Raw genomic sequence first — 169,619 nt, forward strand, 5'->3', positions numbered from 1 at the left:
TGATGCTTACGCACTAATGCAGGTTCAAAAGCGCCGTCACGGTCTCTTGGGGTGGATATCTCAAGATCGCCTGTGTCGCTACGGACGGTTTTTTTAGTGTGTCCGTTGCGCTTATTAGGCTTGTCTGCTTTCTCATGCTTGGGGTAGCCAAGATGGTCTTCCATTTCAGCTTCTAAGGCAGTGTCGATAAAAGATTGCATAAGCTGCTTCTGGAAGTCTTTAATGTCATCGAAGCTGTTCATGCTACCAGCCATTTGCTCGGCCAGTTTCTTGATATCAGATTGGTTAGTCATTGCTTATTCTCCGGTTAATGGATTATAAGCAGTTACACAGTTTTTGGGAAACTCCCTAGGCTATCTACCTTCGATATGCCGAAATAAATTTAAAGACTCTATCTAGCCTAGATAGTGTTTTATCTTCGTTCAATTCTTCTTGATTAATATCATCAATATGTTCTTCAACGACTTCTTCATCACTCTCGATATTTTCTGGAATCAAATTTAGTTTAATGAATGATTTATTTTCGTCAGTTTCAATATCTAATTTATAATCAAATGATAAGTCGCCCTTTGTTTTATCCTGTTCATTCTCATCGAACACAACATTGACGATATTATCATCTTCAAAGTCTTGGAGAACTAAGTCTTTAAATCTGTCTTTCGTTGTCAAAATACATGAGTTTACGATATTAAAACTATCCTTATAAACCTCACAATCGCCAATTTTGCAGAAGTATTCTTCTGAATAGATCTTAGTAATTTTAAACTGTTCGACCTTCTGTTCATCTTCACTTAATAAGTCAAATATTAATTCAGATATACTTTGGTGACATAGAAGAACAGCATCAGGCATTTTAGTTTCATTTGAAATATAAAACAACAAGCTCTCAAGAGATTCAAAGCATAGTTCGTCTGTTACATTAGTTCGAACCACAGTATTTAATACAATATTTCTCAAGTAATCTGATATCATTTCACCACAAGAATCAACCATATTATGAATTTCAGGTCCATCCTCGCTCATAATATAAGATTTTTCAAAATTTTCTTGGATAACTCTGTTGCTACTGATAAGTCCAGCTTTCTCTTTTTTTATTTCATCGAATATATTAAGTGGAAACTTCGCTTCATTGGCTATGAAGTCATTAGATGCCACTTTAGCTATTTCAGAAAGCATTATTTTATCAATATCAGAATTTATAATATAATTATTATTAATCTGCTCAATTTCATAAATCAACTCTTCCATTGACTCTATAAAGTTTGTGCGATAATTCATCACTTTATCGGTTGTTGTTTCAGAAAATAATAATTTGTACTCAGACGTTTTTTGAGCAATCTCAATTAAAGCTTTAAAACTACGAATCATGTCTTTTCTGTTTGAGAAGCTGTAAACATTCGACTTTAAAACATCAAACCAATCTCCAGATATTTTCCATTTGGCTGAAGAGTAAGAAACAATTAGTTGAACAAACTCATTATCTATACTGACGTTATACCATCCTGCGTATATCCTACCAGAAACCATTTTTTGACTAAATTTACGACTAAAGCTTTCAGTTAACTTAGCCTGCCATCCAGAATAACTCTCTACACCGCCAGAGTGAAATTTTTTGTGTCTAATATAAACACCTAGCAGTTGACTAGCTTGATTTATACTTCTAACTTTAATGTCATGAGTACCAGTAGGATGAATTCTTTTTTCTTCTAGTAATGCATAAATATAAGGCTTTACTCTTAAAATATTCTCGCTGTTCGCCAACATAGAGCATACTATTAGAAATCTTGTATCAATATATGCATTTTTTAGAGCTATATTAATAGCTGACTCTAAATTTTTATCGCTTCCCTTTCTAATCTTAAGCCATAAGTCGGTATCCCCATTAAATATCATTTCAATATCAATGACTCCTGAGTGCCATAAGTGCTCTTCATTATAAGTCTGCACATCTAAAGTTCTATTCTTCCAATGAATTAACATATCAGTAGACCAGCTTAATGCATAGTCGTTATCGAAGCTTAATGACTCAACTACCATTTCAGCAGTGTACTTTAAGTGCTCAAATAATATTTTATAAGATCTATCGACTTCCTTGTACTTATGTTTAATATAAGTATTTTTCCATTCCTCCCATACTGATACAAAATTATTTATAGAATCTTCAAAACCATCACTAACTGCTACATCAGCTTTATCAGATAGGTTTTTCCATTTAAGAAGAGCAACCCAAAGATATAACGTATTTCTGAGGACTGTTTCAGCTTCAGACTGAGTTATATATTTCTGTTCGAAGAAAATTTTTCGATAAAAGCGTAGGCTATGATAGAAGTATTGTGTATTACTGGGAATTTTATCAATAGTTTGCTTCAACAGAACATAATATGTTCTCATAAAATTCGTAAAATAAGAAAAGCCCCAAGTACCTTCATTTAGTAATAGCCAATTGTCATACTTTCCATCAAGGTTTTCAAAGGATAAAACCTCAGCTAACTGTATGTGATACCTTGCTAGTCTATCCAATGACTCAACAAACTGACTTTCATCATTGTTATTCAATGCAGTGTAAATAGGACTAGTAAACGCCTCTAAAGCAGATGATATGCTAATGTCTGTTTTATTACTTTTTTTCTCATATCTTACAGAATTTTTTATTAAAAGCGATACTAAAATATTTATATCAAATCCAGAATATTTTGTTAGTATTACACTCTTATCCCCATTTGTGAACTCAGGAATACAGACGTAGAATTTACACTTGTTTGATTCAATATTATTTATATCTGTAGATTTTTTTAAAATATTAGATTGCAACCATATCGCTAAATTTATCTTCCATAATGAAATATTAAGCAACTCTTTATACCTACCAGCTACATATCTAACTTCCTTATCGTATTTATTCGATATTAAATCATTTGAGATCGTCAACACATCATCGTTACCGTTTCTTAAAAGCTTATACTGAAATAACCCTTTGAGATATACGCTGCGTATCCGCTGTTTCAGATCAGTTTCACAAACTTCATTTGTTACAAATCGAAAAACAAACTCATCTTTTTTATTTTCATCTAAAACGCTTAATGTTTTAATAAAAAACCAAACTGTTAGAAATAAGTTGAAAACAAACCAAAAAGTTAAGGTTGTATTTAATATTAAACTTAATCTATCTGTTAAAGCTGCATTAAGAATTAAGCTAAATGCGAGAATGATAGCTAATGATAGACCACTCAAACCAGCAAACATAAAACCAGAATATTTTTGGTATAAAGAAAAAATAATTTTTTTACCTGCTTTGTCTTGAAATAAAATACTAACAAGTGAAATTACTAAGGGGTAAATTAGACCTACAATCGTAATCTGACCAGTCAATAATATACCTAACAAACTAGAATCTTTCTTAATTTGAAAGTAAGCTGTTATATAGCTCATCCAAAGATATGCATTCACACCCACCATAAGACATAAGATAACTAACAGTAATAGATATTTTTTATAGGAGTTTGACCAAGAAACTACACTTGCTTCAAGAAAACTTGAGCGGTTATCTAAATACGCCTCATTTTTAAATAAGGTTTCTTTAAGCTCATTATTAACATGGTAAGATAGAGGGCGAAGCCTATTCAAGAAGCTATCAAACTTTTCTGACATATAGCATCCTTTTCAAGAGTTCAGAAGTTAAAATTAATTTTTTACTAAAGCGAAAAACAAATATATATATATTAGCGCTAAACATGAAAAAAAGGTGAGCCGAAGCCCACCTTTTTTTATGTCCAAAACAAATATCAAAGACCAGATAAATCTATCGTAGCCAAGCCCGCGCATTACGGAACATCCGCATCCATGCGCCGTCTTCATCCCACTGTTCAGGTTTCCAGCTGTGATTGTAGGCTTTTAGATTACGCTCAGGGTGCGGCATCATGATAGTGACGCGGCCGTCGGTGCTACACAGGCCCGTGACGCCACCGATGGAGCCGTTAGGATTGAGCGGATAGGTCTCGGTTGGATGACCTTGGCTGTCGACATAACGCATCGCGAGCTGACCGTGTTTTGCCATACCATCAATCTCAGTAGCGTTAAGGGTGGCAAGGCCTTCACCGTGGGCGACGGCAATAGGCAAAATGCTGTCTTGCATGCCTTTGAACAGGATAGACTTAGTACGCTCGACTTTGACATTGACGGTACGGGCTTCAAAACGTGCCGATTCATTAGCGATAAAGCGTGGGAAGTTCTCCGCACCTGGGATCAAGTCTTTGAGCTGCGCCATCATCTGACAGCCATTACAGACGCCAAGTGAGAAAGTATTAGGGCGCGCGAAGAAGCGCACGAACTGCATGCGCAATTCATCATGGAACAAGATAGAGTTGGCCCAACCTGAGCCTGCGCCCAGTACATCACCGTAGCTAAAGCCGCCACAAGCGACCAGACCATCAAAGTCACGTAAGTTAATACGACCTTCTAGCAAGTCGCTCATATGCACATCGACCGCTTCAAAGCCTGCTTGGGTGAAGCCTGCTGCCATCTCGAGCTGACCGTTGACGCCTTGCTCACGCAGGATAGCAACTCTTGGTTTGTCTTCGCGGCTATTTAAGTACGGCGTTTCAACCTTTTGATTGAGATCGAAGTTTGGCGCAGCGGTTAGACCTTTATAGCTAGCATCAGAGATCAGATCATACTCTTGCTGCACGCAGTCAGGATTATCACGGCGACGGGCGATTTGATAGCTGACTTGGCTCCACTGCTGTTGCAGCTTGGAGCGCTTGAAACGCAGAGTTTTATCACCTTGATGCAGTGGCGTTTGGATGATGAGGCTATCTTCCTCCGAGCTTTGACCGACGAGGCTAAGCATATCGCTGACATTATGCTCTTCTGCCAGATCCATCAAAGCAGCGACGTTTTCCGGCAACACTTGAATGACCGCGCCGAGCTCTTCACTGAACAGCTGACCGAGTAGATTGTCATCGGTCAATGACAGTTTGATACCTTGACGGCTAGTAAACTGCATCTCAGCAATAGTCGCGAGCAGGCCGCCATCACCGATATCGTGGTAGGCACTGATGATATCTTGCTCATTACCGGCTTGAATGAAGTTAAAGAAATCAACTAAGTCGCTGGGCTTATCCAGATCAGGGCATTCATTGCCGAGTTGGCTGGCCGTTTGTGCAAGGATAGAGCCGCCCAAACGCAATTTACCTCTCGATAAGTCAAGACGATAAAAAGCACTATTGCCGTTGATAAGCTCAGGCGTTAGCGTTTTTGCCACATCGACGACAGGCGCAAAGGCAGTAATGACCAAGCTCATTGGCGAGACGACTGATTTATCTGTATTATCGTTGTCGTCTGTCCAATTGGCACGCATCGATAGCGAGTCTTTACCCACTGGGATGGCAATACCGAGCGCTGGACATAGCTCTTCGCCAACGGTATATACGGCGTCGAATAACGCTGCGTCTTCAACGTCTTCACCACACGCTGCCATCCAGTTCGCTGACATGGTGATATCTGATAACTGGGCGATACGCGCGCCGGCAATATTAGTGATGGCTTCACCGACCGCTAGTCGCGCGGAGGCTTTGGGGTCAATCAATGCCACCGGCGTACGCTCACCAATACTCATCGCCTCGCCGGTCATCACTTGACCGTCAAGCGCTATGAGTCCTGACGCAGTAATCGCACAATCGGCGACGGGTACTTGATAGCGGCCAACGTATTGATCGCGCACCACCATACCGGTGATAGAGCGGTCACCGATGCTAATGAGGAACGATTTGCTAGCGACCGTCGGATGACGCAGCACGTCCGTCACCGCTTCGGTCAAGTCAAAATCATTAAGTACTAATGGAGCTAGCTCATTTGCTTGTACCTCAAAGCTACGCTGCATCTTTGGGGTACCACCGAGCAAGACTTGCATCGGCATATCGACAGGCTGATCGTCCAATAGCTCATCATTGACCGTCAACTGACGTACTTCAGTCGCTTCTCCTAATATCGCATACGGGCAGCGCTCACGTGTACAAATCGCGTCAAACTGCGCTTTACTCTCTGGGCGAATGGCAAGGACATAACGCTCTTGCGCTTCATTCGACCAGATCGCCATCGGTGACATGCCCGCCTCTAGCGATGGAATATGGCGCAAATTGAGCACCGCACCCATTTCATGGTCATTGACCAGTTCCGGCATAGCATTTGATAGACCACCTGCACCGACATCATGCAAGGAGACGATTGGGTTGCCATCCGCGCTGTTGTTGCTTGTCTCAATATCATTACCCGCAAGGGCCCAACAGCGGTCAATGACTTCTTGGCAGCGACGTTCCATCTCGGCGTTATCACGCTGTACAGAAGCAAAGTCCAAACCTTCATCGAGCGAGCCGCTATCGACCGAAGAGGCTGCACCGCCGCCAAGACCAATTTGCATGGCAGGGCCGCCGAGGACGATCAATAAATCCCCTTCACGAATCGGATTTTTCTCAATTAGGTTACGCTTGATATTGCCATATCCACCCGCCAGCATAATCGGCTTATGATAGCCGCGCATCTTGCTACCGTCTTTGGCGGCTGAAGTATCTAATTGGAAGCTACGGAAATAACCGCATAGATTCGGACGACCAAACTCATTGGAGAAATTAGCGGACCCGAGTGGCGCTTCCGTCATAATCTCAAGGCCCGTTGCCATGCGCTCCGGCGTGCCATAATCTTGGGTGCTAACTTGCCCTGATTGCTCCCATTTCTCAGGCAGCTCTGGAATGTGAAGATGAGAGACATGAAAGCCGGTCAGACCTGCTTTTGGCTTACCGCCGCGACCGGTTGCGCCTTCATCACGAATCTCACCACCGGCGCCCGTTGCTGCACCGGCATAAGGCGCAATCGCCGTTGGATGGTTATGGGTTTCGACTTTCATCAGGATATCGATAGCTTCTTGATGAAAGCCATACGGATGCGCTGAAGTGCTGTCTTGAGCGTCGGTAGGCATTGGGTAAAAACGCATCCCCTCAGCCCCTGCCATCACCGCCGCGTTGTCTTTGTAAGCGGACAAGATGCCTTCTGGGTTTGACTGATAGGTATTCTTAATCATCTGAAACAGTGATTTTGGCTGTACTTCACCATCAGCCGTCCATTCGGCATTGAAGATCTTATGACGGCAATGCTCAGAGTTGGCTTGCGCAAACATCATCAGCTCAACATCGGTGGGATTGCGCTGTAAGTCATTAACGTAAGCATGCAGCAAATAATCAATATCATCACTCGATAAGGCAAAACCAAAAGTCATATTAGCAGACTCTAAAGCCTCTCTTCCTGCACCCATCACATCGATATGATTCAATGGCGCTGGCGGTTCATCATCGAATAATTGGCCAACCTTTTCTAAATCATAAACCAAGCTTTGCGTCATACGGTCATATAATAAACGCTCAGCGGTAGTTGATAGCTTCTCATTAGCATTGCCTGCTAGCGTTAACGTATAAACAATCACCCGCTCAACTCGGTTTATCTTCAGCTCACAATTATTGAAGATATCGGTCGCTTTACTGGCCCATGGCGATATAGTGCCGAAGCGCGGGCTGACGATGACTTGGATTTGATTGGTTGTAGCAGTTTCTAGAGAGATTTCCTGTTTTACCCCTAGCAGATCCAATGCCTTTTTTTGCTCCTCACCCAAGAGCTCTCTTGAGAGTACAAAAACCTGCTGAGTACTGATTTGGGTCACGTTTAGATCGGTTTTTTGCGCAAATTGATTGATAAGTTGCTGGGTCTGAAAATCGGTCAAAAACGGCTGTCCGGCGATGGTCATCATAGAGGCATATTCCATAATATATGAGCAGTAACAGGCATTACTGCCATGCAAAGTAAATGGTCGCTGCATTATAACAAGAAGAGGCCAAATAAGCAGTCTCAAAGCCGTACTATTTGCTCTTCGCTCAATCGCCATTATATTTTACTGAACCCTTATATAGCTTACAAACTTTCACATCGCATTACTGGCAAGCTATATATCTATATAGGCAACTGTCGCTATGCTATAAAGCGTCAATAAGTAAAACAATTCAATAATTTTAACGAAAAAGGATATATTATGAGTAAGCAAGATAATATCGATAAAGTACAAGAGATCGTTAAAGACATAAAATTTGCTATGATGACTACTATTAATAAAAAAGGCGATCTTCATGCTTGGCCGATGACGACGACTGAGACGAGTATCGGTGGTAAAGAGATTTGGTTCATCGGTGATAAAACCTCAGATGTGGTCAAAGATATTCAGGATAATAAAAAGGTCGGTCTAACGTATTCCAGTCAAGACGCAAAGAATTATGTATCAGTTAGTGCCAATGCTGAATTATCGGACGATAAAGCCAAGCTAGATGAGCTTTGGTCACCAGTAGACAATGCCTTTTTCGAGCACGGTAAAGAAGACCCTAATGTACAATTGATTAAGGTTGTTCCACATGGCGTAGAGTGCTGGATCAGTGGTAGCTCAACGGTTAATATGTTTAAAATGGCTGCTGCTGCTGTACAAGATGGCGAGACCGCTGAAGGTATTGGCGAGCAGTTTAATATTGAGCTATAAGCTGTCAATAGCCACTAGCAAAAACATTATCACAACGTCAGTAAGATTTTTCTTACTGGCGTTTTTTTTAGGTGTTTATTTACGTTGAGCTGATGCTATTAGTTAGCTTATTAAGCCGCGCTAAAATTACAAACTTTCACAGCGCCTTACAGACTCTCTGTAGCGCACTAGCGCCCGATTTGGCTATATTAATAAAGATAGATTTTATAATTTTAAAGACAACTAACAAGGATGATAACTATGAGTAAACAACAGCAAATGGATACCATTCAAGCGATGGTCAACGAGATTAAATATACCATGATGACGACTCGCACTCATGAGGATCACTTGCACTCTTGCCCGATGAATACTACTGAGACCAGTATCGGTGCCAAGGAGATTTGGTTTATCGGTCACAAGCCTTCTGAGGCGGTCGATAATATCGAAAAAAACCCGCAAGTAAACTTAGCTTATGTTACCCAAGATAATGAGAAATACTTGTCTATTACCGGCAAAGCAGAACTGGTCGAAGACAAGGAAAAATTAGATGAACTATGGTCGGTAATGTACAACGCTTATTTTGAAAAAGGTAAGGAAGACCCAAAAGTGCAGCTAATCAAAGTCGTTCCGCATGGCGCAGAATATTGGGCTAATGGCAATGCTATCGCCAGTGCCTTCAAGATGACCGCTGCTGCTGTGAGCGATAATGCTATTGAAAAAAGCTTGGGAGATAATTTCTCTATAGAGCTATAACTTTACAAAACAAGCTTTATTTAAAAGAGACTTGTTGCTTAATGAAAAACGCCAGTAGCCGTTATTGACCGCTACTGGCGTTTTAGTGAGCACTATTTGAATTTAGAAATGAAAGGTATGAGCTTGGTCTAATGCTGTTAACCACTGCGCTTTAAATACGGCCAAGCCGCCTTTAGATAAATCATCATCGACCAAAGCGTTAGTATCACCGCTGCTACCATCAACGCATAACCGATCGTTTCGAGCGACTCCCAATTGAGTAGTAATACGGTAATAGCAACCATCTGAAAGGTGGTTTTAAGCTTACCAACATAAGAGACAGCAACACTCGTACGATTGCCTAACTCTGCCATCCATTCGCGTAGCGCTGACACTGCAATCTCGCGCGAGATAATCACGATCGCCGCTATCGCCATAATAATATTTGGGTGCCACTGTACTAGAATAATGAGCGCAGCAGCGACCATGAGCTTATCAGCGACCGGATCTAAAAAACGGCCAAAAGCGGACATGACATTGAGCTTACGCGCAAAATAGCCATCGAGCCAATCGGTAATCGCGGCGATGATAAACACCCCTGTCAATAATAAATGGCGTAGCAAACTGTCGCTAAATTCGCTCATACCGACCCGCGCAATCGCATTATCCGAAATGGCGGGCATACCAATACCCATCGCTGGCGGCCAATAGGCAATCGCCACAAAGAGTGGAATCATCAAAATCCGCGCAATCGTTAGATTATTAGGCAAGTTAAAGATGCTTTTATCATTTTGCATCGGCGGCGATGGCGGAGTGTGCAACTTTGTAGTCTCGGTCATGACAAAACCAGTTCTATATCAACATAATGATGGGCGCTAGCTTAGCATTTTTTAGGCTTGTCGTCATGAATTGTATTTTCGCTTATCTATATCAGAGTATTCGAAACGTTTAGGTAGTATGGGATAGACAGAAAAACACTTATTGGTTCTAATTTTCGATAATTTTAAGTATTGATTAGCTCTATTTAAAACAGCTAAAAGCAGTGGTACAAGTGTTCACTATAAGTTGTAAGCAGATGTAAGAAACAATTGATTTAGCAGCGATAGGCCTTATCTTTAACTATATAACCGTTTGTAAATAGATCTATCAGCGGCGGTTAAAGCAAACAATAATAAGTTATAGTCAGGCCTTAATAAGCTTGGTTATACAGCGAAATGACCTTTTTCCTCAGTCCACAGTTCCTCCTCTGTGGGCTTTTTTTTACTTTTATACTGAAAATATCAAAGCCAGCAAAGCTTAGAGATAAGCTATAAGTAATCTCTAAAATTCTACACCTCTAAAGTCGCCGCAATTACTTCTACCACCTCTTCGGCCGTCTGATAGCAGCTTTCAATATTGCCGCGCCCGCACCAATCACCACTAACTATCCATTGCTGTTCTTTGTCTACTAAGACGCCTAACGGCTGCGCGTCACCTTCGTCATTTGACGCCATCGATGTTGCTGCATAACGCCAGCGATGACAGTCAATCTGACTCGGCGCGGTTTGCTCAGTCCAGTTCAGCGCATTTTTTGCTGCTGCTAATAATTGAGCGGTTATCTCGTCAATATCTTGGTCTACTTGCTGCTCAGACCAATCATTGTCAGCATGCATAGTGACGCTTGGTAATAGCCCCTCATGATTAGGCTTGTGATGCTCAACAAATATCTTAGCCAGGATAGAGTCTCGTAGATAAGCAACATCCCACGGTTTTATATCTTGACTATCAATTGAGTGCTTTAAGCTATCAGGTAGCTTTGACTCATCATTCCAGCCAAGCATTAAGGTATAACAAGCCAGCATTTTGGGCTGCATAATCTTTGCTTGATTCGTGAAGCCGCTATCTGCCATTAGCTCAGCCGCTTGGCCGTTAGGCGCGGTACAAATGACCCAATCAAATTGACCTAAACTATTGCCATTATCATCAAAAAGCTCGGTCGGCTCGCTTGCTTGCAGATTGGAGTATTGAGCAAAAGGAGCCACGCGAGTTTTGAACTGTATCGTCGCCTGCTGCAGCTGATCGGCTAATGCTCGGCCCCAACTGGTCATTTTTGGTGTACTAACATAACGAGGCTGCTCGGTACCCCACTGCTCTTTTTGCTCGATGGGCGGTGGTTGACCTTCTTCATTAGCGATGGATAAATTGACCACTTGCGCACGCCACGGCTGCACTAGCCCTGAGTCTAACCAAGGAGTGATAAACTGCTGAAAGCTATCTGTCTTAGCTGTGAAGAACTGCGCGCCAAAGCTCCACTGCCAGTTTTTACCTGTCGTTGTATCGCTGCGATAGCGAGTCGCTAACCGTCCTACGCCGCGCGATTTCTCAAAGAGGGTGATTTGTAGATTTGAGTGCTGATGCTGATGCTGATGCTGAGCAAACTTACGCTCTAATAAAGTGGCCGTAAATAGACCACTCAAGCCGCCACCAATGATGGCTATTTTAGAAGAGGATTTAGCGGTTAACTTTGTATTATTATTTTGCTCGTTATGAGTTGTGTGGTCAGTCATGATGAAAATAAAACCTTGTGAGAGAATAAAAAACCAAGCTAGCGAGCAGTACATTAGGGACTGTATAGAATTCAGAACAAAGTAACACTCAAAAAAACCATGTTTTAGTCAGTTAAATATAAAACTGTTATGGCTTAAAAAGCGCTACTGGGATGAATTTTATGCAGCCTCTGTGATAACAGCACGCAAGTAAGATTTAGCCTAGTAGCGCTATGTCACTTTTAAAGTGCATCAACCATACTTTTTAGGTCTACTAAAACAGTATAACTTGTTTTGAGTGTCTAATAGCGACATGGTCAACTATAAGCAATCTTTGCGCTCTGACTTGACCACTTCGATTAACTTATTAATGACTGAGCTATCCGCTAACGTTGATAAATCGCCAAGCCCAACATACTGACCGGCGGCGATATTGCGCAGAATACGACGCATGATCTTGCCAGAGCGAGTTTTGGGTAGAGCATCAACGATAAAGATAGCATCTAAGTTGGCAATAGGGCCAATCTCCGTACGTACATGGCGATTGAGCTCAGATTTCAGACTATCATCTGCGCTCTCACCTGATTTCAAGATCGCAAAAACACAAATACCGATGCCACGTATTTCGTGCGGCATCCCGACCACGGCAGCCTCTACGATAGAGGGATGCTCATCTACGACGCTTTCAATCTCAGCCGTTCCGAGCCTATGCCCTGAGACATTGAGCACATCATCGACGCGCCCTGTGATCCAGTAGTGACCATCTTCATCACGCTGCGCGCCATCCCCAGTGAAGTAATAACCCGGATACTCGGCAAAATAAGTCTCCAAAAAGCGCGCATGATCATTATAAATCGTTCGCATTTGACCCGGCCAGCTATTACTAATAGCTAGATTACCTGAAGCGGGTCCCTCAAGCTCATAATCATCTTCCATGATGGCAGGCTCAATACCATATAGCGGATTCATTGCCGCCCCCGGTTTGAGCGCAACTGTGCCTGGAATAGGCGCCAGTAAAACACCGCCGTTTTCTGTCTGCCACCAGGTATCGACGATAGGGCAACGCGCGCCGCCGACGACATTATAGTACCAATCCCAAGCTTCAGGGTTGATCGGTTCGCCGACCGTACCAAGCAGACGTAAACTTGAGCGGTCTGACTCACGGACAAAGGCATCGCCCTCTTTCATCATCGCGCGAATGGCGGTTGGCGCGGTATATAATATACTGATATTGTGCTTATCAATGATATTACCGACTCGCGCCCAAGTGGGATATTCTGGTACCCCTTCGAACATCACCGTCGTGGTGCCATTGGCTAGCGGCGCGTAAGTGGCATAAGTATGGCCGGTGATCCAGCCGACATCAGCGGTACACCAATAGATGTCATCGTCTTTTATATCGAAGACATCACGAAAGGTCGATAGCGCATAGACAATATAGCCGCCGGTAGTATGGACGACGCCTTTTGGCTTACCCGTTGAGCCGGAAGTATATAATAAAAACAGCGGGTCCTCGCTATTCATGACCTCAGGTTCGCAGTGCTCGCTTTGCGCTTCGATGAGGTTGTGATACCAGTGGTCACGGCGACCACTCATCGGCACTGAGTTGCCAGTACGGTGTACGACAATGACGTTTTCCACACTGTCAGTGCCTTCGGCATCCAAAGCGCGATCGACATTGGCTTTGAGCGGCGTACGGCTATTACCACGTAAGCCTTCATCGGCAGTAATCACTAGTTTAGACTGACTATCGACGATGCGGCTACTTAAACTCTCAGCAGAGAAACCACCAAAGACTACTGAATGCACCGCGCCTATGCGAGTACAAGCCAGCATAGCAACCATAGCCTCAGGTATCATCGGCATATAAAGGGTCACGCGGTCGCCTTTTTTGACTCCTAAGTTGCGCATCGCATTACCTAAGCGGCATACCTCGGCATGGAGCTCTTTAAAAGAGATAATTTTGTTCAAAGAGGGATGATCGCCCTCCCAAATAATGGCAGGCTTGTAAGGATTGTCTTTTAGATGACGATCGAGGCAGTTGACTGAGATATTGAGCTCGCCATCTTCGAACCACTTAATACGAAAATCATCCAAGTCGTAGCTGACATTGCCAATTTTGGTAGGTTTGGTGATCCAATCAATGTCTTCAGCGCGCTCGGCCCAGTAAGCATCGTTGTCCTCAATCGAAGCAATGGAACGCTGATAGTCCTTCTGGTACTCTTCAGGACTAGTATTAGCAGTGGCGATAAATTCAGCCGGAATAGAAAACGATTCTTGGGTCATGGTCATCTTCCTTTTTGATTATGATTACCCTATAAATCGCGATTGATAACAGCCACACGTCTATATCGGTAATGCAGAGTCATCGTCCATAATGTATGACGTTTAACCTTAGTTTGGCAAATAAGGAAGAAGGTTGCAAGCCATTGACCATGAATGACAACAATTTCAATATACAACTGTGCACCTAAAAATCAGACTGTCATAACCTATAAAACTCAAAGCTTATAAAAACCAAAGTCTATAACCCAAACAAGCCATACTTAAGTATGGCTTGTGTTTCGTACAATGGCATTTAACGCATTCAGTCACACTGACTTCAGTTATTTAAGCTGGGTGACCGTTTTCCATTGACCATTTTGTACTTGTGATAAATAAACGTCATTAATCGCGACATGACTCTCAGGAGTGATAGCGACCGAAGATCCTGTCACCCCATCGACGAAGCTAACCGTTTCTAAACCCGCATTAAAAGTGTCCGCATTTAAGTTCTGACCTGCAGCTTCCAGTCCTTGGACAGTTACTTTTGCAGCGAGATAACCGAGGATTGCGCCTGCTGATACATCCTCCCCTGTGGTTGCTTCATACTTCTCAACAAAAGCTTTAGTCTCAGGCTCATCAGCTCTTAGTGCTAGATCATTATAATAAGAAACCGCATATAGCCCTTCACTAGCGCCGCCTGGAGCTTCGGCTACTGCGGGGTGGAAGCCGGTGACCGGAGCGATAAATTTCACATCATCCCAGCCCATGGCGTTAGCCGTACCGACTGCGGTAATAGCGCCGCGTATGGTTAAAGATAAAGCGATTAGTTCGCAATTAGAATCTTTTAGTTTGGCAATCGCACCTGAAAAGTCCGTTTCATCAGGACGGTGCGAGCTGGCCTCAACTAACGTGACATTAGGGTTATTGTTAGCAATATCCATCGCTGCTTCATTGGTCTCTTCGCCATAGTCTGATGGGATGTACATGACACATAGATTCGTTACATTATTCTCGGCAATTAGATTCTCCATCCCAAGCTTAATTGAATCATAATAAGTACTACCAGCAGTATAACGACGATCAAATTCGCCCTCTTCTTGCATGGCGCGAGCAAAGGTCAGCGGCATGACGCTCGGCACATTGGCGCGATCCATAATGGGGAAACTCGCTAAGTTGTGCGGGGTACCAAGCGACATGAGCATAGCAAATACTTTATCGCGGCTCACAAGCTTATTAGCAGACTGTACGGCTTTTGGTACTTGATAAGAATGATCTTCGACGATGTAGCGAATGGTGCGACCGTTGACGCCGCCTGCCGCATTCACCTCATCGAAATACATATTAGCCCCAGCGACCGCAGGATTACCAAATCCTGCAAACGGGCCCGATAAGTCATTCGCACTACCAAGAATAATCTCCGTATCACTCACGCCTTGTACGGGTATATCGCTAGTCGAGGTGGCGGTCTCAGCATCTGTACCAGTCGCTTCTGTAGATTTTGGGTCGCTACAGCCCACCAAACCTATGGTAACCGTTAGTGCCATTAGCGTCGTTTTGACTGTCCATTTCATTGTCTGTCTCCTTGCGACTTAAGTCGCTGTTAGTTTGATGCTGTCAATACTCTCGATACTTCTATTACTCTTGTTACCTTTATTACTGTTAACACCTTCACTAGGTAAATTTAATAAAGCTAAACTGTGCTGAAAACGACTTAAATCAGTACATAGAATCGATTAGCGTATGGTGTTTTTTCTCAACTAAACTCCTTTTTAGTTTCATCGTAGCGGTAAGCTCCTCATCTTCAGGGTTTAAGAGCACATCAATGAGTCGAAAGCGTTTAATCTTCTCGACTTGCGCTAAGCTTTCATTGACAGATTGTATGACTTCATCGATCAAAGCGATGACTTCTGGCGCATGACACAGTGAACGAAAATCTGAGAACATCACTTGATTGTCTTGGGCAAACTTTTCGACATTCTCTTGATCTATCATAATTAGGCAGCTCAAATATTTGCGCCTGTCGCCGATGATGATGGCATCTGAGATATAGGACGAAAATTTAAGCTTACTCTCTATCGCAGCTGGGGTAACATTTTTGCCGCCTGCGGTGATAATAATGTCTTTGATACGGCCGGTAATAAATAGATAACCTTCTTTTAACTCGCCAACATCGCCCGTATGTAGCCAGCCATCACGCAAGTCTTCAGCAGTTTTTTCAGGTTTGTTCCAGTATCCTGCAAACACGTTACCGCCTTTGACGAGTATTTCACCGTTATCAGCGATACGCACTTCGGAGTTTGGCAATACCTTACCGACGCTACCAGCCCTGTTCTCAGCAGGGGTGTTTATCGATATCACCCCTGAGCTTTCTGTCATACCGTAGCCTTCATAGATAGGTACGCCTATCGCATGAAACCAGCGGATAATATCTAAGGATATGGGCGCAGCTCCAGTTGCGGCACGGCGGATATTGGTCATGCCGATAAGGTCGCGCAGCTTACGTAATACTAGCTTGTCCCAAAACTCATAGCGCAGCTTTTGAGACGTCGTAGGCGTGTTACCTGCCATAATCACATCCGCATAGTCATACCCTGCTTTTATGGCTTTATCAAATGCCCAGCCATTAAGCGCGCTCGCATCGCTGCGCATATTACTGATGACGGCATACATCTTTTCCCACAATCTAGGCACGGCAGTAAAGGTATTCGGTGAGACTTCTTTCATATTTTCAAATACCGTCTCGGTACTCTCGGCAAAATTGACGATACAGCCGCGATGAATGGGCAGGTCAACTGACGTAAGACGCTCTAGCACGTGACAGAGTGGTAAAAAGCACAGCTGCTCATCGATGGGCAAAATAGTGAGCACCTCAATACTGTTTCTTAGTCCAAACAGCACATTGGCATGCGTTAATATGGCGCCTTTGGGATCGCCTGTGGTACCTGAAGTATAGATCAGGGTGCGTACATCGTTAGGAGTGCTTTGATCGATATAGTCGCTAAAGCGCTCCAAGGCATGGTCCACGTTTTGACCAAGCAGATACAGCTCGTCTAAGAACATCACCTGATCGTCTTGTAGGCTACGTAGGCCCTTATCCTCAAAGACAATGACTTTTTTGACATTGGGCGTCTGCTCACGAATCTCCAAAAACTTATGCAGCTGCTCATCATTTTCGACAATCAAAAACTTAGAATGGCTGTCGCTTAATATATAAGCAAGCTGCTCTGGGCTATCGGTGGTATAGACGCCGTTCGGTATGCCGCCGACTGCGCAGATACCTAGATCACAATAGAGCCACTCTTTATTATCTTCACTCAAGATAGAGACGGTGTCACCTTTGTTTAAACCAAGCTCAACGAGCGCCATGCCGATATCACAGCTGCGCTGATAATAATCTGTCCAGCTGTAGCTTTGCCAGATACCAAAAGCTTTTTCGCGATGGGCGATTTTGTCGCCTCGATCTAAGCACACCTGTCGCCAAAGTTTGGTCAAGGTATCACAGCCCTCTAAGAGCTGCGGCGCATGCTCATAAGGAGCATTATTTATCGTACGGCGAGTATCAGCAGGAGCAGAAGAATCACTCGTTAAAGTACCAGTTACAGTATCGATGGAGGTCGTCATGATCGTTATCGCCAAGTCTTTTTGCGCTTCCAGCGAGTGGCCGGCGCAGTGTTGTCTTTGGTTTGTCCTAAGTAGAACTCTTTAATATCATCGGAGTGCATCAGTTTGTCCGCTGAGCCTGCCATTACGATACGCCCGGTCTCGAGCACATAACCGTAATCCGCTGCTGACAGAGCGACCCGCGCATTTTGCTCAACTAATAAAATGGTCACTCCTTGCTCTTTATTCAGTCTGCGGATAATGGCAAATATCTCTTGTACTAGTAGTGGCGACAGTCCAAGCGAAGGTTCGTCTAGCAGCATTAGTGAAGGGCGTGACATCAGACCGCGCCCAATCGCCAGCATCTGCTGCTGACCACCAGACATAGTGCCAGCTGCTTGGTCGCGGCGCTCTTTTAGAATGGGGAAATACTCATAGATCATCTCAACGTCGCGCTGTATCTCAGCCTTGTCACGCCGAGTATAAGCGCCCATCGCTAAGTTTTCGGCAACGTTTAAGAAGGGAAAAACTTCTCGGCCTTCTGGCACGTGCGAAAGACCCTTTTTGACCAAGCGATCAGGCTCAGTGCCATCGATACGCTCGCCATGGAACCAGACGGCGCCCTTACGAGGATTAATGACGCCAGAGATAGTCTTCATCAAAGTGGTTTTACCCGCGCCATTCGCGCCCAAGATAGTGACAACTTTACCTTTTGGCACCTCTAAGCTTACGCCGCGCAGCGCCATAACAGGGCCATAAGCGGATTCTAAGTTGCGCACTTCGAGTACATTGTTTGCTACTTCAGAATCGACTAAGCTCATATCGGTCGCAGGTGCAGCAGAAGATAAGGTTTTTTTGACCGTTGACATCACGCGCCCTCCTGACCAAGATAAGCCTCAATAACCTGTGGATCCGCTTGCACTTCGCTTGCGGTACCTTGCGCCAAAAACTTACCTTCGGCCACTGCTAACACGCGATTTGACACCCGATTAACAAGGCTCATGTCATGCTCCACCATCAAGATAGTCAAGCCAAGATCCTTTTGCATATCTTCAATCCACCATGCCATCTCTGAGGTTTCCTCGACGCTTAAGCCTGAGGCCGGCTCGTCGAGTAAAATAAGCTTGGGGTTGGCGGCTAAAGCGCGCGCAATCTCAACGACTTTTCTAATCCCATAAGGCAGGCCGGCAATCAGCTTATCTCGATAAGGCGCTAACTCTAAAAAATCAATAATTTTTTCGACTTGCAGACGATGCTCGCGCTCACTACGACGCACCTTTGGCAAAAAGAGCAAATCTTGTATCCAAGAAGTATTGCGCTGCGAGTGCCGACCGATAAGTAGGTTTTGTAGCACGCTTGAGTGATCAAATAATTCGATGTTTTGAAAGGTACGGGCGATACCTAGTTTGGCGATATCATGAGCCGGCAGACGCGTAATGTCTTTACCATCAAAGACAATGCGACCATTAAGCGGCTCGTACAAACGGCTGATTAAGTTAAAAATAGTCGATTTACCAGCGCCATTAGGGCCAACGATAGTGAATATCTCGCCCTCCTGCACTTCAAAACTGACATTATCAACGGCTTTGACTCCGCCAAATGCGATAGATAAAGAATCTACTTGTAATAAGCTCATCGCATACGCTCCGTTTTTAAGTAAGTTTTGGAGCGGCGAAACAGCCCTTTTCGGTATAGCGGAAACATCTCAAACCAAGTGCGAATCTTTATCCACATACCATATATGCCGCGCGGCTCGTAGATGATCATAATCACGATTACTAAGGCGAACAGCGCTGTATCCACCCCAGCAATACTAGCAATATTAACGCCAGTGTTTTCACTAAGGATATCGCCCAAAATAGCAATCAGCTGAGGTAGTAAGACGACAACGACCGCGCCAAAGAACGCACCATGAATAGAACCTAAACCACCAATAACAATCTGCAGTAATATGGTGATAGAGATAATAACCGTGAAGCTCTCATAGTTGACCGCTTGCACAAAATGCCCGTACATAGCGCCGCCGATAGCGGTAATCGCACAGGACAGGCTAAAAGCTAAAGTCTTAGCCTGCGGTACATTGACACCAAGGGCGCGCGCGGAGACCTCACTATCTCTAATCGCTAAAAAGGAACGACCCGTACCGCTTCTGAGCAAGTTAATATAACCAAGGGTAATCAGCACCACTAGTGCTAAGCACAAGTAATAAAAGGCTTTTGGGGTGATGTAACGATCAATAGTAAACCCAAAGATGTTAATGGGGGAAGCAAAGGTACCAGAGATGCCGCCCGTGATGGGTTCGGCGACGATAGCGATATCTTCGACGATGATACTCAGAGCCAGCGTTGCGATTGCCAAATAGATACCGCTAGTGCGCAGAATAGGTCTGGCAATGATGGCACCGATAACCCCGGCAATTAAAGCGCAAGCAATCAGCGCGGGGAAAAAGTTCCAACCGCGGATCATCAGTGCCATATGGCTAAAAGCGCCTATCGCCATAAAGGCAGCATGGCCTAAGCTGACCTGTCCGGTATGCCCAGTTAGGAGCATCAAACCAAGGCCGGTGATGGACCAGATAAATATGGCACTGAGCTCGCTAATATAATAATTACTAAGCAGTAAAGGCGCGATGATAAGGAGCAAGAGAAGTAAGCCATACTTTATAAGCTGACGCTTGTCTTCAAAGATATTGATATCTTGATCGTAGCTGTGTTTAAACTGGGCTTTCATTGATAGTGTTCATCCTTGAAATGGTTTAGAGATCGCTTTGTCATCCTTGAACCAAAGCTGCTATTAATCAAAGTTAATCAAAGCTGCTATACTTTTTTCTCTTTGACCTGCGAAAAAATCCCGCCTGGACGTACGATTAAGACAATGAGCATCACCACATAAGGTGCAATCTGACTGAGGCCTAGCGGTAGATAGCGTCCCGCAAAGGGTTCTATCACCCCTACTAGTAATCCACCTGCCAGCGCGCCCGGCAAGGAGCCTAAACCACCAATCACCGCTGCGGCAAAGGCCTTAATTCCAAACAGTAAGCCGACAGAGGGCTCAATCGCCCCTTTTGCGGCAAATAATATGCCAGCAAGGGCAGCAACAACGCCCGATAGCGCCCAAACAATACCATTGACGCGCTTGACGGGGATGCCCATGTAATAGGCCGCCATCTGGTTTTGACTACTCGCTTGCATCGCAATACCGAGCCGCGTATGGGCAAAAAAGAAATATAGAATAGAGGTTAAGGCGATGGTGGATACGATGATGATGATATCGACATAAGCAATGCTCAGCGTACCTAACGCCAACATCTTGCCAGAAAAAGGAGTTTGTAGTGAGACGGGGTTATGTCCCCAGACCACACCTGCGCCGAAGCGGATCAAAAAACCGATTGAGATGGTCAGAATCACCATAGCAAATTGCGGCTGACCGAAGATACCACGAAGTACAAATCGGTCCAGTAGATAACCGAATACCCCCATAATGACGGCGGCAAAAGTAATGCCCAATAAAAAAGGCAGGTTTGCCTCATCGGTGTTGATAAAGGCGATGCCCAAAAACGCACCGAGCATCAGCATGTCGCCTTGAGCGAAATTTACGGCCTCAGAAGCTTTGTAAATGAGTACAAAACCCAGTGCTAAGAGCCCGTAGATACAACCATTAGCAATCCCGCTAATGAGCAGTTGTAGGATATCCATAAATTCCCTTTTGTCTTAGCATTGCTATCCGTTGCAATGTTTAAATCAGTCGTTGGCTAAACCGACTCTTTAATCAGACTGCTTTTAAAGAACAATGTTTATTTAGGTTCAAACCATAAAACACGTTAATAATGAACAAGATACATATACAAAAAAGCGCTACTAATAAATCATGCTGTGTTTTCACTTTATAGCAACTCATTATCCTTGTCTACAAAAAATATACACTCATTTACTAAGGCTAGTCATTTGTTTATAAACAGTATACAAAGGCAAACAACGATTTGGCGGATATAAAAGCGATCGATGAGCGCAACATAGAGAGTCTGCTTAAAGACGCATAACTTAAAACACATAGCTTAAAACGTATAATTTTAGACGTTTTATATGATGTCATTACAGCGCAGCTTTTAAATTTTCAAACGGCTAGCATGATATAATTGAGCTCATAATTTTTATCTATTCGTCCAATTTTTAAGTGGTCATCATGAGTCAACAGCAAAGCCCAGCGGCAGCAGTCAAGTTATCTAATCCTAGTCAATTCGACGTCATTATTATAGGTGCAGGCGCATCCGGGCTTTACTGCGCGCTTACCGCAGGCCGCCGCGGTCGCCGCGTGCTCGTGCTTGATCACGCCAATAAAGCGGGTAAAAAGATCTTGATGTCAGGCGGCGGGCGCTGCAACTTTACCAATTACTTTGTCGAGCCTGAGCACTTTATCGGCGATAACCTCCATTTCTGTAAATCAGCGCTGAGCCGTTACGCCAGTTGGGAGTTTATCGCTATGGTGGAGGCGCACAAGATCGCCTACCATGAGCGCGAGCATGGCCAGCTGTTTTGTGATGATTCAGCGCAAGATATCGTCACGATGTTACTCGCTGAATGTGCTACTGCTGGGGTACAAGTTCGGCTCAATACCCAAGTTGACGAAGTTGCAGTCCATCAACGTGAGAATAAAAAACACTTTCAATTATTTACCAGTAAAAAGCTGAGTAAAAAAGAGCTAAAAGAAGCCAACAGTGCACAAAAACTCCCGAAAACCACCTATCAGTGCGAGTCTCTGGTTGTCGCTACTGGTGGGCTCTCCATTCCGACGATGGGTGCTAGCGGCCTGGGTTATGAGCTAGCGCAGCAGTTCGGGCACACGCTGACATCTATTGACGCGAGCCTCGTGCCTTTTACCTTTACCGACAAGACTGGCGAGCTGCTGCGGGCGCTATCGGGTATCAGTTTGCCTGTAGTGGCGAGTAATACGCGCACCTCTTTTAAGCTGCCACTGCTATTTACTCATCGCGGCCTATCCGGTCCTGCGATGCTCCAGCTCTCGAACTACTGGCACACGGGAGAGACTATCGAGATTAACCTATTACCCGATTTTGATATTACAGCGCTATTACTCACTCATAAAAGTAGTCATCCTAAGCAGCTCATTCGCACCGTACTAAGCGACAATACCGATCATGCGTTACCCAAAAAATTACTGGTAGCATTGCAATCAACTCTATGGGAGGACGTCAAAGATACCGAACTTGCAAACATAAAAGATGAGCGGCTGACTAAAATTGGACAAGCAATCAATGGCTGGCAGCTCAAACCTTCTGGCACCGAGGGCTATCGCACTGCGGAGGTCACGCGCGGCGGCATCAATACTGACGAGGTATCGTCAAAAACGATGGAAAGTAAATTGCAAGAAGGACTATACTTCATCGGCGAGGTGCTCGATGTCACCGGCTGGCTTGGGGGTTATAACTTTCAGTGGGCTTGGGCGAGCGGCTTTGTTTGCGGCGAAGTGGTGTAAACCTTTATTTTAGAATAGCGAGCCATAAAAAGCCCCAATAGTATGACACTATCGGGGCTTTACTTATTTCAAAAACTGGCTGTTTAATACTTTGCTTGTATACTAAGCCTGCTTTTGTTCTAAGTAAGGATAATCCGTGTAGCCCTCAGCGCCGCCGCCATAAAAGGTCTGTGGATGCTGCTCATTCAATGGCGCATCTTGGCGAATACGCTCAGGCAAATCAGGGTTGGCAATAAAGTCACGACCAAAGGCCACCGCGTCGATATATCCTTCGCGGATATTTTTCTCCGCTTTTTCTGCTGTATAACCTCCCGCGGCGATAATCATATTATCAAAAGCATCACGGATACGCTGACGGAAACCATCGTTATAAGGCGTACCACCGGCCCAATCAGGCTCAGAGAGATGCAAATACATCAGATTACGGGTATTGATTTGCTCAATGAGCCAGATATTATCTTCTTCATCATAGCCCGCTTCTACCCCATTAAACGTGCCTTGTGGAGAGATGCGAATACCAACGTGATCGCTATCCCAAGCCGCAACACAAGCATCAACCACCTCAAGCGTTAGACGCGCACGGTTCTCTTTACTACCACCGTATTCATCATCGCGCTTATTGGTTTGTTCGACCCAAAACTGATGCAATAGATAGCCATGTGCGCCATGCACTTCTACCCCATCAAATCCGGCTTCGCGAGCAAGGGTTGTCGCATGAGCGAAATCTTTGACGACTTGCTTAATTTCATCAAGAGTAGCCGGACGCGGCGGCGTGGTTTCCACGCGTATGGCTTGGTTATCGCTATCACGTAGTGAGGTACGAGCGCCCACTTCGACATCGGAAGCTGAGATAGGCGCTTTGCCATCAGGCTGCACGCTATCATGGGCGACAAGACCAGTATGCCAAAGCTGGGCGACGATTTTGCCGCCTTTAGCATGGACATTATCGACGATAGTTTTCCATGCGACGGCTTGATCCTCAGTATGAATACCTGGAGCACCGGCATAGCCTTTAGCTTGAAAGGATACTTGGGTAGCTTCAGTGATAACCAGTCCCGCGCTAGCGCCGCGCTGCGCATAGTATTCGCTAGCTAATGCGGTTGGTACATCACCTGGCTCTACCGCACGCAAGCGCGTAAGTGGTGCCATAATGATGCGATTCTTGAGAGTTTGTACTCCCATTTCGATAGGTTCGAATAAATTATCATGTGCCATAAAAAGCCTTGTTTGTTGTTATCGATTATGATTTGAAATTTAGAAAACAGACCGATTAAAAAGTAAGCTAAATCGTTTTCTTTATAGGGGATCGGTTTGATTATTCAATCTATCGTTACAAACGAAAACAGCCGATCGAACTTATTTTTTGCTTATAAAAGGTATCATTCAACAAGGCTTATTAGTACAAAGCTTATGAGCATAAGGCTAACCCTAAATAAAACAGCTACGACTACTAGCCAGTGCCACTGTGTTTTTTCTGCCTTGGATTGACTATACTAGGGCCTGTTCAGCTTAATGTGTCTTTGTGAGTAGTGATTTATGCAAAACCCCTTAACCTCTGTGCTAATGATGGCTAGCCTACTACTGCTCTGTGCTTGTCAGCCGCCACCAGCACAATCTGAACAAACAGACACGTCAGCGTCGGTACAAGTCAACGAGAGCTCACAGCCGCCAACACTACTAGAAGCAAAAACACCAAAAGAGCTGGCCACCTCTATAGTCGAACTCTCTGAAGGCAAGTTTCGAGAGCAGCTGATTTGTAGTAAGCTCAGCGATACGATAAAGGCCGTCAATAATAGCAGTAGCATCAAAGACGTTCATGCGGTGCAGCGGCAGGTCAGTGCTTGCTTGCCAACGACTAACCATGCCCAAATCCTACAATGGCTAGGCACTTACCAAGCGATGTATGGACGCTTTTTGCAGTCTGATACTTATTATGATGATCAAGCGTTTTATGCTATCGTCGAGACTTTAAATGAAGGTAAAAAAGCGAGCGTTGCGCAGTTGAAACAAGTCACGCCGCGTACTCGTTACCTTATTAGTTTAGTCGAGAGCAAGGCTGACGTCAGCATCCTATACCTAGGCGAAGGTATTTTTGTCTTTCATCATGACTTAAAAGCGATGGCAGATCTATTTGCGCCGTATTTACCTAGAGATCAAGCTAAGTTTATTGAGCGCATGGCGACCGATAACCAAGATATCTTTTGGAATGATGCAGCGGTTGCCATCTCTTATGAGCAATTACTCGAACGCGCGGCTTTTTGGGAAAATTATATTCAGCAGTATCCGGATAGTTATTTTATTCAAGACGCTATAAATTTATTTACCCTGTACCGTTATGTGCTTTTTTTGGGGTCAGATAATAGTCAGTGGACCAATGACGATATCAGCGAATTTATGAGTCCAGAGTATGAGCAAGCGATAAACAACCTCGCCAAACGCTCTAACAGCCTTTTAGCGCAAGACGCACGTACTTTACTTGATTTTATGGCAATGTCTGCTGCTGAGCGAGATCAAGCCTACCCGATTCCTGAAGTTGATGAGGAGGGTTATGAGATACCTGACTGGGCCACGCCTCGCTATCAACTTGATAGAGCCTTATCCCTGCCTTCTCCATGGGAAAATAATAATAATCGCGACTGCTTAAGTGGCATCATTTGTGTAGATAATGATTATTAAGCGGTGTTGACCATTCGATCTTGTTGGCGCTAATGCTACAATTATTTTTCAGCGCTACTTAAGGTGTGGTGCAAGTCTAGCTAAGATCTTCACCTTATCTTCGACTTGCGGTTTGTCTAGTCCATAGCTTTGCTAAACTAGCAGCGCTCATTACTTGTGAGTATTCAATACCCCCTATAAATACTCTACAGCGTTAAGACCTAAAAGCGGTAGCCCAGTTTTGCGCCTAAAGCATAACCCGTACCATCATCTATATCAGCTATGCGACCGTCTACTACCGTATCGACAGGACCGCCTTCAAACCATAAATACTGAGCGCCAGCCGCGACACTCAGCTGCGATGTCAGCTGGTATTCAGCACCTAGACCTAAACTTTTTATAGAGTCATAAGGTCCCAATAAGCTCAAAGGCGCACCCGTACCATGATCATAACCAAGACGAACTTCGCCCGACAGCTTTGGATTGAACTGCTTACCTAACGCCACTTCTACGGCATAACCGTCTTTTTTATAGGCAGCTAAAGGCTCTTGCGTTGACTCAGCGGCCAATGGCGGTGCAACATTGAACTCACTCCAATCGACCCAGCGCGCATTGATCATTCCTAGTAACTGATACTCCTCGCTAAGACCGGTCTGAAAATCCAAATTAACCGACTGCGGCATTTTGACTTCCGTTTTGCCTGATAAAGGCAACCCTTCAGCAGCTGGCATCGGTGTGACACCATCACCACCGGCGAAAGTCGGTAAAACGACTTGCAAATTCTCTACCCCTGATACTTTATATTTTGCGGGTGCTCGATAGGTCAACGCCGCTCGTAGCGCGATTTCTGGTTTTTCAAATGCCATACCAATGACTGGCACCAGCGTACTTTTGTCTTCAAAATCTAAAGTATAGTAAGTAGGCGATTCGGCCACAGGGTTTGCTAGTCCGTTTACCGTCTCTAAAGTAGCAGCTTCGCTTGGGCTGATAGTGCCGGCGTTTTGCTTATCGACCAAATTATAGTAGTCTGTCACCGATACGCCCAAAACCTCGCCCACTTGTGAGATAGCTGTGGTTAAGCCAACTGGCTGAGCCCCTGTTACCTTACCTTTAAGTTTTTGATATTCAAGCCCGCCATATAACCAAACGTTATCGATGATCTTACCACCACCTAATAAAGTGATGCCTGTGGTTTCGACTCGCGCTTCGGTCGTGCCTAAGCGGTTACTAAAAATACTACCCTCTTGATATTCGGTATCAACACCGAAAGGTTTTTCATAAATTACCGCTAGAGCTGTATTAGGCGTAGGTGCTATTTTGATAGCGGCACCTGGTAAATCAAAATCATCCATCATGTCATCGATATCGTTGCCAGCAGCATCGGTTCCCTCGATTTTTGGATCGACATAAGCGTAAGACAGCTCGGCATAGTTGCCCGGCTCAAAAAACGGCGCGACCGATTGTTTACTATATTCTATACCTGCAGCATGGGCGGAGCTGATAGCTATGCTAAGAACGGTAAGCGTAGCTGTTGCCAATAGATAGTGCGAGGTTGTGGTAGAAAAACTTGATTTTGCAGATAACTTACCGGTCATGACAATATCCTTTTGTCAGTTAGATGACTAACTCTCTAAAAATAATAACAAACTAAAGTATAGAGATTAAAATTCATTTCTTGATTAAATAGGGAAAGTTAACTATTGTCAACATACCAGTGTCAATTTCATCACCCTTATAAGTTTTATATTTAGAAGGTAGCAGCATTTTTTGTAGTACTCACTTTCAAAGACTTAACCTTTTTTATTATCAGTCATCTTACCCAGTAGGAAAAAATGATTTCAACTTCCAGCTTAAAAATACTTTTAGCTAGCGTTTTAGCCTTAAGTTTAAGCGGCTGCATTGCCACAGAAAAGCTCGATTATCAATTGATGAAGCAGGAGGATGCTAAATGGGTGGCCGATGAGACGTTGACTGATACTTTAATTGCTGTTGGCAAGCCCAGCGCACCTATCGAAGGCGTCGATAATGCGCTAGTATTTGCTGGAGAAAAACGCAGCTATTTGGTACAGAGCACCAATAGAGATAGTGAGTTGACGGATATATTAAACTACGTCGATTTAGCTTATTTTTCTTTCAAACCGATGCCAGCATTTGATGCACCCTATTTTAGAATACGAGTAGGAGAAGAGGGCTGCCCCTCAGTGCAAGGCTGTATCGCCACTATATTATGGTTTGAAAAGCCAACGCATCTGCTAGCTGCAGGTAAAACAGTGAAGCTTGAAGGGTTTGATTTCACTTGTCACGATGGCTTTGCCGGAGGCATGACCCGCTGCACAAAAAACTTGTGGCGTTTGCCAGTTACCGTCGCGCCTGCGGTACAAAATATAGACGCTTTACACTATCGCTTGAGCCCACCGACGACCCTCAAGTTCTATCATTATCATCCAGATAAAGCTATTGCAGAAGAAAAAAGACTAAAAGCACTGATGCCATTCGCCAAAGCTTTTGACATCATTACCTTTCCGGTTCAGCTGATTATAGTAGAAGGTCTTCATTAACAATAACGGTTAGTTGACGAGATTTATTGCACAATGAATCTACAAATTCACCTTATCCAAAATAAAGTCAATATCCTTATCACCGCGCCCTGATAGATTGACCAAAATACTCTCGTCGCTTGACATGTCTTTGGCAACGCGCATAGCGTAAGCAATCGCATGCGCAGTTTCTAAGGCAGGGATAATACCCTCAAGTCGTGATAACGCCATAAATGCGTCTAGACATTCCGCGTCTGTCGCTGATTCATAAGTCGCTAAGCCCATATCGCGCAAAAGTGAGTGCTGCGGCCCTACACCTGGATAATCAAGACCGGAGGCAATCGAATGCACAGGTGCCGGCTCGCCATCTTTATCAAGCAAGACATAACACTTAAAACCGTGAATCGCACCCTTTGTGCCAAGCGTCATCGTAGCTGCATGATTGGGCGTCTCTAATCCTTCGCCCGCCGGCTCTACGCCTACTTTCTCAACTTCCTTATCGCCTAAAAACCCGCTAAAGATACCGATAGCGTTGGAGCCACCGCCGACACAAGCGACGACTTTATTAGGCAGTTTGCCGGTCGTTTCCAAGAACTGCGCCCTCGCCTCGCGTCCCACGACTGATTGGAAATAACTGACCATCTCAGGATAAGGCGCAGGACCGAGCGCTGAACCAATGGCAAACATACTCGTATCTAATTCACTAAGGTAAGTCTCAAAAGCGCTATCGACCGCTTCTTTTAATGTCCCTGCTCCGCGCCTTACTGGCACAATATTAGCACCCAAAATTTTCATCCGGCTAACATTGGGATGTTCTTTTTCGATATCGACTACGCCCATGTGGATCTCACACTCAAGTCCCATAAGCGCCGCTGCCGTGGCTAAAGCGACCCCATGTTGACCCGCACCTGTCTCAGCGATGACTTTGGTTTTACCTAATTTTTTGGCTAATAATACTTCGCCTATACAGTGGTTAATCTTGTGCGCGCCGGTGTGATTAAGGTCTTCACGTTTAAAATAAATCTGCGCGCCGCCGCAATGTTCGCTTAAGCGTCTGGCATGAAATATCGGACTGGGCCTACCGATATAAGTTTGACGCAAGCGGCTCATCTCATTAACAAAGTCTTCATCTTTGATTATTTCGCGGAAACCCTTTTCGATCTCCTCCATAGCGATCGCCAACTCAGGATGTTCTATTTTGCCACCAAACTCGCCGTATAGACCATCAAGGCTCGGCAAAATAGACTCGTGTAACCCGTAAGTATTGCTGCTGCTATCATTCAATATTGCTGTCATGACTCATTCCTATTGTTGAATCCATTGTCGTCTATTCAAAATTTGATTGAATATTTGCAAGTATCTAAAAAGTATCTAAAAAGTATCTAAAAAGTATCTAAAAAGTATCTAAATTATAATAAAACTTTTGTTATTATGTTCTAGTACATTGAAACAAATTTTAGGCTAAGTTTTATTGCAGGTCAAGCATTACTAAAGCTGGCAATAAAACAGTGCTAACTCATAGAAAGATAAACGTATTTCGCCTTTATTTTATTAAGGCAAAAGGAGAATAAGATGGCCCATAGAGAAAGTCATTTTGACAGTGCTTATGAATATCTATTACAGCTGTTCGTCAAGGCTGACGACAAAGCCCACTTAGCAGCGCTATTAGATGCGCTAATGACCCAAAAAGAACAAGCAGAGCTTGCCAATCGCTTAACTATCTTTGCGCTATTGCAGCAAGAAGTGACCCAAAGAGAGATTAGCGCGCAACTTGGAGTCGGCATCGCGACAGTGTCACGCGGCGCCAAGGTGTTTAATCAGCATGAGATTAATGAATTGCTGCCTGATATTGGTAAGAAGATTCGGCGACTAGCAGACGAAAAATAAGACTCATTGATGCTTTGCTTTTAGAGTCTCTCAAATATTAAGCCTAAAATAACGAGCTCGAAACAGTCTGAAATAAACTTGCACTGCAACAATAAAGACACTTTTTTTTGCTAGACTTCTGCCTATTAAAATTTGTTATGATTTTTTATTCATCACTTTAAGGGCGCGCATGCAAAGACGTAAATTTATCAAGTCTATGGGTTTAGGGGTCGCAACTGTCAGCGTCACTGCTGCCATGAGTGGCTGCCAAACGCTGACCAAGCAAGCGAAGCTACCCAGCACCATCACCAACGCCGGGCACTTTCCTAATATCATCGTCGGTAGCGGTTATGGCGGCGCAGTCTCAGCACTACGCTTGAGCGAACAAGGCCACAAGGTGCTCATTCTCGAGATGGGTATGCGCTGGGATAGAACACCTGAGAATGATACCTTTTGCAAAATGATTACTGCAGATAAACGCTCAAGCTGGTTTAGCAATATGCCAAACGCCCCTATCCCGATTCCCATTCCGATTAGAAAGTATCCCGGCGTGTTAGATTTGATCGAGTATGACGAGATGAAAGTATTCGCCGGACGCGCTTATGGCGGCGGCTCTATCGTCAATGGCGCGATTGCCATTCAGCCAAGACGCTCGCATTTTGAAGCGGTATTCCCGTGGATTGATAGTGACGAGATGTACGACACTTATTTTCCGCGGGCGATGAAAGAGCTAAAAGTCAGCCAAATCCCTGAGTCATTTTTCAATGAGTCTGAGCATTACGAATTCACCCGCGCTGCTGAACGTCAAGCCGCAAAAGCGGGGCTGAAAACAGAGTTCTTCGGTAATAGCTACGATTTTGATTATATGCAACGTGAGGCACGCGGCGAAGTTTATAAATCTGGCCTCGGCGGCGAAGTCATTTATGGCAACAATGCGGGCAAATTTTCACTCGATCTCACTTATCTAAAAGACGCGGAAGCTACGGGTAATGTCTCTCTCAAAACCTTACGCAAAGTTAATAGTATTGAAGCGCTCGATAATGACCAACTGCGTTTAGAAGTTCATGTGTTAAACACTACAGGCAGCATCGATAAAATTGAACATTACACTTGCGATAAGCTATTTTTAAATGCTGGTAGTACCGGCACCTCAGAGCTACTGCTCAAAAGCCAAGCGGAAGGCAAGCTGAATCATCTAAACAAACATATCGGCCAATACTGGGGACCCAACGGTAATATTATGACGGGGCGTAATTTTGTCCACGCGGCGGGCGCCACGCAATCCACCATTCCGGTCAAAGGCATTAATATGTGGGACGGTGATAGGGACGGCTCCAAGTACAAAATCTTTGCCGAACTCGCGCCATTGCCACTAGGGCTTGAGACGTGGACGACGCTCTATCTTGCCATCACGGATAATCCTGAGCGCGGCAATTATTACTATGATAAAACCACGCAAACGGTCAAACTCAACTGGAAACGCGAGCAAAACGAGTACTCGGTAAATGCTGCTAAAGAGCTGATCGAAAAACTCGCTAAAGTAAATGGCGGCTCGACATCAAGCTTACTATTTACCAAAGGCTTTGGCGATGACTTCTGCTATCATCCGCTTGGCGGCTGCGTATTGGGCTTGGCGACTGATAGCGTTGGTCGCGTCAAAGGCCACGAAAATATCTACGTACAAGATGGCGCGTTAATCCCCGGTAGCGCTGGCGTCAATCCATATGTGTTTATCACCGGACTTGCCGAGCGTAATATGGCGGCTATTTTAAGGGAAGATTTTGGGTAGGGTGTTGATGTTTATAACAGTGAAAGCCCAAAAAATGGATTGAGCTACGCTTTGGTAACTAAACCCATTATTTGATATAAAAATATTGCTTACAGTGTAGAGCTATAAAGCTTCTACTCTCCTAAGATCTCGTAAAAAAGCATCAAATGAATTTCTACAGCTAGGAGACGAAGGGGTGGCTACTCTACGATTATTAGTTGCTATCAAGATACGATGTTTTTTACCTTTACGATAATTCCAACCTAACTTGAGCTTATCGTGAACCATGGCGTTAATTTTCGAGTTATTGCTAAATCTCATATTAACCCCCCTATGCTTCTAGCTCATAGCATAGGCGAAAGCCAATTTTTATGTATTTCCATCTGCCTGTACTTGATAACGGCGGTTTTACTCTAAAAATATCGTCAGAACCTACAGAGGTCAAGGATTTAGAGCGTATACAACTGAAGTCTCTTAACCATTCTGCGAAAAAGTGAGAGTCCATAAATCTTAACTGATTCTTAAGTTTGAACTTAGGGTTATAGAATTGCATTGTTAAAGATTGGAACTCATCTTCTTCCATATATGCCGGCTTTCGAGTTGCATTACCCTCTTTATTAGTGAATACACAGTAACTAGCTGCATCTAAAGAATAAAACTCTCTAATTAACTCATAGTTTTCATAAAGAGGAACAAAAGGTGTGATAGCATTGTACTCTTCTAAGCTCAATAATCTTGTTTCAATGCCATGTTTTGAATTAAACCAGTCAATATATTTGAGCATATCATAGCCCGTTAACGCAACGGGCAGGCTTTCATCGATTTCATTATTCACAGTATTTAAATTATCAAGCCCTATGCGGCGTCCTAAATATTCAGCGTTTGCATACATGAACTCTTTGAAGTCTTCGATAGAAATCAAGTCTGATACCATTAAAACTTTATCTTCAGAGAGCTCAAACCTCTGAAAACCTTTAAGTGCTTTTTTGGAAGCTAAAGGCTTTAAAGTCTTTTTGTACTCATCATAAATATAGTTTTTTAGTACATTATCTAAACCAGGGTAAGTTCTGACGTTTCCGCCTTTAGCATAAAATTCTGCTTCGGCTTCGTGTAATAATTTATGTTTAAACCCTTTATGTTCGAAATAATACCAGCGATTAAAATGATAGTCGTCATTAAACCTTGGAACTTCAGAACGTTTTAAGTAAGGTTCAAATTCTGAATCATGGGTGAACTCTTTATCACGCTGATTACGAAAAACAAAACTATACTCCCCTTTCTCGCCCCTTAAGAAAATTAAACTTTCATTGTAAGGAATGATATCCACCCATCCTTGCCCTATTTCATCGATACGCTTTACAAATAAATTGAAGAACTCATTTTCTGTACCGATATCTTCTAGCGTGCGATTGTAAAGACAAAGCTCTGGAGTGTCTGTCTGTCTTGGGTAGATAAGTTGATCACCGATAACATTAAAACCTGAGTAAATCAAAATAGAGTTTTCAGAACCGATAATCATATCGATTAAAGAGCGCTTATTACAAAACTTGTATGATGGCGTAGGAATCTCTTTTAAAGGATGTTTATTGGCTAACTTAACTTTTTCACTTAAATCAAGTTCTATACCATTTAATCGAAATATTTCACCATATAGCATCACACCATCATCAAAATGGTTTTCATAATGAAAGTTATAGCCAGTAAATAGCTTTTTAGGTATGGGCTTTTGACTAAAGAACAAGCGCTCAGAGATGTCTTGATAGTTTAAACGAAATATACTTGAGTAGTAACCATCGTGTCTCGGAGAAACTAAATCAGCATGAGTAATCAGCTGATGTTTTTCCATAAACGGTTTTAACTTACTGGCGTACTCAGATTTATAGCCAGCAAAGCCTTCTTTAACGCCTAATGCCTTTGTACAAGCACTAAGAAGAGTTAAGTGTTTGATTTTTTCTCTATCACGAGAAACATCACTAACTGATGCTTTTATCTCATCAGGAGATAGACCATTGATAGGAAGGATATGGAATTTTTCTAGAGGTAGGTATGCAGTTGGCTGTTTCATAATTAACCCTTTTAACAGTATATATTTTTGTAGACAAAAATATTCCGCCTGTCATAAACAAGCCATACTACGGATAATAAAGGATTAATTTTTTAGAGCAGTATATAAAATAAAAATAATTATACTTTATATCAATTTGTCAAAGTCTAGTATGAAAACCTTGCCACAGGGTTGATACCAACCTTAGCTTGAAAAGCTGTAAATAAGCTTACTTCATCACAAATAAAAAGTAAAGAGTCTCATCAAAATTTTAGAAAGCAGTTTTATTATCAACCTAAATATTAACCACCCACCAAACCCTATTGAATAAAACCCCCACATCAGCAACAATAACCATATCTACTATTTGTAATTTCCATAATAAAAAGGACAAATAATGAAACTGCGCATCTTAAAATCTGCCGTGACCAACCCTTGGTTTAACCTTGCGACCGAGGATTGGATATTTAATACGCTCAATCCCGACTCGCACACCCTATTCTTATGGCGCAATAGCGAGACCGTGGTCATTGGGCGCTCGCAAAACCCATGGGTAGAATGCAAAATCGATAAGATGGAAGCGGACGATGTGTTTTTGGCGCGGCGACAGAGTGGCGGTGGCGCGGTGTTTCATGATTTGGGCAATACCAACTTTACTTTTTTATCGCCCAAGGACGATTACGACCAAGAAGCGAACTTTACCATCATAATCAATGCGCTAAAGAAACTAGGCATACACGCTGAGCTGTCAGGTCGTAATGACATGCAAGTCGGTGATAAGAAAATCTCAGGTAGCGCTTTTAAGCATGCGGCTGATCGTAGCTTTCATCATGGGACTTTACTAGTGAATGCCAACATGCAAAAGCTGGGCGATTATCTCAATCCGCATCCGCTTAAACTCAAAGCCAAAGGCATTAAATCGGTTCGTGCGCGCGTGGCAAACTTGATTGAGTTTAACGAGAATATAAATCACGAGACCTTATCGGATGCGATTATCGAGGCGTTTTGTGAGTATCATGGCGACACCGCGCCAGTAGAAGAATTGGATGAAGCCAGTCTCGCCAAGCAGCCTACGCTGAATAAATACTATCAACAGATGGCAGATTGGGATTGGCGCTTTGGTAAAACCCCTGAATTTACTCATCATGTTGAGACGCGCTTTGATTGGGGCATCATTGATTTGCATCTTGATGTGAAGCAAGCAGTGATTTCAGAGGTCGTAATTTTCTCTGATGCGCTCAATGTTGAATTGATTGATTTTTTAAAAGCGACTTTGACAGGGATCAAATACAACCGTAGTGAAATAAAAGCTAAGCTTGCTGAATTAAGCAAAGCAAACCCTGAGTTGGCAGCGCAAGTTGATGATGTGTCTGCGTGGTTGCTTGGTGAGATGGAAGGTTAAAGGTGTTGCGGTTGTAAGTAGAATAAAGGCTTACAACCGCTACTGTTTTATTCTAAACTGTCCAAAACAGTCTTTACCTCAGTCACATACTGACCCAAATCAGGCTCTAAATGAAAGCCGTTTACTGGTGTAGGCAGACCTTTTTGCTTACCGAGTCTAACGATAATCGCGTTCTCTTCTGGTAGAACGAGCACGCGCTGACCTAAATGTCCGAGCATCGCATAATAAGGGATTGGGCTATCCATATCCGTCCACACTGAATGTCCGTATATTGGCGCTTGTCCTGCTGCAAAAGCTTCGCTATTGGGTGTAATCATAAGATCAACATGCTCTTTACTCAGTAGTTGCTCGCCTTGCCACTCACCACCATTCAATAGCAGCTGTCCAAACTTAGCAAAATCAAGCGCACTGGCATTAAGACAGCAATAGACTTTTTCTATATTCGCAGCCCCATCAAGCGACCAGTAGGCGTCGCCTTTCATCCCTAACGGCTGCCAAAACTTTTCTTCTAAATAGCTAGATATCGTATAACCATGTGGCTCTAAAGCTCGCGCTAAAGCAATACCTAGCATCTGCGTATCGCCAGAGGAATATTCAAACGCGCCGCCGCAGGGCTCAACAAAATCACGATTGACCATTTGCTTGACCAAATCATGACCGTAGTAGGATTCTGCTGTTGGATTAATCGGAAAGTAGTAATCTTCGGTCCAGTCATAACCTGAGGTCATCGCTGATAAGTCTGCTAAGGTACAATTTTGTGCATACTCATTATCCGCATACTCTGGCAGCCAAGTAGTAATTGGCTCATTCACGCTATCGATATATCCGTCTTCTACGGCTTTAAGATAGAGCATAGTGGTGACCGTTTTTGCCATCGAAAAGCTGTTGGTATGAGAATTAGTATCGTAGTCTTGCCAATAGTTCTCGTACACCAGTTTACCGTCTTTGATAATCGCAAAAGCGACAGTCTCATCAGTGTCTAAAGCATTTTGTAAAGTAGGCGTGAGTGTGACTTGTCCGAAGTTAGGATCTTTGTCCCATAAGATAGGGTCTTTGGCATGGATAGTCCGATTATCAAAATCAATATAATCGTCTATATTGGCAGTGGCTTCGCCTTTAAGATACGTCAGCTGTAGTCCGCGAAAAATATAAGCATTGCCGGTCACGACTAAGCCTAAACTGATAATAATCAGTAGCGCTATAATAGGCAAAACAATCCATTTAAACAGGGTTTTTAACACTACCATTATAAAATCCTTTTTTATGGCGTGGGTGATAGATACGACTATCGGTGATAAGGTTAATTTAGCATGGATAAGGCGTTTTGGGCGGCGGTTTTTTGAGTGATGAGTTTAGGTTGTAGGCTAGGCTTTTAACTCAGCTTGTAAACTTGGTAAAATCAAAATATTGGGTTAAAAACACAGCCTATACATGCTTAGGGTCAACCTAAGCTTGTCTGGTCACAGATACCGATTGATTGACCAATTCCATGGACCCAAATGCAGTTAAGAACGCGACACTGGACGCGTCGGATCCAACCCCAATGCGCACCATCGTGTCGGCATCTGCCATACCAGTCGGATCAATCAGATGCCAGCTCCCCCCGAGATAGACTTCGGCCACGGCATGAAAGTCTTGCGGCGTCACATCAGGCGCATAAACACTCGCGAACCTAGCCGGTATCGAAGATGCGCGCGCTAGTGTCACAAGAACATGCGCAAAGTCGCGGCATACGCCTTGACGTTGAACAAAGCTATCGAGCGCAGTGGTTTGGGCGTGGCTCGATCCAGGTACATAGCTAAACTTTGATTCGATCCAATCGCGCATCGCGGCAATTCGTGCGCCGCCAGTGAGATCGCCAAACTCGGCGTCCACGAAGGCTTGGAACTGGTCTGACGGGCAATAGCGAGATGGCATCAAATGCTTGATAGTCTCTGCGGGCAAAAGATGGAGTGGCACTTGGGGCAGCGCCGATATGTTCAAGGCAGGACGGTCAACGGCAATTTCTGCAATGTAAGTGCAGCTAAAATCCCCTTCGGCGCGAATCCAAATCCGCTCACCTATGCCATCATCGGCGACGACCCGTGAAAAATGCGCAACGTCTGAAGTCCAAATCTCGGTCGAACGCACCTGTTGATCAACAAGATCGGCGGCTTCGATCTGAAGCAAAAGATCTATCGTCTCAGGGAGTCGATAATGAAGTTTGACGTCAAGTTTGAGGATCATGTTTAAACTCCCTAAAGGTATTGATCTAGCGGGCTGACGATCGCGTGAGGCTTTGTGATCGGCGCGAGGCAACATCTAAGCCGCGCAGGTCTGTCGAAACTGATATGTTTTACGAAGCGTGTAAATACCATTGCAAAATCCTTTTTTATGGCCTCCGTTACGGGTGCGATTGAGCATCGCTGGTAGGTCTTAATGTAGCATGGTCAGGGTGTTTTGGGAGAGGGTTTTTGAGTTGACGTAAATTGTAGGCTGGGCTTAAAACAAAAAAAACGGCGAGATAATCAATCTCGCCGCCTCGTCATTTAATTTAAACTATTAAAACCCTAAATCTGCACCGCAACCTCTGCCCCATCACGGATAGCGCGTTTGGCATCCAATTCCGCAGCCAGCTTCGCACCACCAATCAAATGATACTGCGCGTCTGGTGCATCACCAACGTTTGGCATCAGCTCAACTACCGACTCTTGACCCGCGCAGACCACCACGCTATCGACACGTAATAGCTGGCTTTGGCCTTGCGGATTAGTCACCCAAATGCCCTCGTTAGTGATTTTTTCGTACTGTACGCCTGCCACTTGGATGACGCCGTGTGATTTGACGTGCGCGCGGTGTACCCAGCCCGTGGTTTTATTGAGTCCTGCACCCAAGCGGCCTTTGGTGCGCTGCATGAGATAGACTTGACGAATTGGCGTAATGCCTTCGGGTTTGATTAGGCCGCCATCGCTTTGATAGTTGGTATCGTCAGTCACGCCCCACTCTTCACGCCACTCTTCAATAGACTGTGGCTCAGGGCGATAGCTTGGGTCTTTTAAGGTTTCAGGGCCGAGTTCATGCAGCGGCTGACCGTGACGCGCGGTTAAGTATTCGCTGACATCGAAGCCAATACCGCCAGCGCCAATGACCGCCACCGTATCGCCGACTGATTTTTCACCAGAGAGTAATTCAGCATAGCTAATCACTTGTGGTAAGTCCGCGCCTTCTAGCTTACCCTCAAGGCTTCTGGGTACGACGCCTGTCGCGACAATCACATGCTGGAACTTACCATCATTTAGCATCGCTTTATCAACTTCAGTATTGAGTTTAATCTCAACGCCTAAGTGCTCAAGCTCATTGATATAGTAGCGAATGGTCTCAAAGAACTCTTCTTTGCCCGGGATAACTTTGGCGTAGTTAAACTGACCGCCTAAGATATCTTTGGCTTCAAATAGCGTAACCTCATGACCACGTAGCGCTGCTACATGCGCCGCTGACATTCCGGCAACACCGCCACCGACGACCGCGACTTTTTGTGGATTCTTAGTCTTTTTATAGACCAATTCCGTCTCGTAACAAGCTTGCGGATTAACAAGGCACGTCGAGCGTTTATTTTCAAAAGTATGATCGAGACAGGCTTGGTTACAGGCGATGCAAGTATTAATGCGATCAGCTTGACCTTTTTCTGCCTTATTCACCCAGTGCGCATCGGCAAGAAATGGACGCGCCATTTGGATCAAATCAGCTTGTCCGCTGGCGACGATGTCTTCGGCGGTATCCGGCATATTGATACGGTTGGCGGCCATCATTGGGATGCTAATGTGTTTTTTAATCTCAGCGGTAAAATCGACAAAGGCGGCACGGGGTACGCTGGTGACAATCGTCGGTACGCGCGCTTCATGCCAGCCGATACCGGTATTCATGATCGTCACGCCTGCTTCTTCTAGCGCTTTGGCAACAGTGATGACTTCGTCCATGACGTTGCCATCTTTGACCAAGTCGATGACCGATAAACGAAATACGATAATGAAATCTTCGCCTACTGCTTCGCGTACTGCTTTGACCACATCGACTGCCAGCTTCATACGACCATTAATATCGCCGCCGTATTGATCGCTGCGCTGATTGACATGGCTTGATAAAAACTGATTGAGTAAGTAGCCCTCAGAGCCCATGATCTCCACACCATCATAGCCGGCTTGCTTGGCTAATTTGGCCGAGCGTGCATAGTCTTCGACCGTTTGTTCGATATTTTTTACGCTCATTTTGCGGGGTTTAAATGGCGTAATAGGCGATTTGATGGGGCTTGAGGAGACAATAAACGGATGATAGCCATAACGACCGCTGTGCAAGATTTGCATGACGATTTTGCTATCGTGTTTGTGTACCGCACGGGTGACGCGCTGATGGTTGATGACGTCCATTTTGGTGTTCATGGTACCGCCAGCAGGGAGCAGCCAGCCTTCACGATTGGGCGAGATACCACCGGTGATCATCATCGCCACGCCGCCTTTGGCACGCTCTTCAAAGTAGGCGGCAAGCTTGCCATAATTGTAGAAGCGATCTTCTAAACCGGTATGCATAGAGCCCATCACTAAGCGGTTTTTTAGAGAAGTAAAACCTAAATCTAGCGGCTCAAAAAGATGCGGATAGTGTTCATTGCTATTGGCGGTATTAATGGTGTTATTACTGCTGGCTTCGCGGTTATCAGTGCTGCTGGCGCTCATGTGACGATCCTTGTAGGTACAGGTTGATGAGGAGTTAATAGTGCAAAATAGCTAAACTTTATATGGCTGCTATCGTAACACACCCGCTTTGCTGTCAGCTATGCAGACAAACGACTGATGAGTGAACACAAGCTATTTATCAATCCTATAGCGAGTCTTGAGACAAGCAATCCTTACAAATCTAGCCGACTTTTGCACTGTCTTTAGCTATAATAAATGAATCTTTCATTGAGACATTTGCTTAATTGGCAAAGAAACACCATCACCAAAAGTTTATTTAAACGATAGCTAAACCCGCAATAAGATAAAGGACTATCACATGACTGATTTCCATACTGGTCTCGCTAAAAATCCTGCTAACTATCAGCCGCTTACCCCTATCGACTTTATTATTCGTACCGCGCAAGTGTATCCTGACAAAACCGCCATTATCTACGATGATCTTCAGCATAATAATCTCGTTCAGACTTGGCGTGAAACTTTTGATCGCTGTCGTCAGTTATCAGATGGCCTGCGCAAACTCGGTATCGATAAGAATGATACGGTAGCGGTCATGATGCCCAACACCCCTGCCATGGTTGAGGCGGCTTTTGGCGTGCCAATGTCAGGCGGCGTGCTTTGTACGTTGAATACCAGACTCGATATCAATGCCTTAACCTTTTGCGTGCAGCATTCGGAAGCCAAAGTGCTGATTATGGATAGCGAGTTTGCGGATTTGGCGGAGATTATCGATGAGACTTTTCCTAATCTGATTGTTATTCATGCGACAGATAAGGCTGTCGAAGTAGAACGCTTCGGACAGATGAGTTATGAAGAGCTTATCGCCAGCTCAGATAATTTTGATAATTGGGAGAGACCTGAGGATGAATGGGAAGCTATCACGCTCAATTATACTTCTGGCACGACGGGAACCCCTAAAGGCGTGGTCTATCATCATCGCGGCGCAACGCTCAATGCGCTGTCTAATATCTTGGATTGGGATATGCCTAAGCATCCCATGTATCTGTGGACGTTGCCGTTATTTCATTGTAATGGCTGGTGCTTTCCGTGGACTATCGCCGAGCGCGCTGGCGTCAATGTCTGCTTGCGGCAGATTGATGCTGATCTAATTTTACAATTAATTGCTAAGCACAGGGTCTCTCATTACTGCGCTGCGCCTGTCGTACACAATATGATAGCGGGCGGCAAACAAAACTACAAAGACGCGATTAACCATAAGGTCAAAGGTTGGGTCGCAGGTGCGCCGCCGTCTGAAACTATGCTGACAGCAATGGAAGCTATGAATTTTGATATCACGCATGTTTATGGCTTGACCGAAGTCTATGGGCCCGTAACTGTGTGCGCGGAACAATCCGAATGGCAAAATCTCGACGTCACTGAACGCGCGCAAAAGAAATCGCGTCAGGGCGTCGTCTCGCACTTAATGACGGGCTTTGACGTCTTTAAACAAGGTACGACTGATCCTGTCGAAGCCAACGGTGAAGAGATGGGCGAGCTGGCCCTGCGCGGCAATATAGTAATGAAAGGCTATCTGAAGAGTCGTAAAGCCACTGACGCGGCGCTACAAGACGGCTGGTTTCGCACTGGCGATTTAGGCGTTAAATACCCTGATGGCTATATCAAAATCATGGATAGACTCAAAGATATCATCATTTCAGGCGGCGAGAACATCTCTAGTATCGAGATCGAAAACGTCTTATACAAGCTACCTGCGGTGCAAAGCTGCGCTATCGTTGCCGCGCCTCACGATAAATGGGGCGAAGTACCGGTTGCCTTTATCGAGATTCACGATGGCAGCACCTTACAGCGCGACACCGTCATGGCGCACTGCAAGCAGCATTTGGCAGGCTTTAAAGTGCCCAAGTATATTATCTTTGCCGAAATTCCGAAGACCAGTACTGGTAAAGTACAGAAGTTTGAGCTACGCCAAGCGGCCAAGTCGCTTGCACATGAGACGCCAAAAGTCACGGCTAGCTCAAAATAGCGCTCTGCAAAATACTTATTGATCCTAAATAATAAAGCTCAGTCTAATTATTTTAGGCTGAGCTTTTTACTGTCAACAGATTGGTATTTTACAAAGCTCAAATATCAGTTTAATTTTGGCTCAAGCCACTGAAACGCCAACATACCGACTAACATCGCAGAGATAAACACATAAGCCTGCCATTGCCCTGTGCCTAGCAGCACGACACCTGGACCGGGACAAATACCGACGAGCCCCCATCCGATACCAAACAGCATCGCGCCGATGATTAGTTTGCTTGTAATCTTAGTTTTAGTCGGCATCTCAATCTCATCTCCTACCCAGCTTTTGCGCTGCCGCCTAGCCAATTGCACGCCAACGATAGCGACAGCAAGGCCGCCGCCCATCACTAAAGCCAAAGAGATATCCCACGCGCCAAAGACGTCTAAAAACCCTTGCACCTTAACCGGATCGGTCATTCCCGATACCAGCAGTCCCAAGCCAAACAGCAGTCCTGTTAGTAAGCCGATGATATTTTTTAGCATAGTTCATTCTCACTATTTATTTTCTTTTTATCAAAATCTCTAGCTATAACAGCCATTTAAATCAAGCCCAATACTTGCCGACCAACGAACACGGTGATAATGCCAAATAGCATAAAAGTCGCTGTCGCTACCATAGAACGTGGGGACAGGCGCGCATTACCGCAGATGCCGTGACCACTCGTACAACCTGAGCCTAATCGCGTACCAAAACCGACTAGTAATCCTGCGACAATCAGCAGCGGTAAAGAGGTGCTAATTTCTATATCAGGCAAGGGTCTGAACGCGCTATAAAGTAAGGGTGAGATGATTAAACCTGCAACAAATAGTACTTGCCACATCTCGACGCGCTTTGGCTTTAGCAGGCTTGAAGTAATTCCGCTAATACCGGCAATACGGCCAATTCCTAAGAGCAAGATAACCGTTGCCACGCCTAGCATAAGGCCGCCTACCAATGAGATAGGAGTAAAAACTTGCCAATCTATTTGTATACCCATAATGAGAGATCCAAAAACCGATTTTTATTTTATAAAAATATATTATATATTAAAATATAATAAATAGCTAAAAAAATACTGAGCGACTGCGTTAATAGGCTCAGTATTTTTTTAAACGTTCGATTTATTGACGGTTATACTCTCCAATATAAAGAGTGCAAGCGTCAAAGTAGCTATTAAGCAGGTTGCTCTGCTAATACTTGCTCAAGGGCGGTTTCAAAACGCTGTACCGCACTCTCGATATCGGTCAATTTATCTAAGCCGAAGAGACCTAAACGGAAGGTTTTGAAGCTATCAGGCTCGCCCACTTTCAAAGGTACGCCAGCGGCAATCTGTACGCCAGCTTCGGCAAAGGCACTACCTTTATGCATGTCATCACGGTCGGTGTAGCATACCACGACGCCTGGGGCTTTAAAGCCTTCAGCCGCGACGCTCTCAATGCCTTTGGCTTGCAGTACTTCGCGAATACGGTTACCCAGCTCCCACTGTGCATCACAGAGCTCATTTAAGCCAACTGCTTTGGCCTCATTAATCGCATCACGGAACTGGCGTAGACTATCGGTTGGCATGGTGGCATGATAAGCATGACCGCCATTCTCATACGCGCGCATAATCTCTAACCACTTCTTTAAGTCCAGACTAAAGCTATTAGATTCCGTATTTTCTACGCGTTCCACAGCCGCATCGCTCATCATCACCAAACCAGCACAAGGGGTGCTGCTCCAACCTTTTTGCGGGGCGCTGATCAGCACATCGATGCCAAGCGCTTTCATATCAAGCCATACACAACCTGAGGCGATACAGTCAATGACCAGTAAGCCGCCAACGCTATGAGTAGCTTCCGCTAAAGCTTTAATATAATCATTAGGCAAAATCATACCCGCTGAGGTTTCAACGTGCGGGGCAAATACGACCGCAGGCTTATGCGCTTTTATTTTAGCGACCGCTTCATCGATATCTACTGGGGCAAAAGGTTTTGGCGCATCGCTATCTTCGCGATGAGCGTTTAATACAGTAGAGGATTTAGCAAGATTGCCTTTCTCTAAAATTTGCGTCCAGCGATAACTAAACATACCGTTACGAATGATTAAGCAGTCTTGATCTTTGGCCAACTGGTTGGCTACCGCTTCCATACCATAAGTACCTGAACCTGGGACAATGGCGACAGCATCAGCGTTATAGACGGACTTTAGATCGCTCGATAAGTCGTTCATCACTTGCTGAAAGTCTTTTGACATATGGTTAAGGGCACGGTCAGTATAGACCACCGAATACTCTAATAGACCGTTTGGATCGATATCTTGACGTAATGCAGGCATGAGACACTCCTTGTTTTTAGATTATTTAGATTGTGTTATTGAGACAAATTGTGTTGTTGAAACAATAGTAAGGGCTGAGACGGTTAGGTTTCAACTCATAAAACAGACAGTTTAGAATAGACGATATAGCGCTTTATCCTAGCGCTATTGCCGTTGGTAGATATTACCAGAGGTACTACAGGCCAGAGGTACTACAGATGAGATATCTGGGTTTATGCGGGCTTGCTGTCATGTACAGAGCGCACGCATAATGCAGGCGATGTCACTTGATATTATCACTGTTATGTCAGACTGGCAATAGTCTGCTAGTGGTTCTATTATGGGCTTACGTTAGCGTTTGTTCGCCTATTTCGCCCTTATATCTTGACCCTATTTAGCCTTTATTGCGGTAAGCATCATGCAACCCTGAGACTACAAAATCTAACAACTCGCTATCGCCTTCACTAGCCGCTTTGCGCATTAATTTTGAGGGCGCATGCGTCAATGTCTGCGTGAGGCGCCTAGACAGCTCAGTGATGACTTCTTCGGCATTAACCTCGCCATTTTCTAGTCTGGCGATGGATTCAGACAGAATTTTATCCACTTGCGTGTGCGTGCGATTACGATACTGCTCGATGTCACGGCCTACCTTGCGCACTGCAAAGCGCTGCTCCATCTCAACCACTAACTGACTGACGAGTAGCTCTGCATCGACTGCCGCTTGTCTACGCTGCTCAAGGTTGCCGGCGATGACGTGTTGCAGATCATCGACAGAGTACAAATAGATATCGTCCATCTGACTAATAGTGGAGTCTATATCGCGCGGTACAGCTAAGTCGATCATCAGCATCGGCTGATAACGGCGACGCTTAAGCGCCTGCACGGTCATCGTTTTATCGATTAGCAAATTCATACTGCCGCTACAGCTGCTAACAATATCCGCCTCGCTCAGTAGCTGCGGTAAAGCTGCTAATGGTTGCACTTCAATGCTGCGACCCGGCTGACGCAGCTCGGCAGCTAAGGCTTCGGCGCGCTCTGGACTACGATTACAGATAATAATACGCCCAACCCCAAGCCCGGCGATATGCGTCGCGACTAGACGGTTCATCTCGCCAGCCGCCACCACTAACAGCGTACGCTTCGCAAAATCATCAAATATCTGCGTGACTAATTTTGCCGCGGCAAAGCCAAGCGATACCGCTTGCGCACCGACATGGGTCTCATTACGTACGCGCTTGGCCGCCGCGAACACTTGATCGACTATCCAGCCCAGCTGATTATTGAGTACTTTCTCATCCTGCGCTAGATGCACCGCTTGTTTTATTTGGCCTAATATTTGCGGTTCGCCCAATATCATCGAGTCAAGCCCAGCGGCTACTCTAAGCCAATGAGTTAGAGCATGAACATCGCGGTGCACATAAAGATAGGGATCCACCTCACTAAGTGGTAGTTGTTTAAACTCAGCGAGCCAGTTTTTTATTTTTAGAATATGAGCGCTGACGTCAGCTGGTGAGACACTAGAGCTACTACTGCTGTTAGCCACTTTATTAGTGACAGAGGCGTTCTCTGGAGCGGAAGCGTTCGTTGGCGTGACGTCTGTGGTATTTGATGATGTTGTTTGCGGAGCTGTTGTTTGTCGCACTGTTGTCTGTGGGACTAGGGCATAGATTTCCGTGCGATTGCAAGTTGAGACGATAATGCTGCCATCGGTAAACTTCTCTAATTGCTCAAGCGCAATATTTACATCAGCGCCCACAAGTGCCAGGCGCTCACGCAAAGCGACTGGTGCAGTTTTGTGATTGACCCCAATGACCACTAATCTCATTATTGATTGACCATAAGCATAACGTTTACTGACTGAGCTCAAACCAGTGAGTGGCGTCGTGATAAAAAGCAAAAGCAAGCCCATCACGCTTTGATATAAGCGCAGATAATGGAGGCCGCGTTGTTGATTTAAGCAAACTACCGAGCAACCCATAGCCGCTCATAGTAATGGTGATAACGTAAAGCTAGCTATTGTACCATTGTTATCCGCTTTATTTAATAGTACCCCATCATTACTCAGATAATGTTAAGGCAGCTTATACTCTATCTGGGCTTATCAAAAAAAATCAACTAGCAGTATGGTTTAACCAATAGCCTCAACAGCTTCTTCGATCAACCTCTGCTTTGATTAGCCACTAATAGTAATTTATAGCCTTAGAATGAATGGGTTAACGCGCGCTACCGCTTAGGCGGCGAATTGCTTTTTGCTCTAAGGTTTGTGGTATTCTTATAGTCAGTGTTCTATATATACGATAACAAGAGTGCTATTGTTTAGGATTAATCTAGCCTCGTATAATGACTCGATACACGATATTGCGCGAATTTATAGGTAATGATCATCAGTTATGATGTTTTTTGGATTAGTGTTTCAAACAAGATCTACGCCGGACGCCGCTTTGAGCCTTGACTATCGAGAGCAGTCTCGTATTCAGGTATTATTGCGCAGGGTGATGAAGCGTCTTCGGCAACAGCGAAAGCTAGCTTTAGTGCTGGCGACTTGCTTGTGCCTGTCTACTTCTGCTCAAGCAGAGGTGCTCGATCCGCTATTAAAACTATGGAAACCTTATCGCTCGATGGCAGCCTCCGTTGCTCCTGAGTCAGTTAGTGATAACAATAGCTCTACTGAACGTACTCATTCTAATGATAAAAGCAATGATAATAAGAGCAACAATAACGTCTCAAGCAATCAGGCTACCCCTATTAATAAGCTTAAAAGCAATGATTTGATTCTAGCAACTGACGAGACTGCTCTCACGAATGTTGAGGATGAGCCAAGTCTCTATGCTCTATTGGATGCTGAATTTGCAGCAGATCGTGATGATATCGCGCGGGCACTGATGCTTTATAAGCAGCAAGCCTTTAAAAGAGATGCGACCGCGGTGTTTGAGCGCGCTCTAAGTTTATCATTAGACTATGAAGCGGTTGACGAGTCCTTAGCGTTTGCTAAAAACTGGCAAGATCAGAACCCTGACCATGTTCCTGCTTGGTTTTATGTAGCGCATTTAGCCCTAAAAGCTCATGATTATGCTCTGGCAGGTGAGACGCTCAACCGTATTCTTCGCTATGATCCTCGCGCTGACTTAAGCGAGATTCTCATCGGTATCTACCCGAGCACCGATGAGGACAGACGCGAGTTATTAGCCGCCTTACAGCCTATTGACAGCGAGCAAAACGCCTCAATATCTGTCCTTAAAGCCGGTTTGCTGTATCAATTTGATGAACCCAAAGCCGCTCTTATTCATATCGAACGCGCGCTAGCCACCCAGCCTGACTACGTGCCTTTTATTACTCTAAAAGCGGATATCTTACGCAATATTGAACCGGCACAAACGGTGGTTAATTACATCAGCCAAGCGCGCTTGCGTAATCCCGATAGCAAAAGTCTGTACCTTTATGAGATTCGCTACTTGCTCGATTTAAAACAAAGCGTGTCGGCTTGGGAGCTACTTTTGGAGGCGCATAGCCGCTTTACGGATGATCCTGAGATTACGTTACTGGCCGCGTTAGTCAGTTTGGATATTCAAGAATATCCTAGCGCCGATCAGCTGCTGAATACCTTAGCAAAAAGTCCTACTTATTTGGATCAAGCCTATTATTACTTAGGTATCAGTGCCGAGCGCCAACAGCGTTTTGAGCAAGCAAAAAACTATCTAAAGAGTGTCATGCAAGAGGACTTAATCTTAGCCGCGCGTAAAAAAGTGGTGGAACTTGAGCTATTAGCAGGTAATACCAATGCGGCGATAGCAACCTTACGCAATCTGCGTGAGGATTTTGAGGTATTCGCGCCTGACACCTTTGTGCTACAGGCCGATATTTTGTGGCAGCAAGGTGAGGCTGATGAAGCGCTAGAGCTACTGAGCCGTGCCAGTCGCAAGTACCCAGACAGCGAAGCGATACTATTTGCGCGGGTACAATTGCTCGATGATCGCAATGATTATGTGGTGAAGCGCACTTTGCTCAAACATTTACAAACGCTTGATCCGAACAATTTATCGTATCAGCTCAGCTACGCGCAGCTATTATTAGCCAATGATCGCAACTCTACTCAAGGCTTAGATCTAGCGCAAACTATCATTCAAATTCGCTATGACGATCCGCGTTATGATAACGAGCTACATCTGCAAGCACTGAATGTATTAGCGAGTAATGCTCTAGCTAACGATAACTTCACGCAAGTTATTGACTATCTACAGACCCCTTATGAGGTACTGCCAACGCTGCGCTCAGGTGTGCTGTTGCTGCGAGCGTATCAAGGGTTGGAGAATAACGAGAAAGTCGCCGCGCTATTGGCTGACTTGCAGCAGCGCTTTGCTTTTGGTCAACAAAACGTCAATGACCGTATTCAACTTTACTAACATACTCCATAATCGAGTAACATCTACAGCTTAGACTTATTAGTTATTGAATTTTGAGCGACTCTTATTGAGTTGCTTTTTTTAAGGAAGAATTTATGTCGACATTTTTATCCACAGCGTTGTCCGTTAAAAATAACAAAAATTTAAAAAAACCAGCGTTACTAGCAACCGTGGTTAGTGGCGTATTATTGACCGCTGGTTGTCAATCCATACCTAGCTCGCAAGCTAACGCTACTACCACGCCTACCCTGCAAGCGCAGAAGCTTGAAAGCTTTACTATCAATGGTAAAATCGGCGTGACAATGCCTTCTGGGCCCTCTGCTTCTTCGGCTGATGCTAGCAGTGCTGGCACGCAAGGCGGTAGCGCTTTTTATACTTGGGGACAAGAAGATAATCGCTTCGCTATTGAGCTGATGGGCGCGCTGGGCATCGGCAAAACCAATATCGAATATGATGGTCAAACCGCAACTCTAGTTAGCGAAAAAACCGGCAGCCTTAGCGCTGAACATCCCGAAGCGTTATTACAAAAAGCCACTGGCTGGCAAGCGCCCATCTCACAAATGCCTTACTGGATATCAGGACGCTCTGCACCGTCGGACACTGCTCCAAAGACTGATACTCAAAACCGTCTGGTCAGCTCAGTCAACGGTAACTGGAGCGCTAAGTTCGCTTATGACGGTAATGAAAAACTACCGAATAAAATTATCGCTACTCAGCCGCAAGGTCAAAAAGTGGTAATGACTATTAATCATCTAAGCCGCTAACAAAATAGAGTTGATAATGAGCCAAAACTCTACGCAAAACCCTATAACTTCTCAGGCTACTATCACACGCTTGTCACCGGCAAAAATCAATCTATTTTTGCACATCACAGGCAAGCGGGATGATGGCTATCATAATCTGCAAACGGTTTTTCGCTTGCTCAATTGGGGCGATTATTTGCATTTTTTCATCAGGCAAAAAGTCGCTATTAGCGAAGCTAACCGAGTCAATAGTGACTTAGATAAACAAGCAACTTGTCTTTGCAACCAACTCATTTCGCTTACGGGCGCGGACAGTATTACCGCAAACCTAGAAGAAAATCTAATCTTTAAAGCCGCAAAAGCTCTGCTATCTTATATTATTTCGGTAGAAAAACTACCTCAATCCTTGCCAGCTATCAGCATCACTTTAGACAAGCATCTGCCTATGGGCGCAGGCTTAGGTGGCGGCTCCTCCAATGCCGCTACTACACTACTCGCGTTAAATGAGCTTTGGCAATTTAACCTAAATCAAAACGAACTCATCGAAATCGCGACGACAATCGGCGCTGATGTACCGATTTTTATCTTTGGCCAAGATGCCATTGCGACAGGTATTGGCGAAGAATTAACCGCCATTGACTTACCTGCTCAGTATTATCTAATTCTAACGCCAAGCGCGCATGTCAATACTGCTAAGCTATTTGCTCATCACAAATTACGTCGTGACGTTACGCCTTTATCTATCGAAGCTATTAAAAATCAAACTAAGAAGTACCTGCAAATTCTAAATCCGCCTTATGATAATGTCTTTACCCCGGTAGTGACGAGTCTGGCCGCTGAGGTTGAAGAAGCTTTAGGTTATTTACAGCGTTTACAGTCACAAGCGCTAGGCAAAGCACGAATGACTGGCTCTGGTAGCGCAGTATTTTTGCCTTTAGGTGAGAGTGTGGTGGCTGATAAAGCGCTGTTAACGAAGTGGATGGCAGATGCGCCTTGTGCGGGGTACGTGGTAAAGAGCTTATAAATTAACCGTTGAGTTGTAGGGTGCTTTTCAAGTATTACCAAGCAGTTTAGAATAATGATATCGGTAATCAAAAAAAACACCCTTCGTCATTTTAAGTCTGTTATCATCTGATAAGCTTTCCTATTACGAATAATCCAAAGAAAAAGCCGAAAAGCCTTGCAAAATCTGAAAATTTACTTATAATAGGTCGCCACAATAGGGGTATAGCCAAGTTGGTAAGGCATCAGGTTTTGATCCTGACATCCGTTGGTTCGAGTCCAGCTACCCCTGCCATTTTTTGTTTGTCTTGATTGTTTATCATGTAAGTTGCGCATCGATAGCCAGTTATGATCGCTAATGTGATCCTGCTGTCAGTGATAGCAATTGACAACACCTTCATACTTTCGGTATAGTTCGCAACGAACACCGTAAAGTTCGGTCATCGCCAAGAGTGTAAACTCATAGGGATGACACGTTAGGTAAGCGTAGCGATAACTGCTGCGATGCCAAGCATTACAGGGGTATAGCCAAGTTGGTAAGGCATCAGGTTTTGATCCTGACATCCGTTGGTTCGAGTCCAGCTACCCCTGCCATTTTCTGTAATTACGTTGTTTCATCTTCTGTAAATGTTTACTACCCACTCTTTTCTATATTTGAGCAGTTTGACACTGCTTAGCGGTCACTGCTTGAGTCACTCAATAGGACTTTGTCATGCCTTATTTGGCGATTTTTACGGGTAATGCCCACCCTGAACTTGCGAAAACCGTAGCCGATCATCTCCATATCCCTCTTGGGAAAGCTGACATCACCCGTTTTTCTGATGGCGAAATCGCTGTAGAGATCAAAGAACACGTGCGCGGTAAAGACGTGTTTATCATGCAGCCGACTTGTGCGCCGACCAATGACAACTTGATGGAAATCATGATGATGGCCGATGCGCTACGTCGCTCAAGTGCCGGTCGTATCACCGCTGTCATGCCCTACTTTGGTTATGCCCGTCAAGATCGTCGTCCACGCTCAGCCCGTGTGCCTATCTCAGCCAAAGTCGTCGCTGATATGCTGAACATCGTCAGCATTGATCGCGTGATGACGGTCGATTTGCACTCGGATCAAATTCAGGGTTTCTTCGATATTCCCGTTGATAACATCTACGGTACACCGGTATTATTGAACGAATTACTCAAGCACGACTATGATAATATCATGGTGGTCTCACCGGACGTGGGCGGCGTCGTGCGTGCCCGCGCTATGGCGAAGCAACTAGGCGACGCTGATCTAGCGATTATCGATAAGCGCCGCGCCCGCGCTAACGAATCACAAGTCATGCACATCATCGGTGATGTCCGTGACCGTGATTGTGTCATCGTTGATGATATGGTCGATACCGCAGGGACTTTATGCAAGGCAGCAGTAGCACTCAAAGAAAGCGGCGCGCGTCGCGTATTGGCTTATATCACGCATCCGGTATTATCAGGTAATGCGCTAAAAAACATCAGTGATTCAGAGCTTGATGAGATCGTCGTGACCGATACGATTCCGTTATCAGACGCGGCAAAAGCATGTACTAAAATTCGCCAGGTTTCTATCGCGCCGATGCTCGCTGAGAGTCTGCGCCGTATCAATAACGAAGAGTCTATCAGCGCCATGTTTGATGCGTAAGATTGCTCGTTAGCTAGATTAAATCTCTAATAGTGAAGATTAGCGCTAAAGTCACCCTTTAGCGCTTTTTTTGTTTTAAAATTCTTGGTTGCTATTTTTGCTACGGTTTTTAGATCTCAAATTGACAAAGTGGGCTTTTTCTCATTCACTTATCAATTTTTATAATCTTTTCAACCCTTTATTATTGCGACAAAAACACGTATAATGCGCGCCTGTGCTGCTCATTGCTTATTATCTATCGTTTTACAGATAAATTTTATAGATATAGGTAGTTAACTCAGCACTTTTTAAAGTATCAATCATCCAGTAGTGGACTGGTCGCAAGTTTTGATGCTGGTAGATACTTCACATACACTCTATAGGATTATATCCATGGCTATTGATCATTTTGCAATTAACGCGGTTGACCGCTCTGCTGAACAACAAGGTAAAGGTGCGAGCCGCCGCCTACGTAAGCAGAATCTAGTACCCGCTATTATTTATGGTGGTAATGAGGAGCCAACGGCTATCTCTATCAAACTAAACGAGATGGTAAAGTCGCTTGAATACGAAGCGTTTTTCTCACAAGTTTTAACTATTACTACTGATAAAGGCGATGAGCACCAAGTCGTTATCAAAGACTTGCAGCGTCATCCTGCTAAAGGCTTCCCAATGCATGCTGACTTTCAGCGCATTGTAAAAGGCCAGAAAATCAACATGAACATCCCTGTACATTTCTCAGGCCGTGAAGAAGCGCCTGGTACCAAAGAAGGCGGTGTTCTATCAACGTTAGTTTCTGAAGTTCTAATCGTTGCTCTACCTTCACAGCTTCCTGAATACCTCGAAGTTGATGTTTCAGGTATGGAGATCGGTGATCTTTTCCGTCTATCAGATATCGAGCTGCCTGAAGGCGTCATTATCTTCGATCTTGATATGGAAGATGCGCACGACCGCACTATCGTTAACATGTTGCCACCAACGCTTGAAGAAGTGGACGAAGATGCAGACGAAGTGGATGCTGATGAAGTACCAGCCACTGAGCAAGGCGGCGAAGGTGAAGAAGCTGCTGAAGATAAAGACGGCGACGATAAAGACGCTGAGTAATTATCCTTTAGTAAACCCCTACTCTAGTTCGACTATGAGTAGGCTTGTGCTATAAAAAAACAGCAGGTGATTGAGATCTCCTGCTGTTTTTGTCAGTATGATTTGAACAAACAACTCGAGTCGTTATTTATTTAAATCATATTTATGGTTAGGTTTAGCTTTTTAGGTAGCGCTTGTTCTTCATTTTTAGGCAGAGTATATTATGGCGATAAAACTAATCGTTGGTCTTGGCAATCCTGGCGAGCAGTATATGCTCACGCGGCATAATGCTGGATTCTGGTTCGTACAGCATATCGCTCATCAGTTCAATATTACTCTGAGCCCGGATAAAAAGTTCCATGGCGTCACCGGTCGCGGGCAAGTGCACGGTCATGATGTGCGTTTGCTACTGCCGCTCACCTTTATGAACAAATCGGGTCAGTCGGTCGTCCCTATGGTCAATTATTATAACATCGCCAATGATGAGCTACTGATCGCTCATGACGAGCTCGATATCGACGCCGGTAGCATTAAACTCAAAACCGCTGGCGGCCATGGCGGCCATAATGGTCTGCGCGATATCACTCCGCATATCGGTAATGACTTTCATCGCTTGCGCGTTGGTATCGGTCACCCTGGCCATAAGTCAAAAGTGACCGGTCACGTGCTCTCAAAGCCTGCTGCCAATGAACAAATCGCTATTGAGAGTGCGTTAACGACGGCCTTTGAAGCGCTACCTTTACTCTTAGACGGCGATATCGAAAAAGCGCGCTCGCAAATCAATAGCTTTAAATTACCAGAGTAATGCTATAAAATTGCGCCAGCCTTTTATTTTGACAAAATTGGCCCCATTAACCTTTTGATTTCGCTCATTTAATCTGTTCTTAATACCGTTACACCCTTTAATACTCGTTATACCTTTTAATACTCGTTTCACTAAGGAAGCACTTTATGCTACTTAATATGCTCAAATGCAAACTGCACCGTGCCCGTGTTACCCATGCCGAGCTACACTATGAAGGCTCATGTGGTATCGACGGCGACTTATTAGATCTAGCAGGTCTACGCGAGAATGAATCGATTGATATCTATAATGTCACTAACGGTAAGCGTTTTCGCACTTATGCTATTCGCGCGGAGGCAGGCTCTGGCATTATCTCCTTGAATGGAGCAGCAGCACACATGGCAGACTTAGGCGATATCGTCATCATCTGTGCCTACGCGCATTTTGATGAAGTAGAAGCGGCGACTTATCAGCCTAAGCTCGTGTATTGCAATGAAGACAATACCGTTAAAGACACTGCTAATATCATTCCCGTACAGGTCGCTTAAAGCGTCCGATACTATTTGATATTGTGGTCAATACTGTGGTCGAGATTAGAGCTACTATCGATCATTCGTTGATTAGCTTTATTGCTCGCTGACTATACTTCTAAAAACTGAGTCTATTTAGGCTCAGTTTTTTTATGCACTTTTATTATAGATAAGATACTTTGACGTACCGTTTTTAAGATAAAATACTTACCCTCAAATGTTAAATATATCTAAAGGATAACCCTAATGTGGTTGGCAATTGTTGCAGTAGTCGTGGGCCTAGCTATTTTAGTATGGAGCGCAGATGTCTTTATTGATGGCGCGGTGGTATTGGCCAATAAATTAAACGTTCCTAGTTTTTTGATCGGCGTAGTGATATTAGGCTTAGGTACCTCAGCTCCCGAAATGGTGGTCTCAGCACTAGCGGCGTTGGAGGGTAGCCCTGATCTGGCTTTAGGTAATGCTTACGGCTCTAACATTATCAATATCGCTCTAGTATTGGGCGCGACGGTATTAATAAGCCCAATCATCATTCGCAAAAGCATCATCAATCGTGATATGCCACTATTATTATTAGTGACAGCAGTCGCGGCATGGCAGCTCAGTGATGGCATGTTGAGTCATACTGACGGTATCGTGCTCATTGTCCTGCTGGTGTTGATATTAGCTATTCAGATCGTCTTAAGCCTACGAGAAGGCAATCATGAGCACGAAGATGATCCTGTTCTAGAAAGTGCAGAAGAGACAAGCGCTATTCGTGGTATCGGTGCGCTATTTTTAGGATTGCTAGTACTGATATTAAGCTCACGCGCTATTGTTTGGGGCGCAGTTGAGCTTGCGACTTTTTGGGGCCTCAGTGAGCTTATTATTGGCCTGACGATTGTCGCTGTTGGTACTTCCCTACCGGAGCTAGTGGCAAGCTTGTCAGCGGCGCGTAAGGGCGAGCATGATATGGCTTTAGGTAATATTATTGGCTCTAATATTTTTAATACCTTAGCGGTCGTCGGACTTGCCGCGCTTATTGCACCAATCACCCCGAATGCCATCATTCTGTCACGTGATATATTAGCAATGGGGCTGCTCACTATATTACTATTTGTGATGTGTTTATTTGCTTTTAAAACCAAGCACAGCTTCGGCCGCAGCTCTGGTGCCACTTTAGTATTGTTCTTTGTCGGTTATACTTTCTGGTTAATACAAACGGTCTCTGTATAAGCGATTGTGATTTGAGCTGCCAATATACAACAATAACAGTAAGCAGGAGAGTGGTGCTAATTTTTACGGTTTCTAATAACCCGCCATAGACCCTCATTCTCAGTTTTTGGCATCTTTAGGGTGATAGTATTGGAGATCATATCTTGCACTGCCAGACCGCGGCGATTGAACAGACAAAAGGCATAGTTGAACATCAACCCCAAAAACGCGCTAGTCAAAATAATAGCGCGTGACCCGCCTATCAAGCTGCCAATAATGCCCAAGATAAGCGGCATTATACTGGCAGCCATAATGCGCTTAAAAGACTGGCCCCAAGTTAGTAGATGGCCTGAGTCATTGACTGTTTTGAGTCGCCAAGTCTGCATGCCTAAGGTTTGACCGCCGCGTCGCCAGAACAGTCCATAAAATCCGACTAAGGTTAAGATAAACGACGGCGTCATCACTATGTTTTGATACCAAACTGGCAGCGAGCGGGCTTGCGCGGATTCTGTACCCGTCTGCATAGTCAGTAGCGTGCCTACCACCGTCAGTACCGTACCTACTAAGAAAAGCAAGGCAAGTATAAGCATGCCATCATAAACGATAGCAGCAAGCCTAGTGGTTGGTTTAGCGATAGTAGGCTCTTCCGCCGGCATGGGCGTAGTCGCTTGGTGGCGTGGACTTTTTGTTTTGACAGTCGCTCTTTTTTTACTCTTTGGCATAGCTTAAGCTCATAGCAGGCATCAAATGATAGCCTATTGTACCGTAATTAAGAGGTTTATCATAAAGCTATGATAGATCTAGACAATCATAACGATAAAATCAACAAGCACAAAAAAACCGCCAAATGTCAGAAGACAGGCGATTGATTTAGGGTGTTCTTTGCTAACTTTTAAAACATTGATAATGCAAATGGTGCGCCTGGAGAGATTCGAACTCCCGACCCCTTAGTTCGTAGCCAAGTGCTCTATCCAACTGAGCTACAGGCGCTTATTGCACATCATCTACTACGCAGTATATAACTTTTGTAGCAAATTAGGTTGGTCATTATATAGATAATTTCGACGTTGTCAATAACTTTGCTCATTTAAACAAGATTATTTTCAAATATTGTTTTTAAACTGAGCTATCTACAATGAACCGAATAAATGGCGGTGAAGGAGGGATTCGAACCCTCGATACGCTTACACGTATGGTTCCTTAGCAGGGAACTGGTTTCAGCCACTCACCCACTTCACCGAACAAGATAAGACTTCTATAAGATAGAATACAGTATCGATGCTAGCGATACGTCTCATGCTGTGGGCGAGTATTATAACAAAGCCAAAACGAATTGCAAGCGTTGCAGCCGTATTTGCTATAATTTAATTTTTATCTCATGGATTATTACAGAAACAACTCTAAGGAAAAATTATGCGTCCAGTCGTCCTTTGTTTTTCAGGTCTAGATCCTTCTGGCGGAGCAGGCTTGCAAGCCGATATCGAAGCCATTGGGCAAGCAGGCGCTCATGCTACTGTCGCTTGCACCGCTATTACCATACAAAGCTCGCAGCAGGTCTTAGGCTTTGAGCCTTGTGACTCCGAATTAGTCAGAAATCAAGCGATGGCGGTACTCAATGATTTGCCAGTCAAGGCGATCAAATCCGGCATGCTTGGAACGACTGATAATATAAAAATGCTGACTCGATTATTCGCTAACAAAGTGATTAAAAAAAACACCCCTTTTGTTCTCGATCCGGTACTCGTCGCCAATAGTGGTGGCAGCTTAGGTGATGAGGCAACTTTAGTAGCAGCCTTTAAGCAACTCCTTCCCTACGCGACTTTGATTACTCCAAACACCCATGAACTGCGAGCTTTAAGCGGCGAGCAAGACTTACATGTAGGGGCAAAAAAGCTCTGCGCTCAGGGTACCCACGCCGTACTCGTTAAAACCTCGCATGACTTCGATAGCGGCGATATTGAACAGTATCTGTATATAGAGGGCGAGATGATACATAAGAGTGTGCTGCTGCGCTTAGACGGTGAATTTCATGGCTCTGGCTGCTCACTTGCCAGCTACATCGCAGGACGCTTGGCGATAGGCGACGAGGTAGCCGCTGCGGTAAAGGCCGCGGATACTTGGATTACCCAGACGTTAAGAGCGGCGGACAATCCCCATCCTGATGATTTGCAAGCGCAGCTGATACCCAACCGCTTTGTTAAAACTAAGAGTTGATAAGCATGTAAAGTTTAACCAAAATAATCACACAACAAAAAGCCCTACCCGCATAACAGATGACGGTAGGGCTTTTATTATATTAAGGCATGTTAAAAAAACTTAGCCTAGCATTGGCATCAAGCTAGCAGCGACGGCTCCAACCATTATCTCTATCAAATAAATTGCAAAGAAGGCAATGATCGGTGAGAGATCAAGCATGCCTAAATTCGGCGTAATACGGCGAAATGGCGCTAGAATAGGCTCAGCAAGCTGCATGATGATACCAATAATCGGATGCTGGGACTGAGTAAACACCACTATCCAGCTGACGATGATAGAACCAATAATCAAATAACGACTCAATCTTAAAAAGTCTAGAATCAGGCTGAGTGTACCCTGAAAAAATAGTGGAATCGGGGCAATACCTTTATGCATTAACGCCGCTTTTCCTGAGATATCTATGAGTCGAATCAAAAACATCAACACGATGGCAGCAATACTAATGCGCCCTCCTCCTAAAGTCGGAAAGATACGGCCAAATACATCGACGATATGCGTCGCTTTATAAGCCGGCGCAATCATAGGGTCGCGCGCATCCATCCCCGCAAACTGCAGCATAAAGCGGATAAAAATCAGCAGCATCGCAAAGGTGGTGACCAAATCAAAAATCTGTAATAGTACGTTGTTCATTAAAGGCTACTCAAGACGTCGGTATAAAGAGACTACACAATTCATTTGCTGGTCGCTATGTTTACAGCGACCTGTGTTATTGATACTCATTACTAATATTAGTTATTTGTACTATATATTGGCACTAAATAGCACTGTGGGCGCACGCGTTTTATTTCATCTCTTCGCTAAGCGCTTGGCTACGATCATAACAAGCTTGCATCGCCTCGCCTATCTGTCGGCCGACCTCATTGGCTTGCATCGATTCAATCGCCGCTTGCGTGGTGCCATTCGGTGAGGTAACTTTGCGACGTAGCTCAGCAGGCGTATCATCGCTACCCATCGCCATCTTGGCCGCGCCTAGCATGGTTTGCATAGCCAGTGCTGAGGCTTGCTCTTTATCTAAACCTAGCGCCACACCGCGATCAATCATCGACTCAAGGAAATAGAACATATAAGCAGGCGCTGAACCAGATACTGCCGTTACCGCATGCAAGTGCTCCTCGTCCTCAACCCACATTACTAGGCCTGAAGCCTCCATAGCCGCAGTGGCAAGCTGCTTTTGCTGCTCATCAATACTATCAGTAGCGTACAGACCCGTCGCCCCCATCTGTATCATCGCCGGAGTATTGGGCATAGCACGAACGATGTTTTGATAACCGCCGAGCATATCCGCTAAAATATCCGTTGATAGACCTGCGGCAACTGAGACAATTAATTGCTTGTCGAGCACATCCGTGAAGCCGCTAACGACCGCTTTCATAACTTGCGGCTTCACTGCTAATACGACTAAATCAGCGTCTTTTACCGCAGTCGTAGCATCGGCAGTAGGATCTACTGTATTTAAGCCTTTAGCATCTAGTTGCTGACGGATATCGGTACTTGGATCAGCGACTGTAATCATCTCAGGCTTAACACCACAACCGACAAGACCACTGATTAACGCCTGCGCCATATTACCGCCACCGATAAAGCTGATTTTTTTATTATTAAGGACTGAGTTATTATTTTGTTCTGACATCATAATCTCCTAATTAGCAATTTCTAATATAACTTTGTTAGAAATAGTCAAAAGTATTCAAAGTGATAGCGCTAAAATGGGGTCTAGTTTAGCATACTGCTATTATTGTCGTTTGATAAATTCAAGGGCTTAGAGTTTGCTGGCTTCTTGCAAAACATTAACGCAAGCTTTGCTCAATACAGTCAGCTTTTCAGCAATATCACGGTGGGATAGATCGCTTTTTAAAGTCCAGCTATGAAACGGTGATAAAAGTAGCAACGGCACTGCTGTTTTTGCATGCTCATCATTATTTACAATCTCAGTGTCTGTTATAACTGCGCTAACTACCACTAAACTATCCCTCAACCAAACAGGGATAGCTAGCGTCTGATAAAGCTTTTTACCGGCTTGCGCTTGTCCCATGGTCATGGTTTGTATCTTTTGCTGTCTACCTAATGGCGTTATCTTGAGACTGATTTTATTATCGATAAGCTCTTGGTATTGATCGTTGTCAAGCTTATCCCAGTCGATCTTTAGCTGCCAAAGATAGCCTGTATCCATACTCTTACGAATATCAATAGCTAAACTCTTTGATAAACAATAGCTCTTTTCAAGCGTATTTAATGCAAGCCAATTCAGAAAATCGTGGCTCAAACGATAAAGCTGCTGACGATAGCGATAGATACGGTAGTGCTGCAGGTGTGCGTACCAGTCAAGCTCAGTTTGATGATTGTTGTCTTGCCGCTGAGTGAGCGCGTAGACATCATCGACTAATTGCTTGGCTGGCGGTAGCGGCTCATCCTGCGCTAGCCAGTAATGCAGTAGCTGCTTTTGCCTTGCCGTGGATAAGAGTTGTAATTTATCGATAGCTAACACCTGCTGAGCGGTAGAGAATTTAAGCACTTCTACCGCTGTCATCTGCAAGTCTTGTTCAGCCTGCGCCTCCACTATCGCTTGCGCTTCGCTAAGCAGTTGCGCGCTACGAGCGATATTGCCTATGACGTTAGGGTTATAATTGGCTAGTAACGGCATAACCTCACGGCGCAAACCGCTACGTACGTTGTCACCGCTAATGTTGGTAGGATCATCGATATAAGGCAGCTGCAAGCGCCGCGCATAATCACTAATCGCGGCGCGAGTTATCGTCAACCACGGACGCCACAAGATGTGATGACGACCTTGCTGCGCTTGCTCGCGCCACGGCTGCATAGCGGCTAGACCCTTAATGCCTGCGCCCTGAATCAAACGCATCAGTACGGTTTCTGCTTGATCATCGGCATGATGTGCGAGCATCAATACATCGCCTTGATTGATGTACTCTTGCATGACGCGATAGCGAGCTTGCCGCGCCGCTTGTTCATCTCGACCTTGCACTTCCGCTTTTAAAATAGTACAAGGTAGCTGCTGAGCGGCGGCCCACTTAGCAACATGATTTGCCCAAAACGAGCTATTCGCTTGCAAGCCATGATCGACATGCAACAGCTGCGGCAAAAACGGTAAGCGGCCTTGCTCATAAAGCTGCAAACATAGCGCGGCTAAAACCAAAGAATCGCGCCCACCGCTACACGCTAGCCAAATTCGCCGGCCCAGTAGCTGCTGATGATAATCTGCTAAACTACTTAACACGGCCGCTGCTAGCTGCTGATCGACAGCTAACTCTGCTATCGGCTTGATCGGATAAGACTTAATAGCGCTATTTGTCATAGTTATTCTTATATAGCCAATTCAAAATTAAATTGACACGCTCATCTTACCAGTGCTACTGGTATAGGTTTTCCTTGCGTGCTGTGTCAGTTTTAGGGTGACTCACCTATATTTATTCTAACCTCTAAAAGGAAACCTTGAAATAAAAACAGGTAGCCAAAAAAAACGCGCTAATAAATAGCGCGTTTTAGTTTAGCATTAAGTCAGTTTATTAAGCTAAAAGCTCGACTAGCTAGTCCAAGCCTTTTGTTGAAAAACTAGCCAGGCAGCATTACCTCTGAATCGAATGATTTTAGCTTCTGATAACGCTGCTCGCAGCGCTCATCGGCATCCATATCGACTATCTCGGCCAGTTGCTCTTCTAACAACGCCTTTAACGCATCCATTACCGGCTGCGGCTGCACATGCGCGCCTTCCCCTTCATCAATGACGGCATCAATCAAACCCATCTGATAAAGGTTAATCGCATTTAGTTTTAATGCTTCGCTAGCATCTTGCGCTTTTTCAGCGGTTTTCCAGAGAATAGAAGCACAGCCCTCAGGTGAGATCACTGAGTAGATACTGTTTTGCAGCATATTGACTCTATCGCCAACACCGATTGCCAGCGCGCCGCCTGAACCGCCCTCGCCAATGATAGTGACGATAATAGGCGCTTTTAGGCTTGTAAATACTGCAATGCTCTCAGCGATCGCTTGCGCTTGACCGCGCTCCTCGGCACCAATACCAGGATACGCGCCTTGAGTATCGACAAAGCTCATGAGCGGAATATTAAAACGCTCAGCCATCTTCGCCAAACGAATCATCTTGCGATAGCCTTCAGGATTCGCCATACCGAAGTTATGAGCGATGCGCTCGCGCGTACTACGACCACGATGCTGACCGATGACCATCACAGGCTTGCCATTGAAACGGGCAAGGCCGCCCAAAATCGCTTTGTCATCGGCAAAAGCGCGATCGCCATGCAGCTCATCAAACTCCGTAAATAGCTGATTGACGTAGTCCATAAACAGTGGACGTTTTGCGTGTCTTGCCAGCTGTACGCTGTCCCAAACAGTACTCATAGACTTATCCTTTTTAGTTTTATAGACGATTACAGTACAGTTGTAAACTCAATTAAGCTATAGTAGCACATCTCAATGTCTATGGCAGCGCCGATACCTTAGCTTTTTTAGAGAAAACTAGTGTCAACTTAACTTTCAATCACACTAAGCTGAATACCCCATTTTGCAAACTGCTCGATGTCAGCATAGAGATCAGAGTACAAGAAGGCATAGTGTTTTTTATCGGTGCTCACGGTAATCTGCCAATGAGTAGCGTCTATAATGACCAACTCCATTAAAGGTAAGTCGTACTCGCTACGGCTATGATGCGCGGATACTGCAAGCCTTAAGAGCAAACACAAGTACAGCAGTTGATCGCCGCCAAGCTTGCAGGTTTGCTCAAGCATATCGCCTTTTAGCTTACGCCTATGACTCAGCACTAACTGTGCCATACGTTTTTGATCTACTTGGGAGAAACCAGGAATGTCTGAATTTCCTAGCAAATAAGCACTGTGGCGATGATAATTGCTATGACTAATCGCCAGCCCTATTTCATGTAGATAGGCCGCGCGTCTCAATAGGTCACCGTCATCATTGCTGAGCTGCAAGTCATCTTGTACTTGCCTAAAAAGATGACGGCTGGTTCTGACCACTTGCCGGGCTTGTTTTTTGTCCACTGAATAGCGCTTAATCAAGGCCAACACACTACGATCACGCACATCTTCGCTAGCAAAGCGTCCGAGCATATCGTACATCACACCCTCGCGTAACGCCCCGTCAGAATAAGCTAAGGTCTCTATACCGAGCACCTTCATTAAGGCTCGCAGTACCGCTACCCCTGCCGGAAACACCGCTTTTCGGTGCTCTTTAACACCCTCAAGCTCAATGTCTTTCACATCACCAATAGAGATCAATAATTTTTCTAACTTTTTGACGCCTTTATAAGTAATGCACTCTTGCTCATTGGCCCAGCCTTTGGAGACTAGGACATTACGCACCGCCTTGATGGTGCCACTGGAGCCGATGACGCTCGTCCATCCCGCTTTTTGGTACTGACCGCTGATAGCGAGCACTTCTTTACGCGCAGTAGCGATAGCACTAGTAAAGGCTTTATCAGTGATTTGACCATCAGCAAAGAATTTTTTGGTGAAGGCCACGCAGCCCATCTGCAAACTCTCTGTCAATAACGGCTCAAATCCTGTACCGATAATAAATTCAGTCGAGCCGCCGCCGATGTCTATGACTAAGCGCTTATCGCTACTGGCATTGGTGTGCGACACCCCCAAATGGATCAATCGCGCCTCTTCCCGTCCCGCGATAATCTCGATAGGATTGGGCAAAATCGCATTAGCGCGAGCAATAAAGTCATCGGCATTTTTGGCTTGGCGTAGGGCGTTGGTAGCGACGATACGCACCCGCTCTGGCGGTACGGAGTCTAGACGCGCGGTAAAACGGCTCAGACAATCAAGCCCTCGACGCACTGCTTCTGCACTGAGAATGTTGTGCTCATCGAGTCCTGCTGCTAGCTGTACCTTTTCAGACATAGAGACGACTTTACGCACCTCACCATGATCGAGCCGACCGATAGCTAGATGAAAACTATTAGAGCCGATATCTATCGCTGCCATCAGCTCGTCTTCGGCAAGTGGCGGATTTTCGGGGTAGTTTGTGAGCATAAAGTGGCATTACCGTAAATGTGGGTTAAATAAAAGTGCTTATTAAAGCATTTATGCCAAATCCTAGCAAACAATGTAAACCTTTACCGAAAGGTTGTGTAAAACTGACTTTCAAGTAATGCTTAATACTGGTATTACTGGGAAGTATTTGCTACATTTAAATTTAGCAATATACGATAGATAACAAGAACTTAAGTACTGATATGCTCTAATATCAACTATACTACCGTATTGGCGATTCACCAAAGCCTAACAATAATTTTAACAAAGATGATTTTAGCAAAGGAAGCTACTATGACTATTCGACAGGATACCCAAACCGCTAATGATAGCAACACGGCTAGCGCTGATCAGCATCTAGCCAATCAAAGTCGTCAAGAAATGACAGAAACTAAGCGTAAGGCGCAACAAAATTTTTATGACTTTTATTTAGAAGAGCATCAAAACATGGCCTGTCGCCGTTTGCACTTTGCTGGTAGCAGCTTTGGTCTACTAGGACTAGCAAAGTCCATACAGACCCGCTCGCCCAAGCCTCTGCTCAAAGGTATTGCCGCAGGTTACGGCTGTGCTTGGGTTGGTCATTTTTTCTTTGAAAAAAACAAACCGGCCTCTTTTAAATTTCCTCTAAAAAGTTTCGCTAGCGATTTTCGTATGTATACCGACGTACTGCGCGGTAACTTGAGCTTGAGAGATATTAAGTACGATAAGCGCGCAAAGTGACCACTGCTGGTAGCATAATACCTTAAAAGCAAAAGAAGCCAACACCTTTAACGATGTTGGCTTCTTTTTAGCTTTAAAGCATTGCGTTTATGCCTTCGCCATTTCTGCAAAGATCTCATCAGCAGCTTGCACAGATTTTTCTAAATCATCGCTGCTATGCTTAATCGACATAAAGCCCGCTTCATAAGCAGAAGGCGCTAGGTAGATGCCGCGATCGAGCATGCCATGGAAGAAAGTATTGAACTTATCCATATCGCAAGCGGTCACATCATCGAAGTTGATCGGGGTTGGGGTATCGCTGTCTTTGACAAAGAAAATACCGAACATGCCGCCTAGTTTATTGGTACGTAGATGAATACCATGCTTATCAGCTGCCGCTTGAATACCATCGACTAGTTGATCGACTTTAGAGGCTAAATCGTCATAAAAACCATCAACGGTTAAATCTTCAAACATAGCGATACCGGCGCGCATCGCTAGCGGATTACCCGATAACGTACCCGCTTGATAGACGCCGCCCATTGGTGCGATACATTCCATAATCTCACGCTTACCGCCAAAAGCCCCTACTGGTAGACCTGCACCGATAATTTTACCAAAGCAGGTTAAGTCAGGCTCAATTCCGAAATGCGCCTGTGCGCTGCCAAGACCAACGCGAAAACCGGTCATGACTTCATCAAAGATAAGCACCGCGCCATTAGCGCTACACTCTTGGCGTAACGTATCATGAAAGGCTTGCTCAGGAATAACCATGTTCATATTACCTGCAATCGGCTCCACGATAACGCAAGCAATAGTGTCGCCCCACTTCTCAAAGCAGTCCTTGATCGCCTGTGGATCGTTATAAGGTAAAGTAATGGTATGCTTTGCAAAGTCAGCGGGAACGCCTTTGGAGGTCGGCTCACCGATATCGAGCATACCAGATCCTGCTTTGACCAATAAGCTATCGGAGTGACCGTGATAGCAGCCCTCGAATTTAACGATATTGTCACGGCTGGTATAGCCGCGGGCAAGACGAATAGCGCTCATCGTCGCCTCAGTGCCTGAGCTGGTCATGCGTATCATCTCAACGCTTGGCACGATGTCGCAGATTTTATCCGCGACCGTGGTTTCAAACGGTGTCGGCGTCCCAAAGCTCAAGCCATCGTCCGCTGCTTTTTTGACCGCGTCGATCACTTTGGGATGCGCATGCCCTAAGATCATTGGCCCCCATGAACCAATATAATCGATATAAGCATTGTCCTCAGTGTCATATATTTTGCTGCCAGAAGCCTTGTGCATAAACACTGGCGTACCGCCTACCCCTGCAAAAGCACGAACTGGGGAATTCACACCGCCTGGAATATGTTTGCGGGCTTGGGCGAAGAGCTGTTCGTTTTTAGTACTCATAATTAGTCTCTATTATTTTATTGAAGTTCATTTTGAGCTTGCTTGGTTTTAATTTATTTAGAAGTAATTAAAAAATTTTAAATAACAATTACTTAAAGTAAGTTCGATATAAAAGCGATAACTATTATCCAAAAAATCATCGACGGGATTCGTCCTTTATCAGACGAGCCACTTTTTGATAAGCATTTATGTCTTGAAAGCGATATACATAGAGCGCTCCAAACCGCTATTCCTGCCCTACATAATCAAATCGAAGCGGATGAGCGCCGAGCCAAACTACCTGCTAATGCTAGAACCCCTTGGAGCGATAATACAGACAAGCGGTTAGCCGAAGCCTTTGATAACGGCGACTCTATTAGCGCGCTAATGACGCAGCATGGGCGTACTAGAGGTTCAATCAACTCGCGCTTGCTAAAACTTGGTAAAATAACCAGCTAAATACCTTAAGCTTTTTTAACCACTGACGATTTAAGCTTCATTTGCCCAAAGCCATCGACCTTGCAGTCAATATCGTGCCCATCTACGGGATCATCAAGTAGTCGAATACTTTTAACTTTAGTACCGACCTTAATAGAGGTAGACGAGCCTTTGACTTTCAAATCGCGAATGACCGTCACCGCATCGCCATCTTGCAATTCATTACCGACAGCGTCACGTACGATGCTGCCTTCCTCTGACTGAGTCTGGGCGGCATCTGCTTCGGCAGCCGTCCATTCATGAGCACACATGGGGCACACCAGTAGCGCGCCATCTTCATAAGTATAATCAGCATCACATTTAGGACAATTGGGTAAGCTCATAATTTTCTCATTAGCAATATAACCGCCATAACATTAGGCGTATTATTAATAAAGTATAAAACTAACTCTCTATTGCTCATTGTAGCGTAAGTCGCTATCTTTGACCAATGAGCACGCGTAATCGTCTGGCTTGAAAAGCGCTTATCATGCCCAATGTAAAAGATAACCATGAGGTTTTTTTGAGATTGATTTTTATGCTACTCTTCTTAAATCTTTTAACCATTCATTCAAATAATTCAAACCTCATCAATCAAAAAGTATAAATTATAATAGGAATAATAATGAGCGACGCTACTACCTTATCTGATCAAAGTCAGCAGCCTGCATTTGTGCAACTAACGATTGCAGGTGACGACGCTGAGAAGTTTTTGCAAGGTCAACTGACCGCCGATGTAACTAAGCTTGGCCTTAGCTTTCAGGCGACTGCGCTTAGTAACCTAAAAGGACGTATCGAATTTGGACTTTGGATAAAAAAGCAGGACGAGAATCAGTTCGACGTCGTTTTAAGTAGCGACTGCGCCGAAGCTTTGCAAGCGCATCTCAAGAAGTTTGGCGCTTTCTCAAAGTTTGAGACCAGTGCGCCTACGCCGATTTATCCTTGTGTCCTAGCCGATGAGCCCACTTTTAGTCATAAAGAGGAGCATAATACTGCCGATGAAACACAGGCTTGGATGCAGACAAGTATTGCTACGGGTAATTACTGGATAGTGTCAGCGACTCAAAATGAGTTTCAACCGCAAGAGCTGCGCCTACATCAGCGCGGCGGTATGGACTATGATAAAGGCTGCTATTTAGGTCAAGAAGTCATCGCTCGTATTTATTTTAAAGCTGCCCCCAAGGCCTTTTTGCACTATGTAGAAGGTACAGGCGATACGCCAACAGCAGGCGAAAAACTCGGTAAGATTCAAGTGGTCAATGCTATCACAAAAGCCGATGGCGATAGTGGCTTTGAAGCTTTAGTGGTCGCGAGGCCAGAGCAGTTAGCAGAAAGTGAGATGACTATTTTGGATTTACCAACTGCTTTACAAGCTGATGTCGCGCGTCCGCAATAGTTATAGGTTAAACATTAATGTAAAACATTTGATGTGCCTACTGCCGCTGTACTGCTATAAAAAGCTACCCTAAAACCACAGCCCACTAGAGACTTTTATTTATGAGCCATATTGCGGTACTCGGAGCAGGAGTAGTAGGCGTGACGACCGCTTGGTATTTACAAAAGGCAGGCTATAAAGTCACCGTTATTGAGCGCGAATCGGCCGCTGGTATGCAGACTTCTTTTGCTAATGGTGGACAAATCTCAGTCTCTCATGCCACCCCTTGGGCCAATCCAAAAACACCACTCAAAGCGCTCAAATGGCTATTTCGTGAAGATGCGCCTCTACTTTATCGCCTGCGCGCGGACAAAGCACAGCTAAAATGGGCAATGCAGTTTTTGCAGGAATGCCGCGCCGATCGCGCCGATGCCAATCTAGTGCAAATGGTCAATTTAGGGCTTTATTCACGCTCAGCGCTACAGCAACTCAGACGCAATATCGATATTGAATACGAGCAGCAAACGCGCGGTATTATGCATTTTTATACGAGCCAAGCGGAGTTCGATGCCGCGGTTGCACCGACCGAGCGCATGCAAGAGCTCGGCTGTGAGCGCTATTTTATCGATATTAATACTGCGGCTAGTCTCGAACCTGCGTTATACCCTATCGCGCATAAGCTCATTGGCGCGACTTATACTAACCGTGATGAGTCTGGCAACGCGCATCTATTTACTCAGCGTTTGGCTGCCAAGTGCGAGCAAGCAGGCGTCAACTTTCTATACGATACGGAAATTCTAGCTTTGAACGCCGATGTGCATTCGCATCGTCCGCAGGTGCATAGTATTACGATTCGTCCTGCTGGCGAAAATGCGCAGACTTTTAGCGCCGATAGCTTTGTGATCGCTTTGGGTAGTTATAGTGTGCCTTTACTCAAACCGCTAAATATTAATTTACCAATCTTCCCAGCTAAAGGCTACTCTGCCACTTACCGCGTCAATCCGCGCGCGCCGCATTTAGCGCCCTTTATTAGCTTAATCGATGATGAGTACAAGCTAGTCATGTCACGACTTGGCGATAAGTTACGCGTGGCTGGCACGGCGGAGTTCAATGGCTATAACATGGATCTGAATATGACACGCTGTCAGGCCATTACTAAACGCGTGCAGCAATTATTCCCGAAAGGTATCGTCGCTAATTCAGCTGAGTATTGGACAGGACTGCGTCCTATGACGCCATCAAATGTGCCGCTAATAGGCCGCGCGCATTTAGGTAAAGTCCGTCACGGTAGCCAAAATAGCGAGGCAACTTTTGATAATTTATGGCTTAACACCGGTCATGGTACTTTAGGCTGGACACACGCTTGCGGTTCGGCTAAAGCCATTAGCCTGCTGATGCAAAATGAGACGCCAAAAGTAAAATTTAATTTTGTTGGAATGGCTACACGCTAGTCTCTTTATAAAAACAGCTTATTATTAATGATAAAAAAGACGCTTATCTAAGATAAGCGTCTTTTTCTTAAACTATGACCTAAAGCTGGTCTGAAAAACTAAGCTACGACTTTATCGTTGATTGCCGTAGTCTCGTTATCCTCTTCGGCAGACGCCACCGCTTGCAAAGTCACAGGTACGCCATTCACTGCCGCATTGCCACTTAACTTATCGATGAGAGTATCATCAGTTAAGTCATTAACACTCACGCCAGCATTAGACTGAGCGATTTTTTGCTTGACGCCTTTACGACCGTGACCAAAACCGTGCGGGATACTCACCACGCCTGGCATCAGCTCGTCAGTGACCTCAGCGACAATAGTCACTACACCGACACGCGAGGTGACTTTGACTTCTTTACCATCTTTGATGTCATGAGCTTTGGCAGTATCAGGATGCAGCATTAGCGTACAGCGCGATTTACCTTTAGTTAGGCGATGACTGTTGTGTAGCCAAGAGTTATTGCTACGGACATGACGACGCCCAATCAGTAAAATTTGGCTATCGTCATAGCTCGTCATCACATCACTTACCCGCGCGAGATCGGCTTCATAAAAATCAACATTGAGATTAATTTGTTGATCTTTATGCTTGATGGCTTCTGGCAGCATAGGTTTTAGCGGCCCTAAATCTATACCGTGAGAGTATTTTTTAAGCTTACGTAGAGTGAGACCATAATAAGGGCCACGGCGCAGGCCTTGATCAAGCACAAACTGTGGCCCTAGCTTTTGAATCAGTTTACGCTCGGCTTTGGTCGCTAGCGGCGCTTTTTTATCCAAACGCTCAGCTAGCTCTAAATAGATTTGCCAATCGTGCTTCGCGTCTTTGGGCTTAGTAAACAGCACAGGTGAATATTTGGCAACATTGTGGGTGGCAAACCCATTAAAGGTCACATCGTAATGATCGCGCTCGAGCGCAGAGACTGGCGGCAGGATAATATTGGCATGACGGCTGGTCTCGGTCACATAATAATCAAACGACACCATAAACTCTAACTCTGCAAACGCTTTATCTAGCTTCTCGCCATTGGGTGTGCTCAGCACCGGATTGCCCGCGACACACATGAAGCCTTTGAGCTGTCCCTCGCCTTCTTCTAACATCTCATCCGCCATAGCCACTACGGGATACTCGCCGTTGAAGTCAGGTAAATTACTGACGCGGCTGTGGCGTTTACCCAGATAACCGGGGCCGGTATTTTGCACGACGTTAACCGCAGGATTGGGGAACATCAGTCCGCCGATTTCATCCAAGCGTCCGGTGACGATATTGATAATCATCACTAGATACTGACTTAATAATCCAAACTCTTGCACCGAGACCCCCATACGGCTATAGCAAACTGAGCTTTCGGCCTCGCAGAACTCTTTGACCATCCGCTTAATCTCATCAGCGGCGATACCCGTAATAGACGCTACCGACTCAGCGCTATAGCCTTTGGCAAAGTCTGCCATACGCTCAATCTCAGGCGCGAGATCAGCGGCTCTGTTATTAGCGCGCGCCTTCTTAGCATAACCCTGCGCGTAGATCTCATTAAGCATCGCTAGTAGCAGTAACACATCGGTTGCAGGACGAATAAAGTGATGTTCGCTAGCGATATCGGCGGTTTCGGTGCGTCTTGGGTCGATAACCACCACTTTACCATCGCGAGCTTTGATATCTTTTAGTTTTTGGCGCATATTAGCGGCGGTCATGATACTGCCGTTAGAGGCTAGCGGATTGCCGCCGATGATGAGCATGTGCTGAGTGCGATTGACGTCAGGTACAGGGATGCGCAGCATATGACCGAAAAGATGCAGGCTAATGATATGATGCGGCAGCTGATCAATAGAGGTTGCCGAGAAGCGACTGCGGGTTTTTACACTGCCTAATAGGTGCTTTATCGTTAGCATACCGCCTAAGTTATGCACATTAGGATTACCTAGATAGACCCCAAAAGCGTTTTTGCCATACTTTTTTTGCACCGACTTAATGCCAGCAGCGACTTTATCTAACGCCTCATCCCAACTGATCTTTTTCCAGCCGTCACTGGTGCGCTCGATAGGATGGCGCAAACGATCAGGATCTTCGTGCAGATCCTGCAATGCGGTAGCCTTTGGACAAATATAGCCTTGTGAAAATGGATCGTCCTTATCGCCTTTGATAGACAGCACCTTTTCGCCATCATGCTTGACGACAATACCGCACATCGCTTCGCACAAATTGCAAGTTCTAAAATGGGTTTGCTCATCCGCCTTGTTTTTATCATTCTTGTTTTTATCATTCTTGTTTTTATCATTAAAGATACTTTTAATCATGATTTAACTTCCTTGTAGTTGAGTCTTATCCTGGTTTAAGACAGCTAGAATTTATTGGTTAAAATTATTGCTGAAAACGAGCTTAGGTTTTAAATCCAACCTTAGACACTGTTTTTAAACGCTGTCTTTTTGCCAAAAACGTATGAATAAAGCATTTAAGTTTTGACATAAAATAGTGATGGCTTGCACTCGAGTATAGCGCTGTTGATGACAGCCTAATATCAGCTCATGCACTTGCGCCGCTGCAATATCGACACACAGATTGACTTCAGACTCCACAAAATCACAGTCAGATAACGTCAAACCTTCGATGAATATTTGTGTCCACTCTTCTTGTATCTCATTGATTAAATGTTTTAAACCGTAGTTTGCCGAAGCCTGACTGTTAAAGGTTGGGCTACAGCGCAGGCGATCCTCGTTTAAGCGTCGAAATAAGTCAATATTGACAAAGGCAGCATCAAAGATATGAGTAAGACACTGCTCACAGCGCTGATTGAATTGCGTCTCGGTTAGCCAAACATAATCCTTCATCATCGTGATCCAAGCGGCACGCATAGGCGATAGATAATTATCCTTAAGCCGCGTGCTTAGCACCTGTTGTAGCTCGTCTAAACTCGCAAAGTGATTATAAAAACTCGGCTGCGCAATCCCCGCGCCTTTAGCGACTTTGTTCATGCTCATGCCAGCGCTGCCTTCAGTACTATACAGATGCAAGGCGCTTTTCATTATCGCTCTACGCGTCTTAGCTTTAGCAAGCTCGCGCGGCAATGGGCTGGTCGCTTCTTCGACCCCCTCTTCCTTACCGCCTATATCATCGATTATTTGTTTCACTTTCAAAGACTGGCCCTTTATTTATTATCTTCACACATGACGAATATTTAGACTATAAGGTTATAGCCATTTAAGCTGCCTGTCTATTATTTAATTGCTTTGATTATTAGATTAGCTGAATAAGCTAGTGGTAGATGAGTAGGACTACCCGAAGAGTTTCATGACAATTCAAAAAAATCTAAAACGATAACGATGAAAATAATCTTATTTAGCAAGATGGCAAATTAACTTATAACGTCTAAATCTTATATGTGCCATATCCTATACCTCACTGAGATAATGAGCTATGTAGATGTACGTCTTATGCTAATTTTTGCTTATTCTTACAAAGGTTACATACCCATAATAAATTTGTGGTTTCTATAATCGTTGAGCAACACTAAAAACACCGTTAATACAGACAGCGGGGGCGATAATTTATATAGTAAAAATCACTAGTCATTAATTAGCTGTCAAGCAAGTTCGATAATGGTTAATTTAATGCTAGCGAATATAAATTCATTAATCAGCTATATTATAAAAATAGGTAAATAGAAGGACTTTTATTTTACCAAATTAGCTGCTAATACAAGGATAATCACTATGAATGAACATACTCTAAAAGGCGAATGGAACCAAATGAAAGGCTCAGTAAAACAAAAGTGGGGGGATCTAACTAATGATGATCTCGACCAAATTGAAGGTAGCCGCGATAAGCTAGTAGGCCGTGTCCAAGAACGCTATGGTCATAGCAAAGAAGATGCCGAACGTGATGTGGACAACTGGCGCCGTGAGAACAATTATTAATAGGTACACTTACTAATAATTAACGGTTATATAGTTTCTAATATATAATTTTTAAATAGATATAAGATACCTATACCGTATTGGCTAGTAGTCAATACGGTTTTTACTATATTAGCTTTAACTTACAGAGATGTTTTGACGCTTTGCTCAATATAGCTAAACAGCGAAGAGTTAAAAACCATAATTTAGAAACTATAAAACCGCATAACAATCATTGCTATGCGGTCTTATCGTTAACGATCCTTGTTACCTATCACGACTTATTCCACTGCATCCTTGCAGCACATCAAGTATAGTGTGATAGCAGAGCATCCTGCTCTAATACAACTAGCTACTGGCATTACTGCCATCAGCATGGGTCATGTATCCTTACTTCACTAATCCTTGTCATCCTGACTTAGATTATTGAAATATTATCCCTAATTCGGTTAACTCAATCCTTGAGTCACATTCCCTGATGCCGTGTGACTATAATGCCCAAATGTAATTGTCTTGTTAAGAGGCGTTAACGTCAATGCTTGTAAGCATATGCTTACAAGCTAGAATATAAGACTGAATAAAGAAAGCGATTTACCTCCTCAGAGCAGCATTTCACCTATGATACCTATCAAGAATCCTAACGTTGCCCCAAGCGGTGTCAGATAGTTTTTAGCAAGTTTACTCTCAGGAATAATATCTTGAATTAGAAGATATAAGATACCGCCGCTAGCAAAGGTCATTAGATGAGCCGTTAAATCAGGATGTTTACTCAATAAAAAATGACCTGCTAGCGCCGATAGTATGCCAAAGAAGCTTAATACAAAGAAGATAGCTAAAGCCTTTTTGACACTAAAGCCGCTCTGTACCAAATCGCGAAAAGAGTTAAAAGATTCGGGTAGGTTTTGTAAACCTATAAACACGGCTAATAATGCTGCCATCTGTGGCTCAATAGCGAATACCGCGCCAAGAGCGATTGATTCAGGAATAAAGTCCATCAGCATCGCTAGTAAAGTCGCTTGTTGTCCGCCAGACTTCGCCAAACGATAGTCAATAGCCATAAAGACTATCGCGCCTAGTAAGAACGACCCTATCACACCCCAGACGCTCAGATCCTCCATCCCTTTTGGCACTAGCACTAGCGCTAATGCCGACAATATAATGCCTGCCCCAAACGACATCAGAGTATGAGTAATCTCGTATTTGACGGGACTATCTTTGACATGATGATTAAACAAATTGGCTAATAATCCGCCAATAAATACCGTCGCTCCGGCAAAGCCTGAATATAAAATGAGCTTGAATAGCATAGCTAAGATTTCCTACAACGTCCTGTTAGTATTATTCACCTAATGATTAGGCTTGCTCCAAAATAGTTTTAGCGAAAAAAGGCTATTTAGCAATACTGCTATAACCAAAAGCTCTCACTCATTACTTAAGCTGTTGCATTACTTACAACTTACTGACTTAAACGACATCTACTATCAAGTTTTGCGCCCTATTATGATGATGTAAGAAAATGTTTCAAAACTATCTTCCAAGCGATATGGATAAAGTCGCGACTATACTTTTAGGAGCTTAAAATATGAAAACACTCCCTACTCTCCCACTTAAAAAACTACTCTCAGCAAGTCTTATTTTGACGATGTTTGGCGTGTCGGCCGGTTGTACGGTTGCTAGTCCAGGCTATAATAATCAGCCGATATATCAGGGCGATGATGGTTATACAAACGCTAATTATAATCGCGCACGGCAAGAGCTGCGTAGAGAATTACGTCGTCAAGGCTATCAGTTGATGGATATCAGGCCTGATACTTATCGCGGTAAGCGAGTACTTAAAGCCTATGCAAAAAAGAACAATCAGGCTTATGAGCTTACTTACTCCTATCCTAACTTAAAGCTGCTCAATTCAAATAAAAAGCAATGGGATGACGTATGGCGAGATAAGGATCATAAAAAAGGTAATAATAAATATAAAAACAAAAAGCGTTACGATGACGTCGAAGATAGAATAAAACAAGAAAGTCGCTATTCGGCCGTTAGGCAGCGTGCTATTAGAAAGGTGACGGCTATGGGGTACCGCGTAGAAGATATCGAACTCGATGAGAGGAACAATCGCGGCGTATTTGAGATCGAGGCCAGAAAAGGCTCACAAGAGTATGAGATCTTGCTCAGCTATCCAAGTCTAAATGTCATTAAGATAGAAAAAGACTGATCGGCGTGCTGAGCAACAGGTAGAGTGATACGCTTTTGCATCGCTGTTATATCATACAGTCTTGATGCTTAGGGTCAGATAAGCGCTTAGCTTTGGTTTGACCCTTTTTTTATACCTATCGGGCCACTTTAATAGCTAAAAATTTAATACTTCAATGACATCATAAGCAGGGGTTTCATAAGGATGCGCTTGTTTTAGGGCTTTAATCACATCTTCTATCACTGACGTCTTAACCACCATCTCAACGCGCCATTCCTCGACTTTTTCTATATTATTTTGACTGCCAAGATGCGGATTGCTGCCCGCCATTGGCATAAATTGCCCTTGACCTTGCACTTGCCAGCAGCAGTGCTGATAGTTACCGATAGTGCCAGCCCCTGCAGCGAATAGCGCCGCTTTAACCTCTTCTAGCGCCTCATATGGAATAAATACGGTCAGCTTATACATAATACTTCCTTATTTTATATCAGCCTATTTTCTTGATAGCGATGGATGATCTGTCCATACATAACGTAGTAGCCAGTCTGCTGCCTCTCCAGCATAATCGATTCCGATGCGCGGTCGCAATGATATTGGTGGCGAACAGCCATCATCTTCAATCCAAACCTCAGACTCAGGCGTAATCAAGGCGCCGTATAACGCACGGTCAATTTGTAAGCGTTTAGTCAATTTACCTGGGCCGGCGAACTGTTTGATATGGCTAAGCTGCTTATCAGAACTTAAATTTTGCTCTTCAAGCAGACGCTCGCTATCTTCAGCTAAAAACCCAGCTCGTATCAACACCGATTCTGGAGAGTCAACAGCACCGCTGACCAAATTGAGCATCAGATGCACGCCATAAGTCAAATAGACATAAAATACGCCGCCCTCAGCGTACATGATATCGGCTAGCGAACTGCCCTTTTTGCCTTTAGCTAAGTGCGCCGCAACTGAGCCATCTTGCTGTCCTATATAAGCTTCGGTTTCAGTTATTCGCATGCGTAATATTTTTTGCACGCTATCCGTGTCGGTTATTCGTCGGCATAAAACTTTGCCAATCAAATCCGCCGCTACCACGCAAGTCGGCCGAGCAAACCAAGAAGGCTCTAGGATAGTCGAGTTGCTCTTCGCTTTGGACATGATAGACTTTTATCCGAATCAAATGATAGCTTTTAGTATAAGCAATATAGCCAAGATAACGGTCGCACTTTAAGAACAATTAAGTAAAATTTTGCATAAAAAAACTGAGCGCGCGGCTCAGTTTTGTAGTAGAACTACTATTTACAGTTTAGTCTAAAGGTACCCCAATACGGCGAGCCACTTCTTCGTAGCCTTCAATCACATCGCCTAGAGACTGACGGAAGCGATCTTTATCAAGCTTCTTCTTAGTGGTTTTGTCCCAAATACGGCAACCATCGGGTGAGAACTCATCCCCTAAGACGATACGATCATGAAAGACGCCAAATTCTAATTTAAAATCCACTAAGATCAAATCGCCTTGATCAAACAGCGCTTTTAGTACCTCATTGACCTGATAGCTTAAGACTTTCATCTTGGCAAGTTGTTCGTCGGTTGCCCAGTCCAAAGTGACGGCTAGAGATTCGTTAACCATCGGATCGCCTAGCGCGTCGTCTTTATAAAACAGCTCAAAGGTCGGCGGCGTGAGCGCTTGCCCTTCTTCCAAGCCCAAGCGGCGCACTAGACTACCGGCGGCATAGTTACGCACCACACATTCAACAGGCAGCATATCCATGCGTTTGACGAGCACCTCATCGCTAGAGAGCTGCTGCTCAAAATGGGTCTCAATGCCAGCTTCGGTTAGCTTTTGCATAATAAAGCTATTGAAACGGTTATTAACCTCACCTTTACGCGCCAACTGCTCAATACGTTTACCATCTAACGCTGAGGTATCGTCACGAAAATGCAAAATCAGTAAATTGTTATCTTCAGTCTCATAGACTGATTTGGCTTTACCTTTATATAAAAGTTGTTGTTTTTGCATGATAAGAATCCTGTTCTTGCAAACTTATATGAGACATCTAAGAGAGTGATAGCCGGTTCAAAGTAGAAAGAATAAGTGCAGCGCAATACTGACTATAAAACCTAAGCGGTGAGCATTGAACGATGGCAATCCAGTAAAGGCTTATAGCAACAGCACGCTAACCGTTTAGTGCGTTTATTATTTTGAACAGACTATTTAGACGCTATTAAAGTGAAAATTGGTCTATTCAGTAACCGTGGTAGTAGCCACAGTGCGCTGAGGTTTTGGTAATTGATACTGCTTGCCCGCTTCGTTTTCTAAATTCAGCGTATTAACCCCAGCGTTTGGAGTCGGATATAAAGGCACGAATGGCGCTGTTTGTGCATCGGCAGGCAGTTGTAACGGTTTAAGCTTTTGGCTTTGCTGATAGTCCAAGCTACCATTATCACGTTTTCCCACGAACTCTTTTAGAGACTGGCAACCGCTGAGGACTAAAGTACTCCCTAAAATAACCGCCAGCATAGCAGGAGCGATTTTAGAGATATTCAATTTTGTGATGTTTAATGATGTTTTCATCATGCTGTCTCTGTATTGTCTTAATCGTTAGCGCTCATTAGTGATTACGCTTAGGTGTTGACTAAATTCTAGCATTAAATGCGCGTTTGTACTGATGCTTAGATATTGGCTCATGCTTAGATATTAATTCATGCTTAAATATTAGATCAAGTTTGCTTTTACCAAGGCTTTATCGATGGTCGCGTGATGCGACTCCGCTAGCCAAACGAGTGGCAAGCGAATCCCTTTATCTATCATGCCCATTTTGTGTAGCGCGTATTTGGCAGGGATGGGACTGGACACAATAAATAAATCACGGTGCAGATGCTCAACGACGTCATGAGCTGCTTTCGCGGCGGTAAAATCACCGCGCAGGGCTGCTGTGAAAGTCTCGCTCATCGCTTTTGGTGCGACATTGGCGGTGACTGAGATATTGCCTTTGGCGCCGACTTTCATGAGATCAAGCGCAGTACCATCATCGCCAGATAAAACCACTAATCTATCGCCAACGGCTTTGATAAGCTGCTCACCGCGCCCAACTGAGCCTGTCGCATCTTTGATAGCAACGATGTTATCGATATCCGCTAAGCGCTCAACGGTTTCTTGAGCGATATCGACGACAGTACGCCCTGGTACGTTATAGAGCATCTGCGGCATATCGACTGCTGCAGCGATAGCTTGGTAATGTTGGTATAGCCCTTCTTGTGGCGGCTTATTATAGTAAGGCGCGACGAGTAGCGCACAGTCAGCGCCAGCCTCCTTTGCTTCTTGAGTAAGTTTGATAGCCTCATCGGTACTGTTAGCGCCGGTGCCAGCAATCACAGGAACACGACCATCAACGTGCTTAACAAAAAAGCGAATCACCTCGCTATGCTCAGGTACGGATAAGGTGGCCGACTCACCAGTGGTTCCTACCGCTACTAAGCAATGCGTGCCCTGCTCGATTTGCCAATCTATGAGGTCTGCTAGACGTTTATAATCGACCTTACCGTCAGGATGCATAGGCGTGACTAAGGCTACCATTGAGCCTTGTAATTGGGTTTTGATATCGTCGTATGCTGTACTCATAACCATGCCTTACTGTTTTTTTGCGGTAATATTATCAATTTTATATAAAGGAAACGTTAGCTTTTGAGCGTATTTTTGGTTTATAGCTACTACGAGCTGCACGTATAATTAAATGCCCGATAGTGTAGCATATTTTGCTTGAGCTACTAGCTGTCAATTAGTGTCTACTCCGCTCGTGAGTCTCACGCTAGGACAACTTATAGTATTAACCGGTTTTTTATAGCAGTAACCGGCTTTAATCCTTATTTTTCTATCTAGCACTGACTCAATCTCGCTACTCAAAATATCGGGAGCAGACTTAAGACACTATTTATAAGCCAATTCTAGCGTAAACCTTCAAAGATAATAAAGAGCTTAACCTTTTGTTTCGTTCTGTATTAACGAATCGTCAACACATCGATAGTTGGGCGATATAAGCGAAACGGTAAGCCGCGAGTACCGATACCGCTACTGACAAATACTTGCGCACTGCCATGCTGATATAAGCCGCGTTTACTGAATTTATTGTTAAAAGTGCTAAAGACGGTTTGGCTATTTTCATCAGTAGCTGCCGATCGGCGTTGTTCGCGGGTTAGCGCTTGTGACTTCGCTTTCTTGGCCGCGCCTGCTATTAGTAGCGGCCTTGGCTGTAAGCCATTCGGCAGATCGGTGATACTATCGAAGCGTGAGGCTAAGATAACTACCGGTTGCTGTGCTCGTCTGATCTCTTCACAAAGCTCAGCTTTATTAGCGGTTACGATAACCTCTTGGCTAAGCTGTTTTTTGCTCATCTCTGTTTTACTAGGGATTTTGTCATCTAGCAATCGAGTAGCGTCGTGTTTTTTAACTTTATGGTAACAATCTAAAGGCACTTCTGTCTCTGTGGCGACTTCCTGCATTTTATTGACCTCAGCGCTGGCTTGTTTGGTAGCCTGATTCGGCAAGTCTTGCCAGCCACATAGCATAGCTAGACTCGCTTCAGCGCCGACTGTTCTTTGCTTTTGATCAAGGGTTGTGCTTTGGGTCGGTAGCGGCCAGCACTGCTGACCTATATAGGTAACGTCCAAGACATCAAAAGCGCTCGCTAAGGTATCTTCTAATAAAGGCTTACCTTGCTTAGTGGTATTCATCGACTGATAACGTAGATCTGAGATGCTCATGACGGTATAAATGGGCTTATTGACCCCTTTAAATAACATCATCTGCCCTACTAAGTCAGCGCCTGGATAATATAGCCAGTCGCCGGTAATCAACACTGCATCTACCGATAACTCATTGATAGTGGTAATCAGCTTACGGATGTGCCGGGGCTTACCGCTATACAGACCAATACGTAGATCCGCCAACACCGCTACTGTCAAAGGCTTATCTAGACTCAAGTCAATCTCTTGATGATGCAGGCGCAGACGATTGGGCTGTACCACCACGGTATAAAAGTACAGACCCATAGCGACTAGAATAAATAAAACGGCTGAAGTCGTTAACCCCATCAGCTTTGGGGTCAAACCATAAGTCCAACCGACTACCGTGAGCACCGCCCAAAACGGCATAGTGTAAGCGGCATAATACAATATCAGCTTTAGCCAAATAGCGACAAAGCGCTTGGTAGGATTGGCGTTAAAGGTTTGTAGCCAAGACCACAGCACTATATACGCTAGCAGTACTACCGCCGTCGTTGTCGTCAAAGTGGTGATTAAAGGCTCAGTCATGGTTACCTATCTATGAGGCGCACTAAAATTACGCGCTCCTTTTATAAAATCGGTCATTATAAAAGGCTATAACGGTGATAAACAAGCCCTATTCTATACGCAGACCGATAATAGCGGGAATACCTTGACGCACAACCTCGATAGTCACTACGCCTTGCTTAGGGAGTGATGAGATAGCGCTAGTAAAGTCGGTCACCGTCTTAATCGGCTTTTGGTGCAGATTAGTAACGATATCACCAGCCATAATACCAGATCGCGCGGCTAAGCCAGTAGGATCAACGGCGGTCACTAAGACGCCAACCTTACTCTCTGAGGCAAACTGTGCTTGCTCATCGGTGGTCAAGTCACGTAGACGCAGGCCTAGTTGCACTTCATTGTTCTGCTTATCACGGCTCTGCGCTTGCACATCACCTGGCGCACGGCTGAGCTTGCCGGTCAACATCAAGCGCTTACCTTCACGCTGGATTTGGACTTGAAAAGGATCATCTGGACGCGCGCGGTTCAGTAAGTTCAGTAAATCATCGGCGCGTATAATCTGCACCTTATTGTACTGCAAGATAATATCGCCCGTTTTGAGTCCGGCTCTTTGCGCCGGTGAGTCCGGTGAGACTCGCGTTAATAGTGCACCTTGTGGCCGCGATAACTTATAAACTTCTGCTAAGTTGCGATCGATATCCTGCGGATAAATACCTAAATAAGCACGAGTCACCTCGCCATTAGTTTTGAGCTGCTCATAGATATCCATCGCCGCATTCATCGGAATAGAGAACGACAGCCCCATGTAGCCGCCAGTACCACTAAAGATACGCGAGTTGATACCGATGACCTCTCCGCGTTGATTGAAGAGCGGTCCACCGGAGTTACCGGGGTTGAGCGCTACATCCGTCTGAATAAACGGCACGCTAGTCTCTCGCGAAAAGCTGCGCGACTTGGCACTAACGATACCCGCTGAAGCAGAGTAGTCAAACCCAAAGGGCGAGCCTATTGCCAGTACAGGCTCACCCACTTTTAACAAATTGGAGTTGCCAATACTTAAAGCAGGAAACTGACTGCCCATGACTTTTAAGACGGCAACATCTGAGCGCTCATCACTACCCACTAACACCGCATCTAATTCAGTACGATCATTGAGAGTCACAGTAATCTTATCGGCACCCTCAACGACGTGATGATTGGTCAGCATATAACCATCTGCAGTGACAAAAAACCCTGTACCATAGGCGTTTTCGATAGCGGGTGTGGGCGGCCGGTCTGGGAGACGCACGCGATCACCAAAGAACTGACGTAGCAGCTCAGCCGTCTGCGCTTGGGCCAGCTCCTCATCACTAATATTGGTCGTCACATTGACCCGAGCCACCCCTGGTGTCACTTGCTGTACTAAATCTGAGAAGTCCGTACTAGCAACCGCGGCTTGGGCAGGAGTAACCATCAAAGGACTCATAGTAGCAGCGCCGACCCCTATCGCTACGGCCAGTAAGCTGCGCTGCCACCAATATTTGAGGTTATAATCGGCCATTTGCCCCTGCATATCCTTCCCCTTATGCTAACTTTATATTATTATTTGCGGTTTTTATGCTCAATATCAACTTATTGGCATGAAAACTACTATTAGTATGAGGTAATTTTAACGTTAATAACAGTGTCGTCTAAGTCTCATCTGAGTATTATCTGTCAGTCTCTTGCTGAGTCATCATTCTAGTTGCCTAGGCCATAAGTGCTTTTGTGACTAATGAATGACCGTCAGCTTAGTAGCGTGCTGATACAACTGAAATAAAATCATGCTATTATGATAAACCGAATACTATTTATAGCAAACAAAAGTCAGCTTTTATCCTTTGATATTTGCTACGGGCACCATAGATGTGCCTTACTACAATAAATGTCCTGCTGTCAGTCCTTAATCAAAAGCTCTTACATTGAAACGGTCTGAACCGGCTTTTTAGTTTTCTATAATAGCTAGTATCGAATGAATAATATTGATCACCCCATTATCCCTGCCGTTATTTTAGTGTCCCTCTGTTCTATTGTTTGTAATCATTATTTTGTATTTTATGACTAGGGCGTGTTGATTGTGGTCAGGCTAAAATTTAACTTTAAAATAAAACCTCATTAGCGCTTTATAGCATTATTAAACCGACGCTAATCTGTGATGTGTGACAGGTTTACAAAAAGGATTAATTTATGGATACCGCCCTATTACTATCTGGCGTAGTTGGCGTCGGCATTGCCGCCCAATGGCTAGCTTGGTATTTAAAGCAACCGTCCATTTTGTTTTTATTATTAATTGGCATTATCGTTGGACCTATCCTTGGTATTTTCGATCCTGATTTGGTGCTAGGCGAGCTGATGTTTCCCTTTATCTCTTTGGGGGTCGCCATCATTCTATTTGAAGGCTCTTTGACCTTAGAGTTTGATGAAATCAAGCAGCATGGTACGGTCGTACAGATGCTAGTGTCGGTTGGCGTGCTTATTACTATCGCCATCGTTGCGCTCTCGACCTATCTGCTATTCGATGTCGATCCGCTGATTGCTTTACTGTTCGGGGCGCTCGTTTGTGTGACAGGGCCGACAGTGATTATGCCGCTATTGCGCAGTGTCCGTCCTAATAAGACCATCTCCAACATTCTAAAGTGGGAAGGCATCATTATCGACCCTATCGGCGCCATCGCTGTAGTCTTGGTCTATGAATATATAATCTCAGGCGGACAAGCCAGCAGTATTCTCCTCTTCGCCAAAATCGTCGTGCTGGCTACTGCTTTAGGTCTGATAGGGGCTTGGGTATTGGCTTTCTTAATGCGTCGCCATATGATACCCGAGTTTTTGCGCAACGTCTTTACGTTAGCCTTTGTATTGGTGCTGTTCTCGATCTCAAACCATCTAGAGCATGAGTCTGGGCTGCTGACGGTGACTGTCTTAGGAGTAGCTCTCGCCAACTGGCCAAAATTCCCACGCGATACCATATTAGAGTTCAATGAGTCGCTGACGGTACTGCTAATATCGGTGCTATTTATTATCCTCGCTGCCCGTGTTGAGCTCTCAAGTCTGCTCAACGTCGGTTTTGCAGGCTTAGTGTTACTAGCGATTGTGATGCTAGTTGCGCGGCCACTTTCGGTTTGGGCTTCCTCTATTGGCTCTAACTTAAAGACCAATGAAAAGCTGATGATCAGCTGGATTGGTCCGCGCGGTATCGTCGCTGCTGCTATCTCCTCCTTATTTGCCATTCGTCTGCAAGAGTATGATATCCAAGGCGTTGAGCTCTTAGTGCCATTAGTGTTTATGGTAATCATCGGTACGGTGATGATTCAGGGCTTAGGAGCCAAATTCGTTGGGAATCTATTGGGCGTGCGTGAGCCTGAGACCAATGGTATCTTGATTGTCGGCTCCAACCCCATTGCGCTGCTTGTAGCGACATCGCTAAAAGAGCAAGGCTTCGATGTCATCGTCGCTCATAACAACTATACTAATATTGCTAAGGCGCGTATGAGCGGGCTGCGTACTTATTTTGGTAACCCCATCTCAGATCACGCCGATCGTCATCTCGATCTCATCGGTATCGGTCGCCTATTCGCCATGAGTATGGATAAAGAGATGAACACCCTATCTGAGATTCATTATCGCCATGAATTCGGTGAGCGTAAGCTGTATCGTCTCAAGTTCAGCGAAGAAAAAGTCAAAAGCGAGCGCGATGACAAGCAATCTAATTTTAGCTCGCAGTGGCTGTTTGGCAAAGACGTCACTTATACTAAGCTTGCTAGCATGATCTCCAAAAAAGCCAAGATTAAGATCACCAACATCACTGATAGCTATAATTATGAGCAGTATAAAGCCGATAATAAGCAATTTGTACCGCTCTATACTATCGATAAAGAAGGCAAGCTGCACGTCATCACTGACAAGTTCGATGGTAATGTACCGCGTGATCGCAAGCTTATTGCTTTAGTCGTTGATGATGGTATCAAACCAAAACCTGTGGACGTCACCGCCAAGCAAGAACAAGCTCGCGCCGCAGCTGATGCAGACTTTGAGGCCAACTACAAAGCGCCTGAAAAGCGTAAAGAAAAAGAGTTAGTAGAAGACGTGGCTAGCGATACTGAAATAGAAGCTGCTGATAAAGAAGCGAGTACTACCGATGCTAAAGAAGGTGCTCACAATGCTAGCAGCAATGAGCAAAGCAGCGCCTCTCAAGTCGATGATAAAGTCTCTAAAGCGGACCATACTGCTGATAACACCACTGTAAAACCGACGACATCAGCTATAGAGGACACAGCAGTTAAGAGTGTCAAGTCGAATAATACTAAAGCCGCGACCAAGACTAACACAGGTACCAACGTCAGCGGACAGGCGCCAAAGACTAAATCAGGCTCGCTCGATCCCAATCGTCTGCCTGACAGTAAAGATAGCAGCAGTAATAGCACTGATAATACTCCTGAGAACAATAATTCTGAGAAGAGTAGTTCTGAGAAGAGTAGTTCTGAGAAGAGTAGCACTGATAAATAGCTATTATTGAACCTATCATTCGCTAAAGCTTGTACAAAAAACGCCAACTCACTGATGTGAGTTGGCGTTTTTATTGAGACACTGCCTAAGAAAACCCTGATAGAAACTATTAGTCTAAATCAAAGCGAGCTTGCACAGTTTGCCAAACACGCATACCGACTTCATCGCTGCGACCGCTAGCATCGATACGCTCAATCCGCTCAGGGTGCTGCATAGCTAGCATACTAAACCCGTGATGAACACGAGTAAAAAACGCCGTGGCCTGCTGCTCAAAGCGATCAGCCGCGCTACGTTTGCCGGCGCGGGCCATGCCTTCTAACACAGGCAAATCCAGCCATAGCGTCAGCTCAGGTAGAGGCGCGATAAACTGAGCGATCAGAGTATCAATTTTTGCTAATACTTGCTGATCCCCATCGGCGCGGCCATAGCCTTGATAAGCAATAGTGGAGTCAGTGAAGCGATCGCAAATCACCCAAGTACCGCACTGCAGAGCCGGCAAGATAACTTGCTGGAGATGATCGCAGCGCGCGGCGAATAATAGCAGTAGCTCGGTATCGTCGTTGATATCAGTCGCCGGATCGAGCAATATCTCGCGTAGACGCTCAGCAAAAGGGCTACCACCCGGCTCACGAGTACGTATGTAGTCAATACCTACTGACTGCAAACGCTGGCATAAGCCTTCAATAGCGGTAGTCTTGCCAACGCCTTCTGTACCTTCAAAACTAATAAACCGACCTACTGTTGTTGTCACATTATTCCTTAAATCATACTAAGCCAATTTGTATGCTTATTTGAGCTTGATTAAAAGCGATTATTACTCACCAGGTGGGGTTTGTGATTTTTTCTCACGCATTACCTTGAGATACTCTTGCACTGCTTTATTATGCTCGCTCAAGCTATTGGTAAATTTGTGCCCACCGTTGCCCGTCGCTACAAAATACAGTGCCTCGCTATCCGCAGGATGCAAAGTCGCTTCGATAGAGGCTGGCGACGGCAAAGAGATTGGCGTCGGCGGTAAACCGTCGATTTGATAGGTGTTATAGCTCGTCTTTTCATCGATATCTTGACGGCGGATATTGCCATCGTAGCGGCTACCCATACCATAAATAATCGTTGGATCGGTTTGCAGGCGCATGCTTTGTTTCAGGCGATTATTGAACACCGCAGATACGAGCGGGCGCTCATCGGCTACGCTGGTTTCTTTTTCGATGATAGAAGCCATAATCAGCGCTTGATAAGGGCTGTCATAAGGCAGATCTGACGCGCGATTCTCCCATGCCTCAGTCAATGCCTGCTGCTGACGCTTATACAAATCGGTCAAGACTTGGGTGTCGGTTGCGCCTTCCCCGTAATAATAAGTGTCTGGGGTAAACCAGCCTTCAAGATTGTAGTTGACGATAGGATCGTCGCTCGTCGTCACCGACTCTGGCAGTATCCCAGCCAAGTCTAATGCTTTGGCGATACTGGCATTATCTGTACCCTCGACTAGCACTTCTTTGACGATACCTTCATTGTCTCGCAAGTTCTGATACAGATCGCTTGCCGTCTTACCCTCGATGACTTGTACTTTGACCATCGCCACTTTTGCGCCTTGACCAAATATATGCAGAGCTTCTGCAATCGTTGGGTTCTCAGGCAACGGATAGATACCGGCGTGCAGCGGCGCATCGACTTGCGACTTGATGTAGAGTTTGGCAATACTGGCGGAGAACAGTGGGATTTGTTGTTGCCACTGCGGTAGTAAGCCATAATAAGTATCGCCCTGCTCGATAGTGACTTTTTGCGCCGGCTGAGTGATACGGCCAAATAGCGTCTGATACACCATCACTAATAAAAAAGCGGCAATCAGCCCGAGCACTAACAATATCTGATAGCCGCGCTGCATAAAAAACGATGGATTGTCTTTTTTATAACGCCGCGGTTTACTACTGCCACTAATCAGCGACACATCGGTGGCTGGCGCTTTGTTCAGCTCATCAGTAGCGTCACGCCCAGAGGTTGGCTCTACGCGTGAAGAGTCGACTATCTCAGCATTCGGCTCAGCAGAAGCGCTATCATTAGGCTTATTATTAGGGTTTTCGGGGGTCGGCGTGCTCATGGCACCTCAAAGGGCAGAAGTTTGCTAGAATTTAGCACTGAACCGTAAGCTTTTCAATGGTATTTGCTTAGCTTGTGAATTATCTTAGAGTTTGCAGGACGATATTTAGCTTAATAACAACTATTCCGTCAATTATATTTCAATGAAGACTTCTCACTATGTATCTAAACTTTGATCAGAATCTTGCCAAAAACTACAAATCTGGACCGCAAATTATTCGTGTATTAAGTGAGGCATGGGTAAAGGACAATGGTTACTGTCCCAACTGCGGTATTCAACCATTAGCTGATTTTGCCAACAATCAACCTGTGGCTGACTTTTACTGCGGTAGTTGTAGTGAACAATTTGAGCTAAAAAGTAAAAAGGCTAAGCTCAGTCAAATCATCAATGATGGCGCTTATGAGACTATGCTTGCGCGTATCAAGAGCGACGTTAATCCCAGTTTTTTCTTTTTGACCTACTCGCCAGAGTTTACGGTCAATAACTTTTTAATTATTCCCAAGCAGTTTTTTAAACCTGAAACCATAATCAAGCGTAAGCCTTTAGCTGCCACTGCCAAACGCGCAGGTTGGGTCGGCTGTAATATTGATTTGCGCCAAGTGCCTGAGTCGGGCAAAGTATTTTTAGTAAAAAATCAAAATGTCATTGCGCGCGATACCGTCACACAGCAATTTCAAAAAACCCTATTTTTACGTGAGCAGTCGTTGGACTCGCGCGGTTGGACACTAGATGTTTGGCAGTGCATTGACAGACTTGATGACAAATTTAATTTAAAACAGGTCTATGCTTTTACAGATGAATTACAGGGTAAGCACCCTGATAATAATCATATTAAGGACAAAATTCGCCAGCAACTACAAGTGCTACGGGACAAAGGGTTTATTGATTTTTTAGGACGTGGTTATTATAGGAAGTCATATTAATTCTTATAATTATCCCAAAGAGGTAGGTTTTTTATCGCTAATAAATGGTTATGATACTTATATGGTAGGTAGTCTTTTTCCAACTCATCATTAACTGGAAAAAAGGTAGCAGGATTACCATTCACATAGTTATGAGGTCTATTGTTAACATATTTATTCCACTGCCATAATAAAGCTAATAGTGTCCCAGCAGGTTTTGTAAAGGCTTGCCTGCTAATAGTCATCGCACACATTACGAATTCATCGTGATAAGTTTTATCTAATTCCTTTTCTAGCACTTCTTTCCTAGTATGCGCGTATTTGAAAACTCCACCGTAAGCGACATATTTATTATTTCTCTCAAAATATATAACGCTGAAAGCAAGCTTTGTCTTAGAATTTAAATACACGATCTCATCAGGACGTTTTCTAGCCTTACGGCAAATGTTGCTAAAAACTATTAATCGACGGATTTGTAATGGAATTCTTTCATCTTCATAGATTGAGCGCATTAGATATCATCCTCTGTTAAAAACACTAGCATTGATCGATTAACGTCAATGCACAATCGTTATTAACAAAAGACGATCACTTCTCTGTTATCGCTTTTGCTAGGATCACAAGCACAATATCTAGCAAAATCGAGTATAGTTATGACAAACGAAAAGAAATTGAAAACTTATCAAATAGAGATAATCGAAACGATGAGCGCACTTGTCGAAGTAGTCGCGGAAGATGGTGCGTCTGCAATTTCGCAAGCCAATGACAAGTATAGGAACGAGGATATTGTGTTATATCCTGATAATGGACTTGATACGCAATTTGTTATTTTTGCAGTGGAATAAGCGATTAATTAAACTCAACCACCTGCCCCGACAGCAAGGTTAAAGTGGAAACAGGCATGACACCGCGCACCGCATTACAAAAGAACATTTGGCTAATTTGTGGCAAATCATTATCAGCTAGTGACATCATAATCACCGGATTTTCAGTCTCAGCTAAGCTATCGATAAGCACTTGGCGCATGACCCCAGCCACGCCCGATTGCGTCATTGGCGGCGTGTACCATTGGCCATCAGTGAGATAGTTTTTATTCTTGTTAACATCCTCTTGCTCACCACTGCTCGTAGTATGAGAGCCGGACAACTGATAGAAGACATTGCTCATCACACCCTCGACCCACTGCCCGCTCATATCCCGCACTAATCCCTCACCTATTCCGGTATCAGGACTTTTCGCCTTAATCTGCTCAAGCTCGCCACTAGCTAGCACATTATCAAGACGATTTAGCGATTTTAGTCCGGCCAAAGTAGGCGGCAGTACAGAGATTTGTGAAGTCAGACAAACGGCGCGGCTAGGCGCTTGCTGAATAACAGGGTCGCCATTTGGGAGCAGTAAGGTGTCGTGAGAGCTAGCCATTTTGTGCAAGGCGCTTTGATAAGTCGCACTTTGCCGCTCGCTAGGCATAAGCTTGAGCCAAATCTCGCAAGCGTGACCGCCTGCATCCGCGGCAAAGCCATAACCGCGCAGCGACTGGGTAGCGCGAGTGACGATGACCTTCATAACCCCTTGCTGGAGCTGCTGAGCATAAGCTTTTAGGCTAGAGAGTAAGTTTGGCTTAGGGAGAACGAGCTGTAGCGCAGAGGCATGACTCTCTAGCCGCTGCCAGTGATAATCCGCCCATACAATCTCGCCATCAAGCACCGCCATAGTAGTAAAAAAACCATCGCCATAAGCCAAGCCGCGATTGTCTAATGGCAACCCAGCTGATGGCAAGGGGTCTGACAGCCCGGCTCTCGATGATATGCTTGGCTCAGCGCTATTTGGTTGCGGGTGTATAGCGTACCAGCCGCCCTGTAGGCTATGGTTGTAAGCGTTATAAGTACTGTCACTATCGTCGATACTCACCGCTTAGCTTTCACTCGTTTGCGCCTTTGACTTATTGAAGATAATCATACAGCTATAGAACTCACATTTGGCAAGCTCAATGGTTTGACCGCCCGCGGTTTTATTTTTGACGATTTGACCGTTGAGTATATCAGCTAGCACTCGGCCGCCCTCATCGCCCATCAACTGACGGGCTAGTGTATAGGCTTTTTGCGCGTGCGCCTTACTGAGCTCTTTTTCTTTTTCCGTGTCGGTAGGATTGGCGTAATACCAGCCCAGCTCTAGATACTTCTGCGAGTCGATAACATCTAGATACGGCTCATCAGCTTGCATAAAGCGGTATTTGGTCGCCGGATTACTGGCATAATCAAGGCTGTTTTTGTCAGTGGTGACGACCTTACCAAAGGTCGATTGAATATCATCTAGCTCATCGATACTGACCGGCTCGACCGCTGTGCTGCCCCAACTCGACATATCGTAGCTGACGGGGGTTCCTTGATTAGCAACTGCGCCATCGAGATCGGCGGCATCCGTTGAGTTGCTAGCAGCTTCGGTCGCGACCTCCTCAGTGGTTGTCGACACCTCGGCCTCGCTCTCCGCGCCTTGGTTTGAGTCATTACAAGCGCTCAAAGAGAGGCCGGCTATCATTAGCATACTGACCATCAAAGGGTGAAGGCTTTTTTTCTGCATGGGCAATTTACTCATTTTATCTAAAATATTGAATGTAGAGTCGTCAGACCGGCTTGATATAAATAGGATTTTAGCAAAACTTTAATGCTGATAGTTTACCCAACTGCTTCAGCCTTGACTAGCCTTTAGGTTACCGATAACAATACGAGCGAGTACAGATTTGTTAACGGTATTGTTGTTTTATGACGGCTTGCAACGCCAGTTTGTTAAAGATTTGCCTATCGCTTATGATACTTTAACGCTAAGAGCTACCTTAACCTCAACAGTAGAAACAGAAATAGAAGCCTCTCAAACTCGCTTAACAGGATTTTAGCAATGACTCAGCATTTCATCGTTATCGGCAACCCCATTAGCCACAGTAAATCACCGCAGATTCATCAGACCTTTGCCGCTCAAACCGATATCGATATTCGCTATCAGCGCCAGTATTGTCCAGATAATGAAGCTAGCTTTATCGCGGTAGTCGAGGCTTTTTTTAATGGTGGCGGCGTCGGCGCTAATGTCACCGTACCCTTTAAACAAATCGCTTTTACTCACTGTCAGGCGCAAGGAGGCTTATCCGAACACGCCCGCGTGGCAGGTGCAGTCAATACCTTATTGACAAAAGGCGGTGCGGTTTATGGTGATAACACCGATGGTCAAGGCTTAGTCAATCACATCACTAGCTTAGGATGGCCACTGAAAGAGGCGCGCGTGGCGATTATTGGGGCAGGCGGCGCAGCGCGCGGCGTGGTACTGCCTCTCATTCAAGCGGGTATCGCGTCCTTAACGATTGCCAATCGCACTTTAAGTAAAGCGCAGACGCTAGTCACTGAGCTTAGCGCGGCAAGCCAAACGATTGAGAAGCAGGCTATTGAGACTTGTACGACGGCGGAGCTGACTGGCGAGTTTGACTTGATAATTAATGCCACTTCCATCGGTCTGACCCAAGATATCCTACCGATAGCCGATAGTCTTAACACTCACTATGCTTACGATATGATGTATGGGCGCGCCCTGCCCTTCTTGCAGCACTTTGCACAGCGCGGCGCACAGGTATCTGATGGTTACGGTATGCTTATCAATCAAGCAGCGCTAAGCTTTGAGCATTGGACCGGACAGGCCGCAGATATCGCGGCAGCAACAAAAGACTTGCCAGCGCCATCGGCATAAAGTGTTTTAGCATACTAGGATATCTTAGATACCAAAACGCTCTAATAGCCAGCGCTCCAGGCGATTTAGAGGTGCGCGCAGCTTTGCAGATTGCATCGCCATACCGCCAACCAGGCCTATGAGACAGCCCAGCGCGGTATCTAGCATACGTGCTTGAATGACTTCTTGATAGAGCTGCTGCGAGGGCGGTAGGCCACTGCCGTATTCGGCGATAAATACAGTTAATGGCGTGATAAAGATCACCGCAAGGCCATAATGGCGATCGACTAAGGACTCAATACACAGCATCAGCACAAAAATAGCGGCAGCGACTTGCCATAATGTCAGATGCCAAGACAGCATCCATGCCGCTACCCCCATGCCTATCAGCGTGCCTAGTAGACGATGGAACTGCTTAATCCACATCGTACGTAGATGAATGCCTTGAATAATAATAAAGCAGCTCACCGCCGCCCAATACGGATAGGGCATCGCCAGCACTAACGCGAGGGATAAAGAGAGACTGACAAAACCGGCCACCATGATACTTTCACTGATTGTCTCCGGCTGATAGCTTTGCGCTGGCAGATCAGTGCGCTCGCGTGTTGCCAATAACCACAACGAATAGAGCAGCGCCATAATGAGCGCAAAACCGCTACCAAGCATCACGAGGCCAGTCGCTGCAATAATTTGTGTCAAAGGCACGGGGATAAATAAGGCGATAGCGGTAGACATCATCACAAACAGTCCTGCCGGCGGGGGCTGGTGGTAATAGCGCCCAAATACCACAATAGCAAAAGCTACTAACGCAAACACAGGAATCTTAATGAAAGGCAGCTGCTGAGCGATAAGTCCTAACGCAAAACATAAAGACATCGCAAAGCCCCAAGCCATCACCGTCACCAAACGCTGAGGCAAGCTTCCTATAAAGGGTAAGTTAAGTATAATCATCGCTCCAAGCGAAGCTTTGATCCCTGCAGATAGAGCGTCAAAATAAGCGCCAACAAATACCGGAAAGCTAATCGCGATAGCAGCGATAATGGGCATATGCCAAGGTCGACGGCTTTGATTAACGGTCATTAAATGCTCAATCTCACCAGTAATCAAACGCCTGATAGTCGCCAATAGCCGCTGAAAAAAGCGGTAGTAAACGTTGCGACTGTGCTTTGCTGACATAAATAAAAACCCTGAATTACTCTTACCTTTCGGCAATCTCGTGACTCTAATGCTGTAAGAACTATATTATATTTTACGGGTGCTCTAAGCCTTTATTTTTTGTTGCTATCAATTCAGTTCAACTCAGTTTGTATAATAACTAATAGTAATAATATACAATATATAATATGAATATTAGTTATCAATGGTATATTTGTGGCCGCAGACTCTTTATACTGGGTTTATCATAACTGTCATAGCAACACCCCTTTATAGTCAAGATATAAAAAATTATCTTATTCCTATATTAGCCTTACCATAAATTTTATAGTCAGCTACCGATGAAGATCTAACCGTCTATTATCGTTTGTTGTCTCAACTTGTCGAAGAGAGCCCCTATGTTAACTTACAAAGCCCCTTTACGTGATATTAAGTTTTTGATAAATGATGTCTTTGATTTTCAGTCACATTACAAGACCCTAGACAATGGCGAAAATGCTGATCCTGAAACCGTCGATATGATCTTGCAAGGGATGGCTGATTTTGCTGAAAACATCTTATCCCCTATCTATCAGCCTGCTGACGAAGAAGGCTGTCATTTTGAAGATGGCGTCGTCACTACGCCTAAAGGCTTTAAAGAAGCTTACAACCAGTTTGTAGAAGGTGGCTGGCAAGGTATTTCATACCCAGAAGAATACGGCGGTATGAACCTGCCAATGTCGATCAACTTGATCAAAGCGGAAATCATCGGTACTGCCAACTGGCCGTGGTCTATGTATCCAGGCCTATCGACCGGCTGTATCAACACCATCATGCAGTATGGTACGGATGAGCAAAAAGAAACCTATATGCATAAGCTCGTCGAAGGCACTTGGTCAGGTACTATGTGCTTAACTGAGCCCCAGTGTGGTACCGATTTGGGCCAAGTAAAATCAAAAGCTATACCGCAAGAAGACGGTACTTATAAACTATCAGGTACTAAGATTTTCATCTCGAGCGGTGAGCATGATCTTACGGATAACATCGTCCATATCGTTCTTGCACGCCTACCGGATGCACCTGAAGGTACTCGCGGTATCTCACTATTTATCGTGCCAAAATTCTTACCAAACGCGGAAGGCGAAGCTGGCGAGCGTAACGGCGTCACTTGTGGCTCTATCGAACACAAAATGGGTATCAGCTCATCAGCGACTTGTGTCCTAAACTTCGACGGCGCAACGGGCTATCTCATCGGCGAGCCAAACAAAGGCCTAAAAGCCATGTTCACCTTTATGAACACCGCGCGTATCGGTACGGGTATCGAAGGCTTAGCGCATACTGAGCTGTCTTTCCAAAACGCCCTGCCGTATGCCAAAGAGCGCCGCTCTATGCGCACCTTATCAGGAACGAAAGATCCTGAAAAAGTCGCGGATGCTATTATCCATCACGCTGACGTGCGCCGTATGCTGCTTACCCAAAAAGCATTCGCTGAAGGGGGTCGCTCGATGATTTATCACTCAGCACGCTATGCCGACAAAATGTCACAAGGCGTGGCCAATGGGGATGATGCTGAGTTTGAGAAGTGGGATGATAAATTAGGCTTTTATACCCCAATCCTTAAAGGCTTCTTAACTGAGCTGGGTATCGAAGCGGCTAAGCACGGCCAGCAGGTTTACGGCGGTCACGGCTATATTAAAGAATGGGGCATGGAGCTTATCGCTCGTGATGCGCGTATCGCTACTATGTACGAAGGTACCACGGGCGTACAAGCACTAGACTTACTTGGCCGTAAAGTTATCTTGCAGTCGAAAGGTAAGATCATCCGCGACTACACCTCAAGCATTATGAAATGGTGCAGCGAGTATGCCCTTGATAAAGACATGCGTAAATTCGTTTGGGCTTTGACTAAGCTATGTGCTGAGTGGAACACCTTAACCGTACGCTTGATGCTGATGGCACGTAAAGATCGTGAAATCATCTCAGCCGCTTCAGAAGATTTCTTGATGTACTCAGGTTATGTGATGATGGGCTACCACTGGGCACGTATGGCGGCTGTCGCTTATGACAAGCTAGAAAACGGCGGCGTAGAAGCCCCAGAATTCTACCAAGCGAAGATTCAAACCGCTGAGTTCTATTTCGATAAGCTGTTACCACGTACCTCAGGCCACGCCGAAGGTATGGTTGCGCCAAGCGAGAGCATGACCGCAATGGATATCGAAAACTTTGCGTTTTTAGACTAAGATTTAGAGCGTTATAGTTAAAAACCAATTCATAAAATGAAAGTAATAGAAAAGCGTCTATGCATTAGGCGCTTTTTTTATGGGCAAAGCTAAGTGTATAAACGCTAGGCATATAAACGCTTAAAAAGTCCGACTCGCTTATTATTCAAGCATTTTTTTATGATAAATCGCGCTAATCTCTTCTACTTCAACGCATATCTGCAGCGCCGCGCGTCCTGATTGGTCACTTGCGATTTCATTGTTTATAGCAGCTACTAATATCTCAGCGAGCTGATTACGTACTATGGTATCGCGCCCACTCATCAGTTTCAGATGTGCGTAAATAAAACCATACTCTTGCTCATCATCTTCGACCCCAACCAAAAAACTATCTATCGGTAAGATACGCGCCTTAATATCCGTGGGCTTGCCAAAATGTCCGCTCTGCCACAGTGCTTGGTTCAGTACTTTTAGCAGCGTCTCAGGGCGCTCGACACTGACGTTAGGCGTGGCTTGAATAGTAAGATGCGGCATAGAATTTTTCCTTATAAGATTTTTACAGCTATAGAAAATGAGTAAAGTCACTCATCGATAATATCAGCAAACTGAGCATTTAGGGCCGCTGCCAGCTCGCCAGCCGGTAGCTCAATCTCTAGCCCGCGACGTCCAGCGCTGACATAGATGGTTGGGTGTTGCTGCGCGCGGCTATCAATCACCGTCGCTAGGCGCTTTTTTTGCCCTAAAGGACTGACGCCGCCGAGTACATAGCTGCTGCTACGCTGCACCTCTTGCGGCTCAGCCATTTGTACTTTTTTGCAAGATAAGGTTTTATGAAAACACAGCGCTTTCGCCATTTTTTTAACATTCAAAGTGTTTTCTACTGGCAGTATCGCAACCGCTAATTGGCCACTATCTGTCTTTACAACTAAGGTTTTAAAGACGCGCTCGGCCGCAACGCCTAGTTTTTGGGCAGCTTCTAAGCCATAGGAGCTTGCATTGGTTTCATGTGTATACTCATGTATTTTATAAGTTAGTTTGAGTTTTTTGGCAAGGTTAATAGCGGGTGTCATAAGCAGCTGTCCAAAGATTAAGTCAGTAATAAAGCACTAAGAAGCCATTTATCTTAAACAGTTTTTGTATGGATTAAAATAGCTTGGCATAGGCGTTTAGATGAATGACAGGCGATTAATATTAGCTATAGATACTGACGTAATACTGAGATAGATACTGAGGTCATATATCGCTTTATGTACTTTTGTGGCATCATAAGCGTATTACATTTTGCAGATATGATTTTAATTATGATACCCCGTTTCCTAAAAAAACGCTTTTTTAGATCATCGAGCGCTAAGACTTCCGACACCTCGGCAGCTTCTGAAGCCCATAACGACACTACTCAAGACGCCGACAAAAATATCGATGTCTACGCTGATGATCATAAGCTGGCGAATACCTCTTACAGTAAAGCACCTATTAGCCAGATCTACCGTAAACTATCAGGAAAAGCGCTTGGCGTGACCGTCAAACCTAAACTACTAGGTGAGCTACCCAAACTTGCTGATGATGAGCAGACCCTGACTTTTTATGTGCTGCAAGACTACTCACGCTCCAACAGTATCCTCATTGATTTGCAGACCCAAGAGTGTAAGCTGCCACCCGCTTTAGTCGGGGTAAAAGATCTAGCCCATGACCTCGATGAAAACGCGGCTATTATCTTTTTGAACCACCCAAAAGCAACGGACGATCAGCTTTCACCGCGTCTAGCGCGTTTAGTTGCCGCCACATTGCAACATCCTGATCTCAACATCAGATTAGTGCCGGTGTCGATTCTGTGGGGACGAGCGCCGGAAAAGGAAGACTCTTTATTTAAGCTACTAATGACCGATAACTGGGAAGATCCTAGTATCACCAAGCAGCTGTTTAATATCGGGGTCATGGGCCGAGATACCTTTGTACAGTTTCATGCTCCGCAGGACTTACGTACTATCGTTTATAATCATTTAAACGATGACTTAGAGGTGTCGGATGTTCCTAAGCCTAGTAAGCACCAGCAGTCCTCAAGCGACCCTATTTTGCCTAACGGTTCAGAGGTTGACCCTTCAGCGACTAGTTCTTCAACGACAGCCACCAATAGGGCTTTAGTTCCTACAGTCGATGCCAATCGAGAGCTACTACGTAACCTGCAATATCAGCTTGATCTGTATTTAGATAAGCAGCGCGCGAGCATGCTCGGGCCTGATTTGTCTGACAGACGTAATTTGGTCGATAAGCTGATTTACTCGCCCGCTATCAAACATGCTATCGAAAAAGAAGCCAGTGACACTGGCGTCTCTGAGCATGAGGCGCGTGATGTCGCTCGCGGTTATGCCAATGAGATGGTCAATAACTACTCTTACTCGATTATTAGGGTCTTTGAGCGCTTTTTGACTTGGCTATGGACACAGCTTTATGATGGCGTAGAAGTGCATCATTTCGAGCGGGTACGAGAGCTTGCCACCGATCACGAAATCATATATGTGCCTTGTCATCGCAGTCACGTCGATTATTTATTACTGTCTTATGTCATCTATAAGCGCGGGTTGAGCATTCCTTATGTCGCAGCAGGTGATAACTTAGATGTGCCAGTGCTAGGACCTTTATTGCGCGGCGCAGTAGCCTTTTATATTCGTCGCAGTTTTCGCGGTAATGCCTTGTACACAGCGGTACTGCGCGAGTACATGCACACCTTAATCAGTCGTAGCACCCCTATTGAGTACTTCATTGAAGGCGGGCGTTCACGCTCAGGTCGGCTGCTGCCGCCAAAGATGGGGATGCTAGCAATGACGGTACATAGCCAACTGCGCAAAACCAATAAGCCAGTCGTGTTTATTCCCACTTACATTGGTTACGAGCGTATTATGGAGGGCGGCACTTATATCGGTGAGCTCAAAGGTAAGCCAAAGGAGTCAGAGTCGGTTGTTGGCTTATTAAAAGCCACCAAGAAGATCGAGCGTATCTTTGGTAATGTGCATTTGAGCTTCGGTACGCCGCTACATTTGAGCGACTTTATGCAGAAGTTTGATGTCGCAGCAGATAGCTTACCCAAAGACCGTACCGATACGCCGCTAGATAAAAAAACCAATGCTATGGTCGATAATATCGGCGTCAAAATCATGCAGCACATTAATAAGGCGGCAGTCGTCAATCCTGTTTCCTTATTGTCATTAGTGCTCTTATCAGCGCCAAAAGCCGCGCTCGATGAAGTTATCTGCCGCGAGCAAATCGCTCTATATCAAGGTATTGCTCGCTATCTACCTTATGCCGATGACACGGTCGTGACCGATATGAGTCCGCAAGATATCATCGATTATGGTATCAAGCTCAAGCTCATTGAGCGCATACCGCATATTTTAGGAGATATCATTCAAGTTGCGGGTAAACAAGCGGCGCTGCTCAGTTACTTCCGTAACAACATCTTGCATGTCTTTATTTTGTTATCTTTCTTAGCCGCACTCGTCGCTCGTAACGGCCGTATTGAGCGTAGCCGCTTGGATAATATCGTCTCGCAGCTGTATCCCTTCTTACAAGGTGAGCTGTTTTTATATTACTCGGCGCAGAGCCTGCAAGCGGTCCTCAATCAAAAGATAGATAATTTGATTGAACATGGCTTGATCGTTGAGTTAGAAGAAGGTGTGCTTAGTGCTCCTGAAACTAACAGCAGCCGTTATCAGCAGCTGCAAGTACTAGCGACGCCTGTCGAACAAAGCCTTGAGCGTTACTTTATGACGCTTGCGCTATTAGCGCAGCAAGGTTCAGGGAATCTTACAGAAAGCGAAGTGGTCGATCTCTGCCATCTATTAGGTCAGCGTCTATCTGTGCTCTATGCCGACGACATCCCTGACTTCTTTGATCGCTCGCTGTTTACTAGCTTCGTTAATGCTCTTATTCGTCTCGACTATGTACAAAAAGAAGAAGAGACTGGCGTACTAAGCTTCGATCAGCGTATTAATAATATTGCTCATCACGCCAAGTACATTTTAACCCCGGATATGATGCAAATCTTGCAACAAGTGGCCAGTCTCGATGAAAAAGAGATTACTCACGCTATTACAGAAATCAGTAATAAAAAACAGCGCAAGTTTGGCCGTAAGCGTTAATTGTCTTACTATCTATAATACTTTCAAAAAAAGACCGCTAATTGATTAGCGGTCTTTTTATCTATAAACATAAAGCTACTTTTTAGCTTAATTAGTGATTTTCTTATATTTCATACGTTTTGGACCGGCATCATCACCCATCGTCTTTTTGCGATACGCTTCAAACTCAGTGTAATTACCGTCAAACCAAATCGGGCCTTCTTCTTCAAACGCTAAGATATGAGTAGCAATACGGTCCAAGAACCAGCGATCATGCGAGACCACCATAACCGTACCTGGGAACACTTGAATAGCGTCTTCTAGTGCACGCAACGTCTCGATATCCAAGTCGTTAGAGGGCTCATCGAGTAGTAATACGTTCGCGCCTTGCTTAAGCGTTTTGGCCAGCTGCAAGCGGTTACGCTCACCACCTGAGAGTTGACCGACATGTTTTTGTTGGTCTGAACCTTTAAAGTTAAAGCGGCCAATATAAGCGCGGCTTGGCGTGGTGTAATCACCAACGGTGATAATATCTAAACCATCAGAAATCTCTTCCCAGACCGTTTTCTTATCATCAAGGTTATCACGTACCTGACCGACATAAGCGACTTTAACGCTTTCCCCTAAATCGACAGAGCCAGTATCAGGGGTGTCACGCTCAGTAATCATATTAAATAGCGTGGTTTTACCCGCCCCGTTCGGACCGATAATACCTACGATAGCACCCGCTGGCACATTGAAGCTGAGGTCTTTATAAAGCAGACGATCGCCAAAAGATTTGGAGATATTATTTACTTCGATGACTTTATTACCTAGACGCGGACCGGGCGGAATATAAATCTCTGAGGTCTCATTACGTTTTTGGAACTCTTGGGAGTTGAGCTCTTCAAAACGCTGCACCCGCGACTTAGATTTCGCTTGTTGGCCTTTTTGGTTTTTACGAATCCACTCAAGCTCTTTTTTCAGCGCTTTAGCAAACGATTCTTCTTGCTTGTTTTGTTGCTCTAAGCGGATATTTTTTTGCTCGAGCCACTCAGTATAATTACCTTCATACGGATAGCCATGGCCACGATCCAGCTCCAAAATCCACTGCGCCACATTATCCAAGAAATAACGGTCATGGGTAATGGCGACGATAGTGCCGCTATAGTTCTGCAGAAACTGCTCGAGCCAAGCGACTGATTCGGCGTCCAAATGGTTAGTAGGCTCATCAAGCAGTAGCATATCAGGACGTGATAACAATAGACGACACAAGGCTACACGGCGTTTTTCACCACCAGAGAGCTTGCTAACATCGGCATCCCAAGGCGGTAGACGTAACGCATCAGCCGCTTTTTCTAGTTGCGGCTCTAGGTTATGCGCGTCCCAAGTTTGGATGATGTCTTCCATCTTGCCTTGCTCTTCAGCAAGCTTATCAAAATCGGCATCCGGCTCGGCATATTCGGCATAGATTTGATCTAAGCGCGCTAGCGCATCTAACGCTTCACGCATCCCGTCTTCGACGTTGCCACGGACGTCTTTGCTGTCGTCCAGTTGTGGCTCTTGCGGTAAGTAACCAATTTTAGTACCCGTCTGCGCGCGTGCTTCACCGCTGAACTCAGTATCCACGCCCGCCATAATGCGCAGCAAAGTTGACTTACCGGCACCATTAATACCTAAGACACCAATTTTGGCACCCGGAAAAAAAGACAGGTTGATATTTTTTAGAATTTCGCGCTTAGGCGGAACAAGTTTTGACACGTTGTTCATCGTGTAAATATATTGAGCCATTAACACTCCGATGGACTATATAAAAGAGGCGAACAAAAACATTTTTATCAAAAAACTGAACAAAAACAGCGTTTATGAGGCCTCGGAATAAAGAATATTAGTTATCACTCATTATCGCATTGAAGCGCACACCCTGCAAGCTGACAGACTGCTTTAAAGGGTGTTTTGTGGTTCTATGGGTACTGTTAGTCGTAAGATATTTTGAGTAGTGAACAGCCATAAAGTTTTAATCTACTCACTAATTTGAATTGACACTATCCCTTTTAGATAAGGTTCTGTCTCATAATATGACAAAAAATTGCAGCAAAGTTTTCGTAAATTTAATCAATAGCAGTTACTATGTTAGTTGAACTTAATAAAACTCATAAGTTTAGGCTATATAATTTAGCTCTGGTTCAGATAATAATGCTTATATAAATGGCTAAATAGCTGCACAAAAGGTGCTTATGACCGAAGCCTACCGTCCAGAAATGATCCAAAGCGCCTTCATCAACTTCTTAGGCTCGCGACTGCAACCTTTTTGGTCGTTGACGTCCGCTAGACTGCGCTTAGTGGCCAGACAACAGCTTAGCGATGATTTGATTGTTTTAGAGTTTGAGACCAATCGAGCTTTTAGACGCCAAGCTTTTGCACGATTTGATGATTGGCATGGCGGTCAACATATCAGTTTGAGCATTCCTATTGAGGGCGTTTATCATCAGCGCCATTATTCGCTTGTTGGTTTCTATAATCAGCCTATTGCTCTGCAACAAGCCATTTTTGACAACAATGACCATAGCCTTACCAAGCGAGCTAATCACTCGACTTTGTCTACCAAAAATACCGTCACTATCGCCATCAAGCCGCAGGGACTGGTTTCTAATTATTTAACGCAGCAGGTAGCGCTCGGCACCATTTTTGATAGTGGCATTCCGGCGGGCGATTTTACCTTTGAAAACAACGTACCATTTATAAACCCTGGGCCTACAAACTCTGGGTCAGCAGCGCCGATACTGTTTATCGCCAGTGGTAGCGGTATTACCCCGATGCTAGGATTGATCACTCAGGCACTAGCAAACCATCATCCTGTGACCTTACTCTATTATCATCGCCAATCGTCAGCGCAGACTCCGTTTTTACATTATTGGCAGCATTTAGCGGCTTTATATGACTCTTTTGACTGTCATATTGTTAGTACCACTGAGCCTGACAGCTACCTTGCTAACAGCCGCTATCTGACGAGTGAAACCCTATTATCGCTACAACTTCCTTTGACTAATACCGCTATATTTGCTTGTGGTTCCTCGTCGCTACTGACTAGTCTATACAAAGCGGCTGATGAAATAGTGCTACCGAGTAATCAATCGCTAAGATATAACATTGTGGTAGAACGTTTCGGTACTAGTATTTCTACACTACAAAGTGACGTCAAAAAAGATGTGGCAGATATAGAGCCGCAAATGGTTTATCTTCGTGGACGCCAACAGCAGTTTAGTAGCGCTAATACCATACTGATAGGTGCTGAACAAGCCGGTATACGGCTAACCTACGGCTGTAGACAAGGCATCTGTCAGCTATGTCGCTGCGATAAAATCAGTGGTGTGGTCAAAAATATAGAAACAGGAAAACTGAGTAGCAATGGTGCTGAGTCCATTCAAACGTGTATCAATATAGCGATGACCGAGGTGGTGTTAGAGATATAAAGCTTGGCTTAAAGCTTTGCAAAAAACAGGCTTCAGCTGACCTAAAAGTTAGCTAGCTACTATTAATAGCGTCAATACAACAACAGACATTAATTAATTAGTTATATTATACAATTATTACTGTACAATTAGAAAAACTAACCAAAATACAGCAACTTATACCTAACTAAAATAGAATAACCCTAAGTCATATTGTATGCTGTAACCCACTTTACTTAATAGACCGTCGCTGTGTTAAGCGAATAAAAGCAGTTCCGGTTAAGGATCAATAATGCGTTTATTGCCGTCTATATCTGCTGCACATTCTGCTGTTGCTATCTCGACTACTGCACCGCGTACTACTCATAACCTCTCATTTGCTGAGGAAGCGATATCAGCACCGCTCAAAAACGCCCGTTATCCTACATTGACGGGCACGCATCTACCAAAGGCACAAACTGACGCTTTGGCAGCCGACTTAAACGCGCTCTACAAAGAGGTGATGGACTCATTAGGTACTAATGATGCTCGTTATATACAGCGCGTGTATAGTGCTGTAGTCTACAGTGAGCTAGTTGCTCGTGGTCTATTGGTAGCCGCTGGGCGCATGACGTCATGGCAACGTAGCGCTGCTACTTGGTTACTAGCCACCTCATTATTGAGTTTTAGCAAAATCCTCAATAATATGGAGCTGGGTCATAACGTCATGCACGGACAGTTTGACTGGATGCAACATCCACATCTCAATAGTAAAAAGTTCGATTGGGATATCGTTTGCCCAGCACCATTGTGGCAGCATTCGCATAACTACCTGCATCATACTTTTACCAATATCGTTGGTCGCGATCATGACGTTGGTTACCATTTGATTCGCGTGACTGATGAGCAGCCTTGGATACCAGACGATCGCTATAATATGCTTAAAACGCTAGTGTTGGCCTTAGGGTTTGAATGGGCAGTTGCTTTTCATGATATTCAGATTAGTGCAGAAGACTATGCCGATTCGCCAGAGTTTGAGCAGATTATGCAAGCAAAGTCACAAGCTTTATTTACCAAAATAGCGCGTCAAGTAGGCAAAGACTATCTAGCTCTACCTATAGCAACTGGTTTATTATTTGGTAAACGCAGCGCGATGAGTACCCTAAGTGGTAATTTTGTCGCTAACATCACTCGCAATGTGTGGACTTGGGCGGTGATATTTTGTGGCCACTTTACCGAGCAGGCCCATATTTATACTCAGCTCGCTGAGGATGAGAGCAAGGGCGAATGGTACGTGCGGCAAATATTGGGTTCTAGTAATATCGAAGGCAAAAAATGGTTCCATATTCTGACCGGCAACCTATCCCATCAGATCGAACATCACATCTTCCCTGATATGCCAGCCAACCATTACGCGCGCATCGCGCCACAAGTTCAAGCCATTTGCCAAAAGTATGGCTTATCTTACAATACGGGGCGTTTTGGCGATCAGCTCAAACAAGTGATCGGTCGTATTCGTCATTTTAGCCATCCGAGCGAAGCTGAATGGCTCGCCTATTCTCATAAGCCTACTGACCCAAAAACTGAAGAAGCACCAAAGAGTGTAGTGGCCGTCGCCGTGCATTATTTATCATTCTCTAAGCTGCTTGATAACTACTTACCACCGATGCTACGTTGCCTTCAGCAGCGATAAGCCAAACCTTAAAGATTAGCCACTAGACATTATAAATTAAATATTAGACACTTATCACTAAACACCCAGTTGCTGGTTAGGAGTTATTGAATACCAAGCGTAAGACGCGAATGATTAAAAGTCAGCAGTCTAACACCAACCGGCAATACATAAATATTACCAAGGAGATTTTATGAGTCATCAAAATACCAAAAATGACATACAAATTGAGCATGACCAGCAAGCCAACCGTTTTGAGACTACAATAGAGGGTCAAACCGGCTATATCAGTTATCTAGATAAAGGCGACACTTTAGTCTACGATCATACTATCGTACCGCAAGCTTTAGGTGGTCGCGGCGTGGGCTCAGCATTAGTTAAACATGCTTTGGACTATGCTCGTGAGCATAACAAAAAAGTCGTTCCACAGTGCTCCTTTGTAGACGCCTATATCAACAAACACCCTGAATATCAGGATTTAGTATAGTCGGTCTTGCGTAGGGCGTGTTGACGAATATTTGTCAGTAATTACTATCACCACAGGCGCTATAGTATAGAATACTATAGTGACCACTATAATAATAAAGGATATTGCTATGAGTAGTTTATCTGAAAAACAAGTCGACCTGCAGCTGCAAGATTTACCAGGATGGCAGCGCGACGGGAATAGTATCGTAAAATTGTTCAAATTTAATGACTTTGTGGAAGCCATCAGTTTTATGACTCAAGCGGCTTTTTACGCTGAGGCGTTAGAGCATTATCCTGAATGGCAGAATGTTTATAATACTGTCAAAGTACGCCTGACTACCGATGATACAGGCGGTATCAGTAGTTTAGATATCCGCTTAGCGAAACGTATGCAGCATATCGTGCAGCCCAAAAGACTGTAAAAAGTGCTTATTGAGCGTGAATAATATACTAAGTGCAAATAATCGCCATCAAAAAAACGTCCTTTTAAAGGACGTTTTTCTTTTTAACAATTTCCTGTTTAATATTTATCTCAGTAACTACATTTTGCGACCAACAAAGGCCACGATAAATAGAATAACGGCAACGATTAAGAAAATGTATGCCAAGTTCGATGATAACCCTGCAACACCGCCAAAACCTAATAAACTAGCGATAAGTGCGATAACTGCAAATATAATAGCCCAGCGAAACATATTCCTTCTCCTCGAATTAAAATCAAAGCTTCAATAAACTCAATTGCTGTCAAGCTGCTTATGCGACTTATAGCTTGCTTTTAGTAGTACATCAAGCTAGTAAGTACATAAAGCGTAATACTGAAAGCCAACAATGATTGAAGCATTCAATTTATAAAGTATTTATTAAATTATAAAAATTATTGTTAGTAGCCCTACTCTTATCTACGAGATTTGGCTTACGAGAATAGATTAGCAATTTTCCATAGTTACTTTAAACCCTAGCTACGTTGATTTTGGTAAACATCGCGCTATATTGTGTAACCTGTGTAGCCAGAGCTTTAGTTTTGTAGCACTTTGACGATGTTTATTAGCATTATTCTAATTTATATATAGAACATCAAAGCATATGAGTACAAGCAAAATAGAGAGCGGTGTACAATACTACTGAATGACTGTGTAGGTGACTCGTTTAATGTCAGGAAAAAGCTTTAGACCTTTAAAACTCAACGTATTGCTACCACCTATAATACTGTCTATTGCCATTAAAGCTGACGCTACTCTATTATTTTTACTAAGGCAGCTTCATCATTATTTAGCAGAATGTGACCTAAAGCAATGAGAAACAAGGTGAAATAATGCGACTAAGTATAAGTCTTAGTGCCGTTATCTCAATTAATAAGACTAGATTTATCATCTAATATATAAGGAAATTCAACATGGCTAACTCTGTAGAAAAACAAGCGACTAACGCAAAACAAGACGATCGTCCTTACGCTGTGGTCCTGTACGGTGCTACAAGCTTCGTAGGGCAGATTACCGCTAAATACTTATCCCAGTTTTTAGCAGAGTCTAATGACGATAATCTTAATTGGGCCATCGCTGGACGCGACGAAGAAAAGTTAAAAAAACTCCAATCTGAGATTAGTGACTCAGGCTCAGCGAAAAAGGTTGATATCATTCTCGCTAATAGTAATGATGACGCAAGCCTTGATGAGATGACCAAGCAAGCTAAAGTGGTGATCTCAACCGTCGGTCCTTATCTTAAATACGGTGAGCCGTTAATCAAGTCATGCACCAGTAACGGTACCGACTATGTCGATTTAACGGGCGAAGCTATCTTTATCAAAGATATGATGGACAAGTACCAAGACGCTGCGAGCAAGAGCGGCGCTCGTATTGTCAACTCTTGTGGGTTTGATTCTATCCCTTCAGATTTGGGAGTGTATTTCACTCAGCAGCAGGCTGAAGAGAGATTTGATAACGCGTGTGAAGAGATTCATATGCGAGTCAAAGCAGCTAAAGGCGGTTTATCTGGCGGTACGGTTGCTTCTATGGCGACTATCTTTGAAGAGGTTGGTAAAGATAAGTCGCGCCGTAAGCAAGTCGCTAATCCTTATTTACTCAACGATGATACGGATGCACCAAACGTGCGTCAGAAAAACGTCAGTAAGCCTGAATATGACAGTGAGCACGGCCGCTGGCTGGCTCCGTTTGTGATGGCTAGTATTAACACGCGTATCGTCCATCGTACCAATCAGCTCACAGATTATGAGTATGGCCGTGAGTTCAAATATGACGAAGCAATGTGGATGAAAGATGGCGTCAAAGGTCAGCTCACCAGCTACGCTTTGAGTGCAGGGTTGCTCGGGTTTGCCACTACGATGATGTTCAAGCCTAGCCGCGAATTACTCTCTAAACATGTCTTGCCAAAATCAGGCTCTGGCCCTTCTAAATCAGAGCAAGAGAATGGTTATTTCGATATTCGCTTCTTTGGTCATACCGCAAAAAACGACTCTATCAGCACAAAAGTTACTGGCGATAGAGATCCAGGTTATGGCAGTACGTCAAGAATGCTGGCACAGTCCGCTTTATGTTTGGCGCAAGATATCTCGCATAAAGACGTTAAAGGCGGGTTTTGGACGCCAGCTTCAGCGATGGGTGATAAGCTCATAGCTCGCCTTGAAGAGCATGCTGGTCTTAGCTTTGAAGTGATAGAAGAGAAATAACCTACCAGTAAATACTACTTAGCAAACCGCTAGTACAGCTTGATATATGATTGACGACCGCATTCTATGCACAAATAGGGTGCGGTCTTTTTATATTTAAGCCAGTACTCATACATAAGTGCAACTGAGCTGTTCCTTACTGTGCTTATCTCCCTTATTAGCTATATATAGTCAGTTTAAAGTAAAGTTGTTATGAGATTAAGTGCGCTACTGGTATAAATTTTACTTGCGTGCTGCTCTCCCTAGAGGCTGCATAAAACTCATCCCAACAGCGGTATGTCATTTTTAGAGTGGATCGACTATACAATGTTATCAAACACTAACAACGTATCACTTGCGTAAATGACACTGCTGATTTTTAGGTATTAAATACATAACGCTACACATTGTTAGCCGAATGACACAGCGATAATTTGAGTGCTCAAGTAATATTGTTTGTGTCTAGGCGTTAGTTATTGACAAGAAGCACTTACTAGTCAGTAAAAGCTAAATACTGAGAAGGATTATCTCTAGCTAGATACTTCTATCTAGCTAGATAATAAAGTCGCTTCAACGAAATAAAAATCTACTAACGCTTCAGAATGATTGTTAACTTTGCTAAACACTAATGATAATAATTGAGAGGGAATAACTATGAAATTTAATATATTGACGGCAGCTGTACTCACTTCAGGTCTTGCTATGTTAGGCACTAACGCCAATGCCGCTATGACCACAGACAATAACGGCAACGTCGGCTATGACACTTATGATGAATGTGTTATGGCAGTAAAAGACGGTTCAGCAAAATACTATACTCCTTATACTTACCAAAAGCCTATGCCTCGTGCTGGTGAAGCTAGCGTTGCAAAAATGCGTTTATCAGAGGTGATGATTCCTGAGCGCGTCGTTAGCGATAATAATTTACGTACCGGTGACTATGAAGCGGGCGCTTGTGATCTAGGCGTAGGTCAATCAAATGGTCGTTATGGCGTTTCTGGCGCACTAGTAGGCAAATACGTTCCTTTCGCTGCCGATATGCCTGTGAACATCTATATGGATAGCAGCGGCAACCCATTACGCGTTACTATGCAGCAATGTGACAACCATTTCGGCAGCAACTTCCCAACGCCTGTCATCAGTGAGATGAAAGCTCCAGAAGCTGAAGTTGCTATCGCTGAAGCGCGTACTGTCGAGCCAGTCGTTGTGCAGACTAGACGTGTTATTCGCCCTTCTACTTATAGCGTAAAAGAAGTTATCGTTGCTCCTGCCGATCAGATACAGCGTGTTGATACGAATACAGGCACTGCCATCGCTATTCAAAATGGTCGTCAGACTGCTATTGTAGGTCAAGAAGTGGATCCTGCTATTTTAAATCAAACTGAAGTCGACCAAACTTTCCCAGTTATTCGTGTTCCTGATACTGATGTAGAAGTAAATGACATGGAAGACATGAATGAATAAGGCTAATGTAGCTTTGCTATATTTTTATACTCGACAATAAGAGTACAGTAGTTGCACAAAGTCACTTACGAACATTAATGTGTTAGATTTTTAATCTATGCACTACTGAAATAGCAATAGCTTCATTGCTATTCTCTTGTTTGGAGTTTTTGACTAATTTAGATTGGTTAACAATGCTCTTTATTCGAATCGATCATGATAGTCGCTTAGCGATTATCATGATTTTATTTTATCTAGAGATTATATGTTAGATATAATAAATATATACATTTAAAATTCTAAATAAGTTCATAATACACAAAGCTAAATAGCGGTCAAGTTTTATGTCTTTTAAGCTGACACTATAAAAATGCAAATTAAGGAATCAATTGATGAAACACCGTACTCTACCTTTATCGTTAGTTATTGGCGCTGCACTTACTATTCCAAGTCTAGCAATGGCAGCACCTACTGAGACTGCCTCAGTAGATATGCAAGATACTGCTACTGCAACCACTCTTGAAACTGAAGTCAGCAATGCTAATAACGAGGCAATATTAAACCAATCTAATTCGTTTCAAATTAGCGAGACCCAGACCATCTCTAGAGCAAACATCAATAATCCCAACCAACAGCCGATGGCTGCCGAATTAGAAGCGCCTATTAGCCAACAACCGATGACCACTGAGATAGAAGCTCCAGCAGATGTTTTGCAAGACCAAGAGTTGCAAACAACAGAAATGACCTCTCAAGAGGCTTTGTTAGATGAAGCAGAAGACCTACCGGAGGTTTCGGAAGAAGACGATCAATAAGTGCATAGCTCATCAACTTTACTAATGCAGTCATTGGCTTATCTCGTTATTCAAAAATAATGTTGGTATCGATGATTAAAAAAAAGGCAGCCATTGGGCTGCCTTTTTTATCTGAGAAAAATGTGATTTTTAGATTGATTATTTTTTAGTCTTAGTCACGCCAGCTTCTTGCAACAACGCGCCAAGAGTACCGATTCTGCTAGGCGTTTCAGCCTTTGGCTTTGACGCGCGGTTGGGCTGATTATCCGAGACTCTGCGCTCTTTGTCGGTACGCTTACCACGTGATGCTGGACGTTTATCTTTAGAGCGATTGGACCGATCAGTATTAGTACTCGGCTCTTTAGTCTTGGTAGCCGCTGCAGGCTTCACTCGGCCTTCAGATTTTTGCGCTTCAGGTTTCATGCTAAACCCAATGCGCCCACGTGGCTCATCGATAGAGATGACACGTACTGAGACAATGTCGCCTGGTTTGACACGATTCATCGGATCAGCGACAAAATCATTAGCCATCTGCGAGATATGCACTAGCCCATCTTGATGTACGCCCACATCTACAAAACAGCCAAAAGCCGTCACATTGGTCACGACGCCCTCTAGAGTCATGCCTTCGCTAAGATCTTTGATGCTATTGACATCATCACGGAAGCTTGCTGTCTTAAACTCAGGACGCGGATCACGAGCAGGTTTGGCAAGCTCTTCTACTATTGCTTTAACACTGATGTTGTCATCGTTAGCGGCGATCGTACTAGTATCTATACTATTAAGCAGCCCATCATTACCGATGATCTCGTTTAGGTCTTTATTGGTGTGCTCAAGTAAGCTATTCACCATGTCGTAACTTTCAGGGTGTACGCCAGTGGAATCAAGAGGATTACTCCCCCCATGTACCCGCAAAAACCCAGCGGCTTGCTCAAAGGTCTTGACTCCCAAGCGCGGCACGTCTTTTAACGCTTCACGGTTGGCAAAAGCGCCGTGCTCTTTACGATAACTGACGATCTGCTGCGCGACATTGCGATTGAGGCCAGCGATGTGCGCAAGTATTGCTGGGCTCGCCGTATTGACATCTACTCCGACCGCGTTGACGCTATCTTGGGTTACTTTATCCAGACTATCGGCTAACTGGTTTTGATTAACGTCATGCTGGTATTGCCCAACACCAATAGCTTTTGGATCGACTTTTACTAGCTCAGATAAGGGGTCTTGCAAACGGCGAGCAATAGATACCGCGCCGCGTACCGAGACATCTAAGTCAGCCAATTCATCACTAGCCAGCTCACTGGCAGAATAGACTGAAGCGCCAGACTCATTAACGATGACAGCCTTGGCCTTTAGCGAGTGGTTAGCCGATAAAATCTCTTTTATCATAGCGTCCGTTTCGCGGCTAGCCGTACCGTTGCCAATAGCGACCAAATCAACGTCATAAGTGCTTAATAACTCATCGATAAGCACCTTGGCCTCGCTCATTTTGTTATCAGGAGCAAAAGGATAAACGGTAGCGACAACAGGCTTGTCAGCAGTATCAAGCATCACATGGCCTTGAGCATCGATAATAGCCATCTTGACGCCATGACGAATACCGGGATCGACACCTAAGATCACTTTAGGGCCTGCTGGTGCTGACATTAATAAATGCTGTAGGTTATTAGCAAAAACATCGATAGCGTCGGCTTCTGCCGCTAAGCGCTTTTCTGTCAATAAGCGATGCTCGATATGCGGACGCCACTTGTCTTTCCACAAGCTATTCGCCGCCTCTAACAGAAACTCACGGCGCTCGCTTGGCGCTGTAGCATCAATATTGAAATGGTTGATGATTTTTTCGATAAATGGCGCATCTTCGCCGTCGACTTTTATGCCTAAAACGTTCTCCTGACGACCGCGTAGCATAGCGAGCAGGCGATGATTGGGCAGACGCGCTAAGCTCTCACTATGATCAAAATAGTCTTTGAACTTCTCACCGACTTCACGTTTATCTTCACTAGCAACGCTTGTGACGATGCTAGCGGTTTTGGCAAAGCCGCTACGTAAGTTATCGAGCAGATCAAGCGCTTGCGTCCACTCATCAACGATAATGGCCTGGACACCCGCCAGCTGCTTATCAAGGTCGCTAAAGTCAACGTCGATCTCATTACCACTATCATCAGTGACGCTCGTAGGCAGCTGATACTCTGCTAGCGCCTGCGTAGGCGTAATCTCTTGCGTGAGCAGAGCTTGTGCTGCGCTGTCTAGACCAGCAGCGCGGGCCTTGGCCGCCGGGGAGCGACGACGTGGACGATACGGTAAGTAGATATCTTCAAGCTCAAGCTTAGACTCCGCGTTGTCAATACGGGCTTGTAGCTCATCCGTTAGAGTGTCTTGCGCACGCAGCAGCTCAGTGATTTTCAAGCGACGGCTGGCCATATCGCGCTCATAGTTGAGCGACTTTTCTAGTGCCCTGAGCTGCGCATCATCAAGATTTTGCGTTTTTTCTTTACGATAACGCGCAATAAAAGGAACCGTTGCGCCTTCATCGAAAAGTTTGACAAAGGCGTTGACTTGAGCCGTCTTAATGCCAAGCGCGCGAGCAAGCTTGTCGTGGATATTCGCGTGTGTGGTTGCATCTAATCCCTGCGCATTTGCTGAGACTGCCGATGACGTTAAGCTATCAGTGCTACTCATATACGTATCAATCGTTGAGAAATGGTGATTGGCATTATAGCAAAAGCTGACTGATTTATAATCCTTTTTATACTTTCGCTGTATATCCTTGTATTTTATAGATGAAATGTCATTTTTTCAGGCTAAAACAACGCAAAATCAAACAAATAAATGTTTTATTTGCCCTGTTAAACAAACGCATACAGCATTTCAGTGAACAAGTGATGCAATTAGTAGCGCAATCTTATACACTGAGGTAATAGTTTGATAGCTTTAAAAGTAACCCTAAAAGAAAGAAAAGATAATAGGGAGAACGATAAGGTTTTAAGGATTAAACGGCTCAGTAAAAGCGATGAAACAAATTCAGAACTATTACATAATTATAGATAGTTGGGTTATCCAATCATTACTGCTACTTTTTATAATAATAAACTTCACTACAGGATATCTATATGACTGATAATAAAAGCTCCGATACTCTGACTCAGCGTATCTTAGTCGTTGACGACGATGCGCGCCTGCGCTCTTTGCTCCAGCGCTTTTTAGAAGATGATGGCTTTGTGGTACGTACTGCCCATGACGGCAGTCAGATGGATAAGCTCATGCAGCGTGAACTGTTTTCTTTAGTCGTTCTCGATTTGATGCTGCCAGGCGAAGATGGAATCAGTATCTGCAAGCGCTTGCGCGAAGATAACGCCGATATTCCGATTATTATGCTAACCGCAAAAGGCGGCGATGCCGATCGTATCGCTGGGCTAGACGCTGGCGCTGATGATTATCTGCCAAAACCTTTTAACCCAAAAGAGTTGCTCGCCCGCATCAAGGCCGTATTACGTCGGCAGAACCGCGAGCTACCCGGCGCGCCAAGCCATCAGTTAGAGGTGGTTGAGTTTGGTCCTTGGACGCTTGATTTGTCTACGCGTACCCTCAAACGTGACGGTAATGTGGTAACGCTGACTACTGGTGAATTTTCAGTATTAAAAGCCTTAGTACAGCATCCACGTGAGCCTTTGACCCGGGATAAGCTGATGAATCTTGCCCGTGGTCGCGAGTGGGGCGCTATGGAGCGCTCTATCGATGTACAAGTATCACGCCTGCGTCGCTTGATTGAGGACAACCCTTCGCAAGCGCGCTATATTCAAACCGTATGGGGCGTCGGCTATGTATTCGTTCCCGATGAGGCGGATGCTGACGTTGAAACAGGTAAGGCGTAAGCGTTTAGGAACTATGGTGACAGACAATAATTCTTCCCCTCACAAATCTAATGTTCGTAAGGATCACAATCAAGCGACTCTAGATGAGCATGAAAATGCTCATTATGACGAAGATGATTCAAAGTCGAATCATTCTTCATCAGAACACAGTTTGACTGCCGTACTTGAGCAATTAGACCCTGATAAAGATACGGGTAAGGTAAATATCGGCGATATCATGGATACGCTTAACTCTAGAGGCTTTGGGCCTTTGATATTTGCCCCTGCACTTATTGCCATCATGCCAACAGGAGGCATCCCTGGGGTGCCAACGGTTTGCGGCGTGATCATTATTTTGATAAGTATTCAGATGCTGTTTGGCAAAGAGCGACCTTGGTTGCCGCAATTTGTCGATAATATCTCTTTTGATGAAGACAAGCTGCACAAAGGGGTGAATATTGCTTCAAAAGCCACAAAATGGATTGATAAAGTCGTTAAACCAAGGCTTAAGCAGCTAACCTCTAATAAAGCGAAAAAGGTAGCGGCAGCGCTTTGTATTTTTGCCGCCCTTGCTATGATTCCGCTTGAGCTCGTACCTTTCGCGGTGATGATACCTGCAGCCTCTGTCATTTTATTTGCCATTGCTTTAATTACAGAAGATGGCTATGTATTTTTAGGCGGTTTATTGCTGAATTTGGTTACTATTTATTTTTTAATTACGCAAGTGCTGTTATAAAAAAACCAACCGCATCGGGTTGGTTGTCTATGATAAATATAGTATGTGCTTATCAGCGCAGTTGACTGTCCTTACTACCACGGCGATTAAATAACTCAGAAGCCTTAGCGTCTTGTTCAAGCTCATTTTGACAGCCGATACAGTGCTGCACGCCAGGTACTGCTACCCTTCTCGCTTCTGGTATTGGCTCACCGCACTCATCACAATACTGCGCACTCTCGCCCTTTGGTAGTGCTTGGCGCACCCGATCTAACGCATCGTTGACGGTAGCATCCATTTGCTCGTGCTCTGCTCCATCTCTTGACCATCCACCTGCCATAATCTTATCCTTTTTAACCATATTTCTATTAGCTCTATCTTTAGTTATTAAAATAAAAGCCTTTAATTACAGATAGATGGGGCGTATTAGCTAGGATTTCAATACACCTATCGTTAAGTGTATACAAGAGAATTTGGCGATAAAAGCCGTGCATATTTTATTATTTAGGCTGCAGTGCTATCACTTGTCCGCGCACATCGATACTCTCATCACTCATCAAGCAGATATAACCTGGCATAATATCTTCTGGTGTTTTGAGGCTCATAGGGCTCTCTCCCGGATAGGCATGTGCGCGCATATTGGTACGAGTGCCGCCGGGATTGATGCAATTAAAACGCAAGCTCGTAGTGTTTTGCGTCTCTTGAGTAAAGATATCGCTCATTCCTTCTACTGCTTGTTTGGATAAGGCGTAAGCACCCCAAAAAGCGCGTGGATAAGTGCCGACCGTACTTGAGGTAAAGACAATAGAGCCATTTTTGGCATCTTTTAACAGTGGCAGTAACGCTTGCGTCAGCTTAAATGTCGCAGTGAAGTTTATCTGCATTACTTTGGTAAACATATCGACATCATACATCTCAAGCGGGGTTAATGCTCCCAAGATGCCAGCATTGTTGAGGAGACCATCTAAATGACCAAACTCTTTATCGATAAGCCGCTCTAGCTTTTGCATCTCATCATAACTAGCAGTTTCTAAATCCATAGGCAAAATAGCCGGCTGCTTGCCGCCCATATTTTCAATTTCATCATAAACAGCTTCAAGCTTACTAGTGGTGCGACCTAAGAGCAGTACCGTTGCGCCAAAACGTGCATAAGTTAAGGCAGCCACGCGGCCAATACCTGCCCCCGCTCCAGTCACTAAAATGACCTTGCCCTCTAAGCTGTTATCTTCTGCGACAAAATTACGGATTTGTTCATGGCTTAAAGGCTGATGACTGTCTTTGGTTATAGTATTACGCTCAGAATTTTTCTTATTACCGCTCATCGTATTATTCATGGTATTGCTCACTGCTATCGATATATTTTAGACAAGATTCATTACTATTAAAAAAGCACGACTGCTTACAAGTAATCAAACTTACCAGACCTTAATAATAATTGCTTAAGCTGCATCGGTGTCTCGACGATATGCGTTGCGCCCCACTTTTTTAGGGTCGGCTGATCTTCTGCTGGGATATAGCCATAAGCCGCTAAAATGGTGGGCATACCAGCGGCATTCCCTGCTTCGATATCGCGAATATGATCACCGACATAAAGCACGCAAGCCGCGCCCCCACGTGCTATTCCTAATTTCTCTAGTGCCAGATACATAGGCTCAGGATCAGGCTTGGTACGCGATACGTCCTCAGGACAGACCAGTACCGAACAGCGCTCATCGAGCTGCAGTTTATTCAGTAATAACTCTGCTAAGTGGCGCGGTTTGTTAGTGACAATACCCCAAGGTGTACCATTCTTCTCAAGGGTTCGTAGTAGCTCGTCAAGCTCAGTAAAGACACCACTATCGATACAGATATCGGCCTCATAATCATCCAAAAACTGCTGACGATAAGTGAGTAGCTCTTCCTCAGTGACACCCCCTTGACCATTATGTTCCAGCATTAGCTTAACCATTGCTGAGGCACCGGCAGAGACTTGCTGACGAATATCGGCATCGTTTGGCGCTTGCCAATGGTTCTCTTGGCTCATCTTACCGATGATACGCACAAAATCAGCAGCGGTATCGATCAAAGTACCATCTAGATCGAAGAGTACCGCCTTTACAAAGTTAGTCATAGTAGCTGCCTTAATTGATAAGCATTATTATGCTTTTATAAAAAATTCGTTTGTACTTACTGTTTAGCCTTATGTATTCAGCCTTACTTATTCATAGGTTTATGAACCGCCATCATATAATTGACATCGACATTCTGTGCTAACCAATAGCGCTTGGTAATTGGATTGTAGTGCAGTCCAATAATGTCTTGGCGGTTAAACCCGGCGTTGAGCGCCATTTTATCCAGCTCGGCTGGGGTAATGAATTTGGCGTAATCATGCGTACCGCGATCTAATAGTCGCAGCACATATTCAGCGCCAACGATAGCAAACAAATAGGACTTAGGATTACGGTTAATAGTCGATAACACACAGACACCGCCTGGCGCTAATAGATCGTAGCAAGCTTGCACAATAGCGCTAGGGTCTGGGACATGCTCTAACATCTCCATACAAGTGACCACATCGAACTGACCTGCATGCTTCGCTGCAAAACTCTCAACCGCGATATGCTGATAACGTAGCGTCTTCTCAAGACCGCTTTGCTGCGCATGGACAGTAGCCGCCTTTAGGTTTTCAGTACCCAAATCGATACCAGTGACGTCCGCACCGCGCCGTGCCATAGACTCGGATAAAATCCCGCCGCCGCAGCCGATGTCGAGTATTTTTTTACCTTGTAACCCATCGGCTGCGGTCTTGTTAGTGCCCGCGCTCTGATAACCGCGCTCTACGTTTTCGGTGATCCAGTTGAGCCGCAAAGGATTGATCTCATGCAAAGTTGCAAACGCGCCTGTTTTGTCCCACCATTCGCCGGCAAGTTTGTTGAATTTATCGACTTCACTAGGATCCACATTGGTTACCGTTTGATCAGCTATATCCTCTTGGACATTGTTAGTCGTATTTTGCTGAGGTTGCGTTGCGCTCATAGAAATATCCTTTAGTACCATTATTGTCGTTGTTATTAGATCGTAGCGATTATGCTTAAAAAACTAAGAATTCATCAATGATAGCGATAAGATCTTAGCAAGCTAATACTAAAAATACTCCACGGTTAGTATTAATAGCGTTAGAAACAAGGGTTAATGTTAGCATGAGAGTCGTTGTATTACCTTAGCCACCTAGTGACTGATTGTGAACGTTTGCATTAGATAATCAGTTGTGTAATATTCGGTTGTCTATTCCTTATCTAACTATAAATAATATCTACAGCGTGGCAACTATTGGTTAAGAATACGGTTCACAATGACTATCATTTTACGTTATTATAGCCGAACTGTATTTAATGATTTATCTTAATACCCTTAAGCCTTAAGAATCAAAGGAAAAAGTATGAAACGTGTCCTCGCATTGACTGGTTTGGCCTGTGCTATTGGTTTCGCTAATATGGGCGTACAAGCGGCCGATTATGTCGCCGGCAAAGACTACAAAGTTCTTGATAATCCAGAAAAAATCAGCGGTGATGCTATTATCGTTCGCGAGTTCTTTTGGTACGGTTGCCCGCATTGTTATGCTTTGAACCCGCATATGGAAAAATGGGCAAAAAGCAAAGATAAAGATGTCGCCTTCTTTAAAACTCCCGCCGCACTAAACCCAGTTTGGGAAGCTAGCGCTCGTGGGTTCTACGCCGCTCAGCTACTAGGTTATGAAAACAAAACTCATGATGCGCTGTTCGATGCGATCCATAAGGATGGCAAAAAACTATTCGACCAAGCTTCACTTGCCAACTGGTACGCTTCACAAGGCGTTGACAAAAAGAAATTCAATAGCCTTTACAACTCTTTTGCAGTAGGCACGAAGATTGGACGCTCACAAGCAGGAGCCAAGCGTTATCAGCTATCAGGAGTACCAGCAGTCGTGGTGCAAGGTAAATACGTAGTGTCCGGTGAGAGCGCGAAAGTCCCTAAAGTGGTAGAATTTTTAGTCGATAAAGTACGCGCTGAAAAGTAATTATTTAAACAATACTAACAGCATAAAAAATATAACTTCTAGCCAAAAAATAAAGCCAGCTCTCAGCTGGCTTTATTGTGTTTAATGACTTTTTAGCTAAAACTACTGACGAAAGCTTGGTAATAATGCAGGGATACCGGGTAACATACCCACAATAGCCATCACGCCAGTCAAGATTATAAAGGTCACTACCGGAATGATCCAGCGACTCATCTTAGATAAGCTAGCACTGCGCTCTTTTGAGCCAATCAGACCTAAGTTATCTAATACTAAAGTAATAGACCAACCAAAAGCTGGGTTTACTAACGCTGAGGCAAAAACGACTATCGCAGCCGACTGTGTTGTTTTACCTTCACGAGTCATCTCCATACCCGCCTCAAGTAGCGGAATAAACACCCCAACGATTAAGGCCACACACATGACTGGCTCCCAAATCGCAAGGTCCATGGGATAGCCCCAAACCCCTGCTATCAGGCAAAAAAGACCGGTCAGCACAGCACCTGCTGGGATAGGACGCTTAGCAATCGCTGCTGGCACAATATAAGTACCCCATGACGAAGCAAAGTTTGCGCCGCCCAATACTGAACCTGCCACCTGACGAATCGAAGCACTGGTCATGGTATCATCGATGTCCATCAATACCTTCTCAGTGCGCTTTGGGTAGCTGATTTTTTGAAAGACTTGATGACCCAAAAAGTCTGGTGACCACATCGCCACTGCCAGTACCGCAAACGGCAATACCACCACAAAGCTCTCAACAGTGGGTAGCCCTAGCATCCACCCGGTGTTTTCACCCCACCAGTACATCGGATTCATATTTGGCAGGCCGGGCGTGGTTTTAAACGCAAATGGCGCGCCCATAGCAAAAGCCACTCCGCCACCTAACAAGCAGCTTAATGGGACTGCTAACCACCGTTTTTGGAAGTTCTCTAGCATCGCATACAATAAGATCGTTAGCAAAATTACCACAAAGGCAATATGCGTCATACCAATGCCTTCTGCCCAAGCAAATAAGTTTTTGACTTGCGAGGTGGTACCAATGAAGCCTAAGTATAGCAGTAGACCGCCGCAGACCCCCTTACTGGTTAGATTGGCCAATAAACTACCGCCTTTGCTAATCGCTAGCAGCAGACCAAAAGCACCGATGAGTAAGCCAAAAGCCATAGGGTGGCCACCAGCTGCGACCACAATCGGAATAAGAGGAATCAGCGGGCCATGAGTACCAGCAAGGTTGGCAGTCGGTAGCAAAAAACCTGAAAATAAGATGACAAAAAACGCGACAATGAGCAGCTCATAACGTACGTTTTCTAAAACAAATGCTTCTCCTAAGCCAAGAGGGCCTGCAAAAGTAGCGGCGATAGCACCGACCATGACCACTTTACCGATAGTGGCTGCCATCGCCGGAATGGTATCTTCAAACTCAAAACGATAATCTCTAAAGGGTAAGTTTGGCCGCCAGCGCTTAGGCTGCATGACTTGTAATTCATGATTGAGATATGCGTCGCGACTTTCAAAACTAGCGTAGGGTTGATGTAACTCAGCATAGCTACCTTGCAAAGGGTCGTTTTCGTGGGCAAGGTTGGGATTAGCGTCTGCGGTTTTTGATGCGGGGATTTGAGGATTACTCATCACATCTCCTTATGTTGACTGAGAACTTAAATAATCGTTTGTTTGCTTCAATTACCGATAGTTGGGACTGCTGTCTCGACTTATTCTTAACGGTTAAACTACCGCAAACAAAGGGGTGGTCATTGTAGGTCATCAGTATCCATAATGCGAGTGTTGTTTTCCTAAAGCGATTTATAGCGTCAGTTTCTTATCCTTATCTTTAGACCAGTTGGCCGCTTTTTCACCCAATTTACAAATTTTTCGACTTCGCTATGTGCTCGTAGGCGTGCTACCGTGTGGTAGTAATTTGCCAGCTCATGATTAGCAAAAATGTTATGGATTTGGCTGTGGCAAGGACGACATAGCATGGCAATATCGCCGCTCATCTCTGTACGGCTAAAGCTGCGCTGCGTACGGGCTTTATTATGCCGCGATCTTGGAATGAGATGGTGTCGAGTTAACTATAAATTCGTACGACCACAGAGTTGACAGCTCCCTTCTACCGCCGCTTCCCTTTGCTTGCTATTAGTCTTTGACATAACTAGTCTCCTTTTGTCCTTCTCTCGCTTAATTTTCTATTATAAAATAAAATTCGAGTATTCTAAGTGTACACTTGTACGTTAGGCACGCTAGTGAATGATAAATAACGGGCGCTTTTCATTATGCAAACCTCTACTTACCGGAGCATATTTATTCATAGCTGATTATAGCCGACTGATATTATTATAAAGATTAGGGATTGAAGGATAAAAAATGAAGCTACTTCCAAAAAATTTAGAAATACTAAATCGCAAAGCCAAGCAGTACATTATGCCGATACTGACGCCGCATTTATTAAAACTACGTATCAATACCTATGCGCCTTATGTGGGTGCCGGTATCAAGCTTGAGTACTTAGATACCGATCAAGGGCTATGCGTCGTCAGTATGGGTCTGACGGCTTTGAACAAGAATATCGTCGGCACGCAGTTTGGTGGTAGTTTGTACGCCATGACCGACCCTTTTTATATGCTGCTATTGATGCAACAATTGGGTAGCAATTATGTGGTATGGGATAAAAGCTCGCATATTGAGTTTGTCGCGCCAGGAGCTAGTAAAGTAACTGCGCGAATAAAAGTATCGAGCAGTGAAGCGACGATAATCCGTAAACTCGCTGAGAGCGGCGAGCCGGTATTTCGCGACTATCGCACTGAAATCGTCGATAATAACCAAAAAGTCATCGCGGTCGTGACCAAGACCATCTACATTCGCTTACGCAAGCACAGTAAGTCTAAAAGCCAAGCCAGTCGTCTAGATTTACCTGATAAGCCTGACATTAAAGATAATAGTCAAAGTTAAACTGTAGTGCTATAAAAGAGATGCCTTAGAATAATGGATATCTCAGGAATAATAGACATCTTAATTTTGTTTCGCGAATACAAAAACCCCAATCTAGCTTGCGCATAGATTGGGGTTTTGTCTTTTTTGGTACGCCTACTTATTTATATAATAAACCTATGAATAAGGGCTTGTAACTACGGCTAGTAACTATTACTAATAAGTAATTATTAACTAGTAATAGTTAGGCTCAACATTGAGCGCGGCTACTAGCTTAGATACCAGGTGCGGTATCCACAGCGTCAGGTACGCCGGCGTCAGTTTTCTTCTGAGCACCTTGCTTTGCTGGACGTGCGCCAAGCTTCTCGCGGATACGTGCTGATTTACCAGAACGCTCACGTAAGTAGTATAGTTTCGCGCGACGAACGGCACCGCGGCGTTTCACTTCGATACTGTCGATAATAGGAGAATGCAATTGGAAAGCACGCTCAACACCAACGCCACTTGAGATTTTACGAACCGTAAAGGCTGAGTTTAAACCACGGTTACGCTTAGCGATGACGACGCCTTCAAAGGCCTGTAGACGCTCACGCTCGCCTTCACGTACCTTTACTTGTACGACAACGGTATCACCAGCGCTAAAGTCTGGGCGTTCTACTAGTTGAGCATTTTCAACGCTTTGAACTAATGGATGTTTGTTGCTCATGAGAGTTATCTCCTCACATTAGATAATAGAGGCTAAGCGCATATCACCTGTTTGTAATAATTAATTGCCTTCAACTACTCTCTTAATCAAGAGTAAGTAGAGACAAGGTAAATGGGGTTTGTTAAACGGCCATTACACTATAGCCGATTACTTATTGCGCAAAATTCTTTTTAACGGTTTAGCTATACTGACTATTTATATCTGCTACTTTGACTGCTCTTTTAGCCAACGCGCTTGCTCAGCAGTCGGACTAAAAGCTTGCCATAAGTCTGGACGCCTCGCTTGAGTACGCTCTACTTGCTGATGAAAACGCCACTTAGCGATATTGGCATGATGGCCTGAAAGCAGTACTTCCGGAACCGCCATACCCGCAAACTCATGCGGCTTAGTGTAGTGAGGACAATCGAGCAAGCCATCGACGAACGAATCTTGCATCGCGGATTTATCATCACCCATAATATCAGGTAGACGACGTATCACACTATCCATCAACACCATCGCTGGGAGTTCACCGCCAGTTAAGACGTAATCACCAAGCGAGACTTCAGCATCGACGTATTGTGTCAATAAGCGCTCATCAATGCCCTCATAACGACCACATAATAAAATCATGCCGTCGTAATCAGCCATCTCAAGCACGCTATTTTCACTGAGCGTCTGCCCTTGTGGTGACAAATAAATCACCGGACAATGCTTGCTGTCGATACGGCAACCTTGCAGACCAGCGCGCTGTTTAGCATCCTCAATCGCTTGCGCTAATGGCTGAGCCATCATCACCATACCAGGACCACCACCATAAGGACGTTCATCAATACGGCGGTAATTGTCCGTGGTATAGTCGCGTGGATTGATGCAATCAATAATAACTTGCTGCTGAGTCACAGCGCGGCCAGTGATACCAAAATCACGAATCGCGGCAAACATCTCAGGAAAGATACTTATGACAGCAAAATACATCAGCAATCACTAATCAATGGTCAATAGTCACTTGGCCAAGCAGCGATGACCGTTTTAGCCGTTATATCGACTTCGATCACCGTTTGCTTATGCCAAGGTATCAGACGCTCTTCATTATCTAAGCTATCTGAGGTGGCCGCTACGCGCATGATGTCATGGGCACCGGTTTCAAACATCTCAGTAATATCGCCTAAATACTCATCTTGCTCATTGAAGACTCGTACCCCGATCAGATCTGACCAATAGTACTCATCTTCGCCAGTCTCAGGCAAGACATCTTGCTCCACCCAAAGGGTTACCCCATTCATGGTTTCTGCAACATTGCGATCAGGAACTTGCTCAAACTGAGCGACAATACCCGATCCTTGCTCTCGCCAAGCTTTGACAGTCAAAGGCTTCATACCCATAGCGGTCTTCATATACCAAGGCTGCATAGCAAATATAGCGGTTCGGTCATCGGTATCGCTAAAAACCCAAAGCCAACCTTTTATACCGTAAGGCTTTTTGAGCTGACCTATTTTCATAAGGTTATTAGCAGGTGTTGATGACATAACGACTCTAAATATTATAAATACAGTGTAGGATAAAGAAGATAACGATATGCTATGGGACGCTAGATTTTTAAGTCAATATTTCTAAACTCAGATCTATAAATAGCTCGTAAGCTATTTATAGATCATCACTTAAGACTTAAGCAGTAGCTTCGCTTTCAGCAGCAGTCTTGTTGTAAGACTTCGCTAATGAAGCAACGCGATCTGAAGGCTGTGCGCCTTTTGCGACCCACGCATTGTACGCTTCCATGTTTAAGCGAACCGCTTCTTCTGACTCTTTAGCCAAAGGGTTAAAAAAGCCAATGTTTTCGATGTAGCGACCATCACGCGCGCGGCGTTGATCAGCAACTACGACTTGATAAAATGGGCGTTTTTTGGCACCGCCCCGTGCTAAACGAATAACAACCATCTGATTTCTCTCTTTCGCAGGTATACCAAAAAGGGCACAATTATATCATAGTCTATTATTTTTGAAAACATAAACTGTGTTTATTTAGTTGTTTGATAACAATCACTTAGATGAGCTGTTTTTGCTGCGCATTTAGCTCAACCCATAGCGCATTTTACGCTATTGCACTATACTCATCTCACAACACCTGTGTCTTATACCCTTGATTATTTTTCTGTACCTCTTTTGGAGCATCCGTCTGCTATGAGTACCGCGAATACCCCAACACGTCGCTCTAGTAGTTGGTCGAACAGCTGGCTGACCACTTTTATGATTAGTTTTATGGTCATTATCAGTGTGAGTCTATCTATCTGGTTCTTTTGGCGTAGTCTTTATTTGCCTGAGTTAAAAACCCATGCTCGCTATTTGACCAGTGAGCTACAATTGATGAATAGTGCCAAACAAGATTGGCAAAATAATCCTGAGGTTCAGCGCTGGATCTATGAGCACTCGCATGTGGTCACAGTAGAGAACCCTAGCGACTTTCCACAAGTTGAGCAAAAAGTGTTTGTCGGCCTTTTTACCAATGTATTACAACATGAAATCAGTGCGCAGCTGGGCCGCCCAGTAGAGGTTTATTTTAAGTTTAAGCCAACACCGCAGCTATGGGTGCAAGATAGCCGTGATACTAGCTTTTGGATACGTGAGCCCGTTATCTACTATTCCCAATACAGTCCGACCCTGTTAGGATTTTTTCTACTTGGCATTCCTATTCTGACGTTGCTCACTATTATCTTGATAGCGCGGCAATTGAATCGACCTTTGCGCCATCTGCAGCGAGCCGCGACTAACTATATTCGTCTTGGTCATGCCACCACGCTGCCAACTCAAGCAGGGCCTACTGAGATTCGGCAAGTCAATCTGGCTTTTAATCGGCTTTTTACTACCCTCAATCAAGCACAAAAGGAGCGCACGATTATGCTCGCTGGTATCTCGCATGATTTGCGGACACCACTGACACGCATGCGCCTCACCGCTGAGATGTTACCGGATGACTTTTTTCGGGAAGGCTTGATTTATGATGTGGAAGACATGGATGCGATTTTGGAGCAGTTTATCTCCTTTATGAAAGATGGCTCTGATGAACCGGTGCGCTTGACTGATTTGGATACGATATTTAACGAAATTATAGTGCAGTTTGCACCAATGGAATTTGTGTATGAGTGCCAACTAGAGAAGCAAGTACCCGTACGCCCTTTGTCTATTAAACGGATGATTATTAACCTAGTCAATAACGCCAATCGTTACGGAAAGACACCTATCTATTTATCGGCGACGGTCGTACCGACTTTCAAAGAAACGCTAGCCACAAGCGAGAGTGATGTGATTAGCGAAAGCGAGGTTATGGGTGAAGCGCAAGAGCAGCTTGTCGTTTGTGTGCGCGACTGCGGTGATGGCGTAGCAGAAGATCAGTTAGAGCGTATTATGCAGCCGTTTGAGCGCGGCGAAACCGCTCGGACCACTCAGGGTAGTGGTCTAGGTCTGGCTATTGTTAACCGTATTGCAAGATTGCATCACGGTACGGTGGAGGCGATTAATCATCCCGAAGGCGGCTTACAAGTCTGTGTCAAAATACCGCTGATTTCTAAAGTTGACCAAACAGCCGCTACTGATAAAGACACTGCCGATAATGAGGTTAGCTATAAAAAAGTCGATACTACAATCGATAGCTAGGTGCTATCGGTTGTAGTGTCGAAGTGTTAAAGTATTGAGATACCATGAATGCGAAATAAACAGGTTTGCTTTTTAAAAAGTTAACTCATAAGTTAATTTGTAGTGCCGATAGGGGGCGGAATATGCTCAGAGCTGTTGATAAAGTCGATAGGCTGCACGAGCTCATCTTGTGCTTGTTGTAAGCTTTGGGTAGTACTAGGCTGTTGAAAAAACAAATAGCTAATCAGCACAGCCGCATTAAGTATTATCAAGCCGCCAAATAAGTAAGGCATCCCCTGCTCTCCTCTATTGTCATCCTATCGATAAATCTCAACTCTCAAAGCTGCGCTCACTCTGTTCTTGCGTGATTTGGTCAGCGGCAATGGTCTGCGTTAAGGGCTTAATAGGCCAAGTCATAATAAAACGGGCGCCGCCGAGCTTTGGGCTTTCATCAACGCTCATATTGCCATTGAACCAAAAAGCAATGCGCGAGACAATAGATAATCCTAAACCATAACCGCCTGAAGCGCGAGTGCGGCTGTCGTCTAAGCGAGCAAAAGGAATAAATACTTTTTCGCGATCTTCCTCTGGAATACCCTGCCCATCATCTTCGACACTGACAAATGCATTGCCCTTTTTCACCCAAGCGCTAATAATGATAGTGCCTTCAGCATAACGTAGCGCATTGCCTGCAAGGTTTTGAATCACGCGGTGCAGGTAGCGTCGATCGGCAACGGCTGTCACTTTACTATTAGGCGGATTACCAACGATTTTGATATCTTTGCCTAGAGCGTTAGTTTCACGGACAATTTGCTCAACCAATTCTTTTAAATTGACCGATTCTAAGTCGAGCTTAGGTGACCCTTCTTCTAGTTTAGCGTAGGTTAAGATCTCATCGATTAGACCATTCAAAGATTCGATATCTTCGTCGATATAGTCTCGCTGCATAAAGCGCGAATCTTCATCGTCGGTATCGGCTAGCATATCGACTGCAAAGCGAATACGGGCAACTGGTGTTCGTAGTTCGTGCGATACCGCACGTGTCAGCTCTCGCTGTGACTCAATCAAGCGCTTGATATGGGCGGTCATCGCATTAAAGGTAGCGGACAAGCGCGCAATCTCATCTTGGCCAATGACTTGTACCTGAATATCGAGATTGCCATCGCTAACTTCATTAACCCCGACTTGTATCAGCTGTAACTTGCGTTCGAGTGGGAAGATAAGTGCATAGACGCCTAAGCTGATTAGAAACATACTAATCAACACCATACTGATGATCAAATTGAGCGGGAACCAGTTGAATAAAGGGATCGGCCCCATAAGAACAGCCATATCGTTGATCTCAGAGGGAATGACAATCTTGATAGAAGAGTTGCCTTGGCTACTATTACTATCTTGCAGCAGGATAACCACTTCGTCACGGCGCAAACGTGCCAATTGGTCATCATCCAAATTAAAAGTATCTATGGTGTTTAACGATAACGGGTAAGAGAACTTGTTTTCAAGCTCCGCTAGTCGCGCCCGTTTCTCAGGCAACGTAGGGTAATAAGAGAGATCATCTAATAAAAATACCGCCATAGCGCGTACTTGCTGCTCGGTGACCTGCGAGACCCGCACTGTCAGCACTTTATCATTGGGTAAACGGTGGTAAACATCGGCATAAGCCGGTTGGCTTTCATAGCGAACCACCGTCTCGCCATTTACGAAACGACGCCGTTCACTGGCGCTGAAATCTATATTTTCTAGCGCTACTATACGAAAGGTCGAACCAAATAAACTACTGGCATCAGATAGCCAATATTCGCGCTGGGTTTCTGTCGCTTGATGCGCAAGTCCCTCGCTCACTAAATAAAAAGCACCTGTCGCCATATTCTCGCGATAGGTTTGCATACGCTCTTGATTGATAGTATCCATCAATAACTGCGCAAAAAGAGCAACACATAAGCAGACTATCAATAGCCCAGCGTATATTCGAACAAAGATACTGTGTTTTAGGGATGAGACTAATGACATAATTGCCGTAACCAAAGCATGGGATAATTTATTAGTAAAACTTACTGCTGCTATTCTATAGCAACGCTCGTAAATATGTTAGAGTTTGCTGCATTAAAACCTTGATTAAGGTTTTTGTCTAGAAAATAAAAAAACCAGCATAGCGCTGGTTTTTTATAAATTATCGATAAGGATTTAGTTGCCTTCTTTGACGAACAGATAACCTTTACTACGGACAGTCTTAATACGTTTTGGGTTCTCTGGATCATCACCAATCTTTGGACGAATACGTGAGATGCGTACATCAATAGAGCGATCTTGACCATCGTATTCGATACCGCGCAGACGCTCAAAGATATCTTCACGCGATAAGATACGGCCAGCATTAGAGGCCAATAACCAGAGCAAGTCATATTCAGCACTAGTGAAATCAACCAATTCTTCGCCTAGGTTCACTGAGCGACCACCGTTGTCGATGACTAGCTCACCAAACTCAAGACGCTGCGGCACATCTTCTGATGGCGCATTTTCTGAGCGGCGCAGCAGCGCACGAATACGAGCTAATAACACTCGTGGCTGTGCAGGTTTGGCAACATAGTCGTCCGCACCCATCTCAAGACCCAAGACTTGATCCATATCTTCAGTACGAGCCGTCAGCATCAAAATAGGGTTTTGATAATGCGGGCGCACTTCACGGCAGACGGTCAGACCATCGCTACCTGGTAGCATGACATCGAGCACTACCATATCAGGCTGCTCATTGACGATACGACGAATAGCACGGTTGCCGTCTGTCTCAATTGCGACTTCTAAGCCATTTTTAACCAAATAATCTTGGGTTAACATAGCCAGACGCTCGTCATCCTCAACAATCAAAATTCGCGGGGTGTTGTCGTCTTCAGGTGTTGTCATCGTTATATCCTCTAATACATCTAAGTTAAAAACGGAAAGTTTGCAACGGAAAATGAATATCAAGACGGCAATAGTCTTAAAAAATGCTACTGCTTATCTTCAATATCTTTATATATTTTGTTTATAGGTGCAGCTCAATCGTAGCAAACTAGTATACTACTAAACTTATAACTTACCCTACTATAGCCTATTGTCGTTAACAAAACCTATAAAGAAGCCCACCTAAAATTTTAGTTTTCGTCCAAAACCAAGTAAAGCTAAGGTTTTTCTAAAATAACACATAGAGGCTAGCGTCACTTATTGGTTTTAATTACAAAATTAATGGTTAAGCTAAGTAACATTGAAGTATTTAAGTAGCAAAGTCACTAAACATCTAAGTGCTTAGGTAAGGCCACTAAAAACAGCCAAATGGTGAAAAAATAAAGTCTGCTACTACTTATTATGTTAATAATATAACTAAATTCCTGCCTGACTACTAGTCTCTTTTACTACAAATGACAGATTGTTGGCGCTTATGGCTAAGCTGTATTTGCCATTGAAATAGGGTATAAACATAAACAGTATAACTATCGCTTGGAGCTAGCGTTTTATGAAGTGCTGTAAACAAAAAAAACAGCCCGATGGACTGTTTTTAGCAAAACCTTGCAACTGACTTAGACGCTTATTTAGCGCATAAAGCCGATTAAGAGCGGTTTTGATACTTACGAATTGTTTGTAGCTGAGCGACTGATTCTGCCAATGAGGCAAGAGCCGCATTCGTCTGCAGTGTATCCGTTTGGTTGACTAACAACTGCTCCGCTTGTCTACGAGCTTCGACGATTTTACTTTCATCAAGATTGTGCGCGCGCATAGCAGTATCGGCTAATACCGTAACCATTTTTGGCTGTACTTCAAGTACGCCGCCGGACACGTAGATGACTTCCTCTTGACCGTCTGGCGTTTGTACTCGCATTGAGCCAGGCTTTAGCAAGGTAATCAATGGCGTGTGACCTGGCAGAACACCAATCTCGCCTTCGCTACCAGTGGCAATCAGCATACTGATCTCGCCTGAATATAGCTCTTCACGGGCGCTTACGACGCGGCATTGTAACGTTGCCATACCTAAATCCTTATTATGAAAAAGTCTTAAAAACAGCTAGCTCGCTATAAAGCCAACTAGCGAATGAAAGTGATAAATCAACTTTATTCGCTAGGCTGACTATCTAGCGGTTTATGCCGCTGTAGATTTCATTTTTTCTGCTTTAGCGACAACTTCGTCGATACCGCCAGCCATATAGAATGCTTGCTCTGGTAAGTCATCATACTCACCTGCGATGATTGCTTTAAAGCTAGCAATAGTATCGCGTAGTGGTACATATTTACCAGGCGCACCAGTGAAGACTTCGGCGACGTGGAATGGCTGTGACAAGAAGCGCTGAATCTTACGCGCGCGATAAACGACGAGTTTATCTTCTTCTGACAGCTCATCCATACCTAGGATAGCGATGATGTCTTTTAGCTCTTTATAGCGCTGCAACACTTCCTGCACACCGCGAGCCACATTATAGTGCTCTTCACCGATCACTTGTGGATCTAGCTGACGTGAAGTTGAATCTAGCGGATCAACGGCTGGGTAGATACCTTGTGAAGCGATATCACGGCTCAATACGACAGTAGCATCCAAGTGAGCAAACGTCGTTGCTGGTGATGGATCGGTCAAGTCATCGGCTGGTACGTATACGGCTTGGACTGAAGTAATCGAACCTGACTGCGTTGAGGTAATACGCTCTTGAAGCATACCCATCTCTTCAGCCAATGTTGGCTGATAACCAACCGCTGAAGGCATACGGCCTAGTAGTGCTGATACTTCCGTACCCGCTAGCGTATAGCGATAGATGTTATCGACGAATAGTAGGACGTCACGACCTTTACCAGTAGCAGGATCTTTGGTATCACGGAAGTACTCAGCCATGGTTAGGCCAGATAGCGCTACACGTAGACGGTTACCCGGTGGCTCATTCATCTGGCCGTATACCATCGCAACTTTAGACTTAGTAAAGTCTTCAGTGTTAACAACGCCAGCTTCTTGCATTTCGTGATAGAAATCGTTACCTTCACGCGTACGCTCACCAACACCAGCAAATACCGACAGACCTTCGTGCTTAAGCGCGATGTTGTTGATCAATTCCATCATGTTGACGGTTTTACCAACACCAGCACCACCAAACAAACCAACTTTACCACCTTTAGCGAACGGGCAAAGTAAGTCAATAACTTTAATACCAGTTTCTAATAGCTCAGTGCTGTTGGACTGATCGGCATAGCTTGGTGCTTCACGGTGGATAGACCACTTTTCTTCAGCCTCTACAGGTCCTTCTTCATCGATAGGACGACCTAGAACATCCATAATACGACCAAGCGTACCGATACCTACGGGTACCGCGATTGGGGCACCAGTGTTAGTCACTGGCAAGTTACGTTTAAGACCTTCAGTTGAGCCCATAGCAATCGTACGCACGATGCCATCACCTAGCTGTTGCTGAACTTCTAGAGTGGTTTCAGTACCATCTACTTGTAGAGCATCATAAATCTGAGGAACTTCGTTACGGTTGAACTCGACGTCAAGAACCGCGCCAATAATCTGTACAATACGACCGCTACTCATTGCGTTCTCCTTGAACTTCTATATATGGTTGTAGTCAATTATGAAACAGCAGCAGCACCGCCAACGATTTCCGAGATTTCTCGAGTAATCGCCGCTTGACGCAGCTTGTTATAAACCAACTGTAAATCGTTAATTAGGTCACCAGCGTTATCAGTTGCTGCTTTCATAGCAACCATACGTGAGGACTGTTCAGAGGCAATATTTTCCATGACCGCTTGATAAACGATCGATTCAATATAGCGTCCAAGTAATTCATCAATCAAAGTTTTGACATCAGGCTCGTAGATATAATCCCAGCTCAGCTCCGTCTGCATACCGCTAGCATCATCATCGAATGACCCTTCAGGCAGGGGCACTAACTGATTGACCGTTGGCTTTTGCGTCATCGCATTAATAAACTTATTATAGACCACATAAATGCGATCAAGCTTGCCGTTGGCATAATCATCAAGCATCGCTTGTACGGGTGAGTTCACCTGCTCGAAGGTCGGTTTATCGCCATAATCCGTCACCGCAGAGGTGACTTTACCGCCAAAGTTCTTAAAGAAGCTGACGCCCTTGGCACCGATAACCGCAAATTCGGCGTGCACAGACTGATTTTGATAGTCTTGAATACTTTTGGATAGAGCTTTGAACAAATTAATGTTCAAGCCACCCGCTAGGCCACGATCCGAGGTGATAACAATATAGCCTACTTTATCAACCGGGCGCGCTACCATATAAGGGTGTTTGTAATCTGATGAGGCATGTACCAAATGCGAGATAACCCGGCGCATACTATCAGCATACGGGCGACCCACTTCCATGCGCTCTTGGGCACGACGCATTTTACTCGCTGCGACCATTTGCATAGCGCGAGTAATCTTCTGGGTACTTTTAATACTGGTGACTTTGGCACGTATCTCTTTTAAGCTTGCCATAATGATTCCAATATAAGAGGGTTAAAAAGCAGTGACGCCTGCAGCATTCGATCAAGAATTAACACTTAAAAACAAGGGTTATATGCCAGCATAACGCGACCTAATACCGATGATGGTTAAAGCAGTGGCGCAAATATCTGCTTAAACAACGCGCCACTTGGTATACGATAAGCTAAAACCAAATCGGCTTAACCCATTAAATTAATAACTGTGATTTTGTTTAAAAGTCTCAACAGCTGACTTCAAACGAGAAGCAATATCATCATTGTAATTTGCAGTCTCATTGATTTCCGTCATAAGCTCGCTCTGTTCGTCATGCATATAACGTAAGTAAGCTTCTTCAAAAGAACCGATTTTCTCTACCGGTACATCAGATAAAAAGCCTTCGTTTGACGCATAAATAACCGCTGCTTGTTCAGCAACAGACATCGGCTGATACTGCTTTTGCTTCATAAGCTCAGTGACGCGCTCACCATGATCAAGCTGCTCACGAGTCGCATCATCAAGATCCGAGGCAAACTGAGCAAAAGCTGCCAATTCGCGGTACTGGGCTAGTGCGGTACGGATACCACCAGATAGCTTTTTGATGATCTTAGTCTGAGCTGAACCACCAACGCGCGATACCGAAATACCAGCGTTGACCGCTGGACGGATACCTGAGTTAAATAGGCTTGATTCTAAGAAGATCTGACCATCGGTGATTGAGATCACGTTAGTCGGTACGAATGCTGAGACGTCACCGGCTTGGGTTTCAATAATAGGTAGTGCGGTCAAAGAACCGGTTTTACCTACCACTTCACCATTAGTGAACTTTTCTACGTAGTCGGCGTTTACGCGTGATGCACGCTCAAGTAGGCGTGAATGTAGATAGAAAACATCACCAGGATAAGCTTCACGGCCTGGCGGACGACGAAGAAGTAGTGAAATCTGACGATAAGCAACGGCTTGCTTTGATAAATCATCAAACACAATCAGCGCATCTTCGCCGCGGTCACGGAAGTATTCGCCCATCGTACAACCTGAGTACGGTGCGATATACTGTAGAGCAGCAGGCTCAGAAGCAGAAGCAACAACGACAGTGGTATATTCTAAAGCGCCAGTCTGCTCAAGTTTACGTACCACGTTTGCGATAGTAGAGCGTTTTTGACCGATAGCGACATAGACACACTTAATGCCAGATGATTTTTGCGCGATAATCGCATCAATAGCCATAGCGGTTTTACCCGTCTGACGGTCACCAATGATAAGCTCACGCTGTCCACGACCGATTGGAATCATGGTATCAACGGCTTTATAACCAGTCATAACTGGCTGGTCTACTGATTGACGGTCGATAACGCCTGGGGCGATTTTTTCGACTTTATCCGTCATTTTGGCATCAATAGGACCTTTGCCATCAATAGGGTTGCCTAAAGCATCAACAACGCGGCCTAATAATTCAGGACCTACTGGCACTTCAAGAATGCGACCCGTGCAATAAGCTTTTTGGCCTTCTTGCAATTGCAGATAGTCACCGAGTACGACTGCGCCAACAGAATCACGCTCTAAGTTAAGCGCCATTCCGTAGATTTCGCCTTCAAACTCAATCATTTCGCCGTACATGGCATCTTCAAGACCATGAATTTGCACAATACCGTCAGATACTTTGACAATCGTGCCTTCATTCTTTGCAGTTGCACCTGCATCAAGGTCTTGAATACGCTGCTTAATCAGATTACTGATTTCCGCTGGATTCAGTTGTTGCATTGCCTTGTTTCCTTTAATTTATGATAACCCGCCCACTGACTTAAATGCTCTTACTATCACGTAGCTTGACTCATCAGCGCTACGCTTGTGACTGGCATTAGGCAGTTAGCTGTGTTTTTAACTGTTGTAACTTGCCGCGCATCGAATCATCAATGATTTTGTCACCGACTTTTATGGTAGCGCCTGCCAATAGACTAGGATCAACCGTTTCGTGAATCACTACACTAGCATTAAGCGAAGCCGCTAGGCGTGTTTGGAACGTCTCACGCTGGGCATCGGTCAATGGATAAGCGGTAGTCACATAAGCATTAAGCTGTTTTAAGCTAGTCGCTTTATGACGACGATAGTGTTCATAAACTTCAGGAAGGAGGGCAAGACGCTCTTGCTCTGCTAACTGTTTGACAAAGTTGTTGAGCGCTGGTGACACTTTTGGATAGCTGATAGTGCCGTCATTGACAGAGCCGCTATTATTAGCTAATAACTGCTTAAAAGCAGAATCTTGATCACCAGCTACTTGTGAGTCATAAAGATCAACCAAAGCAGCTGACTTATGCTCAGCGGTAACCGCTGGGTTCTCTAGCCAGTTAAGAAACGCTTTGTCATTGACAATTTCACCGGCAATAAACAAGAAATTTTCCCACTCGTTTACAGCCCCGTTCTCATTGGCATAGTCAAACGCGGCTCTTGCGTAGGGTCGTGCTAAGGTTGATAAGTCAGCCATTATATCCTCACAGTTACAGCTTCGCCGCCAGTTGGTCTAACATGCTAGCATGTTTTTGCATATCGACTCTATCTTGCAAAATCTTTTCAGCACCAAGCACAGAAAGCTCTGCCACTTGCGCACGCAGTGACTCGCGCGCTTGATTGATCTCTTGATCAATTCCTGCTTGAGCTTGCTGACGAATACGCTCACCTTCCGCTTGCGCTTGTGATTTTGCATCTTCGACCAGTTGATTAGCGCTCTTATTCGCTTGCTCAATTAAGGCGGCAGCTTTAGTCTTAGCCAGTTCAAGCTCTTGCTGGACATCTTGCTCTGCTGTAGCCAAGTCAGCTTTTGCTTTTTCAGCGGCATTTAGGCCATCAGCGATTTTACGCTGACGATCATTGATTGCGCCGATAAGTGGTGGCCACACGAATTTCATGCAAAAAACCACAAATATTGCAAAAGCAATGGCTTGACCGACGATGGTAAAATTGATGTTCACGTGATCACCTCTTTGTTAATGAAAAATCAGTTTCATTGATCCTGTCTAACCGTCAGACTCTGTATAACTTAGTAGACAACTTAAGACGGTCAAACAGTTACAACTGAGCTTTCTGATTAACCTGCTAGAGGGTTAGCGAACAACAATAGCATAGCGATACCGACACCGATCATTGGGATCGCATCAAGTAGACCTGCTACGATGAACATACGTGTTTGCAACTGTGAACCAAGCTCTGGCTGACGGGCTACGCCTTCCAAGAATTTGCCACCTAAGATCGCAAAACCAATACCTGTGCCAAGTGCGCCTAAACCGATAAGTAGCGCTACTGCGATAACTGTGTAACCACCTAATACTGGATCCATTGATGTATCCTCTTATGCCTATTGAATGTCTAATTAATGTTCAGTTGATGATGCTAATGACATATAAACTATGGTCAGCATCATGAATACGAACGCTTGAAGGGTAATAATTAAGATGTGGAAGATAGCCCACGGTACTGACAACGCCCATTGAATCCAAAATGGCATCAGGGCAATCAGTATGAAAATCAACTCACCGGCATACATGTTGCCGAATAGTCGTAAGCCTAAAGAGATAGGTTTCGCTATCAGAGTCACAAACTCTAAGATGAAGTTTACTGGAATTAAAATAATTTGTACGATAGGGTTGCTAGCGCTAAACGGATGCAGCGTAAGCTCGCCAACAAAGCCACCAATACCTTTTTCTTTGATACTATAAAAGATGATCAGCGCAAAGACAGAAAACGACATGCCAAGGGTGATATTAGGATCGGTAGTTGGGACGATTTTGAAGAAGACATGATGCGGATCATGACCCATCATAGCGCCGATTTGGCCAGCAAGCGCTGGAATAAAGTCAACCGGCAATAGATCCATCAAGTTCATCAAGAAGATCCAGACGAAGATGGTCAATGCTAAAGGCGCAATCAGTTTTGAGGTGCCACTATATGAATCGCGAACGTTATTATCAACGAACTCAACGATCATCTCGACGGCGGCTTGCGTTTTGCTAGGCACTCCTGACGTTACCTTTTTGGCAACCATCCAAAAGATAGCACAAAACACTATGCCCAAACCTATTGACCACAACATAGAATCAAGGTGAATAGCATTGAAGCCCATCGCACTCGCTTCTTCAGCGGTGTAGGCAACTTTCCAACCTTCGCCCGGCAAATAGCCGTACGTCCAGTTTGTTAAGTGGTGAGAGATATATTCTGTTGTTGTTTGTTCGCCTGCCATAGTGTCAGCTTCTCATTAATCAACGATTTAATCAATTACCAAAAATACGGTCGTTATAAACTTAGGAAATAGTCGTTTAAATGTGCAGCAGTACTCTTGCTGTCTTACGATATTCAAACTTGCCTTGAGCTTATAACAGCCAACCTAATCTAACTTGTAATACTAAGGTAATTTGCAGTACCGAGGTAAGCAGCACCAAAATGATTAGCACTGTTACAAATACCTGTTTTTATTAGCGTTTCACTGGATTGCAGAAATTTCAGCTACCAAAAAAGGGCTTATGAGTAGTTCTTACCAGCCCTTGGTACTGACACATAATCCAATTATGTGGCCTCTTGCTTGTTTCTTATATTCAGAATGGTGCTCACTGAGACACGCTCAAGCAAAATATTTAGCTGTATATCTTAATGCAGCGTAGTAATCATGTAAAGTCAATTATTTATATTTTATCAAAGGTATAAGTAGCGTTTCTACTGATAGCCGATAGGGATGGACATTTGCGCCCAAAAATAATTTGTAAAACATCAGTGCTTTAACCTTTAAATAGCGCTTATAACTGATGTTCTTGACTTGATTTGCAACTTATTTTGGTTGTTTCAACGTTTCAAGCTACTTCTTGACTGATGAAAAGTACAAACAACGTATCTATTCGTTAGCGCTAAGCTCGTCCTGTCGCTTTAAAGCAGCAACTGACCACTCAGCTAGTATTCAATTAAGGGGTATCATTAGTCATGGAGAAATTGGACGGCAGGATGGCTTTTCTACGATACAGCTTTTTACCCTATAATTTATAAATAATAAGATAAAAGCTTCACGCTATAGGCAAAACTGCTTTATATTTATAGACTTCAATGATATAGAAAAGTCGTCATATAAATAAGTCTTTAGCGTATACGCCATAACATCCAACTGTGACTAATCTGCATGACCATAAAACCGATAAATAGCGCTGGGGCCGATAGGGGTTTTATGGTGATAAAGATTAGTGCGAAACCAAATAGAGTCAATAGCCATTTGGCCATTTGGCCTCGATAGAGCTGACTGACTATATGCAAGCGGGCGCGGTAGCCCGTGTGCCAAAAAACAAATCCAGCAAAAACGGCTTGGGTTATAAAGCTAAGCAAAGCACCAATGGCGGTACTTTTTGCTACCAAAAGCTCACTATGCATCCAGATTTTATCTATCAGCCAAGTGATAATGATCAGGATAAATAATATCCAAGCTTGGCGTTTTATATAGACACTGATCTGCTGATTTTGCGTACGTTTAGCAGGCTTGGTCATTATCAATCCTAATGCGCAGATCGTATCCAAATTACTAAAAGTCAAATGATGAGATTAGTATTCATCATTTCGCTATAGTGCCGCTGCCATCTGACCAAAACAAAACGTCGCTCATTGTAAGTACTCTGCTACTTTTTGGCAAGTTAATTATAATAACTGCTGCGTCATAACCACTACATGATAATGAACAGCCAAAAATCTCAATAGATCAAGCCAAATGAGGCGTTCTCGTTAAGTAAACGCTAACGACCACAGACAGACTACCGACGCTCTCAAGAGGTGCACTGCATTATTTGCTGCGCCATCTCACTCCAGCCTGTCACAAAGTCATTGCTCCCGCTCATATCTTCTAACTGAATAGTCGTTTTAACCGGCTGTAGCTTCGTAATAAGCCCTTTAGCTGGCTTGCTCTGCGTTACCAAGCACATGCGTTTGTTTGGACGCTGCTCACCTAACCAGCGTAGCTGACTCGCTTTTGGCGCTAAATGATGATCGCTACTGAGACTGCCAACCAGCTGCAAATTCAGACTGGGTTCTAGATACTGATAAGCATCGTGATAAGCCCAATAAGCTCTAACAGATTGTCCGCTACGTTTTTGAGCGGCAACTGCCCTATCCATCCGCTGCGCAAATTTCTGCGCATTGGCATGATAGAGCGTTTTGTTTTTTGGGTCGGCATGACTGTGAATAACGGCTAGGGCTCGCGTGATGGCTTTGGCGTTTTGAGGATCTAACCAAATATGGGTATCTAAGGTATTGGCTATTGTTTCGCCTTTGACATCGCGCATGGGATAACGCTTGAAAGCATCAAAAGCAAACAAAGAGATAGCGTTAGGCGCACTGTCTAAAGTTGAAGCCAAGTTGTTTTCTAGTGGCGCGCCGAACCAAACCACAAAGGTACTCTCTTGAATCGCTTTGATATCTTTTGGGCTGATGCTTCCGTGATGCCCCACTTCACCTGGATTTAATAGCTTTTTAGCAGACGGCGCGCCTGCTGTCACCGCTTCACTCAGCAAAAATAAAGGATAATTACTGACGCTTACGGTATTGGCCGCTTGCGCGCTTATGCTAAACAAACCTGCTACTAGAAAACTTGCAAGTAGGCTCTTAAGCCAAGACTTTGAGGATAGTATTTTTTTATTCATCAGTTTCATAATGCCACTTTAGCCAATTGGTTTTGATAGTTGTCATTAAATAATCTATTTTCTAAGTTTCATTATGTTATACTATAACAATAAAAAGTGCACGATTATTTTAGGAGTGGTTATGAGCCATTGTTCATTAACTAGTCATCATCTCCATGACGTTCATCATCTCAGTGCTAATGAGGTGCGTGCCCGCCTGAATGCCGCTATAGAGCAATGTCGACTTCGCGGTGTGCGATTTACCCCATTACGTCAACAGATCTACGAGCTGATATTGCAAGCTGAGCGGCCTGTTGGCGCTTATGATTTGATTACCCAGTTACAGCAAGCTCGCCTACTAGATAAAGACCACGAGCATCGCACCAAAAATGTCGCACCGCCGACCGTTTATCGCAGCTTAGAGTTTTTGTTGGCCGAGGGTCTGATTCATCAGCTCACTTCCATCAATGCGTATGTGCCTTGTTGTCATCCTCGCGCTCAGCACGCCGCGGCATTCTTGATTTGTGAGCAGTGTCAGCGGGTACAAGAATGTAGCAGCTTACCAGTTCAAGAGATGATGAGCTTTGCCGAGCAAGATGTGGGGTTTATGGTCAATCATAGCGTCATCGAATTGAGCGGCCGCTGCCAAGCTTGTCAGTAGTTTCTTTTTTATCACTCTAAATTCTAACTCTTATCATATTGTTTACATCAGGCTTAAAGCCACTCTTTAACCCACAGGTCAGCTATGAGCGCAAATAACTTACCGACTAATCGGAATAATAGCGATAAGCTGCTGAGCCTTGATAATGTCAGCTACGATGTCGATAGACAGCGGCTGCTATCACATATCAGTATCGATATCGCGCTCAATGAAACTGTAAGCCTTATCGGTCCCAATGGGGCAGGCAAATCGACTTTAGTCAAGCTTATCTTAGGCCTTATCACTCCTAGCGAAGGTACTATAAAAGCTCATCAACCCCTACAGCTCGGCTATGTACCCCAGCGTTTCTCAATACCGCCTATCTTACCGCTGCGAGTCAAAGACTTGCTAGCACAGGCGGATAAACGCCGATTAAAGCCGGAGCAGCGACAACTTATTTTTGATAAGTTGTCGCTAAATCATTTGTTATCACGGCAAATGGGTCATTTATCTGGTGGCGAGACGCAGCGTGTATTATTAGCGCGAGCCCTACTAGACAAGCCTAACTTATTAATCTTAGATGAGCCGATGCAGGGGCTTGACCCTGACACTGAAGTTTGGCTCTATCAGTTTATTGATGAGCTGCCGGATTTTTTGCGCTGTGCGATGCTCGTGGTGTCTCATGATCTGCATTGGGTAATGAAAGGTAGTCGGCGCGTTATTTGTCTTAATAAGCACATTTGCTGTGAAGGGCAACCGAGCGAGCTTGCTATCACGAGCGAGTTTCAGAAGCTTTTCGGTCATCATTATGAGCAGCCTTATGTGCATCAGCATCACGCTTGTGAGCATCATGCCCCTAGCGACTTGCTACCTTGAGCCCATCAGTATTAAAACGGCTCTATCTTGAAGCCTCTACAAACCCCTTTTAGCGCTTATTTAACGGATATCAGTTATGACTGCTTGGTTAGCCATTATCGCCCCGGCTTGGATTGCTGGCAGTATTCTCGCGCTGCTTTCAGCGCCTTTAGGCTGCCTTGTGTTATGGCGGCGTATGGCCTTTTTTGCCGATGCCTTAGCGCATGGTACGCTCTTGGGCGTGGGACTTGCGGTACTTTGGCAGCTGCCGATGGGGTTTGGCGTCGGTATTGTCAGCGTGCTGGTAGTGCTCGGCTTAGTGGTTATTGACGATGAGCGTTTGCCAATGGATGCGGTATTAGCCGTAGTCGCAGTCACTTTATTATGTTTGGGTTTACTGACGCTGACTCAACTAACTGACCAGCAAGCCAATGTATTAGGGTTTTTATTTGGTAACTTATTAGAGCTAGATTGGGCGGATTTGCCGATATTAGCGGTGAGTGTCTTAATAGGATTGGCCTTACTGATCTATATTTGGCCCGCGCAAATCAAACTAGCGACTCATGAAGCCCTAGCTCGCATTCAAGGCGTAAACCCGACCCGGCAGCGCTTGTTTTTTATGGGAATATTAGCAGGGTTTTGTGCGATCGCTTTACAAGCAGTCGGTAGCTTATTAATTAGCGGGCTTTTGGTACTGCCCGCATTAAGCGCCAGATTATGGACAACATCGCCGAAGCAGATGGTCGTCTTTGCGCTTATTATGGCCCAGTGTGGGGTGACTTTGGGAGTCTGGGGCAGTGTCTGGATGGATATACAAACCGGTCTATCGATTGTCTTAGTGCTCGCTATTTTATTTTTTATCGCGTTATTATTATCAAAACTGCTCACTAGATTGACCCTAACTAATCGCACATAAAAAGTAACCCACGAGCAGATACTATCGATGATCGCATCTACCTTTATCGACTTTCTTTTACTAAGTAGTTGGTTGCTGCATAAAACTGTGCTATAAACAGGCAGATATCTAATCGTTAAACGGTTAATAGACGACCATGAAGTGTTCAGGTTATCAGAGCGTTTAGGATTATTATTTATTATGACCTAAGAGATCTTACTCATGCTGAGCTACCCCACTTATCGAGTAAATAATCCGGATGGACCATTAAACATTCTGCAAATTACCGATATGCATTTATTGCCACTAGCTAGTACAGATAATGCTGAAGACCATGGCGATGCAAAACCTAACTGTCGACATTGCTTTGAAGCCAATCTCGCACAAGCGCTTGCTGAAGATATTCGCTGTGATTTGATAGTAGTAACCGGCGACTTAGTCAGTAAGGTTGAGACAGCGACTTATGATTATGTTTTTGAGGTACTTCATAACACGCAGATACCTTTTGCTTGTATTGCGGGCAATCATGATGTCACCGACGAATCTAGCCATGACCTGCCCTTTGATCAACGCGAGCTGATGGCTCGTACTATGGATTCGCGGCTGCTGAGCCAACATGTGATTGAGACTGACTTTTGGCAGCTGTTATTGCTAGACTCTTCAACTCCTGGCAAGATTTCAGGTGCAGTGACTGAGGCTGATATGGACTGGCTGTGTGCTCAGCTTGAGACTTGTGATAAGCCGGCCTTATTAGCCGTGCACCATCACGTGATGCCAATGTACTCTGAGTGGATAGATGCGCACATGATAGAAAACGCCGACTACTTTTGGCAGCGTGTAGCTCCTTATGCGCACCTAAAGGTCATTATCAGTGGTCATACTCATCAAGAGCAAGTCCGTTATCGAAACGGGGTAACGGTCTACTCAACACCATCGACTTGTTATCAGTTTATGCCTTATAAGGATGACTTTAGTTATGATAAACAAGCACATGCCGGCTATCGCTGGTTGCAATTAGCCAACAATGGCAATCTTGCAAGCTGGGTCAAAAGACTAGATACTTGGTAGCCAGTTTTTAGTGGCATAATGAATAATAGAAAACAGTGGACGTTGGTTAGTATAATAATGATGAAGGAAGTAATCATTATTAGGTTAATATGAGCGATTGATAGCGTATCGCATCACATTGGTGCTAGGTTTATCTATCATATGATTGGCGTACCCCGTGGTGAAACGTTCTATAAAGGACAAGTCGTAGGGCGATAGATGGTTTTTAAAGTCTTGTCTTTTGCAACATCGTTTTGTTGAATTAATTTGGAAAAATAGGATACCCTTATGAGCACTTCAACGACGTCTCCAGCTGAGGTAAAGTTTACCCCTTATGTTCCTGCCAAAGACGAAGAATATATGTCTGATGCGCAGCTTGAACATTTTAAAGCGATCTTGCTCGACTGGAAAAGCCAGCTAATCGGTGAGGCTGACCGTACTAAGACTTATATTCAAGATGAGTCAAGCGCTATGCCAGATATCAACGACAGAGCGACTCAAGAAGAAGAGTTTGCCTTAGCACTGCGCACCCGTGACCGTGAGCGTAAGCTGATTCGCAAGATTGATAAGTCGATGGCTGAGATTGAAAATGATGACTATGGATTCTGCGAAACTTGCGGGGTGGAGATTGGCCTGCGCCGCCTGGAGGCGCGTCCGACCGCTACGCAGTGTATCGACTGCAAAACCTTATCAGAGATGAAAGAGCGTCAAAACCAGGGGCAATAATGACCCGCTACTGATATCTGTAAATTCTAAAAGCGAGCGCTCTTTATAGAGTCGCTCGCTTTTTTACGCGCAAAATTAAATAAGCTCGAACAAGCAAACGCGCCTTAAACCCTACTAAAAACTAATATATTTTCAAAGCCAGCTTGTTTATGCTAATGCCATTATCTTATCTCGGTAGCCGAATACTTTGAACTCCCCTACAAATACTAACGATTCTTTTTTAATAGAGCCTTCAGCTTTAATAGAGCCCTCAGCTTTGATAGAGCCCTCAGCTTTGATAGAGCCCTCAGCTTTGATAGAGCCCTCAGCTCATTTGAATACTCAGACGCGGCCTATAGGTCGCTTTGCCCCCTCTCCTACTGGTGAGTTACATCTAGGCTCTTTGACGACCGCGCTGGCGAGTTACTGTCATATCAAATCTTTGGGCGGAGAATGGCTACTACGCATAGAGGATACCGATACTGAGCGCTGCGATCGGCAGTTCACCGAACAGATATTGATAGATCTAGAGATGCTTGGACTAGAGTGGGATGGTGATGTTATCCATCAATCTGAGCGCATCGATATCTATAACGAGTATCTCTCAGCGGCGCTAGCACCACTAACTTATGGCTGCCAATGCTCACGTAAGAGCTTAGCTAGATATTGGGGAAGTATCGAGAATTTAAGTGACTCAACACCCAATAAGCAACGTTATCCGCGCTGCTGTATTGCTGATAGTTTAGACAAGCAACAACATAAACTACGCTTGCAGCTACCAGATTATGCCATTGGTTTTATGGATGGTATTCAAGGGATGCAGTGGGATAATCCACAGCAGACTTTAGGCGATATGGTAGTACGTCGGCAAGACGGCATGATTAATTATATTTTAGCCGCGAGTATCGATGATGGTTTACAAGGTATTACCCACATCATGCGTGGGCTGGATATTTTGCCAATGACTACCGCGCAGATCAGCTTATTACAAATGACAGGCCTGCCAGCAGTTAGCCACTGGTATCATTTGCCCCTAATCTGTCATGCCAACGGGCAAAAGCTCTCTAAACAAAACCTAGCTCAGCCTATCGATACTCGTGATCCAAGCGCACTACTTGCGGCAGCTTTAAAATTATTACAACAACTCCCTGTCGCTTTGGATACGCCAGAGCGTATGCTAAGACAAGCCATCAGCCAGTGGGACAATACACCACTACGAAATAAACAGCAATTAGCTATTTTTTAGGGACTCATTACTAATAATGACGACATTGGCTTTTTTCAATCTCTGGGCTTTCTTTATATATCTTTAGCAGCAGCGCCACCATCACTAAGCTAATCAACATCGAGGAGCCGCCATAGCTAAAGAAGGGCATGGTTAAACCTTTAGTCGGCATCGCCCCCATATTCATCGCCGCATTGATAATCGTCTGGGCAATAAAGATAATACCGATACCAAAAGCGGTATAACTCATGCGCATCTGCCGACGTTTGAGCGCGTTATAGCTAATACGCATTGCGCTACCGATGATTAAAGCTTCGAGCAGCAGTATCAAAGTCACGCCAACAAACCCTAACTCCTCGCCAGTGATGGCTAACAAAAAATCAGTATGCGCTTCTGGCAAGTGTGAAAGCTTCTGTACGCTCTCGCCGTAACCGACTCCGGTAAACTGACCACGGCCAAAAGCAATCAAACTACGCGCCAGCTGATAATCCGTATCTTGAATATCATCAAAAGGATCTAAGAACGATAAAGCTCGTGTCAGTCGATATTGCACTAAGGTAACTGCTAATACCCCAAGTACGCCAACTACCGCCCCTAGTGCGATAAATTGCTTATAAGGCGCGCCGGCAATGTAAAATATCGCAAATACCGTCCCGACGATGACCACCAATGAGCCAAAGTCTGGCTGCAATAATAGTAAAAAGGTCATCATACCGATGACGAGTGAGATTCGCAAAAAGCCATCCCAACCATTACGCACCTCAAAAGAGCGGCGCACCACAAAGTCTGCAACAAAAATAATAATAACTAGCTTGGCAAGTTCAGCAACCTGAAAGTTGAACGCCCCCAAACTGAGCCAACGCTTTGAGCCATTAATCGGCGTGCCAAATAAAGTGACGACTAATAACAGCGCTGTCACCATCAATAAAAAGAACTGCGTACCCGTCTGGTACAGCATCTTAAGCGGTACAAACTTATAGGGTAAAAACGCCAAAAATAGACCAATGCACATATAGAGCAATTGGTTTTTGAAAAAATAGAGCTCTGTCATCCCGCGACTGAGCGCAAAGGGTATAGAGGCAGAAGCGACCATCAGCAAACTCAGCACCATCATGCAACCCACGCTCGCTAACAAAATAGCGCGAGCTGAGGGTAGAGACAGTACGCCATCGCTATTGGCTTTGGCATAGGTGCTTGAGTTTGAGCGAGAAAAAAAGGAGAGCGCCATAATATTCAAATATACTAACAAACAAAAAATACGGCGTTCAGCGAACACCACCATCGAAACATAAAAAACAACTCATGCCAGTTTTTATTATAAACCATAGCCTAGAGTAAATAATGAGTAATATCCATCACTTATAAAAATTTATAGCCTAATCATAGTCAATCCACTATAAAATTTATACCAGTGGCACGCTGTCATAGCTGCACACTGTTTATTTAGGATTCACTGTAGCTATCGGCGGTATCTTGCGTCACTAGCTGCTGCACGAGCTGACTAAAATACTCACCGCGCTCAGCATAACCACTGAACTGATCGAAGCTGGCACAAGCTGGAGACAAGAGTACGGCTTGTACTTGCGATAAGCTGCTGTCTGTCACTTGCTGAATACAAGCAAAAGCATTATCTAACGTCTGGCACTGGTGCAATCGGACATCGCCGCTAAGCTCAGCATCACGTAGGTGCTGCTCAATGAGCTTAGCATCTTCACCGATGATAAGTACTTGACTGACATATTGGTTAATGAGCGGCGTCAATTCGCCAAACTGTTGGCCTTTTGCCTGACCACCTAATATTAATAACAGCTTACCATCTTTTGGCGCATAGACGGCTCCTAGGCCTTCGACCGCCGCCATAGTCGAGCCAATATTAGTGCCCTTTGAGTCGTTGAAATAGTCAATATCAGTCACTGAAGCCACAAACTGGCATCGGTGCTCTAGTCCAGTAAACTGCTGTAAGGTGGTGAGCATACTCTCTAATGGCAGCCCTGCCAGCTCACCTAAAGCGAGCGCAGCTTGCGCATTGAGCAAATTGTGACGGCCTTTAACCGGTAGTCTGTCAGCGGATAGTAGACGCTCGGTACCGCGAGCTAGATAAATCTGCCCATCAGGATCGGTAATCAAACCATATTGATCTTTGTCAGGAGCATGAATACCGACGCTAATACGAGGCAAGTTGTCTGCGACTAAAGGCCGAGTCAAAGCGTCTTCACGGTTGACGACTACCGACTTGGCACCTTGAAAAATACGATGTTTAGCTTGATGATAGCCGAGCATATCACCATGACGGTCTAGATGATCAGGCGACATATTGAGCACCGTCGCCACTTGCGCGCCTAAGTTGCTGACGGTCTCTAACTGAAAGCTTGATAGTTCAAGAACAGCTAGTTCCATATCTTTATTAGCTAGTAAGCACAAAGCTGGTACGCCTATATTGCCACCGACGCCTACCTTCACCTCAGCGTCACTCGCCATTTGTCCCACTAAGGTGGTGACGGTGCTTTTGGCATTGGAGCCAGTGATGGCGACTATCGGTACACTGCAAGCTTCACAAAACAGCTGAATATCACTGACGACTGGGATATTAGCTTGCCGCGCTTGCGCTACGGCCTCAGTTGCTAAAGAGATGCCAGGGCTGATAATAATGCGCGCCGCTTGTAATAATAACTCGCTATCAAGGCCGCCAAATTGACGAATCTCAACCGCAGCTGGTAGCTGCTCAGCCAATACTGGCGTAGGGTGATTATCAGTGACGGCAACCCGGTAGCCTTGCTCGGTGAGATAATGTGCTACTGACAATCCGGACTGTCCTAAGCCAACGACCACTTGTAAGCCACTGCCTTTATGAATCAATGTCGCTGGTGCTGCAGAGGTCGACATATACTTTCCTTCTCTTAAACTATGGAAGCGCTCTGAAATAGTTGATCACAAATGAGAGTAATCACGTTATTTTGAGCGATCAGGGTCTGTTGAACATTCACAAATGAGCACTGCTGATAGCTACTAGTTAATCAAAGCTGTGGTCTAGTCTAAGTGAAAGTTGCAGATAATGCTCATTGCATTGGCTAAATTTTTACAACGAATAGAGCGATTTTAGCATCAGCTCCTCTTTATAAATAGCTGGAGTCAGGGCTATTTTTTGCCGGTCCATTGCTAAAAGCAGGCGCTTAAAAGACTCGTCTTACTATTTTTATCTTCGAATCGCCCAAAAAATAGTCTCTGTCAGTGCCACGGTCGAATGTTCAATAGACCCTAGTATAAGTATCATAACGGTATCGTTGATATTTCGGTACTGCTTTTTTGCCACTTTATGCTATTATGCCCATGTTTTTATCGCTACTTGCGAATGACTGCGTGCTAGAGATTAACTACGAAGGCGAACTGCTTAGTTTTATTAGTTTAGCATGTTGTCACTAGCGGCATACCTTTGCCACTAGTATTCATTTTAATCAGATGATCTTTACCGTTTTGGTATTGTGCCAGTGAGCTGATTGCCTCACATATTATGATTGAACACCTTTATTATACTTCTACTCGTTATTGGCTTTTGCTGCTGTGCAAGTGCCATACCGTTTGACAGGCGCAGTCTGTTGAGCCACGCCTTAGCTCTGTCAGTGACTATTATCAGCAGATAATAAGCTCACGATCAGCGACTCCCTTTTTGTCTTTTATTGTATGCAGCTTACTTATGATATCTTTTGTTGATAACTTACGTGATGAGTGGTTTTCTAATGTTCGCGGCGATATCTTGTCAGGACTCGTCGTCGCCCTCGCCTTGATTCCAGAAGCAATTGCCTTCTCTATTATCGCCGGCGTTGATCCAAAAGTAGGTTTGTACGCCTCCTTTTGTATCGCTGTCGTCATAAGCTTCGTTGGGGGACGCCCTGGAATGATCTCGGCGGCTACCGGTGCAATGGCGCTAGTGATGGTCGACCTAGTCGCTGATCACGGGCTACAATATCTACTAGCGGCAACCTTGTTATGCGGCGGTATTCAGGTAGTGATGGGTATCTTAAAGCTTGGCAATCTTATGCGCTTCGTCTCGCGCTCAGTGGTGATAGGCTTTGTCAATGCGCTAGCGATTTTGATCTTTGCCGCCCAGTTGCCTGAGCTCAATCCAATGACGGAGCGGGTCGGCATGACCGTTTACATCATGACGGCGGTAGGCCTCGCGATCATTTATCTGTTTCCGCTCATTCCCAAGATTGGCCGAATTATCCCTTCACCGCTGATCTGTATCGTTGGTTTGACGGCGGTTGCGATGTACATGAATCTGGACATTCGTAATGTCGGCAGTATGGGGGATCTACCCGATTCGCTGCCGGTATTCTTATTGCCAGATATTCCGCTCAACCTTGAGACGTTACTTATCATCGCCCCCTACTCTATTGCTTTGGCTATCGTTGGCTTGCTTGAGTCGATGATGACCGCAACCATCGTTGATGAGCTCACCGATACGCCGAGTGATAAGAACAAAGAGTGCCGTGGTCAAGGTATTGCTAACGTTGTTTCTGGGTTTTTTGGTGGTATGGCTGGCTGTGCGATGATCGGTCAATCGATGATCAACGTAAAATCTGGTGGACGTACTCGTTTATCGACTTTAATAGCGGGCGTTGTGCTACTGATTATGGTGGTATTCCTGAGCGAGTGGGTCAGTCAAATTCCGATGGCAGCGCTAGTGGCGGTGATGATTATGGTCTCTATTGGCACCTTCAACTGGCAATCTATTCGCGAGTTTAAGACCCACCCTATGTCATTTAATATTGTGATGCTAGCAACCGTATTGACGACGGTTATTACCCACAACCTGGCGTATGGTGTCGGTGTTGGCGTGCTGTTATCCGCCTTAGCCTTCGCCAATAAGATCGGGCAGTTCTTGACCATATATAGCGACTATGACGATAGTACCAATACGCGCTATTACTATGTGCAAGGGCAAGTGTTCTTTGCTTCGACCACGCAATTTCTCAACAGTTTCGATACCAAAGAAGCTTTAGATACCATTCATATCGATGTCAGCCAAGCGCATTTTTGGGATGTCAGCGCAGTCGATACGCTTGATAAGCTCGTCATGCGCTTGCAACGCGAGGGTATTGATGTCAAAGTAGTTGGACTAAACAATGCCAGTCGTACTTTGATCGATCGCTTCTCTATCCATGATCGCCGCGATATTGGATTGCTTGATTAGATAGCTTGTGTCATTTAGCTAATACGGTTGCCTTATGAGTAATTTAAAGCCAGATAGTGTCATTGCTTGTCTAGATTGTCCTGATCACGTGCAAGCGGTATTGGACGCGAGCATGTGGGCCTCCAACCGCCTGCAATCGCCGATTGGCTTGTTGCATTCTGTGCCAAGCTTGCAGCAAAAAGCAGCGATAAACTATTCTGGCTGCCTAAACATCGATGATGAAAGTCATTTGTTAGACCAATTCACTAGCCATGAGCACTTAAGCAACTTTGAGCTCAAAGCTCAAGGTAGATTGCTGCTGCATCAAGCCAAAGCTTACTGCGAAGAGCATCAGCACAAACGCCCAGTTTATACTTTACATCGCCACGAAAACCTCAGCGAGAGTATCGACTATGTGGATGAAAAGTCACAATTGATCGTTATCGGTCATCACGTCACTTGCAAAACCACCTTAAGCCAGCTCGTCAGATTGAGTCACTGCCCCATTTTGGTGACTCATGCACCATTTTTGCTCCCTACTACCGCACTATTCGCTTTTGATAACCGCATTACCACCCACCGGATGCTCGATTGGCTGTGCAAAACGCCTTTAGTGCGCGCTTTAACCATTCATATCGTAATGGTCGGTAAAAATAATAACGACAACTGCGATGCTCTGCGTGAAGCTTATGCGCGTCTCAAACAAGCGGGTATCAACGCCAAAAAAGCCCTGCTAGATTGCCGTGATGTCAGTGCTGCTCTCACCTATTACCAAAACGAGCATGAGATTGGAATGCTGATGAGTGGCGCTTTTGGGCAATCGCGTCTGCGGGAGATCTTACGAGGTAGCGATACCAAAAAACTGCTCGTCAGTACCAAAACGCCGTATCTACTTTTTCCGAAGCTCTAGTCTGTTAGAGCCAGTTCTCATATTCAGTCCGACTGATTATCAGTATCTGATCATTAACACCTTATCATTAACCCTCTACACTCAATCCTCTGTTGCACAGCGCTTACCGCTCTTAGAGGATAAGCGCTATTTTTTCAGCTGCGATTGGTTTTTACATCTATTCAATACTTTCATTTTTGCTCGTAGCAGACGCCTGTTTTTGCTCCTATCTTTGCTCCTGCCTTTGCTACAATCCTCTGATAGCCGCTATTCCCTGCTCTATATGATGTTTTAGTAACTCAGCAGGGTATAGCCTCCCCGAAGGCTTATAAGTTCGTTATAATAAAGCTCTTTTTAAGCCAGTGCTACATCGATAAATCGTCTGGTTGTATTGTTTACCCCTTTGTTTATGACACGCTAAAGTCGTTTAAGACACCAAACTTACCTCCCCCTTGAGTAGGCTTGGCACAATTCTTGAATGACTACTAGTAAGCACAAAAGAGGAGTAATACAGCGAATACTTCCTGATAGTGTCCTCTTTGTAGCCTCACTCATGTAAGGATAACACTTATGAAGTTAATCACTGCGGTTCTAAAACCTTTCAAGCTCGATGATGTACGTGAAGCGCTCTCTGACATCGGTGTCAAAGGCGTGACTGTCACTGAAGTAAAAGGTTTTGGACGTCAAAAAGGACACACTGAGCTGTATCGCGGTGCAGAATATGTCGTGGATTTTTTGCCAAAAGTAAAAGTAGAAGTCGCTGTCATTGATGAGATGGTCGAGCCGGCTATCGAAGCCATCACTCGTATCGCTAGCACTGGCAAGATTGGCGATGGCAAAATCTTTGTCACGAGCTTAGAGCAAGTCATTCGTATCCGTACCGGCGAGACGGGTCCTGATGCTATCTAAACGGTCAAAGTGTAAAACCTTACTTGCCCACTACTGGTGCAAGAAACGGTAAACAGCCTTAATTATCGGCAAGCCCGATATCTGCATTGTCAATTCAAGGGGGAATTAAAATGCAAAGTCAGATTTTTGAGTTACAGTACGCGATCGATACGTTTTATTTTTTGATCTGTGGCGCGCTAGTCATGTGGATGGCCGCAGGCTTCACGATGTTAGAAGCAGGAATGGTGCGCTCGAAAAACACCGTTGAGATCTTAACCAAAAACATCGCGCTGTTTGCTACGGCCTGTACTATGTATATGATCTGCGGCTACGCCATTATGTATGGCGGCGAGCTATTCTTAAGCGGCATCGTAGGCGGCAGCACGCTAGTAGCAGACGCGCTAGCCACTTCGGCGGAGAACGGCTTCGGCGGTGACTCAGTCTATTCAGCAGCCGCTGACTTTTTCTTTCAGGTAGTGTTTGTCGCGACCTGTATGTCTATCGTCTCAGGTGCAGTCGCTGAACGTATGAAACTGTGGTCGTTTCTGTTATTTGCCGTAATCATGACAGGCTTTATTTATCCTATGGAAGGCCGCTGGACTTGGGGCGGTCAAGATGTCTTTGGCTTATATAATTTAGGCGCTATAGGTTTTGTTGACTTTGCAGGCTCAGGCATTGTACATATGGCGGGGGCAGCAGCAGCGTTGTCGGGTGTATTACTATTGGGAGCGCGCCGCGGAAAATACGGCTCTAAAGGTGAGATACGCGCCATTCCTGGTGCCAACTTACCACTAGCCGCGCTAGGCACTTTGATTTTATGGATGGGCTGGTTCGGTTTCAATGGTGGTTCAGTACTGAAACTAGGAGATATCGCTAGCGCTAATACTGTAGCTATGGTGTTTTTGAATACCAATGCCGCAGCCGCAGGCGGCGCTATAGGAGCGCTGTTATTAGCTCGACTTATCTTTGGCAAAGCTGATCTGACTATGCTCTTAAATGGTGCATTAGCGGGTCTCGTGGCTATCACCGCCGAGCCATCTACGCCTTCTGCGCTACAAGCTACTTTATTTGGAGTAGCGGCAGGTGTCCTTGTCGTACTATCTATCCTCGCTTTCGATAAAATGAAAATCGACGACCCTGTCGGCGCGCTTTCGGTGCATGGTGTGGTTGGTTTCTTTGGGTTATTAATTGTCCCTATTACTAACCCAGCAGCTAGCTTTGTCGGTCAGCTTGTTGGCGCTCTTACAATCTTTGCTTGGGTATATGTAGCAAGCTTATTGGTTTGGTTAGCTATCAAAGCTGTTTTTGGTCTGCGTCTCTCTGAAGAAGAGGAATATGAAGGTGCGGATATCGCTGAGTGCGGGATGGAAGCTTATCCTGAATTTGTCAGATAGAGGCTTTTATTGACGTTCTAAAGCTGTTAGTAATATAAAGCTATTAACGATCTAAAACCATTAACTAAAAATCCCGCACAGCCTATTGGCTATGCGGGATTTTTTATATCGGTTCATCTTATATACTAATCAGTAAACACTCACTATCGCATTAGTATTAAAGTTTACCTTATTTCTTTTTCCACTGCTGGCTACGTGAGAATGGTCCAATATAACCTTTTAGGTTTAGGGTGTTACCGTTCAAGCTAGCTGTCATGCGATAGTCTTTACCTTTTTCTGGATCAGTAATCTTACCACCGCTATATTTACCACCGCCGTCAGCTTTTAGACCAGAAATAATGGTCATGCCAACGTGCTTTTTGCCTTTGGCTGAGTTGGTACCAATAAGCTTACCAGTCAATACACCATTAGACTCAGTGATTTTGACTGTGCCTTTAGGCTTGCCATCATCATAAGTTTGCCAAGTGGTGTTATGCAATGGGTCAGCGGCAAATGCCATAGTTGCCATGCTAATACCAGCGGCTGCTAAAGCGGTTTTTGTAAATAATTTCATAGATCGACTCCCTTCAATGATTGTGCAATAAGCTGCGTGTATTGCGCTTGTCCCTAAAAAAATCTCTACGACTAGAACTGTTTGTATCCAATATAAATAAAAAAGAGGTTCATTCTGTGAGTTATCTTTTCTACTTATCTGGATTAATAACGACTAAAGTAGTCTTTATCGAAACAGTACAAGCGCTGTCTGATTACATTATAGGCAAAAAAAACATTTTGCCTAGTAATTTTTTATAAAGATTTCTTTCTCTAATTCATAACTATATCAAATAGTTACAAAAACGGATTATCAATATTGTCATCTGACCAGTCATCATTTGATTTTGACACGTCATCTATATTTGTGTACTGATCAGCTTGTTCAAACTGCGCTAATATCTTAGTGGTAAGCTCGTGTAGCTGTTTTGCCTGCTCAAATCCAGCTTCGGTCAAGTATAAATCTAAATCACCGTAGATAATAATTTTGCCTTGTTGATTTTCGATAACCAACTCACCAATTTGCATACTTTGATGATTATTTGCAAAAGGATCGATCATGAGTTACTCCAATTACCAAAAATAGTGATCAGCAATGATCATTGACGTTTATTAAGCTATTTACCTCATTAGCTACATTCTTATAATACCTTTTAGCGCCTATTAGTGCCTTTTAGCGACTATGATTTAGATCGCATGAATGACCGTGATTACGCTTGCAGCTGTGTCATTATCCAATCCACTAAAGCTAAGACAAATATCAGCCATAGTGGCTCTTCGCTAGGCTCAGTGGGAGCATCTATCTTCTCCCCTGCTTTTAATGGCAATGCCAAAGCTTGCTGCTTTACCGCGCTATCTAACACCGGTAGCACCTCTACTCCTATCTGCTCGCTAAGCTCATCAAGGCTAATCACCTCAATACGCTCAGACTCATCGTTAGGCGCATAATAAACCCCGGCTTGATTGATAGCTGGAATATAAACCGCTTTAAAAAAATGACTCGGTACGAGCACTTTCCTACTTAAGCGCTTTGTCTTTTTATCCGTGAAGGCCACCCCGGTTACGGTATACACTTCGCCGTATTGCTGCGTCAGATAGCGCGTAGCAGATTCGATGTTGCGCCAAATGTAGCGGTTATTGCGCGGCGACTGTGGCGCGATATTAGCAAGACTGAAGCTATCGTACTGCTGCGAGCGCGTGGCCATATCGGCATTGGGCGCAAGGTGTCCTCTATCATAGCCTGAACCTGAATAATCGTCTAATGACGCTCTAGCAGATTCTGGCAGACGGCTCTCTTCATGAAAGCTATCTTCGCGGTCAATCGTTTTGGCTTGATTGAGACGGGCGCGAGTCAGATACTCGGCAGACCATAACGGCGTGCGCGTCACCCCTGAGTACATGACCGCAAAGCCGTCCATACATAGTGCTTGTGTGTTGGCGCTAAGCTTATCATTGATAAATTCAGGATAAACCCCGCCATAAAATGACTCATTACACTGGCTTAAGTCATCAGCATAAGCAGGCGCTATCGCGAGTAGCCCTACCGTTATCATCGCTCCTACGCTGACTATTAGGCTATTTTTGACACGGCTTAGCGCCCTACTATACTTTATTGCAAAACTCATCACGTTATTTTGTACCTTTCGCCGGTGTAATCGATGCTACTGTAATCACTGATGCGCTATCCTAGCAGGCAGCTATTAATAAAGAAAGATAAAGCGCAAACCGTGACAATTCAAATCGTATCCGTTATACTAAGCCGTCTAAAAAAGGTGACGTGGGTGAGTGGCTGAAACCGCACGCCTGGAAAGTGTGTATACGTTCATAGCGTATCGAGGGTTCGAATCCCTCCGTCACCGCCAATCTTATTTAATTCTAGTTTTCCTACGTTGTCCTACTCTTTCCTAAATATCCCTACAAACCTTCATATATAACGCTTCTAGCGTTTTTTTTATACCCAGCGTTTTCCTAATCTATCCGAACATGACCCATCTATCCCATGGCTTGTGTTGGTCTATCTGTTGGTTTATGATTTCATTAGACCATAAAAAGACCAACATTCAAACATTATAATTGAGCTTTAGACCAGCGTCTTCGTTGTATCGCTTGAAGCATAAGGCTTGCATTTATAAGGAATAGACCAACATGTTAAGCGATAGTAAGATCCGCAAGCTTAAACCAAGTGAAAAATGCACGCCTTCGCGTCCTGACAAATATAGCGATCAGTATGGCTTGCAGCTTTTGGTACGTAATACAGGCACAAAGTCGTGGATAAGCGCTTATCGCTTTGATGGTAAGCAAACGCGTATAACCCTTGGCACTTACCCTATTATGTCGCTAGCGGAAGCTAGACAAGCCAATACTGAGATCAAAGCATTACTCGCTGACGGTATAGATCCGAAAAATAAAAAGCGTCAAGATAAGCTTGCAAATATCCACGCACAAAAATTTAATGACTATGCCTTAGATTGGCTCGCTGAGCGTAAGCGTAACGTTAAGCCACGGACTTATCAGCAAGACAATAATCGTATGCATAAAGACGTGTTGCCACACTTTGAAGGCATTGCACTAAAAGATGTGAGTTTCGAGGACTGTAGGTTAATGGCCGATACTATTGAAAAGCGTGTCAATCAAAATGGTGAGCCACCACGTGAAGTGACCAGACGTACCATCGGTTTAGTTGATAATATTTTGAGACGTGCCAAGCGCGAACGTATCATTAAGCAAAACCCAATTGATGATCTCAAAGCGCTCTACCCTAAAGCCAAAAGTCAACACATGAAGCATGTGGACATCAATGAGTTACCTGCTCTACTCCAAGCTATCGAAGGCTATCATGGTCACGATCAAACACGCTTAGCGATGAAATTTTTAGCATACTCATTTTGTCGTACTATTGAGCTGCGTATGATGAAATGGGAGCATATCGACTTTGCTAATCGCTTATGGCGCGTTGATATTGATAACCTTAAAATTGCCCGTAAGCATGTGGTTCCCTTATCTAATCAAATGCTTGCAGTACTAGAAGAGTTAAAAACTATCACGGGTAAATATGAATACGTGTTCTACAACACTGGTATGCATCAACCCTACAGCGCGGAGTTCATCAATAATGCTCTAGATAAAATTGGATATGCTGGTAAACAGACAGGTCATGGCTTTCGTCACATTGCCTCAACCAATTTAAACGAGCTTGGCTATATGGGCGATGCGATTGAAAAGCAGATGGCCCACGATAAGAAAAGTAGCATTCGCGCAGTTTATAACCACGCGCAGCATTTAGAAGAGCGCCGTAAAATCATGCAGGTATGGGCTGACTTTTTAGACCTTCTCAGAGATACAGGTGAGGTGGTAGACTTTCAAACGGCTCGTCAGCAGATTGAGCAGTCACTAGGAAGTAAGCAGCCAAACACATTACAAAATGCTGATAAGCAAGATCTAATTAAAGCGCTATTAGAGCAAGGTATTACAGCCGATGAGCTGCAAAGTTATATCGATAATGATTAGTATAAGTCTTTGCCATTTTTATCTGTATAGTCAATTTCGTAAGACATATTAATCAAATGATCAAGCATGGCTGTCTCTGACAGTCCTTGCACCTGTGCCATCTTCTCTAACCTAGCTTTGGTCTTTTTTGTCAGTGGTAGGTGGTATGGCTTTTTTGTCTTACCTGCATCACGATATTTTTGTTGGCTCCAAGCCCGTTTCATTTTATCGATTATAATTGTTTTACTTAGAGAATGCGTATAGCTTTGTCCTTGCTTTATGTCTATAGCATCCAATGATGCTAATAAACGTAGCTCTCGATTGTTATTACCAACATAATTTTCTACGTCACATCTGTATAGATCCTTTTCCACTAAATAATTACGTACCCAATCTAGATCAGCTTTTTTTAACCATTTAGAGTAATTATCGTTAGCTTCTAAAACATGCCATACCTTTTGAGTAACTTCAACTACGTCTTTTTTAAAGTCTAAATCGGAAATAACATTTTCTCGATTATTTAATCCTTTTATCAGATTATTTAAAATATTATGAACTGTGTCTTTAATATCTTTTTTACGACTTATACCAAAACGGCTTGGCGATATCATATTATTTTCAACCAGATAATTGTAGACAAATATCTGTGCTCTTTCGTTACCTTCTAGCCATTTAAGCTCATATTTTTCTAAATATAGCGTATTGAGATTATCAATAAAGCTAATTACTGTATCTATCTTATCGTCCTTACGTGTTCTCTTTAAAAGTTCTTCCTTGCATTTACTCGCATAGCGGTTTGGATCTTCAGATATATAACGTGATTTATCTCCGCTGTAAAATACACTTAGCAACACAAAATGTGCTTGATCTTCTGACAAGTCATCTATTTTATCTCTTAAAGACTTTCCTCTTAATTCTTCCTTTAACATATATAATCCTTAATTTATCACGCGTGATATTATAGTTATATCCTAGTATTATTAAGATAGTATTAGATTATTATCATAGTGTATAAATGAGTGCTAAAGTACAAGTATTTATTGAGCTAAGATACAAAAATTAGCATATATTTAATATATCTTCGTATTCTCACTAGATCTAACGTTGGTAATAATATCTGTTCATACTGACAGTGCATTAACTTTTCTCTATCAGCTAACTCCATTCACTCAAAAAATATCAATATGACCCAAGATTCCTACAATTGAGGATAATGTAACGCCGATATCTCCGCAGTATTAGTAAGTGCCACTAACCGGTTATTGATATTATTATATAGCGCAGCGTTACCAAACTGACTATCTCCTCACTAACCACCAGTAGTCAGAATAAAAAAATATGATGTAGCTCTACTATGTGCAAGACAAACCACATAGGAGAAATACCATGGAAAACACCAACCTCAATCAAAGTAACTTATTAACTAAAGTTCACCAACTGGTAGTCGATATTATTTCTAATGAATTGATATTTGACCTGATAATATATGAGCTGAACGATTTGTATCATCCGTTCATGTATTACTATGAGAGTGACAATGGATTGATTTACTCGATGCCCATTGAAGCTTTCTTTCGCAGTACGCAATATATCGTTGGTGATCAATATCCAGAAGATGTCATTTGGGATTACGATAAAACACAGCGTCTTATTAAAACACTGTCATACTATAAAAAAGATATTAAGCGTGAACGTAGTGTGTTTAGTTATCAGGAGTCTAAAAATAAGAGGACTCTCGAAAAATATGTACGCCATCTGATTCATCATTACAAAAGACTGCTCTTTGTACGTATCGACCTAAAGTACGCCAAAGAAACAAGCCACCTTGTTAGCATTGAAGATTTTTATCATCACATGAGCAAATTCCGAGATCTTATTGGTAATGAGGAAACGTGCTTTGAAGATTTGCAGGGCTACGCTTGGGCTTTAGAGCATGGTGGCATCGAGGGCGGATTACATTGCTATTTATTACTGATATACGACGGTAATGATAGACAAAATGGTTGGTATATCGCAAAAGAGGTCGGTGAAAAATGGAAGCAGGTCACTCAGGGGTCTGGCACCTATTATAACTACCACAATAAAAAGACTAAGCAGGGGTATGAGCGAAACGGTAAATTAGGTATTGGCATGATTCATCAGGATAACGAACAGGAAGTTAACAACGCTCTTAGAACGTCGTGTTACCTGACGCAACCAAGCAAGTATGACCAAAAATTAAAAGTATGGCTCCCAAACATGAACACCTTTGCACATGGTCAATACCGCACATCCGACCGCCGAGGACTATAACCCATATCAAAATAATCTCAGATATATACTATTACCATGAGAGTACGTACAGCCTGTTTGTGTGTACGTGACTTCAGCCAATAAGGTCTGCTTTTTAGCAGGCCTTTTTTATGCGCAAAATTTAGGAGTATATATGAAAACCCTGTGTCCTAGCTGTCAGTCATCTTTGGTCTACGAGACGACTGATAGTAGTCAAATCAATCTTATCGATCAACTGTTATCCCCTGCGGTATTAGTCAGCCTTGGCGTTAGTCTTTGCAAAACACTTAAAGTACATCCTGCTATAGGTGTGGTTGCAGGAACAACGGTAGCAGCGCTTATTGAGATTACTCAGTCTCATCAAGCGCTGCCAATGCTGGTCAATAAACAATATCGCTGTGATGACTGCTCGCATGTCTTCACCACCTTTCACTCATTCACTTAAACTCAATTTAATCATAATACAAAAGGAAAATTATCATGGCACATTTAATCGAGAGTATGGCATACGTTGGCGACACCCCTTGGCATGGCCTTGGCAGTGAGCTATCCCCTAAGCAGCCGCTTGAGGTCTGGGCGCGTGAGGCAGGTATGGATTGGCGTATTGAGTCGTCAGACGTCAACTTCATGGCTGAGAACGATCGAGGGCATAATCTTATCTTGCCCTTTGCCGAGCAAAAGGTCTTGTATCGCTCAGATACCTTTGATCCGTTATCAGTAGTCAGTCAGCGCTATCAAGAAGTACAACCTGAAGAGATATTAGAGTTCTATCGTGATCTCACTGAGCACTCACACTTTGAGCTTGAGACCGCAGGTGTGCTAAAGGGCGGTCGTAAGCTGTGGGCATTGGCACGTACGGGTCAGTCAGCCAGTCTTAGAGGCGGTGATGTCAGTCACGGCTATTTGCTACTGGCAACGGCTTGTGATGGGACGCTTGCCACTACGGCGCAGTTTACCAATATCCGCGTGGTGTGTAATAACACCCTAGCAGTAAGCTTAGCTGATGGTAGTGGCGGTGTGGTGAAAGTGCCGCATAGCACCTCGTTTGATGCGGACAAGGTCAAGCAGCAATTAGGCGTGTCGGTTAATCAGTGGGATGAGCACATCTATGAGATGAAGCAGTTGTCTGAGCGCCGTGTTACCCAAGCAGAAGCAGCTAATTACTTGAGCCGTGTGTTTAACGATCAAGATAATGACATCATTCTGTTTAACAGCGCTAAGAAAGAAAAAGACGCGGTTCCTAACGCTCGCGCAATGAATAAAGTGATGCAAATGTTTAACGGTCAAGGACGCGGAGCGGATCTCGATGCTGCCAAAGACACCGCTTATGGTCTGCTTTGTAGTATCACTGAGTACGTGGATCATGAACGCCGTGCGATGAACACGGATAATCGCTTAAATTCCGCTTGGTTTGGCGCTGGCGCTAAGCTTAAACAAAAAGGCTTAGAAGAGTCGCTACGTATGCTGGCCTAACTGTCTTATCACCACACATTAAACCACGCTTAAAAGCGTGGTTTTTTTATGCCGTTTACTCAGATCATCAGTTATCAACGATTAATTTAATAAGGAATCTATCATGGAAACTATCGCATTAAACACAACCATTCAGCCAAGTCGTCGTAAGCGTAAAGCGATGCAATCTAAGCAAACAAAGCCGACTGCTACTATTAATGTTAAGACTAACCGGCCTAGCCTTAGTGAAGAGAAACCTAAGCAGACTACATCATCTCAGCCCAAGCGCCTAATCAATACCAAAGACTTAAGCCGTGAAGAGTGGCTTGAAGTGCGCAAGCAAGGCATAGGTAGTAGTGACGCTGCTGCTGCTTGCGGTATTCATCCATATTTATCGATGCTTGAGCTATGGATGATTAAGACCGGACGCATGAGCTCAGACTTAGATGAGAGCATAGAAGGCTATGCGCCACTGTATTGGGGCAATACTTTAGAGCCGATGGTGGCTAAATACTATCAAGAAAAGACAGGAAACAAGGTACGCCGCGTCAATGCCATCTTGCAGCATCCTGACACTGATAATCATTTTATGCTTGCCAATCTCGACTATGCGGTGACAGGTAGCGATGAGGTACAAATACTTGAATGCAAAACTACAGGGGAGCATGGCGCAAAATTATGGCGTGATGGTGTACCGCTATACGTCACCTGCCAAGTGCAGCATCAACTGGCAGTCACTGGTAAAAGTGCTGCCCACATCTGCGTACTGCTATGCGGACACGAAGCGAAGATCTATAAGGTTGAGCGTGATGAGCGTTTGATTGCATCAATTATCGAGCATGAGCGTCTGTTCTGGCAGTACGTGGAGACGGACACACCACCCACGCCTGATCACTCTGAGTCAGCCGCTCGTGCGCTTAAACTGCTTTACCCTGAGCCTAAGCCTACAAGCAAGATAGACTTTAAGAATGATGAGGGCGCAAATAAGCTGTTCGATAAGCTGCTTAGCTATCGCGCGTCAATCGAAGATCTAGAGCAGCGCCACGATCAAATTAAACATCAACTGCAAACCTTAATCAAAGACAATGAAGTGGCAGTCTTTGATAAGGGCGCAATCTCATGGAAGCGCTCGAAAGACAGTGTCGGTTTAGATAGCAAAGCAGTAGTTAAAGCCCATCCTGAGCTGATGGATAAATTTAGTAAAATTCGCCAAGGTAGCAAACGCTTTGTTGTCTTAAGCGACTAAGTTGTCAGTCATTTAACTATTCACGCATCTATTAATCAATCAGAACCAATCAATCGAAGCAAGCATATAAAAGCCCACCCTAATCGGTGGGCTTTTTTTATGTCTCGTTAATTCATTAAACAAACAAGGAATACCACTATGATTAAAGGTCTAACCATAACTCCGCCCGTACTCGGTCGTATCAGCATTGGACGCGTCATCAATAAAGACGGCAAGCGTCTCCCTGCTAAAGACGATCAATTCACTATTACCAGCCAAGTGCAGAATAAAGACGGCTGGGTCAATCATCCACTCGATGCCAAACTGCGTAAAGGGGATGACAGTAAGCTGCGGCAAATACCTGTACGCATGCTGTTTAATGATCCTGACCTAAACCTACGTGCGCAGTACACGCTGTTTGATCGGCAAACAGGTCGCCCGTTATGCGTAGGAGACGGTGAACATTGCCAGCGCCGAACCAACAATGGCGTTGAGCAACTACCTTGACCGTCACCTGATCGCTGCCCCTTAGCGCAAGGCGGTGCTTGTAAGCCTTACGGTCGTCTATACGTTAACCTTAGCGAGGACGATGAACTAGGTACATTTATCTTTCGCACCACAGGCTTTAATAGTATTCGTACGCTTGCGGCAAGGCTGCGTTACTTTGCTGCGGTGTCCGGTAACAAACTGTCATGTCTACCATTGCAGCTCACCTTACGAGGCAAAAGCACGACTCAAAGCTATCGCACGCCGATCTACTTTGTCGATCTTACTTTAAGTGATGGGGTGACGCTTAAAGACGCGGTACAGCAAGCGAAGGCGATTGATCATGAGCTGAGTGAACACGGCTTTGATCAAGGCGCGTTAGAGCAAGCGGCTAAGCAAGGTTACGCCAATTCATGCTTTGAGGTCGATGATGAAGCAAGTGAGCTGATGGAAGAGCTTTATCCAGATGAAGCCGGTCTCACGAGTCAGCCACAAGTTCAGAAACAAAAACAAGTGCCCAATGGCTTAGATACCCACAACGTGACCAGCATTGAGCAAGGACTACGAGAGAGCGTGACGACTGTAAGCTAGCACACCGCAAGTACACGGCATAAAAGGGAGCTGATCTGTCAGCTCCTTTTTTTTATGGGTTTCGCTAACGCTTACGGATGCTATGGGATGGCATAAAAAAATATGGGACTCGGTAAGTATATGAGAGATACCGCTCTCATTCACTTACGAAGGAGATAATCATGGAAAATTTAAACGCAAACACTCAGCAAAATACATCAATGCCAAGCATGCCGCAAATGCCGCGTATGCTACCGCTAAAGCACGTCATACACTATACAGGGCTTAGTAGTACCACCATTTACGACATGCTTGATAAAAGATCAAATCGTTATGACCCTACTTTTCCCATTCAAGTGAAGCTATCAAAGGGGCGCGTAGCATGGGTTGAAAGTGAGGTTACTCAGTGGATTGAGAGTAAAATAGCTGCTCGGTTTCATTAAGCACTATCCAAAAATAAGTCGCTTAATGCGGCTTATTTTTTTGCTTCTTTTTGATTCCGTAGTTTAGTAACATGCCATATATCTTTAATTAGCAATATACAAGAGTTAGATACGGACTTTCACTATGGACTTAAGAAAAGAGATAGCCTTAGATATCGCTACTGCATTATCTAAAAATCTTTCAGAGAAGATTACTAGACAAACTATTCGGTATATGCAAAGTTTCAACACTACACTAGATATGGGCTATCTCAAAAATCTATGGGATGACGTTTGTTATCAACGTCAAAAAGAGGAAGCCCCTTTCTGGAAGTACTACGATGATATGATTTTACAATTTGTCTCATCGCAGCTCGAACAGCTAAGTAAACACGAGATCTATGCTATATGGTTACAGGACATTGATTTATACTTTCAATTAGACGATGTAGACACTGGCGAAGAGCATATACATAAAAGCCAACCTTACTGCGTAGATGATATATCACAATACATCATGAACGAATATATTTACAAAGAGGCAGAGAGCTGGCGGAACGATCGACTTAGACAACTACTAGGCTACTTTTAAAATACTTCAGATAGCTAAACGTAGCTAGGTTTAGCTATTTTTAGCTATTCTTAGCTATTTCTAGCTGTTTGGAAGATGCCAAGACCAACCTTCAGAAACGACTAATCCATCACGGCGCATCTTCTGCAATAAATTACGCACTTTGTTCTTACGCTGTTTATCGTCCAATACTTGCGGCAACTTATTAGTAAGCATTTTATCAAAATCAGCTAGTCTGCCTTGCTCAAATGTTTTGAGGTATTCGATAATTAAGCTTTGATAATGCATGTCATCTAAGCCGCGCATTTGCATATACTCCGCCTGCTGCTCAGTATGCTTAGCAACATCAGCGGCGATAATATAGCTATTTTTGCGCCCTTCAATCAGTGACTTTTTACGTAGCGCGTCGGCTTCTTCTTCAGTGATCGCCTGCCCTTTTTGGACTTTATCAAGCGCTATAATATCATGTAGTGTAAGGTTATCGACTGTCGCTAGCTGCTTGGCGTACTCTTGATCAAGCACTTTACCTGTAAACTTCACGCCTACTCTTTCACGAGTTAAGTCATAATCTGGCAATGGGAAAAAGCGCTTAGACTGAATCTGATACATTTTTTTGATACCGCTACCAATGGTGTCCATCATATTTAGATTAACCATAGCATTGACCAAAAACGGATTGCGGTAACTCGCTTCAGGCGCATCTTGCAGTAAGACATTCTCAATGGTCTTAGGAATAAACGCACCGCTATTTTGAAACAATAGCGTTGAGTCTTCTTTTTCAACTACTATGATACGTCCGCCTAGTCGGTAATCTTGATGACCAATGGCATTACTTAACGCTTCACGAATGATATAAGGATCGTACTGCTGCACTTCTTCAGGAAACAGCGTACCTGACGCCATGTAGCGATAATTGAGATTACGGATCTTGTTATACACCTCATCTAAGACTAACAAAAACGGGGGTTCAAAATGCTCATAGTCTTTTTCAATGCCATCAACGCCCTTTAAAATCCAAGTGATATGCGCTTGCGCTGGACTTAAAAAACTTGTGGATTCATAACGACCTAATAGGATAATCGCTGTGTTAGTAATCTGACCGTGAATGGTGATTTTGGCTTTATTTAAAAAAGTGATGTCGTCCCACTCTTTGACGTCTTCAGCCAACCGCTTGTTTTTATCCGCAAAAACTTGTCTAGCAACCGCAATGGCCTTAGGGTCAAGGTCTTCAAGCGTTGCTTCATGACAAATCTCAGCGCTCCAATCATCGGCTTGATTTTGCCAGAGTTTACGGCTTTGATCGGGATAATGCTTGAGCAGCTTTGTGACGCTACCAATACGAATATAAGGCTCATGTAAAAAGCTGACAGGCGTATCGGTAGCTGCTGGAATCTCGAACAGTACTACCGCTTTACCGTTAATATTTAGCTCATGAATTGCAAAATGAATCTTAGGGCTTAAGCGGCTTACCAGCCAATGCTCTAAGTCTTCGTTACCTTTGGCTTTTTTTGTCCTTGGGTTGAAGCTTGTACCTACGATGTCATGCGTACCGTCCTCGACACCAAACACCAAGTAACCAAATTTCTTACCAGCCAAACATGCGCCATTAGCAAGCGCAGATATCCGCTTGCCTATTTCTTCTGGACTATGAAAGTTATGCTTAAGCTCAAGCCATTCTTGTTCAGTGGGCTGCTGAGTTAGATTTAGGACAAGGCTTTGGTAGTGGTTGGGCATAGTGAGAACGCTAGAGGTAGTTTTATTTCATCTATTATACGCTGTCAGTTGTGCAAAAGCAGTGTATCGTCTGGTTTTGTTTATGCTAAGCTACTTTGCTTGTACCAAACAAACTTCTATAGAAGACGTTGTCACTAACTTAAAGCGCATAAAACAATTTAAGGTCAAATATGAAAATCGACGCAGAGGTCTTTAGCATTAAAAACCTAGATAAATATTATTTTGTAGTGCCAGATTATCAAAGAGAGTACGTCTGGGAAGCAGATAAACATATTTATCAATTCTTAGTTGATATTGACGAAGAATTTGACGCCCACTCTATTGAACAACAAAGCTATTTTCTTGGTTCAATCATTATTGTAAAAAAAGATAGTAAATATGATGTTATTGATGGTCAACAGAGGCTAACGACGATAGTACTCTGTTTATGTGCCATACGTAATATACTAGAATCACTAAGAGATAAAGAGCCATTATCTCGTATGAGTAGCAATATGCTCGACATCACAAAAAACTGGCTATACACATTTGATATGGAAGCAGAGACGACCATGCCACGTCTGGAACTGCAATATGACGATAGTAATGGTTACTTAGATACAATGATTCAAAAGCTTGAATACGAGAATGAAGTTACCAGCTCGATTGATAAGATGAAAAAAGCTTATGATCGGATATTAGAACATTTCAAAAGTTACATCCAACAAGATATTAAGATCTTTGAAAAATATGCTAAGTACTTTTTAACTAGCGTTAATGTAGTAGTGATAGAATCAGATAACCTTGGTAGTGCTTTAAAGATATTTGAAACCATCAATCAGCGTGGTGCTGGCTTAAATGCTATGGACTTAGTAAAGAACCTACTATTTAGTAAAGCTAAGGATCATGACTTTGAAGTTATTAAAACGAAATGGAAACAAATAACTAGCGACCTTCAGAGTTGTGATGAAGGGGATAAACCGCTACGTTTTTTAAGATACTTTATGATTGCTCGTTACCATAATGGTATTATCCGAGAAGATGACTTGTATTCTTGGATCATATCAAAAGAAGGCAAGAGTAAACTGGACTACGAAAACGAGCCTTTAAATTTAGTGAATGAAATGGTTGCCGCAGCTAAACGATATAGCTATCTGGTCCAAGCTACGAACAGCGACACTAACGCAATTGGTGTTAACAAATACCCTAATGTGGTCAATATTGGTTATATCAATAAACAACGCTCACGCCAGCACCTTATTTTATTAATGGCGTTAAACCTGAACTGTGATGACGATGTGATCAATTATCTTGCACAGCAAATAGAGAGCTTCTTATTCTTCGCTAATACGCTTAAAATGCAAACTAAGAACTATGAGCGACGCTTTACTGATTGGGCGATCAAGCTACGCGGGATGCGTAGCGTAGAAGAAATTGTGGAGATTATCGATGAAACCATGATTCCCTATCTAAGAGGCTATCTATCAGACTTTAGATATAGCTTTTTGCAAATAAGACATTATGACTATAACCCGCAATACCGAGAGCGCTATATTCTAGGGTGCTTAGATACTGAATTATGCATTCAAGCAGGACTAAACCCACTTAGTCAAGACAACATACAAAGGCTTCAAATTGAGCATATTCTACCGCAAACGCTGACCAATCTAGAAGCGGATAGTGATTTTACTAATGACGAAGATCGTGAAAAATACACCTATATGCTGGGTAATACCACGCTACTTGAAAGTCAGATCAATCAAGCCATTAATAACTACAATAATCTATCCACTGACTGGTTTGCGATGAAGCAAACAGAGTATATTCATTCTAATTTCGTGCTTACTAAGCTCCTAAACGATCAATATACTATTGGCAAAAATACAGGGCTAAATCGTCTGAAGAGTAAGCTAAACTGTCAGTTTGACGAGTGGACTAAGACGTCTATTAAACAAAGACAACAGATGCTAATGGAGCTATCCTTCGATCATTGGCAGCTTAATGGCAAGCGTTTAGACGAGTATGACAGAGCAAGTACTGTAAATAATATAGAGATATGATTTATTTGAATGCGCAAAAACAAGTCACTTTTAATTAGTGGCTTTTTTATGAATCCAATTTTTAAGATAGCAACTAGTATATTTTACCGTGAGTATGCTCTTTAGGATTATATACCGAGGCTTAGAGAAGCTATGCAGATAAATTCCTGCTAGTTAAAACAATAATATAATTAGCTTTTCTATAAAAAGCGTATCAGCACAATATTTTAACTGATTCACTATTAAGGCGGATGTTAATGGAATTAGAAAAAACGATAGCGTTAAATATCTCCAAAGAGCTCTCTAATAAGCTGTCAAAAAGAATAGCTAGACAGACTATCAGGTGGATGCAAGGTCAAAGTACTACAATAGATCTAGGCTGCCTCGAAAGTCTCTGGGATGATGTTTGTTACCAGCGTCAAGGGGGATCACGTACTTACTCATGGAATAAATACGATTTTGCAGTTGTGGTATATGTCATATCACGGCTTGAAGAGCTCAGTGCATATGAAGCTAATGCAATCTGGTTACAAACTGAAGATGCCTATGGTCATCTAGTCGATATGGAAGACAGCGGTATAAGTATAGATAGCAGTTTCACACCAATGAACTCACCGCCCTATGTAGATGACATAGCAAGATATATCGCCCATAAATATATTTATGAGCAGGCAGCCAGTTGGCGTAACGATAGACTCCGACAAGCTCTTGGATACGATTAAAAAACTGCACTGATCGTATAGATATTCCTAGCTACATTTGGCTGGTTCATTTGCATTCTTCTATATCGTTAATATTTACACACTGCAAGATCTAACTGAAACCTTTCACTATTTGGCTGTATTGAGATTAATAAACTATGCAATTAACTAAACGTGAGCATATAGCGCTTGAAATTTTAAAGTCAAAAGATATCACTGTAAATGAAGCTTATAAGCTTACTAATGACTTTGTTAGCAAATCTATACCTGCATACGAGTACTCTCATGCTGAAGAAGACTGGATTGAGAAAATTTGGCAATGGGCTGATGAGTTTGAAATCTCTGAGAATGAAGTTCCTCGGAATAAAGACCAGCTATTATCGATGACTCGTTTAAGAATTTCAAAAAATTACGATCGTCCTTTTACTGCTATGACTTATTTACATGATTATGTTTGTATGCTGACGAACTTAATGGAAATTCATGTTAGTGGTCATGAGCTAACTGAACTACCTAGTAATATTGGAAATTTGAAAAAATTAAAAACAATAGATGTTGGACATAATCAATTAATAGAGTTGCCTGCTAGCATATGCCAACTGAATGAGTTAATGAATCTTAATGCTGAAAGGAATCAGTTAATCAGCCTACCACATGAACTAGGAAATCTAGTTAAACTAGAAGCGATTGATTTAACAGGTAATCGGCTAAATGAACTGCCACTTAGTATTGGTCAACTAATTAATTTAGAATCAATCTATGTTCGTGAAAATAGTTTAAGTGAACTGCCAGATAGTATAGGTTCATTGGAAAATCTTTCAGAGCTTCGTATTGAAGAAAACTTCTTAAGAACACTACCAGCTAGTATTGGCAACTTAACTAATTTGCAATGGCTTCATATTTACAAAAATCAATTATCTCACTTGCCTGATGAGATTAATCAACTGTTTAATCTAGTAGAGTTACGTATCGATCAAAACCACTTATATAAATTACCAGCTAAAATTGGAAAAATGAGAAGCTTAAGAGTTTTTGATATAGGTTACAACCATATACACGAGCTGCCTCAAGATATCGGACAATTAGAAGGGTTGGAAGAACTATATGTTGCTTGCAACCAAATAGCTGATTTACCCATCAGTTTTTTTCAACTTATTAATCTCCGAAATCTTTCATTATCTAGTAATAAAATTACAAAACTATCTGAAAGTATTAGTAAGCTATGTGAACTTGAAATATTTTATATTCCGGATAACCTGCTTAGTGAAATCCCTGATAGTATCGGCAAATTAATGAATTTAGTAGAGTTTGATATTGGAAAGAATAAAATAACTGAGTTACCTGACTCTATTGGACAGTTGTCAAACTTAATGAGTTTATACCTTGGAGGTAACAGAATAAATAAGCTACCTGATATAGTCAGTCTTTTATAAATAAGATACAATACTTTTAAAACTGAGAGAAAGATATTAATAACGATGACTTATTCTG

At 44.1% G+C, this 169,619-nt stretch carries 144 protein-coding genes, 5 tRNA genes and 1 pseudogene; 66 read left to right on the forward strand and 84 right to left on the reverse strand.

The features are described 5' to 3' along the window. The 3 genes from ACS8FD_RS03580 to purL form a co-directional block, all read right to left on the reverse strand. On the reverse strand, window positions 1–293 hold a 293-nt coding region (locus ACS8FD_RS03580; protein ID WP_439274500.1), incomplete at its 3' end, for a transposase. Window positions 294–357: 64 nt separating this feature from the next. Beyond that, window positions 358–3,648, reverse strand: a complete 3,291-nt coding sequence (locus ACS8FD_RS03585; RefSeq protein WP_439274501.1) for a hypothetical protein — start codon at window positions 3,646–3,648, stop codon at window positions 358–360. A 151-nt stretch (window positions 3,649–3,799) separates the two neighbouring features. Then, window positions 3,800–7,792: a phosphoribosylformylglycinamidine synthase gene (gene purL / locus ACS8FD_RS03590; protein WP_439274624.1), complete on the reverse strand. Its 3,993-nt coding sequence runs from the start codon at window positions 7,790–7,792 to the stop codon at window positions 3,800–3,802. A gap of 279 nt (window positions 7,793–8,071) precedes the next feature. On the opposite strand from purL, the gene ACS8FD_RS03595 reads away from it, so the two are divergent. Further along, the gene (locus ACS8FD_RS03595) at window positions 8,072–8,566 is read left to right on the forward strand and encodes a pyridoxamine 5'-phosphate oxidase family protein (protein WP_439274502.1); all 495 of its coding nucleotides are present in this window, start codon (window positions 8,072–8,074) and stop codon (window positions 8,564–8,566) included. Between the two features lie 240 nt (window positions 8,567–8,806). Next, window positions 8,807–9,301: a pyridoxamine 5'-phosphate oxidase family protein gene (locus ACS8FD_RS03600; protein WP_439274503.1), complete on the forward strand. Its 495-nt coding sequence runs from the start codon at window positions 8,807–8,809 to the stop codon at window positions 9,299–9,301. Window positions 9,302–9,438: 137 nt separating this feature from the next. Here the strand turns inward: ACS8FD_RS03600 and pgsA are convergent, their stop codons facing one another. From pgsA to ACS8FD_RS03645, 9 genes are all read right to left on the reverse strand, one after another. Next, window positions 9,439–10,077: a CDP-diacylglycerol--glycerol-3-phosphate 3-phosphatidyltransferase gene (gene pgsA, locus ACS8FD_RS03605; protein WP_439274625.1), complete on the reverse strand. Its 639-nt coding sequence runs from the start codon at window positions 10,075–10,077 to the stop codon at window positions 9,439–9,441. A gap of 531 nt (window positions 10,078–10,608) precedes the next feature. Further along, complete coding sequence (locus tag ACS8FD_RS03610; protein WP_439274504.1) at window positions 10,609–11,826, reverse strand: NAD(P)/FAD-dependent oxidoreductase; 1,218 nt, start codon at window positions 11,824–11,826, stop codon at window positions 10,609–10,611. A gap of 300 nt (window positions 11,827–12,126) precedes the next feature. Beyond that, window positions 12,127–14,091, reverse strand: coding sequence for an acetate--CoA ligase (gene acs, locus ACS8FD_RS03615; RefSeq protein ID WP_439274505.1), 1,965 nt, complete (start codon window positions 14,089–14,091; stop codon window positions 12,127–12,129). Window positions 14,092–14,411: 320 nt separating this feature from the next. Then, complete coding sequence (locus ACS8FD_RS03620) at window positions 14,412–15,641, reverse strand: ABC transporter substrate-binding protein (protein ID WP_439274506.1); 1,230 nt, start codon at window positions 15,639–15,641, stop codon at window positions 14,412–14,414. A gap of 145 nt (window positions 15,642–15,786) precedes the next feature. Further along, the gene (locus ACS8FD_RS03625) at window positions 15,787–17,691 is read right to left on the reverse strand and encodes an AMP-dependent synthetase/ligase (protein WP_439274507.1); all 1,905 of its coding nucleotides are present in this window, start codon (window positions 17,689–17,691) and stop codon (window positions 15,787–15,789) included. Window positions 17,692–17,696: 5 nt separating this feature from the next. Next, the gene (locus tag ACS8FD_RS03630; protein WP_439274508.1) at window positions 17,697–18,539 is read right to left on the reverse strand and encodes an ABC transporter ATP-binding protein; all 843 of its coding nucleotides are present in this window, start codon (window positions 18,537–18,539) and stop codon (window positions 17,697–17,699) included. Next, window positions 18,539–19,306, reverse strand: a complete 768-nt coding sequence (locus tag ACS8FD_RS03635; RefSeq protein WP_439274509.1) for an ABC transporter ATP-binding protein — start codon at window positions 19,304–19,306, stop codon at window positions 18,539–18,541. Before ACS8FD_RS03635 ends, ACS8FD_RS03630 begins: the two co-directional genes overlap by 1 nt. Next, entirely contained in the window at window positions 19,303–20,400 is a 1,098-nt protein-coding gene (locus ACS8FD_RS03640) for a branched-chain amino acid ABC transporter permease (RefSeq protein ID WP_439274510.1), read from the reverse strand. The genes ACS8FD_RS03635 and ACS8FD_RS03640 overlap by 4 nt, the downstream gene beginning before the upstream one ends. An 86-nt stretch (window positions 20,401–20,486) precedes the next feature. Then, window positions 20,487–21,365 carry a branched-chain amino acid ABC transporter permease gene (locus ACS8FD_RS03645; protein ID WP_439240334.1) on the reverse strand — a complete coding sequence of 293 codons (879 nt, stop codon included), beginning with the start codon at window positions 21,363–21,365 and terminating at the stop codon, window positions 20,487–20,489. Window positions 21,366–21,852: 487 nt separating this feature from the next. Between ACS8FD_RS03645 and ACS8FD_RS03650 the strand changes: the two genes are divergently transcribed. Next, window positions 21,853–23,163 (forward strand): BaiN/RdsA family NAD(P)/FAD-dependent oxidoreductase, encoded by a 1,311-nt coding sequence (locus ACS8FD_RS03650; protein WP_439274511.1) that lies wholly within the window; start codon window positions 21,853–21,855, stop codon window positions 23,161–23,163. Window positions 23,164–23,265: 102 nt separating this feature from the next. Here the strand turns inward: ACS8FD_RS03650 and nemA are convergent, their stop codons facing one another. Further along, the gene (nemA, locus tag ACS8FD_RS03655; protein WP_439274512.1) at window positions 23,266–24,378 is read right to left on the reverse strand and encodes an alkene reductase; all 1,113 of its coding nucleotides are present in this window, start codon (window positions 24,376–24,378) and stop codon (window positions 23,266–23,268) included. 321 nt (window positions 24,379–24,699) lie between these two features. On the opposite strand from nemA, the gene ACS8FD_RS03660 reads away from it, so the two are divergent. Further along, window positions 24,700–25,839, forward strand: a complete 1,140-nt coding sequence (locus ACS8FD_RS03660) for a hypothetical protein (RefSeq protein ID WP_439274513.1) — start codon at window positions 24,700–24,702, stop codon at window positions 25,837–25,839. Window positions 25,840–26,039: 200 nt separating this feature from the next. On the opposite strand, the gene ACS8FD_RS03665 is transcribed toward ACS8FD_RS03660, so the two are convergent. Beyond that, window positions 26,040–27,413: an outer membrane protein transport protein gene (locus ACS8FD_RS03665; RefSeq protein WP_439274514.1), complete on the reverse strand. Its 1,374-nt coding sequence runs from the start codon at window positions 27,411–27,413 to the stop codon at window positions 26,040–26,042. A 237-nt stretch (window positions 27,414–27,650) separates the two neighbouring features. Here ACS8FD_RS03665 and ACS8FD_RS03670 point away from each other — a divergent pair, with 237 nt between their 5' ends. Further along, window positions 27,651–28,376 (forward strand): YidX family protein, encoded by a 726-nt coding sequence (locus ACS8FD_RS03670; RefSeq protein ID WP_439274515.1) that lies wholly within the window; start codon window positions 27,651–27,653, stop codon window positions 28,374–28,376. A 39-nt stretch (window positions 28,377–28,415) separates the two neighbouring features. Here ACS8FD_RS03670 and trpB read toward each other — a convergent pair whose 3' ends face one another. After that, window positions 28,416–29,651 carry a tryptophan synthase subunit beta gene (trpB, locus tag ACS8FD_RS03675; protein WP_439274516.1) on the reverse strand — a complete coding sequence of 412 codons (1,236 nt, stop codon included), beginning with the start codon at window positions 29,649–29,651 and terminating at the stop codon, window positions 28,416–28,418. Window positions 29,652–29,927: 276 nt separating this feature from the next. On the opposite strand from trpB, the gene ACS8FD_RS03680 reads away from it, so the two are divergent. Together ACS8FD_RS03680 and ACS8FD_RS03685 are read left to right on the forward strand one after the other, a co-directional pair. Further along, window positions 29,928–30,242: a Trp family transcriptional regulator gene (locus tag ACS8FD_RS03680; RefSeq protein ID WP_439274517.1), complete on the forward strand. Its 315-nt coding sequence runs from the start codon at window positions 29,928–29,930 to the stop codon at window positions 30,240–30,242. 169 nt (window positions 30,243–30,411) lie between these two features. Then, on the forward strand, window positions 30,412–32,010 hold the full coding sequence (locus tag ACS8FD_RS03685; protein ID WP_439274518.1) for a GMC oxidoreductase: 1,599 nt from the start codon (window positions 30,412–30,414) through the stop codon (window positions 32,008–32,010). 310 nt (window positions 32,011–32,320) lie between these two features. Here ACS8FD_RS03685 and ACS8FD_RS03690 read toward each other — a convergent pair whose 3' ends face one another. Further along, window positions 32,321–34,054 carry a hypothetical protein gene (locus ACS8FD_RS03690; protein ID WP_439274519.1) on the reverse strand — a complete coding sequence of 578 codons (1,734 nt, stop codon included), beginning with the start codon at window positions 34,052–34,054 and terminating at the stop codon, window positions 32,321–32,323. A 376-nt stretch (window positions 34,055–34,430) separates the two neighbouring features. Between ACS8FD_RS03690 and ACS8FD_RS03695 the strand changes: the two genes are divergently transcribed. Further along, on the forward strand, window positions 34,431–35,435 hold the full coding sequence (locus tag ACS8FD_RS03695; RefSeq protein WP_439274520.1) for a lipoate--protein ligase: 1,005 nt from the start codon (window positions 34,431–34,433) through the stop codon (window positions 35,433–35,435). Between the two features lie 47 nt (window positions 35,436–35,482). Here ACS8FD_RS03695 and ACS8FD_RS03700 read toward each other — a convergent pair whose 3' ends face one another. The 3 genes from ACS8FD_RS03700 to ACS8FD_RS03710 form a co-directional block, all read right to left on the reverse strand. Then, window positions 35,483–36,682 carry a serine hydrolase domain-containing protein gene (locus ACS8FD_RS03700; protein ID WP_439274521.1) on the reverse strand — a complete coding sequence of 400 codons (1,200 nt, stop codon included), beginning with the start codon at window positions 36,680–36,682 and terminating at the stop codon, window positions 35,483–35,485. A 199-nt stretch (window positions 36,683–36,881) separates the two neighbouring features. Beyond that, window positions 36,882–37,661: a transglutaminase-like domain-containing protein gene (locus ACS8FD_RS03705; RefSeq protein WP_439274522.1), complete on the reverse strand. Its 780-nt coding sequence runs from the start codon at window positions 37,659–37,661 to the stop codon at window positions 36,882–36,884. Between the two features lie 323 nt (window positions 37,662–37,984). Beyond that, window positions 37,985–40,141 (reverse strand): 2,4-dienoyl-CoA reductase FMN-binding domain-containing protein, encoded by a 2,157-nt coding sequence (locus ACS8FD_RS03710; protein WP_439274523.1) that lies wholly within the window; start codon window positions 40,139–40,141, stop codon window positions 37,985–37,987. 319 nt (window positions 40,142–40,460) lie between these two features. On the opposite strand from ACS8FD_RS03710, the gene ACS8FD_RS03715 reads away from it, so the two are divergent. Beyond that, complete coding sequence (locus ACS8FD_RS03715; RefSeq protein WP_439274524.1) at window positions 40,461–42,125, forward strand: AMP-binding protein; 1,665 nt, start codon at window positions 40,461–40,463, stop codon at window positions 42,123–42,125. Window positions 42,126–42,229: 104 nt separating this feature from the next. Here ACS8FD_RS03715 and ACS8FD_RS03720 read toward each other — a convergent pair whose 3' ends face one another. The 4 genes from ACS8FD_RS03720 to hemA all read right to left on the reverse strand — a co-directional run bounded on the left by ACS8FD_RS03720 (window position 42,230) and on the right by hemA (window position 46,266). Beyond that, on the reverse strand, window positions 42,230–42,649 hold the full coding sequence (locus tag ACS8FD_RS03720; RefSeq protein WP_439274525.1) for a DUF6691 family protein: 420 nt from the start codon (window positions 42,647–42,649) through the stop codon (window positions 42,230–42,232). Between the two features lie 56 nt (window positions 42,650–42,705). Then, a complete protein-coding gene (locus ACS8FD_RS03725) occupies window positions 42,706–43,143 on the reverse strand; it encodes a YeeE/YedE family protein (RefSeq protein WP_439274526.1) in 438 nt (145 codons plus the stop codon). Between the two features lie 176 nt (window positions 43,144–43,319). Further along, a complete protein-coding gene (locus tag ACS8FD_RS03730; protein WP_439274527.1) occupies window positions 43,320–44,462 on the reverse strand; it encodes an aminotransferase class V-fold PLP-dependent enzyme in 1,143 nt (380 codons plus the stop codon). Window positions 44,463–44,835: 373 nt separating this feature from the next. Further along, window positions 44,836–46,266 (reverse strand): glutamyl-tRNA reductase, encoded by a 1,431-nt coding sequence (hemA, locus tag ACS8FD_RS03735; protein ID WP_439274626.1) that lies wholly within the window; start codon window positions 46,264–46,266, stop codon window positions 44,836–44,838. Window positions 46,267–46,831: 565 nt separating this feature from the next. On the opposite strand from hemA, the gene ACS8FD_RS03740 reads away from it, so the two are divergent. The 10 genes from ACS8FD_RS03740 to ACS8FD_RS03785 all read left to right on the forward strand — a co-directional run bounded on the left by ACS8FD_RS03740 (window position 46,832) and on the right by ACS8FD_RS03785 (window position 55,837). Further along, entirely contained in the window at window positions 46,832–48,841 is a 2,010-nt protein-coding gene (locus ACS8FD_RS03740) for a tetratricopeptide repeat protein (protein WP_439274528.1), read from the forward strand. Between the two features lie 95 nt (window positions 48,842–48,936). Further along, on the forward strand, window positions 48,937–49,605 hold the full coding sequence (gene lolB / locus ACS8FD_RS03745; RefSeq protein ID WP_439274529.1) for a lipoprotein insertase outer membrane protein LolB: 669 nt from the start codon (window positions 48,937–48,939) through the stop codon (window positions 49,603–49,605). A gap of 16 nt (window positions 49,606–49,621) precedes the next feature. Next, window positions 49,622–50,608, forward strand: a complete 987-nt coding sequence (gene ispE / locus ACS8FD_RS03750) for a 4-(cytidine 5'-diphospho)-2-C-methyl-D-erythritol kinase (protein WP_439274530.1) — start codon at window positions 49,622–49,624, stop codon at window positions 50,606–50,608. A 197-nt stretch (window positions 50,609–50,805) separates the two neighbouring features. Then, a tRNA-Gln gene (locus ACS8FD_RS03755) sits at window positions 50,806–50,881 on the forward strand. 223 nt (window positions 50,882–51,104) lie between these two features. Beyond that, window positions 51,105–51,180: transfer RNA gene (locus tag ACS8FD_RS03760), tRNA-Gln, on the forward strand. A gap of 118 nt (window positions 51,181–51,298) precedes the next feature. After that, the gene (locus tag ACS8FD_RS03765; protein ID WP_439274531.1) at window positions 51,299–52,246 is read left to right on the forward strand and encodes a ribose-phosphate pyrophosphokinase; all 948 of its coding nucleotides are present in this window, start codon (window positions 51,299–51,301) and stop codon (window positions 52,244–52,246) included. 372 nt (window positions 52,247–52,618) lie between these two features. After that, the gene (locus tag ACS8FD_RS03770) at window positions 52,619–53,329 is read left to right on the forward strand and encodes a 50S ribosomal protein L25/general stress protein Ctc (RefSeq protein WP_439274532.1); all 711 of its coding nucleotides are present in this window, start codon (window positions 52,619–52,621) and stop codon (window positions 53,327–53,329) included. 202 nt (window positions 53,330–53,531) lie between these two features. Beyond that, a complete protein-coding gene (pth, locus tag ACS8FD_RS03775) occupies window positions 53,532–54,113 on the forward strand; it encodes an aminoacyl-tRNA hydrolase (RefSeq protein ID WP_439274533.1) in 582 nt (193 codons plus the stop codon). Between the two features lie 146 nt (window positions 54,114–54,259). Further along, window positions 54,260–54,640, forward strand: a complete 381-nt coding sequence (gene panD / locus ACS8FD_RS03780) for an aspartate 1-decarboxylase (protein ID WP_045443274.1) — start codon at window positions 54,260–54,262, stop codon at window positions 54,638–54,640. Between the two features lie 228 nt (window positions 54,641–54,868). Then, window positions 54,869–55,837, forward strand: coding sequence for a calcium/sodium antiporter (locus ACS8FD_RS03785; protein ID WP_439274534.1), 969 nt, complete (start codon window positions 54,869–54,871; stop codon window positions 55,835–55,837). Between the two features lie 56 nt (window positions 55,838–55,893). Here ACS8FD_RS03785 and ACS8FD_RS03790 read toward each other — a convergent pair whose 3' ends face one another. From ACS8FD_RS03790 to ACS8FD_RS03800, 3 genes are all read right to left on the reverse strand, one after another. Next, a complete protein-coding gene (locus ACS8FD_RS03790; protein ID WP_439274535.1) occupies window positions 55,894–56,538 on the reverse strand; it encodes an RDD family protein in 645 nt (214 codons plus the stop codon). A gap of 191 nt (window positions 56,539–56,729) precedes the next feature. Next, window positions 56,730–56,806: transfer RNA gene (locus ACS8FD_RS03795), tRNA-Arg, on the reverse strand. Between the two features lie 159 nt (window positions 56,807–56,965). After that, window positions 56,966–57,055, reverse strand: a tRNA-Ser gene (locus tag ACS8FD_RS03800). 174 nt (window positions 57,056–57,229) lie between these two features. Here ACS8FD_RS03800 and ACS8FD_RS03805 point away from each other — a divergent pair. Then, entirely contained in the window at window positions 57,230–58,030 is an 801-nt protein-coding gene (locus tag ACS8FD_RS03805; RefSeq protein WP_439274536.1) for a hydroxymethylpyrimidine/phosphomethylpyrimidine kinase, read from the forward strand. Between the two features lie 102 nt (window positions 58,031–58,132). On the opposite strand, the gene ACS8FD_RS03810 is transcribed toward ACS8FD_RS03805, so the two are convergent. The 5 genes from ACS8FD_RS03810 to ppx all read right to left on the reverse strand — a co-directional run bounded on the left by ACS8FD_RS03810 (window position 58,133) and on the right by ppx (window position 64,101). Further along, a complete protein-coding gene (locus tag ACS8FD_RS03810) occupies window positions 58,133–58,702 on the reverse strand; it encodes a YggT family protein (RefSeq protein ID WP_439274537.1) in 570 nt (189 codons plus the stop codon). Between the two features lie 151 nt (window positions 58,703–58,853). Continuing rightward, window positions 58,854–59,702, reverse strand: a complete 849-nt coding sequence (proC, locus tag ACS8FD_RS03815) for a pyrroline-5-carboxylate reductase (RefSeq protein ID WP_439274627.1) — start codon at window positions 59,700–59,702, stop codon at window positions 58,854–58,856. Window positions 59,703–59,831: 129 nt separating this feature from the next. Continuing rightward, window positions 59,832–61,385, reverse strand: a complete 1,554-nt coding sequence (tilS, locus tag ACS8FD_RS03820; RefSeq protein ID WP_439274538.1) for a tRNA lysidine(34) synthetase TilS — start codon at window positions 61,383–61,385, stop codon at window positions 59,832–59,834. A 257-nt stretch (window positions 61,386–61,642) separates the two neighbouring features. Continuing rightward, window positions 61,643–62,446 (reverse strand): acetyl-CoA carboxylase carboxyltransferase subunit alpha, encoded by an 804-nt coding sequence (locus ACS8FD_RS03825; protein WP_439274539.1) that lies wholly within the window; start codon window positions 62,444–62,446, stop codon window positions 61,643–61,645. A gap of 128 nt (window positions 62,447–62,574) precedes the next feature. Next, window positions 62,575–64,101 (reverse strand): exopolyphosphatase, encoded by a 1,527-nt coding sequence (gene ppx, locus ACS8FD_RS03830; protein ID WP_439274540.1) that lies wholly within the window; start codon window positions 64,099–64,101, stop codon window positions 62,575–62,577. 381 nt (window positions 64,102–64,482) lie between these two features. Between ppx and ACS8FD_RS03835 the strand changes: the two genes are divergently transcribed. Then, window positions 64,483–64,821, forward strand: a complete 339-nt coding sequence (locus tag ACS8FD_RS03835) for an Mpo1-like protein (protein WP_439240676.1) — start codon at window positions 64,483–64,485, stop codon at window positions 64,819–64,821. Between the two features lie 87 nt (window positions 64,822–64,908). On the opposite strand, the gene hemL is transcribed toward ACS8FD_RS03835, so the two are convergent. From hemL to ACS8FD_RS03850, 3 genes are all read right to left on the reverse strand, one after another. After that, complete coding sequence (gene hemL, locus ACS8FD_RS03840) at window positions 64,909–66,210, reverse strand: glutamate-1-semialdehyde 2,1-aminomutase (RefSeq protein ID WP_439274541.1); 1,302 nt, start codon at window positions 66,208–66,210, stop codon at window positions 64,909–64,911. Window positions 66,211–66,455: 245 nt separating this feature from the next. Then, entirely contained in the window at window positions 66,456–66,611 is a 156-nt protein-coding gene (locus ACS8FD_RS03845; RefSeq protein ID WP_439274542.1) for a hypothetical protein, read from the reverse strand. A gap of 42 nt (window positions 66,612–66,653) precedes the next feature. Next, the gene (locus tag ACS8FD_RS03850) at window positions 66,654–67,010 is read right to left on the reverse strand and encodes a zinc ribbon domain-containing protein YjdM (protein ID WP_439274543.1); all 357 of its coding nucleotides are present in this window, start codon (window positions 67,008–67,010) and stop codon (window positions 66,654–66,656) included. A 281-nt stretch (window positions 67,011–67,291) separates the two neighbouring features. Between ACS8FD_RS03850 and ygfZ the strand changes: the two genes are divergently transcribed. Together ygfZ and ACS8FD_RS03860 are read left to right on the forward strand one after the other, a co-directional pair. Continuing rightward, window positions 67,292–68,062, forward strand: coding sequence for a CAF17-like 4Fe-4S cluster assembly/insertion protein YgfZ (gene ygfZ / locus ACS8FD_RS03855; protein WP_439274544.1), 771 nt, complete (start codon window positions 67,292–67,294; stop codon window positions 68,060–68,062). 101 nt (window positions 68,063–68,163) lie between these two features. Then, complete coding sequence (locus tag ACS8FD_RS03860; RefSeq protein ID WP_439274545.1) at window positions 68,164–69,492, forward strand: D-amino acid dehydrogenase; 1,329 nt, start codon at window positions 68,164–68,166, stop codon at window positions 69,490–69,492. Between the two features lie 98 nt (window positions 69,493–69,590). Here ACS8FD_RS03860 and ACS8FD_RS03865 read toward each other — a convergent pair whose 3' ends face one another. Then, a complete protein-coding gene (locus ACS8FD_RS03865) occupies window positions 69,591–71,825 on the reverse strand; it encodes a molybdopterin oxidoreductase family protein (RefSeq protein ID WP_439274546.1) in 2,235 nt (744 codons plus the stop codon). A 114-nt stretch (window positions 71,826–71,939) separates the two neighbouring features. Continuing rightward, on the reverse strand, window positions 71,940–72,656 hold the full coding sequence (locus tag ACS8FD_RS03870; protein ID WP_439274628.1) for a TetR/AcrR family transcriptional regulator: 717 nt from the start codon (window positions 72,654–72,656) through the stop codon (window positions 71,940–71,942). A gap of 582 nt (window positions 72,657–73,238) precedes the next feature. On the opposite strand from ACS8FD_RS03870, the gene ACS8FD_RS03875 reads away from it, so the two are divergent. Then, window positions 73,239–73,442 (forward strand): CsbD family protein, encoded by a 204-nt coding sequence (locus tag ACS8FD_RS03875; protein ID WP_439274547.1) that lies wholly within the window; start codon window positions 73,239–73,241, stop codon window positions 73,440–73,442. 578 nt (window positions 73,443–74,020) lie between these two features. Here the strand turns inward: ACS8FD_RS03875 and ACS8FD_RS03880 are convergent. Beyond that, on the reverse strand, window positions 74,021–74,728 hold the full coding sequence (locus ACS8FD_RS03880) for a ZIP family metal transporter (RefSeq protein ID WP_439274548.1): 708 nt from the start codon (window positions 74,726–74,728) through the stop codon (window positions 74,021–74,023). Between the two features lie 275 nt (window positions 74,729–75,003). Between ACS8FD_RS03880 and ACS8FD_RS03885 the strand changes: the two genes are divergently transcribed. Further along, window positions 75,004–75,633: a hypothetical protein gene (locus ACS8FD_RS03885; protein ID WP_439274549.1), complete on the forward strand. Its 630-nt coding sequence runs from the start codon at window positions 75,004–75,006 to the stop codon at window positions 75,631–75,633. Window positions 75,634–75,768: 135 nt separating this feature from the next. Here ACS8FD_RS03885 and ACS8FD_RS03890 read toward each other — a convergent pair whose 3' ends face one another. From ACS8FD_RS03890 to ACS8FD_RS03920, 7 genes are all read right to left on the reverse strand, one after another. Further along, window positions 75,769–76,080 (reverse strand): YqfO family protein, encoded by a 312-nt coding sequence (locus ACS8FD_RS03890; protein WP_439274550.1) that lies wholly within the window; start codon window positions 76,078–76,080, stop codon window positions 75,769–75,771. 24 nt (window positions 76,081–76,104) lie between these two features. Continuing rightward, on the reverse strand, window positions 76,105–76,752 hold the full coding sequence (locus ACS8FD_RS03895; protein ID WP_439274551.1) for a DNA-3-methyladenine glycosylase: 648 nt from the start codon (window positions 76,750–76,752) through the stop codon (window positions 76,105–76,107). Window positions 76,753–76,900: 148 nt separating this feature from the next. After that, on the reverse strand, window positions 76,901–77,614 hold the full coding sequence (purC, locus tag ACS8FD_RS03900) for a phosphoribosylaminoimidazolesuccinocarboxamide synthase (protein ID WP_439274552.1): 714 nt from the start codon (window positions 77,612–77,614) through the stop codon (window positions 76,901–76,903). 222 nt (window positions 77,615–77,836) lie between these two features. Beyond that, window positions 77,837–78,172, reverse strand: a complete 336-nt coding sequence (locus tag ACS8FD_RS03905; protein WP_439274553.1) for a hypothetical protein — start codon at window positions 78,170–78,172, stop codon at window positions 77,837–77,839. A 138-nt stretch (window positions 78,173–78,310) separates the two neighbouring features. Further along, window positions 78,311–79,216 (reverse strand): 4-hydroxy-tetrahydrodipicolinate synthase, encoded by a 906-nt coding sequence (gene dapA, locus ACS8FD_RS03910; protein WP_439274554.1) that lies wholly within the window; start codon window positions 79,214–79,216, stop codon window positions 78,311–78,313. Between the two features lie 377 nt (window positions 79,217–79,593). Further along, window positions 79,594–80,904: a hypothetical protein gene (locus ACS8FD_RS03915; protein ID WP_439274555.1), complete on the reverse strand. Its 1,311-nt coding sequence runs from the start codon at window positions 80,902–80,904 to the stop codon at window positions 79,594–79,596. 88 nt (window positions 80,905–80,992) lie between these two features. Then, window positions 80,993–82,432: a Do family serine endopeptidase gene (locus ACS8FD_RS03920; protein ID WP_439274556.1), complete on the reverse strand. Its 1,440-nt coding sequence runs from the start codon at window positions 82,430–82,432 to the stop codon at window positions 80,993–80,995. Window positions 82,433–83,085: 653 nt separating this feature from the next. Between ACS8FD_RS03920 and ACS8FD_RS03925 the strand changes: the two genes are divergently transcribed. Next, the gene (locus ACS8FD_RS03925; protein ID WP_439274557.1) at window positions 83,086–85,401 is read left to right on the forward strand and encodes a cation:proton antiporter; all 2,316 of its coding nucleotides are present in this window, start codon (window positions 83,086–83,088) and stop codon (window positions 85,399–85,401) included. A 109-nt stretch (window positions 85,402–85,510) separates the two neighbouring features. Here ACS8FD_RS03925 and tmk read toward each other — a convergent pair whose 3' ends face one another. Then, window positions 85,511–86,152: a dTMP kinase gene (gene tmk / locus ACS8FD_RS03930; protein WP_439274558.1), complete on the reverse strand. Its 642-nt coding sequence runs from the start codon at window positions 86,150–86,152 to the stop codon at window positions 85,511–85,513. A 63-nt stretch (window positions 86,153–86,215) separates the two neighbouring features. Then, the gene (gene mltG / locus ACS8FD_RS03935; RefSeq protein WP_439274559.1) at window positions 86,216–87,499 is read right to left on the reverse strand and encodes an endolytic transglycosylase MltG; all 1,284 of its coding nucleotides are present in this window, start codon (window positions 87,497–87,499) and stop codon (window positions 86,216–86,218) included. A 158-nt stretch (window positions 87,500–87,657) separates the two neighbouring features. On the opposite strand from mltG, the gene ACS8FD_RS03940 reads away from it, so the two are divergent. Then, the gene (locus ACS8FD_RS03940) at window positions 87,658–88,422 is read left to right on the forward strand and encodes a DpnI domain-containing protein (protein ID WP_439274560.1); all 765 of its coding nucleotides are present in this window, start codon (window positions 87,658–87,660) and stop codon (window positions 88,420–88,422) included. Here ACS8FD_RS03940 and ACS8FD_RS03945 read toward each other — a convergent pair. Next, the gene (locus tag ACS8FD_RS03945) at window positions 88,419–88,913 is read right to left on the reverse strand and encodes a hypothetical protein (RefSeq protein ID WP_439274561.1); all 495 of its coding nucleotides are present in this window, start codon (window positions 88,911–88,913) and stop codon (window positions 88,419–88,421) included. The genes ACS8FD_RS03940 and ACS8FD_RS03945 overlap by 4 nt on opposite strands. A gap of 141 nt (window positions 88,914–89,054) precedes the next feature. Between ACS8FD_RS03945 and ACS8FD_RS03950 the strand changes: the two genes are divergently transcribed. After that, a complete protein-coding gene (locus ACS8FD_RS03950; RefSeq protein ID WP_439274562.1) occupies window positions 89,055–89,246 on the forward strand; it encodes a DpnD/PcfM family protein in 192 nt (63 codons plus the stop codon). A 4-nt stretch (window positions 89,247–89,250) separates the two neighbouring features. Here the strand turns inward: ACS8FD_RS03950 and ACS8FD_RS03955 are convergent, their stop codons facing one another. Continuing rightward, entirely contained in the window at window positions 89,251–90,309 is a 1,059-nt protein-coding gene (locus ACS8FD_RS03955) for an aminotransferase class IV (protein ID WP_439274563.1), read from the reverse strand. Window positions 90,310–90,312: 3 nt separating this feature from the next. After that, on the reverse strand, window positions 90,313–90,993 hold the full coding sequence (locus tag ACS8FD_RS03960; RefSeq protein ID WP_439274564.1) for a hypothetical protein: 681 nt from the start codon (window positions 90,991–90,993) through the stop codon (window positions 90,313–90,315). Window positions 90,994–91,138: 145 nt separating this feature from the next. Here ACS8FD_RS03960 and ACS8FD_RS03965 point away from each other — a divergent pair, with 145 nt between their 5' ends. Further along, entirely contained in the window at window positions 91,139–91,291 is a 153-nt protein-coding gene (locus ACS8FD_RS03965) for a hypothetical protein (RefSeq protein ID WP_439274565.1), read from the forward strand. A gap of 2 nt (window positions 91,292–91,293) precedes the next feature. After that, on the forward strand, window positions 91,294–92,130 hold the full coding sequence (gene aroE, locus ACS8FD_RS03970; RefSeq protein ID WP_439274566.1) for a shikimate dehydrogenase: 837 nt from the start codon (window positions 91,294–91,296) through the stop codon (window positions 92,128–92,130). Between the two features lie 24 nt (window positions 92,131–92,154). On the opposite strand, the gene ACS8FD_RS03975 is transcribed toward aroE, so the two are convergent. Continuing rightward, window positions 92,155–93,285: an FUSC family protein gene (locus tag ACS8FD_RS03975; protein WP_439274567.1), complete on the reverse strand. Its 1,131-nt coding sequence runs from the start codon at window positions 93,283–93,285 to the stop codon at window positions 92,155–92,157. Between the two features lie 377 nt (window positions 93,286–93,662). Between ACS8FD_RS03975 and ACS8FD_RS03980 the strand changes: the two genes are divergently transcribed. Then, the gene (locus ACS8FD_RS03980; RefSeq protein WP_439274568.1) at window positions 93,663–95,483 is read left to right on the forward strand and encodes an acyl-CoA dehydrogenase C-terminal domain-containing protein; all 1,821 of its coding nucleotides are present in this window, start codon (window positions 93,663–93,665) and stop codon (window positions 95,481–95,483) included. A 141-nt stretch (window positions 95,484–95,624) separates the two neighbouring features. On the opposite strand, the gene ACS8FD_RS03985 is transcribed toward ACS8FD_RS03980, so the two are convergent. Both ACS8FD_RS03985 and ybaK read right to left on the reverse strand, forming a co-directional pair. Beyond that, entirely contained in the window at window positions 95,625–95,996 is a 372-nt protein-coding gene (locus tag ACS8FD_RS03985) for a 5-carboxymethyl-2-hydroxymuconate Delta-isomerase (RefSeq protein ID WP_439274569.1), read from the reverse strand. Window positions 95,997–96,043: 47 nt separating this feature from the next. After that, a complete protein-coding gene (gene ybaK / locus ACS8FD_RS03990) occupies window positions 96,044–96,532 on the reverse strand; it encodes a Cys-tRNA(Pro) deacylase (RefSeq protein WP_439274570.1) in 489 nt (162 codons plus the stop codon). Window positions 96,533–96,763: 231 nt separating this feature from the next. Between ybaK and plsB the strand changes: the two genes are divergently transcribed. Next, window positions 96,764–99,598, forward strand: a complete 2,835-nt coding sequence (gene plsB, locus ACS8FD_RS03995) for a glycerol-3-phosphate 1-O-acyltransferase PlsB (RefSeq protein ID WP_439274571.1) — start codon at window positions 96,764–96,766, stop codon at window positions 99,596–99,598. Between the two features lie 87 nt (window positions 99,599–99,685). Here plsB and ettA read toward each other — a convergent pair whose 3' ends face one another. Beyond that, the gene (gene ettA, locus ACS8FD_RS04000) at window positions 99,686–101,347 is read right to left on the reverse strand and encodes an energy-dependent translational throttle protein EttA (protein WP_439274572.1); all 1,662 of its coding nucleotides are present in this window, start codon (window positions 101,345–101,347) and stop codon (window positions 99,686–99,688) included. Between the two features lie 446 nt (window positions 101,348–101,793). Between ettA and ACS8FD_RS04005 the strand changes: the two genes are divergently transcribed. The 4 genes from ACS8FD_RS04005 to ACS8FD_RS04020 all read left to right on the forward strand — a co-directional run bounded on the left by ACS8FD_RS04005 (window position 101,794) and on the right by ACS8FD_RS04020 (window position 105,549). Next, window positions 101,794–103,029, forward strand: coding sequence for a flavin reductase family protein (locus tag ACS8FD_RS04005; protein WP_439274573.1), 1,236 nt, complete (start codon window positions 101,794–101,796; stop codon window positions 103,027–103,029). Between the two features lie 271 nt (window positions 103,030–103,300). Beyond that, window positions 103,301–104,680: a fatty acid desaturase family protein gene (locus tag ACS8FD_RS04010; RefSeq protein ID WP_439274574.1), complete on the forward strand. Its 1,380-nt coding sequence runs from the start codon at window positions 103,301–103,303 to the stop codon at window positions 104,678–104,680. 172 nt (window positions 104,681–104,852) lie between these two features. Then, window positions 104,853–105,146, forward strand: coding sequence for a GNAT family N-acetyltransferase (locus ACS8FD_RS04015; protein WP_439274575.1), 294 nt, complete (start codon window positions 104,853–104,855; stop codon window positions 105,144–105,146). A 109-nt stretch (window positions 105,147–105,255) separates the two neighbouring features. Next, window positions 105,256–105,549, forward strand: a complete 294-nt coding sequence (locus ACS8FD_RS04020) for a 4a-hydroxytetrahydrobiopterin dehydratase (protein ID WP_439274576.1) — start codon at window positions 105,256–105,258, stop codon at window positions 105,547–105,549. Window positions 105,550–105,666: 117 nt separating this feature from the next. Here the strand turns inward: ACS8FD_RS04020 and ACS8FD_RS04025 are convergent, their stop codons facing one another. Next, window positions 105,667–105,822 carry a DUF1328 domain-containing protein gene (locus ACS8FD_RS04025; protein ID WP_353105162.1) on the reverse strand — a complete coding sequence of 52 codons (156 nt, stop codon included), beginning with the start codon at window positions 105,820–105,822 and terminating at the stop codon, window positions 105,667–105,669. A 698-nt stretch (window positions 105,823–106,520) separates the two neighbouring features. On the opposite strand from ACS8FD_RS04025, the gene ACS8FD_RS04030 reads away from it, so the two are divergent. The 3 genes from ACS8FD_RS04030 to ACS8FD_RS04040 all read left to right on the forward strand — a co-directional run bounded on the left by ACS8FD_RS04030 (window position 106,521) and on the right by ACS8FD_RS04040 (window position 110,044). After that, on the forward strand, window positions 106,521–107,810 hold the full coding sequence (locus tag ACS8FD_RS04030; protein WP_439274577.1) for a saccharopine dehydrogenase family protein: 1,290 nt from the start codon (window positions 106,521–106,523) through the stop codon (window positions 107,808–107,810). A gap of 633 nt (window positions 107,811–108,443) precedes the next feature. Next, a complete protein-coding gene (locus tag ACS8FD_RS04035; protein ID WP_439274578.1) occupies window positions 108,444–109,253 on the forward strand; it encodes a hypothetical protein in 810 nt (269 codons plus the stop codon). Between the two features lie 371 nt (window positions 109,254–109,624). Continuing rightward, entirely contained in the window at window positions 109,625–110,044 is a 420-nt protein-coding gene (locus ACS8FD_RS04040) for a hypothetical protein (protein ID WP_439274579.1), read from the forward strand. 138 nt (window positions 110,045–110,182) lie between these two features. Here the strand turns inward: ACS8FD_RS04040 and ACS8FD_RS04045 are convergent, their stop codons facing one another. Beyond that, window positions 110,183–112,699 carry a Tex family protein gene (locus ACS8FD_RS04045; RefSeq protein WP_439274580.1) on the reverse strand — a complete coding sequence of 839 codons (2,517 nt, stop codon included), beginning with the start codon at window positions 112,697–112,699 and terminating at the stop codon, window positions 110,183–110,185. 431 nt (window positions 112,700–113,130) lie between these two features. On the opposite strand from ACS8FD_RS04045, the gene ompR reads away from it, so the two are divergent. After that, entirely contained in the window at window positions 113,131–113,892 is a 762-nt protein-coding gene (gene ompR, locus ACS8FD_RS04050) for an osmolarity response regulator transcription factor OmpR (protein WP_439274581.1), read from the forward strand. Further along, window positions 113,864–114,607 (forward strand): exopolysaccharide biosynthesis protein, encoded by a 744-nt coding sequence (locus ACS8FD_RS04055; protein WP_439274582.1) that lies wholly within the window; start codon window positions 113,864–113,866, stop codon window positions 114,605–114,607. Before ompR ends, ACS8FD_RS04055 begins: the two co-directional genes overlap by 29 nt. A 52-nt stretch (window positions 114,608–114,659) precedes the next feature. Here ACS8FD_RS04055 and ACS8FD_RS04060 read toward each other — a convergent pair whose 3' ends face one another. The 4 genes from ACS8FD_RS04060 to ubiG all read right to left on the reverse strand — a co-directional run bounded on the left by ACS8FD_RS04060 (window position 114,660) and on the right by ubiG (window position 117,601). Then, on the reverse strand, window positions 114,660–114,926 hold the full coding sequence (locus ACS8FD_RS04060) for a DksA/TraR family C4-type zinc finger protein (RefSeq protein ID WP_439274583.1): 267 nt from the start codon (window positions 114,924–114,926) through the stop codon (window positions 114,660–114,662). Window positions 114,927–115,086: 160 nt separating this feature from the next. Further along, the gene (locus ACS8FD_RS04065; protein ID WP_439274629.1) at window positions 115,087–115,908 is read right to left on the reverse strand and encodes a YciK family oxidoreductase; all 822 of its coding nucleotides are present in this window, start codon (window positions 115,906–115,908) and stop codon (window positions 115,087–115,089) included. A 77-nt stretch (window positions 115,909–115,985) separates the two neighbouring features. Beyond that, on the reverse strand, window positions 115,986–116,696 hold the full coding sequence (locus ACS8FD_RS04070) for an HAD family hydrolase (RefSeq protein ID WP_439274584.1): 711 nt from the start codon (window positions 116,694–116,696) through the stop codon (window positions 115,986–115,988). A gap of 83 nt (window positions 116,697–116,779) precedes the next feature. Next, window positions 116,780–117,601 (reverse strand): bifunctional 2-polyprenyl-6-hydroxyphenol methylase/3-demethylubiquinol 3-O-methyltransferase UbiG, encoded by an 822-nt coding sequence (gene ubiG / locus ACS8FD_RS04075; RefSeq protein ID WP_439274585.1) that lies wholly within the window; start codon window positions 117,599–117,601, stop codon window positions 116,780–116,782. Window positions 117,602–118,004: 403 nt separating this feature from the next. Between ubiG and ACS8FD_RS04080 the strand changes: the two genes are divergently transcribed. Beyond that, window positions 118,005–118,622, forward strand: a complete 618-nt coding sequence (locus tag ACS8FD_RS04080; protein WP_439274586.1) for a thiol:disulfide interchange protein DsbA/DsbL — start codon at window positions 118,005–118,007, stop codon at window positions 118,620–118,622. A 102-nt stretch (window positions 118,623–118,724) separates the two neighbouring features. On the opposite strand, the gene ACS8FD_RS04085 is transcribed toward ACS8FD_RS04080, so the two are convergent. After that, on the reverse strand, window positions 118,725–120,251 hold the full coding sequence (locus tag ACS8FD_RS04085; protein ID WP_439274587.1) for a DUF3360 family protein: 1,527 nt from the start codon (window positions 120,249–120,251) through the stop codon (window positions 118,725–118,727). 732 nt (window positions 120,252–120,983) lie between these two features. Here ACS8FD_RS04085 and ACS8FD_RS04090 point away from each other — a divergent pair. Next, on the forward strand, window positions 120,984–121,568 hold the full coding sequence (locus tag ACS8FD_RS04090; protein WP_439274588.1) for a DUF4442 domain-containing protein: 585 nt from the start codon (window positions 120,984–120,986) through the stop codon (window positions 121,566–121,568). A gap of 253 nt (window positions 121,569–121,821) precedes the next feature. Here ACS8FD_RS04090 and rplS read toward each other — a convergent pair whose 3' ends face one another. The 4 genes from rplS to rpsP form a co-directional block, all read right to left on the reverse strand. Next, the gene (gene rplS, locus ACS8FD_RS04095; protein ID WP_439240490.1) at window positions 121,822–122,253 is read right to left on the reverse strand and encodes a 50S ribosomal protein L19; all 432 of its coding nucleotides are present in this window, start codon (window positions 122,251–122,253) and stop codon (window positions 121,822–121,824) included. A gap of 204 nt (window positions 122,254–122,457) precedes the next feature. Beyond that, the gene (trmD, locus tag ACS8FD_RS04100; protein WP_439274589.1) at window positions 122,458–123,210 is read right to left on the reverse strand and encodes a tRNA (guanosine(37)-N1)-methyltransferase TrmD; all 753 of its coding nucleotides are present in this window, start codon (window positions 123,208–123,210) and stop codon (window positions 122,458–122,460) included. 20 nt (window positions 123,211–123,230) lie between these two features. Then, the gene (gene rimM / locus ACS8FD_RS04105; RefSeq protein WP_439274590.1) at window positions 123,231–123,761 is read right to left on the reverse strand and encodes a ribosome maturation factor RimM; all 531 of its coding nucleotides are present in this window, start codon (window positions 123,759–123,761) and stop codon (window positions 123,231–123,233) included. A 139-nt stretch (window positions 123,762–123,900) separates the two neighbouring features. Further along, window positions 123,901–124,170 carry a 30S ribosomal protein S16 gene (gene rpsP / locus ACS8FD_RS04110; RefSeq protein WP_439240496.1) on the reverse strand — a complete coding sequence of 90 codons (270 nt, stop codon included), beginning with the start codon at window positions 124,168–124,170 and terminating at the stop codon, window positions 123,901–123,903. Between the two features lie 243 nt (window positions 124,171–124,413). Here rpsP and ACS8FD_RS04115 point away from each other — a divergent pair, with 243 nt between their 5' ends. Next, the gene (locus tag ACS8FD_RS04115) at window positions 124,414–125,883 is read left to right on the forward strand and encodes an ATP-binding protein (protein WP_439274591.1); all 1,470 of its coding nucleotides are present in this window, start codon (window positions 124,414–124,416) and stop codon (window positions 125,881–125,883) included. Window positions 125,884–125,975: 92 nt separating this feature from the next. On the opposite strand, the gene ACS8FD_RS04120 is transcribed toward ACS8FD_RS04115, so the two are convergent. The 13 genes from ACS8FD_RS04120 to ACS8FD_RS04180 form a co-directional block, all read right to left on the reverse strand. Next, window positions 125,976–126,155: a hypothetical protein gene (locus ACS8FD_RS04120; protein ID WP_439240500.1), complete on the reverse strand. Its 180-nt coding sequence runs from the start codon at window positions 126,153–126,155 to the stop codon at window positions 125,976–125,978. 37 nt (window positions 126,156–126,192) lie between these two features. Then, complete coding sequence (locus ACS8FD_RS04125; RefSeq protein WP_439274592.1) at window positions 126,193–127,875, reverse strand: ATP-binding protein; 1,683 nt, start codon at window positions 127,873–127,875, stop codon at window positions 126,193–126,195. Between the two features lie 174 nt (window positions 127,876–128,049). Further along, window positions 128,050–128,766: a response regulator gene (locus ACS8FD_RS04130; RefSeq protein ID WP_025646734.1), complete on the reverse strand. Its 717-nt coding sequence runs from the start codon at window positions 128,764–128,766 to the stop codon at window positions 128,050–128,052. A 682-nt stretch (window positions 128,767–129,448) separates the two neighbouring features. Then, window positions 129,449–129,865 (reverse strand): F0F1 ATP synthase subunit epsilon, encoded by a 417-nt coding sequence (locus ACS8FD_RS04135; protein ID WP_439240506.1) that lies wholly within the window; start codon window positions 129,863–129,865, stop codon window positions 129,449–129,451. A 111-nt stretch (window positions 129,866–129,976) separates the two neighbouring features. Next, window positions 129,977–131,410 (reverse strand): F0F1 ATP synthase subunit beta, encoded by a 1,434-nt coding sequence (gene atpD, locus ACS8FD_RS04140; protein ID WP_439274593.1) that lies wholly within the window; start codon window positions 131,408–131,410, stop codon window positions 129,977–129,979. Window positions 131,411–131,448: 38 nt separating this feature from the next. Continuing rightward, the gene (gene atpG / locus ACS8FD_RS04145; RefSeq protein WP_439274594.1) at window positions 131,449–132,330 is read right to left on the reverse strand and encodes a F0F1 ATP synthase subunit gamma; all 882 of its coding nucleotides are present in this window, start codon (window positions 132,328–132,330) and stop codon (window positions 131,449–131,451) included. A gap of 201 nt (window positions 132,331–132,531) precedes the next feature. Beyond that, complete coding sequence (gene atpA, locus ACS8FD_RS04150; RefSeq protein ID WP_439274595.1) at window positions 132,532–134,076, reverse strand: F0F1 ATP synthase subunit alpha; 1,545 nt, start codon at window positions 134,074–134,076, stop codon at window positions 132,532–132,534. A 97-nt stretch (window positions 134,077–134,173) separates the two neighbouring features. Then, window positions 134,174–134,797 carry a F0F1 ATP synthase subunit delta gene (locus ACS8FD_RS04155; protein WP_439274596.1) on the reverse strand — a complete coding sequence of 208 codons (624 nt, stop codon included), beginning with the start codon at window positions 134,795–134,797 and terminating at the stop codon, window positions 134,174–134,176. Window positions 134,798–134,810: 13 nt separating this feature from the next. Beyond that, window positions 134,811–135,281, reverse strand: coding sequence for a F0F1 ATP synthase subunit B (locus ACS8FD_RS04160; RefSeq protein ID WP_439274597.1), 471 nt, complete (start codon window positions 135,279–135,281; stop codon window positions 134,811–134,813). Window positions 135,282–135,397: 116 nt separating this feature from the next. Then, complete coding sequence (gene atpE / locus ACS8FD_RS04165; RefSeq protein ID WP_010197960.1) at window positions 135,398–135,646, reverse strand: F0F1 ATP synthase subunit C; 249 nt, start codon at window positions 135,644–135,646, stop codon at window positions 135,398–135,400. A gap of 33 nt (window positions 135,647–135,679) precedes the next feature. After that, window positions 135,680–136,546 (reverse strand): F0F1 ATP synthase subunit A, encoded by an 867-nt coding sequence (atpB, locus tag ACS8FD_RS04170; protein ID WP_439274598.1) that lies wholly within the window; start codon window positions 136,544–136,546, stop codon window positions 135,680–135,682. Between the two features lie 884 nt (window positions 136,547–137,430). Continuing rightward, window positions 137,431–137,829 (reverse strand): ATP synthase subunit I, encoded by a 399-nt coding sequence (locus ACS8FD_RS04175; RefSeq protein ID WP_439274599.1) that lies wholly within the window; start codon window positions 137,827–137,829, stop codon window positions 137,431–137,433. Window positions 137,830–138,101: 272 nt separating this feature from the next. Further along, on the reverse strand, window positions 138,102–138,983 hold the full coding sequence (locus tag ACS8FD_RS04180) for a metal ABC transporter solute-binding protein, Zn/Mn family (RefSeq protein WP_439274600.1): 882 nt from the start codon (window positions 138,981–138,983) through the stop codon (window positions 138,102–138,104). Between the two features lie 112 nt (window positions 138,984–139,095). On the opposite strand from ACS8FD_RS04180, the gene ACS8FD_RS04185 reads away from it, so the two are divergent. The 6 genes from ACS8FD_RS04185 (at window position 139,096) to gluQRS (ending at window position 144,341) form a co-directional block, all read left to right on the forward strand. Continuing rightward, entirely contained in the window at window positions 139,096–139,614 is a 519-nt protein-coding gene (locus tag ACS8FD_RS04185; RefSeq protein ID WP_439274601.1) for a transcriptional repressor, read from the forward strand. Between the two features lie 84 nt (window positions 139,615–139,698). After that, window positions 139,699–140,469, forward strand: coding sequence for a metal ABC transporter ATP-binding protein (locus ACS8FD_RS04190; RefSeq protein WP_439274602.1), 771 nt, complete (start codon window positions 139,699–139,701; stop codon window positions 140,467–140,469). A 76-nt stretch (window positions 140,470–140,545) separates the two neighbouring features. After that, complete coding sequence (locus ACS8FD_RS04195) at window positions 140,546–141,364, forward strand: metal ABC transporter permease (protein ID WP_439274603.1); 819 nt, start codon at window positions 140,546–140,548, stop codon at window positions 141,362–141,364. A gap of 201 nt (window positions 141,365–141,565) precedes the next feature. Next, the gene (locus ACS8FD_RS04200) at window positions 141,566–142,411 is read left to right on the forward strand and encodes a metallophosphoesterase (RefSeq protein WP_439274604.1); all 846 of its coding nucleotides are present in this window, start codon (window positions 141,566–141,568) and stop codon (window positions 142,409–142,411) included. 267 nt (window positions 142,412–142,678) lie between these two features. Further along, window positions 142,679–143,116: an RNA polymerase-binding protein DksA gene (gene dksA, locus ACS8FD_RS04205; protein WP_439240534.1), complete on the forward strand. Its 438-nt coding sequence runs from the start codon at window positions 142,679–142,681 to the stop codon at window positions 143,114–143,116. A 295-nt stretch (window positions 143,117–143,411) separates the two neighbouring features. Continuing rightward, on the forward strand, window positions 143,412–144,341 hold the full coding sequence (gene gluQRS / locus ACS8FD_RS04210) for a tRNA glutamyl-Q(34) synthetase GluQRS (RefSeq protein ID WP_439274630.1): 930 nt from the start codon (window positions 143,412–143,414) through the stop codon (window positions 144,339–144,341). Between the two features lie 10 nt (window positions 144,342–144,351). Here the strand turns inward: gluQRS and ftsW are convergent, their stop codons facing one another. Together ftsW and murD are read right to left on the reverse strand one after the other, a co-directional pair. Beyond that, window positions 144,352–145,548, reverse strand: coding sequence for a putative lipid II flippase FtsW (ftsW, locus tag ACS8FD_RS04215; RefSeq protein ID WP_439274605.1), 1,197 nt, complete (start codon window positions 145,546–145,548; stop codon window positions 144,352–144,354). 215 nt (window positions 145,549–145,763) lie between these two features. After that, the gene (gene murD, locus ACS8FD_RS04220; protein ID WP_439274606.1) at window positions 145,764–147,203 is read right to left on the reverse strand and encodes a UDP-N-acetylmuramoyl-L-alanine--D-glutamate ligase; all 1,440 of its coding nucleotides are present in this window, start codon (window positions 147,201–147,203) and stop codon (window positions 145,764–145,766) included. 808 nt (window positions 147,204–148,011) lie between these two features. Between murD and ACS8FD_RS04225 the strand changes: the two genes are divergently transcribed. From ACS8FD_RS04225 to ACS8FD_RS04240, 4 genes are all read left to right on the forward strand, one after another. Continuing rightward, the gene (locus tag ACS8FD_RS04225; protein ID WP_439274607.1) at window positions 148,012–149,511 is read left to right on the forward strand and encodes a SulP family inorganic anion transporter; all 1,500 of its coding nucleotides are present in this window, start codon (window positions 148,012–148,014) and stop codon (window positions 149,509–149,511) included. A gap of 34 nt (window positions 149,512–149,545) precedes the next feature. Next, window positions 149,546–150,400, forward strand: a complete 855-nt coding sequence (locus ACS8FD_RS04230; RefSeq protein ID WP_439274608.1) for a universal stress protein — start codon at window positions 149,546–149,548, stop codon at window positions 150,398–150,400. A 549-nt stretch (window positions 150,401–150,949) separates the two neighbouring features. Further along, window positions 150,950–151,288, forward strand: a complete 339-nt coding sequence (locus tag ACS8FD_RS04235; protein WP_201611156.1) for a P-II family nitrogen regulator — start codon at window positions 150,950–150,952, stop codon at window positions 151,286–151,288. A 110-nt stretch (window positions 151,289–151,398) separates the two neighbouring features. Continuing rightward, window positions 151,399–152,661 carry an ammonium transporter gene (locus ACS8FD_RS04240; RefSeq protein ID WP_439274609.1) on the forward strand — a complete coding sequence of 421 codons (1,263 nt, stop codon included), beginning with the start codon at window positions 151,399–151,401 and terminating at the stop codon, window positions 152,659–152,661. A gap of 169 nt (window positions 152,662–152,830) precedes the next feature. On the opposite strand, the gene ACS8FD_RS04245 is transcribed toward ACS8FD_RS04240, so the two are convergent. From ACS8FD_RS04245 to ACS8FD_RS04255, 3 genes are all read right to left on the reverse strand, one after another. Further along, window positions 152,831–153,214 (reverse strand): DUF2147 domain-containing protein, encoded by a 384-nt coding sequence (locus ACS8FD_RS04245; RefSeq protein WP_439274610.1) that lies wholly within the window; start codon window positions 153,212–153,214, stop codon window positions 152,831–152,833. Window positions 153,215–153,489: 275 nt separating this feature from the next. Continuing rightward, complete coding sequence (locus ACS8FD_RS04250; protein ID WP_439274611.1) at window positions 153,490–153,753, reverse strand: hypothetical protein; 264 nt, start codon at window positions 153,751–153,753, stop codon at window positions 153,490–153,492. A 149-nt stretch (window positions 153,754–153,902) separates the two neighbouring features. Next, the gene (locus tag ACS8FD_RS04255) at window positions 153,903–154,817 is read right to left on the reverse strand and encodes a DNA/RNA non-specific endonuclease (protein ID WP_439274612.1); all 915 of its coding nucleotides are present in this window, start codon (window positions 154,815–154,817) and stop codon (window positions 153,903–153,905) included. Between the two features lie 146 nt (window positions 154,818–154,963). Here ACS8FD_RS04255 and ACS8FD_RS04260 point away from each other — a divergent pair. Next, window positions 154,964–155,054 (forward strand) — tRNA-Ser (locus tag ACS8FD_RS04260). Window positions 155,055–155,337: 283 nt separating this feature from the next. Then, on the forward strand, window positions 155,338–156,699 hold the full coding sequence (locus tag ACS8FD_RS04265; protein ID WP_439274613.1) for a tyrosine-type recombinase/integrase: 1,362 nt from the start codon (window positions 155,338–155,340) through the stop codon (window positions 156,697–156,699). Here ACS8FD_RS04265 and ACS8FD_RS04270 read toward each other — a convergent pair. Beyond that, entirely contained in the window at window positions 156,696–157,607 is a 912-nt protein-coding gene (locus ACS8FD_RS04270) for a hypothetical protein (protein ID WP_439274614.1), read from the reverse strand. The genes ACS8FD_RS04265 and ACS8FD_RS04270 overlap by 4 nt on opposite strands. A gap of 457 nt (window positions 157,608–158,064) precedes the next feature. Here ACS8FD_RS04270 and ACS8FD_RS04275 point away from each other — a divergent pair, with 457 nt between their 5' ends. The 7 genes and pseudogenes from ACS8FD_RS04275 to ACS8FD_RS04305 all read left to right on the forward strand — a co-directional run bounded on the left by ACS8FD_RS04275 (window position 158,065) and on the right by ACS8FD_RS04305 (window position 163,696). Beyond that, window positions 158,065–158,970, forward strand: coding sequence for a YagK/YfjJ domain-containing protein (locus ACS8FD_RS04275; protein ID WP_439274615.1), 906 nt, complete (start codon window positions 158,065–158,067; stop codon window positions 158,968–158,970). A 133-nt stretch (window positions 158,971–159,103) separates the two neighbouring features. After that, complete coding sequence (locus tag ACS8FD_RS04280; protein ID WP_439274616.1) at window positions 159,104–159,394, forward strand: hypothetical protein; 291 nt, start codon at window positions 159,104–159,106, stop codon at window positions 159,392–159,394. A gap of 35 nt (window positions 159,395–159,429) precedes the next feature. After that, a complete protein-coding gene (locus ACS8FD_RS04285) occupies window positions 159,430–160,422 on the forward strand; it encodes a DUF932 domain-containing protein (RefSeq protein ID WP_439274617.1) in 993 nt (330 codons plus the stop codon). A 160-nt stretch (window positions 160,423–160,582) separates the two neighbouring features. Next, the gene (locus ACS8FD_RS04290) at window positions 160,583–161,647 is read left to right on the forward strand and encodes a YqaJ viral recombinase family nuclease (protein WP_439274631.1); all 1,065 of its coding nucleotides are present in this window, start codon (window positions 160,583–160,585) and stop codon (window positions 161,645–161,647) included. Between the two features lie 138 nt (window positions 161,648–161,785). Beyond that, window positions 161,786–162,703 (forward strand): annotated as a pseudogene (locus ACS8FD_RS04295) (recombination directionality factor). Between the two features lie 161 nt (window positions 162,704–162,864). Further along, window positions 162,865–163,125 (forward strand): helix-turn-helix transcriptional regulator, encoded by a 261-nt coding sequence (locus tag ACS8FD_RS04300; RefSeq protein WP_439274618.1) that lies wholly within the window; start codon window positions 162,865–162,867, stop codon window positions 163,123–163,125. Window positions 163,126–163,249: 124 nt separating this feature from the next. After that, window positions 163,250–163,696 carry a hypothetical protein gene (locus ACS8FD_RS04305; RefSeq protein ID WP_439274619.1) on the forward strand — a complete coding sequence of 149 codons (447 nt, stop codon included), beginning with the start codon at window positions 163,250–163,252 and terminating at the stop codon, window positions 163,694–163,696. Between the two features lie 60 nt (window positions 163,697–163,756). Here the strand turns inward: ACS8FD_RS04305 and ACS8FD_RS04310 are convergent, their stop codons facing one another. Next, entirely contained in the window at window positions 163,757–165,409 is a 1,653-nt protein-coding gene (locus ACS8FD_RS04310) for an RNA-binding domain-containing protein (protein ID WP_439274620.1), read from the reverse strand. Window positions 165,410–165,579: 170 nt separating this feature from the next. On the opposite strand from ACS8FD_RS04310, the gene ACS8FD_RS04315 reads away from it, so the two are divergent. The 3 genes from ACS8FD_RS04315 (at window position 165,580) to ACS8FD_RS04325 (ending at window position 169,561) form a co-directional block, all read left to right on the forward strand. Then, window positions 165,580–167,448: a DUF262 domain-containing protein gene (locus ACS8FD_RS04315; RefSeq protein ID WP_439274621.1), complete on the forward strand. Its 1,869-nt coding sequence runs from the start codon at window positions 165,580–165,582 to the stop codon at window positions 167,446–167,448. A 236-nt stretch (window positions 167,449–167,684) separates the two neighbouring features. Beyond that, the gene (locus ACS8FD_RS04320) at window positions 167,685–168,149 is read left to right on the forward strand and encodes a hypothetical protein (RefSeq protein WP_439274622.1); all 465 of its coding nucleotides are present in this window, start codon (window positions 167,685–167,687) and stop codon (window positions 168,147–168,149) included. A 137-nt stretch (window positions 168,150–168,286) separates the two neighbouring features. Beyond that, window positions 168,287–169,561: a leucine-rich repeat domain-containing protein gene (locus tag ACS8FD_RS04325; protein WP_439274623.1), complete on the forward strand. Its 1,275-nt coding sequence runs from the start codon at window positions 168,287–168,289 to the stop codon at window positions 169,559–169,561. The last annotated feature ends 58 nt before the right edge of the window (window positions 169,562–169,619 follow it).

Source organism: Psychrobacter sp. 1U2, from assembly GCF_051847575.1.

Bases quoted from the DNA above. Each gene is read 5' to 3' on its own strand.
- pth (WP_439274533.1), top strand. From the start codon at position 53,532: ATGGCGATAAAACTAATCGTTGGTCTTGGCAATCCTGGCGAGCAGTAT.
- ACS8FD_RS04045 (WP_439274580.1), bottom strand. From the start codon at position 112,699: ATGAGTAGCACTGATAGCTTAACGTCATCGGCAGTCTCAGCAAATGCG.
- ACS8FD_RS03950 (WP_439274562.1), top strand. From the start codon at position 89,055: ATGACAAACGAAAAGAAATTGAAAACTTATCAAATAGAGATAATCGAA.
- ACS8FD_RS03650 (WP_439274511.1), top strand. From the start codon at position 21,853: ATGAGTCAACAGCAAAGCCCAGCGGCAGCAGTCAAGTTATCTAATCCT.
- plsB (WP_439274571.1), top strand. From the start codon at position 96,764: ATGATACCCCGTTTCCTAAAAAAACGCTTTTTTAGATCATCGAGCGCT.
- ACS8FD_RS03665 (WP_439274514.1), bottom strand. From the start codon at position 27,413: ATGACCGGTAAGTTATCTGCAAAATCAAGTTTTTCTACCACAACCTCG.
- hemL (WP_439274541.1), bottom strand. From the start codon at position 66,210: ATGAGTACTAAAAACGAACAGCTCTTCGCCCAAGCCCGCAAACATATT.
- ettA (WP_439274572.1), bottom strand. From the start codon at position 101,347: ATGGCTCAATATATTTACACGATGAACAACGTGTCAAAACTTGTTCCG.
- ACS8FD_RS03880 (WP_439274548.1), bottom strand. From the start codon at position 74,728: ATGCTATTCAAGCTCATTTTATATTCAGGCTTTGCCGGAGCGACGGTA.
- ACS8FD_RS04325 (WP_439274623.1), top strand. From the start codon at position 168,287: ATGCAATTAACTAAACGTGAGCATATAGCGCTTGAAATTTTAAAGTCA.
- ACS8FD_RS04020 (WP_439274576.1), top strand. From the start codon at position 105,256: ATGAGTAGTTTATCTGAAAAACAAGTCGACCTGCAGCTGCAAGATTTA.
- ybaK (WP_439274570.1), bottom strand. From the start codon at position 96,532: ATGACACCCGCTATTAACCTTGCCAAAAAACTCAAACTAACTTATAAA.
- ubiG (WP_439274585.1), bottom strand. From the start codon at position 117,601: ATGAGCGCAACGCAACCTCAGCAAAATACGACTAACAATGTCCAAGAG.
- ACS8FD_RS03660 (WP_439274513.1), top strand. From the start codon at position 24,700: ATGCAAAACCCCTTAACCTCTGTGCTAATGATGGCTAGCCTACTACTG.
- ACS8FD_RS04285 (WP_439274617.1), top strand. From the start codon at position 159,430: ATGGCACATTTAATCGAGAGTATGGCATACGTTGGCGACACCCCTTGG.
- ACS8FD_RS03825 (WP_439274539.1), bottom strand. From the start codon at position 62,446: ATGAGTACTGTTTGGGACAGCGTACAGCTGGCAAGACACGCAAAACGT.
- ACS8FD_RS03890 (WP_439274550.1), bottom strand. From the start codon at position 76,080: ATGTATAAGCTGACCGTATTTATTCCATATGAGGCGCTAGAAGAGGTT.
- ispE (WP_439274530.1), top strand. From the start codon at position 49,622: ATGAGCCAAAACTCTACGCAAAACCCTATAACTTCTCAGGCTACTATC.
- ACS8FD_RS03730 (WP_439274527.1), bottom strand. From the start codon at position 44,462: ATGCCTGCATTACGTCAAGATATCGATCCAAACGGTCTATTAGAGTAT.
- ACS8FD_RS04310 (WP_439274620.1), bottom strand. From the start codon at position 165,409: ATGCCCAACCACTACCAAAGCCTTGTCCTAAATCTAACTCAGCAGCCC.
- ACS8FD_RS03710 (WP_439274523.1), bottom strand. From the start codon at position 40,141: ATGAGCGCCAGCAGCACTGATAACCGCGAAGCCAGCAGTAATAACACC.
- ACS8FD_RS04175 (WP_439274599.1), bottom strand. From the start codon at position 137,829: ATGACCAAGCCTGCTAAACGTACGCAAAATCAGCAGATCAGTGTCTAT.
- ACS8FD_RS03770 (WP_439274532.1), top strand. From the start codon at position 52,619: ATGGCTATTGATCATTTTGCAATTAACGCGGTTGACCGCTCTGCTGAA.
- ACS8FD_RS03805 (WP_439274536.1), top strand. From the start codon at position 57,230: ATGCGTCCAGTCGTCCTTTGTTTTTCAGGTCTAGATCCTTCTGGCGGA.
- ACS8FD_RS04115 (WP_439274591.1), top strand. From the start codon at position 124,414: ATGAGTACCGCGAATACCCCAACACGTCGCTCTAGTAGTTGGTCGAAC.
- purL (WP_439274624.1), bottom strand. From the start codon at position 7,792: ATGATGACCATCGCCGGACAGCCGTTTTTGACCGATTTTCAGACCCAG.
- ACS8FD_RS03885 (WP_439274549.1), top strand. From the start codon at position 75,004: ATGAAAACACTCCCTACTCTCCCACTTAAAAAACTACTCTCAGCAAGT.
- rimM (WP_439274590.1), bottom strand. From the start codon at position 123,761: ATGTCATCAACACCTGCTAATAACCTTATGAAAATAGGTCAGCTCAAA.
- murD (WP_439274606.1), bottom strand. From the start codon at position 147,203: ATGTCGACCTCTGCAGCACCAGCGACATTGATTCATAAAGGCAGTGGC.
- ACS8FD_RS03720 (WP_439274525.1), bottom strand. From the start codon at position 42,649: ATGCTAAAAAATATCATCGGCTTACTAACAGGACTGCTGTTTGGCTTG.
- ACS8FD_RS04290 (WP_439274631.1), top strand. From the start codon at position 160,583: ATGCAATCTAAGCAAACAAAGCCGACTGCTACTATTAATGTTAAGACT.
- rplS (WP_439240490.1), bottom strand. From the start codon at position 122,253: ATGAGCAACAAACATCCATTAGTTCAAAGCGTTGAAAATGCTCAACTA.
- ACS8FD_RS03895 (WP_439274551.1), bottom strand. From the start codon at position 76,752: ATGTCCAAAGCGAAGAGCAACTCGACTATCCTAGAGCCTTCTTGGTTT.
- ACS8FD_RS04090 (WP_439274588.1), top strand. From the start codon at position 120,984: ATGAAGCTACTTCCAAAAAATTTAGAAATACTAAATCGCAAAGCCAAG.
- ACS8FD_RS04235 (WP_201611156.1), top strand. From the start codon at position 150,950: ATGAAGTTAATCACTGCGGTTCTAAAACCTTTCAAGCTCGATGATGTA.
- ACS8FD_RS03810 (WP_439274537.1), bottom strand. From the start codon at position 58,702: ATGAACAACGTACTATTACAGATTTTTGATTTGGTCACCACCTTTGCG.
- ompR (WP_439274581.1), top strand. From the start codon at position 113,131: ATGACTGATAATAAAAGCTCCGATACTCTGACTCAGCGTATCTTAGTC.
- ACS8FD_RS03690 (WP_439274519.1), bottom strand. From the start codon at position 34,054: ATGAAACAGCCAACTGCATACCTACCTCTAGAAAAATTCCATATCCTT.
- ACS8FD_RS04315 (WP_439274621.1), top strand. From the start codon at position 165,580: ATGAAAATCGACGCAGAGGTCTTTAGCATTAAAAACCTAGATAAATAT.
- ACS8FD_RS04250 (WP_439274611.1), bottom strand. From the start codon at position 153,753: ATGATCGATCCTTTTGCAAATAATCATCAAAGTATGCAAATTGGTGAG.
- ACS8FD_RS03670 (WP_439274515.1), top strand. From the start codon at position 27,651: ATGATTTCAACTTCCAGCTTAAAAATACTTTTAGCTAGCGTTTTAGCC.
- ACS8FD_RS04265 (WP_439274613.1), top strand. From the start codon at position 155,338: ATGTTAAGCGATAGTAAGATCCGCAAGCTTAAACCAAGTGAAAAATGC.
- atpG (WP_439274594.1), bottom strand. From the start codon at position 132,330: ATGGCAAGCTTAAAAGAGATACGTGCCAAAGTCACCAGTATTAAAAGT.
- ACS8FD_RS03765 (WP_439274531.1), top strand. From the start codon at position 51,299: ATGCCTTATTTGGCGATTTTTACGGGTAATGCCCACCCTGAACTTGCG.
- ACS8FD_RS03640 (WP_439274510.1), bottom strand. From the start codon at position 20,400: ATGAAAGCCCAGTTTAAACACAGCTACGATCAAGATATCAATATCTTT.
- ACS8FD_RS03685 (WP_439274518.1), top strand. From the start codon at position 30,412: ATGCAAAGACGTAAATTTATCAAGTCTATGGGTTTAGGGGTCGCAACT.
- ACS8FD_RS04275 (WP_439274615.1), top strand. From the start codon at position 158,065: ATGGAAAACACCAACCTCAATCAAAGTAACTTATTAACTAAAGTTCAC.
- panD (WP_045443274.1), top strand. From the start codon at position 54,260: ATGCTACTTAATATGCTCAAATGCAAACTGCACCGTGCCCGTGTTACC.
- ACS8FD_RS03985 (WP_439274569.1), bottom strand. From the start codon at position 95,996: ATGCCGCATCTTACTATTCAAGCCACGCCTAACGTCAGTGTCGAGCGC.
- ACS8FD_RS03635 (WP_439274509.1), bottom strand. From the start codon at position 19,306: ATGAGCTTATTACAAGTAGATTCTTTATCTATCGCATTTGGCGGAGTC.
- ACS8FD_RS04120 (WP_439240500.1), bottom strand. From the start codon at position 126,155: ATGCCTTACTTATTTGGCGGCTTGATAATACTTAATGCGGCTGTGCTG.
- ACS8FD_RS04180 (WP_439274600.1), bottom strand. From the start codon at position 138,983: ATGAAACTGATGAATAAAAAAATACTATCCTCAAAGTCTTGGCTTAAG.
- ACS8FD_RS04195 (WP_439274603.1), top strand. From the start codon at position 140,546: ATGACTGCTTGGTTAGCCATTATCGCCCCGGCTTGGATTGCTGGCAGT.
- ACS8FD_RS03925 (WP_439274557.1), top strand. From the start codon at position 83,086: ATGGATACCGCCCTATTACTATCTGGCGTAGTTGGCGTCGGCATTGCC.
- ACS8FD_RS04270 (WP_439274614.1), bottom strand. From the start codon at position 157,607: ATGTTAAAGGAAGAATTAAGAGGAAAGTCTTTAAGAGATAAAATAGAT.
- ACS8FD_RS04135 (WP_439240506.1), bottom strand. From the start codon at position 129,865: ATGGCAACGTTACAATGCCGCGTCGTAAGCGCCCGTGAAGAGCTATAT.
- ACS8FD_RS04185 (WP_439274601.1), top strand. From the start codon at position 139,096: ATGAGCCATTGTTCATTAACTAGTCATCATCTCCATGACGTTCATCAT.
- ACS8FD_RS04130 (WP_025646734.1), bottom strand. From the start codon at position 128,766: ATGACAACACCTGAAGACGACAACACCCCGCGAATTTTGATTGTTGAG.
- trmD (WP_439274589.1), bottom strand. From the start codon at position 123,210: ATGTATTTTGCTGTCATAAGTATCTTTCCTGAGATGTTTGCCGCGATT.
- ACS8FD_RS04080 (WP_439274586.1), top strand. From the start codon at position 118,005: ATGAAACGTGTCCTCGCATTGACTGGTTTGGCCTGTGCTATTGGTTTC.
- ACS8FD_RS03585 (WP_439274501.1), bottom strand. From the start codon at position 3,648: ATGTCAGAAAAGTTTGATAGCTTCTTGAATAGGCTTCGCCCTCTATCT.
- ACS8FD_RS03630 (WP_439274508.1), bottom strand. From the start codon at position 18,539: ATGTCAACGGTCAAAAAAACCTTATCTTCTGCTGCACCTGCGACCGAT.
- ACS8FD_RS04300 (WP_439274618.1), top strand. From the start codon at position 162,865: ATGGAAAATTTAAACGCAAACACTCAGCAAAATACATCAATGCCAAGC.
- ACS8FD_RS04240 (WP_439274609.1), top strand. From the start codon at position 151,399: ATGCAAAGTCAGATTTTTGAGTTACAGTACGCGATCGATACGTTTTAT.
- rpsP (WP_439240496.1), bottom strand. From the start codon at position 124,170: ATGGTTGTTATTCGTTTAGCACGGGGCGGTGCCAAAAAACGCCCATTT.
- tilS (WP_439274538.1), bottom strand. From the start codon at position 61,385: ATGACAAATAGCGCTATTAAGTCTTATCCGATCAAGCCGATAGCAGAG.
- ACS8FD_RS03860 (WP_439274545.1), top strand. From the start codon at position 68,164: ATGAGCCATATTGCGGTACTCGGAGCAGGAGTAGTAGGCGTGACGACC.
- pgsA (WP_439274625.1), bottom strand. From the start codon at position 10,077: ATGCAAAATGATAAAAGCATCTTTAACTTGCCTAATAATCTAACGATT.
- ACS8FD_RS03705 (WP_439274522.1), bottom strand. From the start codon at position 37,661: ATGATCCTCAAACTTGACGTCAAACTTCATTATCGACTCCCTGAGACG.
- dapA (WP_439274554.1), bottom strand. From the start codon at position 79,216: ATGAGTACAGCATACGACGATATCAAAACCCAATTACAAGGCTCAATG.
- ACS8FD_RS04125 (WP_439274592.1), bottom strand. From the start codon at position 127,875: ATGTCATTAGTCTCATCCCTAAAACACAGTATCTTTGTTCGAATATAC.
- ACS8FD_RS04035 (WP_439274578.1), top strand. From the start codon at position 108,444: ATGAAATTTAATATATTGACGGCAGCTGTACTCACTTCAGGTCTTGCT.
- ACS8FD_RS03790 (WP_439274535.1), bottom strand. From the start codon at position 56,538: ATGCCAAAGAGTAAAAAAAGAGCGACTGTCAAAACAAAAAGTCCACGC.
- ACS8FD_RS04320 (WP_439274622.1), top strand. From the start codon at position 167,685: ATGGAATTAGAAAAAACGATAGCGTTAAATATCTCCAAAGAGCTCTCT.
- ACS8FD_RS04015 (WP_439274575.1), top strand. From the start codon at position 104,853: ATGAGTCATCAAAATACCAAAAATGACATACAAATTGAGCATGACCAG.
- ftsW (WP_439274605.1), bottom strand. From the start codon at position 145,548: ATGGCGCTCTCCTTTTTTTCTCGCTCAAACTCAAGCACCTATGCCAAA.
- ACS8FD_RS04010 (WP_439274574.1), top strand. From the start codon at position 103,301: ATGCGTTTATTGCCGTCTATATCTGCTGCACATTCTGCTGTTGCTATC.
- ygfZ (WP_439274544.1), top strand. From the start codon at position 67,292: ATGAGCGACGCTACTACCTTATCTGATCAAAGTCAGCAGCCTGCATTT.
- ACS8FD_RS03610 (WP_439274504.1), bottom strand. From the start codon at position 11,826: ATGACTGACCACACAACTCATAACGAGCAAAATAATAATACAAAGTTA.
- ACS8FD_RS04255 (WP_439274612.1), bottom strand. From the start codon at position 154,817: ATGAGTTTTGCAATAAAGTATAGTAGGGCGCTAAGCCGTGTCAAAAAT.
- dksA (WP_439240534.1), top strand. From the start codon at position 142,679: ATGAGCACTTCAACGACGTCTCCAGCTGAGGTAAAGTTTACCCCTTAT.
- ACS8FD_RS03865 (WP_439274546.1), bottom strand. From the start codon at position 71,825: ATGATTAAAAGTATCTTTAATGATAAAAACAAGAATGATAAAAACAAG.
- ACS8FD_RS04155 (WP_439274596.1), bottom strand. From the start codon at position 134,797: ATGGCTGACTTATCAACCTTAGCACGACCCTACGCAAGAGCCGCGTTT.
- ACS8FD_RS03595 (WP_439274502.1), top strand. From the start codon at position 8,072: ATGAGTAAGCAAGATAATATCGATAAAGTACAAGAGATCGTTAAAGAC.
- ACS8FD_RS04030 (WP_439274577.1), top strand. From the start codon at position 106,521: ATGGCTAACTCTGTAGAAAAACAAGCGACTAACGCAAAACAAGACGAT.
- atpB (WP_439274598.1), bottom strand. From the start codon at position 136,546: ATGGCAGGCGAACAAACAACAACAGAATATATCTCTCACCACTTAACA.
- ACS8FD_RS03920 (WP_439274556.1), bottom strand. From the start codon at position 82,432: ATGCAGGGGCAAATGGCCGATTATAACCTCAAATATTGGTGGCAGCGC.
- ACS8FD_RS03960 (WP_439274564.1), bottom strand. From the start codon at position 90,993: ATGAGTAAATTGCCCATGCAGAAAAAAAGCCTTCACCCTTTGATGGTC.
- aroE (WP_439274566.1), top strand. From the start codon at position 91,294: ATGACTCAGCATTTCATCGTTATCGGCAACCCCATTAGCCACAGTAAA.
- ACS8FD_RS03625 (WP_439274507.1), bottom strand. From the start codon at position 17,691: ATGACGACCTCCATCGATACTGTAACTGGTACTTTAACGAGTGATTCT.
- ACS8FD_RS04230 (WP_439274608.1), top strand. From the start codon at position 149,546: ATGAGTAATTTAAAGCCAGATAGTGTCATTGCTTGTCTAGATTGTCCT.
- ACS8FD_RS04245 (WP_439274610.1), bottom strand. From the start codon at position 153,214: ATGAAATTATTTACAAAAACCGCTTTAGCAGCCGCTGGTATTAGCATG.
- ACS8FD_RS03975 (WP_439274567.1), bottom strand. From the start codon at position 93,285: ATGTCAGCAAAGCACAGTCGCAACGTTTACTACCGCTTTTTTCAGCGG.
- ACS8FD_RS04225 (WP_439274607.1), top strand. From the start codon at position 148,012: ATGATATCTTTTGTTGATAACTTACGTGATGAGTGGTTTTCTAATGTT.
- ACS8FD_RS03740 (WP_439274528.1), top strand. From the start codon at position 46,832: ATGATGTTTTTTGGATTAGTGTTTCAAACAAGATCTACGCCGGACGCC.
- purC (WP_439274552.1), bottom strand. From the start codon at position 77,614: ATGCAAAAACAACAACTTTTATATAAAGGTAAAGCCAAATCAGTCTAT.
- ACS8FD_RS04305 (WP_439274619.1), top strand. From the start codon at position 163,250: ATGGACTTAAGAAAAGAGATAGCCTTAGATATCGCTACTGCATTATCT.
- proC (WP_439274627.1), bottom strand. From the start codon at position 59,702: ATGTCAGAACAAAATAATAACTCAGTCCTTAATAATAAAAAAATCAGC.
- hemA (WP_439274626.1), bottom strand. From the start codon at position 46,266: ATGAGATTAGTGGTCATTGGGGTCAATCACAAAACTGCACCAGTCGCT.
- ACS8FD_RS04040 (WP_439274579.1), top strand. From the start codon at position 109,625: ATGAAACACCGTACTCTACCTTTATCGTTAGTTATTGGCGCTGCACTT.
- ACS8FD_RS03600 (WP_439274503.1), top strand. From the start codon at position 8,807: ATGAGTAAACAACAGCAAATGGATACCATTCAAGCGATGGTCAACGAG.
- ACS8FD_RS04025 (WP_353105162.1), bottom strand. From the start codon at position 105,822: ATGTTTCGCTGGGCTATTATATTTGCAGTTATCGCACTTATCGCTAGT.
- ACS8FD_RS04005 (WP_439274573.1), top strand. From the start codon at position 101,794: ATGACCGAAGCCTACCGTCCAGAAATGATCCAAAGCGCCTTCATCAAC.
- ACS8FD_RS03620 (WP_439274506.1), bottom strand. From the start codon at position 15,641: ATGAAATGGACAGTCAAAACGACGCTAATGGCACTAACGGTTACCATA.
- ACS8FD_RS03700 (WP_439274521.1), bottom strand. From the start codon at position 36,682: ATGGTAGTGTTAAAAACCCTGTTTAAATGGATTGTTTTGCCTATTATA.
- ACS8FD_RS03725 (WP_439274526.1), bottom strand. From the start codon at position 43,143: ATGGGTATACAAATAGATTGGCAAGTTTTTACTCCTATCTCATTGGTA.
- ACS8FD_RS03905 (WP_439274553.1), bottom strand. From the start codon at position 78,172: ATGATGAAAACATCATTAAACATCACAAAATTGAATATCTCTAAAATC.
- acs (WP_439274505.1), bottom strand. From the start codon at position 14,091: ATGACCCAAGAATCGTTTTCTATTCCGGCTGAATTTATCGCCACTGCT.
- ACS8FD_RS03645 (WP_439240334.1), bottom strand. From the start codon at position 21,365: ATGGATATCCTACAACTGCTCATTAGCGGGATTGCTAATGGTTGTATC.
- ACS8FD_RS04280 (WP_439274616.1), top strand. From the start codon at position 159,104: ATGAAAACCCTGTGTCCTAGCTGTCAGTCATCTTTGGTCTACGAGACG.
- ACS8FD_RS03835 (WP_439240676.1), top strand. From the start codon at position 64,483: ATGACAGAAACTAAGCGTAAGGCGCAACAAAATTTTTATGACTTTTAT.
- ACS8FD_RS03980 (WP_439274568.1), top strand. From the start codon at position 93,663: ATGTTAACTTACAAAGCCCCTTTACGTGATATTAAGTTTTTGATAAAT.
- trpB (WP_439274516.1), bottom strand. From the start codon at position 29,651: ATGACAGCAATATTGAATGATAGCAGCAGCAATACTTACGGGTTACAC.
- ACS8FD_RS03715 (WP_439274524.1), top strand. From the start codon at position 40,461: ATGACTGATTTCCATACTGGTCTCGCTAAAAATCCTGCTAACTATCAG.
- nemA (WP_439274512.1), bottom strand. From the start codon at position 24,378: ATGGCACATGATAATTTATTCGAACCTATCGAAATGGGAGTACAAACT.
- atpA (WP_439274595.1), bottom strand. From the start codon at position 134,076: ATGCAACAACTGAATCCAGCGGAAATCAGTAATCTGATTAAGCAGCGT.
- ACS8FD_RS03850 (WP_439274543.1), bottom strand. From the start codon at position 67,010: ATGAGCTTACCCAATTGTCCTAAATGTGATGCTGATTATACTTATGAA.
- ACS8FD_RS04055 (WP_439274582.1), top strand. From the start codon at position 113,864: ATGCTGACGTTGAAACAGGTAAGGCGTAAGCGTTTAGGAACTATGGTG.
- ACS8FD_RS04065 (WP_439274629.1), bottom strand. From the start codon at position 115,908: ATGAGCGGTAATAAGAAAAATTCTGAGCGTAATACTATAACCAAAGAC.
- ACS8FD_RS04200 (WP_439274604.1), top strand. From the start codon at position 141,566: ATGCTGAGCTACCCCACTTATCGAGTAAATAATCCGGATGGACCATTA.
- ACS8FD_RS03945 (WP_439274561.1), bottom strand. From the start codon at position 88,913: ATGCGCTCAATCTATGAAGATGAAAGAATTCCATTACAAATCCGTCGA.
- ACS8FD_RS03915 (WP_439274555.1), bottom strand. From the start codon at position 80,904: ATGACTGAGCCTTTAATCACCACTTTGACGACAACGACGGCGGTAGTA.
- ACS8FD_RS04190 (WP_439274602.1), top strand. From the start codon at position 139,699: ATGAGCGCAAATAACTTACCGACTAATCGGAATAATAGCGATAAGCTG.
- atpD (WP_439274593.1), bottom strand. From the start codon at position 131,410: ATGAGTAGCGGTCGTATTGTACAGATTATTGGCGCGGTTCTTGACGTC.
- lolB (WP_439274529.1), top strand. From the start codon at position 48,937: ATGTCGACATTTTTATCCACAGCGTTGTCCGTTAAAAATAACAAAAAT.
- ppx (WP_439274540.1), bottom strand. From the start codon at position 64,101: ATGCTCACAAACTACCCCGAAAATCCGCCACTTGCCGAAGACGAGCTG.
- ACS8FD_RS03680 (WP_439274517.1), top strand. From the start codon at position 29,928: ATGGCCCATAGAGAAAGTCATTTTGACAGTGCTTATGAATATCTATTA.
- ACS8FD_RS04070 (WP_439274584.1), bottom strand. From the start codon at position 116,696: ATGACTAACTTTGTAAAGGCGGTACTCTTCGATCTAGATGGTACTTTG.
- mltG (WP_439274559.1), bottom strand. From the start codon at position 87,499: ATGAGCACGCCGACCCCCGAAAACCCTAATAATAAGCCTAATGATAGC.
- atpE (WP_010197960.1), bottom strand. From the start codon at position 135,646: ATGGATCCAGTATTAGGTGGTTACACAGTTATCGCAGTAGCGCTACTT.
- ACS8FD_RS03695 (WP_439274520.1), top strand. From the start codon at position 34,431: ATGAAACTGCGCATCTTAAAATCTGCCGTGACCAACCCTTGGTTTAAC.
- ACS8FD_RS04060 (WP_439274583.1), bottom strand. From the start codon at position 114,926: ATGGCAGGTGGATGGTCAAGAGATGGAGCAGAGCACGAGCAAATGGAT.
- ACS8FD_RS03940 (WP_439274560.1), top strand. From the start codon at position 87,658: ATGTATCTAAACTTTGATCAGAATCTTGCCAAAAACTACAAATCTGGA.
- ACS8FD_RS03785 (WP_439274534.1), top strand. From the start codon at position 54,869: ATGTGGTTGGCAATTGTTGCAGTAGTCGTGGGCCTAGCTATTTTAGTA.
- ACS8FD_RS04085 (WP_439274587.1), bottom strand. From the start codon at position 120,251: ATGAGTAATCCTCAAATCCCCGCATCAAAAACCGCAGACGCTAATCCC.
- ACS8FD_RS03875 (WP_439274547.1), top strand. From the start codon at position 73,239: ATGAATGAACATACTCTAAAAGGCGAATGGAACCAAATGAAAGGCTCA.